The sequence below is a fragment of the Paenibacillus sp. FSL M7-0802 genome (assembly GCF_038004945.1).
GTDB lineage: Bacteria > Bacillota > Bacilli > Paenibacillales > Paenibacillaceae > Paenibacillus > Paenibacillus polymyxa_B.
Genome location: NZ_JBBOSD010000001.1, coordinates 1441786 through 1672471, shown reverse-complemented (window position 1 = coordinate 1672471; position 230686 = coordinate 1441786). Strand labels below are relative to the sequence as shown.

Annotated in this window: 178 protein-coding genes, 7 tRNA genes, 3 rRNA genes, 6 pseudogenes, 1 riboswitch and 1 other annotated feature (2 of these 196 running past the window's edge); of the genes and pseudogenes, 149 read left to right on the top strand and 45 right to left on the bottom strand. The window is 46.6% G+C overall.

The features are described from left to right. The 12 genes and pseudogenes from panB to MHB54_RS07900 form a co-directional block, all read left to right on the top strand. A protein-coding gene (gene panB / locus MHB54_RS07955) for a 3-methyl-2-oxobutanoate hydroxymethyltransferase (protein ID WP_023987235.1) crosses the window boundary here: on the top strand, positions 1 to 803 show its 3' portion. It extends 34 nt beyond the left edge of the window; the window shows 803 of its 837 coding nt (coding positions 35-837); the start codon falls outside the window, past its left edge; it ends in the stop codon at positions 801 to 803. Between the two features lie 634 nt (positions 804 to 1437). Beyond that, positions 1438 to 2993: ribosomal RNA gene (locus MHB54_RS07950) — 16S ribosomal RNA — on the top strand. Positions 2994 to 3388: 395 nt separating this feature from the next. Continuing rightward, positions 3389 to 6313: ribosomal RNA gene (locus tag MHB54_RS07945) — 23S ribosomal RNA — on the top strand. A 150-nt stretch (positions 6314 to 6463) separates the two neighbouring features. After that, positions 6464 to 6580, top strand: a 5S ribosomal RNA gene (rrf, locus tag MHB54_RS07940). The 16S, 23S and 5S rRNA genes sit together here with 7 tRNA genes alongside, the layout of an rRNA operon. A 70-nt stretch (positions 6581 to 6650) precedes the next feature. After that, positions 6651 to 6724, top strand: a tRNA-Lys gene (locus MHB54_RS07935). A gap of 11 nt (positions 6725 to 6735) precedes the next feature. Further along, positions 6736 to 6816 (top strand) — tRNA-Leu (locus MHB54_RS07930). 10 nt (positions 6817 to 6826) lie between these two features. Then, positions 6827 to 6901, top strand: a tRNA-Gly gene (locus MHB54_RS07925). Positions 6902 to 6908: 7 nt separating this feature from the next. After that, positions 6909 to 6985 (top strand) — tRNA-Arg (locus tag MHB54_RS07920). A 12-nt stretch (positions 6986 to 6997) separates the two neighbouring features. Continuing rightward, positions 6998 to 7077: transfer RNA gene (locus MHB54_RS07915), tRNA-Leu, on the top strand. A 7-nt stretch (positions 7078 to 7084) separates the two neighbouring features. Beyond that, positions 7085 to 7158 (top strand) — tRNA-Pro (locus MHB54_RS07910). A gap of 10 nt (positions 7159 to 7168) precedes the next feature. Beyond that, a tRNA-Gly gene (locus MHB54_RS07905) sits at positions 7169 to 7238 on the top strand. 897 nt (positions 7239 to 8135) lie between these two features. After that, positions 8136 to 8598: pseudogene (locus MHB54_RS07900) on the top strand (phage tail protein). 497 nt (positions 8599 to 9095) lie between these two features. Here MHB54_RS07900 and MHB54_RS07895 read toward each other — a convergent pair. After that, positions 9096 to 9485 (bottom strand): hypothetical protein, encoded by a 390-nt coding sequence (locus MHB54_RS07895; protein WP_023987236.1) that lies wholly within the window; start codon positions 9483 to 9485, stop codon positions 9096 to 9098. Between MHB54_RS07895 and MHB54_RS07890 the strand changes: the two genes are divergently transcribed. Together MHB54_RS07890 and MHB54_RS07885 are read left to right on the top strand one after the other, a co-directional pair. Further along, complete coding sequence (locus MHB54_RS07890) at positions 9466 to 9852, top strand: TetR-like C-terminal domain-containing protein (RefSeq protein WP_226887793.1); 387 nt, start codon at positions 9466 to 9468, stop codon at positions 9850 to 9852. The genes MHB54_RS07895 and MHB54_RS07890 overlap by 20 nt on opposite strands. A gap of 332 nt (positions 9853 to 10184) precedes the next feature. Further along, on the top strand, positions 10185 to 11402 hold the full coding sequence (locus tag MHB54_RS07885) for a collagen-like protein (protein ID WP_445671134.1): 1218 nt from the start codon (positions 10185 to 10187) through the stop codon (positions 11400 to 11402). 362 nt (positions 11403 to 11764) lie between these two features. On the opposite strand, the gene MHB54_RS07880 is transcribed toward MHB54_RS07885, so the two are convergent. Together MHB54_RS07880 and MHB54_RS07875 are read right to left on the bottom strand one after the other, a co-directional pair. Then, complete coding sequence (locus MHB54_RS07880; RefSeq protein WP_023987239.1) at positions 11765 to 12616, bottom strand: aldo/keto reductase; 852 nt, start codon at positions 12614 to 12616, stop codon at positions 11765 to 11767. 346 nt (positions 12617 to 12962) lie between these two features. Next, a complete protein-coding gene (locus MHB54_RS07875; RefSeq protein ID WP_023987240.1) occupies positions 12963 to 13445 on the bottom strand; it encodes a MerR family transcriptional regulator in 483 nt (160 codons plus the stop codon). Positions 13446 to 13621: 176 nt separating this feature from the next. Here MHB54_RS07875 and MHB54_RS07870 point away from each other — a divergent pair, with 176 nt between their 5' ends. The 25 genes from MHB54_RS07870 (at position 13622) to MHB54_RS07750 (ending at position 51554) form a co-directional block, all read left to right on the top strand. Further along, entirely contained in the window at positions 13622 to 14755 is a 1134-nt protein-coding gene (locus MHB54_RS07870; protein WP_254347649.1) for an NADH-dependent flavin oxidoreductase, read from the top strand. Between the two features lie 46 nt (positions 14756 to 14801). Continuing rightward, entirely contained in the window at positions 14802 to 15542 is a 741-nt protein-coding gene (locus MHB54_RS07865; protein WP_023987242.1) for an SDR family oxidoreductase, read from the top strand. A gap of 670 nt (positions 15543 to 16212) precedes the next feature. Continuing rightward, on the top strand, positions 16213 to 20238 hold the full coding sequence (locus MHB54_RS07860; RefSeq protein ID WP_340981505.1) for a DUF5695 domain-containing protein: 4026 nt from the start codon (positions 16213 to 16215) through the stop codon (positions 20236 to 20238). Between the two features lie 136 nt (positions 20239 to 20374). Continuing rightward, positions 20375 to 21673 carry an alpha-glucosidase/alpha-galactosidase gene (locus tag MHB54_RS07855; RefSeq protein ID WP_069079686.1) on the top strand — a complete coding sequence of 433 codons (1299 nt, stop codon included), beginning with the start codon at positions 20375 to 20377 and terminating at the stop codon, positions 21671 to 21673. A 13-nt stretch (positions 21674 to 21686) separates the two neighbouring features. Continuing rightward, a complete protein-coding gene (locus tag MHB54_RS07850; protein WP_076157694.1) occupies positions 21687 to 23513 on the top strand; it encodes a cache domain-containing sensor histidine kinase in 1827 nt (608 codons plus the stop codon). A 16-nt stretch (positions 23514 to 23529) separates the two neighbouring features. Then, the gene (locus MHB54_RS07845; RefSeq protein WP_340981504.1) at positions 23530 to 25122 is read left to right on the top strand and encodes a response regulator; all 1593 of its coding nucleotides are present in this window, start codon (positions 23530 to 23532) and stop codon (positions 25120 to 25122) included. Positions 25123 to 25245: 123 nt separating this feature from the next. After that, positions 25246 to 26601, top strand: a complete 1356-nt coding sequence (locus tag MHB54_RS07840; protein ID WP_340981503.1) for an ABC transporter substrate-binding protein — start codon at positions 25246 to 25248, stop codon at positions 26599 to 26601. A gap of 33 nt (positions 26602 to 26634) precedes the next feature. Continuing rightward, the gene (locus tag MHB54_RS07835; RefSeq protein ID WP_023987248.1) at positions 26635 to 27540 is read left to right on the top strand and encodes a carbohydrate ABC transporter permease; all 906 of its coding nucleotides are present in this window, start codon (positions 26635 to 26637) and stop codon (positions 27538 to 27540) included. Beyond that, positions 27537 to 28463: a carbohydrate ABC transporter permease gene (locus MHB54_RS07830; protein ID WP_023987249.1), complete on the top strand. Its 927-nt coding sequence runs from the start codon at positions 27537 to 27539 to the stop codon at positions 28461 to 28463. Before MHB54_RS07835 ends, MHB54_RS07830 begins: the two co-directional genes overlap by 4 nt. Positions 28464 to 28627: 164 nt before the next feature. Further along, positions 28628 to 29737 (top strand): M24 family metallopeptidase, encoded by a 1110-nt coding sequence (locus MHB54_RS07825; RefSeq protein ID WP_076264464.1) that lies wholly within the window; start codon positions 28628 to 28630, stop codon positions 29735 to 29737. A gap of 69 nt (positions 29738 to 29806) precedes the next feature. Continuing rightward, positions 29807 to 31330 carry an Ig domain-containing protein gene (locus MHB54_RS07820; protein ID WP_068938456.1) on the top strand — a complete coding sequence of 508 codons (1524 nt, stop codon included), beginning with the start codon at positions 29807 to 29809 and terminating at the stop codon, positions 31328 to 31330. A gap of 46 nt (positions 31331 to 31376) precedes the next feature. Continuing rightward, a complete protein-coding gene (locus tag MHB54_RS07815; protein ID WP_028543236.1) occupies positions 31377 to 32585 on the top strand; it encodes an NAD(P)/FAD-dependent oxidoreductase in 1209 nt (402 codons plus the stop codon). Then, complete coding sequence (locus tag MHB54_RS07810) at positions 32582 to 33583, top strand: proline racemase family protein (protein ID WP_028543235.1); 1002 nt, start codon at positions 32582 to 32584, stop codon at positions 33581 to 33583. The genes MHB54_RS07815 and MHB54_RS07810 overlap by 4 nt, the downstream gene beginning before the upstream one ends. A gap of 63 nt (positions 33584 to 33646) precedes the next feature. After that, positions 33647 to 34534, top strand: a complete 888-nt coding sequence (locus MHB54_RS07805) for a dihydrodipicolinate synthase family protein (RefSeq protein WP_028543234.1) — start codon at positions 33647 to 33649, stop codon at positions 34532 to 34534. A gap of 15 nt (positions 34535 to 34549) precedes the next feature. Continuing rightward, positions 34550 to 35986 carry an aldehyde dehydrogenase family protein gene (locus tag MHB54_RS07800; protein ID WP_023987255.1) on the top strand — a complete coding sequence of 479 codons (1437 nt, stop codon included), beginning with the start codon at positions 34550 to 34552 and terminating at the stop codon, positions 35984 to 35986. Then, positions 35979 to 36293, top strand: coding sequence for a (2Fe-2S)-binding protein (locus MHB54_RS07795; protein ID WP_340981502.1), 315 nt, complete (start codon positions 35979 to 35981; stop codon positions 36291 to 36293). Before MHB54_RS07800 ends, MHB54_RS07795 begins: the two co-directional genes overlap by 8 nt. Next, on the top strand, positions 36290 to 36625 hold the full coding sequence (locus MHB54_RS07790; RefSeq protein ID WP_028543232.1) for a (2Fe-2S)-binding protein: 336 nt from the start codon (positions 36290 to 36292) through the stop codon (positions 36623 to 36625). Before MHB54_RS07795 ends, MHB54_RS07790 begins: the two co-directional genes overlap by 4 nt. Then, on the top strand, positions 36622 to 37845 hold the full coding sequence (locus MHB54_RS07785) for an NAD(P)/FAD-dependent oxidoreductase (protein ID WP_080751603.1): 1224 nt from the start codon (positions 36622 to 36624) through the stop codon (positions 37843 to 37845). Before MHB54_RS07790 ends, MHB54_RS07785 begins: the two co-directional genes overlap by 4 nt. An 86-nt stretch (positions 37846 to 37931) precedes the next feature. Continuing rightward, positions 37932 to 40232 (top strand): glycoside hydrolase family 127 protein, encoded by a 2301-nt coding sequence (locus MHB54_RS07780; protein ID WP_340982136.1) that lies wholly within the window; start codon positions 37932 to 37934, stop codon positions 40230 to 40232. 438 nt (positions 40233 to 40670) lie between these two features. Next, positions 40671 to 41615 (top strand): copper amine oxidase N-terminal domain-containing protein, encoded by a 945-nt coding sequence (locus MHB54_RS07775; RefSeq protein ID WP_264454112.1) that lies wholly within the window; start codon positions 40671 to 40673, stop codon positions 41613 to 41615. 7 nt (positions 41616 to 41622) lie between these two features. Further along, on the top strand, positions 41623 to 44913 hold the full coding sequence (locus MHB54_RS07770) for a DUF5704 domain-containing protein (protein ID WP_264454111.1): 3291 nt from the start codon (positions 41623 to 41625) through the stop codon (positions 44911 to 44913). A gap of 193 nt (positions 44914 to 45106) precedes the next feature. Then, positions 45107 to 45994 carry a LysR family transcriptional regulator gene (locus MHB54_RS07765; RefSeq protein WP_340981501.1) on the top strand — a complete coding sequence of 296 codons (888 nt, stop codon included), beginning with the start codon at positions 45107 to 45109 and terminating at the stop codon, positions 45992 to 45994. Positions 45995 to 46189: 195 nt separating this feature from the next. Then, positions 46190 to 47410, top strand: coding sequence for a M20 family metallopeptidase (locus tag MHB54_RS07760; RefSeq protein ID WP_264454110.1), 1221 nt, complete (start codon positions 46190 to 46192; stop codon positions 47408 to 47410). Continuing rightward, positions 47407 to 48825 (top strand): YfcC family protein, encoded by a 1419-nt coding sequence (locus MHB54_RS07755; protein ID WP_076157707.1) that lies wholly within the window; start codon positions 47407 to 47409, stop codon positions 48823 to 48825. Before MHB54_RS07760 ends, MHB54_RS07755 begins: the two co-directional genes overlap by 4 nt. Positions 48826 to 49061: 236 nt before the next feature. Next, positions 49062 to 51554: a rhamnogalacturonan lyase gene (locus MHB54_RS07750; protein WP_028543226.1), complete on the top strand. Its 2493-nt coding sequence runs from the start codon at positions 49062 to 49064 to the stop codon at positions 51552 to 51554. 331 nt (positions 51555 to 51885) lie between these two features. Here MHB54_RS07750 and MHB54_RS07745 read toward each other — a convergent pair whose 3' ends face one another. After that, on the bottom strand, positions 51886 to 52935 hold the full coding sequence (locus MHB54_RS07745) for a substrate-binding domain-containing protein (protein ID WP_068938462.1): 1050 nt from the start codon (positions 52933 to 52935) through the stop codon (positions 51886 to 51888). Positions 52936 to 53435: 500 nt separating this feature from the next. Here MHB54_RS07745 and MHB54_RS07740 point away from each other — a divergent pair, with 500 nt between their 5' ends. The 23 genes and pseudogenes from MHB54_RS07740 to MHB54_RS28705 form a co-directional block, all read left to right on the top strand. Beyond that, the gene (locus tag MHB54_RS07740; protein ID WP_068938463.1) at positions 53436 to 53636 is read left to right on the top strand and encodes a GH32 C-terminal domain-containing protein; all 201 of its coding nucleotides are present in this window, start codon (positions 53436 to 53438) and stop codon (positions 53634 to 53636) included. Between the two features lie 93 nt (positions 53637 to 53729). Continuing rightward, positions 53730 to 56987 (top strand): GH32 C-terminal domain-containing protein, encoded by a 3258-nt coding sequence (locus MHB54_RS07735; protein WP_264454109.1) that lies wholly within the window; start codon positions 53730 to 53732, stop codon positions 56985 to 56987. A 271-nt stretch (positions 56988 to 57258) separates the two neighbouring features. Continuing rightward, positions 57259 to 58758, top strand: a complete 1500-nt coding sequence (gene nifB / locus MHB54_RS07730) for a nitrogenase cofactor biosynthesis protein NifB (RefSeq protein ID WP_264454108.1) — start codon at positions 57259 to 57261, stop codon at positions 58756 to 58758. Between the two features lie 6 nt (positions 58759 to 58764). Beyond that, positions 58765 to 59631 carry a nitrogenase iron protein gene (nifH, locus tag MHB54_RS07725; protein ID WP_023987270.1) on the top strand — a complete coding sequence of 289 codons (867 nt, stop codon included), beginning with the start codon at positions 58765 to 58767 and terminating at the stop codon, positions 59629 to 59631. Positions 59632 to 59719: 88 nt separating this feature from the next. Continuing rightward, entirely contained in the window at positions 59720 to 61168 is a 1449-nt protein-coding gene (gene nifD, locus MHB54_RS07720; protein WP_264454107.1) for a nitrogenase molybdenum-iron protein alpha chain, read from the top strand. Next, positions 61165 to 62694, top strand: coding sequence for a nitrogenase molybdenum-iron protein subunit beta (nifK, locus tag MHB54_RS07715; protein WP_071559110.1), 1530 nt, complete (start codon positions 61165 to 61167; stop codon positions 62692 to 62694). Before nifD ends, nifK begins: the two co-directional genes overlap by 4 nt. Positions 62695 to 62765: 71 nt before the next feature. Next, positions 62766 to 64127: a nitrogenase iron-molybdenum cofactor biosynthesis protein NifE gene (nifE, locus tag MHB54_RS07710; RefSeq protein ID WP_264454106.1), complete on the top strand. Its 1362-nt coding sequence runs from the start codon at positions 62766 to 62768 to the stop codon at positions 64125 to 64127. Continuing rightward, entirely contained in the window at positions 64117 to 65424 is a 1308-nt protein-coding gene (gene nifN, locus MHB54_RS07705) for a nitrogenase iron-molybdenum cofactor biosynthesis protein NifN (protein WP_264454105.1), read from the top strand. The genes nifE and nifN overlap by 11 nt, the downstream gene beginning before the upstream one ends. Further along, positions 65421 to 65810, top strand: coding sequence for a NifB/NifX family molybdenum-iron cluster-binding protein (locus tag MHB54_RS07700; protein WP_264454104.1), 390 nt, complete (start codon positions 65421 to 65423; stop codon positions 65808 to 65810). Before nifN ends, MHB54_RS07700 begins: the two co-directional genes overlap by 4 nt. Positions 65811 to 65902: 92 nt before the next feature. Further along, positions 65903 to 66667 carry a HesA/MoeB/ThiF family protein gene (locus MHB54_RS07695; protein ID WP_023987276.1) on the top strand — a complete coding sequence of 255 codons (765 nt, stop codon included), beginning with the start codon at positions 65903 to 65905 and terminating at the stop codon, positions 66665 to 66667. Further along, positions 66645 to 67781 carry a homocitrate synthase/isopropylmalate synthase family protein gene (locus tag MHB54_RS07690; protein WP_076264452.1) on the top strand — a complete coding sequence of 379 codons (1137 nt, stop codon included), beginning with the start codon at positions 66645 to 66647 and terminating at the stop codon, positions 67779 to 67781. The genes MHB54_RS07695 and MHB54_RS07690 overlap by 23 nt, the downstream gene beginning before the upstream one ends. A gap of 244 nt (positions 67782 to 68025) precedes the next feature. Beyond that, complete coding sequence (locus MHB54_RS07685; RefSeq protein ID WP_080751604.1) at positions 68026 to 69762, top strand: ABC transporter ATP-binding protein; 1737 nt, start codon at positions 68026 to 68028, stop codon at positions 69760 to 69762. Next, complete coding sequence (locus MHB54_RS07680; RefSeq protein ID WP_264454103.1) at positions 69743 to 71581, top strand: ABC transporter ATP-binding protein; 1839 nt, start codon at positions 69743 to 69745, stop codon at positions 71579 to 71581. Before MHB54_RS07685 ends, MHB54_RS07680 begins: the two co-directional genes overlap by 20 nt. A 212-nt stretch (positions 71582 to 71793) precedes the next feature. Then, positions 71794 to 72450 (top strand): DJ-1/PfpI family protein, encoded by a 657-nt coding sequence (locus MHB54_RS07675; protein WP_023987280.1) that lies wholly within the window; start codon positions 71794 to 71796, stop codon positions 72448 to 72450. A gap of 143 nt (positions 72451 to 72593) precedes the next feature. Continuing rightward, complete coding sequence (locus MHB54_RS07670) at positions 72594 to 73793, top strand: MFS transporter (RefSeq protein ID WP_264454102.1); 1200 nt, start codon at positions 72594 to 72596, stop codon at positions 73791 to 73793. Continuing rightward, entirely contained in the window at positions 73786 to 74445 is a 660-nt protein-coding gene (locus MHB54_RS07665; protein WP_053324767.1) for a TetR/AcrR family transcriptional regulator, read from the top strand. The genes MHB54_RS07670 and MHB54_RS07665 overlap by 8 nt, the downstream gene beginning before the upstream one ends. A gap of 149 nt (positions 74446 to 74594) precedes the next feature. Beyond that, the gene (locus tag MHB54_RS07660) at positions 74595 to 75506 is read left to right on the top strand and encodes an AraC family transcriptional regulator (protein WP_075153833.1); all 912 of its coding nucleotides are present in this window, start codon (positions 74595 to 74597) and stop codon (positions 75504 to 75506) included. Between the two features lie 462 nt (positions 75507 to 75968). Further along, complete coding sequence (locus MHB54_RS07655; protein WP_264454101.1) at positions 75969 to 76679, top strand: hypothetical protein; 711 nt, start codon at positions 75969 to 75971, stop codon at positions 76677 to 76679. After that, entirely contained in the window at positions 76667 to 78091 is a 1425-nt protein-coding gene (locus MHB54_RS07650) for a phage baseplate assembly protein V (RefSeq protein WP_264454100.1), read from the top strand. The genes MHB54_RS07655 and MHB54_RS07650 overlap by 13 nt, the downstream gene beginning before the upstream one ends. Before the next feature lie 15 nt (positions 78092 to 78106). Next, on the top strand, positions 78107 to 78535 hold the full coding sequence (locus tag MHB54_RS07645; RefSeq protein WP_264454099.1) for a DUF4280 domain-containing protein: 429 nt from the start codon (positions 78107 to 78109) through the stop codon (positions 78533 to 78535). 20 nt (positions 78536 to 78555) lie between these two features. Further along, positions 78556 to 82023, top strand: a complete 3468-nt coding sequence (locus tag MHB54_RS07640; RefSeq protein ID WP_264454098.1) for a phage baseplate assembly protein V — start codon at positions 78556 to 78558, stop codon at positions 82021 to 82023. Positions 82024 to 82038: 15 nt separating this feature from the next. Beyond that, positions 82039 to 82437, top strand: coding sequence for a hypothetical protein (locus tag MHB54_RS07635; protein ID WP_264454097.1), 399 nt, complete (start codon positions 82039 to 82041; stop codon positions 82435 to 82437). A 267-nt stretch (positions 82438 to 82704) separates the two neighbouring features. Further along, positions 82705 to 82836: pseudogene (locus MHB54_RS28705) on the top strand (hypothetical protein); the annotation flags it as partial. On the opposite strand, the pseudogene MHB54_RS28700 reads toward MHB54_RS28705, so the two are convergent. The 3 genes and pseudogenes from MHB54_RS28700 to MHB54_RS07625 all read right to left on the bottom strand — a co-directional run. Beyond that, a pseudogene (locus MHB54_RS28700) lies at positions 82829 to 82924 on the bottom strand (IS5/IS1182 family transposase); the annotation flags it as partial. The pseudogenes MHB54_RS28705 and MHB54_RS28700 overlap by 8 nt on opposite strands. Positions 82925 to 82980: 56 nt before the next feature. Continuing rightward, a pseudogene (locus MHB54_RS28695) lies at positions 82981 to 83028 on the bottom strand (hypothetical protein); the annotation flags it as partial. A 49-nt stretch (positions 83029 to 83077) separates the two neighbouring features. Continuing rightward, entirely contained in the window at positions 83078 to 83587 is a 510-nt protein-coding gene (locus tag MHB54_RS07625) for an HAD hydrolase family protein (protein WP_264454095.1), read from the bottom strand. 562 nt (positions 83588 to 84149) lie between these two features. On the opposite strand from MHB54_RS07625, the gene MHB54_RS07620 reads away from it, so the two are divergent. The 3 genes from MHB54_RS07620 (at position 84150) to MHB54_RS07610 (ending at position 85598) form a co-directional block, all read left to right on the top strand. Further along, a complete protein-coding gene (locus MHB54_RS07620) occupies positions 84150 to 84359 on the top strand; it encodes a hypothetical protein (RefSeq protein WP_264454094.1) in 210 nt (69 codons plus the stop codon). A gap of 585 nt (positions 84360 to 84944) precedes the next feature. Next, complete coding sequence (locus MHB54_RS07615; protein WP_264454093.1) at positions 84945 to 85130, top strand: hypothetical protein; 186 nt, start codon at positions 84945 to 84947, stop codon at positions 85128 to 85130. Between the two features lie 72 nt (positions 85131 to 85202). Next, complete coding sequence (locus tag MHB54_RS07610; protein ID WP_264454092.1) at positions 85203 to 85598, top strand: hypothetical protein; 396 nt, start codon at positions 85203 to 85205, stop codon at positions 85596 to 85598. A 173-nt stretch (positions 85599 to 85771) separates the two neighbouring features. Here MHB54_RS07610 and MHB54_RS07605 read toward each other — a convergent pair whose 3' ends face one another. The 5 genes from MHB54_RS07605 to MHB54_RS07585 all read right to left on the bottom strand — a co-directional run bounded on the left by MHB54_RS07605 (position 85772) and on the right by MHB54_RS07585 (position 92331). After that, positions 85772 to 87172 carry a sugar porter family MFS transporter gene (locus tag MHB54_RS07605; protein ID WP_264454091.1) on the bottom strand — a complete coding sequence of 467 codons (1401 nt, stop codon included), beginning with the start codon at positions 87170 to 87172 and terminating at the stop codon, positions 85772 to 85774. Positions 87173 to 87399: 227 nt separating this feature from the next. Further along, positions 87400 to 88737: an AraC family transcriptional regulator gene (locus MHB54_RS07600; RefSeq protein ID WP_264454090.1), complete on the bottom strand. Its 1338-nt coding sequence runs from the start codon at positions 88735 to 88737 to the stop codon at positions 87400 to 87402. Continuing rightward, positions 88712 to 90157 (bottom strand): sensor histidine kinase, encoded by a 1446-nt coding sequence (locus MHB54_RS07595; RefSeq protein ID WP_023987286.1) that lies wholly within the window; start codon positions 90155 to 90157, stop codon positions 88712 to 88714. Before MHB54_RS07595 ends, MHB54_RS07600 begins: the two co-directional genes overlap by 26 nt. After that, positions 90154 to 91152, bottom strand: a complete 999-nt coding sequence (locus MHB54_RS07590; RefSeq protein WP_023987287.1) for a sugar-binding protein — start codon at positions 91150 to 91152, stop codon at positions 90154 to 90156. Before MHB54_RS07590 ends, MHB54_RS07595 begins: the two co-directional genes overlap by 4 nt. 333 nt (positions 91153 to 91485) lie before the next feature. Further along, on the bottom strand, positions 91486 to 92331 hold the full coding sequence (locus MHB54_RS07585) for a Cof-type HAD-IIB family hydrolase (protein WP_023987289.1): 846 nt from the start codon (positions 92329 to 92331) through the stop codon (positions 91486 to 91488). A gap of 263 nt (positions 92332 to 92594) precedes the next feature. On the opposite strand from MHB54_RS07585, the gene MHB54_RS07580 reads away from it, so the two are divergent. From MHB54_RS07580 to MHB54_RS07530, 11 genes are all read left to right on the top strand, one after another. Continuing rightward, a complete protein-coding gene (locus MHB54_RS07580) occupies positions 92595 to 94094 on the top strand; it encodes an alpha-glucosidase/alpha-galactosidase (protein WP_023987290.1) in 1500 nt (499 codons plus the stop codon). Between the two features lie 542 nt (positions 94095 to 94636). Then, complete coding sequence (locus tag MHB54_RS07575; RefSeq protein ID WP_081047454.1) at positions 94637 to 96790, top strand: glycoside hydrolase family 6 protein; 2154 nt, start codon at positions 94637 to 94639, stop codon at positions 96788 to 96790. A gap of 174 nt (positions 96791 to 96964) precedes the next feature. Then, a complete protein-coding gene (locus tag MHB54_RS07570) occupies positions 96965 to 97900 on the top strand; it encodes a nucleoside hydrolase (protein ID WP_053324774.1) in 936 nt (311 codons plus the stop codon). 163 nt (positions 97901 to 98063) lie between these two features. Next, entirely contained in the window at positions 98064 to 100739 is a 2676-nt protein-coding gene (locus tag MHB54_RS07565) for a PAS domain S-box protein (RefSeq protein WP_023987293.1), read from the top strand. 161 nt (positions 100740 to 100900) lie between these two features. Next, the gene (locus MHB54_RS07560; RefSeq protein ID WP_023987294.1) at positions 100901 to 101290 is read left to right on the top strand and encodes a GntR family transcriptional regulator; all 390 of its coding nucleotides are present in this window, start codon (positions 100901 to 100903) and stop codon (positions 101288 to 101290) included. Continuing rightward, a complete protein-coding gene (locus MHB54_RS07555; protein WP_023987295.1) occupies positions 101283 to 102185 on the top strand; it encodes an ABC transporter ATP-binding protein in 903 nt (300 codons plus the stop codon). Before MHB54_RS07560 ends, MHB54_RS07555 begins: the two co-directional genes overlap by 8 nt. After that, complete coding sequence (locus MHB54_RS07550) at positions 102160 to 104256, top strand: DUF6449 domain-containing protein (protein ID WP_053324776.1); 2097 nt, start codon at positions 102160 to 102162, stop codon at positions 104254 to 104256. The genes MHB54_RS07555 and MHB54_RS07550 overlap by 26 nt, the downstream gene beginning before the upstream one ends. Before the next feature lie 192 nt (positions 104257 to 104448). Further along, a complete protein-coding gene (locus MHB54_RS07545; RefSeq protein ID WP_264454089.1) occupies positions 104449 to 105903 on the top strand; it encodes a PstS family phosphate ABC transporter substrate-binding protein in 1455 nt (484 codons plus the stop codon). Positions 105904 to 106049: 146 nt separating this feature from the next. Further along, entirely contained in the window at positions 106050 to 107279 is a 1230-nt protein-coding gene (locus MHB54_RS07540) for a hypothetical protein (protein WP_264454088.1), read from the top strand. 12 nt (positions 107280 to 107291) lie between these two features. Continuing rightward, complete coding sequence (locus MHB54_RS07535; protein WP_028543201.1) at positions 107292 to 108155, top strand: aldo/keto reductase; 864 nt, start codon at positions 107292 to 107294, stop codon at positions 108153 to 108155. A 14-nt stretch (positions 108156 to 108169) separates the two neighbouring features. Continuing rightward, positions 108170 to 108706 carry a mismatch-specific DNA-glycosylase gene (locus MHB54_RS07530; protein WP_028543200.1) on the top strand — a complete coding sequence of 179 codons (537 nt, stop codon included), beginning with the start codon at positions 108170 to 108172 and terminating at the stop codon, positions 108704 to 108706. Between the two features lie 91 nt (positions 108707 to 108797). Here the strand turns inward: MHB54_RS07530 and ald are convergent, their stop codons facing one another. Further along, entirely contained in the window at positions 108798 to 109928 is a 1131-nt protein-coding gene (gene ald, locus MHB54_RS07525) for an alanine dehydrogenase (RefSeq protein WP_023987303.1), read from the bottom strand. A 244-nt stretch (positions 109929 to 110172) separates the two neighbouring features. On the opposite strand from ald, the gene MHB54_RS07520 reads away from it, so the two are divergent. The 7 genes from MHB54_RS07520 to MHB54_RS07490 all read left to right on the top strand — a co-directional run bounded on the left by MHB54_RS07520 (position 110173) and on the right by MHB54_RS07490 (position 119841). Next, positions 110173 to 111837, top strand: a complete 1665-nt coding sequence (locus tag MHB54_RS07520) for a PucR family transcriptional regulator (protein WP_023987304.1) — start codon at positions 110173 to 110175, stop codon at positions 111835 to 111837. Between the two features lie 101 nt (positions 111838 to 111938). Then, positions 111939 to 113462 carry a copper amine oxidase N-terminal domain-containing protein gene (locus MHB54_RS07515; RefSeq protein WP_264454087.1) on the top strand — a complete coding sequence of 508 codons (1524 nt, stop codon included), beginning with the start codon at positions 111939 to 111941 and terminating at the stop codon, positions 113460 to 113462. A gap of 189 nt (positions 113463 to 113651) precedes the next feature. Next, positions 113652 to 114947 carry a galactokinase gene (locus MHB54_RS07510; protein WP_264454086.1) on the top strand — a complete coding sequence of 432 codons (1296 nt, stop codon included), beginning with the start codon at positions 113652 to 113654 and terminating at the stop codon, positions 114945 to 114947. A gap of 131 nt (positions 114948 to 115078) precedes the next feature. Further along, a complete protein-coding gene (locus MHB54_RS07505; RefSeq protein WP_023987306.1) occupies positions 115079 to 115996 on the top strand; it encodes a PD-(D/E)XK nuclease family protein in 918 nt (305 codons plus the stop codon). Positions 115997 to 116164: 168 nt separating this feature from the next. Further along, entirely contained in the window at positions 116165 to 116824 is a 660-nt protein-coding gene (locus MHB54_RS07500; RefSeq protein WP_023987307.1) for an SGNH/GDSL hydrolase family protein, read from the top strand. 141 nt (positions 116825 to 116965) lie between these two features. Then, positions 116966 to 118306 (top strand): hemolysin family protein, encoded by a 1341-nt coding sequence (locus MHB54_RS07495; RefSeq protein ID WP_023987308.1) that lies wholly within the window; start codon positions 116966 to 116968, stop codon positions 118304 to 118306. Positions 118307 to 118569: 263 nt separating this feature from the next. Further along, on the top strand, positions 118570 to 119841 hold the full coding sequence (locus MHB54_RS07490) for a methyl-accepting chemotaxis protein (protein WP_023987309.1): 1272 nt from the start codon (positions 118570 to 118572) through the stop codon (positions 119839 to 119841). A gap of 93 nt (positions 119842 to 119934) precedes the next feature. On the opposite strand, the gene MHB54_RS07485 is transcribed toward MHB54_RS07490, so the two are convergent. Further along, complete coding sequence (locus tag MHB54_RS07485) at positions 119935 to 120147, bottom strand: hypothetical protein (RefSeq protein WP_013309048.1); 213 nt, start codon at positions 120145 to 120147, stop codon at positions 119935 to 119937. 140 nt (positions 120148 to 120287) lie between these two features. On the opposite strand from MHB54_RS07485, the gene MHB54_RS07480 reads away from it, so the two are divergent. Then, positions 120288 to 121070, top strand: a complete 783-nt coding sequence (locus tag MHB54_RS07480; RefSeq protein WP_264454085.1) for a YwaF family protein — start codon at positions 120288 to 120290, stop codon at positions 121068 to 121070. A gap of 112 nt (positions 121071 to 121182) precedes the next feature. Here the strand turns inward: MHB54_RS07480 and MHB54_RS07475 are convergent, their stop codons facing one another. Beyond that, positions 121183 to 121974, bottom strand: a complete 792-nt coding sequence (locus MHB54_RS07475; RefSeq protein WP_023987312.1) for an SDR family oxidoreductase — start codon at positions 121972 to 121974, stop codon at positions 121183 to 121185. A gap of 258 nt (positions 121975 to 122232) precedes the next feature. On the opposite strand from MHB54_RS07475, the gene MHB54_RS07470 reads away from it, so the two are divergent. Together MHB54_RS07470 and MHB54_RS07465 are read left to right on the top strand one after the other, a co-directional pair. Then, the gene (locus tag MHB54_RS07470; protein ID WP_048481526.1) at positions 122233 to 123606 is read left to right on the top strand and encodes a hypothetical protein; all 1374 of its coding nucleotides are present in this window, start codon (positions 122233 to 122235) and stop codon (positions 123604 to 123606) included. A 122-nt stretch (positions 123607 to 123728) separates the two neighbouring features. Then, on the top strand, positions 123729 to 124400 hold the full coding sequence (locus MHB54_RS07465; RefSeq protein ID WP_023987314.1) for an MgtC/SapB family protein: 672 nt from the start codon (positions 123729 to 123731) through the stop codon (positions 124398 to 124400). A 225-nt stretch (positions 124401 to 124625) separates the two neighbouring features. Here MHB54_RS07465 and MHB54_RS07460 read toward each other — a convergent pair whose 3' ends face one another. Beyond that, positions 124626 to 125303, bottom strand: coding sequence for a peptidylprolyl isomerase (locus tag MHB54_RS07460; protein WP_023987315.1), 678 nt, complete (start codon positions 125301 to 125303; stop codon positions 124626 to 124628). A 330-nt stretch (positions 125304 to 125633) separates the two neighbouring features. Then, complete coding sequence (locus tag MHB54_RS07455) at positions 125634 to 125891, bottom strand: YqkE family protein (protein ID WP_023987317.1); 258 nt, start codon at positions 125889 to 125891, stop codon at positions 125634 to 125636. Between the two features lie 131 nt (positions 125892 to 126022). Here MHB54_RS07455 and MHB54_RS07450 point away from each other — a divergent pair, with 131 nt between their 5' ends. Together MHB54_RS07450 and MHB54_RS07445 are read left to right on the top strand one after the other, a co-directional pair. Further along, a complete protein-coding gene (locus MHB54_RS07450; RefSeq protein WP_023987318.1) occupies positions 126023 to 127255 on the top strand; it encodes an MFS transporter in 1233 nt (410 codons plus the stop codon). Positions 127256 to 127405: 150 nt separating this feature from the next. Then, positions 127406 to 127585 (top strand): aspartyl-phosphate phosphatase Spo0E family protein, encoded by a 180-nt coding sequence (locus tag MHB54_RS07445; protein WP_025723205.1) that lies wholly within the window; start codon positions 127406 to 127408, stop codon positions 127583 to 127585. A gap of 117 nt (positions 127586 to 127702) precedes the next feature. Here MHB54_RS07445 and MHB54_RS07440 read toward each other — a convergent pair whose 3' ends face one another. Beyond that, positions 127703 to 128605 carry a DMT family transporter gene (locus tag MHB54_RS07440; protein WP_028543190.1) on the bottom strand — a complete coding sequence of 301 codons (903 nt, stop codon included), beginning with the start codon at positions 128603 to 128605 and terminating at the stop codon, positions 127703 to 127705. A 155-nt stretch (positions 128606 to 128760) separates the two neighbouring features. Here MHB54_RS07440 and MHB54_RS07435 point away from each other — a divergent pair, with 155 nt between their 5' ends. Next, positions 128761 to 129621, top strand: coding sequence for a TrmB family transcriptional regulator (locus tag MHB54_RS07435; protein WP_028543189.1), 861 nt, complete (start codon positions 128761 to 128763; stop codon positions 129619 to 129621). Positions 129622 to 129707: 86 nt separating this feature from the next. Here MHB54_RS07435 and MHB54_RS07430 read toward each other — a convergent pair whose 3' ends face one another. Together MHB54_RS07430 and MHB54_RS07425 are read right to left on the bottom strand one after the other, a co-directional pair. Further along, positions 129708 to 131330, bottom strand: a complete 1623-nt coding sequence (locus MHB54_RS07430) for a DUF1593 domain-containing protein (protein WP_071559094.1) — start codon at positions 131328 to 131330, stop codon at positions 129708 to 129710. A gap of 236 nt (positions 131331 to 131566) precedes the next feature. Then, positions 131567 to 132649, bottom strand: a complete 1083-nt coding sequence (locus MHB54_RS07425; RefSeq protein WP_013309063.1) for a bifunctional 3-deoxy-7-phosphoheptulonate synthase/chorismate mutase — start codon at positions 132647 to 132649, stop codon at positions 131567 to 131569. A 90-nt stretch (positions 132650 to 132739) separates the two neighbouring features. Continuing rightward, positions 132740 to 133011: a binding site (T-box leader), on the bottom strand. Between the two features lie 161 nt (positions 133012 to 133172). On the opposite strand from MHB54_RS07425, the gene MHB54_RS07420 reads away from it, so the two are divergent. The 3 genes from MHB54_RS07420 to MHB54_RS07410 are packed head-to-tail and all read left to right on the top strand — an operon-like array spanning position 133173 to position 135417. Beyond that, on the top strand, positions 133173 to 134033 hold the full coding sequence (locus MHB54_RS07420) for a carbon-nitrogen hydrolase family protein (protein ID WP_028543188.1): 861 nt from the start codon (positions 133173 to 133175) through the stop codon (positions 134031 to 134033). A gap of 16 nt (positions 134034 to 134049) precedes the next feature. Next, positions 134050 to 134721: a GNAT family N-acetyltransferase gene (locus MHB54_RS07415; RefSeq protein ID WP_023987324.1), complete on the top strand. Its 672-nt coding sequence runs from the start codon at positions 134050 to 134052 to the stop codon at positions 134719 to 134721. Between the two features lie 24 nt (positions 134722 to 134745). Next, positions 134746 to 135417, top strand: coding sequence for a hypothetical protein (locus tag MHB54_RS07410; protein ID WP_028543187.1), 672 nt, complete (start codon positions 134746 to 134748; stop codon positions 135415 to 135417). A 360-nt stretch (positions 135418 to 135777) separates the two neighbouring features. Here MHB54_RS07410 and MHB54_RS07405 read toward each other — a convergent pair whose 3' ends face one another. After that, complete coding sequence (locus MHB54_RS07405; RefSeq protein ID WP_069079713.1) at positions 135778 to 136038, bottom strand: hypothetical protein; 261 nt, start codon at positions 136036 to 136038, stop codon at positions 135778 to 135780. Between the two features lie 183 nt (positions 136039 to 136221). Between MHB54_RS07405 and MHB54_RS07400 the strand changes: the two genes are divergently transcribed. Next, complete coding sequence (locus MHB54_RS07400) at positions 136222 to 136509, top strand: hypothetical protein (protein ID WP_023987328.1); 288 nt, start codon at positions 136222 to 136224, stop codon at positions 136507 to 136509. Between the two features lie 132 nt (positions 136510 to 136641). After that, complete coding sequence (locus MHB54_RS07395) at positions 136642 to 138531, top strand: sensor histidine kinase (protein ID WP_023987329.1); 1890 nt, start codon at positions 136642 to 136644, stop codon at positions 138529 to 138531. A gap of 99 nt (positions 138532 to 138630) precedes the next feature. Here MHB54_RS07395 and MHB54_RS07390 read toward each other — a convergent pair whose 3' ends face one another. From MHB54_RS07390 to MHB54_RS07375, 4 genes and pseudogenes are all read right to left on the bottom strand, one after another. Further along, positions 138631 to 138867, bottom strand: coding sequence for an NHLP leader peptide family RiPP precursor (locus tag MHB54_RS07390; RefSeq protein ID WP_013309068.1), 237 nt, complete (start codon positions 138865 to 138867; stop codon positions 138631 to 138633). Between the two features lie 75 nt (positions 138868 to 138942). Then, positions 138943 to 139878: a hypothetical protein gene (locus MHB54_RS07385; protein WP_023987330.1), complete on the bottom strand. Its 936-nt coding sequence runs from the start codon at positions 139876 to 139878 to the stop codon at positions 138943 to 138945. Positions 139879 to 140055: 177 nt separating this feature from the next. After that, on the bottom strand, positions 140056 to 141129 hold the full coding sequence (locus MHB54_RS07380) for a polysaccharide deacetylase family protein (protein WP_071559093.1): 1074 nt from the start codon (positions 141127 to 141129) through the stop codon (positions 140056 to 140058). A gap of 82 nt (positions 141130 to 141211) precedes the next feature. Continuing rightward, positions 141212 to 141454, bottom strand: a pseudogene (locus MHB54_RS07375) (hypothetical protein); the annotation flags it as partial. Positions 141455 to 141845: 391 nt separating this feature from the next. Here MHB54_RS07375 and MHB54_RS07370 point away from each other — a divergent pair. After that, positions 141846 to 142358, top strand: a complete 513-nt coding sequence (locus MHB54_RS07370; protein WP_025723192.1) for a hypothetical protein — start codon at positions 141846 to 141848, stop codon at positions 142356 to 142358. A 56-nt stretch (positions 142359 to 142414) separates the two neighbouring features. On the opposite strand, the gene MHB54_RS07365 is transcribed toward MHB54_RS07370, so the two are convergent. The 3 genes from MHB54_RS07365 to MHB54_RS07355 all read right to left on the bottom strand — a co-directional run bounded on the left by MHB54_RS07365 (position 142415) and on the right by MHB54_RS07355 (position 144672). Continuing rightward, positions 142415 to 143293, bottom strand: a complete 879-nt coding sequence (locus MHB54_RS07365) for a (Fe-S)-binding protein (protein ID WP_340981495.1) — start codon at positions 143291 to 143293, stop codon at positions 142415 to 142417. A gap of 259 nt (positions 143294 to 143552) precedes the next feature. Continuing rightward, on the bottom strand, positions 143553 to 144011 hold the full coding sequence (locus MHB54_RS07360; protein WP_071559092.1) for a MarR family winged helix-turn-helix transcriptional regulator: 459 nt from the start codon (positions 144009 to 144011) through the stop codon (positions 143553 to 143555). Between the two features lie 214 nt (positions 144012 to 144225). Beyond that, entirely contained in the window at positions 144226 to 144672 is a 447-nt protein-coding gene (locus tag MHB54_RS07355; RefSeq protein WP_264454084.1) for an AbrB/MazE/SpoVT family DNA-binding domain-containing protein, read from the bottom strand. Between the two features lie 198 nt (positions 144673 to 144870). Here MHB54_RS07355 and MHB54_RS07350 point away from each other — a divergent pair, with 198 nt between their 5' ends. From MHB54_RS07350 to MHB54_RS07335, 4 genes are all read left to right on the top strand, one after another. Further along, complete coding sequence (locus MHB54_RS07350) at positions 144871 to 146256, top strand: helix-turn-helix domain-containing protein (RefSeq protein WP_103744461.1); 1386 nt, start codon at positions 144871 to 144873, stop codon at positions 146254 to 146256. A 222-nt stretch (positions 146257 to 146478) separates the two neighbouring features. After that, entirely contained in the window at positions 146479 to 146664 is a 186-nt protein-coding gene (locus MHB54_RS07345; protein ID WP_025723187.1) for an aspartyl-phosphate phosphatase Spo0E family protein, read from the top strand. Positions 146665 to 146932: 268 nt separating this feature from the next. Next, entirely contained in the window at positions 146933 to 147172 is a 240-nt protein-coding gene (locus tag MHB54_RS07340) for a hypothetical protein (protein ID WP_053324794.1), read from the top strand. Between the two features lie 338 nt (positions 147173 to 147510). Further along, positions 147511 to 147975, top strand: a complete 465-nt coding sequence (locus MHB54_RS07335) for a copper amine oxidase N-terminal domain-containing protein (protein WP_053324795.1) — start codon at positions 147511 to 147513, stop codon at positions 147973 to 147975. Between the two features lie 205 nt (positions 147976 to 148180). On the opposite strand, the gene MHB54_RS07330 is transcribed toward MHB54_RS07335, so the two are convergent. Beyond that, positions 148181 to 149407: an acyltransferase gene (locus MHB54_RS07330; protein WP_075153853.1), complete on the bottom strand. Its 1227-nt coding sequence runs from the start codon at positions 149405 to 149407 to the stop codon at positions 148181 to 148183. 218 nt (positions 149408 to 149625) lie between these two features. Here MHB54_RS07330 and MHB54_RS07325 point away from each other — a divergent pair, with 218 nt between their 5' ends. The 4 genes from MHB54_RS07325 to hcp all read left to right on the top strand — a co-directional run bounded on the left by MHB54_RS07325 (position 149626) and on the right by hcp (position 155355). Continuing rightward, positions 149626 to 150633, top strand: a complete 1008-nt coding sequence (locus tag MHB54_RS07325; protein ID WP_075153854.1) for a substrate-binding domain-containing protein — start codon at positions 149626 to 149628, stop codon at positions 150631 to 150633. Positions 150634 to 150670: 37 nt separating this feature from the next. Continuing rightward, the gene (locus MHB54_RS07320; protein WP_103744460.1) at positions 150671 to 152659 is read left to right on the top strand and encodes a cache domain-containing sensor histidine kinase; all 1989 of its coding nucleotides are present in this window, start codon (positions 150671 to 150673) and stop codon (positions 152657 to 152659) included. Further along, positions 152619 to 153920: a response regulator gene (locus MHB54_RS07315; RefSeq protein ID WP_071559085.1), complete on the top strand. Its 1302-nt coding sequence runs from the start codon at positions 152619 to 152621 to the stop codon at positions 153918 to 153920. The genes MHB54_RS07320 and MHB54_RS07315 overlap by 41 nt, the downstream gene beginning before the upstream one ends. A 142-nt stretch (positions 153921 to 154062) precedes the next feature. Then, positions 154063 to 155355 carry a hydroxylamine reductase gene (gene hcp / locus MHB54_RS07310; protein ID WP_028543172.1) on the top strand — a complete coding sequence of 431 codons (1293 nt, stop codon included), beginning with the start codon at positions 154063 to 154065 and terminating at the stop codon, positions 155353 to 155355. A gap of 41 nt (positions 155356 to 155396) precedes the next feature. On the opposite strand, the gene MHB54_RS07305 is transcribed toward hcp, so the two are convergent. Continuing rightward, complete coding sequence (locus MHB54_RS07305) at positions 155397 to 155744, bottom strand: helix-turn-helix domain-containing protein (protein WP_023987345.1); 348 nt, start codon at positions 155742 to 155744, stop codon at positions 155397 to 155399. Between the two features lie 452 nt (positions 155745 to 156196). On the opposite strand from MHB54_RS07305, the gene MHB54_RS07300 reads away from it, so the two are divergent. The 15 genes and pseudogenes from MHB54_RS07300 (at position 156197) to mmsB (ending at position 176149) form a co-directional block, all read left to right on the top strand. Further along, positions 156197 to 156736, top strand: coding sequence for a hypothetical protein (locus MHB54_RS07300; protein ID WP_264454083.1), 540 nt, complete (start codon positions 156197 to 156199; stop codon positions 156734 to 156736). Between the two features lie 75 nt (positions 156737 to 156811). After that, a pseudogene (locus MHB54_RS07295) lies at positions 156812 to 157033 on the top strand (nucleoside triphosphate pyrophosphohydrolase); the annotation flags it as partial. A gap of 406 nt (positions 157034 to 157439) precedes the next feature. Further along, entirely contained in the window at positions 157440 to 158984 is a 1545-nt protein-coding gene (locus MHB54_RS07290) for a TIGR02677 family protein (RefSeq protein WP_076264430.1), read from the top strand. Continuing rightward, positions 158956 to 160149, top strand: coding sequence for a TIGR02678 family protein (locus tag MHB54_RS07285; protein WP_028543169.1), 1194 nt, complete (start codon positions 158956 to 158958; stop codon positions 160147 to 160149). Before MHB54_RS07290 ends, MHB54_RS07285 begins: the two co-directional genes overlap by 29 nt. 2 nt (positions 160150 to 160151) lie before the next feature. Next, positions 160152 to 164339 (top strand): TIGR02680 family protein, encoded by a 4188-nt coding sequence (locus MHB54_RS07280; protein WP_076264429.1) that lies wholly within the window; start codon positions 160152 to 160154, stop codon positions 164337 to 164339. Positions 164340 to 164537: 198 nt separating this feature from the next. Next, the gene (locus MHB54_RS07275; protein ID WP_076264428.1) at positions 164538 to 166664 is read left to right on the top strand and encodes a protein kinase domain-containing protein; all 2127 of its coding nucleotides are present in this window, start codon (positions 164538 to 164540) and stop codon (positions 166662 to 166664) included. A gap of 90 nt (positions 166665 to 166754) precedes the next feature. Continuing rightward, positions 166755 to 167033 carry a DUF255 domain-containing protein gene (locus MHB54_RS07270; RefSeq protein ID WP_049828517.1) on the top strand — a complete coding sequence of 93 codons (279 nt, stop codon included), beginning with the start codon at positions 166755 to 166757 and terminating at the stop codon, positions 167031 to 167033. A gap of 235 nt (positions 167034 to 167268) precedes the next feature. Continuing rightward, the gene (locus MHB54_RS07265; RefSeq protein ID WP_143757847.1) at positions 167269 to 167781 is read left to right on the top strand and encodes a hypothetical protein; all 513 of its coding nucleotides are present in this window, start codon (positions 167269 to 167271) and stop codon (positions 167779 to 167781) included. A gap of 138 nt (positions 167782 to 167919) precedes the next feature. Continuing rightward, positions 167920 to 169215, top strand: a complete 1296-nt coding sequence (locus MHB54_RS07260; RefSeq protein WP_028543166.1) for an FRG domain-containing protein — start codon at positions 167920 to 167922, stop codon at positions 169213 to 169215. 137 nt (positions 169216 to 169352) lie between these two features. Next, on the top strand, positions 169353 to 169943 hold the full coding sequence (locus MHB54_RS07255; RefSeq protein ID WP_028543165.1) for a uridine kinase family protein: 591 nt from the start codon (positions 169353 to 169355) through the stop codon (positions 169941 to 169943). 274 nt (positions 169944 to 170217) lie between these two features. Next, positions 170218 to 171084, top strand: a complete 867-nt coding sequence (locus MHB54_RS07250) for a Swt1 family HEPN domain-containing protein (RefSeq protein WP_076264426.1) — start codon at positions 170218 to 170220, stop codon at positions 171082 to 171084. A gap of 518 nt (positions 171085 to 171602) precedes the next feature. After that, a complete protein-coding gene (locus MHB54_RS07245; RefSeq protein ID WP_019686344.1) occupies positions 171603 to 171806 on the top strand; it encodes a helix-turn-helix domain-containing protein in 204 nt (67 codons plus the stop codon). A gap of 527 nt (positions 171807 to 172333) precedes the next feature. Then, positions 172334 to 173419, top strand: a complete 1086-nt coding sequence (gene chvE, locus MHB54_RS07240) for a multiple monosaccharide ABC transporter substrate-binding protein (protein ID WP_069081208.1) — start codon at positions 172334 to 172336, stop codon at positions 173417 to 173419. A gap of 32 nt (positions 173420 to 173451) precedes the next feature. Further along, the gene (gene mmsA, locus MHB54_RS07235; protein WP_068938495.1) at positions 173452 to 175002 is read left to right on the top strand and encodes a multiple monosaccharide ABC transporter ATP-binding protein; all 1551 of its coding nucleotides are present in this window, start codon (positions 173452 to 173454) and stop codon (positions 175000 to 175002) included. Then, on the top strand, positions 174986 to 176149 hold the full coding sequence (mmsB, locus tag MHB54_RS07230; RefSeq protein ID WP_068938496.1) for a multiple monosaccharide ABC transporter permease: 1164 nt from the start codon (positions 174986 to 174988) through the stop codon (positions 176147 to 176149). Before mmsA ends, mmsB begins: the two co-directional genes overlap by 17 nt. 105 nt (positions 176150 to 176254) lie before the next feature. On the opposite strand, the gene MHB54_RS07225 is transcribed toward mmsB, so the two are convergent. Beyond that, positions 176255 to 177154: a glucose 1-dehydrogenase gene (locus MHB54_RS07225; RefSeq protein ID WP_076264425.1), complete on the bottom strand. Its 900-nt coding sequence runs from the start codon at positions 177152 to 177154 to the stop codon at positions 176255 to 176257. 76 nt (positions 177155 to 177230) lie between these two features. Then, on the bottom strand, positions 177231 to 177983 hold the full coding sequence (locus tag MHB54_RS07220) for an MBL fold metallo-hydrolase (RefSeq protein WP_264454082.1): 753 nt from the start codon (positions 177981 to 177983) through the stop codon (positions 177231 to 177233). A 158-nt stretch (positions 177984 to 178141) separates the two neighbouring features. Between MHB54_RS07220 and MHB54_RS07215 the strand changes: the two genes are divergently transcribed. Further along, the gene (locus tag MHB54_RS07215; protein WP_023987353.1) at positions 178142 to 178567 is read left to right on the top strand and encodes an Lrp/AsnC family transcriptional regulator; all 426 of its coding nucleotides are present in this window, start codon (positions 178142 to 178144) and stop codon (positions 178565 to 178567) included. Positions 178568 to 178633: 66 nt separating this feature from the next. Here the strand turns inward: MHB54_RS07215 and MHB54_RS07210 are convergent, their stop codons facing one another. Next, the gene (locus MHB54_RS07210; protein ID WP_103744456.1) at positions 178634 to 179110 is read right to left on the bottom strand and encodes a GNAT family N-acetyltransferase; all 477 of its coding nucleotides are present in this window, start codon (positions 179108 to 179110) and stop codon (positions 178634 to 178636) included. A 133-nt stretch (positions 179111 to 179243) separates the two neighbouring features. Here MHB54_RS07210 and MHB54_RS07205 point away from each other — a divergent pair, with 133 nt between their 5' ends. After that, positions 179244 to 180158 (top strand): EcsC family protein, encoded by a 915-nt coding sequence (locus MHB54_RS07205; protein WP_023987355.1) that lies wholly within the window; start codon positions 179244 to 179246, stop codon positions 180156 to 180158. Between the two features lie 103 nt (positions 180159 to 180261). On the opposite strand, the gene MHB54_RS07200 is transcribed toward MHB54_RS07205, so the two are convergent. Then, positions 180262 to 181530 carry an MFS transporter gene (locus MHB54_RS07200; protein WP_103744455.1) on the bottom strand — a complete coding sequence of 423 codons (1269 nt, stop codon included), beginning with the start codon at positions 181528 to 181530 and terminating at the stop codon, positions 180262 to 180264. Positions 181531 to 181887: 357 nt separating this feature from the next. Here MHB54_RS07200 and MHB54_RS07195 point away from each other — a divergent pair, with 357 nt between their 5' ends. The 6 genes from MHB54_RS07195 to MHB54_RS07170 all read left to right on the top strand — a co-directional run bounded on the left by MHB54_RS07195 (position 181888) and on the right by MHB54_RS07170 (position 192230). Beyond that, positions 181888 to 183879, top strand: a complete 1992-nt coding sequence (locus MHB54_RS07195) for a copper amine oxidase N-terminal domain-containing protein (RefSeq protein ID WP_103744454.1) — start codon at positions 181888 to 181890, stop codon at positions 183877 to 183879. A gap of 210 nt (positions 183880 to 184089) precedes the next feature. Next, positions 184090 to 185859, top strand: a complete 1770-nt coding sequence (locus MHB54_RS07190; RefSeq protein ID WP_075153864.1) for an acid phosphatase — start codon at positions 184090 to 184092, stop codon at positions 185857 to 185859. Positions 185860 to 186128: 269 nt separating this feature from the next. Further along, entirely contained in the window at positions 186129 to 187535 is a 1407-nt protein-coding gene (locus tag MHB54_RS07185; RefSeq protein ID WP_023987359.1) for a sucrose-specific PTS transporter subunit IIBC, read from the top strand. A gap of 18 nt (positions 187536 to 187553) precedes the next feature. Next, positions 187554 to 189809 carry a beta-glucosidase BglX gene (gene bglX, locus MHB54_RS07180; protein ID WP_103744453.1) on the top strand — a complete coding sequence of 752 codons (2256 nt, stop codon included), beginning with the start codon at positions 187554 to 187556 and terminating at the stop codon, positions 189807 to 189809. Continuing rightward, on the top strand, positions 189802 to 191181 hold the full coding sequence (locus MHB54_RS07175) for a glycoside hydrolase family 32 protein (RefSeq protein ID WP_264454081.1): 1380 nt from the start codon (positions 189802 to 189804) through the stop codon (positions 191179 to 191181). The genes bglX and MHB54_RS07175 overlap by 8 nt, the downstream gene beginning before the upstream one ends. Positions 191182 to 191396: 215 nt before the next feature. After that, entirely contained in the window at positions 191397 to 192230 is an 834-nt protein-coding gene (locus MHB54_RS07170; RefSeq protein ID WP_023987362.1) for a helix-turn-helix domain-containing protein, read from the top strand. Positions 192231 to 192342: 112 nt separating this feature from the next. Here the strand turns inward: MHB54_RS07170 and queF are convergent, their stop codons facing one another. From queF to MHB54_RS07140, 6 genes are all read right to left on the bottom strand, one after another. Next, positions 192343 to 192840: a preQ(1) synthase gene (queF, locus tag MHB54_RS07165; protein WP_013309106.1), complete on the bottom strand. Its 498-nt coding sequence runs from the start codon at positions 192838 to 192840 to the stop codon at positions 192343 to 192345. Positions 192841 to 193263: 423 nt separating this feature from the next. Further along, positions 193264 to 194127: a 7-carboxy-7-deazaguanine synthase QueE gene (gene queE, locus MHB54_RS07160; protein WP_076292301.1), complete on the bottom strand. Its 864-nt coding sequence runs from the start codon at positions 194125 to 194127 to the stop codon at positions 193264 to 193266. Further along, the gene (gene queD, locus MHB54_RS07155) at positions 194120 to 194611 is read right to left on the bottom strand and encodes a 6-carboxytetrahydropterin synthase QueD (protein WP_071559070.1); all 492 of its coding nucleotides are present in this window, start codon (positions 194609 to 194611) and stop codon (positions 194120 to 194122) included. The genes queE and queD overlap by 8 nt, the downstream gene beginning before the upstream one ends. Then, positions 194604 to 195287 (bottom strand): 7-cyano-7-deazaguanine synthase QueC, encoded by a 684-nt coding sequence (gene queC / locus MHB54_RS07150; RefSeq protein WP_013309109.1) that lies wholly within the window; start codon positions 195285 to 195287, stop codon positions 194604 to 194606. Before queC ends, queD begins: the two co-directional genes overlap by 8 nt. Positions 195288 to 195421: 134 nt before the next feature. Then, a riboswitch (PreQ1 riboswitch) is annotated at positions 195422 to 195465 on the bottom strand. Positions 195466 to 195544: 79 nt separating this feature from the next. Then, positions 195545 to 196249, bottom strand: a complete 705-nt coding sequence (locus tag MHB54_RS07145; protein ID WP_013309110.1) for an AIM24 family protein — start codon at positions 196247 to 196249, stop codon at positions 195545 to 195547. Positions 196250 to 196274: 25 nt separating this feature from the next. Then, entirely contained in the window at positions 196275 to 196715 is a 441-nt protein-coding gene (locus tag MHB54_RS07140) for a hypothetical protein (protein ID WP_023987365.1), read from the bottom strand. A gap of 313 nt (positions 196716 to 197028) precedes the next feature. Here MHB54_RS07140 and MHB54_RS07135 point away from each other — a divergent pair, with 313 nt between their 5' ends. From MHB54_RS07135 to MHB54_RS07125, 3 genes are all read left to right on the top strand, one after another. Further along, positions 197029 to 197184: a hypothetical protein gene (locus MHB54_RS07135; protein ID WP_023987366.1), complete on the top strand. Its 156-nt coding sequence runs from the start codon at positions 197029 to 197031 to the stop codon at positions 197182 to 197184. Between the two features lie 223 nt (positions 197185 to 197407). Beyond that, positions 197408 to 198175 (top strand): hypothetical protein, encoded by a 768-nt coding sequence (locus tag MHB54_RS07130; protein ID WP_023987367.1) that lies wholly within the window; start codon positions 197408 to 197410, stop codon positions 198173 to 198175. A gap of 71 nt (positions 198176 to 198246) precedes the next feature. Next, positions 198247 to 199230 (top strand): helix-turn-helix transcriptional regulator, encoded by a 984-nt coding sequence (locus tag MHB54_RS07125; RefSeq protein WP_023987368.1) that lies wholly within the window; start codon positions 198247 to 198249, stop codon positions 199228 to 199230. Between the two features lie 40 nt (positions 199231 to 199270). On the opposite strand, the gene MHB54_RS07120 is transcribed toward MHB54_RS07125, so the two are convergent. From MHB54_RS07120 to MHB54_RS07105, 4 genes are all read right to left on the bottom strand, one after another. Continuing rightward, positions 199271 to 199942 (bottom strand): 3'-5' exonuclease, encoded by a 672-nt coding sequence (locus tag MHB54_RS07120; RefSeq protein WP_023987369.1) that lies wholly within the window; start codon positions 199940 to 199942, stop codon positions 199271 to 199273. 243 nt (positions 199943 to 200185) lie between these two features. Continuing rightward, positions 200186 to 202087, bottom strand: a complete 1902-nt coding sequence (locus tag MHB54_RS07115) for a 5'-nucleotidase C-terminal domain-containing protein (RefSeq protein WP_071559068.1) — start codon at positions 202085 to 202087, stop codon at positions 200186 to 200188. Between the two features lie 194 nt (positions 202088 to 202281). Beyond that, positions 202282 to 202707 carry an ImmA/IrrE family metallo-endopeptidase gene (locus MHB54_RS07110; RefSeq protein WP_023987371.1) on the bottom strand — a complete coding sequence of 142 codons (426 nt, stop codon included), beginning with the start codon at positions 202705 to 202707 and terminating at the stop codon, positions 202282 to 202284. Positions 202708 to 202718: 11 nt separating this feature from the next. Continuing rightward, positions 202719 to 203192 carry a helix-turn-helix domain-containing protein gene (locus MHB54_RS07105; RefSeq protein ID WP_028543151.1) on the bottom strand — a complete coding sequence of 158 codons (474 nt, stop codon included), beginning with the start codon at positions 203190 to 203192 and terminating at the stop codon, positions 202719 to 202721. A 331-nt stretch (positions 203193 to 203523) separates the two neighbouring features. Here MHB54_RS07105 and MHB54_RS07100 point away from each other — a divergent pair, with 331 nt between their 5' ends. The 18 genes from MHB54_RS07100 to MHB54_RS07015 all read left to right on the top strand — a co-directional run bounded on the left by MHB54_RS07100 (position 203524) and on the right by MHB54_RS07015 (position 219498). Further along, the gene (locus MHB54_RS07100; protein ID WP_013309118.1) at positions 203524 to 204000 is read left to right on the top strand and encodes an ArpU family phage packaging/lysis transcriptional regulator; all 477 of its coding nucleotides are present in this window, start codon (positions 203524 to 203526) and stop codon (positions 203998 to 204000) included. A 471-nt stretch (positions 204001 to 204471) separates the two neighbouring features. Continuing rightward, entirely contained in the window at positions 204472 to 205332 is an 861-nt protein-coding gene (locus MHB54_RS07095) for a hypothetical protein (protein ID WP_071559067.1), read from the top strand. Positions 205333 to 205342: 10 nt separating this feature from the next. Then, the gene (locus MHB54_RS07090) at positions 205343 to 205561 is read left to right on the top strand and encodes a hypothetical protein (protein ID WP_028543149.1); all 219 of its coding nucleotides are present in this window, start codon (positions 205343 to 205345) and stop codon (positions 205559 to 205561) included. 2 nt (positions 205562 to 205563) lie between these two features. Beyond that, complete coding sequence (locus tag MHB54_RS07085; RefSeq protein ID WP_023987375.1) at positions 205564 to 207030, top strand: phage tail sheath family protein; 1467 nt, start codon at positions 205564 to 205566, stop codon at positions 207028 to 207030. Positions 207031 to 207152: 122 nt separating this feature from the next. Beyond that, positions 207153 to 207560 carry a phage tail tube protein gene (locus MHB54_RS07080; protein WP_013309122.1) on the top strand — a complete coding sequence of 136 codons (408 nt, stop codon included), beginning with the start codon at positions 207153 to 207155 and terminating at the stop codon, positions 207558 to 207560. Positions 207561 to 207636: 76 nt separating this feature from the next. Continuing rightward, entirely contained in the window at positions 207637 to 208071 is a 435-nt protein-coding gene (locus MHB54_RS07075) for a phage tail assembly chaperone (protein WP_007429164.1), read from the top strand. 176 nt (positions 208072 to 208247) lie between these two features. Continuing rightward, positions 208248 to 210017 (top strand): hypothetical protein, encoded by a 1770-nt coding sequence (locus MHB54_RS07070; protein ID WP_071559066.1) that lies wholly within the window; start codon positions 208248 to 208250, stop codon positions 210015 to 210017. 36 nt (positions 210018 to 210053) lie between these two features. Further along, positions 210054 to 210698: a LysM peptidoglycan-binding domain-containing protein gene (locus tag MHB54_RS07065; RefSeq protein ID WP_071559065.1), complete on the top strand. Its 645-nt coding sequence runs from the start codon at positions 210054 to 210056 to the stop codon at positions 210696 to 210698. Continuing rightward, positions 210695 to 211672: an XkdQ/YqbQ family protein gene (locus tag MHB54_RS07060; RefSeq protein WP_071559064.1), complete on the top strand. Its 978-nt coding sequence runs from the start codon at positions 210695 to 210697 to the stop codon at positions 211670 to 211672. Before MHB54_RS07065 ends, MHB54_RS07060 begins: the two co-directional genes overlap by 4 nt. Beyond that, the gene (locus MHB54_RS07055; RefSeq protein ID WP_071559063.1) at positions 211665 to 212072 is read left to right on the top strand and encodes a hypothetical protein; all 408 of its coding nucleotides are present in this window, start codon (positions 211665 to 211667) and stop codon (positions 212070 to 212072) included. Before MHB54_RS07060 ends, MHB54_RS07055 begins: the two co-directional genes overlap by 8 nt. After that, positions 212059 to 212529, top strand: coding sequence for a DUF2634 domain-containing protein (locus tag MHB54_RS07050; RefSeq protein ID WP_080751605.1), 471 nt, complete (start codon positions 212059 to 212061; stop codon positions 212527 to 212529). Before MHB54_RS07055 ends, MHB54_RS07050 begins: the two co-directional genes overlap by 14 nt. After that, complete coding sequence (locus tag MHB54_RS07045; protein ID WP_264454079.1) at positions 212529 to 213680, top strand: baseplate J/gp47 family protein; 1152 nt, start codon at positions 212529 to 212531, stop codon at positions 213678 to 213680. Before MHB54_RS07050 ends, MHB54_RS07045 begins: the two co-directional genes overlap by 1 nt. Then, positions 213673 to 214347, top strand: a complete 675-nt coding sequence (locus MHB54_RS07040) for a YmfQ family protein (protein WP_034094989.1) — start codon at positions 213673 to 213675, stop codon at positions 214345 to 214347. The genes MHB54_RS07045 and MHB54_RS07040 overlap by 8 nt, the downstream gene beginning before the upstream one ends. A 1-nt stretch (position 214348) precedes the next feature. Beyond that, positions 214349 to 216886 (top strand): hypothetical protein, encoded by a 2538-nt coding sequence (locus MHB54_RS07035; protein ID WP_023987384.1) that lies wholly within the window; start codon positions 214349 to 214351, stop codon positions 216884 to 216886. Positions 216887 to 216899: 13 nt separating this feature from the next. Next, positions 216900 to 217514 (top strand): hypothetical protein, encoded by a 615-nt coding sequence (locus MHB54_RS07030; RefSeq protein WP_264454078.1) that lies wholly within the window; start codon positions 216900 to 216902, stop codon positions 217512 to 217514. A 59-nt stretch (positions 217515 to 217573) separates the two neighbouring features. Further along, positions 217574 to 217840, top strand: coding sequence for a hypothetical protein (locus MHB54_RS07025; RefSeq protein WP_264454077.1), 267 nt, complete (start codon positions 217574 to 217576; stop codon positions 217838 to 217840). An 87-nt stretch (positions 217841 to 217927) separates the two neighbouring features. Then, positions 217928 to 218374 carry a phage holin family protein gene (locus tag MHB54_RS07020; RefSeq protein WP_264454076.1) on the top strand — a complete coding sequence of 149 codons (447 nt, stop codon included), beginning with the start codon at positions 217928 to 217930 and terminating at the stop codon, positions 218372 to 218374. Positions 218375 to 218532: 158 nt separating this feature from the next. After that, positions 218533 to 219498, top strand: coding sequence for a glycoside hydrolase family 25 protein (locus tag MHB54_RS07015; RefSeq protein ID WP_264454075.1), 966 nt, complete (start codon positions 218533 to 218535; stop codon positions 219496 to 219498). A 117-nt stretch (positions 219499 to 219615) separates the two neighbouring features. Here the strand turns inward: MHB54_RS07015 and MHB54_RS07010 are convergent, their stop codons facing one another. After that, on the bottom strand, positions 219616 to 224109 hold the full coding sequence (locus MHB54_RS07010; RefSeq protein ID WP_264454074.1) for an amino acid adenylation domain-containing protein: 4494 nt from the start codon (positions 224107 to 224109) through the stop codon (positions 219616 to 219618). Positions 224110 to 224686: 577 nt separating this feature from the next. Between MHB54_RS07010 and MHB54_RS07005 the strand changes: the two genes are divergently transcribed. Next, a complete protein-coding gene (locus MHB54_RS07005) occupies positions 224687 to 227782 on the top strand; it encodes a cyclic peptide export ABC transporter (protein WP_264454073.1) in 3096 nt (1031 codons plus the stop codon). Between the two features lie 38 nt (positions 227783 to 227820). Continuing rightward, positions 227821 to 230686: the 5' portion of an excinuclease ABC subunit UvrA gene (uvrA, locus tag MHB54_RS07000; RefSeq protein ID WP_023987391.1), read on the top strand. It continues 50 nt past the right edge of the window; only the first 2866 of its 2916 coding nucleotides appear in the window; its start codon is at positions 227821 to 227823; its stop codon lies off the right edge, out of view.

Here is a 230686-nt window from a genome sequence, read left to right as displayed (position 1 = left end):
AGCGCGAAGAAAAAATCGTTGTGCTGACTGCCTATGATTATCCTTCTGCTAAGCACGCAGAACAGGGTAGCGTAGATATCATTTTGGTTGGCGATTCTCTCGAGATGGTGGTACTGGGTTACGATTCCACCGTCCCGGTTACGCTTGAAGATATGATTCATCATACTAAAGCAGTTAAACGAGGGGCAAAGAACACATTTATTATGGCGGACATGCCCTTTCTAAGTTATCACCTTACGGTGAAGGACACCTTAATCCATGCCGGCCAATTGGTCCAAGAAGCCGGTGCCCATGCTGTAAAACTGGAAGGAGCCGGTGAGGTTATCGAACATATTGCTGCATTGACGAGAGCCGGAATTCCTGTCTGTGCCCATTTGGGCCTGACGCCGCAGTCTGTCGGTGTCTTAGGTGGCTATAAAGTGCAGGGGAAAGATGCCCGATCTGCTCAACGTCTTCTGGAAGATGCGAGAAAGTGCGAAGCTGCCGGTGCCTTTGCTTTATTGTTGGAATGCGTGCCGAAGCAGCTGGCTGAAAAGGTTGCCAAGTCCTTGACTATACCTGTAATCGGGATCGGAGCTGGCTTGAATGTGGATGCTCAAGTTCTCGTTTACCATGATATTTTAGGCTACGGTGTTGAACGTGTGGCCAAGTTTGTGAAGTCTTATCAAAAACTAGATGCTTCTATATCAGAATCCATTCAGGCCTATGCAGCAGATGTGCGAACCAAACAATTTCCTGAAGAAATCCATTCGTTCAACATGAAGGAAGAGGAATTAAAAAGAGTTTATGGAGGCAAGGAATAAAACAAGCAGTGATTTGTGAAGGGTAACCGGTTTTGAAATTGAAAAATGAGAAGTTAAGGAACAGCAGTGCCAAACAGGCACTGCTGTTGTTAGTTTCACCTGTTCTAAAAAGTATACTTTTAGGAACGGTTCTAAATTAGTTTATTTCACGTTCCAAAATGTTTGTAAATTATTATTGGAACGTTTCAATATTAATCCCCCCTTTTGGAACTGAAAGGGGGAGGCATCATATATTAGAAATGAAGAATAGCAAATTCGAAAGTATGAGCAGTAAAGTAATAGAACTGATTTTGATAACTTGGTTATTAATTGGTGTAATTTTCATGTAGTAATCAGCAAATCTAAATGATATATTATTTATCCGGCTGTAAGATAGGCTGTGATGTAATATTTAGATGGACTTCAAAAATTCAAAGGATCACCTGTGAGGTATTATTTACCAGTAGTATGAATCGCCAAAGTATGATATATTAATATTCCGGGTGTTGATATGTCCGGAAATGCTTGATCTTTGAAAACTGAACAACGAGTGAGTAAAACGATTTTGTTCGCAAAATCAAACAAGAGATATTTTTATCTCGTCAGTTTCAAAATGAGCTTATCGCTCTTTCTATAAACCAGCTTCGGTTGGTCTTTAATGGAGAGTTTGATCCTGGCTCAGGACGAACGCTGGCGGCGTGCCTAATACATGCAAGTCGAGCGGGGTTGTTTAGAAGCTTGCTTCTAAACAACCTAGCGGCGGACGGGTGAGTAACACGTAGGCAACCTGCCCACAAGACAGGGATAACTACCGGAAACGGTAGCTAATACCCGATACATCCTTTTCCTGCATGGGAGAAGGAGGAAAGACGGAGCAATCTGTCACTTGTGGATGGGCCTGCGGCGCATTAGCTAGTTGGTGGGGTAAAGGCCTACCAAGGCGACGATGCGTAGCCGACCTGAGAGGGTGATCGGCCACACTGGGACTGAGACACGGCCCAGACTCCTACGGGAGGCAGCAGTAGGGAATCTTCCGCAATGGGCGAAAGCCTGACGGAGCAACGCCGCGTGAGTGATGAAGGTTTTCGGATCGTAAAGCTCTGTTGCCAGGGAAGAACGTCTTGTAGAGTAACTGCTACAAGAGTGACGGTACCTGAGAAGAAAGCCCCGGCTAACTACGTGCCAGCAGCCGCGGTAATACGTAGGGGGCAAGCGTTGTCCGGAATTATTGGGCGTAAAGCGCGCGCAGGCGGCTCTTTAAGTCTGGTGTTTAATCCCGAGGCTCAACTTCGGGTCGCACTGGAAACTGGGGAGCTTGAGTGCAGAAGAGGAGAGTGGAATTCCACGTGTAGCGGTGAAATGCGTAGATATGTGGAGGAACACCAGTGGCGAAGGCGACTCTCTGGGCTGTAACTGACGCTGAGGCGCGAAAGCGTGGGGAGCAAACAGGATTAGATACCCTGGTAGTCCACGCCGTAAACGATGAATGCTAGGTGTTAGGGGTTTCGATACCCTTGGTGCCGAAGTTAACACATTAAGCATTCCGCCTGGGGAGTACGGTCGCAAGACTGAAACTCAAAGGAATTGACGGGGACCCGCACAAGCAGTGGAGTATGTGGTTTAATTCGAAGCAACGCGAAGAACCTTACCAGGTCTTGACATCCCTCTGACCGGTCTAGAGATAGGCCTTTCCTTCGGGACAGAGGAGACAGGTGGTGCATGGTTGTCGTCAGCTCGTGTCGTGAGATGTTGGGTTAAGTCCCGCAACGAGCGCAACCCTTATGCTTAGTTGCCAGCAGGTCAAGCTGGGCACTCTAAGCAGACTGCCGGTGACAAACCGGAGGAAGGTGGGGATGACGTCAAATCATCATGCCCCTTATGACCTGGGCTACACACGTACTACAATGGCCGGTACAACGGGAAGCGAAATCGCGAGGTGGAGCCAATCCTAGAAAAGCCGGTCTCAGTTCGGATTGTAGGCTGCAACTCGCCTACATGAAGTCGGAATTGCTAGTAATCGCGGATCAGCATGCCGCGGTGAATACGTTCCCGGGTCTTGTACACACCGCCCGTCACACCACGAGAGTTTACAACACCCGAAGTCGGTGGGGTAACCCGCAAGGGAGCCAGCCGCCGAAGGTGGGGTAGATGATTGGGGTGAAGTCGTAACAAGGTAGCCGTATCGGAAGGTGCGGCTGGATCACCTCCTTTCTATGGAGAATCGTTTCCTGTAATGGAAACATTCAAATCAGCAGGTACATGTACCTGCGACCGGATATTCAATTCGGTTCATCACGTTTGTGTGAATGAAATGAATATCCTTAACTTACTCACTCGTTGCTCAGTTTTGAGAGCTCAAACTCTCAACATACTGCATGAATATCATCTACTCGTTTGAGTTAGACCGATATTCACACAGGCTACAGTTTCGATGAAACTGTATTGCACCTTGAAAACTGGATACCGAAACGAAATTGCGTTTTAGAATATTCCTTTAAGCTGATCTTGTGTAAACAAGTGAAATAAAGGTAGCTGCTTTGAATTTCATTCACACGTAAGTGTTGAACCGAAATTCAAAGCGAATCGTATTTACGATGTAAATACTAGGTTAAGCTACAAAGAGCACACGGAGGATGCCTAGGCGCCAGGAGCCGACGAAGGACGTGGCGAACAACGATAAGGCCTCGGGGAGCTGTAAGCAAGCTTTGATCCGGGGATGTCCGAATGGGGAAACCCGGCTGTCTTCATCGACAGTCACTTTCTGCTGAATACATAGGCAGAATAGAGGCAGACCAGGGGAACTGAAACATCTAAGTACCCTGAGGAAGAGAAAACAATAGTGATTCCGTCAGTAGCGGCGAGCGAACGCGGATTAGCCCAAACCAAGGAGCTTGCTCCTTGGGGTTGTGGGACGTCTCACATGGAGTTACAAAGGAACCGGTTAGATGAAGAGGTCTGGAAAGGCCCGCCAGAGAAGGTAAAAGCCCTGTAGTTCAAAACTTGTTCTCTCCGAGACGGATCCCGAGTAGTGCGGGGCACGTGAAACCCCGTATGAATCCGGCAGGACCATCTGCCAAGGCTAAATACTCCCTGGCGACCGATAGTGAAGCAGTACCGTGAGGGAAAGGTGAAAAGCACCCCGGAAGGGGAGTGAAATAGATCCTGAAACCGTGTGCTTACAAGAAGTCAGAGCCCGATCTATGGGTGATGGCGTGCCTTTTGTAGAATGAACCGGCGAGTTACGTTCCCGTGCAAGGTTAAGGTGAAGAGCTGAAGCCGCAGCGAAAGCGAGTCTGAATAGGGCGAATGAGTACGTGGACGTAGACCCGAAACCGGGTGATCTACCCCTGTCCAGGGTGAAGGTGCGGTAACACGCACTGGAGGCCCGAACCCACGCATGTTGAAAAATGCGGGGATGAGGTGGGGGTAGCGGAGAAATTCCAATCGAACCCGGAGATAGCTGGTTCTCCCCGAAATAGCTTTAGGGCTAGCCTCGGAAAAAAGAATCGTGGAGGTAGAGCACTGATTGGGTGCGGGGCCCGCAAGGGTTACCAAGCTCAGTCAAACTCCGAATGCCATAGATTTAGTTCCGGGAGTCAGACAGTGAGTGCTAAGATCCATTGTCGAAAGGGAAACAGCCCAGACCATCAGCTAAGGTCCCCAAGTGTGTGTTAAGTGGGAAAGGATGTGGAGTTGCACAGACAACCAGGATGTTGGCTTAGAAGCAGCCACCATTGAAAGAGTGCGTAATAGCTCACTGGTCGAGTGACTCTGCGCCGAAAATGTAACGGGGCTAAACACACCACCGAAGCTATGGCTTGATGCTTGCATCAGGGGTAGGGGAGCGTTGAATGCGGGTTGAAGGTGTACCGTAAGGAGCGCTGGACTGCATTCAAGTGAGAATGCCGGTATGAGTAACGAAAAGATCTGTGAGAATCAGATCCGCCGAAAGCCTAAGGGTTCCTGAGGAAGGTTCGTCCGCTCAGGGTAAGTCGGGACCTAAGGCGAGGCCGATAGGCGTAGTCGAAGGACAACAGGTCGAAATTCCTGTACCACCGTAATCCGTTATGAGCAATGGGGTGACGCAGTAGGGTAGTGACGCGGACTGATGGATGTCCGTCTAAGCAGTGAGGCTGGTGTGTAGGCAAATCCGCACATCGTAAGGCTGGGCTGTGATGGGGAGCGAAAATTATAGTAGCGAAGGTCATGATCTCAGACTGCCAAGAAAAGCCTCTAGCCAGGAGAAGGTGCCCGTACCGCAAACCGACACAGGTAGGCGAGAAGAGAATTCTAAGGCGCGCGGAAGAACTCTCGTTAAGGAACTCGGCAAAATGACCCCGTAACTTCGGGAGAAGGGGTGCCTCGGTAGGGTGAATAGCCCGAGGGGGCCGCAGTGAAAAGGCCCAAGCGACTGTTTAGCAAAAACACAGGTCTGTGCGAAGCCGCAAGGCGAAGTATACGGGCTGACGCCTGCCCGGTGCTGGAAGGTTAAGGGGAGTGGTAAGCCTTCGGGCGAAGCTATGAACCGAAGCCCCAGTAAACGGCGGCCGTAACTATAACGGTCCTAAGGTAGCGAAATTCCTTGTCAGGTAAATTCTGACCCGCACGAATGGCGTAACGACTTGGGCGCTGTCTCAACGAGAGATCCGGTGAAATTTTAATACCTGTGAAGATGCAGGTTACCCGCGACAAGACGGAAAGACCCCATGGAGCTTTACTGCAGCTTGATATTGAATTTGGGTACGATCTGTACAGGATAGGTGGGAGCCGTTGAACTTTGAGCGCCAGCTTGAAGGGAGGCATCCTTGGGATACCACCCTGATCGTATCTAGGTTCTAACTTGGTACCGTGATCCGGTGCGAGGACAGTGTCAGGTGGGCAGTTTGACTGGGGCGGTCGCCTCCTAAAGAGTAACGGAGGCGCCCCAAGGTTCCCTCAGAATGGTTGGAAATCATTCGAAGAGTGCAAAGGCAGAAGGGAGCTTGACTGCGAGACCTACAAGTCGAGCAGGGACGAAAGTCGGGCTTAGTGATCCGGTGGTACCGCATGGAAGGGCCATCGCTCAACGGATAAAAGCTACCCTGGGGATAACAGGCTTATCTCCCCCAAGAGTCCACATCGACGGGGAGGTTTGGCACCTCGATGTCGGCTCATCGCATCCTGGGGCTGAAGTAGGTCCCAAGGGTTGGGCTGTTCGCCCATTAAAGCGGTACGCGAGCTGGGTTCAGAACGTCGTGAGACAGTTCGGTCCCTATCTGTCGTGGGCGTAGGAAATTTGAGAGGAGCTGTCCTTAGTACGAGAGGACCGGGATGGACGTACCGCTGGTGTACCAGTTGTTCCGCCAGGAGCACCGCTGGGTAGCTATGTACGGAAGGGATAAGCGCTGAAAGCATCTAAGCGTGAAGCCCCCCTCAAGATGAGATTTCCCAATTAGTAAGACCCCTTGAAGACGACGAGGTAGATAGGTTGGGGGTGGAAGTGCAGTAATGCATGGAGCTGACCAATACTAATCGGTCGAGGGCTTATCCTAAATAAAACGCAAATAAGTTTCGGATCCAGTTTTCAGGGTGTAACCTTGAAAGTATGTACAAGTGACATACAATAAGCGCATGGCTATTCATTCACACGATAAGTGATGAACCGAATAACCGTACGGAAGAATTTACAGTGTAAATTCATGTTTGGTGGCGATAGCGGAGGGGTTCCACACGTACCCATCCCGAACACGACCGTTAAGCCCTCCAGCGCCGATGGTACTTGGACCGCAGGGTCCTGGGAGAGTAGGACGCCGCCAAGCAACCCCATAATGGGGATTTTTTTTCGCCTATCAGGCTATTGATTATACATACAAAATTAAATTTTTAGATGGGGCTATAGCTCAGTCGGTAGAGCACCTGACTTTTAATCAGGGTGTCGAAGGTTCGAGTCCTTCATGGCTCCCATTGTATTCATGCGCGTGTGGCGGAATTGGCAGACGCACTAGACTTAGGATCTAGCGTCATTGACGTGGGGGTTCAAGTCCCTCCACGCGCATCTTGTTTTTGCGGACGTGGCTCAGCGGTAGAGCATCGCCTTGCCAAGGCGAGGGTCGCGGGTTCGATTCCCGTCGTCCGCTCCACTTATTAGTCCCCTTAGCTCAGCTGGATAGAGCGTTTGACTACGAATCAAAAGGTCGGGAGTTCGAATCTCTCAGGGGACGCCATTAACTTCATAAGCCGGTGTGGCGGAATTGGCAGACGCGCGCGACTCAAAATCGTGAGGGAAACCGTGGAGGTTCGAGTCCTCTCACCGGCATCTATTTCGGGATGTAGCTCAGCTTGGTAGAGCACCTGGTTTGGGACCAGGGGGTCGTGTATTCAAATCGTGTCGTCCCGATAAATTAATGGCGGGTGTAGTTCAATTTAGAACTCCAGCCTTCCAAGCTGGTAGCGTGGGTTCGATTCCCATAACCCGCTTTATATAGATGAAAAAGAAGAGATGGCTTATTTTTATGCCATCTCTTCTTTTTACTTTTAAACTATTCCTATCCACATGACAACCAGTAGAAACTCCAAGGCAATCTCCTCCGTTCCTTTGCGTTATTAACATACATAGGCAACTTCCAGAATTCTTATTTTCTGATCTCCTCCATATACTTAAGTTTCAGTTCGCAGTTCAGTTCTTGAAGGAAATATTCGCATGCAGACAGAAAATCTCATCAGAAATTGCCCCACCTCCTGCACCCCGCAACCTAACTTTGTTATCGGCGAGAGAAGCAACCGCTCCAGATCCAGACCTTCAATCTGCTTAACTATCGGTCAATGGGCTTTGAGCGAAGCGCTGACCGAGTCATCTTCGTCTGAGAAGCAGCCAGTACACCCCGCTCTGATCCCGGACCTCGAACAGGGTCACTACTTCAACAGTTGAAGATATCCGATCCGGGTAACGAAGAAGTCGCTCGGGTGGTGCCGAGCACATAGGCTTCGTACTCATTTGGTTTACGTATGCGGGTATTCCCCTTCCATGCAGAGGGGTTTTCCAAAACAAACATGGCCTAACGGCCACCATCATGAATGAAAATGTCTTGGCTTGTGAATCTGAACCTCCTTAATGGAAGTACAGGGCACAGGCCGAGATTTTTTTGGTAGGACATACTCTGAGTCCTTAATTTCCCGACCTCAAGGAACTATAGGCAGCATCGTATTGTCTCGCTGGTCGAATATTTAAAGCGGTGTTGGTGAATACCAGTCTATGTGAACACTATTTAACAAACTAACTAACAAATCCGCCATTCAAATCTTCTCTTGAATCGATTTTGGTGAAATGTGGACTCCTGCTGTTAGGGCGTAAAGAGAGAAGAGGAGGAATAGAAATTGTCGTATCTGGTTGATTTTAAAGATGTGTCTACGGTTGGTTTAGAGTCTTCACCTGTAGCAGAAGCGCTTGCGGGTTTACGTGCTAATGAAGCCCGTTATTTTATGAATAAATACAAGTATGAATTTACGGTTGTACCCGCTAGCGAAAGCCAGGAGAGCCTTGATTATGTGAACCGAATTTTGATAGAAGAACGTGATAATGCGTTTGCGGCTAAACCTTTAGAAACGTCGCGTTTTCAAGTGGAAAATATCCAATTCACCTACGTTTTTTATGAGGATGGTCTTGCAATCAATGTCATGTATTCGGTGGATGACTCTAAAAAGCGGGCCGTTGGTTTTAAGCTTTCTGAGGGGATGGAGGTACCAAAAGAGTTAGAAGAGAAGTTTAAGTTTGCTAGGCAGGAGTCTAAACTAGCTGGAACAATCCGGGGCTTCTTTTGTAATTAAAGGACAATATTAAAGTAAGCAAAAGCGCAAACGGAGGAATCCATCCCCTTATTCTCTTTGCAAAAAAATGTGAAATCAAAGAAAGGGCTATCCCGCAAAAGGATGGCCCTTTCTTTGAAGGAATGATGAAAAGCAATTTTGATTGAGAGAATGCTAGAAATAATAGGGAAAGATACCGCTTATCATATGATTATCATACAGGAAGATCGCGGGTAGTCTCTGATAAGGAGGCTATTTTTCGAGAACTTGCCCTTCAGCCAACGTGGTGAACCATACCATAAGTAAAGACGAAAAATTTTCTTGGGGGAAGTGACCTAACAATACGATTAGCCAGAATAGTTCGATGCGAATGAAGATAACAACACTCAGTGTGGTATACATTCGTGTTGATCTCGTGTTTTAATATCCAAACTTCTATTTCATACATGTTGTTGCTAGTCTATGTCTTGCTTCGCTTTTCTCAAGTGCTTTATTAAGCGGCCCATGATCGATTCTCGGTCTCGCCTCCAATCAGTTGTTGAAGTAGTGAGACTGTTCGAGGTCGTGGATTAGTGCAGGCTGCACAGGCCGCCATCCCAGAAGTTCCTGAGTTGCAACGCTTGATCTTGGGATATCGAGCGCTGCAAGTGTACTGAGGAAGCCGAAGTGGGTGTCTGCTTCTTCACGGGAAATGCTGACTACAGGCACGTTCAGGTGTTTACCGATAACACTTGCGATGTCGCGAAATGGCACTCCTTCATCTGCGACCCCATTTAGTCGTGAACCTGCGGGCGCCTTTTTTAACGCAAGGCGGTATAGATGTGCGGCGTCAAGGCGGTGCACAGCCGGCCAGCGGTTGGTCCCCTCTTCCACATAGGCTGAGAAGCCCTTCGTTTTGGCAATGTTGATCAGTCTCGGCACAAATCCTGTGTCACCCTCACCGTGTACCGAAGGACAAAGCTCTACGATTGAACGAAAATTTCGTGTCCTAGCGGGCCTAGGCTCCTTTTTGCAGCATCCGGAATTTGCCGAAGCAGGAACAGCCGGGATTTTCGAGCCATGGGTTGTTGTGAACCGCGAGCTTATGAACCGAGCCGTCGTCCGCGGTGAAATTCCCGCTCACGCGGACATTGAGATGGCTTGTCAGGTCATTACTTCAGTGGCTTCTTTTCGCGGACTCATCCAGCGCAAACCGTTCGACAAGCCTTTCTTCACAGCGCTAATCGATGGCATTCTACTGCCTGCACTCAAAAACCCGCAAACAGCTCCAAATATTATGGACAGATGATGACCAGGCGCTTACCAGAAGAATCTACAAGGTGGATCAATCACAGAAATGATTCAACTAACGGGAAACGATATTTGAATTTAAAACAGGGAGCACACTGCCACTGTGAGGTACAAAAAGAGACCCAAATGTGATTTTGGTTGACGCAGTGAAGGATGATTAAATTTTGTAATCATACTGAAAGAGTGTTGTGGTTTGTGAAATAACAGCACCCTACTAAACACCCAATATTCTAAAAATGGTTTTTAGTCTAGCGAATAACCGGCTATTCGTCCATGCCTAAAATAAACAACTCACGTACACTAAACTATCTTTATAGGGAGGTGTCGTTGTTGAGTTGTCCGGATAAAAAAAATCGTGCAAAAAGAAAACCACAATTGTTTGCCATCCAAAAGAAAAGAAAAAAGAAACTGTTGAGTTTTCTGTATAAAAAAAAATCGTGCAAAAAGAAAACCGCAATTGTTTGCCATCCAAAAGGGAAAAAAAAGAAACGACGTCTTCTAGTTATTAAAAAAATAGTGCGGGTACCGTGTCCCCCACCTAAAGGTCAGCAATTACTTCAAGGACTTGCGGGAGCAATTGCAGAAGCAGGACCTCAAGGACTTGCAGGAGCACTTGGCCCCCAAGGATTGGCAGGACTTGCAGGAGCGATAGGAGCACTTGGTCCCGAAGGACTTGCAGGAGCACTTGGCCCCCAAGGATTGGCAGGGATTGCAGGAGCGATAGGCGCACTTGGCCCCGAAGGACTTGCAGGAGCACTTGGTCCCCAAGGACTTGCAGGGATTGCAGGAGCACTTGGGGCGCTTGGCCCTCAAGGACTTGCAGGAGCACTTGGTCCCCAAGGACTTGCAGGGATTGCAGGAGCGATAGGTGCACTTGGCCCCGAAGGACTTGCAGGAGCACTTGGCCCACAGGGACTTGCAGGGATTGCAGGAGCAATTGGCGCAGCTGGATTGGCAGGAGCAGCAGGACCAGCAGGACCAGCAGGGCCAGCGGGACCAGCAGGAGCAGCAGGACCAGCAGGACCAGCAGGGCCAGCGGGACCAGCAGGAGCAGCAGGGCTAACAGGTCCAGCAGGAGCAACAGGAGCAACAGGAGCAGCAGGAGCAGCAGGACCAGCAGGTGGAGTATTAGGCTTTGCAGATTTCTTTGCCTTGATGCCTCCTGATAATGCAGCAACTGTTGCTCCCGACACGGACGTGAGTTTTCCGCAAGATGGTCCAATCAGTGGGACTGCAATTACCCGTATAAATGCGAGTTCTTTTAACTTGGCTACAATTGGCACTTATCAGGTTTTGTTTCAGGTAGGTGTAAACGAACCGGGTCAACTCATTTTAACACTCAACGGCGCTGACCTGGCTTATACGGTGGTCGGGCGTGCAACAGGTACTTCTCAAATAGTAGGAATGGCTCTTGTACAAACAACGGTCATTAATTCAGTACTCACAGTGCGAAATCCTGCTGGCAATGCCGCGGCACTCACGATCACTCCATTAGCTGGAGGAACAAGACCAGTTTCCGCGCACCTTGTTATTACGCAGGTTGCATAGAGGGAAAGAAATGCAGTATTTTTCGATAATAATGCCAATATCAAATAGAGGCCGCCCTCAATATTTCTGCGGTGCAATAATTTGGTACGGTGACATTGTGCTCCTACGACATAAATGTATTGCTTTGTAGCGATCACCGCCGACAGGGGCGTTTCTCCAGACATCTGTGATGGGGGACGTCCCTTCTTTGATAAATGTATTAAACTAACGGGGAACGATAGTTCAATAAATACATTGATACCGCAAACGAAAAAGAGGAGTAGATTTCCTTAGGGCATCTACTCCATACTTCTAACGGTTATTGTTAAATTGTTGGTTCTTTTGGCGTAATCAAAACCTACGGGTGATCTTTTGAAAGAGGGTTAGATATCGAGTTTACGGCTACCGATCCATTTCACCATGTCAGGATCGCGATGTGAAAAGAACAGGCTCTGTTTCGTATCTAACGTAGTAATCGACTCCATATCCTCTTGGCTTAACTCAAAGTCAAAGATATCGAAGTTTTCGATAATTCTTTCTTTACGAACGGACTTTGGAATCACAACAACTTCTCTTTGTGTCAACCAGCGTAAAACCACCTGAGCAACGGATTTATTATACTTTTCAGCTATGGCTGCCAATATCTCATGCTGGAACAAGTTATTTTTCCCTTCAGCAAAAGGCGCCCAGGATTCGATCTGAACGTTATTCTCTTTCATGAATTTTGCATTTTCAATTTGCTGATTGAATGGGTGCGTTTCAACCTGGTTTACGGCAGGAACTACTTCATTATGAATAATCAAATCGATCAGGCGATCCTCATGGAAGTTACTAACGCCGATTGCACGGACCTTTCCTTCACGATACAATTCCTCCATAGCGCGCCAAGAACCAAACACATCTCCATATGGCTGGTGAATTAAATACAAATCCAAATAATCCAACTGCAATCTTTCCAGTGATTTTTCAAATGCCTTTTTTGTACGCTCATAACCAGTATCCTGAACCCAAAGTTTCGTAGTGATAAATAACTCCTCTCTTGTCACGCCACTTCGATTAATCGCTCTGCCAACTGCTTCTTCATTTAAATAAGAGGCAGCGGTATCTATCAACCGATAGCCTGCCATAATAGCGTCATAAACGCTTTGTTCACATTCATTTGCATCTTGGATCTGATAAACACCAAAACCGAGTATGGGCATCTCAACCCCATTGTTCAAAGTTACTTTTTGCATATAAAATCCTCCAGTATTTTTAATTATTATGTGTAAATCAACTACAATCCATATTCATAACAGACACCCACTTCACATCCTTATTATGCACCAGATGACAAAGCGATCGTTATCCCGTTCGTGCCAAATGTTTGCCTAATCCTCTCACTACCACCTACAACTTAATTTAATTCGGGGTTCAACTAACGGAAAACGATAGTTGAATTTAGAACAGGGAGCACACTGCCGCGGCAAATGCTCCCTCTTTCATTGAAGTAACAGGCAGATTGGTGCAATATCCGTCAAAATTAAATACACAAAAAAATTGACTTCGAGTGTACTCGAAGCCGTAGACTATCTTCTAAGATCAAGCATGAACTTTTGACGCTGATTTGATATGTTCCGGTATATCGTACTTTTCTCCACATTCTGGGTTATTGTTAACTGGATTCCAGGTATCGTCTAATTGACCAGCCAAAACACTTTCGTAGTAAGCCTTCTTCTCTTTTATGTGCATTAATTGAAGGTTGTACTCATGGATCTTCGCTTCTAGTTCTTTTTCTTGTTTTACAACAAGCTCAGCCCTTTCAGGAATCGTCTCATCACCTTGCAAACACATAGCAATGTAATGTTTGACTTCTGAAATCGGCAATCCTGAAATACGAAAGCAATGCACCATTCGCAACCAATCCAGATCATGTTCAGAGAATAAGCGATTGTTTCTGCCGTCTCTCGAAACGAAAGGTATTAATTGTTGGTCATCATAGTAACGGATCGTATGTTTTGTAAGGCCAGTTATTTCAGATACATCTTTTACCGTATATTTTGGTTCATGTAATGTCTGATTCAAAATTTCGAACCTCCTTGCTATTGACTTCGAGTTACTCGAATACTTTATGATGTTATTGTACCAATGTTGTGAGCGCTCATCAACTGGTAATCTCCTCTGGGAATGCGAATAAATGCTTTAACTTAAGACAACAATTACTACAGTTTATAAATGAATAACTAGAAAGAGGTTAGAAAATGAACGCAAAATATAACAAACTATTTGAATCCTTTACACTCAAAAATGGAATCGACCTTAGAAATCGAGTCATTATGGCTCCTATGACAACTTGGGCCAGTAATGAAGATTACACGATTTCAGATGAAGAAGTAAATTATTATAAAAAAAGAGTGAACGGTGTAGGTTTGGTTATAACAGGCTGTACGCATGTCCAACCAAACGGTATAGGTTTTACGCATGAATTTGCAGGCTATGACGATACCTTTATTCCAAGTTTACGAAAATTAGCCGATGCGGCGAAAAGTGGAGGAGCTCCTGCGGTACTTCAAGTTTTCCACGCAGGCAACAAAGCACTTCCGACCTTAACTCCAAATGGAGATGTGGTAAGTTCCAGTGCTGTACAGACTGAAGCTACGGCATTTGCTCCTTCCGTTTTACCGAGAGCACTTTCACATGATGAGATCATGGAAGTAATTCGTGCATTTGGAGAAACAACAAGACGAGCCATTGAAGCAGGATTTGATGGTGTTGAAATTCATGGTGCACATGGATTTTTGCTGCAAAACTTCTTTTCTCCATTCTTCAACAGACGTGAGGATCAATGGGGAGGTTCTTTAGAAAATCGCTTGCGTTTTCCGTTGGCGGTTGTTCAAGAAATGAAAAATGTGATTCGAAAATTTGCAACAAAACCGTTTATATTGGGTTACAGGCTTTCTCCTGATGAACCAATTGAAGGTGGTCTGCGAATGAAAGATACCTATACATTAATTGATCACCTGATTGAAGAAGGTGTTGATTATGTGCATGCTTCACTCGTAAATGCGCTCTCGTTAAAGCCGTTCGATAGTCAGGATGAAAAAACATATCTTGAATTAATTGTAGAGCATGTAAATGGCAGATTGCCTGTAATGGCAGCTGGTGCTATGGACACTCCGGATGACGTTGTAACGGCTTTAGATAAGGGGCTGTCCTTAGCGGCTATTGGTCATACGTTAATCATGAATCCAGACTGGGTAGAAAAGGTTCAAAGTGGACAAGAGTCTGAAATCCAAACAGCGATAAAGGCTTCAAAAGTTAGTGAGCTTGAACTTCCGGAAAAACTTTGGGGTGTCATCCAAGCTTCAGGTCCATGGTTTCATATCGAAGAATAACATTTTTATTGTTATCACGTTTTCATCAAGAAAGGATGTGAATTATATGTCAAATATTCAAGATAAGGTTGTCATTATTACAGGTGCCTCAAGTGGAATTGGAGAAGCGACTGCAAAAGAACTTGCCTCTAAAGGTGCGAAGCTGGTACTGGCCGCTCGTCGTGAAGCTCGTTTGCAAAAGCTGCAAGAAGCAATTCAAAATAATGGCGGGCAAGCTGTTTATAAAGTGACGGATGTTTCCTCACATGAGCAGATGGAAGAGTTAGCGGATTATGCGCTTAAAGAGTTTGGAAAAATAGACGTAATGGTCAATAATGCAGGAGTCATGCCGTTATCCCCTGTTCATGAAAAGAAAATCAAAGTATGGGATTTGATGGTGGATGTTAACATAAAGGGTGTACTTTATGGTATTGCTGCCGTTCTTCCAACCATGAGAGAAAGAAGAGAAGGGCATATCATTAACGTTTCCTCTATAGCAGGGCACTTAGTATTCCCTGCTAGTTCAGTTTATAGTGGTACAAAGTTTGCTGTGCGTGCCATTACAGAAGGCCTTCGTAGAGAAGAGTGTATCAACAATATTCGAACGACTATTGTCTCGCCAGGATCGATTGATACAGAATTAACAGCAGCAATTTCAAACTCAGAGTTAAAAACAGCAATTAATGAGGATATGAGAATTGCTATCGAGCCTTCTAACATTGCTCGTGCCATAGCATTTGCAATTGAACAGCCAGCCGATGTAGCAATTAATGAGATGATTATTCGTCCAACAATTCAAGAACTATAAAAATAGAAAAATAATGAGATATGTTGATACTGCCCTAAAAATAGATTTTGGGGCAGTATTTATATTTGTACGGTTTACATGCCCCTTGCTATTGCTATGGGATAGATATGATTTGTTAGCTCTATAAAATGGGGGTTGACCAATACAAAGCATACCATTGGAATCAGCCCAGTTTATAGATGCTTTCAGCAGATTTTCCCCATACCCTATCCCCAAAATTCTTTACATACGCAGACTCCAAATTCTACTTTAGGAGCGAAACTATCTTAATAAATACCCTCGCATCTGAAAACCCAACGTATCGATTCCCCACTACAGCAGCTCAAAATAAATTCTCGATTTTATAGTGTCCGTTTGTATGATTTGTTCAAACCCCGATGTATCTAAAAATGCCTCCTTGCTCTCTATCTAAATTTCTTTCTCTCCATCATCTGTAATCTTAATTCAGATAAATCTGTCGTAGCTTGGTTGATTGCCGATCTAACAGTATCCCTCTATTAGGTTGAAATCCTATATAAATCGGTTGAAAATGTTGATTTTACCAATGGACAAGGATTTGTACAATAGAGTTGTAACGCTTACATTTCCAAGGAGGTTGCGGCGAAATGAAGAGACTTCAGGTGATTGGCAAGCAAATCAGGACCCCGAGATCCAAAAGGAGGCCGTGTTGATGAAATTTAAGGGAATATTGGCGGCATTTTTGTTTTTAACCACAGCGTCTGTGTTGTTTGGGACGCATACGGCAGAGGCCCATGAACTATCCAATGACAAGCTGACGATTCAGACAGGTGAGCACGGTGAAATTTCATCCATACGTATCAAGGGAGATGCTTTCCCGACAGAGTACGTGATGAACGCAACGGTTACACCTGAGCAGAACACCGCAGATCATCAGTGGCTAGGGGAGCTGATGTTCACGTACCGCTTGGATGGAGGCAGCTGGACGAAGGCATGGACGAACAAGTCGGCAGACGCACGTAAGATCACAACCAGTGGTAACCGTGTCACTGTCACGTACGAGAATTCTACTAACGCAGAAGGCATACGCAATTTTAAAGTCATTGAAACGTATTCGGCAGAGTCGAATGGTTCGGTGCTGTGGAATATACAGGTGCAGAATACAAGTGGAAAAAAATTGGAGATTGGTGATTTCGGTTTGCCTCTGCCTTTTAATGAGCAGTGGACCAACGGTGATGCGATCTACGAAACTAGAGTGGTGACGCATTCCTTTGTCGGCAATAACAGCTCCTATATTACAGCTGGGCGTCCCAGCGGCATTGGTTCTTCCCTGCTGCTGATTCCTGATTCCACAACAGGTGCGGGCTTTGAATATCAGGATCACTGGCGGGATGAGGAGCATCCAGGCAGCAAATGGGCCTGGAATCCAGCCAACGAAGGCAAATGGCTGGAAGGACTCAATGTATTTTATATTCATTCCAATGTCATCAAGTCCACGAATCGGGGGTATTTGCCCAATACAAGCCTGATCCTGAATCCTGGTCAAAGCAAAAACTATGGTTTCAAGTTTCTGGCGGTGAAGGACGAGCATGATGTAAAAGATACGTTGTACCAAGAAAACTTGGTGGATACAACAGTCGTACCCGGCATGATCGTGCCTACGAATCAAAAAGCGAAGGTGGACCTGCGCTCCAAGCAGGCGATCAGCAAAGTAACCTATCCAGACGGAACCGTTATTCCGCAGACAGATAGCAAGGCCGGAGGACATTACATTTATGAACTGAAATTTACTAAGCTGGGTCCGAACTTCATAACGGTAGAATACGGCAACGGCAACAAAACGGTGTTACAGTTCTATGCCATCGAGCCGATTGATCAGGCGTTGCAACGGCATGCTACATTTATGGTCGACAAAACCCAATGGAATGTACCGGGTGATCTGCGCGACAAGGTATTTGATGATTGGATGATGCATACCAAATCCAAACGCAACATTTTTAACGGCTATTGGGGTTGGGGAGACGATTGGGGTCTGACCCACGGACAGTTCCTGGCTGAGAAAAACACACTGTCTCCAGTCGCCAAAGAGGTGCGGGCAGTAGACGATTATTTGGAGACGGCGATCTGGACAAATCTGATGAACGGACATCATGAGGATTATTTAATTCATGATTTCTTGATGCCAGAGCCTAACGATACACCGACCTATCGAGGGTATGCGTATCCGCACGTATACAACACGTATTTCAGCATGTACAAGATTGCCAAGGAATACCCGGATCTTGTCACTTACAAGCATCCAAAGGAAACCTATTTGCTGCGGGCGTATAACATTTTCAAAGCATTGTATGAAGGGCCAGTCGCGTACAACTGGGAAACAGGTTTGATGGGCGAACTGACCACACCGGATATTATTCAGGCACTTCATGATGAAGGCTATGATGATGAAGCGAATGATCTCAAGGAAAAAATGGATCGTAAATATAACAATTTTAAAAATACAAAGTATCCTTACGGTTCTGAATATAGCTATGACAATACAGGGGAAGAGGCTGTATATACGTTAGCCAAGCAGAATATAGATACAGAGGGCGAGCAAAGTAAAGCCCTGGAAATGATGAGTAAAATTAATGCCAAAACCCGTGCGGCACGCGGTCATATGCCCGTATGGTACTACTACACCGACCCGGTGACGATTACCGGGGAGAACTGGTTTAACTTCCAGTACACGACTTCGCTTGCCGGATATGCGATGGATGACTGGATTCGCCATCATGAGGACAATCACCGTGAGGAACAACAGCGGTTGTCCTATGCAGCTAAAATTGCCAATGTTGGAGCGATTAACTCCGGGCAAATCAGCTCCGACCCTGAAAACATCGGGGCGGTCGCATGGACGTATCAAGCGGAAAAAGGCAATAACGGCACGAACGGCACTGGCGGCGGTAAAAATGTTCCGCTCTTTAACGGCTGGCGCGGCATGAGCGGTGAGGCTGATCTCGGATTGTTCGGTGCGCTCAAAACATTAAGTGCTGATATCGCGATTGATCCTATTTTTGGATTGACGGGCTACGGTGCAGAGGTGAGCAAAAGCGGCAACGTGTATACGATCAAGCCACTGGACGGCCTGTTCAAGCGGGTCAATCTGATCACGGAAAAGCTGTATATCGAGCTGGAAAAGGACCAATATACAGAAGCCAAGTTGGCAACATCCAAGGATTATGTATGGTTCCAACTGAAAAATCAAACGCCGGGCCAAGCCCATTCCACGTACGTTACATTTGACGGTTTGAAGAAAGGAACGTATCTGGTTAAAGTGGGCGGTCAATCGCAAGGAAAGTTTAATGCGTATGCGACCACCAACAAACTTAAATTGGAGATTGGCACAGCATCCTCCTATACGATAGAGCTGACACCGACCACACCTGATCCGAACAAAGCACCTATCGTGGATGCTGGCAAAGATTCGAAGGTAAAGCTGCCGGATCAGATCATTCTGAAAGGCACGGCTACGGATGATGGACTTCCACAAGGTAAGGTGACGAGCGAGTGGAGTCTGGTCGAAGGACCACAGGACGCGAAGGTCACATTCAGTAACAAAACATCGCTGCGCACGAAGGTGGACGTTTCCGAGCCAGGAACGTATGTGTTCAAGCTGACAGCCAGCGATTCTCAGTTGTCAGCTGAGGCTAAAGTAACGGTGGTAGCTGAAGCGGCGGCTCCGTTACTTGAACAGCTTGCAGTTTACAAGTTTGATGAAACAAGCGGTTCTGTAGTTGCGGATTCATCGGACAGTGGCAATGATGCTGCCGTGAAGGGAACGGCTGCATGGGCTGCGGGTAAAACAGGCAATGCTGTCAGCCTGAACGGCAAGGACAGCTATGTGCAGCTTCCGGCGGGTATTGTCAGTCGGACACAGCAATTGACTGTATCCGGCTGGGTCAAAGCGAACAGCCTGAGCGATTATGTGCGGATTTTTGATTTCGGCTCCGGGACGAATGAATATATGTTCCTGACGCCTAAAGCAGGAAACACCATGCTGTTTGCCATTACCAACCAAGGCAACGGGCAGGGACAGGAGCAGACGATTGAAGGCCCTGTACTGCCGACAGGCGTATGGAAGCATGTTGCGGTCACGCTTTCGGGTTCCACAGGTATTTTATACGTGGATGGAAAAGAAGTGGGACGCAATACCAATCTGACCTTGAATCCTACCAGTCTGGGTCAGACCAAAAATAATTTCATCGGCAAATCTCAGTACCCTGATCCGTACTTCAATGGTCTGGTGGATGAATTCCGTATCTACAGCCGTGCTTTGAATGCAACCGAGGTGGCAGGACTGGCCTCTGGTACAGCACAAAACCTAACGGGAGCCGAGAAAATCACGGCTTTAAAAGAAGTAAACGTGACGACTCGTGCAGGTGAAAAACCCGAACTGCCAAGCGTCGTGGAAGCTACGTATGGAGAAGGCTCCACCAAATGGGTGGCTGTGGAATGGGAGGATATAGACCCTGCACAATATGCTGCTCCAGGTTCGTTTGAGTTGAAGGGTAAAGTAGAAGGGACAGAGTTAAAGGCAATTGCGAAGGTAACTGTGATTGAGGCTGGGGCTGCGGATTCATCGGTAACACCGGTTAGTCCGGAGAATTCAGTAACCTCGTCAACTACGACACCCTCGGTAACATCTGCCTTACCGCTTCGGCCTATTAGCTCCGCTAAATCAGCGGGGGTATCCTGAATGGGAGGCAACAACGCATAGTCATGACTAACCTTTCCCATCGTCACTTTCCTCCTAATAAAGGGGAGAGTGGCGGTGGGTATCCTTGCATTTGAGGTGCAAAACCGCGAACAAAAAGGTGAATGGGGGAAAAAGTATGAGCAAGATTACATTTCTGGGTGCAGGCAGTACGGTATTTGCTAAAAATGTGCTTGGCGATTGTATGTTGACGCCTGCTTTGCAGGGCTTTGAACTGGCGTTGTTCGATATTGACCCTGTAAGGCTAAAAGATTCAGAAAATATTTTATCCAATTTGAAAAAAACAACAGGGAGTACCTGTGTGATTCGCTCCTACACTGATCGCAAGGAAGCACTACGTGGGGCGACCTATGTGGTAAATGCCATCCAGGTAGGCGGCTATGATCCGTGTACAATTACGGATTTTGAAATTCCTAAAAAATACGGCCTGCGCCAAACGATTGCCGATACGGTTGGTATTGGCGGTATTTTCCGCAATTTACGTACGATTCCGGTGATGCTCGATTTTGCGGCAGATGTGCGCGAGGTGTGCCCGGATGCATGGTTTCTCAACTACACAAATCCGATGGCTGTGCTGACGAATGTGATGAACGTTTATGGCGGTGTCCGTACGGTAGGGCTGTGTCATAGCGTGCAGGCGTGTATACCGGAACTGTTTAAAAGCCTCGGGCTGGAGCAGGAAGGTGTAAAGGCAAAAATCGCAGGCATTAATCATATGGCGTGGCTGCTCGAAGTGAGCAAGGACGGTGTGGATTTGTATCCTGAGATTAAAAAACGAGCCGCCGCTAAGCAACAGGAAAAGCATCATGATATGGTGCGCTTTGAAATGATGCTAAAATTCGGCTATTACATTACGGAATCGTCCGAGCATAATGCGGAGTATCATCCGTATTTTATCAAACGGGCATACCCTGAGCTGATCGAGCGCTTCAATATTCCTTTGGATGAATACCCGCGTCGCTGTGTGAGCCAGATTGCACGATGGGAAACGATGCGTGAAGAGCTTTTGGGTAATCAGGATCTGCGTCATGAACGGTCAAACGAGTATGCCTCTTATATATTTGAGGCGATCGAAACGAATCAGCCTTTTGCCATTGGCGGCAATGTGATGAACACAGGCTTAATTACCAATCTGCCGAAGGAAGCCTGTGTGGAGGTACCTTGTCTGGTGAATCGTAACGGGGTTACGCCAACCTTTGTCGGGGATTTGCCACCCCAATGCGCTGCGCTGAACCGGACGAATATTAATACCCAGCTGTTAACGATTGAAGCTGCAATCACCGGGAAAAAGGAGCACATTTATCATGCTGCTATGTTGGACCCGCACACGTCCGCAGAGTTGTCCATGGATGATATCGTTTCTCTGTGTGATGACCTAATTGCAGCCCACGGGACATGGCTCCCAGCCTATGTGTAAGGGAGGCAGATGAATGGGAGGCCGTGGTCGTCAAAAGTTCGCCGGGATTCCTACAATCCGTGGGAAATTCATTGTACTGACGCTGGTACTCACCGTCATTCCGATGGTGGTACTGACCTTTACCTTTTACCGGATCGCGGCCCATTCCCTAGGTGAGAAATCGGAAGCGCTGGCTATGCAGTCCCGGCAAATGAGTGAAAATTACGTCAATGCGACGCTCTCCGATTTGAATGATCTAACCAATGCCATTCTCAGCAGTCCTGATGTGCAGTCCACACTGGAGACCAAGCCGGAAGATGATTATGAATATTTACGGAACGATGAAACACTCAGTATGGTTGTCCGTACGCAAACCCAGACCAAGCCGTATATCACGTCCTCTCTCATATATGCCGCCAATGGCGGGCTCAAGCATTCTCTCTATCAGGGGAATGTTTCGGTCCGTTTTGGCGGTCTTCCTACATTAGAGGAAGCACGTGTGTACTATCGCCGCCTACTCGCCGAGCGGCCCATGATGTGGATGGCTCATTCGCCGTTTGAATCAGGACGCGGAATGGCGGAGGATCGCATCTATGTGGGGAAACTGCTCCGAAAAACGACTGGAGATTATGCACCACTCGGATTTTTGCTGCTGGAAATCGACAAGGCCAGTCTGTTTCGGGGGCTTGCTTTTCATGAAACAGATGGCAATACCCAGATGTGGGTGCTGGATCAGGAGGGCGAGCTTGTATACCGATTGCCGGAGCAGGGTGTTGCGGATCAAGCGCTATTGCGGCAGATTGCCAAATCGGCTGTGGATAGGCCTGTGCTTACGAAGGACTGGAGAACATGGAACGGCCGCCAGACGATGATCTCTTACGGCCCGTTAAATGAAGGACAATGGACGCTGCTGCAAAAAGTCGATCAGTCTGTGCTGTTCGAGGATGCGCGGAAAATTGGTGCCTGGACCATCTGGACTTTTTTGATTGCACTGATGCTGGGCTGGATGCTGTCTTATCGGCTGAGTGACACGATTCGACGCCCCCTGCTTCAATTGAGCCGATTAATGGCGGTCGATGGGAGTGTGAGCGCTACAGGCTCAGCCCAAGCTTTCGAAGCTCCTACTTCCGTTGTTTTTAATCCTAAGGACGAGGTAGGGCAGATCGGGGAGCGTTTTCTTCATATGATGCAAAAAAATCATGAACTGTACGGTCAGGTCTACGAAGCGTTGCTGTCGCGTAAACAGGCTGAGTTCCGCGCGCTTCAGGCGCAGATTAATCCGCATTTTTTGTACAACACGCTAGAATCGTTGAAGGGAATGGCCTTGGCGAATGGGCAACGGGATATGGCAGAGGTAATCGGTGCCTTCGGAAAATGCTTTCGCATTTCGCTAAGTTATGGCCGAGAGCAAATCAGTTTGGGACAGGAAGTCGAGCATGTAAGCGCCTATGTGAAGGTGCAGCAGTTCAGGTTTAGGAATTCGTTCGAGTGGATTTGCGAGGTCGAGGAGGATATTTGCGGATTTTATGTACCCAAACTAATCCTCCAGCCGCTCGTCGAAAATGCTATTTATCACGGCTTAAAAGGGCGCACCGACCGTGGCTATATCATGTTATCTGGTACAAGGGAAGGAGATATGTTGCGTTTGACGGTCAGTGATGATGGGGGCGGTATTGGAGTCGAGCGTCTGAACGATATCCGGAAGTCGCTAGATGCAGAACGGGGGAGTGCTATTGGCTTTGGGCTGCGCAATGTGCATGAACGTCTTCGGCATTATGGTCCGCAATATGGACTGTCCGCGACAAGCAAGCCGGGTCAGTACACCTCGGTTACCTTACTGGCACCCATTCGAACCGAATAAGAAAGGGGAGGATGGCATGTACCGGCTGCTGATTGTGGACGACGAATATCATATTCGGGAAGGACTGAAGCTGATGGTGGCGGAAAGTGGCCTGTCAGTGGAAGTCAGTGATGTGGCGGAGGACGGCGCGACGGCATTACGTTTGTATACGGAGCAGCGACCGGACATGATTTTACTGGATATTAATTTACCGGATATGAGTGGACTGGACGTAGCAAAAACCATTCGGGAAAAGGATCAGCAGACCCCGTTATTATTCCTGACAGGGTACGAATCTATGACATATATTCGTCAGGCAGTTTCGCTTCAAGCGGTCGATTATTTGCTCAAGCCGGTGACCAGCGAGGATTTCGAAGCGGCATTGAGCCGGGCTGAGGATCGCATTACGCAATGGCGAAGAAGCGAGGAGGAAGCCATTCACCGCCATCGTTCATTGGAGCCATTGTACAGGGAGCATCTACTGCTGGATTTGCTCCAGCAGCGGCGTCCTGCAGCCGAGGTCATTCGGGAGATGGACGGGCTGGGATTTTTCGGCGAGACGAGTGGACCACCTTATACCGTACTGTGCTGCGAGCTGGAGGAGGCGTCGCAGCAGGAGGCAACCGCCACTAGCAAGCCACACGGTTCCATGCATAAAAGCAGCCATGTATTCGCCGGACTGGCTGGGGAGGCTGCGGCAGCAGCCGGGGCGAAGGCGCATGGTGCGGCGGTTTCCCGCGATCGGCGTGTTGTGCTGCTGGCGACGGCATCTTGCAGGGCGGCGGAACGGACGGCACAGCAGATTCGGCAGGCCGTGCAGGAACGATTGAGCCAGGGCGTGTCCATCGGGATTAGCCGTCCCGTACAACGGATGGAGCAACTTCCCGAAGCGTATGAGGAAGCTGTGCAAGCGGCAGAGCATCGGGGGTGGGTGGGCTATAGCCAGATCATCCCCTATGAGAGTATTCAGGCGGCCGAGCCGAACAGCAGTCAATTACTGGAGAAGGAACTGCTAATGATTACGGAAATTCGAGCAGGCAATGATGCTGCCGTACATGCGATTTTACAGGAATGGTCAGGACAGTTGACAGGGTTGCCCGTCAAGCAGGTGAAAATGATTGTCACTCAGCTCGTGCTGTTCGTCATGCGGATCGTTCAGAGTGATGCATCTGTAGGACAAACGTCCATGCAGGAGCAGGACCCGTTGTTGGAGCTGTCCCGATTACGGCATGGGCCCGAGATGATTGATTATGTATCGCGCTATTTTGTTCGGGTGGGTCGTCATGTCCGAGAATCACGTGAGAAGGGGATTCCACGCAAATTCCAACGGGCCAAGGAATGGATTCGGGAGCATCTTCAGGAGGATGGCGGGCTGAACCGTCTTGCAGAGTACATGAATATGAGCCCCAAATATTTGAGTGCCCGTTTCAAGCAAGTTACAGGTGAAAGCTTCGCCGACTACCAGACGCGTGTTCGCTTTGAGCGAGCCCGAGAACTGCTGCTGGACGCGAATCGCAAGGTGGCGGAGGTAGCGGAGGTTGTGGGATTCACAGATACCAACTATTTTAGCATTGCCTTTAAAAAGCATACCGGACTGACCCCGACGGAGTTTCGTAAAACATTTTTGTAAACGCGCTGTTAAAAAAATCATACCAAAACAAAGAGAGTCTGGAGTCGTTGGGTGGTCGGCTCTGGGCTCTCGGCGCATAATAGGCTTGTAAGGAGAAACCAGTTCAGGAAGGGGCCGGTTGATTTGCTGAAACGAAGGTTACGGACATGGATGGCTCTCGTGATGACGGCGATGTTGACAGGGCTGACGGCTTGCAGTGGTAACGCTGGCGAACCGGCTAATCCCAATGCGGTCGAACTCAAGTTCATGTACTGGGGAAGCAATGACGAGAAGCAGGCGATGGAAAAAATGATTCAAAGCTTTAATACATCCCACCCGAACATTCGGGTGAAGGGCGAGCATGTCCCTGGTGACTACACGACGAAAATTAACACGTTAATGGCTGCCAATCAGCTTCCTGATATCGCCTACTTGGGCGATTCCCTCACGATGAAATGGGCAAGTGAAGGCAGACTCCTGGATTTATCCTCTTATTATGACGAATATCCCGAATTAAAAAACAAGCTCAAATCCTCCTATCTCTACAGCGAACCTGGCAAGTCTATCGGAAATTACACCGCATTGGAAGTGATGCAGTTATTTTACAACAAGGAGTTGTTTACAGAAGCAGGGGTACCCGTCCCTCCGGCTGATCCTCAAAAAGCGTGGACATGGGATGAATTTCTGGAAATTGCCAAAAAGCTGACCAAGGATCAGAACGGCAAGCATCCGGGAGACAGTGGATTTGATCCGAAAAATATTGTGCAATACGGCTTTGCCTTTGGCAATGACCGCAGCTCCTGGGGGCCGCTTTTAGCGAGCAACGGTGGAGGTTTGACTGACAAAACGGGCAAGAAGTACACCCTGAACAGTCCTGAGTCGGTGGAGGTTTTTCAGAAGTTGCAGGATCTGGTTTTCAAGGAGCATGTTTCTCCTGATTTGATCCAGCAGCAGGACATGCCGTCCAATACGATTCGGCTTCAGACAAGAAAGGTCGCAATGGTGGTAGACGGGACATGGTCCCTGCTCGATTTTTCGAACAACAAGCAGCTGCAATGGAGTATCGGCGTTCTGCCGAAGCTAAAAGAACCCAAAACGATGATTGTTGCGGGAGCCACGGTCATTTTCCAGAGCACCAAGCACCCGAAGGAAGCGCTCGAATTTTATTTGTACCATAACAATCCCGAAAAGGTGGATCTGTTCAAGTCTGGTCTTTGGATGCCTATCGAGGAAAAATATTATACCGATGAGCAGGCCATCCAGTCATGGACAAATAATGCCGCACATCCACCGGAATTTCAAAAGGCTGGCATTGAGTATGCCAGAGATTATGCGATCAAGCCGTCAACTTCGACCCTTCGCAACTGGCCTGATATCGGTTCCAAGCTGACCCCAGGGCTGGATCTGATTTGGACGAACAAGAAGACGCCGCAGCAGGCGCTGGATGAACTGGAACCTATCATTCAGCCATTGCTTCAAGGAGTATACCCGGATGAATAATGCGGCGGGACAGCTGCGAAAGGAGAACAGCCCATGAAGCGACCAAAATCAGGAATGATGCGCATGGAGCGAAACTGGGGTCTGCTATTCGCGCTTCCTGCCATCCTCGGATTAATGATATTTACAATTGGACCGATTGCGGCCTCGTTCGTATTCAGCTTAACCGATTGGACGATTGGCGGACAGATGACCTTTATCGGATTGGACAATTACCGAACCATTTTGACCGAGGATGCTACCTTTTCCCAATCCATGTTCGTGACCACATATTATGCACTGGGTAGCGTACCTCTAGGCTTGGCGGCAGCTTTTATCATTGCGCTGTTATTAAATCAAAAGGTGAAGGGTTTGTCGGTGTTCCGTACGATTTATTATTTACCTACCATTGTACCGAGTATTGCCAACACGATGCTGTGGCTGTGGATGTTCAACCCGGATTTTGGTCTGTTAAATTCGCTGCTGGAGAGCGTTGGACTGCCGGGGAGCAAATGGATTTATGACGAGAGCACTGCAATACCCTCGCTGATCATGATGAGCACCTGGGGAATCGGGAACACGGTCATTATCTTTTTGGCGGGACTTCAGTCGGTTCCCACCCATCTGTATGAAGCAGCTGAGGTAGACGGCGGCAATAGGTGGCACAAATTTTTTCACATTACCATTCCTTCGATGACACCAACTATTTTCTTCAATCTGGTCATGTCTTTAATCAGCACCTTTCAGGCATTCAATCAGGCGTATGTTATGACCAACGGAGGGCCTAACAATTCAACCCTGTTCTATGTGTTCTACTTGTGGCGTACGGCCTTTACGGAGACTAAAATCGGCTACGCCTCAGCGCTGGCCTGGATCTTATTTTTCGTCATCTTGGTCCTAACGGTTCTGATTTTCTCCACATCCAAAAAGTGGGTCCACTATGAAGGAGGGGAACGTTCATGAATCAGGTCACTTCTTCTGTCAATCCTTCAGAAACACCACAACATCCGCTTCCACAGCCTGAACGCTCCCGAAGTCCTGCTACCGCCACCCGTTCCAAACCATTCCCAATCAGCCGTGTTGTACTGTATATCGTTTTAATGATAGGTAGTGTTTTAATGCTGTTGCCATTTGTATGGCTCATTCGTAGCTCTCTGATGGGGACATCCCAAATTTTCGTGTTCCCGCCAGAGTGGATACCCTCTCCTTTTCAATGGAGCAATTACCCGGAAGCGCTGACTTCAGTACCGTTCGGCAGGTATTTTATGAATACGTTCATCATTGAGGTATGTGTGCTGGCAGGAGTGATGTTGACCTCGATTGTATCGGCGTTTACTTTTGCCCGCCTACGCTGGCCTGGACGTAATCTGATCTTTTCTCTGCTGATCGGGTCGATGATGCTGCCTTACGCGGTGACGCTAATTCCCACTTTCGTGATGTGGCGTGAGCTGGGCGGTCTGAATACATTTCTGCCGCTGATTGTTCCTGCATGGTTCGGTGGAGGGGCGTTTAACATCTTTTTGATGCGACAATTCATGCTGACGATTCCACGCGATTTGGACGAAGCGGCTTATATGGACGGAGGTACGCCTCTGACTGTACTATGGCGCGTCATTATTCCTTTATCTTCGCCTGCATTGATCGTGATCGGAATATTTACATTTATTGATGTGTGGAATGATTTTTTGGGCCCGATTATTTACTTAAGTGACGAAAAGCATTTTACGCTAGCGCTGGGGCTAGCGACCTTTCGGGGATTGAACAATACCAACTGGCCTTACCTGATGGCGGCTTCCAGCACGATTTTGGCACCCATCGTCCTGATATTTTTTATCGGACAGCGCTATTTTATCGAAGGCATCACATTGACAGGGATTAAAGGCTAAAGGAAGCTGGGACGCGCTGATGTGCTTGAAAAAGAGACGGAGAATTGGGCGCAGGACTTACGGGAATGCGGCAGCGAGAAGAGCATAGATGTGTTCAAAGCAAGTGGAGAGTGTGTTCCAAGGCATATGCCCTGAAAAGAGATGTGGAATAAGGAGGCGTACGAGTGAAAGAGGAAGAGAGTCAAAAGACAAAACCGTTACAGGGTGTTCCTGGCAGACTGGCCCGGTTACGCTCGGAATTCCCGGATCTAGGGATAGATGCACTGCTTATTACACATGGGCCTAATCGAAGATATATGACCGGATTTACAGGCTCCGCTGGAATTGCGCTTGTTACGCAGGAAGAGGCTTTTTTAGTGACGGATTTCCGCTATATGATGCAGGCAACAGATCAGGCAGTGGAATATTCAGTGATTCGGCATGAGGCGCAAATCTTTCAAACCGTGGCCGATCTCACAAGTAAATTGGGTGTCTACAGACTGGGTTTGGAGAGCCGGCATGTCTCACTTCAACAGTCGGGACAGCTACAAGCCGCGCTGGGCTCGTTGGAGTACGTACAAACGGAGGATGTCATTGAACGGCTGCGCGATGTGAAAGACGAAGAAGAGATTCGCACCATTAGCGAAGCTGCGCGTATTACCGATGCCGCCTTCACGGAGGTGCTGAATTGTATTCAGCCTGGAGTTACAGAGCGGCGGATTGCGGCGGAACTGGAATATCAGCTTCGGCTCGCAGGCGCGGAATCAGGCGGTTTTGCGTTCATTGTCGCTTCAGGTGAGCGTTCGGCGCTGCCGCACGGACTGGCCAGTGACAAGGAAATTGGTCAGAACGAGTTCGTCACAATGGATTTTGGCGCAAATGTGCGTGGTTATCTATCCGATATCACGCGTACCGTATTCGTAGGCCAGCCCTCAGAACGACATGAGAAATTGTATGCCATTGTGCTGGAAGCAAATATGAAGACGATTGCAGGACTTCGTCCCGGCATAAGCGGTCGGGAGGGAGACAGTCTGGGGCGGGATGTGATTGCTTCTTACGGCTATGGGGAGCAGTTCGGTCACGGGCTGGGCCACGGTTTTGGTCTGGAAATTCACGAGCAGGTACGGCTGTCCCGCGAAAGCAAGTCGGTGCTCGTACCGGGTCACGTCATTACTGTGGAACCGGGAATTTATATCCCAGGCTTCGGCGGGGTTCGCATTGAGGACGATGTGCTGATCACAGATGACGGTGTCAAGGTACTGACCTCTTCGCCTAAGGAACTGCTTTTATTATAAAACGCAGTGGCGTTATAGGTAACTGTCCATAGTTTGCAAGTCATTCAAAAATGAGATGGAGGGGATCAAATGAACACGCATAAAAGGCACACCAAAATATGGCTGACTGCACTGGCGGCTTCTCTCATTGTGGCTTTGACACCAGCTATTCCGGGTCAACAGGCTTATGCCGAGGCAGAGTCGGATGTAAAAGTCATCGACATCTTTAGTCGGACGGTGAACGATTATGGTATAGATCTGGTTGATTGGCAAGGATATCTGGCGAACCCGTATGTGAAGCTAAAAGTGAAGCCGCCAGCGGATGCCGCTTTTCCGTTAACGGTTACGTTAAATGCGCAGGGCACGTCCCGGCTGATGATGGATCTGCCAAGTACTTTGTCGGCGCAAGGTGCAAGCAAAACGCTGACTTTTGCCAATGCACAGGAGGAAAAAGATTTTCGGTTAGCCATCCATCCTGACCGGATTGGAGGAAACGGTGAAATAGAGAACTATACGCTGTCTATGTCCGTTGCCGGAAATGATGGTCACACGACTACTCAGTCCATTCCGATTCGCGTGTTGGATCAGGACGATAATGAAGAGCCCACAGTCCCTCTCCATTTTGATTACCGCTTCGATACGATCAAGCCTTATTTCAATGATGCGGCTACCAAAAAAGCCGCAGAGCTGGCGGTAAAGGACTGGTTCTATTTCTTTGATCTGGCTCCTTTCGATGAGGTTCCTGCCAACGCTGAGGTAAACCATCTGCCAGGAGACGACTGGCAAAATGAAATACAGGTGACAAATGATAAGCCCTACAAAGGCATGTGGGTGTTTATGAGAGGGCTGAACGGACCCTATTCTACGGGCTTTCCAGCCACGAACGGCAATTATCATACACGTAACGGTGTGACCGTCCCGGGGAACCTGAACCGTTCCTATAGTTTGATTCTGGATTTCTATGATGATGCGATTCCATTTACATCCGTGGACGATGAAGAATGGTATCAATCCGATCTGTCCAAAGTGACGGATGTGCATGGGCTGATCATGCATGAATTCGGTCATGCGATTGTATTCAGCGACACATTCCCGGGTGTCAAAGCGCTGAAGGAAGCGGCGGGCAATGACCCGGATATTATGGCTTATCAGCACAGACCAGCCGCGCTGGACGACAGCTATCATCTCTCCGGAGAGCTTGCAGAAGTCGACCGATTGAGCGGTCAAAATGGAGGCTGGCGCCATCTGTTTCCGACCCGGCGTTGGATGAACACGAAGCTTTCGCTGCTGGTAGCAGAAAAAGCAGGCTGGCCGCTGCGTAAGGACCTGACTCCTTTCCTCGCGCCAGAAATCATGACGAAGGAATTGCCTGCACCCGTCAAAGGTAAAACGTACACGGCCAAGCTGGAGGCCAAGGGAGGCGTTCCGTTTTACGATTGGACGGTGACAGGCGGTCAACTGCCCGCAGGGTTCACACTGGACCGCTTTACAGGAACGATTAGCGGAACAGCAGGCAGCGGAGCAGGCAACAAGACGTATACGTTCACCGTACAGTTACGGGATTATGATGAGCTGAGCAAGCCTGTGAAACAAAGCTTTACGCTCAAGCTGTAAATAATACCTCACAAACAGATTAAAACGGTCGAAGGGAGGGAAGCGAATGAAACATGATGCCGCGGATCTGGTCATTGTAGGCGGCGGAATCATCGGTACAGCCATCGCTTATTATGCGGCTAAGTCCGGTATGAAGGTCGTGCTGGCTGAGCGAGGGGAGATTGCAGGAGGCACTTCGTCCCGTTGTGATGGAAATATATTGGCAATCGATAAAGAGCCCGGGTTTGACAGTCGAATGTCGTTGGTATCGCAGGAGCTGGTGGCAGAGCTGGCTAGGGAACTGGAGGATGAGTTCGAGTATCGTGCGCCTGGCAGTATTCTGGTCTGTGAAAACGATCAGGAGATGCAAGCGGCTGAGCAATGGGTAACCCGTCAAGAGCAGGAAGGACTTCCATTTCGCATGCTGGATCAGCAGGATTTGCGAGAGGAATGGCCGCATTTAGCGAAAGATTTGCCGGGCGGGCTGGAGTGTGCGACAGATTCCACTGTAAATCCGGTGTTGATGACGTATGCACTGGCCGAGGCCGCGCGTCGGATGGGGGCCAAGTTATTACCGCGCATGCCGATACAGTCCATCCTTCAGGACGAAAGGGGGAACGTCCGCGGGGTGGAGACGCCTAATGGCGCTATCCATGCAGGTGCAGTGGTATTGGCGACAGGTGTGTGGACACGCAGCATCGGTCATTCACTCGGTTTGGACCTTCCGATCATGCCGCGCAAAGGGCATATACTGGTGTCTGCCCGAATGCCTTCCATTGGGAACCGCAAGGTAATGGAGTTCGGCTATCTGATGAGCAAGTTTGGTGGTCAGCGGAGTGTGGGTGAGCTTTATGAAAAATATGGTGTAGCGCTAGTATTCGAGCCAACCGCATCTCAAAACATTCTGATCGGCAGCAGCCGTCAGTTTGTCGGTATGGACACACGTGTCGATCAGCAAGTGATTCGCTTAATCGCCCGCAGAGCCATTCGCTTTTTCCCTGCTTTAGCCAATATACCGCTGATGCGGGCGTATACCGGCTTGCGTCCATGGACACCTGATCATTTGCCAATTGTATCAGCGGTGGACGAAGTACCGGGGTTGTTTATCGCTTCTGGCCATGAGGGGGATGGCATCAGTCTTGCGGCGGTTACGGGTAAGCTGGTGACCGAAATGGTACGCAGTGAATCCACTTGTATTCCGGTGGAGCCGCTGCGATATGACCGATTTGGGGAGGCTTTTACCAGCCACGAGGTTCACGGGGAGGTAACCGGATGAGTGTACCGAGCAGAATTACTACCATTGATACCCATACGGGAGGCAATCCAACGCGGACGGTCATTCACGGCGCGCCTAAGCTGGTAGGTCATACGATGCTGGAAAAAATGACTTATATGGCAGCACATCATGATGATTTTCGCCGTCTGCTGATGTTCGAGCCGCGAGGGCATGAGGTGATGTCGGGCTGCATTTTAACAGAACCTTGTCATCCAGATGCAGATATCGGTGTGGTTTTTATAGAGACTGGCGGCTATTTACCGATGTGCGGTCACGATACGATTGGAGTATGTACAGCGCTGATGGAAGGCGGGCTGATTGCTGCGGATAAAAAATCAATATTGCTGGACACTCCGGCAGGCCCGGTTCATGTGCGGCTGAAGGTGGATGCGGGCAAGGTGCGGCAAGTAACGTTCACGAACATCCCTTCTTTTGTGTACCGCCGTGAGGTTGAGGTCCAGGTAGAGGATATCGGTCAAGTCACGCTGGATATTGCGTATGGGGGCAACTTTTACGGCATTGTAGAGGCGGCTTCCATCGGTCTTGCACTGGAGCAGAGCAATGGGGCAAAAATTGTACGAACAGCAGTGCAGATTCGGGAGGCAGTGAATGCTGTTGTTGAGGTAGTACATCCTGAAAATCCGGTTATTCAAGGATTGACGCATATTGAATTTTACGGGGAGCCTGTGGCTCCACAGGCCGATTGCCGCAATGTCGTCGTCATCCCACCGGGAGGTATCGATCGTTCTCCTTGTGGCACAGGAACCTCGGCCAAGGTAGCGGTGCTGCACGCCAAGGGAAAACTGGGCTTAAATGAGCCGTTTGTGCATGAAAGCATCACAGGTTCCATGTTTCGGGCTGAAATCGTGGGCGAGACGCAGATAGGTCCTTATCCGGCAGTCATTCCACAAATTACAGGCTCGGCTTGGGTGACGGGACATCATCAATTTGTGTTGGACCCCGAGGACCCGCTTAAAGAAGGTTTTTTGCTGATGTGAGCATTTTGCATCATTCCCGAATGATGAATATGAAAATAAAGATGGGAAAGGGTTGGTGAGCATATGGCACGTTTTGAAGGTGTATATGTGGCCTTGGTTACACCGTTCACGGCAGAGCTGGAGGTAGACCATAAGCGTCTGACCGAGCTGTGCGAGCATCTGATTGCAAGCGGCATTAGCGGACTGGTTCCTACGGGATCGCTGGGAGAATATGCGGCTTTGTCCCCGGAGGAACGGTCGCAGGTTGTGCATACCGTAATTGACGCTGCGGCAGGGCGTGTCCCGGTTGTTGTCGGCTCGGCGGCTCCGTCCACCAAACAGGCGGTGCATTGGATTCAGCATGCGAAGGATGCCGGAGCAGCGGGTGTCATGGCACTGCCGCCCATTAATTATAATCCACTGCCTCACGAGGTAACGGCCCATTATGAAGCATTATCGGAGGTGGGCTTGCCGATCATTGCGTATAACAACCCCCATGATTACAAGGTTGACTTGACTCCAGATATTCTTGCGGACTTGTCGCGAATTGAAAATATCGTAGCAGTCAAGGAATTTTCCGGTGATGTACGGCGTATTCACGCTATTTTGGATCAGACAGAGCTGGAGGTCATGGTCGGAGTAGATAATCTGGCGATGGAGGGGGCATTATTCGGCGCGACAGGCTGGATTTCGGGGGTACCTAATGCGCTGCCCAAGGAAGGGGTAGAGCTGTTCCGACTTGCGCAGGCGGGAAATATGGCGGAAGCGTCCGCGTTGTATCGCAGGCTGCTGCCGCTGTTCCACTATGATGCCAGCCCGCAATTGGTACAGTCCATCAAATATATGATGGAGCTGGCTGGATTTCCGGTCGGTCCGACACGTCCGCCCAGACTTGCGCTGCCGCAGGCGGATTATGACCGCATTCGGGAAGCATTTGAGGTGGCGGTTCGTCCAAGCGAAGTTTCATCCTGAATGGAGGTGAAGACGATGGAGAGCCGAAATTGGATCGGCGGTGAGTGGCAGAACCCTTCAGGCGAGGAAATGGTGGTTCACAATCCTTCGGCCTTGAAGGAGGAGGTCGGAGTCGTCCATTTTTCAGAAACGGGCGATATTACACAGGCCGGGGATGCGGCACGGCTGGCTCAGGCGGGTTGGGCCGCGTTAAGTCCCGCAGCACGGGGAGTTTATCTGTTCAAAGCAGCCGGGTTACTAGAGGCAGCATTACCTGAATTGGCTGAGCTGGCTAGCCGTGAGATGGGCAAGCCGATTACCGAGATGCGCGGAGAGGTCATGCGAGGTGTCCATCTGCTCCGATACTACGCGGCAGAGGGCGTACGATCCATCGGTACAGTCATTCCTTCGAATGAGCCGGGAGTGCTCCAATACACGAAGCGCATTCCGCTGGGTGTAACGGCAGTCATTACGCCGTGGAATTTTCCGGTAGCTATTCCGCTATGGAAAATCGCCCCTGCACTCTTGTGCGGAAACACGGTCATCTGGAAGCCTGCCGAACATGCTTCATTAACTGCAGTACGGGTCGCCGAGCTATTCGAGGCGGTGCAGCTTCCGCCCGGCGTGCTGAACTTAGTCATTGGGCAAGGTAACCGTATTGGCGATGCCTTACTGGAGCATCCGGTACTGGATGCGGTCAGCTTCACGGGTTCTACTGCTACAGGTTTGGGCATTGCGGGACGGTGCGCACGCCGTAATATCAAGTACCAGACCGAGATGGGCGGTAAAAATGCCGCTGTGGTGCTGAAGGACGCGGATGTGGCGCAAGCAGTAGCGATGATTGTTAGCGGAGCTTTCCGTTCAGCCGGGCAAAAATGCACGGCCACCAGTCGGGTGATTGTGGAACAGTCTGTCTATGAGACATTCACGGAAGCCTTACGCCAAGCGGTGGAAAAAATACAGATCGCTCCGGCGCTTGACCCCAATGCGTATCTTGGACCTGTGGCATCGGCAGGTCAGTATGAGAAGGTCATGTCCTATGTATCACTCGCCCGCCGGGAAGCCGATATTTTAGCCGAAGGTGGAGCCGCCGCCGGGACGGATAACGGATATTATGTGCGTCCGATGGTGGCGACTGGACTTGATTCGTCCCATCCATTGATTCAGGAGGAGATTTTTGGACCTGTGATGGGGGTAATGCAGGCGGACGACTTCGAGGATGCGATTCGACTGTGCAATGATTCTATTTATGGATTAAGTGCCTCTCTATTCACCCGCGATTTGCGGTTGGCTCACCGGTTTCTGGATGAGGCGAACGCCGGTATGGTCCGGGTTAATCAGGAGACGGCTGGTGTCGAATACCAGGCTCCGTTCGGCGGTCTGAAGCAATCCAGTTCACATACCCGGGAACAGGGCCAGGCGGCGCTGGATTTTTATTCAGCGATTAAAACCTGCGCGATCAGCTATGAGTAAGCGGGCGACGGGACGAAGTGAGACGGTTGAGAGCGCATCAGGTCATTTGCTCGTATGTCGCTGTGAAGAAGTGAGTATCACACAGATGGAGCAGGCCTGCCGCATGGGCGTGGACACCGTGCGCCAGCTTAAAATGGCTACGCGGGTGACGATGGGGGCATGTCAGGGCAGGGTATGCCGACAATTGGTGGAGTCATGGTTTTACAATCAGGTTCCTGCTGCCCGCCGGGAGGCGGAGCTGTTGTCACAGAGGCCTCCCGTACGTCCCGTAACGTTCGGGCAGCTGGCAGAGGGAGGTTCCTTATGAGCCGCATGCGTATTGTAAATCACCCTATTTTGGGACCAAAGCCGGAACGGCGGCAGGTATCTTTTATTTTTGACGGTCGTCCTATGCAGGGATTGGCCGGAGAGCCATTGGCAGCAACGCTGCTGGCCAGCGGTGTCCGTTTGCTGAGAAGGCATGAGGAATCCGGTACGGCTAGAGGTGTATACTGCGCCATTGGGCATTGTAACGAATGCCGCCTGACGGTTCATCCGTTCGGTACCGTCCGTTCCTGCCTGACCAAGCTGGAGGAAGGTATGGTGGTGGAAACCGGACGGCAACTTTCGAATGAAATCACAGGGAGAATTGTGACATGAATGAAATGGCGCATCTCATCGTCATTGGGGCGGGTCCCGCCGGATTGTCCGCAGCGGTATCGGCTGCTGAGCAAGGATTGCCAGTCACGGTACTGGATGAGTTTACAGAGCCGGGTGGACGCATGCCCGGGCAATATCATGAGGAAGGCAGTCAAGGCTGGTGGGTTGGAAAACACGTTTCGGATGAGCTGATTACCCGTTGCAGGGAACTTGGGGTGGACATTCGCTGCGGCGTTTCCGTACATGGTATGGAATATACAACGACGTGGGAAATTTCCACTTCCTGTGGATTGTTCACTGCGGATTACGTATTGCTGGCGACTGGAGCTGCTGAAATTCCCGTTCCGCTGGATGGCTGGACGCTGCCGGGCGTGATGTCCATCGGGGCCGCGCAGGTGATGACCAACGTTCATTACGTTAAGCCAGGAGAGCGAGGCATCATAGTGGGCATGAACGTATTGTCGATGGCGATTGCCCGCGAGCTGTCTGTCGCCGGGGTGAAGGTGGCGGCGATTACACTGCCGTGCGCTAATCCGCTGGCTGGTGCGGCGGCAGATCCGACAGCCTCCGCGAAGCTGCTACTTCAGCTGTCGGGGCTGGCCCCTGCCGCCTGGATGCGTGCAGGCGGCAGGCTGGCAGCTGCGATGCGGATGGAGAAACTCATCGCGTGCTGCTATCCCCACAAAGGCTTCCGTCTGTGGGATATCCCGATCCGGTTGCGGACGGCGGTGCTGTCCGTCAACGGGCAGGACCGGGTCGAATCTGTGACCCTGATCCACGTTAAACCGGACGGCTCGCCTATTCCCGGCAGCGAGCGCGTCGAACCCGCCGACTTCGTGGCGCTGAGCGGCGGCTTGTACCCGCTCGCCGAGCTGGCGGCGGTAGCCGGATGCAAGTTCGTGTACAGCCCTGAGCTAGGCGGGCATGTTCCACTGCATGGTGAGCGAATGGAAACCTCGCTCAAAGGGCTGTACGTTGCCGGCAATATTACCGGCATCGAAAGCGGGCTGGTCGCGATGGCCCAAGGTCGATTAGCCGCCGCTTCCATGCTCCATGCCGCTGGACTCGGCGGAGCAGGCGGGGAACAGCGGGTGCAGGAGGCGATCTGTGAGGTCCATTTTGCACGCAAGCATGCGCTGATTCAGTTTCATCCCGGCATTACAGAGGCGAGAACGCAGCTGTACCAGCAGTGGGGGCAAACCTCTGGCAGCGGCGCGTAACGGCTCATTGTGTTTGATATGCATTTTTTTATCCCAAATTCGCCTTAAAGGAGGAACGGAAAGTGACTCTTAAAGCAAAAGCCCATATGAAAGCAAGGCCGTTCGCACTGAATGAGGTGGTATTGGCTGAAGGTCCCTTCAAACAGGCGATGGAGCTGAACCGATCTTATCTGTTGGAGCTTCAACCAGACCGCCTGCTGGCGCGTTTTCGGGAATATGCCGGACTTACGCCCAAAGCGCCTCAGTATGAAGGCTGGGAAGCGATGACTATTTCCGGTCATACACTGGGACATTACTTGTCCGCTTGCTCCATGATGTATGCTTCAACGGGCGATGAGCGTTTTAAAGAAATTGCACATTACATTACGGATGAACTAGCCGTTTGTCAGGCGGCGCATGGTGACGGATATGTATCCGGTATTCCAGGGGGGAAGGAACTTTTTGAAGAGGTGTCTGCTGGAAATATTCGCTCGAAGGGCTTTGACCTGAACGGTGCCTGGGCACCCTTGTATACACTGCACAAGTTATTCGCTGGCCTGCGGGATGCGCACCATTTGACAGGCTGTGATAAGGCATTAGATGTAGAGCGCAAGCTGGCGGACTGGCTCGAAGGAATTATGAAGCCGATGAGCGATGAGCAGCTCCAGCAGATGATGTTTTGCGAATATGGAGGCATGAATGAGGTATTGGCCGATTTGTATGCGGATACCGGGGAAGAGCGCTACTTGTGGCTGGCTGAATGCTTCTGGCACAAGCTGGTGCTGGACCCGCTTAGCTCGCAGGAAGACTGTTTGCAGGGCATTCACGCCAATACACAGATTCCGAAGCTGATCGGGCTTGCCAAGGAATATGAGCTGACCAATGATACGAAACGCCGGGCAACGGTGGAGTTTTTTTGGGAGCGGGTGGTGGATCATCATTCGTATGTCATTGGCGGGAATAGCTTTGGAGAATATTTTGGCGCGCCAGATGGCTTGAATGATCGCATCGGGCCTCATACGACGGAGACGTGCAATACCTATAACATGCTTAAGCTGACCAATCATCTGTTTCAATGGAATGCTTCCGCCAAGGAAGCGGACTTTTATGAGCGAGGTCTATTCAATCATATTTTGGCTTCGCAGGACCCGGTTCACGGGGGCGTAACGTATTTTCTGTCGCTGGCGATGGGCGGGCACAAGCATTTTGAAAGCAAATTTGACGATTTTACGTGCTGTGTCGGCACAGGGATGGAAAACCATGCGAGCTACGGCAGCGGCATTTATTTTCACGATCATGATAAGCTATATGTCAATCAGTTCATTGCCTCCACGCTGGAATGGAAGGACACGGGCGTTACGCTAAAACAAAATACTTCCTATCCAGATACAGATCATACGACGCTGGAGATTCAATGCGATCAACCTGCCTCATTTATGCTACTCATCCGCTATCCATATTGGGCTGAACAAGGAATTACCATTCGTGTAAATGGCAAGGAACAATCGATTGTATCGGAACCGGGCAGCTTTGTCTCTATCGCCAGAACGTGGATTGACGGTGACGTTGTAGAGGTGACGATTCCGATGTCGCTGAGACTGGAGCAGATGCCAGATAACCCGGATCGGGCGGCTATCATGTATGGACCGTTGGTGCTGGCAGGCGACCTTGGACCCTTAGAAGATCCTAAAGCCAAGGATTTCCTGTACACACCAGTATTCATCCCCCAAACGGAAAAGCTGGATGCGTGGATTCAGCCCGTGGAGGGCAAGACCAATACGTTTCGTACCTTGAATGCAGGGCATCCCCGGGATGTGGAATTGTCCCCTCTGTATAAAATGCATGACCGTACGTATTCCGTATACTGGGACATTTTTACCAAGGAAGCGTGGCAGGAGGCGGAACAGGAATACACAGCGGCACGCGAAAAGCTGGCGATTCTGGAGCAGTGCACGATTGATTTTGCCCAACCCGGAGAAATGCAGCCGGAGCGAGACCATAACTTCCAGGGAGATGCTTCGACTCGTACCGGATATGTGAATAACCGGCCTTACCGGAATGCGGGAATTGACGGCTGGTTTTCTTTTGATTTAAATACAGATCCATCTGCTCCGATGCTGTTAGTCATTACCTACACAGCTACGCTGGAAATGCCTAACTGCGGTTTTGATATTTTGATTAACGGTCATCCGCTTGAGCATTTTAGTGAGGGCTTTGATGAGGCCGATAAGTTTTACAACGTTAATGCTGCTATTCCGGCTGCATATCTGGAGGGGAAGGATCAAGCGACAGTGACCTTCAAGGCCAAGCCGGGACAGCGTATCCGCAGATTGTTTGGGCTGAGGATGGTTAACAAGGGCGTATATGAGCAACGCTATCAAGCTGGAAGTTCAGGTATACATGAATGATCTTTGAAATGTTTCGTGAGAGAAAAGTAACGTTTGATTTTTAGTCCGGTATGATTTATGATGTAAGAAATATTGGATGATGCTGGAATAATCCATATGGTGGTATGAGCTGATATATTCATAGTTTTGTTGCGCGTGAAGCACACGGGCTGTTTCTTCCTTCATAGGGGAGAGGCAGCCCTTTTTTGTTGATATTTTGCGGAAATATAAACTTTTTTAAAGAGTCAGTTCTATGATTTAGGGGGAGGGCTTGCTCAATAGAGTCTATTTGTTTGGAATGCTTTGTATTAGAAGTTTTTCTTATAGATTTTGTAATAGGGAAACCCTATAATATATAAGTTGTATCCAGTATTTTCCGAAAGTGGGGATGCGATAAGTTTATGAGGTTAGAGATGATATACATAGTTTAAAGTTTAAGCTGACAAAGGGGATAGAGAGATGAGTATGAAAAAATGGATGTTGAGTTTGACCGTAGTCACGTTGCTATGGGGCGCGACAAGTACGATTCCAACGACGGAGGCAGCAAGCAGCACTAAACCGATTGAAGTCTTGTTAAACGCAAAAAAAATACAGTTTCCAGATGCTAAACCTTTTCAGGATAGTAACGATTATGTGATGGTTCCGATTCGTTTTGTATCCGAAGCGCTAGGGGCTAAGGTAGGCTGGGAGAAAACAGGCGGTCAATTGGCTGTGTCGATTAAAAATGATGCACATGCTGTTAACATGACAGTGGGTCAAAACACCGCTACCGTGGATGGGCAGACCAAAACGTATGAAACGAAGATTATTTTGAAGCAGAATCGTACTTTTGTGCCGCTGCGGTTGGTAAGTGAGGGTCTGGGGCAAACGGTGGAGTGGGATAAGGTCAGCCGCTGGGTCTGGATTGGGAAGAAGGAAATTGCTGCGCTGGAGGATACAGGGCATAAAACGGTGAGTATTGAGCCGTATAAGAAGGCGTTCGGTTCAATACCTGCTCTTTTAAATAATAGCACTGACCAGCCATACGATAAAATAATGGTCTTTAAGCAGTCTGATCTACCTATTAAGCTGATTCGGGATGTTTATTCCGTTGAGCCCTACACAAGTCCGAAGGGTGTACCTTACTTAAAGATGAGAGTTAAAACGAAATCTACAGCAGGTAGCATTTTTTTCATAACCAAAAACCAGAATGCACGTCTCCGTCCTCCATTGAGAGAAATGACACAAGATAACGGGGACGGCACAAAGATGGTATATTACCCGATTTATTCATCTGCTGATGAACTCTTTCATGGAATAAAAAACTATAAATCTCTGAAACTAAAAGATATTGAGTACATTGGATTCCGCTTGCAAGCAGATAGTTATATTCCATTGATGGTCAATCCGTGGAAAGGAAATTAACAACAGCATGAAGAAGACGCAACGCATTCTGGCCGTATTGCTGGTGGGGGTACTGCTCTTATTGCAGCTCCCACCATTTTCTTTTCCTACCGACAAGGCGGTAGCTGATAACGAAATTACACCGCTGTCTTACTATGCCGATAAGAACGACCGTTATTTTGTTGGCATGATGTACTTCGACATGTGGAAAAATACCGCAGGTACTTGGGTCACAGGTGGCAAGGAGCCTGACAAGGACATGCAAGGTGAAGCAGAATTCACTTACAAATTTAATTTCCCTGGTCGTAAGATCAAGAAGATTGACGCACAATTGTATGATCCAGTAGCAGAAGTTAACAAAGGTAATCCTAATTATAAAAATTATTTTACAAAATCCCGATCCGATCTTTATGACGATTACAAAGACTACATGAGTAAAGGCACACAGGATTCAGATATTCGGCCTTTTCAAAAAAAGGGGATTGGAACGGATACAGCTACCATTCCAATCACTGTGAATATAAGATTAAATGCAGCAGTTCAAGCAGAAAATATAAAAGAAGAGAGTTGCCCTACCTGTGCAAAGGAAGTAGAAGCCTGGCGCATCTACCAACCCATCCTGTTCAAGATCGAACTGCAGAGCAGTCTAATCGTCAAGCATTTTACAACTGATGGAAAATCACTTAACAACGTATTTACACCAATAGAAGATGAATTAAAAGCTGATCAACTGTATGATTTTACCCCGCCAACCAACCCGAAATATGAGTATGTGGGTTATAAGAAAAGCACGACCAGTAAACCGCCAAGCGGAGATATTTTGCCGGGAATTGTACCCGGATTTACCTATGACGGTTCTTTTGAGCAGTTTACCGCTTATTTGTATTACAAAGAAGCTCAGGGCTGTCCTAAGCCTGGAGAAAGTCAAGAGGGAGCACCCTCAGATTGCCAAGATAATGAACAGCCAACAAAAGGTGTTGTCTGCTCCCGCCCCGTTCCAGGTCTGCGCTTGGAAACTGCCGAACTGGACCCGACAGTATCTGCCGTTATCAAAGCGGACCAGCGTGGTCGGGAACGATTTGACGTATCCAAAGGTATTCCTACATCTGAAAGCCTATACGGTCATGTGCAAGCGAAGAGATACCTTTTTCAACATAAGTTTGTGAACATGACAGGCCAGTGTACATATACAGTGAACGTAAAACGGGAATATCGATTGACCTGGCGGCCTAAGAAAAAATCTCGGCGGAGTGAGACCGTGAAGCGAACCTATACTTACCAAATCATCCGTCCATACTCATATTGGACGATAGATAATTTGGAGGTGTACGGCATTAAGGAGGCTACGCTCCGAAATTATGCGTTACCTAATGAAACAATCACTTTGCGTCCGCAATCCTATACACCCCCTTCCTATATTGCAGCGACTCAGGGCAATTTTTATCCGCCCCCTGCACCCGGGACAGTGGATGGCGGTAGCCGTAGCAAAAACGGTGGCAGCAGCAAGCCGAGTGTACCTGATGACCGTAGTGCACTGAAATCCAAGGCAGAGGGGGCTGTTAAGGAAATCGAAGTGGAAAACGACACTCTAACCTTTGAAAACAAGATCATTATGAATCCGGAGCGCGTTAAGGTGAATGGCCCTAGGCCAGGCGTTATACCCTCTTCCGGAGCGATTGGGCCGGATGTGCTGTACAGTCCGGGTCATGTGATTGATAAGTATAAGATAAATAAGTCCAATACGCCCAGCAGCGGTGACATCACTTACGCTATTCTCAAAGGAAATATCAATGGAGGTGCGGATAAAACGTTTCCGATACAGGGAATTAATACGGTGACTGTTCACACTCCCGTAGTGAATCTGTCTAAAGTGTCGGACGATGCTGCTCATAACCAGAAAACCCAACCTACGAAAGGACGATCCGCGCTTATTTTGGAGCGCCCTTTCCGGGTGACGATCTCGACAGCAGGCCCACATTTAAATATTCCTGGCTATGGTGATCGGGAGTATGCCAAATATGTACGAACCAAGCAGGTGCGATTTCCGTTCGATGTTTACGACAAAGGGAAGACACAATTTTATCCGCGGGGTACCTGGATCGACATTCCGGTGCAGCAGCTCGACACAGACTTTTATTTGCCCGTATGGGTGGATGAAGGCAACTATACAGTTGAGTTCCGTACCATTGCCGAAAATGCACCGGACGGGTTCACCGAACAACGCCATGCCAACACGGATATCGCCCATCATGTTGCCAATGATGTGGTGAATATTGAGGTCATCGGACGGATGTACGATTTTCATATCACGGATATTGCCGATTACCATTGGGAGCGGGTGTTTCGGCAGCGAAAAGGAAGCTCGACGCATAGTGGCCTGTCCTATTGGACGGGGCTTGGCAATATTGACGGGTTGCCTAGAGGGAACCCGGAGCCACTCACCTTGCCTGTTCGTCCCGGCAGTCACCCATATGAAGGTTATGCAAATGTGGCGGTCAAGACAGGCTATCATTTCAAGTTTGACCTCAAAACCAAAGGCAATATGTTTAGCGCCAAGGACGGTATTCGCATCACGCCATCGTTCTATTGGGTGAGCAAAGATGGGCGACAGCGGGAAGAGGTGGATCTGTATACACATTCCGGCAGTCGAAAATTTATCCGTTTGGGATCGGCGGAGGACCGGGAAAAGCGATATGTTATTTTGAATGAACGGCTACGCAATGTGCCGATGGAGGAAATGCAGGACACGTCAGCCTACCAATACAAGCATGAGCTGAGTGAAGCACAGCAAAGCCAGTTGACACTGGAACGTTATGTTTCCCTGTATGCCCACCGTATTGCACGCAGCAAGACCTGGATTGGACGTTACGACTGGCTGGTACTGCCTGCGGCTGTGCGTACCTTGATTGGTCCGAAGACAGACCTGCCAGATGGGGTCAACGTGGATCGCGCTAATGCGTCGATTCAGCGCTGGTATGGTGAATATAGCCTGCCTGCTGATGTATACGCAGTCACCAAAGGCACGGATTTGCGCGAGGTCAGTCGCCGTCAGGAGCTAAACGAGCATACAGATATATTCAAGAAAACGGGCTTTATCGTCGTCAACTTTAATGTGGAGTCACTGCGTCAGGGGGACACCGAGCATCCGCATTTACAGTATATAAATGGTCCGCTATTGAACCAGTGGCAACTGGAGGGTTACCGCCGAGAGATAAAAGACCCGTACGGGCATATCTTTCATTTACAGGACGGGGATGTAGTATTTTATCATGCGGATCAGTCCAGTCGGGACGATTTCAGTTCATTTGTCCCTCACTAGCTTGCAGTAATCAAGACGAATCCTAATCCATAACTAGCGCGAAAAATACGAAAACGGACAATGGAACAATCCACTGTCCGTTTTTTTATGCCTAAGTTTTTCATACGTTATAATAGACCGATATATCTGGGCTTTTTTTACGGAGAACAAAGGAACGGCTAAACAAAGGAATGATTGAATTGAAGGAGTGATCATGGTGGATGAAAAGGATTGTTTAATGTTGTGCTACATTGCAGAAGAACAGAGCATGAAACGTGCCGCCGAACGTCTATATATTACACAGCCTGCCTGGACCTACCGTCTGAACCAATTGGAAAAGGAGTTCGCTGTACCTCTCATTGTACGCGGGAACAGAGGAACGAAGCTGACCATGGAAGGGGAGCGACTGGTGGAGTATGCCAAACGGAATTTGAGGGAACTGACCGAATTAAAAGAAGCTGTCATTCACCTGAGAGGGGAAGTAAAAGGTACGCTGCGCTTGGGGATTTCAAGCTATTACGGACATTATCGGCTACCGCCGATTCTTAAAAGCTTTAAAGATATTTATCCTGACGTGCAATTTTCAGTCACCTGCGGACTCAGTGCGGAAATCTATGAGATGCTGCGCGGGGATGAAATTCATCTGGGTGTTATCCGCAATGATTACCCTTGGTCTGAGGGAAAGCATCTTCTTCATGAGGAGCATATCTGCGTGATCTCGAAAGAAGCTGTAGAGCTTGAGCAATTGCCGGAGCTTCCAATGATTCGTTATAAGGACCCGGGGAAGCCGCAACTTTCCGGTCATATGTATTCCTCGTTCAACGAATCGGTACAGGCATGGTGGAGTGAGAGAATAGGCCGTGCACCACGAGTTTCTATGGAGGTGGATAGCTACGAAACCTGCAAGGAAATGGTTCGGCACGGACTGGGATATTCAATCGTACCCGAAATATTTATCTCTCCCAAGGATGAACTGTATGCATTTAATTTGATTCGTAAAAATGGAGATCCTGTCCTGCGTAGAACATGGATGTTGTATAAAAATAAATCCAGCCGTCCTATGGCAGTGGAAAGATTTGTAGAATGGATGCTCCAGTCTTGAGGCTGTAAATACATTGAATATACGTAATTAATGGTGAAAAATAGCGTATATCAAGGACAAACATGTCATATATAAAATAATTTTAAGGATAAAGCCAAAAAATATTAAATTTACTTCACTGGTCTTCGCTTATACAATGTTGAATATTGGTTGTATAATTATTCGTTATTGCGAATGAAAGGCGGTATTCCATTGATGGATTTAACAACGAACGGACATAATGGCAGAACGTCATCCCATGAAGAGATTTTGAAGGCTGTAGATGCAAAGGATCATGAGTTGCGGGAGCTTGCCCGAACAATACATACCCATCCTGAATTGAGCTTTCATGAATATCAGGCTCAGGGATGGCTCACGAGTACACTGGAGCAAGCTGGTTTTGCTGTGGAAAAGGGGATTGCAGGACTGGAAACCTCCTTCCGCGCCGAATGGGAAGGGAAGCCCGGCGGACCGACAATTGCTTTGCTGGCAGAGTATGACGCACTTCCGGTGATCGGACATGCCTGCGGTCACAATCTGATCTGTACCGCATCGGTCGGAGCAGCCATAGCCCTAAAAGAAGCGATATCGGACCTACCCGGACGTATTGTGGTATTGGGCACACCCGCCGAGGAGGAGGGCGGCGGCAAAATCATGATGTGCGAGCATGGTGTGTTCGACGGCGTGGACGCCGTGATGATGGTGCATCCACAGAATAAAACGATGGTTTTACGCGGGGGACTGGCCTGCGTGGACGCCACCTTCACGTTTCATGGCAAGCAGGCTCATGCTGCATCCTCCCCGGAGAAAGGCATTAGCGCGCTGGATGCTATGATCAATGCCTTTGTGGCGATTAATTCGGTTCGCCAGTTCGTTACCAGCGACGTACGTATCCACGGCATTATTACCAAAGGCGGGGATGCTCCCAATGTCGTGCCGGAGCTGTGCGAGGCTGTGTTTATTTTACGGGCGCAAACCGTCGTCGGTCTGGCTGAGGTGAGGAACAAGGTGTACCGCGCTGTTCGTGCGGCGGCAGAAGGCATGGGTGCGACGGTGGATATTTCCGAGGGGCTTATTTATGCGGAGCGCAATACCAACAAGAAGCTGGCGGCTTTGTTCCAGAGCAAGTTGGAGCAGCTGGGTTTGGAGGTTCACGAGCCGCCTGCGCAGGGAGGGATCGGCTCGTCGGATATCGGCAATGTCAGCCAGATTACTGCAGCGATTCATCCTTATATCCGATTGGGTGACGCGTCCACGCATACGCCGGAATTTGCCCGGCTTGCTGGAGCAGAGGAAGGCATGATTGAAATGAATTATGCCGCCAAAGCGCTGGCACTGACCGCTTATGATCTGGTAACCGATCCGGTGGCTTTGAGAGAGGTACGGACTGAATTTGAACAATGGCAAGCGTTGAGAAACGGGGGAGCATCCGAATGAGTAGCAACACGACCGTACCGAGCGGTCCGAAGAAATGGCTGAAAATGCCGCACACCTTTGTCATTCTTATTTTTCTGACCTTAGTGGCTGGAATATTGACTTATGTCGTTCCCGCTGGAGAGTTTGAACGGGTTAAAAATGAAACGACCGGCAAAACGCTGCTCGTTCCCGGTTCGTACGCTCATGTCGATCCGAATCCGGTTACGCTGTGGGACATCCCAAAATCCATCGTATCCGGTCTAGTCGATTCGGCTGATGTTGTCTTTTTCATTCTAATCATTGGCGGTGTCTTTCAGATTATTACTTCCTCGGGCACAATTGAGGCGGTGACCGGAAGAGTTGCGAGGTCTTTTTCCAACAAGGGGTTATGGGTCATTCCCGTGTTTATCACCTTGTTTTCCGTAGGTGGTTTTACCATGGGAATGTCCACTGAGGTGATGGTATTCGTGCCGATTGGTATTGCCATCGCCCGGGCGTTGAAATTTGATGCGTTGACGGGTACGGCCATGATTTCGCTGGGAGCCTCCTGCGGGTTTACCGCCGGGCTGCTGAACCCGTTTAATGTTGGATTGGCACAGGCGATTGCGCAAATTCCTATTTTTTCAGGGCTGTGGCTTCGTGCCATCCTGTTGGTCATCCTGATCGTTATTACGAGCTTATATATTATGCGTTATGCCAGTAAAGTGAAGAAAAGCCCGGAAAGCAGCCTCGTTTACGAATTGGAAAAGAGCGCTGAAGACAAGCCGGTGGATCTATCCAATCTGCCTTCCATACAGCTTAAGCATATCCTGATCATTTTGACCGTTATAGTAAGCTTCGCGATGTTAATCTGGGGAGTGTCCAAAAAAGATTGGTGGATGAAGGAACTGGCTGCCCTGTTTCTTTCGATGGGAGTCATTTCCGGCTTTTGTGCAGGCTACGGGCCAAGTCGCATTGCGACAGAGTTTGCCAAAGGGGCCAAAGATATCACCTATGGTGCCCTGATCATTGGTTTTGCACGTTCCATCGTCGTCGTGCTGGATCACGGCAATGTGATTGATTCAATCGTTAACAGCCTTGCGATCATGGTGGGACATCTGCCGGAATCCGTGCAAGTGCTGGGTATGTATGTGTTCCAAAATGTCATGAATGTATTTATTACCTCCGGTTCGGGGATGGCAGCGACGACGATGCCCATTATGGTGCCGCTGTCCGATCTGTTGGGTATTACACGGCAGACCACAGTCCTTGCATTCCAGTTGGGAGATGGATTTTCGAATATGATTTTGCCTACTTCCTCTGCCTTAATGGGGAGTTTGGCGGTGTCGGGTATTCCATATCAGAAATGGGTTCGCTTCTTTTGGCCGTTACTGGCCGCTTGGTTCGTACTGGGTGCAGTATTCGTGGCTGTAGCTCAAATTATTGGGTATCACTAAAATATAAAAGGAAAATTAGATATATATTGAGTCCTCAGTATGCCGTTAACAGGCTTGGTGAGGGCTGTTTTATTTGGAATGAGTAAACAACACGGTTTTGTGTAGAGAAATCCTCGGATATTTAAACGCGTTTGGGGGAACGGCAAAACTATAATAATAGGGAATTTAATTTATGTAAGCGCAATCATTTTGGGTATTTGCTTGTCATCACAATACATTCGAGGAGGACGACCTGGATGGCTCAAGGGAAAGGCGCATGGCGAAAGGGAAGCTTGACCGCCGCGTTGGCAGCGATGCTGGCGATGACGGGGACGACTGGAGGAGTGGCTGCGGAAGACTTGTCCGAACCGACGCTGCAGGCGGAATCAGCAATCGCAGTTGAACAGAACCGTAGCGGCAGCATTCAGCTGGAAAAGCTGGATCGCGGACTGGTAGCTGCGGCAACGCAGGAGGGGGTATTTTTAAGCTGGCGGTTATTGGCTCAAGAAGTGAACGGTTACGGTTCAACGGGGCTGACAGGAGCGGACTTTAACGTATATCGTGACGGTAAGAAGATCGCGACAGTGACCGACAGTACCAACTATGTGGATAAGGAAGGGAATGGGAAATCGGTATACAGAGTAGCTTCAGTCGTTAATGGACGGGAAAAGGATCGTAGCGCCAAAGTGAAGCCATGGCAACAGGGTTACTATGAACTTCCTCTCCAAAAGCCTGCTGATGGCGTAACACCAGCAGGTGAATCCTATACTTATTCGGCCAACGATATGAGTGTGGGGGATGTGGATGGAGACGGACAATATGAATTTTTTGTAAAATGGGACCCGTCGAACTCCAAAGATGTATCTCAGAAGGGGTATACCGGAAATACGTATGTCGATGCGTATACGGCCGAAGGCAAGCTGTTGTATCGGATCGATCTGGGCGTGAATATTCGATCAGGTGCGCATTATACACAAATGATGGTGTACGATTTTGACGGCGATGGTAAAGCCGAGCTGATGTTCAAAACGGCTCCAGGGACCAAAACGATTTCTTTTGATAAGAAGGGCAAGCCGAAAAAAGAAAAGTATATTACTCTTCCACGTGAGGATCGCAAAGCAGGGATTACACATGAGGACGATTACCGTTTGAGTCGCTCGGATTATTATGAGCATGTGGTGAACATGTTTATGAACTGGACGAAGCATGAAGAAGTGGTCAAGGGACAATGGCCTGCTACGCTGGAGGAATGCTTTGGTATCGCTCCGAAGTACAATTATCCGTTATCCCGAAAGGATGCGGAAAGCCTGACAGACTACTTTATGGATGTATACGCGCCTTCACGGAGCGACAAAAACAAGCTTAGAGAGTTCGAGGGCTTCATCGTCGATGGACCGGAGTATTTGACGATTTTCAAAGGGAAAACGGGAGCTGAGCTGGATACCATCCGCTATGAGCCGGAGCGTCATGACGATGGCCTCATGTGGGGAGATTACGCCATGGCCCGCATTGAACCCGCCAACCGTGTAGACCGCTTTCTGGCAGGTGTGGCTTACTTGGACGGACGCAAGCCGTACGCTGTATTTGCACGCGGCTATTATACGCGTTCCACTTTGGCCACCTACACATGGGATGGTCGCCATCTCCAAAAACATTGGATGGTGGACAGTGGCTGGACACCGATGACCAATCCATTTAACGATAGTCCGCACGGGCGTGATGGAACGGACCCGAAATTTGGCACCTTGACCACACAGGGAGCGCATTCTTTGAGCGTGGTGGATGTGGACGGTGACGGCAAGGACGAAATCGTATACGGTTCCGCCACGATTGACCATGATGGCAGCCTGTTGTACAGCTCATTTGATGTCATGCCTCCTGAAAGCGCAACTCCAGGTCAAACCGCCAGATTGGGACATGGCGATGCGCTGCATGTGACCGATATTGACCCGGATCGCCCCGGCAAAGAAATCTTTATGGTACATGAAGGTGGCACCTACGCTCCATATGGCTATTCTTTGCGGGATGCCAAAACGGGTGAAATCATTTACGGCGCATATTCCGGCAAGGATACAGGTCGGGGAATGGTCGGTGACATAGATCCGGATCAGCGAGGTCTGGAGACGTGGGCCATAGGCCTGTGGACCGCAGCGGGTAAACAGCTGGATACGAAGATGCCAGGTACCAATATGAGTATCAAATGGGCAGCTGATATGACCACACAAATCGTAAACGGTGCAATTGATGTAACCCCAACCATTGAGGATTGGAAACGAGGTACATTGATGACCGCCACTGGAACCAAAACGAACAACTATACGAAAGGAACTCCATCGCTGGTAGCCGACATTTTCGGAGATTGGCGGGAGGAAATGCTCGTCCGCACAGCGGATAGCTCGGCAATCCGTATCTATCTGAGCACAGAGCCTACGACGCATAAATTGTACACGTTGATGCATGATCCGCAATATCGCACGGATGTGGCGCGTCAAAATACCGGGTATAACCAACCTTCCTATACGAGCTTTTACTTTGCGTCCGATATGGATTGGGCGAATGTACCGATTCCCAAGCTCTACACGCCAAAAGCCTTGATGGAGGAAGAGAGCAGTGATGAGGTGGATGAGGCAAAGACAGCGGAGGTAGATGAAAAAGAAGTCGATGAAACGAAAATCGATGGGGCGGAAATAGATGCGAAGGAAATAGAGGGAGAGCCAGTAGTTCCAGTAGTTCCAGCAGAGGATTTATAAACCAATAGCTGAAGACTAAGATCTATTTCGGCGTATAAATTAGTTAATGGATTTAGAAAAAGGCAAGCCTCTGGATGATTTAGGGGTTTGCCTCTTTGCTTTCTTAGAGCTTTCACAGTAGAGGTAGCTCTATCCAAGGTCTGTATTGATGGTTAGAAAAGCCGTAATAGTGAGGGAAACGCTGAAAGTAGCGGAGAGGACGGAACGATTGAGAAAAGCGTCAGCGGTCGCCTTTGTATCCGGATTTTTACCACTAGGCTATTTAATAAAATCCGGATACAACAGCGATTGGAGCAACGTTCCGTTCACGTAGCGTCGTCAGAACACCTTTTTACTTTTCTATTTGTAACACTGGAGTGGATTCTCTAAATATCGGCTCTGTTCTGATATGCGTGATCTGATAAGGTCTAGAAGGATTTTTGACCCGCGCCAATAGCATCTCAGCCGCCGTAATGCCCATTTCGTTGTTGTAGATATGCACGGTGGATAAATGAGGTTCCACAATCCGGGATTCAGGAGCGTTATCAAACCCAAACACGGCAATATCGTCAGGAATTTTCAAGTTTTTATTTTTGAGCGCTTTCATGACACTGACGGCAATAAAATCATTGGCGCACACGAACGCAGACGGTAGCACGTTCATGCCTTCCAATTGTTTATCCATCCAATCCGACTCGGAGAAAAAATTCCGGTCCTGATCGACAATACAGCAAGATAAATCCACATTTAGACCTGCTTCGATTAAAGCTCTGTTATATCCAAACCACCGCTCGTTGAAGCTTTTGCAATGCTTATAATCCCCAGCAAACCCGATCCGCGTAAATCCACGATGAATCAGGCTTTTGGTGACAGAATAAACGCTATGTTCATTTTCCATCAGCAATAAATCCGCTTTCAAATCAGGATAAGAAATGTCCACAGAACAATCAATAAAGATCGTGGGCAGTCCCAAATCCGTAATAAGCTCACTATATTGTGGATCAAACATTTCAATACAAATAATTCCATCCACCTTGGAGGCTTCAAAATTATTAGGAAGCGTTCCTGCATGGATTTCATTTTCCCGCACAATATGAATCGACAGATTATACCCTTCTGCGCTTATTCTTTTCTCCAAACCACTGATGAGTAAGGAGCCAAAATGTGAGCTGTTCGGCAGATTGCATGTGACCAGGGCAATGTTACCTTGATTTTTCGGGATGATGCTCTCCGTTTCCACATAGGCAAATTGCTTATATTTAAGTTCTATCGCTTTTTTAATGACCTTGTTCCGAGTATCAACCGGGATGCTATCATTACCGTTAATCGCTTTGGACGCGGTATTTCGAGAGATTCCCAAAGCGTCAGCAATGTCTTGAATGGTGACTTTTTCTTTCTTCATAGACAGGTTCCACCTTCACTAATAATGGATTGCCTGAGAGGTACAGTTGCCTCTTACAGCTCTCCGTTTAGACCTTAAATGTATCTTAAATGTATAATAGTTCGCATGAAATAGCAATGTTTGCATTGCAAATGAACAAATAATATTTACATTTGTAAAGTTTATTTGATAACTTATATTTATCTCCATCGGATCGACAAATAAATTTAAATCCAATCTTATATAAGCTGGACAAAAAAAGTGCGCATGGGAAACAGAGAGGACAGATCCATGCTGTATAAGTAAAGCGGTCATTGTTTATGGTTAACTTTTAAAGTTGGATTATATACTATGACTGTTATCATTTCTTCTTACAAAAGCATAATTTATTAATGCTATATTTAGTCAAATGTCAATTATTTTTTTACAAAAATAATTGACGAATGACATTTCGATTTGGTAAATTGAAGATGGGAAATGTAAGCCTTTTCAAATTTGTTGTATAGGCGATTTATTACAGATTGGGGGAATTGCGAGTATCAAAAGAACAGGAGATGCTCGTCGGTTATGCTTCTGATACGCAGGAAGTATATGTAGACCGGGCACGGTCAGGCTGTTCGGATTTACATGAGGACTTTGCGGGAAGACACGCAGCCCCACTGGAAACAGTAGAAAACCGATTGGACATTCATATCTATGTGGATCGTTCGCCGCTGAAATGAGACGTTCTCCATGACGATCTAAACAGCTGATTTTCCAATTATTTTGTAGTGGATGCGCGGTGTTGATCCGTACTAGAAGGTAGGGGATTGGGGATGAAGGTGGAGTTTACTAACACGCGAACGAACCTGACCGGCTGGCAGATTAAAGGACAGGGGCACATAGAAGATAACATCCAGGGACTTTTGCTGAGGTCGGAGCCGCAGGAAAATGTGATGGCTATGTCCGGAACAACGTCTCAGAATTTTACTTTTGAGGCGGATGTGATGGTCACTGACACACAGGCGGATGCTACGCTAGTATTCCGTTCCAGTGAGGACGGGTGGTCTTCCTATATGCTCCAAATCGTGCCGGCTGCCGGATTGTTGCGGTTGCGGGATGCTACCGGGGATATTGGAAGACTGAAAGAGGAACGTCAGGTCAATTTAAAAAAAGGAGCTATTTATCATCTTAAGGTGAGCGTAGAGGGCTCCCATCTTAAAGTGTTCTGGGATGAGGGATATAACCCGATTATAGATGTGGTCGATACGACTTATACATCAGGATATTTGGGGCTGAATGTCTGGAATGGATCAGCGTTATTTCAGAACATTCAAGTCAGTGATATGGATACGAATCTAAGCGGACCGCTCCTGATCTGTGGAAAATGGCAACCTGACCTGAAGGGGCAAAGGGCTGAGGGAACAAGTGCAGTAGATGCGTTGAAAATATATAGCTCCGCAGCTACAGACCTGGTGCTGGAAGGCGGTGTGACGCTGAATCCTTCTGAACCGGGAATGGAAGCAGGACTATTTTTCAGAGGGAGTCAGGATGGGAAAAATGGATATGTTACTTCTGTGCAAGGCGAAGGCAATCAGGTTCGCGTACAACTGAAGAAGGCGGACGGAACGTTGATTACAAAGTCGGCGCAGACATATCAGGGTGGGTTCAGCAGCAAACACCACTTGGAAATCATCGCTCATGGAGAGCGGATTCAGGTATTTATAGATGGATATACTCCTGCGGCAATTGATATCATGGATAGCAGCAATACCAACGTCTTTGCAGGCTTGAAAGTGACCGGGGGAACTGCTTATTTTCAGGATATCTACCTTACCTCTGTCTCGAATTACTATACAGAAAAATATCGCCCGCAGTATCATTATTCTCCTGCCAGAGGCTCGGCGAGCGATCCGAACGGATTGGTTTATTTCGAGGGGGAGTATCACCTGTTCCATCAGGATGGTGGACAATGGGCGCATGCGGTCAGCCAAAATTTGCTGGATTGGAAAAGGCTTCCGTTTGCATTGAAGTGGAATGATCTTGGTCATATCTGGTCAGGCTCGGCTGTAGCCGATCTAACCAATACTTCCAGCTTGTTCGGTGACTACGGAGGAGCAGGGCTGATTGCCTATTACACTTCCTTCAATCCCGATCAGCTCAAGGGCAACCAGAGAATCGGCCTTGCTTACAGCACAGACCGGGGACGTACATGGCAATACCCGAAAGACCGTCCAATTGTAATAGAGAACCCGGGCCAAAGTGAAAACGATCCTGGCAATTGGGATTTCCGTGATCCTAAAGTAGTGTGGGATGAAGCCTATCAGCGCTGGATTATGGTAGTGTCGGGAGGCGATCATATTCGTTTTTTTACCTCCACCAACCTAATAGATTGGCGCTGGACGGATAACTTTGGTTATGGTGATTATATACGTGGTGGAGTATGGGAATGCCCGGATCTATTTCAGCTTCCGGTAGACGATGGTAATACTTCTAAATGGGTGCTGATGGTTAGCACTGGAGCCAGCACAAACACTCAAGGCTCGGATACGGAATATTTTATCGGTGAACTGACGTCTGATGGCAAATTTCAAAACGATCATTCACCGGGGAAGGTGTTGAAAACCGATTGGGGCAAGGAATTCTACGCCTCAATGTCCTTCTCCGATGTACCCGACGGGCGGCGTATCATGCTGGCATGGATGACGAATTGGGACTATCCGTTCAGCTTTCCGACTTCTCCCTGGAAGGGACAGTTTAGCATCCCGAGAGAGTTATCGCTAAAAACAACTCGTGAAGGCATCCGTTTGATACAGCATCCGATATCCGAGCTGACTTCGCTGCGTTCCCGTTTATTTGCGATAGAAAATCAAAGTGTCACGGAATCTTATCCGAATATACTGGAAGGTTTGGATGCAGGTGCCTATGAGATTGAAGCGGTGTTCGAACTGCCTTCTGTTGGGGCTGCTTCAGCATTCGGGTTTTACGTGCGGGATGGCGGTGAGCAAAGAACGGCGGTCGGCTATACAACAGACATACAACAAATGTTTGTAAACCGTGCTGATTCAGGGCTTACAGATTTCTCTACTCTATTTTCAACGCTTCATAAAGCATCACTTGCACCTATCGGAAATCGAATCCAAATGCGTATATTTGTGGACGAATCCTCGGTTGAGGTGTTTGGGAATGATGGAGAGGTCGTATTTTCGGAGATTATTTTGCCCGATTCGGCGCGAAGAGGGATGGGCTTTTACACCCAGGGTGGTGAGGTGAAGGTTGTTTCCCTCCATGTTTATGCCTTGCGGAACAGCTGGAGGCTACCAGATGCTTCGTCTGCCAGTGTGATCATGGATCACACTTATGTGGAGCTTGCGAGGGAGCAGACGAAGCGTCTGTACGCGAGTGTGGAGGATGAGTCTGGAGAAAAAGAAATCTCGCTGATTTGGGTTTCTAGCAATCCTGAGATTGTAAAGATCAATGCGTCCGAGGACGGGAGTGCGTTAATGGAGGCAGTTGCCCCGGGAGAAGCTGTTGTTACGGCTTCCGATTCGGAGGATAAGGTCCGCGGTAGTACCTTGGTTAAGGTGCACGGTGGGGTGTTTCATACCAACCTTACAGGTTGGAAGCCGGATGTTTCCGCATCGCGGTGGATCGTGACAACGGATGGGATACGAGGAAGCTATATCAGCGATGCGAATTATATGGCTGCTGAGCAGGCGGAAGATTTTACGTATGAGGCTGATATGAAGCTGCATGGAAATGGAAGTGCTGGATCCATGATTTTCCGCGCCAATGCTGACGGATCGAGTGGCTATTATCTGAATTTGGACCCCAATCTGAAATCGATTCGCCTATTTTTTAAAAAAGAGGGTCAATTTGAGGAGCAGCAGGTGCTTGCCAAGGTTCCAAGATTCGTTCTGCCGGAAATGTTTCATCATATTAAAATCGTGGCAGAGGGCCTGCGCATTCGCATTGACGTAGACGGTGAGCAGGTCATCGACCTAGAAGATAGTACGTTCGCCGAGGGGCATGTGGGTGTGAATGTATTTGGAGGGCAGGCGTTTTACCAACATGTAAGGATCGAGCCAATTTGAATTTCTTATTTCAAAAGGAGAGCCGTCTTAACGGACTCTCTTTTTTTACGTCTTGATGTTATTGAGAATATATAATGTAATCGCACACATGTAAATGGTATGACATATTACCTAACGTAAAATTTGACACATATGTGAAATGAGGATAAATGTCAGAGATTTCATGGAGAAGCGAATTGACTGGATTTGTCCCTGTCTCTAAGATGTAATTATATTCCAGACAATAACAGAGATTTGTGTAAGGGAATATAACGTGGAGAGGAGGGAATGAATGGACTCTTTAGCTGATCTCTCGGAAACCCCCTTAGCATTGGAAACCCTCAGACGACATCCCTGTTATAACGAAGAGGCACATCGCTATTTTGCGCGCATTCATCTTCCAGTAGCCCCGGCATGCAATATTCAATGCCATTATTGCAACCGCAAATTCGATTGCGTCAATGAAAGCCGTCCCGGCGTTGTTAGTGAACTGCTCACGCCGGAGCAGGCGGCGAGCAAGACCTATGGCGTAGCGGCACAGCTGATGCAGCTGTCCGTTGTCGGCATTGCGGGACCTGGAGATCCGCTGGCCAATGCGGAGGCAACCTTCGATACCTTCCGCCGGGTCCGTAAGACAGTTAAGGATGTCATATTCTGTCTCAGCACAAATGGCCTTACCTTGATCAGGCATATTGACAGGATTGTAGAGCTGGGTATTTCGCATGTCACGATCACGATCAATGCTGTAGATCCAGTGGTGGGGAGCCGCATTTATGGATGGGTCTACGATGAAGGAAAACGCTATGCAGGAGAGGAGGCCGCGCGGCTGTTGATTGACCGCCAGCTGGCAGGCTTGAAGATGCTGGCTTCGAGAGGCGTATTGTGCAAGGTGAACTCGGTGCTGATTCCCGAAGTCAATGATGCCCATCTGCCGGAGGTAGCCAGGGTAGTCAAGGAGCACGGCGCAGTGCTGCACAACATTATGCCGCTCATCATCGCACCTGGTAGCCGGTATGAGCAGGAAGGGATGCGGGCTCCCCGTCCCCGTCTGGTCCGGCAGCTGCAGGAGCAATGTGCTGAAGCGGGGGCTGTCATTATGCGCCATTGCCGTCAGTGCAGGGCGGATGCGATTGGACTGCTGGGCGAGGATCGGAATCAGGATTTTACATGGGAGAACATAGCGGCTGCTCCTCCCATGGATGAAGGGGCAAGGGCACAATTTCAGAAAGAACTGGATGAGAAGGTGAGAGTGAGAATGGAACGCAAGGAGGGACAATCACACCACAAACAACCGTCAACCGGGGCTGGCTGTAGCTGCCCGTTATCGGGAGATAAGCCTGAAGCGAGCTTCACCTCAAAGCCAGTCCTAATCGCAGTGGCCAGTCGTGGCGGAGGGAAGGTGAATCAGCATTTCGGCCGTGCCAAGGAATTTATGATCTATGAAAGCGACGGGACCATCGTAAATTTCATAGGCATTCGTAAGGTGCAATCCTACTGCCACGGGAAAGCCGATTGCAATGGGGACAAGGTCGAGACGATGAAGGAGATCCTTTCCATGGTGCATGACTGTGCATTGCTGCTGTCGTCCGGCATAGGCGAAGCCCCCAAAGAAGCATTGCAGGAAGCTGGCGTGCTGCCTATTGTATGCGGCGAGGATATTGAGGAATCGGTTCTGGAATATGTGAAATTTCTGCGTTATATGTATCCTGTGCAGAGCAATAAAGGAAGTAAGCGCAATAAGGGAGTTAAGGGCAATCATTCGGATTTACCCATTAAACATTTTGGAGGCTGAGAAAATATGAGACAAATTGCGTTTTACGGTAAGGGCGGTATCGGCAAATCGACAACTTCGCAGAATACACTGGCTCAGCTCGCGACCAAATTCAAACAAAAAATTATGATCGTAGGCTGTGATCCCAAGGCAGACTCCACCCGTCTTATTCTGAATACGAAGGCCCAACAGACAGTGCTACATCTGGCTGCTGAAAGGGGCACGGTAGAGGATTTGGAGCTGGAGGATGTTGTCCAGAAGGGCTTCGGTGACATTCTGAACGTGGAATGCGGCGGGCCAGAGCCCGGTGTCGGCTGTGCAGGACGCGGCATCATCACAGCCATTAATTTTCTGGAGGAAGAGGGCGCCTACGAAGGGCTGGATTTCGTATCCTACGATGTACTTGGGGACGTCGTGTGCGGGGGCTTCGCCATGCCGATCCGGGAGAAGAAGGCGCAGGAAATCTACATCGTATGCTCAGGCGAGATGATGGCTATGTACGCTGCCAACAATATTGCGCGTGGGATATTGAAGTATGCCAACAGCGGCGGGGTGCGTTTGGGCGGCTTAATCTGCAACAGCCGGAATACGGACCTGGAAGCGGAATTGATTACAGAGCTTGCGAGAAGACTGAACACGCAGATGATCCACTTTTTGCCGCGTGACAATGTTGTACAGCACGCTGAGCTGCGCCGTATGACCGTTACCCAATATAACCCGGAACATAAGCAGGCTGCGGAGTATGAAGAGCTGGCAGGTAAGATTTTGAATAACGATATGCTAACGGTTCCCACTCCCATTTCCATGGAAGATCTGGAGGATCTGTTGATGGAATTCGGCATTATTGAGGATGAAGAAACCGCAATTAACAAAGCTGAGGCGTCCGGGCAGTAGGCTCCAGCTAGAAGGCTTAATGACGGAACCAACGTGTGATGATGGAGGGAGCTGAACGCGTAGCTCGCAGGAGGGAGGAATAGGCCAAATGAGCAGTATTGTGGATAAGGGAAAGCAGATCGTAGAGGAGATACTGGAGGTATATCCCAAGAAGGCCAAGAAGGACCGGACCAAGCATTTTGAGATCGCGGATGAGGAGCTTGTGAACTGCGGAACCTGTTCCATTAAGTCCAACATGAAATCACGGCCCGGCGTCATGACAGCAAGGGGCTGTGCTTATGCAGGCTCCAAGGGTGTGGTATGGGGCCCGATTAAAGACATGGTGCACATTAGCCATGGTCCCATCGGCTGCGGGCAATACAGTTGGGGTACCCGACGCAATTATGCGAATGGGGTATTGGGAATCGATAATTTTACCGCCATGCAGATTACAAGCAATTTTCAGGAAAAGGATATCGTGTTCGGCGGAGATAAGAAGTTGGAGGTGATCTGCAGGGAAATTAAGGAGATGTTCCCGCTGGCTAAGGGCATATCCGTGCAATCTGAATGTCCGGTCGGACTGATTGGTGATGATATCGGGGCCGTGGCTAAGAAGATGACAGAGGAACTGGGCATTCCGGTCATTCCTGTACGCTGTGAGGGCTTTCGCGGAGTGAGTCAGTCTCTGGGCCATCACATTGCCAATGATGCTATCCGCGATTTTCTGATGGGGCGCCGCGAGCTGAAGGAGTGCGGGCCTTATGATGTCTCCATTATCGGGGACTACAATATCGGCGGTGATGCCTGGGCCTCGCGCATTTTGCTGGAGGAAATGGGACTGCGGGTTATAGCACAGTGGTCGGGTGATGGTACGATCAATGAGCTGGGAATTGCGCATAAATCCAAGCTTAACCTGATCCATTGTCATCGTTCCATGAATTATATGTGCACAACGATGGAGCAGGAATACGGAATTCCCTGGATGGAATATAACTTCTTCGGCCCGACCAAGACGATGGAGAGCCTCAGAGCGATTGCTGCCCGCTTTGACGAGACGATTCAGGAAAAATGTGAGCAGGTCATTGCCCAATATATGCCGCAGATGGAGGCGGTCATCCGTAAATACCGCCCACGTCTGGAAGGCAAAAAGGTAATGCTTCTGATTGGCGGACTGCGGGCAAGGCATACCATCGGTGCCTATGAGGACCTGGGGATGGAAATTGTGGCTACAGGCTATGAATTTGCCCATAAGGATGATTACGAAAAGACGTTTCCCGATGTAAAAGAAGGCACCATTCTGTACGATGACCCAACTGCCTATGAGCTGGAGGAATTGGCCCAGCGGCTGAATATTGACTTAATGGGCGCCGGAGTCAAGGAGAAATACGTGTATCACAAAATGGGCATTCCCTTCCGTCAAATGCACTCCTGGGATTACAGCGGGCCTTATCATGGTTTTGACGGCTTCAAGATTTTTGCACGTGATATGGATATGACCATAAACAGTCCAGTATGGAGCCTGCTGCCGACCCGGCAGACTGCGGAGGTGCCGGTATGAGCGAGCGTCTGAACATTGTCGATCACAATCAGCTGTTTCGGCAGGATAAATATGTGCGCCAGCGTGAGGAGAAACGGGCCTTCGAGGCCCCTTGCTCGCCAGAGGAGGTTACCGCCACCCTAGAGTACACCAAGACCAAGGAATACAAGGATAAGAATTTCGCTCGTACAGCTGTAGTCGTGAACCCGGCCAAGGCTTGTCAGCCGCTGGGAGCAGTTATGGCTGCGCTGGGCTTCGAAAAAACGCTCCCGTTCATTCATGGCTCACAGGGCTGTACGGCTTATTTCCGTAGCCATCTTGCCCGCCACTTCAAAGAGCCTGTTCCTGCCGTCTCCACCTCGATGACCGAGGATGCCGCCGTATTCGGCGGCATGCGCAACCTCATTGACGGTATAGAGAACTGTATTGCCTTGTATCAGCCGGAGATGATTGCGGTATGCACGACCTGTATGGCAGAGGTGATCGGAGATGATCTGTCTGCCTTCTTGGCTAATGCCCGTCAGGAGGGAGCCCTTCCCGAGGATATGCCGGTTCCTTTTGCCAATACCCCCAGCTTCTCCGGTTCACATATTACAGGCTATGACGCCATGCTGCGGTCTGTACTGGAGACGCTGTATAACAAGTCAGGCCGGACGCCGCAGCCTGGTCATGAATTGAAGCTGAATGTACTGCTCGGGTTTGACGGGTATACGGGCAATTTTGCGGAAATGCGGCGCATACTGGGGATGTTCGGCGCTACGTATACCATTCTGGGTGACCACAGCAGTAATTTTGATTCAGGGGCCACTGGAGAGTACAGCTACTATTACGGGGGAACGCCGCTTAAGGATGTGCCTGAGGCCGCAGATGCTGCCGGCACGTTGGCGATCCAGCAGTACTCTCTTCGTAAAACATTAGGCTATATGAAGCGAACCTGGGGGCAGCAGGTGTCTTCCATCTCCACGCCGCTGGGCATCCGCGCTACTGATTGCTTGCTTGAAGAGATCAGCCGTCTGTCCGGAAAGGAAATTCCCGAGGCATTGAAGCAGGAGCGCGCCCGAATTGTGGATGCCATGATGGATTCGCATGCTTATCTGCACGGCAAACGAGTGGCTATGGCGGGAGACCCGGATATGCTCATCGGCCTGATTGGCTTTTGTCTGGAGTTGGGCATGGAGCCGGTGCATATTGTTTGCTCCAATGGGGACCGGAAATTTGAGAAGGAAGCAGAGCTTCTGCTGAAGTCCAGCCCTTACGGTGCAGAAGCCACGGTTCATTCCGGTCAGGATTTGTGGCATATGCGTTCGCTGCTGTTCCAGGACCCGGTGGACCTGGCTATTGGCAGCTCCCACCTGAAGTTCGCGGCCAAAGAGGCGAAAATTCCTTTGCTCCGTGTGGGCTTTCCGATCTTCGACAGGCATCATCTGCATCGTTATCCGATTATCGGCTACCAGGGTGCGCTGAATCTGCTTACCCAATTCGTGAATACCGTACTGGATGTCATGGAAGAGCAGGCCCCGGATCATAGCTTTGATCTGGTGCGCTAATTGCTGTACCGCGTAGATGGAAGTTGGCAGCTATTTCAATGGATTCTATCTGAAATAAGGGGGGTGTGCGGATGGAGCCGGCTGTGTCTAACGGAAGGCTGGAGGTATCCTGCGGCAACAAAATTCCCAAAAGCACGCCCTGTCCCCGGCCTGTGCCGGGGGAGGCTTCGGGTGGCTGCTCCTTTGACGGGGCCCAGATTACACTGATCCCCATTGCAGATGCGGCTCATCTGGTGCACGGGCCGATTGCCTGTCTCGGCAATAGCTGGGAGAGCAGAGGCAGCCTGTCCAGCGGCCCGGAGCTGTCGGCGTATGGCTTCACTACTGATCTTGGAGAACAGGACATCATTTTTGGTAGTGAACAGAAGCTGCATGAATCGATCCGCTACATTGTCAGCCGCTTTGCTCCTCCCGCTGTGTTTGTCTATACAACATGTGTCACAGCCCTCACCGGTGAAGATATCGAGGGGGTCTGCAAGGCTGAATCGGAGCGGCTGGGGACGCCGATCATTCCGGTGAACAGTCCGGGATTTGTGGGGAGCAAGAATCTCGGGACCCGGCTGGCCGGAGACGTGCTGTTCCAGCATATTATCGGCAACACCGAGCCGGAACAGACAACCTCCCATGATATCAATCTCATTGGGGAATACAATATTGCGGGCGAGATGTGGCATATCGAGCGGCTGATGCAGCAGGCGGGAATGAGTATCCTGTCCCGAATTACCGGGGACGGTCGGTTCCGTGAGGTGGGATGGGCGCATCGTGCCAAGGCCAATATGGTCGTATGCAGCCGGGCTTTGCTGGGCCTGGCAGTCCAAATGGAGCGTAAATACGGCATTCCTTATTTTGAAGGTTCATTTTATGGAGCAAAGGAGACGAGTTATTCCTTGCGGCAGATGGCTTACCTGACTGGAGATCGTGATGTAGAGAGACGGGTGGATAAGCTGGCCGCACGGGAGGAAATGAGGCTATCGCTGGAGCTGGAACCCTACCGCAAGCAACTGAAAGGAAAGCGGGCAGTGCTCTATACCGGAGGGGTAAAGAGCTGGTCTGTCATTACGGCTTTGCAAGAGCTGGGCATTAAGGTAGTTGGTGTAGGCACGAACAAGAGTACTGCCGAGGATGTATCCCGGATTGCTGACCGTATCGGAGATGATGCGGAATACATCCCGGAAGGCGGCGCCCGGCAGATTCTCAAGACCGTACGGAGCCGCAAGGCAGACATGGTCATTGCCGGGGGCCGGAACATGTATATGGCGCTTAAGGAACAGATTCCTTTTGTGGACATCAATCAAGAACGGCACAAAGCCTATGCGGGCTATGACGGGCTGTTGTCTCTGGCGAAACAGCTTGTGCATACGCTGCAGCATCCGGTATGGGAGCTGACCGCCAAATTGGCTCCATGGGAGGAGGAGACGGAATTTGCCGATTAAATCCGCCACGAAGCCTGTCAGTGTCAACCCGCTCAAGGTAGGACAGCCTCTGGGCGGCGTGCTGGCTCTGCAGGGGATGTATCGCTCAATGCCTTTGCTGCACGGCGCTCAGGGCTGCTCGGCCTTCTCCAAGGCGCTGCTGACTCGCCATTTTCGAGAGCCGATTGCCGTTCAGACCTCTGCGCTGCAAGAAATGGACGTTATATTTGATGCAGACCGGAATCTGGAGGAGGCGCTGGATCATATCTGGTCCAAGCACCATCCAGATGTCATCGGCGTTATCAGCACGGCCCTCACTGAGGTGGCAGGTGTTGATTTTCAGTCCAGGGTAAAGGCGTTCAAGCGAGAACGGGCATTGAAGGACAGTCTGCTGTTTTCTGTATCGCTGCCTGATTTTCACGGCTCTCTGGAGACGGGCTACAGCAGTACAGTAGAGTCGCTAATGGATGCTGTACTCGGGTTGGCCGGAGGCAAGTCCCCCAAAAAACAGCGCCGGACGCAGATCAATCTGCTGCCGGCTTCTTATCTGACTGCCGGAGATGTCATGGAAATCAAGGATATTATCGCTTCCTTCGGCCTAGAGGTTATTACGCTCCCCGATATTTCCACTTCCTTGTCTGGTCACCTGCTGACAGGCTTTTCCCCTTTGACGAGAGGGGGGACTCCGCTGGATTCAGCCTGCCAGATGCTGGAGTCTTCCTGCACCATTGCCATTGGCGCGAGCATGGAGCGTCCGGCGCGCAGGCTGACTCATGCCGCAGGCATTCCCTACCACTTGTTCACGGGTCTGTCTGGCTTGGCCGCGAGCGATGCGTTCATACATTTTCTGCAGAAAATCAGCCGCGAGCCAGCCCCTGTTCGCTTCCGCTGGCAGCGTGAAAATCTGTTGGACAGCATGCTGGATGCCCATTTCTATTATTCCGGCGCTTCCGCTGTAGTGGCGCTAGAACCGGATCATATGCTGTCGACCGCAGCCTGGCTGGAGGAGATGGGAGTGGAACTGAAACGGCTAATTACACCCTGCAGCACGCCCGCACTGCAAAAGACAGAACGGGAAGTCTGGATCGGTGATCTGGATGATGCAGAGGAGAGCGCGCAGGGCGTTGATTTGTGGATCAGCAATTCACATGGAAGAAAGGGAGCGGCACGGGCCGGGGCCTCATTCGTACCGGCAGGCTTGCCGGTGTATGACGAGCTGGGCGCCCACACATCCGTAAGCGTCGGATACCGTGGAACTATGGAGTGGGTGAACAAGGTGGGTAATGTATTGCTTGCCGAGAGGGGGAGAGGAGGGTGAAGGTTGCATTTGCGACGGAAGACGGTGTGCATGTGACTGCTCATTTTGGGCAGAGTCCCATGTTCACTGTATTCGAAATCCGGCACTCAGGCGTCCAGTTCCTGGAGCATCGGCGGATAGCCCTGGGGAGCGATGAGAACGAGGCGGGCAAGATCGCCAGCCGCATTGGCCTGATCGAGGATTGTGCCTTGATCTTCCTGGTACAGATTGGCGCTTCGGCCGCCGCCCAGGTTACCAAACGGACCATTATGCCTGTGAAGGTGGCCTTCGGTAGCACCATTGAGGAGCAGGTCCAGCGTCTCCAGAATATGCTGGCTCGTAATCCGCCCATGTGGCTTGCCAAAATCCTGCACGCTGAGGAGGGCAGCGGCAAAGCCGAATCATGAGCCTTCTGTAAGGAAGAGCAACCGTATATGATGTCAAGATCCTGCGGACCGAATATCTTAAAGGCGGGAGCCGCACATGGAGGGGTGGACGAATGGTACAGCTGCTGGAAGACAGTAGATACGGACGCCAGTTGAAGCTGCTGGGAGTGGAAGGTCAGAACAGGCTAAAGCAGGCTACTGTTATGGTTGCAGGCATCGGAGGATTGGGAGGGACAGCGGCCATGTACCTGGCCGCTGCTGGAGTGGGAAAGCTGATATTGGCCCATGAGGGCGTAATCCATCTGCCCGATATGAACCGGCAGGTGCTGATGGACAGCGGACGAATCGGGGAGGAACGGATGGAAACGGCATTGCAGCATTTGCACCGTATCAATCCGGAGACCCAGCTTGAGGGCCACGCCGACAGAATCACGGAAGAATCCTCTCGACCATGGGTAGAAGCGGCAGATATCGTGATTGATGCACGATATGACTTTCCGGAAAGATATGCGCTGAACAGACTATGTGTTCGACATGGCAGACCGATGATAGAGGCGGCCATGTACGCCTATGAAGTATCATTGATGACCATTGATCCCGGTAGGACGGCATGCTTGGAATGTCTCTACCCAGAAGGCGGACAGCCTTGGGAGCCTCTGGGATTCCCGGTCCTGGGAGCCACCTCTGGCTTGATTGGCTGTATGGCTGCACTGGAAGCGGTCAAATGGATTACAGATGCGGGCAATCTGTTCACTGACCGCATGTACCGTATGAATGTGCTGGATATGAGCAGCTGCACCATAGCGGTCAAACGCAATCCGCGTTGTCCGTGCTGCGGAACGGGAGGGAATACAGATGAGTCGATTGCATATTTGTGATACGACACTTCGTGACGGAGAACAGGCTCCGGGCGTTGCCTTTTCGGCCGAGGAGAAAACTGAAATTGCCATCATGCTGGACTCGGCGGGGGTGGAGCAGGCTGAGATCGGAATTCCGGCAATGGGAGAGGCGGAGTGCAGGTCTATTGCCAGGATTGCTGCTCTCGGACTTCAGATGAAGCTAATGACCTGGAATCGCGCGGTGTTCACGGATATTGATGCAGCTGAATCGACAGGTGTCGGCTGGGCCCATATTTCGGTTCCCGTGTCGACGGTGCAGATGAAGGCCAAGCTGGGTATGAACCCTGAGCAGGTGACTGAGCTGATCCGCAAGTCTGTCGATTACGGTCTGTGTAAAGGATTGACTGTTTCCGTAGGCTTTGAGGATGCTTCAAGGGCAGATGACCTGTTCCTTGAGCAGTTGGCGAATCAGCTCTATAGGGATGGTATCCGGCGCTTCAGATATGCCGACACGCTGTCCGTTCACCATCCCGCTGCCATAGCTGCCCGTATAGACAGATTTGTATCGCGTGTGCCGCAGGATGTGGAGCTTGAGATTCACTGTCATAATGATTATGGCCTAGCGCTTGCCAATACTTTGGCAGCTTTGCAGGCGGGAGCTGTCTGGGCCAGTACCACAGTGTCGGGCCTTGGGGAAAGGGCAGGTAATACGGCGCTGGAGGAAGTGGTGATGTCGTGGAGGGACCTATATCAAGGAACCTGCAGTGTCCGTCCCGAACTGCTGAACCCGCTGGCTGCACTGGTGTCCAAAGCCTCCAACCGAATCATTCCCGAAGGTAAGCCAATTGTGGGAGACATGGTATTCGCCCATGAATCCGGCATACATATCAACGGTCTGCTAAAGGAGCGCGCCGCCTATCAGGCCCTTGATCCGACCGAGCTGGGCGCTGACCATTCGTTTGTACTCGGCAAGCATTCGGGCAGAAGTGCAGTTCAATATATGCTGGAGCAGGAAGGAATCGAGGCAGGCTCCGGTGAAATCAAGTTCCTGCTGGAGCGACTTCGCCTAGTCGGTGAAGATCCCAAGCGTGTCATTCATAGCGCGGATTTAAGGCGCTGGCTGCAGTATTATCCGGCAGAGCTGCCGAAATAACCGAAAAAGCGTTCCCGTCCGGTGAGTGTGACCGTGACTGGAACGCTTTCTTGCATATCTTTTAATTTCACAACCGGAGTCTCCAATTTGCTGGTTAAACGAAGCCGTTCAGAAGGGTATAATAAAATATAGTGCTGTATAAAGTGCGTATATATGGTTTTACAGCAGACAGGTTCGAATCTTATAACCATTACACGCTGATCTGGAAGGACGGCTATGGGCAATTGGAGGAATGCTTGTGGGAATGATGTTTTCTTTTCTAAAAAAATATCGGGTTCCAGCCATCGCAGCGCTCGTGATGATGTTGCTGGAATTGACGGTAGAGCTATCACAGCCATATTTGATCTCTAAAATCATTGATGAGGGCATCCGACAGCAGGATTTGTCCGTCGTCTGGTTATGGGGCAGTGTATTGGTGGGGAGTGCCGTTATCGCTTTTATGGCGGGGATATCCAGCTCTTTTTTTGCTTCACATGCAAGTCAGGGCTTCGGCTATGATTTGCGGGAAAAGCTGTACCGTAAAGTGCAATCCTTTTCGTATCCTGTGTTTAAACGTTTTGCCACTTCGTCGCTGATTACGCGCCTGACCGGGGATGTCACGCAAGTACAAGATACGGTGTTTATGAGCCTGCGTTTTATGACACGGGTTCCGCTTGTAGTCATCGGCAGTATTGTGATGGCACTGGTTGTACATTTCAGGCTTGGGCTGCTATTGGCGGTTATGGCCCCAGTGCTGTTCGTGTTTGTGTTGGTGATGATGCGGAGGACGGTCACTTTGTTTAAAGGTGTCCAGCGACGCTTGGATGACGTTAACGGAGTGATTCAGGAGAATCTGACAGGTATCCGTCTCATCCGGGTTTTTGTGCGGATGCGGCATGAAATCGAACGTTTTGCCCATTACGGAGGCGAGTTGATGAAAGGGACGGTGTCCGCTCTACGCTGGACAGAAACGACGATGCCGTTCATTTTGTTTACGATGAATGCAGGGATTATTGCAGTACTTTGGTTCGGACGCGGCCAAATTTCCACTGGGGATGCCAGTGTAGGACAGGTGGTCGCAGTCGTCAATTATTCACTGCGGACAATTGGAGCCCTGTCTGCCTTATCAGGTATCGTTGTTGTATTTTCCCGGGCAACTGCATCTACGGGGCGGATTCGAGAGATATTGGAAACATCTAATGAAGATGGGCAAGAGCTGGAGCCTGTTTCAACACATCATACACAGATTGAGGGACAGGTGGAAATGGACCGGGTAAGCTTTCATTATCCGGGCAGTGATTTGGCTGTCCTAAAGGATATATCTTTTAAGGCGCAATCGGGCGAGCGGATAGCTATTATGGGGGCCACTGGCTCGGGCAAATCCTCACTTGTGCAGTTGATTACACGTCTGTATGAAGAAGATGAAGGTTATGTGCGCTTTGACGGAAAGGACGCTCGTGAACTGGATGCGTCCATATTGCGAGAGGCTATTGGCTATGTGCCTCAGGAGGTACTGCTATTCACCGGCTCGATTCGGGATAATATTGCTTGGGGGCTGGAGAATGCCAGCCTGGAGCAAATTAAGGAAGCTGCACGGATGGCGCAAATCCATAATATGATTGAACGCTTGCCGCAAGGCTATGACACGATGCTCGGGCAGCGTGGCGTCAATCTGTCTGGCGGACAGAAACAGCGGCTTTCGATTGCCCGCGCACTGGTGCGCCAGCCGACAGTGCTGATTTTGGACGACAGCACAAGTGCATTGGATGTAGGGACAGAAGCAGCACTACTGAATGCACTCGATGGCCTGTCCTGCACGACATTTCTCATTACGCAAAAAATCAGCTCGACGGCCTCAGCAGATCAGATTTTACTGCTGGATGAGGGTCGCCTGATGGCAAGTGGAAGTCATGAGCATCTCATGGATAGCTCGGATCTGTATCGGCGTATCTATGAATCACAATACGGAAAGGAGGAGTCGCATGTTCAAGGAACTCATTGAACCGTTCCGTCAGCCTACACCGCCGTCCGGTGTGCTGCGAAATCCGGTGGGAGCGGAAGGACGCAGCAAGGCCAAAGCGAAGAACTGGTCTGGTACGTTAGGACGGATATGGGCTTATCTGGCCCGCCGTAAGGCCAAACTGATGCTGGTGCTGTTCATGGTACTGCTCAGCTCCGGGCTGGCTCTGCTGGGTCCATATCTGGTCGGCGTAGCGGTGGATGATTTTCTCGAAGGTCCGGGTGGACGCACGTGGATTTATTTTCTCATCGGATTAGGAGCTGTATATCTGCTCAACTCGCTGACCTCCTGGTTGCAAAATATCTGGATGATTGAGATTGCCCAAGAGACGGTGTACCGCATGCGTTTCGATCTGTTTTCACATTTGCATCGACTACCGATTCCTTTCTACGGCAAACGTCAGCAGGGAGAGATTATGAGCCGTCTGACCAATGATATTGAAAATGTCAGTTCTACGCTTAACAGTTCCGCCATTCAGATTTTTTCGAGTATATTGACGCTAATCGGTACACTCACGGTGATGCTGTGGTTAAGCCCGCTGATGACCCTGCTGACCTTTATCGTGGTGCCGTTAATGGCTGCCGGGATGCGCTGGATTACACGTCGCACCGGGCCTTTATATAAGGAACGCCAGAAGAATTTGGGCGAACTGAACGGATACATCGAAGAAACACTGTCTGGGCAGCAGATTATTAAAGCATTTTCGCAGGAAAAGAGAGTCATCCGTGGTTTTGGCGAGCGTAATGACCGTATTCGGCTATCGGGCTTCTGGGCACAAACGATTTCAGGCTTTATACCGAAGCTGATGAACGGACTGAATAATCTCAGCTTTGCTATTGTAGCGGGGATCGGTGGGATTTTGGCCATTCGCGGCTCCATCACTATAGGTACAATTATTGTATTCGTAGAATATGCCCGCCAGTTCACCAGACCGTTGAATGATTTGGCTAACCAGTGGAACACCCTGCTGTCCGCTATTGCCGGAGCTGAACGAGTATTTGAAATATTGGATGAAGATGAAGAGTCCAAGGATGAACGCGGCGCAGTGGAGGTAGAGCATGTGGAGGGGGCGGTGCGGTTTACGGATGTTTCCTTCGGTTATGATGAGGGAAGCGCTACGCTGGAAGGTATCTCTTTTGAAGCCAAACCTGGTGAAATGATCGCACTAGTCGGCCCGACCGGGGCAGGAAAAACGACACTGATCCAGCTCCTTTCCAGATTTTATAGCCCCGACCAGGGAATGATTACGCTGGACGGGCGCGATATCACCACCATACAGCGTGAAAGCTTGCGCTCCCGCATGGCATTTGTGCTACAGGACTCCTTTCTGTTTCAGGGGACGATTCGTGAAAATATCCGCTTCGGCAGACTGGACGCCACCGATGAGGAGGTTGAACAAGCATCGAAACTGGCCAACGCCCATTCCTTTATCATGCGGATGAAGGACGGATACGACAAGGTGCTGGAAGCGAACGGCAGCGGCATCAGTCAAGGGCAAAAACAACTGTTGGCTATTGCCCGTGCTATTTTGGCCAACCCTTCCATCCTTGTACTCGACGAGGCAACAAGCAGCATCGACACCATTACCGAGATGAAGATACAAGAAGGACTGGAGCGGCTCATGCAGGGGCGAACAAGTTTCGTCATCGCGCATCGGCTGAATACCATTCGTCAGGCTGACCGGATTCTGGTCTTAAAGGATGGCCGTTTGGAGGAGCAGGGTTCTCATGATGAACTGCTGGCTCACAAAGGCTTTTACAGTGATTTATATTATGGTCAATTGAGTAAGCAAAGCTCCTAAGCCGGCTCGCGATTAACAGATTTACAGGCATACTTAAAAGGACTACCTCGGGGGTGGCCCTTTTTAAGTATGCCTTTTTACAAGTACGTACTCTTAAAGAGGCGTTTGAAATGAAGATACTGCTTTCACACCATTAAATATACCCATACCCCGTATATGTATGTTAGTATGGATGTGCAAGAATAAAATCCCACTTCAAAGGAGAGATCATCATGAAAATCGCAATCATGCTTTTCGATGGAATTACGGCATTAGATGCAATGGGTCCATACGATGTATTTGCTGCTACACTGAAATGTGAAGTGAAGTTTGTCGCTAAGAAAAAAGGGTTAATCAAGCTGGACTCAAATATGGGTTATTTGCATGCCGATTACAGCTTTTCTGAAGTTAGTTCAGCTGATATTCTTGTTGTTCCAGGTTGCAGTCCGCCAAATTATAAAACTCCAATGAATGACGAAGAAACGTTAAATTGGATTCGCCAAATACATGAAACTACGAAATGGACCACGTCGGTTTGTAACGGCTCTTTGATTTTGAGCGCCGCAGGCTTGTTAAATGGAACCGTAGCCACCAGTCATTGGGGTTCCTTAGACCTGCTCCAATCTCTTGGAGCCATTCCAACAGATGAGAGAGTGGTTCGTCAGGGCAAAATCGTTACAGCAGCCGGTGTCTCCTCTGGTATTGATATGGCACTCCAGCTATTGGCATGGGAATTGGGAGAAGATATGAGTAAAGGAGTTCAGCTGATTTTGGAATACGATCCTCAGCCTCCGTTTGACACGGGTTCACCAAAGAAAGCACCTGCTATATTGGTAGAACAAATAAGAGGTATGTTACAAGAGTTTGCAAAACAGGAACCTAATGTGTAAAGCAAGAATAAAAAGATCTCTTTCTGGTATTAGCTTGGCATAATAGGTTTGTAATTTTATTTACAAGGGTCCCTATTTCAACTAATATAGTTTACACATAGTAAAGGATTACATAGTGTAAATGGTTGAAGGGGGTTACAAACATGAGCAGCTTACCTAAGTCTGCTATATTTCCACTTTTCATTCTGATGCTGAATTTGTTTATTGCTTTATTGGGTCAAGGTATGGTGATTCCCATTCTGCCTGAATATCTGAAACAATTTAATGCGGCAGGAGCTGCTGCGGGGTATCTTATTGCCGCTTTTGGAGCAGCACAGTTTATTTTTTCGCCCCTAGGTGGGCAGCTTTCGGATAGATGGGGTCGGAAATCCATGATCATCACCGGTCTGTTTTTAACCGTCATCTCGGATCTAATGTTTGCTGTTTCTACGACATTGCCTCTTCTATATATAGCCCGATTTATCGGGGGGATAGGTATTGGATTAATGGTTCCTTCTAATATGGCCTACGTCGCTGATATTACCACTTCTGCAACCCGAGCTAAAGGAATGGGATACTTGGGTGCCTCCATGAATTTGGGTATGGTGCTTGGTCCGGGGTTAGGCGGTATGATCGCTGAGTTTGGCATAAGGGTGCCCTATTTTTTTGCTGGTGGACTTGGACTTGTAGCTACGCTGCTTAGCTTGTATATGCCAGAGACACTACCCAAGGAAAAACGAAAACCCGCTAGCCAATGGGTCCGCCGGGAGCCAATTCGCAACCAAATCCTAAATTCATTTCGGACATCCTATTTTCGTTATCTTCTCCTCATTCTGATCATGACATTAGGTTTGATGAATTATGAAACGGTGTATGCTCTTTTTGTGGAACGAAAATATGGTTTTGATGCCACTAAAATCTCAATGATCATTACGGTTGGTGCAATTATAGGCATCGTAGTACAGATATGGCTACTTGATTATCTCATCAAGAGACTTGGTGAGATGAAGCTTATACGTCTTTCTTTGATCATGACAGCCATCGCTTTACTGTTAATGATAATTAAGATCAATTTAGGTTATCTGCTGGCGGTATCGGCGCTGTTTTTTGCTTTTAATGCCTTCCTAAGGCCAACCGTAAGTACAATGATCGCGAACTCAGCTGGTGATCGTCAAGGATATGCCGCCGGATTGAATACGACGTATACCAGCCTAGGCAATATATTGGGACCCATTTTAGCGGGTTTGATGTTTGACAAACACATTCATATTCCTTATATTTTTGGTGCCCTTATCCTTGCATCTGCCCTTTTCTTAACCTTACAAAAATCGAAAAATGAGAAACGGATGGTTGTTAATGACTGAGAACTGGCACCAGAATTTGAAAAATAAAAATCGGGAAGAACTCATTGCGGCTGCCAAGGAACTTTTTATGAAGCAAAGCTTTCTCAAAGTTAATATTAAGGATGTATGCAACGTGGCTGGTGTAAGTCGGGTCACATTCTATAAGCACTTTCAGTCCATGAACGAACTGATCTTTGAGGTTCAGATGGAAATCCTTGAGAGCATGACCGAATTTGTTAGAAGGGCACCTTCAGCCGAAATGAGCGGTAAGGAGATGCTTACTTCGATGCTTGATGCATGGATTGATTACGCTCGGCAACATCCAGAATACATCAAGTTTATTCTTCTATTCGATCTGCATTACGAAGCTTATGATTCAAATCAAGAACTCAAAGAACAGTACAAAAATTTTGTTAGCCGGGAAAAGGAACGACATTTCCTGATGGATGCTCTGGAAGTTGGATTCCAAGATGGATCATTAAAGTCCGACACAGAACCCTTGAAGACCGCTCATTTTATCTTCACGTCTATGATGGGTATACTACAGAAAATGAGTCTGACGTCCAAGGACGATTGGAATAACGAACTTGATGATATAGAAATTGCTAACCGATTTGCGGGAATGTTGATTCAGTATTTAAGTCCAAAAAGTGATAAATCCCCAACCTTTTAGGCAGGAGTCGCCTGCCATATTCCAGAGGATTTCAGATCGTCCGATGGAGTGAAATAGAAGTACAAGACTCAGTCTGTTAAACTGTGAAAATAGAGCGGTTGCAGATACGTTGTCGTGTTAGCCTTATCTATTTTTGTGGAGGTGCGGGGATGAACGGAAGTCTGTTTGAGCCACGGCTGCGTGACGGGGATTATATTCCCCGTTTTTTTGCTTACTATTACAAGCAATGGCATGACTACACCATGTCTTACCACGATCATCATTCTACCGAAATTATGTACATGATTTCCGGCTTTTGCAGGGTAGATGTACAAACGGGAGAGAATGTGGAAGAAAGCATCACGCTGCGTAAAGGCGAGTTTATTATGCTGGACGCAGGTGTACCGCATCGACTAGTGGTGGAAGGAGAACAACCGTGCCGGATGCTAAATGTAGAGTTTGGTTTTACGGAGGGAGTGAGGGTAGGGCCGTCTATCCGACAAATGGCAGCAGAGGAGCAGGAGGTCACGACTCTCATGTCACGTCCGTTCCCGTATCTGGTACTATCGGACCCAGAAGAGGTATATTATGCGCTGAAAAGTCTCGTGCTGGAGCTGGACCAACGAAAGGAACAGCCGGGTGCAATGGCAGAGATGCTTTTTATGCAATTGCTAGTACGAATTGCACGTCTACGGGAAGAGGCAGAGCGCAGCAACACGCAGCAAACGGATATGTACATCAAACGATGCATTGAATTTCTCCATCTGAACTATGACCGAGATATTGTGGTTAAGGACATGGCGGCAGCTGTGAATCTGCACCCAGGTTATTTGCACCGTATTTTCAAAAAACATACTGGGCAAACGCTTACCGCGTATTTAACGATGCTGCGAATGGACAAGGCCCGTATGCTTCTTCAGCAAACGGACATTCCCATTCAAGAAATTGCCGATTATGTAGGCGTGGCCAGCAGGCAGTATTTTCATATGTTGTTCAAAAAGCACACAGGCAAGACGCCTGTTGAATACCGCTCTGCTGTAGAGCGCAATGTGAGGAACTATGCGGAGGAGGATGGGAACTGAATATATAGGAAGTTTTATGATTTATGCATATTCGCGTGGAGCTTACCTAATAAAAAAGGTAGGCTTTTTTTAATTTTGAAAATAGGCAATTTGATTCAGGTTCTAAAGAATCATTTTTTGGGAGTTAAAATTCATATGATTATATTAAATTAAAGAGGTTCATAGGCAAATTAACTTTATTTCTATGAAAATGAAGACGTATTTTCACAAGTATGGATACTTACTTTGGGTAAAAGGAATCTGAATGATAGCAAATCTTTCATTTTTATGCATGATAATAGGTCTAATATCTTGTTTGTTTTATAAAAGTTATAAATTGACAATAACCAAGACACTCCGTATGATACCTATAATGTAAGGTATAAATTGGAATTCGAATGGTTCTTTGGATTCAATTATTTATGTTATAGAGTTCCACAAAATGAATATTAAGATTGAACATATAAAGGAGTTTTACTGACGATGGGACATATGGATGAGCAAATTGCAGACATGATTAATGCTGCACGGAAGGAACAACAGGGTGCATCTGGTCTCCTAAAATCGGATTTACACAATTACATAAAGTCTGAGAGCAGCTTGGAACTGGAGAAAAGGGAAACGGATGCGGACGCATCCATTCTTTTTGAATTGGAACTTCATCCACTTAAGATGCTGGATGGAGAGCGAATCGCTTTTGCAGAACGTCCTTTACTGAACGACAAAATTTCGGTATGGTTGCCCCGGACATTCACCGAGATGGGCGAGCGGGAGATTGAACTAAAATATCCTTCGAGTTATCGCCCACCGCTCATTTTGACTGATCCAATGGGGGAGATCAATTTTTCTTTTAACCTGACAGCAAGCGAACTGACGGATGAGGAGCTAGAGGCGTTCACCAGCGAGATGATCTACATTTTTCACCACACGCAAAAGTTGACGGAATGGTATGCAGACGGTGTGTGCAAGGTGTACGGACGACGGGTCGGATACTGTGAATTTATGACTCCGGCTTTGAATACACGTGTGTATAATCTGACCTTTTTTGCAGCTCTGGAAGGGCATGCGCTTATATGCTCATTTAACTGTACGGAGGAACGTATGGATACATGGCGTCCGGTCGCTCAACGTATGGTGACCACACTAAGAATCCTGCCTAGTGAGGCTGAAGGAGAAGGAACATGGAGCAGATAAGCACCACCTATTCTAATCTGAAAATCACGCCTTATCAGCTTATCAATGTACAGGAGCTCTACCTGGTCAAGCGGCTGAATGACCACACTCGGTTGCGTTTTACCGCTGTCGTGCCTGAGGAACTAAAGGACACTTATGTGGATATGACCAAATTTGACTCACCTGTCGGAATCTTGCAGCTGGCTGAGGATGGCACGGAGGTTCCCTTGTTTAGCGGAACAGTGCTGGCGATTGAAGTGAAGGCGGTACGAGATGTGTACTACCTGGAGGTAGAGGCTGTGTCGCATACCTACAGGCTGGATGTACGCCCCCAAAGTCGTTCTTTTCAGGACAAAAATATGAAGGTGGATGAACTGCTGCGTCGTATTTCGCTTCTTTATCCTAGCTTGGACATCATGGACTCGGCCACCATGGGAGCGTCGATCGGACGGATGTGGGTGCAGTACCGCGAGACTGATTGGGCTTTTCTCAAGCGGCTGGCTTCCTATTACCATACCTCCCTTATGCCCGCGGCCATATTTGATACCCCAAAGTTCTATTTTGGGATTGAGGAAAGCGGAACAGCCGTTCAACTGGACAATTATCATTACACAGTAAGCAAAAGAATTTCGGCATATCGCTACTTTGCAGGCAATGATACAGCTTCGGTGGATGAGCAGGATTTTCTCGATTATACCGTTGAAACAGAGCAGGTTCTGGAACTGGGCAATGAAATTCAGTTTCGCGACAAAACGCTATATGTATACGAGGCACGAACTCGTATGACCCAGGGAGTGCTGCTGCACATATATACCTTGACGACACATAAGGGGTTGCGACAGAAAGCGTATTATAACGAGCAGTTGACGGGTCTGTCTCTGGAGGGAAAAGTGATCGCTGTCGAACGTGATCGGGTTAAAGTGCATCTGGATATCGACCCGGAGCAGGACAAAAATACAGCCCACTGGCTTCCATATGCAACAGGGTATAGTGCAGAGGGGCATAGTGGCTGGTATGTGATGCCTGAGCTGGGGGATAAAGTGCGTATTTATTTCCCGAACCAGCATGATGACGAGGGCATCGCCAGTAGCTCGGCCCGGCAGGATCGGGGGGATGGCGGCCACAATCATTTGAAGCATCCGGACGTAAAAATTTTCCGAACGCCACATGGTAAGGAAATCCGCTTGACACCGGACGAGGTGGTAATTACCGGCAAGGATGGTGCTGTTTTCATCAAGCTGAATCAGGGCGACGGTATTCATATGGTGAGCAACAAAGATGTTCATTTTTCGGCAGGCGGTAACATCCACATGGAGGCGGGGCAAAAGGTGACTATTTCCGCCGGTCAGGAAATCAACCTGTCCAGCCGCAGCAGCCATATTACACTCGGTGGTGACACATCGGTCGTTGGCAGCGAAGTCAAAACGAATTGACGGAGGAAGCAGACCATGGCAAAAGAAAAAGCATCCATGACCATTCAGGCCGGATCAGGTGCAAAAAAAGGATATGTGGTTGCAGGGGCTATTTTGAAATGCAACCGTGGTACACAACCCACCCGGCTCAAGCGTCCGCTTAGCCACGGTGTTTACATCAAGAACAAGGCCCAGATGAATGTGGGGGATCACGAACCGGGAGTTCATATATCTGGGTTTGGTAATTGTTTTAGCCCAGCCAATCCGGCGGTTCAAAATAGCCAGATGGTGGACATTTTCGGTATGAAGAAGGCGCCTTGTGTTCCGGTCATTCTTCGACCTTGGATTGGGGGCAAGCAGGATGTGCTCGTCGAGGGACAGCCTGCCTTGCTGGAGCATTGTACCAATGCCTGCCTGTATTGCGGAGCAATAACGATTGAAAATGACGGGCAGAATCTGGAATGATAGTGGGGGTTTCTCATCAAATGGACAAGGTGCAGGAAACATCCGGTTACCGTCATGTGGAATTACTGAGTAAAGTTCCGCTGCAAACTATGACAGACATTCGTATTGAGCGTAGATTGGGCGACCATGTGCGTTTGGTAGTAAGTGGCATCGTGCCGGAGGAAAAGCAGGAACGGTTTATGGAGTTAGAGAGTGAAGCCGAACCGGTTGAAGTCATCGAAAAGGACAAGGATGGCCAGCGGCTGCGTACGTTGTTTCATGGACAAATGACGCGTATCACGCTGAAGCAGGTACACGGTATTCATTACGTACAGTTAGAGGCCATATCGCATACGATTCGACTCGATGTGAGGCCTGTGACCCGGTCTTTTCAAGATCATACCATGACGTATGGGCAGCTGCTGAAGCAGGTACTTACTGGTTATACAGGCGCAGATGTGATTGATACGGTCAGCGGGGGTGCTCAACTGGGCGCTTTGACATTGCAGTACAGAGAAACAGACTGGGCATTTTTGAAAAGGATGGCTTCCAGATTTGGAGCTGTGCTTGTGCCTGAGGCTGCCGCAGATTCCCCCAAGTTCTGGTTCGGTATTCCCGAGGGACGACCCGCAACACTGGATGAGGTCCCGTATCACTCAAGAAAAAGCTTTGTCGGCGCAGATGGGGCTTTTTCTGACGGGGACGGTTTGTCATGTGGAGCATCGTCGGTGTACGAAGCCGCAGCAATCCTTGGGCGCCCTCTTCCAGGATCGGGACATGTGGACGACGGAATAAAATATTTTTGGAGTGATTCAAGCAGCAGTGAGCGACTATCTGCTGTCAGCGTGGATGGCTTCATGGGTAGAGCATTGCCTGGGGGAGCAGACCTTTGGCATATACAGACGGGGATTCAAATCGGTATGAGCCATAACGAAGCCAACACCCCCTATGGTACGTCCTATACTGTGGAGAGTGCACGATATTTCCGCCCCGGAGATGTACTCTCTTTTCAAGGCAAGGAACTGCTCGCTGCGGATATAGTGTCCCGGATGGACCGGGGGTTGTTTTTACATACCTATACACTGGTTTCTGAAGATGAAATTCGGCAAAAGCCGATCTGGAACCATTCAGTGAGAGGGGCCTCCCTAGAGGGCCGGGTACTGGAAGTTGAGCGGGATCAGGTACGTGTACATCTCACCATAGATGCTGTACAGGAACGGGAAAAGGCATGCTGGCTCCCCTATGCAACAGGCTATAGTGCAGAGGGCCATAGCGGCTGGTATGTGATGCCCGAAAAAGGAGACATGGTGCAGGTACAGTTCCCGACTTTGCAGGAGTCGGATGGTTTTGCAGCCAGGTCTGTGAGGCGCAGTGGCAAGCCTGTACCCGAGTTGGGCAATCCGGACATTAAATACTGGGGCACTCCTCATGACAAGCTGGTTAAGCTAAGCCCGCAAGAGTTGCTAGTATCGGCTAAAACGGATAGCGTATATATTTCACTTGATGCGAAGGGAATACAGGTATACAGTGACCATGCGCTGTCAATTGCAGCCAAACGGGGGTTAACGGTCCACGCGGAGGACACACTGGACATTACGGCAAACGAGGCCATTTATTTGCAAGCAGGCAGCAGCAGTATGGTGATAGACGGAGAGACGGATATTCGTTCGTCGCAAGTGAAGCTGGATGGGATAATCAAGCGTCCGGTTTTCGTCGCTGATCTGGAGCCCGTGCCAGAACCGCCGTTGATGTCGATCAAGGCGTATCAGGCCGCCCACGCGCCGAAGAGTACTAGCGAATCAGGGACAGGCTCACCTAACGGGGGAAGCTCAAGAGGTGGCCAGGCGGGGAAGGCAGGTGCTTCCCCCGCCACACCTACATCGCCCAAGGTAAACCTGCTGGGAGGGATACTGAACGTGGCTCAGAAGGCGCTGAGTATCATCGGTACGGTTCCCGTACTGGGAACGCCTGCCCGGATAGTGAGCAGCAAGCTCACCTCTATTCGCCGCGACGTTGCCAAGGGAGGGTCAACCCGTGCCTTGAAGTATGCGGCCGCTGGTTTATCCATGCTGGCAGGCGTGCCATCAGGAGGCTGGGCTGTGCTGGCCGGAAGGAATCTGGCGCGGGAAGCCGTAGCCTTTAACCGCCGGGTAGCTGCTTATAAAAAGAACGGCGTCGGACAACGCTACGCCGCCGCTTACAGAGGCAAAGTATGGACGGCAGCCCGCAACGTCGCCAGCTCCAGATCATTAGGTGAGCTAGTGAAAAGTCTAGCCCATAATATGGACAAGCTGAATACGGAGTATCACAAAATTCCGCTTGAAGTAAGAGCGGGCTGGCGGAATAAAAAAGTTAAACAGTTACAACCCTTAGATGCCACCGGAGCGAAGAGAATTCTTGATGAGAAATTTGGTTCCATTAATCAAAATGACCAAAATAGAAATCTTGAATTTGAGGAATATGTTAAGAATGTAATGGTGATGCGTGAAGGAGAAGCAGGTTTTTTAGAAGAAAAAGAAAGATTAAGGAATGAGTATGAAAGATATTATAAGTTTAATCCAAATAGGGATTTTGAAACTTGGTTTGCAAGGCTAACACAAACGAGTAAAGTAGAAAGTAACTCGGAGACAAAAGCCCAGTGGGCCTTCGTAGAGCTGATTTTAAATAAAAAAGACCCGTACCCTAGGCCAGTAAATCCCGAGCTAAAAGGAAAAACCGAGCCAGATGTTCGTTTAGAAACTGCGATGAATGCAGGAGCCAAAAAAGCGGAAAAAGAACAAGCTGAAGCTGATCTAAAGCGATGGTATCAAAGTTTATACAAGGGTAAGCAACAACAGACTTTTGAAGAATGGTTTGCCCATCTTACAAGTAGTGATGAGATGGAAGCCGAGCAGGCACTAAGTGAATTCCGTGGAAAGATAGCATTAGAGAGCGCAATTTCCCAAGCACAGTTCGAACTCATAATTTCCACCGCATCTATCTTCCAATCAAGACAGAGCACCCGCCCGACTCTTGGTATTGTTTCTCGCGGCATGTCAAAAGGAACAGGGGCTATTAAGGGGAATTCTAAGATACTAGAGGAAACTGATATTGGTTCAACAATCAAGAATAAATTTCCTAATGAAGGGTTACCCAAAGACGGGAAAATACTAACATATACTTTAGAGAATGGAAGGATTAAAGGAATTAACGGTAGGACGCAAGTGGATTTTGTTATAGATAAAAATGGGGAATTAGTAATTGGGAAAAGGCATCATACCCTAGGCAATCGAGATGAGGTTCTTGCGGCAGGGCAATTGAAAATAAATGGACAAGGAGAAGTAAGACGAATTGACAATAAGTCAGGTCATTATCGGCCGACAGTAGCTGAAGCATCAAAGTATCCAGAACTCTTTGAAAAAGCTGGAGTAAAAGTAAAAGGAGGATGGATTGAATTATATAAATTTGAGATAAATAAATCGGGTTATCTTACAGAAGCTGAAAAAGTGGTAAGCAAAAAAATAAAATAACAGGAGTATGTTAAATTGGAAAATATAACACAAATGAATAAGCAACTTTTTAGAGAAAACTTATTAAAGACTGTTGATGAAATCAGAATACAAAAAGAATTAATAAACCAGGAGATCAGGTTTATTGTTGAACCTGTGGAGGAGCGTAGCAAAAACTTAAATTCAACAGATGAATGGATCAAATTAACACTTCTGAGTAAAGAGAATACTAATGGGAGATATCTAGAATTAGAAGAAGTTATAAAACTACTTACTGGTTTAATTCCTTTAGTACCGATTTGGTTGAATATTTCTTTTGAAGAGATAAAAGATGATGTAGCAATTTTTAAAATTCAAACAAGCTTAAGATTCCGCAAACCTAGCATATTACAAAATCAAGAGACGGGTCATCCTCCGTTCAAAGCAGTATTTTAGACAAGTTGAATTCCTTGAATTCGAATAAAATACTAGGGTTTATGTAGGTGTTTAAAGTGTCCAAAAGCCCCTACTGAGAATAAATATATTCAAACTGAAAAAAATGTTAATTTATGCATAATTAGTAATATGAAAAGACGATACAAAATCTAAGATGATCAGTGAGAAAAGATTAAAGACGCGTTACCACCGGAATGAAAACACACAGAGCGACCTGGAACAGACAATCGGGTGATGCTCAAAGCGATATCGTGAGTCGCCCGCACAGGAATGCCATGGCACAATATGCTAGACTATTATCCTTCCTGGTCCTCGTTATACACCTGGTTCCGCCGCTGGAAAATCGCTGGCATCTGGGAACGGGTTTTAGAGCATATTTCAATGGGCAACGAATTTTAGGGGGCAGTTCGCCTCGGGACCATCCATAGGAAATACTCCCCCCTTTTGCCCCGGTTCCATGCTGATGGACAAGAACAATAGTCGCATCGTATCTTCCCTGGACATTCCCAGATGCTGAATAAGCTTCTCAATGGCGACGGCTTTGTGAATACCGGGAACCATGACCCGCTGTGCCTCGCCGAGAGCAGATATGGTACATTGAATAACTGCAAAATTCCCCTGAAATTCTTTTTTTATTTGCTCAAAAGGATTTCCAAAAACACGCCTTGTTCAAATCTCTACGATACAGATTGTCTTCTCCTACAATTAGGCCGGTGATAAAAGGATGCGAACGCTCTTCCTTTCTATCTGGTTGCGGGAACATTGTCCACATCACCCATAGATAAGCCGCTCCACATGGGGAAAAAAAGTTTTTACTCGCAACCAGTCCCCCGTTCGATTCCAAATAAAAGTCCATTCCATGCAGATCAAAGTAGTCGACCATATGCTTTACATCTTCATCCGATACTTTGTGATGATATAGCATTTTGCCTTCCATTTCTAGAAAGTCCCCGCCAGCGTCGATGATCCCGTCGAAACCAACCTCCATGTTAAAATCATAAATCTCCGCTTTGGATCGGCCTGTGTATAAATAAATGAGTTGCCCGTTCTTTATGGACTGGATACATGCTGTTTTTGCAGATTCGGGAATCATGCTGTCGTCATCCACCAGTGTTCCATCTATATCTAAAAAGATGATCTTTTTGTTCATCTCAGGTGCTCCATGCTCTCGAATGTTTTCTCTTATGTTACTAATATATTTATATTAGGTATATATTAAATTTGAAAAATATAACAAGGAAAAGAGGGAATCGGGAATTAGAAGAAGGTAAGTAGCTCCTGTCAATGTGACTAGAAAAATAGCTATCCTGGGGATTTTTTGATTTTATCGAATAAAGAAGGCATATCTAGAGAAGAGCAAAGGTGAATGTCATTAGCTAACCTGACTGAAGGTCCTTTTGTGTTCGATGGACTGGGCGGAGGTGGTGGCCCTAGCAGAGCAGAGATTCAAACAATATTTCTCACAGGTGGGAAAAAAACAAATCTCCGCGAAAATATCTTCCAATAGTGTCTCAGTGAAACAGCAGTCTAGGAAAATTGGGACTAAGGGAACTCGTTATGCTAAACCAACTGACCTATTCAAAGAAGATACCTTTGCCCCAAATGGGCAAAGGATCGCACCTAAAAATTTGTATCGAGAACTGAATAAGCAAATGTAGGAAAAGAAACAGTAGACTTAATAAAACGGAATAATATAAAAATCAAACTGGAGTATGGAAATTCCTTTAGATGACTTTGGAAATCAAATCTTGGGATTTGCAAATGTTAATACAAACACTATAAGAATATATATAAAAGGAACAGAGTCTGTTACTAGGACTACTCAAACAATTATCTATGAAGTTACACATAATTCATTAAAAAATCCTACTTATACTCAACGCGAAGAGGTTATTGCGTTTTTAAGAGAAGCAAAGCATTAAAAGAAAATCTTCATATAGTGAAATTCGTGCTATCCTCAAAGAAGTGAAACTTCTTTATCCTAATTTACCGTATCGTTGACTTTAAGGAGGAAAATATGGATAAGTATAATAAAGAATAAGAATGATATTGATAGAAAGGTCTTGAATGGTGAAAAAGTCCCCTGTCCAAATTGTGGGTAAATCCTATTTTATCAAAAAGCAGAAAGTGGTATGCATCCAAGTATTATATGTCCATCTGGAGACTACCATGTTCGGTTAAATGTTAATAAAAGCGATATATTAGACAGGTTGGGCTTAACAAAACGGAACAAGGGTAATAAATAGGATCACATTGTTTGGTTATAAATATATTTTATTGATTATATGCAAAAAAATGTATTGTATACTATCAACAACAAGATCGTACAATACAAGCTACAAACACTTAATTAACTTTCAAAAGCTCTTCCCAACTTGAACCATGAGTAGGAATGAGCTTTTTTGCATGCAGAAAATGAGCTGAGAAACTGAACTAAATGACAAAACGTAACAAGTCATTCAACAGATGGGCTGCTTACATAGGCACATAAAGCATACGAACAGCTTATGGATGAAATTCGTGGTTACTGTCAGCAAGCCAAGGAATTGCCCGAACAGGCGGCAGAGTTGCAGCGCTCAGGACGTAGAGACTTTCAAGTAAGAGCTGAAATTAAACAGTTACTGGATCAGGCGGAACATTTGAGGGATGTAGCAGATCAGAAAGACGGCCTGATGCGTCAGCAAGCACTTTAATGGATTGATGATTTAGAGAGTCAAACATCTTAAGCTTGGATTTTATCCTCTAAATAATGCTATGAGGACACATTGGACATTACGGCAGGTGAGGTCATCTATTTGCAAGCAGGCAGCAGTAGTATGGTGATGGATGGCGAGACGGCAGGTGCTTCCCCTGTCACACTTGCATCGTCAAAGGCAAACCTGCTGGGCGGGATGCTGAATCTAGCGCAGAAGGCGCTGAGTATCATCGGCACAGTCCCCGTGTTGGGAACGCTCGTCCGAATGGTGAACAGCAAGCTTACCTCCATTCGCTGTGATGTCGCCAAGAAAGGACCAACCCGTGCCTTGAGGTACGCGGCTGCAGGCTTATCCATGCTGGCAGAAGTGCCATCAAGAGGCTGTGCTGGCCAGAAGGAATCTGGCGCGGAAGCTGCTTATAAAAAGAACGATGTTGGTCAACGCTACGCCGCGGCTATCCATTAACCAAAAACAGCCCATTCATAACTTCAAGTGATTTAAGGAGAAGCGGGAGGGGAAATTAAAAAAAACAATAAGAAGCCTCTGAACCATTGCCGATTTAGGTCGGTATGACTCAGAGGACGTGTGTTTTGAAGCATTATAACATGTGTCCGGGCTTCTTGAGAGCTAAAGTTGGGTCATTTCCCAAGCCACATATTTTCCATCTGTTCAAGTGATCTCCCCTTGGTTTCGGGAACCTTGCGCCATATAAAGACCACGACGAACAACGAGATGGCTCCGAATAACCAGAAGGTGTTGGACGGACCGGCTGAACTCAGCAGAGGAGGGAATGCTTGCGATACCAGATAATCGCCGGCCCACAATGCCATCGAAGCGATGGCGACCGCTTTGCCGCGAATGCGGTTCGGAAAGATCTCCGAGATCATAACCCATACGATCGGCCCAAGCGATATAGCATAGGAGGCCACGTAGATCAATATCATGATGAGTACGAGCGGTCCGGTGGTCAAACCCATTTTGAATGCGGCTCCAATAATGACCAAACAGAGGGTCATCAACGAGGTGCCAATTATCAGCAGGACTTTTCGTCCCGCTTTGTCGATCAGCCATACGGATACGATGGTGAACAACACATTGATCAACCCGATCCAAATGGTCTGGGTCAAAGAAGCGTCCGTACCGAGTCCCATTCCCTTAAAAATAACCGGCGCGTAGTACAAAATGGCATTGATGCCGGTAATATGCTGCATAATGGCGAGCATAACACCGATAAAGAGAGCGACCCGAATACCAGGAGCGAACAATTGTTTCAATGAGTTGTTCTCATTTTTGAATGATTCCTTGATATCAAGCACTTCCTGCTTAGCGGCTTCTTCACCGTGAATTTTCAGCAAAATCGGCAGCGCTTCATAAGGCCGATTCTGTTTAATAAGCCATCTCGGGCTTTCGGGTATGAAGAGCATCAAGAGCATAAAGATCAGTCCCGGAACGGCTCCCACTCCGAACATCCAGCGCCAGGCTGTTGAGACACCCCAGGCTTCATCCCCCAGGCTGACGATCCACGAATTCTGAAAATAAACCAGGAAAATCCCAGTTACGATCGCCAACTGATTTAAAGCAACCAAACGGCCTCGGTATTTAGCGGGAGCGATCTCCGCGTTGTACACCGGACAAACGGTGGAAGTGATCCCTATGCCAATGCCACCGATCATGCGAAAGATAACATACCCGGTGAACGTGTCTTGAAGCGCTGAGCAGATCGAGCCGACGATGAATAAAAATCCGGCGGCCAGCAATACCTTTTTTCTGCCGATCTTTTCACTCATGTAGCCGGAGAGAGCCGCTCCGGTGACACTCCCGACAATCAGACTTGACACCGCCCAACCAACCTGAAATTCGTTCAGCGAAAAACGCTGCTGCAGGAATTCGATCGCTCCCGAAACAACCGCGATATCAAAACCGAACAGGATGCCTCCGAGCGCAGCTACGATGGATACCAACGTCACAAAAAGCATATTAGGTTTTTCTGATTGAAGCGCTTTCTGTTGAGCGCTTTCATTATTGATGATTACTGCCATATGATCATCTCCCCTCCAGATCTCTGGAACCTCATTCCGTTCTTCGAGGAGAAGTATAACATGCGCTTATAAAAGAAAGGCCGGTTATCGTCTTCAATAAACGGACCTTTTCATGCACGATTTTGGCTTCGATTCCCGAATCGGAGATAGAGGGGCTGAACCTAGCATTACCTTGTCATTCGAGCTTAAAAAAATCCATGCCGATAGTCGGCATGGATGAATCTCTACTATTTTTGGCCTTTGAACTCAGTGGGAGGAACACCCGTTATCTTCTTAAAGACTCGGCTAAAATAGTTCGGGTCCTTATAACCCACTTCAAAGCTGATTTCCTTAAGAGTAAGGTTGCCGGCCTTAATCAGAGAGATGGCTTTATCAATCCGCAGCCGGGTTACGAAGTCGATGAATGTTTCTCCGTATTCCTGTTTGAAAATTTTGCTGAAGTAGTGAGGATTCAAATGGACAAAATCAGCCACTTCTTCCAGCGAAAGATCATCGTTGAACCGTTCCTCGATATACATTTTCGCCCTACCCAGCATAGTCAGTGTTTGAACCTCTCGCTGTTCGCGTATCCGTTGCAGTGCTGACATGACGTACGTCTGCTGAAGCATTCCATTCTCCGCTTTGATGGCAAGCAAAGAAGCGTTTCCAGCCTCTGATGACTTCAGTTCGTCAAAGTGGCAGAAACCTCCATCCCGCTTGCGTAGGGTGGAGGCAAAAACGGCTTCGAAATAGGACTTGCGAAGTCCTTCCTCGCCGCTATGCAGCGATCCGATTCCAATGGCCGTCTTTATACCAAGTTGCTCCTGGGCAAGCTCGGAGAGCTGCTGAACAAGGTGATTCACCAACTGCCGCCAGTCGTTTTCGCCGGTGACAGGTGGCTTGCGTAAAAAAGTGGCTACATGATGGTCGATCAAGGAGCTTACAATGGCATTCGGGCCATGCGTTTTTACATAGCTTCGGAAATGATCGTAAATTTTCTTTTTATCCTGCTCGTCCGTATATCCGTCAAAGGCGGCAATGATGGCGCTTCCCTGATCAAGAGGAAAGTCCAGCCATTCTGATAGCTGGGAAGCGCTTGAATCCACGGTCTGGTCGACCATAAGCATTAAAGCCAGCTCATTTTCTGCGAGCGGCATCAGCTGTGAGATTTTGTGCCTAAGCTCCAATTCTTCCGTACGTGCCCGCTTCTCGCACTCAATTTCTTCAATCAGTCGTTTCAGTGTACCGATGATCAGTTCTCGCTTCGCCGGCTTCAGAATATATTCTTTCACACCCAAAGAGAGCGCCTCCCGGGCATAGGCAAAATAATCATAGGCAGTAACGAGCACGAATCGGGTATCGGGAAGCCGTTCCTTTAATTCACGAAGCGCCGCAAGCCCGTCAATTCCAGGCATATTGATATCCAGAATGGCAATATGGGGACGGTGCTCTTCCGCACATTCAATCGCCATGCGGCCGTTGCCGGCATGAATAAACCGGAATATCCCCGGCATCGCCCGTTCCACTGTCAATTCCAGTCCTTCTCTCTCCAAAGCCTCGTCATCCGCGATCAACAACCGATACATCAGTCTGCTCACTCTCCTTCTTGACTGGAATTCGTATTGTTATGGTAGTACCTCGTCCGATATTGCTATTGATTTCAACCATTCCTTCCTTTCCGTAGAACAACTGCAGCCGCCTAAACACATTTTGCATTCCAAGTCCTGTTGAACTGCCGCTTTCGGCTTCGCCTTTAAGACGGAGTACGGACAGTCGGGTTTCCTCCGTCATGCCCTTTCCGTTGTCCGAAATTTCAATTTGTACATCTTCGTTCGCTCTCGACAGCGTTAACACGATAATGGCTCCGCTTTCCATATCTTCCACACCATGAAGAAAAGCGTTTTCAATAAATGGCTGGATCGTCAGGGCCGGAATTTGCTGCTGAAGTACGGAAGCGTCAAAGTGAAGATCGAAGCGAATTCTGTCCCTGAAACGCGCCTGTTGGATGGTTACGTATTCGCGGATATGATCCAGTTCCTCCTGGAGAGTTACGGGTTTGTCCAGCTTCTGCAGGCTGTACCGTAGCAGATTGGACAGCGAAACGATCAGGTCGCTGGTTTTCTCCGCCCCTTCCAGAATCGCCAGCTTGGAGAGCACATTTAAGGTATTAAATAAAAAGTGCGGGTTAATTTGATTTTGCAGAGCCAGAAGCTCCAGTTCCTTCACAAGCCGCCGCATTTCCAGACTCTGTTTATCCTTCTCGATGAGGATACTCAAATCGGCGGACATTTGCGAAATGGCGTCCGACAGTACGCCTAGCTCGTCATCCCGTCGCGGTTGGGGCTTGATATTCAGATCACCTGTGGCGATTCGCTTCGCCAGTCCGACAAGTCTGCCGACAGGGCCAGTAATGCTGCGCGAGACCCAGATTGCAAGCAAAACCCCCATCAGCGCGTTCATGCCGAACAACGCCACTCCCCATCCGTTCATTCGCTCATTCTTGTTCCGGATGTTCTCAATGATTGGCCGGTAATAAGCCAGTTCATCATCGATCAGTTGCTGACCCTCCTCATGAATATAGCTGACGGTTTTCTCCGCTTCAATATAATGTTCAAAAGCCGATTGAGGATCTTGTGCCTTTGCATCCAGAACTGCGGCTTGTTTCTCTTTAAGAAATGTAGCCAACAGATTCACGTAGTCCTCCTCGGCGAAAGAAGGGTCGGTCGAGTCGGAGACTTCCTGAATTCTGCCTTTCAACTGCATCAATTGGTATTCTGTCGGGCCCTGCACAGCCTTATCGCCTCTTGGATTAAGCAGATAGGCATATAGGAGATTTAAGTTGCTCTCCGCCGATTCGGAGGTTTGCTCGATGAGAAGAATGCGGCCAAGCATTTCATCGTAGCTCTGTTGTACGACCTTTCCGCTTTGGAATACAAAATAAGCGATGATATTGGCGAACACAACTAGAAGAGGGATGAACAGAAGCAGCTTCGTTCTGATCGTCATCGTCTGTCATCTCCGGTCATGTTGTCGGGAGTGTCCGCATGCATCTCATATATCCTGGTGTATGTTAATTCCTGGGGGGGATTCCCCTTTAGATAATCATTCAGTAATTTTATGGACTTAGCCCCCATTTCCTCTGGCTGTTGAACAATGGTCAGTTCGATTTTGCAATCTCTGATGGCTTTCAACGTCTCGGCCATATCGTCAAAAGCGAAAATCTGCAAATTCCGCGCTCCGCGTCGCTCCGAGGCTTCCAGAATACCAAGGCCGTCCAGCGCACTGAATCCGACCATGTAGCGGATCTGCGGATACCGGGTGAGCATGTTCTGAGCTTGCTGTGCTGCCTGAAGCCGTGAAATATTTGAGGAGCGAATCTCCACAATGCGGAGCTTGGGATAGCGACCGATCACGGAACGAAATCCAGCAAGCCTGAGTCGCTGATTCTCGACGCGCTCGCTACTGATCATAACTCCAATGTCGCCACGCTCTCCAGAGGCTTTCGCTAACAGCGCGCCCATCCGTTTTCCTGCTCCTTCGTTATCCGTTCCCACGTAAGCTAGTCTCCGGGAGTCTGGTTCATCCGTATCGATCGTGATGACGGGGATGCCAAGTCCGGCTGCTTTGTCGATTAATCGGCGATACTCTGGATCATTTATTCCTTGAACCAGAATTGCATCCGCCTTACTGGCGATCGCTTTATCCAGCAGTTTGACCTGCTCGGACGGATTAATGCGGTCCGGCCCGATATAATCGAGCCGCATACCGTACTGTTCCGCTTCTTTTCGGGCTCCTTGTTCGATTGACCGCCAGTAATAATTATCCAACTCCTGGGATATCAGTACGACTTTTGTATCGGAAACCCCGTCTTTTGGAGAAACCGTCTTCAATAACTCTGCAAATTGGTGAATTTGAAAAGAAGACAGAGTGAACTGGAAGAGCAGCCAGGCAAATAGCAGGAAGACTGGGATAAGGATAAATGTCCATTTACGGTTTGACATGTCTTGCTCCTTTGTAAATATTTACAGACTCACTCATTATACAGCAACAAAACAACCGCACGCAGCTATCGTCAGCATAAGCGCGGTTATTGAGGAGGAATTCCATATTTTAATCAAGGTACATGACCAAAGTAGAAATCTTGAAGGATAAGCAACAACAGATATTTGAAGAATGGTTTGCCCATCTTACAAGTAGTGAGGAGATGGAAGCCGAGCAAGTACTATGTGAATTCCGTGGAAAGATAGCATTGGAGATAGGCCCCTACCAGTAGAATTAGGAATTTTTAAGTCCAGAAACTACTGCAGGGGCTTAAGTATAAAAAAATTACATCACTAAATCAGACCATGCTTTTTAAAGCTGTGAAACAGTCCATCTTCATCCACAGCATCCGTAATGTCATCTGCAATGGCTTTGAGGCCCGGTTTGGCATTTCCCATAGCAATTCCTAGCGCACAATATTCAATCATTTCAGCATCGTTCATCCCATCTCCGATAGCAATGGTGTCTTCTTGGGATCTTCCCAAATGCTCAATAAGCTTTTCAATAGCTACGGCTTTGTGAATACCGGGAACCATTAGCTCGCCGCTGTCTTGCCCGAAAGCAGATACAGTACATTGAATAACCTCAAATTTCCCTGCAAATTCCTTTTTGATCTGTTCGAAAGGAACATTTTTGTTTTCCAAAAAGCATGCTTTGTTCACGTCACTACGATACAGGTTGTCCTCTCCTATAGTTAGGCCAGTGATAAAAGGATGCGGACGTTGTTCTTTTTTTTCTCTGGCTACGGGATCATTGTCCACATCACCATAGATAAGCCGTTCCACATGGGGCAAAAAGTTTTTACTCGCAAACAGTCCCCCGTTCGATTCCAAATAAAAGTCCAAATCATGTTCATCAAAGTAATCGACCATATGTTTAACATCTTCATCCGATACTTTGTGGTGATATAACATCTCGCCTTCGATTTCTACAAAGCCCCCGCCAGCTCCGATGATCCCGTCAAAACCGACCTCCATGATAAAATCATAAATCTCCGCTTTGGATCGGCCAGTGCATAAATAAATCAGATGTCCGTTCTTTCTCGCTTCGATACATGCTGTTTTTGCAGATTCGGGAATCATACCATCATCATCCACTAGCGTTCCATCTATATCTAAAAAGATAATCTTTTTGTTCATCTTAGGCTGCTCCTTGCTCTCCAATGTTTTCTTTTATGTTACTACATTTACCGCACTTAAAGTACATATTGAACTGAAAAAACACTAGATAGAAAGAGAGAAACGGATGGAACGAAATGGAAATCGGCAACCCTCTGCTAAAGCGAAAGTTAGGATTTTTGACACCTAAATACGAAACTGGTCATGATTTTGATAACGCTTTCCGCAGACCTATTGCTACAATGACGGTATATACCAATTCTAATTAACGGAGGTTGAATGCCGTGTCATTTAAAGTAGCTTTTATTGGAGCAGGAAGCATCGGTTTTACCCGTGGAATTTTACGAGATCTGTTATCGGTGCCGGAATTTAACGATATTGAAGTGGCTTTTACGGATATCAGTCAGCACAATCTGGATATGGTTACTGAGCTATGCCAGCGGGATATTCGTGAGAATGGTTTGTCCATACAAATACAGTCCTCTACGGACCGAAAGATAGCTTTAAAGGATGCCAAATACGTCATTTGTACGATCCGGGTTGGCGGGCTGGAGGGCTTTGCAACCGATGTGGATATTCCGCTGAAATATGGCGTGGATCAATGCGTGGGCGATACATTGTGTGCAGGAGGGATCATGTATGGTCAGCGTGGTATTGCTGAAATGCTGGCCATCTGTAAGGATATCCGCGAGCTAAGTGCACCGGATGTATTGCTGCTGAACTACTCGAACCCGATGGCGATGATGACGTGGGCCTGCAACAAATACAGCGGTGTGCGTACAATCGGTCTATGTCACGGCGTCCAGCATGGGCATCACCAAATTGCTGAGGTGTATGGTCTGGAGAAACAGGATGTGGACATTGTGTGCGCCGGAATCAATCACCAGACGTGGTACATTCAGGCGTCACATGAAGGCAAGGACCTGACAGCTGGACTGCTGGAGGCTTTTGAAAAACATCCCGAATATAGCCGCACCGAAAAGGTACGCATCGACATGCTTCGTCGTTTTGGCTATTACAGCACAGAGTCGAATGGCCATCTAAGTGAATATGTACCTTGGTACCGGAAGCGTCCGAATGAAATTCTGGACTGGATTGATCTAGGCAGCTGGATCAACGGAGAAACAGGCGGCTATCTGCGTGTATGTACAGAAGGACGTAATTGGTTTGAAACAGATTTCCCCAACTGGATGAAAGAAGACCCATTGGAGTACAAGGCGGAAAATCGCGGTGAAGAGCATGGTTCATACATTATCGAAGGTCTGGAAACCGGACGTGTATACCGGGGGCATTTTAATGTCGTAAATAACGGTGTGATTTCCAATTTGCCGGACGATGCGATTATTGAAGCGCCTGGATATGTGGATCGGAATGGTATCTCCATGCCACATGTAGGAGACCTTCCGCTCGGTCTTGCTGCCGTCTGCAATGTAAGTATTTCCGTCCAGCGTTTGGCTGTTGAAGCGGCTGTGCACGGAGATGATAAGTTGCTGCGGCAAGCGTTTATGATGGATCCGCTAGTGGGCGCGGTGTGTAATCCGAAAGAAATTTGGCAGATGGTCGATGAAATGCTGGTGGCCCAGGAAGCATGGCTGCCGCAATACGGAGCAGCAATTGTCGAGGCGCGTCAACGTCTGGCTGCAGGCGATCTGATTCCAACCCGACCTTATGAGGGAGCAGCGCGACTTAAGGTGAAGACGGTTGAAGAAATGCAGCTGGATCGGGATGCCGCCAATAAAAATGCAGGGCAATCTGACAAGGGCAAGGATCGCGAAAAAGTGTAGAACAACAAGAGCATAGATTGACTTCACAACAATAAAAGGGTGTTTTCACGGTCATGTGGCCTGAAAACACCCTTTTGCTGTCGATAGATATAACGATTTGGCATAGTTGGCGTTCTGGAGTTTATCATTGTCGATTTAGGCTGACGGAAATTAAAGAATACAGTCTTGCTTTTTTTGAATTCGCTCTTTTGCTGTCGATCCTAAATCTCCTGAGAGCTTGTCATAGCAGGGATGTTCAACAAATGAAGGAACCGGTTTCAGAAAAAGAGGTGCCACAACGAACCGTTAGAGTGGCAATTCATATGCCTAATTAATAATGTAGTCCTTAATTTATTCAATTTACAGCAGATTTCCAGCTCACTATAATCTAACATAGGAGGTGACAAAAAGGGGAAAATGTGAGCGCATGGACAAATAGAAAGCGCTTACCTTTCGCAACTATGAACGCCGCTTTTTTTTGGAGAGTAGGCGTAACTCACATTTAATCATGTAACAATCAGGTGCCGACATAGGAAGATTCAACAAAATCCACGGAAAGATAGGTGAAGCAATTGAAAACAAAGCAAGTGCTTCGTAAAAGCATGAAGTATGCTTTTGCGCTATCACTCGTCGCAAGCAGCTTTCTACCAGGTGCAGGATTTACGGATAAAATACATGCAGAATCCCATGTGGACAATCCTTACCAAGGGGCGACAAAATATGTTAGTCCTGATTATGCGGCTAGTGTTGATACATCGATTGCCAAGATTACGGATGCCAATCTGAAAGCAAAAATGCAAACGGTCAAAACATTCCCGACAGCCGTATGGCTTGATCGTATCGCTGCTATTAACGGCGGTGGAGGCAAGCTTGGCCTGGAAGCGCATTTGGACCAAGTATTGGCGCAAAAGAAAGGCAGCACACCGATTACGGCGGAATTTATTGTGTATGATCTGCCCGGACGGGATTGTCATGCCTTGGCTTCCAATGGTGAATTACCGCTGACTCAGGCAGGGCTGGAAACATATAAAAAGGATTATGTTGACAAAATTGCTTCTATTTTCGCAAATCCCAAATATAAGGATATTCGTATCGTAGCGATCATTGAACCAGATAGTTTGCCAAACCTGGTAACCAATCTGGATGATCCTAAATGTGCGCAAGCCAAGTCTACAGGGATTTATGAAGCTGGTGTTAAGTACACAATGAATAAGCTGAACGAGATTCCGAATGTGTACAAATACGTAGATATCGGTCACTCTGGCTGGTTAGGTTGGGATAACAACCGTGCAGCAACGGTATCCCTGTTTACAACTATCTTCAAAGACACTAGCAAAGGTCTGTCCAGTGTAGATGGCTTTATCACGAATACAGCCAATACTTCACCGCTGACAGAACCTAATTTGCCTGATCCAAATCTGAATGTCGGCGGACAACCGATCAAATCGTCCAAGTACTATGAATGGAATCCTAATTTCGATGAATCGGATTTCGCAGAGTCATTGCATAGAGATTTTGTCAGCGCAGGCTGGCCGAGCTCACTCGGTATGTTAATTGATACAGGCCGTAACGGATGGGGCGGACCTAACCGTCCGACTTCCGCAGTCGGCAATGATATTAACTCCTATGTAAACTCAGGCCGTGTTGACAAACGCTCGCACCGTGGTAACTGGTGTAATAACAGCGGAGCAGGTATGGGAACACCGCCACAAACGGCTCCAGCTGGCCATATTGATGCCTATGTATGGGCGAAACCTCCGGGTGATTCCGATGGTTCCAGCTCACTCATTCCGAACGATGAGGGTAAAGGCTTTGACCGTATGTGTGATCCTACCTATACAACCAAGGATGGCACATTGACAGATGCTTTACCGAATGCACCTATTTCAGGAGCATGGTTCCATGATCAGTTTGTGATGCTGGTACAAAATGCGTACCCTGCAATCGTGCCTTCCACTGGTGGTGTGGACCCAGCGCCTACAGCTCCAGCTGTACCGTCAGGCTTAAAGGCTGTTGTGGGCAATGCTCAAGTAACACTGACTTGGAATGCGTCTACTGGTGCCGATAGCTACACGGTAAAACGTGCCACTAGCGAAGCAGGTCCTTTTACAGCCGTTGCGCCTCTTGTAACGGAAAGAGAGTACACGGATAAGGGACTGACGAACGGAACAACTTACTTCTATGTTGTAAGTGCTACGAATGCGAAAGGAACAAGTAAGGATTCCGCAACGGTAAGCGCTGAACCTAAAGGTACACCGACTGATCCAACCGACCCTACAGAACCAGCGGGTGATCTGGTTGTAATGTACCGGGCTGGTGACACCGACCCAGCTAATAACGCAGTCAAGCCTTTCCTTAACCTGAAAAATAAAGGTACAACACCCGTGAAGCTGAGTGAGCTGAAAATCCGCTATTACTTCACGAAGGATGGCAGCCAAGAGCTGCAATCTGCAGTAGACTATGCGCAAGTAGGCAATGATAACGTGCTGCGTACCATTACAGACAACTATATTGAAATTGGTTTCAGTGCTGCTGCCGGCACGCTTGCTGCTGGAGCGCAAACAGGTGATATTCAGATCCGCATGAACAATAGTGACTGGTCTAACCTGAACGAATCCAATGATTACTCCTTCGATCCAACTAAAACCTCTTATGCAGAATGGAACAAAGTAACGTTGTTCCACAATGATAAGCTGGTGTGGGGAATCGAGCCTTAGGATTTAGCCAGAACAAGTGCCCTTGAGTGATTGAAAAGTATTAAAAGAAGGCTACGGCATAGCTGTCGTAGTCTTTTTTTACGTCTTCGAATAAAGAATTTGATGACCAAGGGAATAAGCATTGAAATTGTGTATAATGAAAAAAAGAATGCTGTTCTACTGTGGAGGGTCATCATGAGCAAAAAGTTAATCTTAGATGTAGATACTGGCATTGACGACGCGCTTGCTATTGCGTACGCGGTCCATTCGCCGGAATTGGAGCTACTCGGTATTACAACCACCTTTGGTAATATCTCGGTGGAGGAGGCAACACGTAACTCACTGATTCTGCTGGAAAAACTAGGGGTAGAGGCTCCGGTCGTGTCTGGCGCTCACAAGCCGTATGCTCGTGAGCTGTTCAAACCATATTCCCGGCATATTCACGGTGAAGACGGTATTGGCAATCAGTTGAAAGGAGCTCCCTCCCGTCAGGCTGCGTCTGGGGATGCCGCTGACTTTATTATCGGACAGGCTCGTCGCTATGAAGGCAAACTTACCCTGGTAGCTGTGGGACCGCTAACCAATCTTGCGATTGCATTGGATCGCTGCCCCGAATTTCCCCAATTGCTTGACCGCCTGATCATCATGGGCGGCGCGGTTACAGTGAAAGGGAATGTAACTCCGACGGCTGAAGCGAATATTTATGCCGATCCAGAAGCCGCAGCCTATGTGCTGGGAGCGGGCTTTCCGCTTACGCTGGTTGGGCTGGACGTCACGATGCAAACACTGCTTCCCCAGCAGGATGTGGACAAATGGCGTGAGCAAGGGACCGAGCTGGGCGCGTTTATGGCAGATATGACAGACTTTTATATGGAAGCCTATCGCAATTTCAGACCTGGTATTGCAGGCTGTGCTTTGCATGATCCACTGGCTGTAGGATTAGCGATAGATTCTAGCTTTGTGGAGACGCGTCCAATGCACATTGCCGTTGAGGTGGGGGATTCCGCCGAGGTTGGTCGCACCCGTGAGGTGCAAAATGAGAACGAAGCTCAAGCCCTGACTACGGTTGATGTGGCACTTAAAGTCGATGCGGAGCGATTTTTGCGTCATTTTCTTAGCCGGGTGGTATAAAAAAATAATTCGAAGATTGCCGATGAACCTGCATCGGCAATCTTTTGTGCATACATGTTTTAAGGGCCTTATCTAGAGGTGGACTCACTGCTATAAAATCCCATATCATGTTAGAATAGGTGTAGTTAGAAAAACTGCCGGACCACAAAGGAGGAGATTCATTGTGTTTTCTGCTGCTCGACGACTGCCTTTGCTGGAACATATGTATAATCATGCCCCGACAGGAATCGTGATTTTGTCGAGGGAGGGGAAGTGCCTGTACGTCAATCCCGCCTTTTGCAAAATGGTCGGATATGAGCAGGAGGAATTACTGGATATCCGATATTACCATCTCTTGTATAAAGAGGCTCAGGATCAGCGAGGGTTGAGGGAGGCTTACGCAGGTTGGCTAAAGGCTACGGATCAAGTCTATAAGACAGAGCTGCGTTTGAAACATAAAAGGGGAACATCCGTCTGGCTATCGCTGGAATTAACCATATTTGATGATGAGGCTACCGAACAATCTTATTTGATTGCGTATGCAATGGATATCACGGAGAAAAAAGATATGGAGCAGGTGCTCTCGGATAATGAGGATTTGTACATGCTGATTACGGAAAATACGCCGGATGTTATCTCATATAGCACGGCGGACGGCATACTCCAATATATTTCTCCTTCGGTGGAAAAACTCCTAGGCTATACAAAGCAGGAAATGCTCGGCAAAAAGCGGCTCCAATTCTACCATGTTGAAGATGCCGATTATATGCGTGTACATGGACTCTTCAAGGAAACAGGCATCATGAAGCGGCGTGTTCGTCATAAGGACGGGCACTATTTGTGGCTGGAAGTATCGTACCGCATTATTCGGGATGAACAGGGCAGAATCAAGCGAGTACTGTCCATCGGACGCAACATCACAGAGCGCCAGAAGAGCGAGGAGAATTTGGCAAAAGCTCAAAGGTTGGCGATGTTCGGCTCATGGGACTGGGATCTGGTCAACAATGTTATGCATTTCTCCAAGGAATTTCGCAGCATTTTTGGTTATCGTGTCAAGTCGGTTGAAACAAGTATTGACGCGTTCATGGCGGCTGTTCATCCAGAAGATACAGAGCGCATGAAACAGATTATCACCAACGTTATATTAAAGGGAGTTCACGAAGAAACCTTTTACCGGATTGTATTGCCGAATGGGGAACAAAAGGTACTGCGTTCAATCTGGGAAGCTGAAATGGACGAGCATGCAGGCAAGCCCGTTCAAGTGGTTGGAATGATCCAGGATGTTACAGAGCACCGGGAAATGGAGCAGCGTCTGCGCGAAAGTGAAAACCGTTATAGGTCACTGTTTCAGCATAATCCACTCGGGATATGCGCCGTGAATATGGAAGGTCATATCTTGAGCGTGAATCCGAGCTTGGAGGAGCTTACGGGTTATACGAAGGATAAGCTGCTTGGGGCTGACATACTCATCATGGCTTCCTCTGAGGAACAGGACAAAATCAAGCGTCACATGGAGCTGGCCAAGCAGGGTGAGACGCAAACCTATGAATCGGAATTTATACATAAGGAGGGGGAGCGTCTATTCATCAAGATGACGAATATCCCGATTTTCGTGCAAGAGGAAATTGTAGGCTGCTACGGGATTATAGAAAATGTTACCCCTCTTAAAAGCTACATTGCTCAAATTGAAAAGCTCAGTAATGAGCATTCGCTTATTTTGAATGCCGTATCCGAAGGAATTGTAGGTTTAAGTACCGAAGGACATGTCCGCTTTATGAACCCGGCAGCTGTTGAGATGTTTGGCGTAGGATCTGCCAATCCGCTGAATGGCGCTTGCATAGACATGATCCTCCATGCTGACGAAATTGGCAGTCATTTTCCGGACGAACAGTCCTCTATTCTTCAAGCGATTCGAAGCGGAGCCTCTTATCAGGCAGAGGAAGCTGTATTTTGGAAAAAAGGCGGGTCCAGCTTTCTGGCCTCCTATCGAATCAGCCCTTTGATGGATAATGGCGAGCGAAAAGGGGCTGTGATGGTTTTTGTAGACAGGACGAATGAAAAGGAGATCATTCGGGCCAAGGAGTCTGCCGAACGCGCCGATCGGGCCAAGTCAGAGTTTCTTTCTGTGATGAGTCATGAGCTCCGTACACCGATGAACGGCATTATAGGCATGGCGGGGTTACTGGCAGATACTGAATTGGATGAGGAGCAGCGTAGCTATATAGACATTATTACCAGTAGCAGCGGTGCTTTAATGCAGATATTGAACGAGATACTGGATTTGAGCAAAATCGAAGCTGGCAAAATGTCTTTGCTGCACGAGTCCTTTGTGCTAGATGATGTGGTGGGCAGTGTGGCTGACCTATTCATGACGCAGGCTATGGAAAAAGGCATTGAGCTGGAATGGCATGTGGATCAGGAAATGCCGGGGATGCTGGTCGGCGATCATGTGCGTATTCGACAGGTGCTGGTGAATTTGGTGAGCAATGCGATCAAATTTACGGAGCGAGGGCGTGTAAATATCTTTGTGGAGAGAAAGGCTTACAGCCGTCGTAAAAATAGATGCCTGATTGAGTTCAGTGTAACGGATACTGGAATCGGTATCCCAGCAGACCGCCAGCATCTATTGTTTCAGCCTTTTTCCCAGCTTCATCCGGCACTGAACCGAAAATATGGAGGGACGGGACTAGGATTGTCCATCTGTAAAAACTTGGTCAAGCTGATGGGGGGGGCTATTGGTGTAGATAGCGATGAGGCCAGAGGAGCGACGTTCCGGTTCCAGCTGGATCTTAAGCTGCCGGAAGGTTCAACGCTTGCGAATATAAGCCGTGATGAACCTTATGAGTCAAAGGAAGGCTAAAAAGAGATAGCCGTGATGCGTGATGCATCACGGCTATTTTTGTAAGGAATAACCAAAGAAAAGATTGACAAACTGTTCTAACTGTACTATTAATGATAGTACAGTTAGAACAGTTCAGTATATACAAGTGAATCAGAATAAGTCTTGAAAGGAGGAAGTCCATGTTCGAGCTGGATATCCGCAGCCGCAAGCCGATCTACGAACAGCTTATGGACAGGGTAAAGGAAATGATCGTGTACGGATCACTTCAGCCGGATGAGCAATTGCCTTCCGTACGGACATTGTCCGCTCAGCTTACGGTGAATCCGAATACGATTCAGAAGGCGTATCGAGAGTTGGAACGAGAAGGATACATTTATTCCGTTCAAGGCAAAGGCAGCTTTGTCACACCTGCCGAGCATCAGCCGCAGCAAATAAAGCGGGATGAGATTCGGGCGGCATTGTTAAAACAGATGATCGAAGCCGTCCATTTCGGTTTTACGCAGCAGGAAGTGGACGACATATACGTGGAAGCTATACAAACAAAGGAAAGGGGGATGTCCCTTGATTGAATTAAGGGAAGTCACAAAGACATTTACAGAAGAAAAGGCTGTCGATCAGCTCGCCCTTACGGTGAAGAAGGGCTCTATTTTTGGGTTGCTGGGCTCGAACGGGGCAGGGAAAACGACACTGCTCAAAATCATCGCCGGGATTTACCGACCGGATGCAGGAAAGGTACTGATTGGCGGACAGTCCGTATATGAGCAGCCTGAAGTCAAGCAGCACATTCTGTTTATGCCAGACACCCCCTATTTTTTTCCGCAAGCGACAATTCGTCAGATGGCCCGGTTTTACCGCTCCATTTATCCGAGCTGGAGCGAGGAACGCTACATACAGCTTACGGAGATTTTTAAGCTAGATCCTAAACGAAAGCTCCACCGTTTTTCCAAGGGGATGAAGCGCCAGGCTGCTTTTTTGCTTGCCTTGAGCTGTATGCCTGAGCTGCTCATTTTGGATGAACCGATTGATGGGCTGGACCCGGTGATGCGTAGAATGATCAAAAATTTACTGTTCCAGGAAACCGCTGCACGCGAGATGACCGTCGTGATCTCATCTCATAATTTGCGTGAAATAGAAGACATGTGTGATCACGTCGGCATTATGCACCAGGGGCGGATGCTGTTGGAAAAAGAGGTCGACGACCTCAAGTCTGATACGCATAAGGTGCAGGTTGCCTTTCGTGAAAGCACGCATGAGGAAACCGTATGTGGACAACTTTCGGTTGTACATAAGGAGCGGAGGGGCAGTGTTCTGCTGCTCATTATCCGGGGGGAACGAGAGCGGATTGCAGAGACGATTGAGGCGTATGAGCCGCATGTGTTTGATTTGCTGCCGTTGACGCTTGAAGAAATTTTCATTTATGAAATGGAGGACGCAGGTTATGACATCCAACCGATTCTTCTGTAGCGGCGGCGTAATTCGCCAATGCCTGAGACAGCATGGCTGGATCGGTCTATTGTACTTGGTAGGATTGCTGTTTACAGTACTGCTGCCATTGTTTATGAGCATTGGTGATGAACAACCACGAGTGGTTTTAAAAAGCTTGTTTGATAACACAAGCTCAGGTAATGAATTGCAAAAATTAATCTTAACGACCGTACCCGTGCTGGCAGGTGTGATGCTGCTTCGTTTTGTTCAGCGACAGGGGCCATCCGATTTGTATCATAGCCTACCTTTGCGTAGAGAGCATCTATTAACGGCACATTTGATTAGCGGTCTTATTCTTTTACTTGTACCTGTATGGCTGACTGCGGGAGTAACTGCCTGGGTTAACACGTCAGTCGAACTGCCTTATATTTTTCATATCCATGATATTGGTTCATGGGCACTGGTCGTATCCGTCCTTACGATTTTCTTTTTTACCTTTACCGTGTTTGTAGGTATTTGTGTGGGACAATCGTTGCTACAGACCGTAGTAGTGTATGTTTTATTGCTATTGCCTCAGTTTCTATTCATGATGATGGGGCGTTTTCTGGAGCGTAATTTATACGGATATGTGCGGGTGCAAGAAACCATTGTCCAATATATTAACGGTTCGGAGTTTCGCAGCAATAATAATATTTGGGAAAACTTATCGCCGTTTGTACGCATTATGGACAACTTGCCGAATCGCGCCTTTTCTTACATGGAGCTGCTTGCCTATATAGGTATCTCCCTGCTGTTTGTCGCCTTGAGTTATGGTTTGTATCGTAAACGCTTGGTCGAGAAGGCGACTCAGGCAATGGCTTTCTCTTTCTTTCAACCTTTGTTCAAGGCAGGGGTTATACTATGCGCTATGCTTGTACTAGGCGATTATTTTTATAATGCAGGTACAAGAGGAGCTAATTGGTCGATTTTTGGGTATGCACTTGGAGCTGTTCTAGGCTATATCGTTGTAGAGATGGTCGTCCGCAAGACGTGGCAAATTGTGCGTGTTCGAGCTTTGGTGGAAATGGTCGTGTACGGTGTGATCATGGGGCTGGTACTATATATCCCGATATCAGGTTGGTTGGGTTATGAGGGGCGGATTCCAACAGCACACTCCGTAGAAAAAGTTTATGTCGGGCAAGAGGAGCCTCTAGGGGGAAATGCAGAAAAAGAAGCTTATTACTCCCAAGACAGGGCCTATATCGCCTCTGTGCTGAATTTACATCGTGAACTCGTACGTGCACATGCAGCTGGCGAGAAAACATTGTCCAAAAACCTGGCCGTCGAAAGGGCAGTCATAATCTACCGCTTGGATGATGGTTCCACCATGACTCGCCGCTATACATTCCCGGAGAAGCCTTTCCGGACAGAACTGACTAAAGTGATGGAAGCAGAGCCTTATAAAACGGTAAGATACGAGCTGGATAAGCTGCAAGGAAAAGCAGAGACGATTAATATCCAATCCGTAGATGATAATGAAAGACGAGTGGTTTTAACCAATCCAAAAGAAACTCGTGAATTTGAAGATATACTCAGAGAAGAAGTATTAAATATGAGTTATAGCGAAATGCAATCACATCGATATCCCCTAGGGAGTGTTTCTATTACAAACAAAGAGTCATCCTTTACCAATAACGAACCGAGCTGGCATCGTGAATTTTCATTTGAATGGCCGGCTTCCTATCACAAGCTTACAGGTTGGCTAGAGCAAAAGGGGTATGCGGATAAGGTGATCATTGATTCCAAGGATATTTTTTCGATACGGGCTGTTCCTATTATTGCTGAAGAGCTTGAACCTTATCAACCCAATCAGTATATTGAAGACTATAAGCTATTTAAAAGCATCCAACAGAAGCATAAAGCAATAACGATTGAAGATCCGAAGCTCTGGAGCACTGTACTGGAAAAGCGCAGACCCTATAGCTATACTCCAAATAGGGCGAAAGGCACTTACCTGGTTCAGGTCAAGATCAAACCTTTATTTAGTTCAGACCCCCATACACGCTATTGCTATTTAACTCCAAACGAAATGACACCGGAGCTTGCAAAGGCTTTACCGACAGTTCCTTAAAATCCGATACCAAAAAGGCCTTTCCCGTGGGGGAGGCCTTTTTTGCCATACGCAGCTTGAGTGCCTCCTCGTTCGGATGACCGGATAAGGACATTTTTTCCTCCTCTCGTATACTAATCTTTACCATAATTGTACAATGAAGAAGCGATGGCTTTCAGTCTCATTTCATTCATTAGATATAGGGGGATGTACATGTCTGATCCAAAGGGAGTTATAACCAAGCCGGAAAAGGACGAGTCTGTGCGGATAGCATGGTTTTGGCCATGGCTGGGCGGTACGTTTATGTTTGGATTGTTTTCAGTCATGTTTAATGTAGTTTGGAGTATGGTTGTGGCACCCCAAGTGCAGCTTCTGCTGAGGCATGAAGGTGTCACAGATACAACTGTGTTTGTAATACTGCTTCTATATGCATGGATTATCGGTCTCATTTTTGCAGCTTATGGTGCCTTGAGTGCACGTGTGTCCAGCAGGGGCAAGCTTTCGCTGATGCTGACTGGGCTATTATCATTATTATGTGGGCTGTGGTTGTGGATTATAGGAATACAAGGGTCTGGTGGTCAACCTGCTGAAGTGTGGGGAGGGGCGTGGGAACTTTTTTCACTCTATCACGCCTGGGCAGAGCCTGTGTTGGAGGTACTGGGGCCATATACACAGCATGGTGAAATCTGGTTTCTACTGGCAGCACTGCTGCCGATAGCTGGCATGGTAGTAGGAGTTGGGGTGAATCGTTATCCAGCGCTAACCGACAAGAATGGTAAGGTGGATCATAGATGGCAATGGATTGTTGCCGCGATATCTGCTGCGCTCGTCATTGTGCTGACGATTACACTGATGCTTCCTCAACGCCCGTACATTGCAGAGAAGGATTTTCCGGTAGTTGACGGGGCTACGGCGGCCATTCCGTTTGCGCAGGATATGCTGCATGAACTGACTGGAATGAGCAAGGCGCGAGCGGCGCACGAGCTGAGATTCAACACGACCCATCAGGCATATGTCAATTTGATCGAAAAGAAGGCGGATCTGATCCTGGTGGCCGGTCCTTCCGATGAGGAACTGCGTCTGGCAAAAAGCCGGGGAATACAAATGAGGCTAACACCCATTGGGTGGGATGCGTTTATTTTTCTCGTGCATCAAGATAATCCGGTTGACGGACTTTCTTCGGAGCAGGTACGCCGCATATATGAAGGGGCTATCCATAATTGGAATGAAGTAGGGGGCAAGGATCAGCCGATCATTGCTTATCAGCGAGAAGAAAATTCAGGCAGTCAGACATACATGCAAAAGAAAGTGATGGCAGGCCATGAGATGGCTGACCCGCCACGTGAACTACAAATTGGCATTATGGGTGGTATGATTAATGCAGTCGCAGATTTTAACAAGGATCACAACGCGCTCGGATATTCATTTTATTATTTTGCAAATGTGATGCATAATCGTCAAGAGGTCAAATTTTTGTCTATTGATGGAGTAGAGCCGAACAAAGAACACATTCGCTCGAAGCAATATCCATTCACAGCTCAACTGTTCGTGGTCACACGGGAAGGCGAGAAACCAAGCCCTTCGATGCAACGATTACTCGAATGGCTGCAAAGTGAAGAAGGAACCCGGGCCATCGAAAAAGGCGGCTTTGTTCCTGTAAACTCGTAAACCTGAAACGATGGTTCGCATACAGTCACCCGTATATTCACCTTAAGAGTGAAACGAAGACAGCAGGGTAATACATAGAATATGCTTTGCTGTGAATACAATACCCGCACAGCATGTATATCACCAACATAAGGGGATGAACGAAAATGAAGAAAAAAACATCGGTATGGGTGCTTTTGCTCGCCGTAGCCATAGTGACAGCGGGGTGTGAAACAGGCTCGCAAACAGGACAAACGGCTCAAAATGAGCAAAAGGGTGCCGCCTCGGCACAAGCGAATGGTTCGGGAACAACTGTAGATACACCGAAAACAGGAGGACAAGCAACCACAGACTCTACTATAGCGAAGGTCCGCATGGACAATATTACCGCGCTGCGTTTGATCGACGGTCAATCCGGCTGGATCGGCGGAAATGGCTGGATTGCCCGAACGGACGCGGCTGCATCCGATTCAGTCGGATCGACGTGGAATGTGCAATATCAGGGCCAAGGTACGGTTCAGCAGATTTTTGCCTTGAACGGACAGCAGGCCTGGACTGTGATGGCAGACAGCGGATCGCTGCTGGCCACTCGCGATGGCGGCAAACGCTGGGAGGTTGTGGGGACTGTACCTGAGCAAGGGCAAGCGGGCTTTTTACACTTTGTATCGTCCAAGGAAGGGTTCAGTGGCAGCCAATATACGAAGGATGGCGGGCATAGCTGGTCTTCGCTCCCCATGCCTGGCCACATGGTAGGACAGCCATATTACCATGATCGGCAAAACGGCTGGGCGGTTACGCAGGACACAGACCGTTCGTTTCAGATTTTACACACTGTTAACGGGGGCCAAAAGTGGACTACTGTCATGTCACGCACAACGGAGGCGCCTCTAAATGGAGCCATTATTCGTTCGGTAGAACGTGGCAACGCATGGATCGAGCTGGTTGGAGATACGGGGATGAATCAGACGTCGTATTCGCTTTGGCATACTGCCGATAGTGGACAAAGCTGGCGTGCTGTGCTGGCGAATGCCACCGCTGGCGGCGGTCCGGCACCAGGTATTAGCCAGCAAGAGAACCAGGTTGCCAAAAATGAAGGGACGGCACCAGGTATGCTCTATCCGGTTAATAGCAGTACCGCATGGATGGGTGGCTACTGCGCACCGTGCGACAAGCCTAATACGATCGGCTGGACGACTGACGGCGGCAAGACGTGGAACAATGGCAAGCAAGGCTTTGACGGTTATGGCGGTCAGCAAATCGGGATGGCAAATGCCAAGGAAGGCTGGGCTATTTTCTCAGATTCAGAGCAGGCCCCAGTTATGTATACCACCTCGGATGGTGGACAGCATTGGACGCAGAGCCATGTATTTGACAAGTCTGTGGCATCAGGATCCTAAGGAGGGATGAATATGAGCCAACATAAGAAAAGTGTGATTAGATGGACTGACGGTCGTGAAGTACCACTAATCGGGCAGGGCACGTGGCATATGGGGGAAAAAGCGTCACTCCGGCAGGAAGAGGTGCGCGCGCTTCAACTAGGCTTGGAGCTGGGTATGACGCTGGTGGACACGGCTGAAATGTATGCGGAGGGCGGCGCAGAAGAGATCGTCGGAGAGGCCATTCGGGGTCGCCGGGACGATGTCTATCTTGTTAGCAAGGCGTATCCTCATCATGCGGACCGCCAAGGACTGGCTCAAGCGTGCGAAGCGAGCCTAACACGAATGGGAACAGAGTACATGGACATGTATCTGTTGCATTGGCGCGGGAATATTCCGCTGGAAGAAACGGTACAAGGCATGGAAAAACTGCGTGAGCAGGGCAAAATCCGTAGCTGGGGAGTGTCCAATCTGGACAAATCCGACATGGAGGAGCTATGGAGCCTGGGTGGAGGCGAAGCCTGCACTGTCAATCAAGTGCTGTATCACGCGGCTTCGCGGGGCATCGAATATGATCTGCTACCTTGGAGCCGTACGCATGGAGTGCCTGTGATGGCCTATTGCCCGATTGCCCAAGGTGGCCGCTTGCGACGGGGTCTGCTGGAGCATCCTGTTATGGTAGACATTGCTGCCAGCCACGGGGTAACTCCATCCCAAATTGCGCTCGCGTGGGTCATACGGGACGGTGATGTCTGGGCAATTCCGAAGGCGGTGCAGGAATCGCATGTACGAGAAAATGCAGCGGCAGCAAGTATTCGGCTCACTCCTGAACAACTTCAACAAATAGACGAAGCTTTTTCTCCGCCAACGCGGAAGCAGCCGCTGGATATTGTTTGAGAAAGGAGGAGCCCATGACAGAGCGAGAGACAGAACTGCATGAGGTAGATGATCATCTGGATTATGGATTATCCGTTGTATTCATCGGCTTTAATCCCAGCTTGAAATCAGGCGAGGTAGGACATCATTATGCGAATCCGCGCAACCGCTTTTGGCGCATACTGGAGGGAGCAGGCTTGACACCTCGCTTGTACGATCCATCGGAAGATCGGGAGCTGCTGAAGCTGGGCTTCGGCTTTACGAACATTGTTTCCCGTCCTACGAGGGGAGTAGAGGACATTGCACGCGAGGAATACGCCGAAGGACGTCTGAAGCTATACGAGAAGCTAAAGGAATACCGCCCGAGGGTTGCTTGCTTTGTCGGCAAAGGCGTGTACACCGAATACAGTAAAAAATCCAAAGTAGATTGGGGATTTCAGCCTGAACCGCTAATTCCCGAGATGCATGAATTTGTGGCACCTTCGTCTAGCGGACTGGTACGCATGTCGCTGGAAGAAATCACAGATATTTATCGCCATCTTCAAACGTTCCTTTCGTCAGAAATCGTCTGAAATGCAGTAAGTATGGTGAATACAGCTAGCACAAAAAGAACCACACGCTCCAGTCCCTGCTGGGAAGAGCGTGTGGTTCTTTGAGCTGTTTCTATTGTAAGGCTTTCGCCTGCCATGCCTGTTCCACGGGAACATAAGGATATCCCAGATCACGTGCGACTGCTTCGTAGGTAATATGTCCGTTCAGGACATTGGTGCCGCTAAGCAGTGGCTTGCTTCTGCGAAGCGCCTCCTGCACACCCAAATCTGCGAGCTGGAGAGCAAAGGGGAGCGTCGCGTTCGTCAGAGCGAGCGTCGAGGTTTGCGGTACCGCGCCCGGCATGTTTGCTACCGCATAGTGAATGACGCCATGCTTCACATAGGTAGGCTGGTCGTGTGTCGTGATGTGGTCAATCGTCTCGACTATGCCGCCTTGGTCGATGGCGACATCCACAATCACAGAGCCGGGCTGCATCGTCTGTACCATGGCTTCCGTTACGAGCCGCGGGGCTTTGGCACCAGTGATCAGGACAGCACCGATCAGCAAATCACTTTGCGCCACGGCTTCAGCAATGTTGGACGGGGTGGACACCAGCGTATGGAGCTGATTGCCAAAAATATCGTCCAGTTGGCGCAGTCTTTGCAGGCTCAGGTCGATCAGTGTCACATCTGCCCCGAGACCGATGGCGACCTTGGCAGCATTGGTGCCGACCACCCCTCCGCCAATAATGGTCACTTTACCGCGTTTGACCCCCGGCACACCTGCCAGCAGGATGCCTTTGCCACCCTTTGGTTTTTCCAGCAGTTGTGCTCCAATTTGTACAGCCATTCGTCCGGCAACCTCACTCATCGGGGTAAGCAGCGGGAGGCTGCCTTCAACATCTAGCGTCTCATAGGAAATGGCGGCTACGCCGTTGTCTGTTAAAGCGCGGGCCAGTGCTGGCTCGGCAGCCAAATGCAGATAGGTGAATAAAATCAATCCTGGTCGAAAATACCCGTATTCAGAGGGGAGCGGCTCTTTTACCTTGATAATCAGATCCGCCTGGGACCACACGTCCGCAGCTTGTTGCACAAGAGTCGCACCCGCAGTGGCATAATCTCCATCCGTAAAGCCGCTTTCAACACCTGCATGGCTTTCCACAAATACGTGATGTCCGTGTTGAATCATTTGAGCTGCACCTGCAGGCGTTAGAGCGACACGATTTTCGTTGTTTTTAATCTCTTTCGGAATCCCAATTTTCATTTCATTCACCTCTCCTAAAAATAATTGTTAAGAAAATTACACTATCATTTTTGTGCAGTTTGCCGATTAGTTACATGGACTCAAGCCGATAAATGCAATTCATGTTAGATTAGGTACAGTTTACAAGGGGGGAAGCTCCTTGACATCATACATTTTGTCGGATTATCTGACTTAAAGGCTCGACTTTTTGATGAATATATGTCATATAAAATGACATAAAGACATATACATAAGGAGAATGCCGATGAACGGTAAAAAAACATTTACCATTGCGGATGTGCTGGAACGTCCCGTTTTCCGGCGGGCAAAACTGGCGGCGGGGGAACAGGGCGTAAATCGCCGTGTGGGTTGGGTCCATGTACTAGAAATCACAAATGTTTCTCCGTTTGTGAGCCGTCATGACTTGATTTTGACGACCGGCCTGTGGCTCACACGGAAGGGGGAAGAGCGTGCCGAGTATATGGAGCAACTGATCCGCTCGGAAGCTGCGGGATTGTGCGTGGAGCTGGGCACGAGCATTCATGAAATCCCCTCTGAAATTCTGGAGTTGGCGGAACGACATCACTTCCCGGTCATCGTATTTGAGCAGCCAGTGCGTTTTGTTGAAATTACACAAGATATTCATTCCCTACTTATTAACCGACATCATGAACTCCTAAAAGATCTGGAGCGATTTTCACGTCAGCTTCAGCAGGAGACCCTGCGCAGCACTGATATGAACGCCCTCTTGCGTGTGCTTCATGACTATGCAGCCCGGCAGGTCATCTACATGTCTTCCATTGACACCAATCGATTCGTACCTTCCGTCCAGCCGGATTTGGCGGACCGTATTGCAGATTTTTATGCCAATGAAGTGGAATCTAGTATGACCGCCGATCGGGAGGGGCACCTGCTGTTTCACCTGAATGAATCCACTGCCGTCTTGTTCCAGCCCGTTGTATGCTTCGGTCAGGTGTTTTCCGCAGTAGGTTTGGTGCTGCATAGTGAAATGCCAACGGAAGAAATGTCGCTGTTACTCGATTACACTGCCAAGGCAGCCGCTACATTGGTACTGAGAACACAGTTTCTTGAAGACCGATTGCTGCGTAATCAAAATGAATTGATTCAGGATGTATTGAGCGGACAGCTTCCCAGTGAAGAACAGGCCCAGACCCGAATGGGCCTGCGATTGTTATCGAAGGGGCAGTATTTATTTTGGGCAGGGGTCATCGAGGTGGAACATCAGGACAAGGATGCCAGTCAGGTACGCAAGGAATCCATCAATCAGGATGTGCTGGTGCTGCTTCGTTCATTGTTGAAAAAAGAAACGTTGCACAATCTGCTGATGATGAAGGGGAGTCAATGCTACATCCTTTGTGCCAAGGAGGAATTAACACTGCGTTCCGCAGCGCAAATGAAAAAAGTGCTTGCCCATACTGTTCAATATATTCAGAATTATGCCGCAGGACAGCTTGATAAGGTGCGCATTCATGCAGGCTTTGGTAAAGTAAGGCATCGCATGACGGGGACGGATCGCAGTTTTGAAGAGGCATATGAGGTCATTGAAGTGGCACGAAGCGTCCCAGTCATGAAGGATCGGTTATTTTACGACAGCATCGGAATCTATCAGTTGTTGAAGGCGGTGCCCCGCATTCCTTTTCTACAAGAGTTCGTAGAGGACCATTTGGGCGGGCTGATTGCGCATGATCGTGAGCACCATATGCAGCTTCTGGATACACTGGATGCCTATTTTCAATCCCATGGCTCCAAGCGTGATACCGCCGGAATTTTGTACATTCACAGACAGACCCTTTATAATCGGCTGGATAAAATTAATGAAATCATAGAGGGAAATCTGGCAGACCCTGACAAACGTCGTTGCCTAGAGATGGCGCTACTGGCTTACCGAATGCTTCAGGCTGAAAATTGATCCTAAATAACTAGTTCTATTTTCCATTCTACTCATTTACAATGCGTGTTAACACTGAGATAATAGAAGAGATAACGGAAATATCTTGAAAGGGGATTAATATGAATATAAAAAAATGGATCGCCGTCCCTCTTATTCTGTTAATGGTAGCTTTGACAGGTTGCCAGGCAGTAGGTGGATTTGATGTAAGTAAAAATTTATTGGGAACACTTGATGTGAAATCCCAGCAAACAACGGAGAAAATCTCTCTTAAATTGACTCCAAAAGAAGGAATCACGCAAGGAGATAAAGAAATCGTAGATTTGATTAATTCGATTTCCGTCACTGTGGATGAAGCCAAGGTACAATCGGAGGAACTTGCTTCTGCCAAAGGTACATTGCACATCGATAAGTATAATTTGCCGTTTGAACTTGCTTTAGACCGCCAAGGTTTGGCTATTCAACTGGAAGGTGCCAAAAAACCTTATTACATATCTTTGAACTCGCAAGAGAGTTTGAGCGGTCTGCCTGCTGGATTTGATCCATATGTATATTCCAAAGACGTGAGAGAACTGACGAAAACAGCCGCTGCACTTATGCTCAAGCATGCGCCTAACCCTTCTACCATTTCTGCAACGTCTGTAACCGAGGAAGTATACGGTGAAAAAGACAAAGTGAAACTGACCCATCTGCATGCTGAACTTCGTGGTGATGAGCTGGTAACATTGGTAAAACCGTTCCTGGCGAATCTGGCGAAGGACGAAGCAGGCTTGAAAGAGCTGATCGGGCAAGCCATTGATATGACTAAAACGATTGCTTCCGGCATGAATATTGAAGGTAGTGATAAAGTAACAACGGAACTGAGTGCTAACAAAGAAAAAATGGTCAATGAGGCTTATACCGAAGTTAAAAAGTATTTGGATCTGGCCGTTGATCAGTATGATGTAGGCGTTAGCACCATGTATGCACAGTCCCCTGAAATCAAAACGGTTCTGAGTGCTAACACGGTTCTGAAAAGCGACATGTATTTTGATGAAAAAGGAAATGTTCGCAAAGCAGCGACAGACTTGACAGTTGCTCTGCCAGATGTGGACGGTCTTCCGGTGAAGTCCTTCACAATTCTGACCGAAACTCAATCCTGGAACGTCAATGGTAGGGTGACGGCTGATAAAGTGGATATTTCTAACGGTGTTATTGACTTGAATAAACAAGCTGAATTAACTCCGGGAGCGACGCTGCGCAATTTTGAAGCGAATTCTCCGATCTACAACATTTTAAAAAATGATTTGGAAATTACAAAAGTAGAAACCATTTTCGATCCTAAAGACGATTACTACGTCTTGGAGAATCGTGGTGGCACTGCCTTTATTCCATTGCGTGAACTGACGAGCGAACTGAACTCCGAGTTAAAATGGGATGCAGCTGCTAAACAAACTACTGTAATTGATGATATTACAGGTAAGACGATTAAGCTGAAAAGTGGCTCCAAACAGGCTGTATTGGAAGGAAGCACATTGACGCTGCCACAAGCTCCATATACGGATGAATATGGCACATTGTATGTTCCTTTCAAATCAGTTGCCGAGGCGCTTGGCGCCACAGTAACTCGTAACAATGATGGGGAATATGTACTGAAACGCGACTAAAAAAGATATTCAAGGAACCGGCCCAATTAGGGCTGGTTCTTTTTTAGTTAAATTGGTAAAATGCTCAGTAAAGCGATTAAAATAAGCGCTTACAAATTTTAAAAGTGCCATACTTTTATACAGGGAAAATTGAGATAATTATAGTATCATTCCAGCATAGGAAAACACATACAATTAGGGGGATATACGATGAAAGATATGGAACTATTGAATTCCAGAGAGGGACAAATGGTGCTTGCCCGAATGTACGGTCAACAGCAAATCTCTGAGCAAACGACTCGATATGAATCACTTATACAGGCGTATCGGGAGCATTTTGGTGTAGGGGATATTGAACTGTTTAGTGCTCCGGGACGTTGCGAAATTGGTGGAAATCATACAGACCACAATCACGGGAAGGTGCTGGCAGGCAGTATAACACTCGATACCATCGCTGCAGCTTCTAAAGTGGAGGAGTCTGTAATTACATTCTTTTCTGAAGGCTATAAGACGAAGTACGTCATCGATTTAACCGACTTGTCGCCAAAACCGGAGGATGACAGTACGATGCTGCTGGTCCGTGGTATTGCCGCTGGTCTACTTGAATTCGGATACCGTATCGGGGGATTCCAAGCTTATATATCAAGTAATGTATTCTCTGCTTCAGGTTTAAGCTCTTCCGCTTCTTTTGAAATGTTGATATGCACGATATTAAATCATTTTTATAACGAGGGAGTGTTAGATGCTGTTGCTAAATCCAAAATTGGTCAGTATGCGGAAAATGGCTATTGGAACAAGCCGTCGGGGCTGCTTGATCAGATGGCTTGCGCATATGGCGGCTTGATTTCCATTGACTTTGAAAATCCCAAGGAACCGATCATAAATCCTGTTCATTGGAATTTTGAACAAAACGGATATTCCCTTGTTATTGTAAATACAGGCGGAAATCATGCTGATTTAACGGACGATTACGCGGCGGTGCCCAACGAAATGTTTGCAGTGGCTCAGTCTTTAGACGCTTCGGTTTGCCGTGACTTATTGCCAGAGGATCTATATGCCAACCTTAAAATGGTCAGGGAAAAAGCAGGAGACCGTGCAGTACTGCGGGCGTTGCATTTTTTTGAAGAAAATAGGCGTGTGGATGAACAAGTGAAATCACTGGAGGAGGGGCGCTTTACTGATTTCCTGAGGCTCATTACCGAATCTGGTAATTCCTCATGGAAATGGCTCCAAAACGTATATAGAAGTGGGGTTGCGCGGGAACAAGACGTATCGGTTGCACTGGCTTTAACCGAAATGTATTTACAATCAATAGATAACAGCGCATGCAGGGTACATGGTGGTGGCTTTGCTGGTGTCATCTTGACGATTCTTCCGAATGATCATGTGGATAATTATAAGGAGTGGATCAGCGGAATGCTGGGAACTCCGGTACTTGTTGTCAACGTCCGTGAGGACGGTGCCGTTAATGTTAGTGATTTGATAAATGTTGAACGGACTCATTGAGAGTTTACAAACTAGTCAGTCAGTAGAAGACTTTAACCCATGGGTTAAAGTCTTTGTCCTTTTTATCGCCGATACAGCTTAGGTTTGCGTTATAATAAAGAGATGATAGTTTTAATGAAGGAGGGCCTGTCATGGCTATATACCCGTCCTGGTCCTATTCGCAATCGAGGGCTCAAACGTTCGATGAATGCTTACGCAAATACTATTATCATTATTACGGCTCGCATAATGGCTGGAATTCGGCACAGGGCACTGAAGAGCAAGTTACGTTGTATCGGCTCAAGCAACTGAGCAACTTATATATTTTATTCGGGAATATCACGCATCAAATGTGTGAATCAGTCATACGTGGATGGATGGAAAAAGGGGCTATCCCGCGTACAGCATACCTCGAGACAGCTATGAAGAACATGTTGAATGACAGCTACAAGGAATCGCTACACCGTGAGCTATGGCTACAAGATCCGAAAAATCGCGTCATGCTGGCGGAGGTTTATTACGACGACGAGGTGCTTTCGGAACGGATCGCCCTTATTAAGGAGCGACAGCACGCGGTGATACACAATTTATACCGTACTGCGGTTTGGCATGAACTGCAACAGGGAAAGGCCCAAATTGTAGAAGTGGAGAAGTGGGATACGATGCTCCTTCACGAGACGAAAGTGTATGTCAAAATGGATTTGCTCTACCGTAGAGACAATGGAGACTTGGTCATCGTGGATTGGAAAACAGGCAAGGAAGGCGATTTTTCCGACCAACTTTTTTTGTATGCTTCCTATGTGCAGGAGCACTATCAGCTTCCATTGGAGAAGATCGAGGTACGTGTGGAGTATCTGATGACAGGAGAGCATGAGGTGTATCGTCCCGCGCAAGAGGATATCGACAAAGTGGTTGGTAATGTCGGACGATACATCGAGGAAATGAAGTCCTGTCTCGATGACGATTACTATAATCGCCCCAAGCCTGAATCTTTCTTCACTCCGATGCCTTCACGCAGAGCGTGCGGAGGCTGTAATTTTCGTGAGGTGTGTAAGTACCGAGCGATGTGAAATGACTTGATCGCCTTTGCCACCGGATTCCTACCCTAATTAAAGCTAGTGAATCCGGCCATATGGCAAATCTATAATTCTTCTATGTTTTGAAACCGCTTTATAATTTAGAAGCTGCGAGGTATGATAAGGGTATTATTGGAAAATGCGAAGGAGGAAGTTAGGAAGATGACGAGTATAGAACACGCACGTATTCTTTTTCAGGGAGATTCTATAACAGACGGAGGAAGGGGACGAAATGAGGACGCGAACCATTGGCTGGGTCAGAGCTATGTGTATCTGATCGCAGGTGCGGTGGGGAGCCGTTTGACTACCACGCAGCCAGAGTTTGTGAACCGGGGAATTTCGGGGGATCGAGTTTCGGATTTGTATGCACGTTGGAATGAGGACACGTTTAGCCTGAAGCCGGACCTGCTCAGTATTCTAATCGGAGTGAACGACGCCTGGCGGATCGTGGAGCAGGAGCCGTCCGGGGTGACGGACCGATTTGAACGAGCCTATCGCCACCTTCTGGAAGAAACGCGTGAAGTGATGCCTGATCTGGGACTCGTGCTGTGCGAGCCGTTTATTTTGAAAACGGGAGCTACCGAGGCGCGATGGGACATTTGGCAAGAAAAAATAACGGGATACCAGCGTATTGTACGTCAGCTTGCGGACGAATTTGGGGCCGTATTTGTGCCGCTCCAGAGCATGTTGAACGAAGCCGCTATCCAGGCGGACGCCTCCTATTGGCTGCATGACGGGGTTCATCCGACAGCGGTTGGGCATCAATTGATAGCTGATCAATGGATAGATATTGTGCAAAAGAGTCCGCTGGCGATTCGCTAACAGGGGCATACATAGTCTACTCCTTGTCATTTTTGGGTAATACACGATTATGGACATCATTACTTATGTTATGGTTCCATCCAAAAATGAATGTCAAAGGGGGGGCTTCTTGCTTCGTCATGAACGGAGCAAGAGAGGGCTATGGAAACGATAAATATCATTCTGGTTATATTGCTTATCGCATTAACTGCTTTTTTTGTGGCCTCGGAGTATTCCATTATTCGTGTGCGAGTATCTCGCATCAATCAATTGGCCTCTGAAGGCAACAAAAATGCGAAAGCCGTTAAAAACATTCTGTCTCGGCTGGACGAGTATTTATCTGCTTGTCAGCTCGGAACCACATTAACCTCAATGGCGCTAGGCTGGCTAGGGGAATCTACTGTTGAACATCTGCTACATCCCCTGTTTGTGTTGGCTCATATTCCAGCAGGCCTGACGGGAGTGCTCTCCTTTTTGCTGGCTTTTCTAATCTTGACCTATTTCGAGGTGGTCATTGGGGAGTTGGTACCGAAAACATTCGCCATACAGATTGCTGAACCAATGGCATTGTTTTTTGCCCGTCCGATCACGATATTCTATAAAATGACCTATCCCCTGAATTGGGTGCTCAGTCGTTCATCGCGTGTCATTACGGGTCTCTTCGGGCTCAAAAGGGTATCTGAAGAAGATGCGGCACTCAGTGAAGCCGAGCTTCGTTTGGCGTTATCTGAAGGCTTTCGTAGTGGTGAAATTACACCGACAGAATATCGATATCTGAACAATGTATTTGATTTTGACGACCGTGCGGCGCAGGAAATTATGGTACCGCGCATCCACATCCGTTCCATCTCCCACCAGGCAACAGTGGCCGAGTTTATGGAGCTGATCGAGGACAAAGTTTATAATTTTCTACCTGTAGCTGAACATGGCGACCGGGATCGTATTATCGGGATGATTCGCGTCAAGGAAGCCCTGCATGATTTGGCACGTGGGCACAGCACAGGGAATACGACGATGGCTTCTTATATTCACCCGGTGCTTCAGGTTATCGAGACGGTTCAGGCTCGGGATCTGCTGATTCAGATGCAAAAACGACGCATTCCAGTAGCGGTGCTGGTGGACGAATATGGTGGAACATCTGGACTTGTCACACTGGAGGACATTATGGAGGAGATTGTTGGAGACATTCCTTCCTATACCGACACCGAAACCCCCGCAGCGTTAACTCCACTCATTACAAAAACAGATGATCATCGTTACATACTCAAATCACAGGCGCTCATTCATGAGGTCAATCGACGCTTGGAGACGGATATTGAGGCCGGGGACGTATATACAATTGGGGGATGGATGCTTTCAGAGCGTTTTGATATCCAGCAAGGAGAGAAGCTGACCATCGGTTTATGGGAGTTTACCGTACTGGAAAAAAGCAGTCACCAAATAGACACAATTGAAGCGATTAAGAAAGCAGTCGTTGAACGGAAAAATGACAATGATTCTTAATAATGGAAAATGACTTTGTCGAGTAACAGCTCGCTTAAAATGTGACGAATGGCCTGTAAAGCTTGTAGCAGCGCGATTCGTCCATTTTAAGATGCAAGCTGCTGCCTGGTAACATATTGTTTTTGGTAATTAGCGTAGGGGACTTAAGACTCTGTATCTTTATGCTCATGAATATATCTGTCTATGAAAAATACTACTAGAAATGTAGCAATTTTATGGTAAAATGGAATCAAATTTGAGTTTTTTGGGGTGGGCTACAGTACATGAAGATGTCACTAGGTACGAAAATGGTTACTGCATTTGTCTCAATTTCTGCAATAACCTATGGAACAAGCGCTTTTTTTATTTTTGTACTCAAGGACTGGCTTGCTCAAGGTACACAAGAATGGGTGTACACTTCGATCATTCTGTTATTGGGTGTTCTGTGGAGTGGCATTTTGGGCTGGTTGATCTCAAAATTACTCACACGGCCAATTGTTAGGTTGGCAAAGGCGGCAGAGGAAGCTTCGGCGGGGAACCTGTCTGTTGTGATTCCTGAACGTCGTTCGGAGGATGAAATTAAAGTTCTGTATGATGCATTTCGGCATATGATGCTGAACATTAAAGATATGTTCAATGAGATCTCGTACAGCACCAGAACAACTTCGCAAAGTGCGGAAAATCTGAGCTTGGCTATTGTGCAGGCTACCACACAAATTGAGTCCATGTCTTCGGTGGTAGAAGATATTTTGAATGGCGTGGAGCAGCAAAAGCAAGCATCTGCCCAATCTATTAAAACAGCAGACCGAATGCTGGGCGATTTTAAAATGATGCGTAGCAAATCGGGGCATATGCTGGAACTGTCAGGCCATATGGAGCATTCAGTAGATTCGACGCAGACCGTATTTTCATCCCTGATGGATGGAATGGGAGAGCTGACAGCATCACATGGTCGTTCGCAGCAGGTAATTGCCCGACTGGAAAAAGAAGCTTCCCAAATTGAAGCGATTACAAGCACCGTGAAGGATATTGCGGAACAGACCCATTTGCTGGCGTTAAATGCTTCCATAGAAGCGGCGCGTGCGGGAGAAGAAGGGAACGGGTTTGCTGTAGTGGCTCACCAAATTCGCGCACTTGCTGCCCAAAGTACGGAGTCTGTGCAGCAAATAAATGCCATCGTTAGCCGTGTCCAGTCACAAATCGTAGAGACAGTGCAGTTGATGCATCAGCAGACGTCATTGGTCAGTGCTGAGGCGGAACGGACAAGCTCTGTGGATCAGACGCTGAACCGTTTGAACGCTATTGTACGTGAATTTGTCGAGAGCATCCGTTTAATGGAAGAAGCCGTGACGGAGCAGACGAACCGGGTAGATCAAACCTTTGAGCAGATCCATCGTATTCAGCAAATGTCAGGGGCCTTCTCTGAAGGAGCTCACAAAATTTATACAGCTGCTCATGAGGAGACAGCAATTATGCAGGAAATTTCGTCTTCTTCCGAGGATTTGAAAGTGCTTACGAATAAACTCATGATGAAAACACGGGGAATGCAACTATAACAGAAGCCGTCATGTGAGGCATGATATATACAAACAAAATATAGCCGCTACACACCGGAAAACGAAGCAAAATGGTTCCCCGGTGTGTAGTGGCTATTTTTTAATTTCAAAAAACTCACATTGTTTTCTGGGGTGGTAAGCCAGATCACTGACGCTGGATTGCACGACGATGGTTTGATCGTCGAAACGGATTATGATTCCGCCAGAGCCAATCAATTGGTCATCCTGAAATACTCGGACACGAAGATGACGTTCCAGTGCCTCATTGAAATCCTGATCTGTAATTAATCGGCGATTAATGGCCATGAGGGTTCTCCTTTAAATATAATATCTTTTATCATAAAGGTAAGGTATTGAACAAGCAAGAAACACGGCTAGAACATAATCGGCTATTGGGTATAAAATAGAATGCAACGAAGAGAGAAAGAGATCAAAGGGGGCTAGCTATGGATAGGTCGTGGTCAGGGCCTTGGTTTGATGCCAATGCGCCAGAAGGGTTCGAGGCTTTTACTCCGTCACATGGGTTGGCTATATTGGGACTCATTGTATGCGCTTTGATGCTGTGGCTGACTCGGGGATGGATTCGATCGAACAAGCCTGTAAGCGAGGGAATTCGCTGGTTGTTAATTACAGTTCTCATTCTGTCAGAGGTGACTCTGAATATTTGGTATGTGATGCAGCATATTTGGGATGTCCAGACCTCATTGCCATTAGAACTGTGCAGTGTGACACTGCTGCTGTCTATCCTGATGCTTATTTTTCGAAGCCGCTGGTTATATCCGATCATCCTTTTTGCTGGAATTGGAGGGGCGCTCCAAGCCGTACTGACGCCTAATTTGGCATACACATTTCCGCATTATCGTTTTATCCATTTTTTCGTAGCTCATAGTGCTATTATTTTGGCAGCCTTGTATATGACCTGGATAGAAGGACTCAAACCGACATGGAAGAGTGTGGGGGGAGTTATGCTTTTTCTGAATGGCTTGGCGCTGATGGTGTGGATCGTAGACGATGCTCTCGGTGCTAACTACATGTTTCTAGCTGGAAAGCCGTCGACACCGTCGATATTGGATGTTTTGGGGCCATATCCTCTGTACATTCTGGCAGAAGAAGCCATTGCACTGCTGTTCTTTTCGCTTCTGATGCTGTTGTTCGAGGTGCTTCCAGGAGGCAGGCTGTATGTCCGCTTTCGCAAAGGAGCTCTGCATGGTGCTGACAGGTCGATATAAAGCCGTTGTAAAGCCATACAAAAGCAGCCTATTCCACAAGTATATGACTAGGGATAAGGCTGCTAAGAATGCCAAAACAGTAGTATGGGTATAACGTTCCCCATTCTAATACTTAACGCAGTAGTGATTCTGCTCCGTCTACATAAATTTCCGTACCCGATACATGAGATGACTCGTCTGAGGCGAGAAACAGGACCAGATTGGCAACCTGCTCTGGCTCACCAGGGGCATCCTCTAGCGGATGCTCTCCGCCCTTCGGAAATTCGACTGGAATTTGTACCTTCTTCAAGTCTTCCGAAGGGTACGTGTTATCGTCAATTTCCGTGTCGATGGCTCCCGGGCATATCGCGTTGACCCGGATTTTGTAACGTGCCAGCTCCAGTGCTGCCATTTTCATAAAAGCAACCTGAGCTGCCTTGGTGGAGGCGTAGGCTGAGAATCCAATACCTGAAAAGGTTCGATTACCGTTGATGGAGCTGGTAATGATAATGCTGCCGCCGCGTTCTTTCAGGTAAGGGACGGCATATTTAACGGTAGCAAAGGTGCCGCGAAGATTAATGTTCATCGTGCGGTCCCATTCCTCCAGTTCCAGTGTCTCGATAGGGGCCATCGTGCCGTTAATGCCTGCATTGGCGAATACTATGTCCAGCTTTCCGTACGTTTCCACGACTTTAGCGAACCCCTGCTGAATCATGTCCGGCTTGGAAATATCACATTCCAGCACAAGCGCCTCGCCGCCAGCCTGCTCAATGATTGCTTTGGTCTCCTCTGCATGCTTGGGTGTCCGATCCAGCATGACCACCTTGGCGCCTTGTTCTGCAAAACGGATCGCGGTTGCCTTGCCGATCCCTGAACCTCCACCACTGACCACTGCTATCTTCCCTTGCAATCTCTGCTCTGCCATTGACTATTCCTCCCATTCCGTTCATAAACTAAACCTGACTCGTTATTCCATACCTCTGTACGTTGATGGTGAAACAGTCACACTGGATTTCATCCCATTTGCGAAATATGGTAACATAGGCGAACCAGCAGGAACTTATAGCAAAAACATATAGCAGGAACAAGTATGGAGAAGACCGAGTGACGGAGGTGGATCGAATTGAGCTATAACGCAAATGACCGACCCGAATCGACAGACGCTATAGCACTGACCGGAAAAATGAAACCGTGGGCACTGAGCGGCCCCAGTATTCAAATCGATCCGTTGTTTCCCTATTACGCCAACCGTTCGCGGGACAGTATAGCAGATGAGATCGCCCTTGCGGGCTACCAGACCGTTCATTATTTTGTCGTGCGTGAAAATGAAGTGGATGGAGCGCTTGTTGCTGCTTTTCAACGCAGAGGCATAGCGGTGTGGGCAATGGTGCTAGGCAACGGTTCTTTTGGCGTGTCCCAGCTGCCGCCGGAGTGGAGAGAATGGCGCATGGAGCTGCTGCGCGAACCGAACGACGGATTTCAGCGGCTTTCGCATTTTGCTCAGGAGTATGTGGAATGGAAAAAGAAAGCCGCTGCCCGGCTCGTCACCGACATTCCGTTCGACGGGTTCGAGGTGGCGGAGCCTTATTTCCCCGAATGGAACGGGCTGCGCAGTGGAGTGTACGGGGATGTTGGGCCGCATGCACAGCGTGCCTTTCGCGAGCGTAGCGGTGAGGACATTCCGGATTTCCGCGACAAGCATGCGCGGAATTATTACCGGAAGGTTCCGAAGCTGTACGCGCAGTGGGTTGATCTGCGTGTGGACGCCGTGAACGGCCTGATCAGCGAGCTGGTGAACGGCGCGGGCGGTGTACGTGATGTCCGGCCGGACATCTGCGTGGCGACATGGTCGCTTGCTGTGAGCGGACGCGGCGATGTCCCAGGCCAGCTGCGGGAATGGCAGGGTCTGGACGCGGTAGCTATGATCGGGTGCGTCGCCCCGGATATGCACGTACTCCAGACCCATTGGCCGGACTGGATGCGCCGCCGTCTACCGCCACAGTATACCCGGGGCTATGCTCGCATCGCGCAGTCGATACGGGCCGCTTATCCGGGCCTGCCCCTCGGGGTGCAGGCGGATATTGGCTCCCTCGCGCGTATGGTACGTGACCGCGAGTGGACGCAGCGGTTTGGGGCTACCGCCCTTGAGGGCGGCTACGACGCCTGGACCGCCTATGAATACCATTTGGGTGGTTACATGTACGATGAGCCGCCCAAACCGCTTAAGGCGGAACGTTCAGCCGAAGATGAGGTAGTTATTTCTTTCAGCAAGCGGATTGCCACACCGTCTGTAGATGAGCTGCGTATTTGGAGCCGGGAGGACAGAGCAGGTACAACACGCGAGGTGAGCCGCCACCTAAGAAACGATTCACTAACGTTGCTGGAGCTTGTGGATGCCGTAGCAGACGGAAACCGTCTATTGCTGCGTATACACAATTTACCAGCAGAGGCGTTCAGCTTGCGCCTTGATGGTGTACAGGATACACCGGAGCTGTGGTTGCTCAAGGGGAGGAAGCTACATCGCAATCTGCCAGAGGATGAAGTGAGGGTTCCTTAAAATTTGGGTAATAACAAAATAACAGCTGTATAAACGGCTCATTTGCCATAGCATTTTAGAATTGTATATTTTTGAGGAGCAGCATCTTTTCAAAACATAAACGATAGTGGAGTGAAAAAAGTATGTGGGATTGGGATTACCTGATTCGGGTCATGTTTGCCGGACTATGCGGCGCCTTAATTGGCTATGAGCGCAAAAGTCGCATGAAAGAAGCGGGCATTCGCACCCATTTCATTGTCGGTATTGGCGCAGCGCTCATGATGGTGGTATCCAAATATGGTTTTCAGGATCAAACCGTCTGGTCGAACCTGTCGCTGGACCCTTCCAGAATAGCAGCACAGGTTATAAGTGGAGTCGGCTTTATCGGCGCAGGGATGATTTTTACACAAAAAAATAGAATTAAAGGACTGACCACTGCCGCAGGCATCTGGACTACCGCCGGAATCGGTATTGCCGTAGGTGCAGGGATGTATGGGCTTGGTGCAGGTGTAACGCTGTTTATTTTAGCGGCTCAGTCCTTGCTCCATAGTCGTTTTTATCAGATGGCTACCCCGTCTACGCGACAAGTAGTTGTTCAGGTCGACAATGAGCCGGGCGTACTGAATCGGATCAAAGAACTGCTGGAGCACAAGAAGCTGACGATTCACAGCTTTCACGCCGAGCGCATCAATAACGGTGAGCAGTTGGTTATTCATATGCTTGTAAAGCTGTCCCGGTCAGAGGGAGTGGAGGAACTGCTGTCACTGCTGCAAGAGATGGAAGGTATTCGTTCAGTCGAGACTAAGTCCAATTAGACGAATTTACTGCTTATTTAGTAGCTTTTTGTCGAACGCTGACAGACCCATTTAACAGTAAAAAACTTTAAAAATAATGATTGAAAACGCTTCCTTTTGTGTATATACTCTTACTACATCACAGAGACAGCAGCTTAGAAAGCATCAGGGGATAAGCAAAAACGACCTCATGCGTATGCACAAGGTCGTTGCTGTTATCCCGTTTTGAAAGACTGATTTGATGTCTTACTTTACTTTGACTGGAGCTGGATATTTTTTACCCAGCGTATCCACAGTGACTTTTTTCATCGTAGCCGGTTTGATCGGTTTGTCATTGCTATCTCGTTTGGAATTGACGATAGCATCGACCACATCCAACCCGGACGTTACTTTACCGAAAGCGGCATATTGACCGTCGAGGTAGTCCGCATCGGCAACCATGATGAAAAATTGCGATCCGGCCGAATCCAGATCCGCTGAGCGGGCCATGGATAATACGCCACGTGTATGTTTGAGTGTATTGTTAACACCATTGCTCTTGAATTCGCCTTTGATACTGTAGCCGGGGCCACCTGTACCGTTACCTTGCGGATCACCACCCTGAATCATAAAGCCTGGGATGACACGGTGGAAAATGGTACCGTTATAGGCTCCCTTTTGCACCAAAGAAATGAAGTTGTTAACCGTGTTCGGTGCTACTTCCGGATACAGCTCAAGCTTAATTTTCTTGCCATCATTCATGACAATCGTGACAATCGGATGGGAAACAGCCTTGCTTTTGTCTTTAGTCGCAGCAGGAGTTGTAGTGCTTGTCCGGCTGGCAGCTTCCACATCGGCCGCTTTTGTGCCGCATCCAGCAACCAGCACGAGCATGATGGCCAGCAGGCACAGCGTGTACCATGGGCGTATCGTTTTTCGGTTCATTGATATTCCTCCTGAAAGGTTGGATGGTGTAACATCCTAAATTATAGTTTGGGGGCAGCGCAGAACACTTTTCCATTTTCTATCATACCTTTTTTGCTGGGGATAAGGAAATACGGGTTTGAAAGCCGTATTCTTGACCCATACTGCTGCTATTCCCAAGGAAAGGGGCAGGATCATGATGGAGGTAGACAAAAAGCTGGCGAAAGGTCTCATATGGGGTATGGCGTTCAGTCTGCCGGTTTGGGTAGGGGTGCTGTACTCAGTACAACATATTCGTGACTGGCTATAACATAAAGCGTAAAGATAGGCCAAAACCGTTGTGGTTTTGGCTTATTTATATTTGTGCCAGTCCAAATTGCTGTTATTCAGTAGATGCTCGAAGTTGTTATCCAGCTTCTTCTGTTCAGCTTTTTTTGCTTCGACGGCACGCTGCCGTTCGTCTTCTTTACGCTTGTCCTGTTCTGCTTGGGCTTCATTGGCTTGAGCCTTAAGCTTATTCAGCACATCCTGACTCAACAGATCTTTTAACGTAGCAGGTTTGTCCTGAGCCGCAGGAGCAGGGGAAGACGAATTTCTCTTCTTAGCCATGTCATCATCTCCATTCCATTCGATTATATCAGCTTCTGCACGGTTGTTCCACGATTGAAGGATGAGCTGGGCGGTAGACTTTTCTAATTTAGAGGGTAATAATGGAATGAGCAGAAGGGACGTGTGGCATCATGCATCTATATTGGAAGCGAAACCTGGTCATTTTGTGGATTGGAGTATTGTTTTGCAGCATGGCCTATTCCGTGTCTATTCCGTTTTTACCTATTTTTCTGAATACGGAAATGGGCGTAAATGATCATCTGGAACTGTGGTCGGGGATTGCCTTTGGAGTCACTTTTTTAGCCAGCGCGCTGATTGCCCCATTTTGGGGTTCGCTTGCAGATAAGTATGGACGTAAGCCGATGTTGATTCGTTCAGGCTTTAGCCTGGCGGTGTTGTACCTGATATGTGCTTTTGTGACAGATCCGTATGTGTTCGTAGGAGTACGGTTGTTTCAAGGCCTTCTATCCGGGTTTATTCCTGCTGCGATTGCGCTGGTCGGAACGGGCTCGCCTGAGGAGAAAACCGGCTATGCACTCGGTATTATGGCGACCGCTGGGGCGACAGGCAGCATTATAGGTCCGCTGATTGGCGGTGTAGTGAGCCATTATTATGGCAATCGGAATGCCTTTTTTTTCTCTGCAGCTCTTGTGCTGGTATCTGCGTTAATCGCGACTTTTGGCGCTAGAGAGGACAGCTTCAAGGGAACCAGTACCCGCTCGCATGTTCGTGATGATATCAAGGAGGCTATTGCTAATCGGCCTTTGTGCTTTTTGCTTATTCTGGCGGGATTAAGTACCTTTTCCGTCATGATATTGGAACCGTTAATTACGGTATATGTGCTTGAAATGGGAGTTGACCGTAGCCGGGCGTCTTTAAGTTCCGGGATTGTATTCTCAGCCGTTGGTATTGCGGCGGTGCTCATGGCTCCCCGATGGGGACGGATTGGAGGCCGGACCGGATTTGCACACGTGCTGCTGATTGGACTGATCGGTTCGGGAATCGGGAACATCTTACAATTTTTTGTAACCAACTTTGTTGGTTTTGGTGCGCTTCGGTTTGGATATGGATTGTTTTATGCGTCCGTCATGCCGGCTATCAACGCAATGACTGTTGAGGTCACCAAGCCGGAGTTTCGCGGACGAGCCTTTAGCTTGAGCCAATCAGCCACTCAACTCGCGACCATGGCGGGGCCGTTGATTGGCGGTATGCTTGGCAGCTGGATGCCAATCCGCTGGATCTTTGTGTTAAACGGTGGCATACTGCTGCTTGCAGCGTTGTTGCTATGGGCGAAGGGAAAAAACGTGTTCCCAGTTTCAGCCAGGAAGAACGTAACGGATCAGGATATTCATTCTGCCGGATAAGCGAATCACACAGGATTGTCTAAGAGGACAATCTTAGAGCTCATAGAGCAGGTCTTTTTTTGTGCTATTAGATAATTATCCCAAACCTTTACTTTTAGTATACTTATTCATAACCCTCTACACTGATAATATGACAAGGAGGGATATATTATGATAAGAGACGACATTTTGCGTCAACAGCTTGAGAAAGCTCGTCAAAAGCTGTATATTTTGCAAGCAAAACATGGCTTTAATCATGCCAGTGTGCTCAGACAGTCTGTAATTATGGATAACCTCATCAATCAATATAACCACCTTTTTTATATAAAAGAAAAAAAGCCGACTGCATAAATGCAACCGACTGGGCGAGAAACTTTTGGTGAGGTCACTCGCCCTTGTACTGTAGCGCTAATACCTATAACAACGATGCTTATCTTAACTTTTATAACTAGTGTGCAATCTATCATTTTAGGTACGGTTCGTTTGATGAGCACTCAGTAGGACACCTATAATGACGACCAAACCACCAATGATTTGGCGCCATGTAATCGTTTCTTGCAAAAGTAACACAGAAAATAAGACTCCAAATATCGGAACCAAATTCATCAGAGAAACGGAACTGCTCGGTGACAGCTTGATTAATCCGTAATTGTAAAGCAAAAATGCGATAACGGAGCAGAATACGCCCAAATATACTAACAACATAAACGATCCTGTTGTCGGAGCCTGCCAACTATCCTTTTCTAATAGAGCCAACGGTATAAAAAAGATACTCCCTGCAACAGTTTGATAAAAAGATAACGTCACAGGCGGATATTTGTCCACTACCTTGCGCGTCATGAAAGTGTAAAACGCCCACGCAAAACCCGTTCCAATCAATATTAAATTTCCGATTAGTTGATTCTTATTAGCCGAACTTTCGCCAACTGAAGTCAAGAAATATACCCCGATCATGGCCAGTGCTATGCCGCAAATTTTATATTTGGATATTTTCACTTTATACAAAATAAGTTCAAGCAGCGATGTAATTGCGGGATATGATGCAACAATTAATGCTGCGTTGGAAGCGGTAGTCAAGCTAACCCCTATATTCTCCATTGAAAAATAGAGAGTGATTCCCAAAACACCACTAAACGAAATCGTAGCCAAATCTTTTGGCTTTACTTTGATATGTTCTTTTTTAATCAGCAAAACGATACCTAGCACAACGGAAGCTATAATAAATCTGGATAGACCCAAGGTAAGAGGGGGGAACGTCGTGTAGGCTGCTTTGGTGGCAATAAACGATGTACTCCAGATCAATAGGGCCAGAATCGTAGAACCGTAGTAAATCCGGCTGCTTTCGCTGTGATGAGCTATGACTTTGTTCAAGTTAAATCCTCCCTGAGGTAATCCCCTGTGAAATGATGATAGTAGCTACTAAAGTGACTACTATAAAAACGTTACTAAAAAGATAGTGTGTATATCAGTTTTTGTCAAGGGGAAGTGATATAGTAAGGATGAACACGAATTGAGGAGAAGACGTCATGAAACCAAAACCAAATATATTAGAAATTCTACGGGATTTGAATTTTAGTGAATATGAAGCTAAGGCTTATGTGACCTTATTGGAAAGCTCTCCACTTTCGGGATACGCCGTTTCATTGAATTCCGGGGTACCGAGATCCAAAATTTACGAGGTTTTGTCTGGAATGGTCAGCCGTGGGGATATCATGGTCAGTCAAGAAAATACGCCTCTGTATGTGCCGCTCCCGCCACATGAATTGATTGCCCAGAGAAAACGCAAAGCAGAGCAGATTTTCAATGTGGCGCAAGAGAGTTTGGAGCAGTACACAGCATCATTTCAAAATAGAGAGAATATTTGGAATATTTCGGGGTATGAAGCCATTATCAATCGCATAAATGAAGGGGTAAAGGGAGCAAAACACCGAATTTTATTGGAAATTTGGAAAGAGGATGCCGAGGTGTTCCGAGATGCCTTAGAGCAAGTCGCTCAACAAGGAATTGAAGTGATCATTGTAGCGTATGGGGAGCTTAATTTTGATTTCGCTACTGTTTACCGCCATGATATGAGTGAGGAGATTACGTCTGAAATTGGTGGTCGGTGGATTGTACTTAGCGTAGACGACAGGGAGGTCGTAGCTGGCATACTTTCACTTGGAGATGACAGCCGCGCTGCATGGACGTTGCATCCGGGTCTGGTGATGCCGATTACAGAAGTGATTATTCATGATATTTATATCATGGAAATCCTATATGAGTTCCGTGAACAATTAGAGGCGAAATTCGGCCCTAATCTAATTCATCTTCGCAATAAATTTGCTATGGGTCCGAATGGCAAAGGATATTATGTTCCTTTGACTGAAAAAAGCATTAAACGTGTATAGAGATTGTCTGAGGTCCGATGTGCAAAAATAAACAGGCCCATGGAGTGTTATTCCATGAGCCTAATTTTATTGGGTGTTGTGTTCAATTATTTTACGGTTACAATCACACGTTGATAATGCTTTAAAGGATGTTTTCCATTGTCCTGTACTTCTGCAATGATATGAAGCGTATTCCCTGACTTAGCATCTGCAGGAACTGTGAAACTAACTGCATTCGTATCACTACCTTGCAAGTCAATCGTGTTTACTTTCTCGCCTTTAGCTACTTCTCGATGAAGCCCAAGCTGCATTTCCCCCAGCAATTCAGGTTTAACTTGTGCTGGTTTTACTTTAGAATCTTCATACGTGTCTGCTTCAAAATATCTCCACCATTTATAGGTCAATTGATTACCGTCGGGATCTGAACCTTCTGCATGCAGGGTTATTTTCTCCCCTGGACTAGCGGTTAGGTCTAATCCTTCTTTAATGGTCAACGTTGGATTGTGGTTGGCATCTTTGTAGTCGGATGCAATAGCCCAATCTGCACGAGCAGCAAAGTCATTTTGAATATCATCAAACCAACGCATCAGAGAATACTCTGCTTCGAATTTTTTCGTATGCACATCATAATCTAACACGGTATTTCTAAATAATTTATCGTTAACGACACCGAAACGACCTCCCCAGCCACCATAGGTTGGGTTTTCCATACTCCGCAATCCGTTATCAATTAAATAGAAGAAGGATGGAGAATCACCTTCAGAAATAAAGTCATACTTGTCGTATTGTGGATTTTTCTTTAAGTAGGCTTCACTGCCTCTTTGTTCTTCATCCAACTCGCCTTTGATGATATTGCCATCGCCCATCAAGGCATACATATTGAGCAACTTGCCATGACCATCTTTAATATTTTTGAAGTTCCATTCCCCGTGCAACTTGCTGTTTACTTCTTCTGTGTGCATTTTCCAAGCATAAGCGAAATGCCAGAAGTTAGATTGATCATTAATAATTCTGATGTCAGGCCAATTTTTAGCGATGTAATTATTGTAGCTATCGTCCTGGTCCAGAATGATGTACAGTACGAGTTTATCACTTACTTTTTTTCGAATCGTTTCCCATTGATCTGTATTTTTATATTCGTCTTCAATGGACTTTAAAGCTCTGGCCGTGGTATTGGTTCCACCCCAAGTTTGTACGTACAAATCTCTTTTGTCATCGTCCAGGAAAAGTGTTTTAAGGAAATTGGAGCCTTCCGTTTCTTTGTCCATTTCACCTTTATTTGAAATGTTACCTATTTTGGTAACGCTCTTGATATATTCAGGCTTTGGATATCCCTCGGCATGTTTGATTAAGTTGGGATAAATCTCTCCGTAGGCATCAATCATGTCCGTTACCCATTGTGTTCCGGTCCATCTAAATGGCTTGATGCCAGCCTTTTCATCACCTGCATAATGATATACAGAGCTAGTCAGTACAATCCCCGACAAATCCATTTCATTGGAGTAAAGAAGAAAGCGAATGACAGAGTTCATATCATCTACTTCTCCATCGGTAGTGATTACCGTTCTGGCCTTGGTTGCTTTATTTTCTACTTTATTTTCCGTTTGTTTTTCTGTTGGAGCAGCGCTTTCATCCTTCACAACGGCGGGAGCCTTACTACTACAGCCACTGATGATCAAAATACAAATCATGGCTAATAAAAAAATGCTTAACCCTTTTCTTTCTCTCATTTTTGTTCCCCTCTCTGAACGTTCCTATGATGTTTTTTTAGGATTATAACCATGTAGGTATTCTTTTTATTCAAGATTTAGGCATAAAAAAAACCTAAACATATATATGCCTCAACAAAAGTCGAGCATACATACATTTAGGTTTTGCCTGCATGATCAGTCACAATCCTGATTCAATTTTACATCATTGTCCGAGAAAATGAAAGCGGTTTATGAATCCCGGCATAAAATTAGTTTTACGCTTTGAATAAACCGGATTCTTTGACTTCAGACAGGAAGTTGTGGAACTCAGGAATGTTCAGCTGTTGCTGAGCATCGGACAAAGCGACTGCTGGGTTTGGATGGACTTCCACCATGATACCGTCGGCTCCAGCAGCCAAGGCAGCTTTGGCGCAAGGAGCCAGGATGTCCTTACGTCCTGTGGAGTGAGTCACGTCCACCAATACAGGCAGATGGCTTTCCTTTTTCAAAATCGGAACAGCGGAAATATCCAGCGTGTTACGCGTCCATTTTTCGTACGTACGGATACCGCGTTCAATCAGCATGACTTGCGTGTTACCACGGGAAACGATGTATTCAGCAGCATGAAGGAACTCTTCCATTGTGGCAGCCAGTCCGCGTTTGAGCAGAACCGGAGTTCTGGTTTCACCCGCAGCTTTGAGCAATTCAAAGTTGTGCATGTTGCGCGCACCAATTTGAATAATGTCGATGTATTGGATCGCTTCCTCCAAATGTCTTGGATCGACGATTTCACTGATTGTAGCCAGCCCGAACTCGTCGCCTACACGTTTGAGAATTTGCAGTCCTTCCACGCCCAGCCCTTGGAAATCATACGGGGACGTACGTGGTTTGAACGCACCACCACGCAGAATCGGCACACCGGCTTCCTTGAGAGCCGCACCTACTTCGCGAGTTTGCTGGTAGCTTTCGACCGAGCAGGGACCTGCGACCATAATGGAGGCTTTGCCGCCCACCAGCGTATCTTTAACCTTGATAACTGTGCTATCCGGTTGATTCTTGCGGCTGACGATCAGATGTTTTTTGTGTTCTTCTTTTTGATAGTTCAAAGAAGCCTTGAAAATATTTTTGAACAGCTGGCGAATCGTAGCATCGTCAAAAGGCCCACGGTTAGCCGCGATCAGCTTGTCCAGCATTTGTTGCTCACGTACCGGATCAAAGTCAGGTACCCCTTGAGCTTCCTTCAATTTTCCAAGTTGTCCCGCCAGTTCAGCGCGTTGGGACAGCAACTCCAGCAATTGCAAATTTGTAGCATCGAGCTGTTCACGCAGCAGCTCCAAAGAATTTTCATTTGTAGACATACAGTACTACATCCTTCCCGAATTTAAATTTGTTTTTTCTGTCAGCCCATAGACTTTTCTTGCAGAAAATAACACAAAAAGGCACTCGTCGCAAGGGACGAATGCCGTGGTACCACCCTAATTACAGAAGTATACATACGAATCGTCAACGTCGTTCAGTCGACGGCAGTAACTTCTGAGCTTGATGCCCGTAACGGGGGCTTCCGGAAACCTCTACTGCGGACAAAGGAATGAATCCTTCTGTCGGTTCAAGGCTCGACTCGGGAGTGAATTTCAACGCGGGATTGCGGTACGCTCTCAGCAATTCGTACCTTTCTGTGGGAATCCGTTAGACGTTTACTTGTCTCCGTCACTGTCTTTGTTCATGGTATTCAAAAGATTTGACCTTATTTTAAACAAAGTAGGTGCAGAAGGCAAGCCCTGATTATCAGGTTCAGTTTTCGCACCGTTTTGAATCGGTTATAATGTGAACAGCAACGGGACCCCCTTGCAATCTAAAAGACGTGATGTCCGAGGAGGAATTATGAGCAAAATCAGAGTATCGGCGGTTCAATATCATCTGCATACGATTGACTCATTCGAGCAATTTGCCCTGCAATCGGAGCATTATATCAAAACAGCGGAGGAATTTGGCGCGGAATTTGTTCTGTTTCCCGAGTTTTTTACGACCCAGCTTATGTCGATTGGTGATAGTGAAGGCAAAGCTCTGACGATCAACTACCTGCCGGATTTTACGGACCGGTACCTTGAATTATTCACTTCGTTCGCACGTCGAACCGGGATGCATATTATCGGTGGCACTCATGTAGTTAGGAGAAACGAACGTTTATATAATACGGCACATTTGTTTTACCCGGACGGGCGTGTGGCCACTCAGGACAAAATTCACATTACACCGACAGAGGTGCATGAATGGAATATGGCTCCCGGTGAGGGGCTGAATGTGTTTGAGACGTCCAAGGGCACCATAGCGATGCTGACCTGCTATGATATTGAATTTCCCGAAATCGTTCGCATGGCGAAGGCCAAGGGAGCAGATATTATTTTCTGTCCTTCCTGTACGGACGATCGTCACGGATTTTACCGGGTACGATATACAAGCCACGCCAGAGCGGTTGAAAATCAGGTGTATGTCGTTTTAACGGGAACTGTCGGCGCTTTGCCTACGGTTGATTTTATGCGTGCCAATTATGGACAAGCCGCAGTCATTACACCCAATGACATTCCTTTTCCGCCACGCGGCATTATGGTGGAGGGTGAACTGAACAACGATATGATTGTGACAGCAGATCTCGATTTGCAGCTGTTGTACGATGTGCGCGAGCGGGGCTCGGTTACAACCTGGCGTGACCGTAGAACAGATTTATACACAGACTGGAGCTAATGAAAGGAAATAAGCCATGTATCGCAAAGAATGGTTCATCTTTGACGGCGATCGGCCGCTACGGGCGGTGATTCGTAATTATTCTACAGCCGATTATGAGGGATTGCTGCGTATTCAGCAGGAGAGCTTCCCCCCACCTTATCCGCAGGAGCTGTTATGGAGCCGGGAGCAGATTGCTAGCCAGACAGAGCATTTTGCAGATGGAGCGCTGTGTGTGGAAATTGAGGGGGAACTGGCGGGTTCGGTAACCAGCCTACTGATGCATTATAACCCCGAACATCCCCAGCATACATGGGAGGAAGTAGCAGATGACGGTTATATTCGTACGCACTGTGAGGACGGCAAGGCGCTGTATGTGATTGATTTGGCGGTACGTCCTGCTTACCGCAGATTGGGTCTGGGCAAATGGCTGATTTTTTCCTTATATCATCTTGTGATTGAACGGAGACTGGATCGTTTGCTGGGCGCGGGGCGTATGCCTAGTTATCAGCATCATGCCGACCAATTGAGCGCAGAAGCGTATGTGGATGCCGTAGTGTCTGGTGAGCTGAAGGACCCGGTATTAACTTTTCTGCTTCGTTGCGGACGGGTGCCTGTTTGTATCCTGCCGAATTATTTGGATGATGAACAATCGCGTAATTATGCTGCCCTCATGGAATGGCGAAATCCGTTTCATACCCATCACTAATTGTAGAGGAGCGTGTCCTATCCTATGGAATATCATCGCATTACTCATATTGAAGACCCCTTGTTTGCGAGCATGCATCAGCTAATGCAGGAAGTATTTCCACCAGAGGAAGTGCTGGAGTACAGTCTGTGGAAGGAACCGCTGGAAGACCCGGGTATTCGTGTCTTTGTTGCGGTACAGGATGATAAGGTAGTTGGTGCAACAGAGTATCGTTATTATGAGGACTTTAATGTAGCTATGACAGATTTTACGATCATCGGACAACCGGGACTGGGCATTGGACGTTTTCTTTGGACACGACGCCAGAATGACTTGCACGCGCTTGCTCAGGCCAGCGGACAGCAGTTACAGGGGATGTTTGCTGAAATCTATGACCCTTACCGTGGCAACGAGCATCCCTTTGGTGGTGTCAAGCCAATGGACCCGTACGTGCGACGTGAGGTGCTATCTCATCTGGGCTATAAGCGTTTGGATCTGGACTACGTACATCCGTCCTGGAATAACGATGGTGTAGCAGTAGAAGGGCTGAATTTAGGCTTTATGCCTGAGGATGATAGCGTGGAAGAAGTGAGCGCCAAATTGGTGGCAGCTTTCATACGTCGGTACTATACAGTATTGCCGAACAAGCCTGCTGTCTGGAACGAAATGGTAGATGGATTGGAAGCTAAATCGACAGTAGCATTGCTGCCATTGTAAACATATGAAGTACAAAAAGGGTGCACTCAAGCCATGTATCATCTGCGTGGCTTAGGTTGCACCCTTTTTGCATTCTCTAATTGACCCTTTCATTTTCCTTGATCCCTGGGTTCGGGCTTCGCAGATGCGACTCCTCGTGGGTTATCTTCGGCCGAAATATCATCTGTAGTTGTCTTGTCCGCGGTCCTACGTTCGTCTGCTTCCACAGGATTCAAGGTTTTGTAGCGCTTATACTCCATATCGGCCTGAGACATCGGATCTTTATACATAGGAGATCAGTCAACTCCTTTCTGTTATACACTTCATTACCCGCACAGCAGAATGGGTAACCGTTTTCTTTCACCCGATAAAATGAAGTGGTTAATCCAGCATATCGTCGCTGTCCAGTTGCTCTTCTTCGTCTCCATCCGTACCGTTCAGCAAATCGGTACCATGCAGGAATTCAGCAGGAGCAGAAGGATCGACAGGACTGTTCGGTGTCAGTTCATCGGCATCTGGGACGTCCTCCAGAGGAGTATCCGGCCCTTCCGTAAGATTCTCCCAGTTGGTTTCTGCATTTTGCAGAGAAGGCTCAAAATCATTGTCATGTAGCTCAGTAGTTCGATCATCACGATTGACCATGTTGCTCAGCTCCTTTACTTTTTGTTGCTTATTCCGACCTTACCCAAACAGAAGAACGGCTAAACCTTGAGTTAGTGTGTCTGTAGGAAGTTAAAATCATGCGAATAGGGATATGCCCATTCTCAATTAGCGTTTTTTTGGTAACTGCTGTGATATGATAAAGAAGATAGGGAGGGATATGAATTGGAATGGTACATGTTTGGTCCGATGATTAGTCGTATCCGAGTAGGTCAAAAGGCATCTACCCCGGGATTTTCCCGCACCCTCATTCGGCGCCCGGAAGGCTTATACTGGACAGATGGCGGACAAGCGGGAAAAATAGTAGAAATACGCGATTATTTATTTTCCGATATTTGGACGATCTATGAAGATGAAGATTGTGAACCATGGTTGGGGCTTAGAGAGCAGAAAGAGCGGCGCGAACAGGAAATGATCATTAATCAATATGAAGATTTTACAAAAAATGAGTAAAAAGAACATGATACCCTTCTTATGAAGAAGGTATGCACATCATCGTATAGAATAATATAATTTCAGGACGTAAAAAATGTTAAAACGTATACAAACTTGTAAATCCTACTATGTAACTTTGAGGTGCTTAACATGAGGCATGTGCCCAAAGCTGTCGCCACCCTGCTAGCGGTCATTGTGTTGCTGTTGTCGCTGGGCCACTCCGCCTATGCGGCCAAAATGACCCCGGAAAGGGATTATAAAATACCCTCCTGGGATATGAGATGGGGAGCGGTAGACGAGGATGGCTCTTTAGATGAGGTAAAGGATCGCAGCAAGATCTGGATGCATATTGAAGATGATACACAACTGCTTAGGCAGCCCGGTAATATAGGCTCCGCCTGGATTCGTATTAAGTTACCTTCGTTAAATGATGAAACGCCAGCGGTACTTTTTGAAAATATTTATGGCAGGCATATTACGCTGTATAAAGATGGGACCAATTTTTACGAATCCTACCGTGGGTACAATTATGAGAATAATCGTATTCTGATTCCGCTGAAGCCGGAAGACAGCGGTAAAACATTATACATATGGACGGAAAGCAGTAAGAATAGACTGGGCATTATCGGCAATGTGATGACCGGTGATTATCGTGATTTATTGGGAACCTTGGTCAGAATGGATGTTTTAGATATTGTACTGGGCAGTACGTTTATCTTTATCGCCCTGGTATTACTGATCTGCTCGTTTTTTCTGTTCCGTCCGAGTATGGCCATGTGGCTGTCCCTAAGTGCGATTGTATTGTCTATTGGTCTGATGATCGTAACGTATTCACCATTCTTGTATACATTCTATCGCGGCTATGGCAAGCTGTACTTACAACTTTTTGATGTGGCACTATTTATTCTGCTACCTTCATTAGCCTACTTTTTTGAGCAAAATATCAATTCGATTATACTGATTCGCAAATTCAGAAAGGTGTTAACCGCCTACTCTTTGTTCTGCTTTACCATGATGATTGTTAATTTAGGAGCACAGGAGCGGTTGAACGATATATATTATTTTTTTAGTGTAGTCATCCTGGGTATATTACTCGTCGCCTTAATGATACTGCTGGTATTTGCTTCGGTTCGCATGGCACTTAAGGGTGATCACGAAGCGATCATTTTATCGACAGGCTTTGCATTTTTTGCAGTCATCTCTATCGGGGAACTGAGCTGGTTCTTCATTCTAGACGGACACTACAATATGTTTTTGTGGAAATGGGGCGTGTTCGGTTTTGTACTGGCGTTGATCGCGATTTTGGGCAGAAGACTGGCAGAAAAGCACAAGCAGGTGGTTCGGTATTCCAGAGAACTGGAGATGTTCAATAATGAGCTTCAACGTTCGGAGAAAATGGAGATTATTAGCGATCTGGCTGCATCTGTAGCTCATGAGGTACGTAATCCCCTTCAGGTTACACGTGGATTTCTTCAGTTGATGAGCAAGCAGGAGGATGGTAAAAACAAAGACTATCTACATATCGCTCTGGAGGAGCTGGATCGAGCGTCCGCGATTATTACTGATTTTTTGACTTTTGCCAAGCCAGAGTTTGACCAAACCAAAACGTTGACCATATTGGACGAATTCAAACATATTGAAGGAATCATCAGTCCAATGGCTAATTTGCAAGGTGGAAAAATTTCACTGGATATTCCCCAGGAAATCAAAGTACGCGGGAATTCCTCCAAGTTCAAGCAGGCGTTCATCAATATTATCAAAAACAGCATTGAAGCGCTGCGAGACCAGGGTCATATTCATATATGGGCTTATGTGGACAACGGAGAAGCTGTCATTCATATTCGGGATAATGGTGAAGGGATGGATGCTCAGACTTTATCCAGACTAGGTGAGCCTTATTTCTCGAATAAGACAAAAGGCACGGGTTTGGGGATGATGGTGACTTTTCGGATTATTGAAACGATGAATGGAAAAATAACTTTTACAAGTGCAAAAGGGGTGGGAACGGAAGCGACCATCCGCTTCCCCGTAGCCGGATAATATCCGGCTTTTTTGCATTCGGAGAAAACGGAGGGAAGCTTGCTGAGCCCACCCACATGAGATTAAGGAATATAGATTAAATAAGCATTAACAACCAATTTACCACATCGAGCGAGGTTTCTGGGATGCAGCGAGTACACCGGAGGGGTCTGGAGGAATTACCAGAAAAAACTGATCAGGCGTTTCCTCTAACGTTTTGATTTGGATATGATCGGGGATCACGACTCCTAACACATCACGAATTGCAGATTTGGGATCTGTCATCAGTTTCTCTCTGAAACTGGCATCCTCCCAAGCTTTTTGAATGACTTGTGTTTGAAGAACTTCAGTAGCCATCAAAAATCACCCTCTCATTCAATTGGTTATATTTACCTAGTCAGTATACCACGAAAGACTCAGAAAAATCTAGCATTATTTCATATTTTTGGAGAGCCAGTAATCAAGTCCGCCTCTTCTCAAATGCGAGCGTCCGCCTTCAATTTCCGCCGCCACTTCGCCCAGCTCCGCTGCGATAGAATGTGCAAAGCTACGTAGGCCGTGGATAGAAGGCTCCAGGGTCTCTAACTGTTGGACTGCTTGATCGGCAATGTTCACATAGTTGGCGAGCGCACCGCGTACATAAATCGCTTCCTGAATCTGTTTGGGTCCCAATCCTTCACAGTAAGCCGTCTTCTGCTCGGCACTGATATGGGACAAAAGACAGTTATAGCTATGTTCGACCAAATCTTCTGACCAATCCGCCCAATCATCCGACATTTGAAGCACGAGTAGCGCCAAGTCCGTCATATCTGTAATGATCTGGATCAGATCGGCACGGCCTGCAAGCAGTAAAGCACCCGTTCCGGCCATTTTTAATGGGCTTGCTTTCAGCGCGACCTTATTTCTTTCCCCTTGAAAATAGTCCTCTGTTCCTTCGGATATCACACTAACGGCCCATTCATCAATATACGTTCGGGCATATGACCAAAAAGGAGAGGTTGCCGGAAAAAGGTCCCGATATACGCTTAGACACTCGGTATAGAATAGCTGGCTTAACGCGAGTTGCGTTTTACGGTTGTCTGCTGCTGTGTCCATCACATCATCTTGAATTAAATAGTGAGCCATGACGAACACGTTGCCAAGTGACAGCTTGCGGCATGTTTCGGGGGGGAGTCCAGTGAGTTCTTGCAGCCAAAATGGAAGCAAATAGCATATGTAATTACGCGTGCTGTCTTCCCTCAACGGATTAAAACGCGCCAGATAGTCCAAACCCTCTTGCTGAAAGGGAGCTGGAAACGTGGACGTCCGTTCCTCCGCTTGACGAAATACTTTTTCCAATTCGTCTTTGTATGCAAAATACCATTCCATCGCTATCACCTGCATCTCTTATGAATATTTTTATAGCGATTTCTAGTTGTTAACCGCCATTATACAACAGATTGCAATTTTCAAGATTTTGTTATTTTTACATTGAGAATGTTGTAAAAAGGATATCGACAAAAATCCCGGCTGGGAAGATCCCGCCGGGATTTTGTTTTTTTAAAATTAGATGATCTCTAAATAGTCAATATAAGCATCCCATGTCCCATCATCGGCTGTTACAACAAGCTCAATCTCTTGATTTCCGGTTCCATGGCTGACATTGTTTAAAGTATAGACCGCAGGACTGCTCCCGCCGAAATAGAAGGTACCCTTCGTTTGTCCACCAATTTTCAAGTCAACTTTGGCCATGTTGGAATTATTTGAAGCACCACGGAGTGAAAAACTATGGGTGCCACTGGTAAAATTCTGTGTGAATTTCACTGAATCATTGTTGGAGTATAAAGCCACTCCGTTGAACGGCGAGCTGATATTTGAAGTGTACTGACCGCCTTTGGTCATATTCTCTGCTTCCACTTTTGTGCCTTTGTTTGGCGGCGTTTCGCCGTTTCCGCCATCAGGCGCTACCGCCTGGCCATTGCTTGGTGAGATCATACCAGAGCAAAGGTTACGGTTTTTGAGGTTCTGTGCAATTTGTGGAATAGCTTGGAGTGTAGTCTGGTACTGATCATGCATCAGGATCACATCGCCGTTTTTAAGTTTGCCCGCAGCAGCTACGATCTGTGCGGTGGAGGCGCCGTTCCAGTCTTGGGAGTCAACGTTCCACAATACTTCGGTAAGACCGTTTTGGGTCTCAATGGATTTGAGGGTTGCGTTGGTCTCGCCATACGGAGGACGGAATAACTTTGGTACCGTGCCAGTAATGGACTGTATCGTTTGCTGCGTGCGTGTAATTTCCGATGACATCTGCGATGTGTTCAGTTGTGTCATATGCGGATGTGACCATGAATGGTTACCGATCCACATGCCTGCTGCTTGCTGGTCACGTACAAGCGAAGGATTATTCTGCACGTTTTGTCCAAGATTAAAGAGCGTCGCCCGTAAACCGTTTTGCTTCAAAGCACTAAGCAGCGCTTTGGTGTTAGAGGGATTGGGACCATCGTCGAAGGTTAACGCTACATAACCGCTCGAGCAATCAGCCGCAAGCGCCTGGTTGCTCGAGATCACCAGCGAGCCTGTGAATAAAGACAAGGTGATTGACATAATCGCCGTCCATTTTCCTGCTTTAGCTATAAACATGGATCTACCTCCTAGCTATTTTAATATAGTATGGATGTTCCGATACTCCGAACCGATTCAACTCTTTACTAGATTTGAAATTTTAGTCGATCTCCAAATAGTCAATATAATCATCCCATGTCCCGTCATCGGCTGTTACAACGAGCTCGATCTCTTGGTTTCTGGTGCCATTATTGCCGCCAATCGTAATTGTATTACTAGTTACATTGGCACTCCGACTGCTTTGGTATCCCTCTACAGTAAGTAAAACTTCATACATCTTGTCCATGTCTTCCCACTTTTTGAAGTGCTCGCTGATCGATATGGTTTTGCTCGTGCGTTTGGATGTCCATAAAAATAACCTTATTTTTTTGTTTCATTGGACTTTCCTCCTGAGCCTCACTATGATGCAGTGCATTCTGTAGTAGCTTGATGCAACATGTCTTTCCAAAAATCAAATTGTAAACGTTTACAATTTGATTTTATCATATTTTCCTTAATATATAACTTGAAAAATTTCAAGTTATATTGTAGAAAGTATAGTTATTCATTCTTGCTCACTCTACAGGATAGGGTTCCCAAGGAGCGCGTGTAGATCGAAGGTTGGGTGTAATTGTGATAGCAATGTTCATAATTTCTTTTTCCCGTCTTATGGTTACTTAACAGGCGAAAATATGAATAAAAATAGCGGGAAAAGAAAATATTATTTTAAAAAGGATGAAAGAAGGGTCTGCAACATGAAAAAACAATGGAAATTGACCGCTGCTATTCTGTATGGAGGAGTGATGATGTATGGCACTGCGGGTGCAGCTGGAGCTTCCGGGACGGAACCGAGTAATTCGTTGCAAACTCTCACTCCCAACGACTCTATCCAAGGGGCAGCCCGCCAATGGAATGCTGAACCACAGGACGACCACGGGCATGGGCATGTTCACAGACATAGACACGGCAAACGGCCTGGCGGCTTGAATCACCATCTCAACGAGAAAGTAGCCAAGCTGCTGGGCATCACTCCTGTCCAATTAGAGAAAGAACTGGGACAAGGGAAGTCATTGGCCGAGGTTGCTAAAAGCAAAGGCATCCAAGAAGACCAGCTCATTGATAAATTGAAGAATGAAATGACCGTGGATTTGAAACGGCTTGTGAACCGTAAAGGCCCGATTACATTCGATCGTAAGTCCGGGGCTTCGAATGAAGCTCAATTAAAACATGAGGCAGGGACGCCCTCAACCTCGACTAACGAAAACTAAATGTATCTTTTTGCACTAAAAAACCTTGAGAATGGCGGTCCTCAAGGTTTCCATATTCACCGGGCGGTCCGCATCGGATTCCTGCTCTCGCAGGGCACCTTGATCTGGCACAGTCCGCAGCCGGCACCTGATTTGGCCTCGCCGCCGTTTAGAACCGCAAAGTCCCGTGATGCTTGGCCGTACACAAATTTCATGCAGGCAATCTTGTCATGTCCGCCTTCCTTGCTGATGGCTTGCACAGGGCAGCGGGTAATGCACACACCGCAGATGCCCTTGCTACACAGCAGGCAGTTTCCGGTATGGCCTGTGACTTTTGATGCTCTGGCATCAGGCGGCACCTTGAGATCGGTCACCACGGACAGCAGGCGGATGGCAATTCCTTTTTCGGTGATGAAGCCGTCGTTGATACTGAAGGTGCCAAGACCCGCAGCATATGCAATGTGGCGCTCCGACCAGTTGGAGATCGGCCCCCCTGTGGCACCATAGATGCTGTACCAATCCGTATCCAGCGGTGCAACTGCACGGTAACCAAGGCCTGTTAAGTATCCCGCCAAATGCCGCCTTGCAGACTGTACAAAATATTCATCGCCAAAGGTCCGCAGCAGCGCCCATTCCCTTGAGGCTCTTTCTTTTTGCGCACGATTAGCCTTACGGATCGTCTCGCTGATCGGCAGCACAACGCTGATAACGGTGCCTCCATCAAAACTCCCCGTTCCAAAGGAGCGTTCAAATGCTTCCTGCGGCGTGGCGTGATCGGGCCCCACCACTCTTTTGTACTCCTCAAACAAAGGATCATTAGCCGCGGCAAATTGGATAATCGGCTCCTCGTAATAAGGACTCTGCAGTTCTTCACAAACATTGCCTTTGTCTTCGCTCACATAGGTTTTCATCTCGGCTGCGATGTTTTCTCTCATATCCGGTACGGATTCAACCATCCTATCCACATCCCTCTCCGTGGTTATTGTTCACAGTAAAGCTTCCCTTCAGAAGTCTTGTGGCGGGCTAAGGTATATCACTGACCTCTTACTACAGCTGGAAGTACTTCTCCGATGACCCGCAGTGGTGATCAAATGCAATGCGATCGCTATAATAGCATTTTAAAGACATCTCTAGCCTTGATACCGCAATAAACATTTCGATCTTTTTCGTGTATATACACGAATTGAACACAACTCCACCTGGATGAGGAGCCGTCTAATATCCATCCAAATTTTCAATCTTGGATAAGAGTGTGTTGAGTATCTGTAACTGTCCGATTCCCAATGACTCCTGCAAAAAACGTTGCGCCTCCTCCCAAAGCTCTGCTGCGTCGTTGTATACCGTTCTTCCACTCTCCGTCAGAGTAAGGCAGCGGTTGCGACTGCCCTCAGCAGATGTATCCTCCACATATCCGCTATGCTCCAACGCTTTCAAATTGCGCACAATCGTTGTCCGGTCGAGCCGCATCTCCAGCGCCAATTCGCTTACACTTGCCGGTCCCAGCGCAGTTAAGTGTTTGAGCAGCGAGAATTGGCTAATATTGAGTCCGCTCGGGGCCAGATACCGGTCATACAGTCCCGTAACAGCCATCGAGGAACGGCGCAGATTAATGCAGGTACAGACTGAGGCTGATTGCTCCTGCGAAGATTTCTTTTTCTTCCTTGTCGTTGTCATAAGTTCCCCATTCTTTGTACTGTTTCGTGTATCTACACTATCTCAAAAATAACAGGTTTTGTCAGAGGGATTTGTCACAGCAGTCAGCTCTGTCGGTCTATCATGATTTATCTCCTGTAGTCCTTCCTAATAATGAAAAGTTTAAATAACCAGTCGCATAAAATCAACCAACGACTGGTTATTTAGCATTATAAGAATATGAGTCGTGCGGTACCTATAATAGCTTTTTAAGCTGGGAAATACGGCCTTGGGATACGCCAAGCCATTCAGCATATTCACCTTGCTTGGCTGCTGGATGCTCACGCATAAGTCTTCTTAGCTTTTCAACCAAATGTTGTGAAGGCGACCGATGTGCTCGTTTTTCTTTGTATGGTTCCTTAACAACAGGAACAGGTATTTGACTTACACCTATGTTTCCCTTCAGATCGTTTATGCATTTTTTACATAAAAATGAACCCCTGAAATAGCTTAAATCCTGAACCGAATAACATAAGTGACAGCAGACTCCAATATACTTCCACATACTCAATAATCCTGTTTCAACATCTAAATAAAATTCTAAAGACTCACCAGCTTGAATACCCATAGAGGTTCGCAACTCCTTAGGGATAACAATCCGGCCTAACGTATCCAAGGGACGTGTCATACCTGTATTTTTCAAATGAGCTTCTCCTTCCATTGTCCAACATCCAATGATCTCCTAATAAAAATATAAAAATCAATAAAGTAAAAGCATTTATGTTTGTTCCAAAAGATGGTATTATCGTGAAGGAAAATCAATAATTATACTATTAGTTTCCAAACTATATTGTTTATTGAAATTGAAATTCTATGAAAATGCTGAAAGGGTGGTTTATCCATGGAAATCACACCTACGATACAGGCAGAAATTCAAACCTATTTGAAACGAAAAGGCTTAACGATGACCAAGTTTGGTCACACGATTGATTTGAATGTAGGTACAGTTAGTAGCATTGTGACCGGTAACCGATCTATTTCTGTTCACCAACTGGATAGTATTACTGCGGGAATGAATTTACCACCGGATTATTTTTACGAGCGTTATATTGAAGAATGTATTGAAGAATCTCCGCTCAACTGGAAAAAAATCAGCCCTTTCCTATACCGATGCATTGAGCTAGGACGACTGAATTGCTTGCAGCGAGTTGTAATTCTGTTATTGGATAACCCTAATTATCCGCCATCGCTCTTTGAAGTCGCCGAAAATGTATACAAAGACGGTTATAATGAAGCAGCGGCTTACCTTTACAAAAAGGTGGCTGAAAGTGAGAAGCAGCAGCATTCAGAGCGATTGGCGGTCTGCCAGTATCGTTTGTTCCAAATCAATATTGGACAAGATAGAGCTGTAAATCTTCAGGCTGCCATTGAATTTGCCCCTTTTGTTGATCGTTTAGACGAGATAGAGCAATTAGATGCATTAAAAGATTTAGCGAACGTGTATAGGTCATTAAGTATGTGGGACATGGTGTATGAATTTTCATCTCAAATGGGTCAAATGGGAAAGATCCAATATAATTTGGTTCATAACTCTAAGCGAAAAGGAACAGAGCCACGAAAAAAGCTAAGCAGGCCACTGTTTGTATACATAGTTTACTCCGAGTTGCTGTGTGCTAATGCTTGCGATGCAAAAGGTGATCATGAACAGGCATTAGAACATATTCGAGGTTATGCCGATCTAAGTTGGGTGAAGGAGAAGGATCCTGATTCACTTTATTGGAAGAAGCAATATCAACAATGGGCGAAAATTAATACGTACGTCAACAGGCTTATGTCCGGGGATATTAGTGTTCTCCCCGATTACGTAGAACATATGGCTGCCGAAAAAGAGATTTTGGCCGAGCTACTGAACGTCCTTGAAGTAGCTAATCGATACAATGTAGATGTGGACCATATCTTACAGCGCTTTGAACCCCAAATTGCAGCTCATCAGGAACCGTCATCTTCTGACATGTACACACAACAAGTTTTACCGGGAGAATACATTCGGTTCTGGTACAAGATGGCTAAATACAATCTTAATAAAGGTAGATATCCATATGGTTTCAAATGTCTCCTAAATGCATGGGAAAAGGCCGAATCCATTAATAAAGGAATACTTTCGCATAATTGTGCAATGTTATTTGAACGATTTAAAGCGTATGCCGTTCCTGAAACCCGAGATCAGTTGCAAAGTCTATGGGAGAAAATTGACCAAAAAGATGGTTTTTCTTTTCGCAATAACTAGCTTCTTATTGGTACTCGCAGTACCAATCCAAGGTCCGAATCAAGGTCATGGAACGATTTCTACCACTGGAATCATCGGCGGTGCTTAATTCGAGTGTAACTACTATGGACCAGCTTATTGCTGGTCTATTTTTGTATTATTTTGTAATTTTTTGGTTCAAAAAAGATCATGACGTATTTGTACATCCCTCCTTAAAATGAGATTCATTAGGAGGTATGCAGGATGAACAGGTATGAAACGGTAACGTTAATTCAACAGATGGAACACGCCAGACAACATTTGCATGATCTTTACGAAGAGTATGGCTTCGGACATGCTTGTGTACTTGAGCAGTCTATGCTTTTGGATGAACTGATTAATCAGTACAACCGTATGTTTCAAACCAAGAAGCTGCCTCACTATGTTTAGGGCTAGATCATTAACAACGACGATGTTATGTTCAGTACATCCTCTCCCTTCTTTGTTATGCAAAACTGTGACTTTTCCCGCGTAATGTTTATTATTATTCTATATAATGACTTGTTTTAAAATAAAATACATATTCATGTCATAAAATGTTAATCACTTTTTTGAGGGGACGGCATACTAAGGCAATAAAAAAAGCAGAGCTCAATAAGCGAGCATTGCAGTTTGAGGATAATATACACATATTAAGAGACTTTTATGGCAGGTATACATGAGTGAGTTTTATTATTATGTTGAAGAAAAGAAGATTGCTCTTTCTATTCTACTCATGACCATTTCCATTCCGAGCTTGGCCGCAAATGCTCAAGGACAAGAACCTTCGTCGAATGAATTTAACCAGTACATTAAAGATGCTATTGAGCAAGAAATTCAAGTGAATGAGGGAGATGACAATGGTTACAAAGTATTTTATTATGCTGGCAAATCGGATGAACCTTACATTAACTATTAGAGACAAATTAACTATTCTAATATCTATGTAGTCAAATTTAATGGTTTGGGTACGACTGGTAGATCGGTTAAAAGAGTTACTGCTATTGCCATGAATAATGCTGGTTCCCCTAATACATCCTTTTCATACGGATTTAACTCGCCAGCTATTTGGAACAATATGAGATTCCTAATTAATAATAGTGCTGGAACCAAGTACCCCGAAAATGTTACCAATTTGAGTGATGATGTTTGGAATCATGGTGGACGAATTGATTATGTCAAGGATTCAAATCATGTAGAGAAGTATACTTTTTACAAACAATGAATGTAATTCGATTAGAAAAGGATTGATGCGTTATGTTAAAAAAAGCAGTTAACACATTACTTTTTTCCTTAATCTTCTTTTTGACAGTAGATCAGGCCAATGCAGCTCTTCCTAAATACTTGTATAATCTTGTGATTAAAGTCAACAATGTTGAGGTTACATCCGATGCTAATCCTTATATTGAAAGAGCGACGAATACTACTTATGTTCCCATTAGATTTGTATCAGAAAATCTAGGTGAAACTGTAAACTGGAACAGAGAAAAGCAAGAGGTTACAATCCGTTCGGAAGATGGTAAGACAGTGCGCTTGACAATTGGAAGCAAAGTTGCTTATGTGAACGAACAGCAGAAAATACTGCCTAGCGCTCCTGTAATGCCGGTATCTCCTAACCGTGTCATGGTGCCACTCAGATTTGTTTCCGAAGTTATGGGTGCTACTGTAGACAGTAGTAAGAAAGATGAGACTCTGTACGTAAATATCACCAAGGCTAATTAATCATTCCGTCTTCTTATTGAGTTGATAGATAGGATGTTTCTAGTTGAGGCCTCAATAATATCAAATGGTAAACGCATTAGTCTGGAATCCTTGTTGTATAAAAGCATTAGGTAATATGATAATTGTTTTTAATTTAATTTAAAGCAGGACATTCCCGGAATGAATCGGGAGTGTCCTTTTTTAGTGCTGTAGCATCTTTTTTCTATTAGCCAAGCTCCTGCGTGCTTTTGGAAGCACGTTTGGAGGAAAGGAACTGGAAACGAAACGAGTGCCAGTTCAACCGCTGTCTGCCTTTAGAGCCAACAATCCAGTTGCCGCCAGGCAGATGGGCAAAGAGCCAGCTGATGCCCAGAGAAACACTTGCCACGACGATAAACGTAATGAGCGTAGCTGTAAAATGATGATCGCCCAGTGCAAGCGGGCGGGTGTAGTAGGATATGAAGGCCAGTACGAGCGCATGGGCCAGATATCCTCCAAAAGAATAACGTCCGATCCAGTTCAGCATACGGCGAAACGGCTCGGATCGCGTATCTTTTTGCAAATGGAGCAGCAGTCCGTACAATAAAAGCAACTGCGACACGATTAGAACAAAGGTGCTTGGCTTCAAATAGGTGGAAATATTAAGATTGATCGTATCGCCCGACTGGATCAGCATCGTGTGACCCATGAGCATGAACAAACCAATAAAGACAAATACATTCCACGGCAACGTCTGCTTGGCCAGTCCACGCCAGGTGTCTGTCATGTAAGCACATACTGCGCCCAGCATAAAATAGAAAAAGTACATGACAAAGTTGTAGGTGCGATAATCCAGCAGAGTCTGCCAAAATGATGGTAACCCAGTGCTCCATGCAGACATGTCATAGTAAGACCATTGTAACAGCAAAGCATAAACCACAGCGGCAATCAGCATAATAGCCAAAACAAGCTGTTTGCGTCTTTTCGCGCTGTAACGACGTAGAAACGCTTGAACCTGGCCGGCTGCTTTTGAAAATAGAGGAAACAAAATATAAAACTGAAAGATCATCACTACAAACCATAGATGATATCCGCTGACGGGGATGATCATTTCCTCGAACATACCTTTGTAAAAATAAATATTTCCCCACTGCGCCGTTGACCAGTTTTGAGTGCATACCCAATAAATAACAGTCCAGCAAAGGAAAGGAACATAAATATCTCGAAACCGCCTGCCAATATAGCGAGGATAGCCAATCGGTTTGTTGCCGTTATAAAAAAGTAGCGCCGCAGACAGGAAAACGAACGTCGGTGTGCCAAAACGTGTCAAATGATACAGCATCGCGAGCATAACAGAATCTGGCTGTTGGATGTCGCTGCGATAAATATATTCGCCAATGCAATGCTGAAGCACGACAGCGAGGTAGGCAAGGCCCCGTAGTTCTGTCCACTCCGCGATACGCGGCTTGCTCATCCATATCACTCCTTTTCCTCAAGATACGCACATGTTTTCCCTAGCACAATTGTAGGTATTGTAACGTAGAAACATTAGTGCAGGATTAACGCCACCTGAAAGTAAGAAGAGTGAAGTAGTTCCAATTTGATATGATTGCGTTTACAATCTAAGTAAAACCAGAATAAATTAAAGTGAATTTATAACTTAAGGATACACACAGGAAGAGGAGAGGAAGGATGAAAAAAACGCTGCTGGTATATATGCTGTTGATTGCGGCCTTTGCTCTCTATGTGTTCAGGTATGAACAATCTGGCCCGTTGAATGGTACTTGGGAGGATAAGGGGCTACGAGGCAGCATCGGAGAAACCTATATGATGATTACCTTCCAGTCTGGTTTGGAGTATTGGAAAAGCGGGCTCAAGGGCTTCGAGGATGCCGGGGATGCGCTGGGGGTGACTGTGGAGTATCGGGGAGCTACCCGTTATGATGCGCAGGAGCAGACGACCGTTATTGAGCAGGCGATTGCTCGTAAGCCCGCAGGGATTGCCATATCAGCGATTGATCCTCACTCCCTGATTCCGGTGATTAATAAGGCGCTGGATGCGGGCATTCCTGTAGTACTGTTTGATGCCGGAGCGCCGGGGAGTCGTGCGTATTCCTTTTTGGGCACGGATAATTATAAGGCGGGCGTGACTGCTGCAGATAAAATGGCAGAGCTGTTGGGACGAGAAGGCCAAGTCGCTGTTCTGACACTACCTGGACAGCAAAATCATGAAGAACGCTCGCGTGGCTTTCGCGATACCATTCAACGGCAGTATCCTGCGATGAAGGTGGTGGAAGTCGCAGATGGCCGTGCAGACGCGATGGTCTCCCGGGATGAGTCGCAAAGGCTGATGAAAGCTTATCCGAAACTGGCGGGCATTTTTGTGACCGATGCAACGGGAGGAACAGGTGTGGGTGAAGCGGTACTGAGTCAAAAAAACAGCCATCCGCTGAAAATCATTTCTTTTGATACAAATAAAGCGACACTGGATATGATTCGTGGTGGGACGATCTCGGCAACGATTGCCCAGGGAACATGGAATATGGGCTATTGGTCGCTTCAATATCTGTTCCATCTGCATCATCATTTAACGATTCCTGCACCTTCTTCCTCTGGCGACAACACTCCGCTGCCCGTGCGGGTAGATACTGGGATTTCCGTGGTCACCCGGGCGAATGTAGATGATTATTATGCGAAATAAATTTTGGAAGCGTATCCACTTAAGGGTGCACCAAACGATGCCTCGCTTACGCTTGCGCAATATGCCTTTACGCTTTCAGCTCATGCTGCTGTTCCTGTTGTTTGGCATTGTGCCTTCGCTGGGATTAGGTCTGCTGGTCAATTGGACGGTGGAACGGATTATTGAGCGGCAGGTGGAAGACCATACGATGCAATTGATTGGCAAGGTGAACGAAGCACTGGACACCAAAATGGAAAATTTGCAAAACATGACGTATCTGATTGCTTTTAACCCCGATATCGGGGAGTTCTGGAAAGGGCGGACGCTGGCAGACGGCCACGCGGGTCATGCGAGTATAGTAACGCCGGAAAACCAGGGGGAGCGGACACAGAACTCGGTGCAAAATCAGGCTCTCAGCTCCAAGCAGGCATTAAGTTCTGTACAGGAGCAGGATACGCTATATGAAATGAAGCAATTTTTGCAGGGATATACTACGTTATATCCTGAGATTGCAGGGATTCTGATCGTAAACGAAAAAGGCGACTATATCAGCAATGAAATGTATGCTCGAAGCACGCGTAGCCTGACGGAAGAAGGCTGGTACCAACAGGCGGCGCAGCATGCAGGCATATTCACTGTGCTAGGACAGCCGAGCCACCGTAATGTGACTACTCATGTCCGGTACAAGGACAGCGAAATTGTCTCCGTCGTTCGTTCGGTTACGGATCCGGAAACCGGACACGTGTTAGGCGTGATTATGATTGACCTCAAGCTACGGGCTGTGTCGCAGGCTGCCAGAGATGTAACCTTGGGCAAAAGCGGGTATTTAATGGTGACAGACGCTGAGGGGCGCAGCGTGTACAGGCCGGATATGCCTTTGATTGAGCACATTCCGTCGCAATGGTTCGGGGCAGGTGACAGCGGGATGTTTACCCGTGAAGCTGGGGGCAGAGAATTGCTGTTCATGTTCAGGGCTTCCGAATTCACGGGCTGGAGAACAGTGGGGGTATTCCCGGCACGCGAATCTACACTGGAAGTTCGGCAAATTAAGTTCTATGTCGTCTGTTTTGTTTTTATTGTATGTCTATTTGGCTTAACGGCATCCTTGCGATTGTCGAGTTCCATTGCGCAGCCGATTTTCCGGCTGATGTCCTATATGCGGGCAGCAGAGACAGGAGATCTTACAGTTCGCCAATGGAGTGACCGTGGGGATGAAGTTGGGATGCTGGGGCGGAGTTTTAACCGGATGCTGGAGCAAATTCGCCGTCTCATGTCACTTAGCGAACTGAAGGAACGGCAAAAACGGGATGCCGAGCTGCGCAGCCTTCAGGAGCATATTAAGCCGCATTTTTTATACAATACGCTAGATACCATTCACTGGATGGCTCGAAAAAATGGAGCAGACGACGTGTCCGACATGGTGGGGGCGCTATCGAGATTGTTCCGTCTCGGGCTGAGCAAGGGGGATGACTTTATTCCGCTGCGCTCCGAGATTGAGCACATATCGAGCTATATGCAAATCCAGCAAACCCGCTATCGTGACCGACTTCGCTGGGAATTGAATGTACCCGACGAGCTAAAGGATCTGTTCGTGTTGAAGTTAATGCTTCAGCCTGTAGTGGAAAATGCGATTTATCACGGCATCAAGGCCAGACGAGGCCCAGGCACGATTTGGATAGAAGCTAAAGCCGAGGGCGACAAGCTGCTGCTGACGGTACGTGACGATGGCGCAGGGATGACGGCGGACCGGCTGCGTGAACTGCGTGAATGGCTGGAAATACCCCTGGAGGCGATGGAAGGAAAGCAGAAGCAAAAGGGAGTTAGTACCCATGGCAGAAGCTATGGCATGCTGAATGTACAAGCGCGTATCCGGTTGTCTTTTGGCGAGGAATATGGAATTGTACTGGAGAGCAAAGAAGGGACAGGTACCTGCGTTACGATCACTCAACCATTGCTGCTGGATATGGCGCAACTGAAGAAGCCTTATGAAAAAGGAGAGGGTCAGGATGACGAAATCACAGGCCACAGACAACTCGACAACGGATAGTCTGATTGACCAGGCCATAACGGAAGTGACCATAGGGACGGCAAAACGTTATCAAGTATTGATCGCAGATGATGAGCCGATCATCCGAGAGGGGATACGAGATTGCATAGACTGGGCGGCTCTGGGCATGGAGGTGGCAGCAGAGGCGGAGGACGGAGAAGAAGCGCTGGAGCTGGTGGGTCAGCTTCATATCGACATCGTGCTGGTCGATATGAATATGCCGTTCATGGACGGCATTGAACTGATTCGGCGGCTGCGGGAAGAACGTCCGGAGTGCCGCTGTCTGATCATTTCTGGGCATGATGAGTTTGCTTATGCGCAGGAGGCTGTCCGACTTGGCGTAGAGGATTATATTTTGAAGCCGGTAGATGCGGATCAGCTTCATGCTGCGTTGTTGCGGCTTCGTCAGCGAATGGACGAAGAGTACAAGCGTGCTGCCTATGTAGAACAAGCCGCCGGACAGATTGAACGGAATATTCCGCTGCTGCGCCAGCGGTTTTGCCTGGAATGGCTGGAAGGGCAACACACGGGAAAAGACGTCATGGAGCAGTTGGCGTTTTTACGGCTTCCATCGCGGCCGCCTGCTCAGATCGGTGTCGTACGGTGGCCTGCGGCAGAGGCACGGCAGACGATTATGCGCGAGAATGACCGCCAGTTATTTCTTTTTGCCGCTGAAAATATTATTGGCGAACTGCTGGAGGACTGCCCGCATGTGTTGTTCCGCGATGCGAACGGACTGATCGGCATATGCCTATGGCAGGAGGCACCCGAGACGATAGGCGCTTCCATGGAGCAGGCGATTGGACGCTACCTGAATATAGCGGTTCATACGCATGTGGAGTCCAACGCGGGTGGACTGGAAGGCGCAATTGACGCGTACCGGGTGAGTCGGGATCGAGTGTATGGCGAATCGCAGCTGTCCCCCATCGTACGTCGGGCTCGGCAGCTTATTCAGGAAGGTTACGCCGATCGGGAGCTGACGTTGGAAGCCCTTGCTTCGCGTCTACAGGTATCCGCCGTATATCTCAGCCGTGTGCTCAAAAAGGAGCTCAACGACAGCTTCGTGACCCTCGTCACGCGTGCTCGTATCCGTAAAGCGGTGCAACTGCTGGATTCCACGACGTTGTCTATCTATGATATAGCAGAACGTACGGGTTACGACAGTCAGCACTATTTTAGCACCGCTTTTAAAAAGACTATGGGCGTGTCCCCTGTGCAGTACCGTAAAGGCGGTGGAATTCAAGAAAGCACGGTGGAGTAGGAATTGGCACGGGGGATGAGTCCCACACTGTCTCATAATAAACTGTAAGAAAAAATGTGTGTGTAATCACACCTACGCATTCAGGGGTTTGTTACGCTGGGGATAACGAACAAATATCTATCAATATTTGGAGGAAAACGATATGTTTTGTTATCAGTGTGAACAGACGCCGAGTGGCGGGTGTAAAGTAGTTGGGGTGTGCGGGAAGGATGAGACGATAGCAAGCTTGCAGGATACGATGATTTTTGCATTAAAAGGGATTGCTGCCTATGCGACACATGCTCGCCAGTTGGGCTATACCGATCCTGAGGTAGATCGCATCACGCATGAAGCGTTATATATGACCTTAACCAATTCTAACTTTAATGTACAAGAGCATTTGGAAATGGCGATGAAGGTCGGAAATGCGGCTGTACGGATCATGGATGTGCTGGATCGTGCGCATACGGATCGTTTTGGCATTCCGCAGCCGATTACTGTCAGCCAAAATAAAATCGAAGGCCAATGCATCGTCGTGACCGGACATAATTTATATGCGCTGGAGGAATTGCTGCGGCAGACGGAGGGTAAAGGAATAAACATCTATACCCACTCGGAAATGCTGCCTGCTCACGGTTATCCAGCATTGAAGAAATATGCACATCTCAAAGGGAATATCGGTAAAGCCTGGTACGATCAGCGCCGACTGTTCGAGGAGTTCCCAGGTGCGATTCTCGCCACGACGAATTGTGTTATGCCGATTAAAGGCACGTATGCAGACCGCTTCTTCTCTTATGAAGTAGCCGGGCTGGAGGGAGTAGCCAAGATCATGGACGACGACTTTTCACCATTGATCGAGCGTGCGTTAGCCCTGCCAGCCGCAGATGTAGATTCGGAGCAGGTGCTTACAACGGGATATCATCATGAGACGGTTATTGGGCTGGCTCCTGAGATTATTCAGGCAGTTAAAGACGGGCATATCCGCCGTTTCTTCGTCATTGCAGGCTGCGACGCACCAGGCAAAGGCGGTAACTATTACCGCGAGCTAGCTACATCCTTGCCGAACGATACGGTCATTCTGACCACGTCCTGTGGTAAATTCCGTTTTAATGACGTGGATTATGGCACCGTTGGAGATACCGGCATTCCGCGTTATATTGATTTGGGGCAATGCAACAATTCGGGTTCTACTGTGAAAATCGCTCTGGCATTAGCGGATGCTTTCGGTTGTACGGTGAACGAGCTGCCTGTCAGCATTGTTCTGTCCTGGTTTGAGCAAAAAGCGGTTGCCATCCTGCTGGGCTTGTTCAGCCTTGGCATCCAAGATATTCGCATTGGGCCGAAGCCGCCTGAGTTCATTTCTTCTGGCGTACTGGATGTACTGGTGGAGATGTTTGGCTTGAAGCTAATTACTACCGCAGAGGAAGATATGAAAGCGATGTTGGCGTTGTCGTAAGGGGTTGGTGGGGAACTGCAAAGCGCAGTTCCTTTTTTGTTTCATCGTTCATCGATTCTTATAAAGATGTCCGTAAGAATCTTTAATGCCAGCTCAGTATCTTTGGATTCACGAGTTCTTAGGAGAGTCAAAATGGTTTTTATACTCGAATCTTCTTCGGTAAGCTCATCATTGTCCTTTACATATGTAAGCAACTGATAGACGCCCACGTTCAATGCCTTCGCTATTTTCTCCAGATTTTTCAAAGATATATTTCTCTCCGCACGTTCAATGAAACCAATATAACTCGAATTGAATCCTGCTTTTTCGGCTAAAGCTTCTTGGGAAAGCCCTTTAGACTTTCGAATATCTCGAATACGTGTACCGACTAATTCTAGAAGTTCTGACATGATTACACCTCTCTATAGTAAGAATTTCACAAAATTCGATTCCAATCGCTCCAAAGTGCAATATATAGACGGACTAGATCATCTCAATCTATATATTATTAATTGGAAGTCGCTTATTGGATTTTGCAAAATCCTCTAGTTAGAAGTGTAGAGAAAGAGTTACATCTAATTAATATGTGTTAGTAAGTAAATTGAATTAAAAACTACTATATAGTAATATTTATTATGAAGCTTGTCCGGTAGCTAGAAAATTATACATCTTGATGGTTACATAATTGTGCTACGTTGCTCACATTGTTTCAGGATTTTGCAAAATTCGATACCAGTCGCTCCGAAGTGCAAGATATAGACGAACTAAACTATTTCCATCTATATTTTGTTCATTGGAAGTCGCTTATGGGATTTTTGCAAAATCCTCGTTTATGAAATTTTAATTCAGGAGTTGATTCCCCTTGAAACATTACTCCTTAAGTCCCCTACATAGTGATTCCGATTTCAAATTGCCTAAGTACAGCGACACCTACATATTCAATTGCATGATGGATTTTCAAAAGCTTGCAGAATACCAGATCAAGCTTGCACAGATGATGCGCGACCATCATCAGTTTCACAACTGCCTCATTCTTTGTGATCGAGCGATGTTTTCTATGGCTAAGGCCATTTATGTTCATCGAAACAAAATCATTCCATTGTATATTCGTTTATCCGTGACTGACCTGTTCCCTTTAATTCACACAGATGCTGAGCCCAATTTGGATATGGTGCTGTTTATCGGTACGGTACATTATCTGGTTTCGGGAGAAGATGATGTATCTAAAGAGCCGATGAAGCTGGGGGAAGTAGACAAGTTGCTTTATAAAACGGACTCTATTCTAGAGTCTCTGTCACAGCGGATCGTAGCTGATCCGTCTAAGCGGTATCCATCGATTTATAAAGAAAATCCATTTAATGAGTCGTTAGATCTTTTATCAATAATACCCAATACTTTTTGAGCCAACGAAATAATGACGAAAAGGAAGACGCTGGATTACGACCTAAAGTTCTATAACAGAAAGGGTGTATTCCATATGCCTACATACAACAAACTGGTGAGGGATCGGATTCCTCACCTTATTATGTCTCAGGGCAAGGAATGTTGGACACGCATTTTGGACCCAGAGGAATACATGCAGGAACTGCGAACAAAGCTTCGTGAAGAAGCCGAGGAATACTTTGAAGCGGACAAAGATCAGGATGCGCTGGAAGAACTGGCGGATATGCTGGAAGTTATCCGAGCGCTGGCAGAAGTAAAGCCGCTTATTACATACTTCGACATGTAGTAACGAAATTCTTACCATAGTTTTCTAATATTAAGTTCAACTTATATAGTGGCTTATCGATTACCATTCCTCAATAAATGCTCCGAAATTCATTTTTTTCCGGCGTGATATATTCATCTACTTCAACCTCCAGCCGAAATTTTGTATATTCGCTTTCCGCTTCCCGTTTTGTCCGGAAATGAATGTTGTATTTTTCTTAGCATCTTTGCCGGCGTTAACTGGCAAGACCATGAATTATCACCGCATTTTGAATATTTTTCATTTAGAATCCGACCCCGATGTTATATATTTATAATATCGGTATTTCCAAATATTAAGAAACGAGACTACGTTTATCAAATTATGTAAAACAGGACTTCGAAAAGGAGTGTTTCATTTGGATTTGTCATTGACGCGTGCAATAAAAGAAGCAAGTTATTTGTCAACACAAAAAACGCACCGATATCGTCCAATATTAAGATACATGTATGAGCAACATCGTATATTTAATAATGAAGTTTTACCAATAGAAATTTTCACGCATCTTAAACAATTTCCGGAATTTGGGGATTATACACTCGAAGAGCAAGATGCTGATTTATCGGTCTTAGTTGAAAACAATAACTTAGTGTTGAACCAAGATAATACAGATGCTGTTACATTGGAAGAACTTATTAGGAATCGAAAAACATATTCACTAACGGAATATACGATTGAATTTGAAAAAATGCTTATTTTTATGGAGAAAAAACTTCATCGTATACGTGGTGGTTCTTTGGATAAAAAACTCACTGAGCACCTATATAATGCGCTTGTAAAATTAAACGGATTTTCCATGCAAACCGAGTTGGATTCGTCTTCGCTTGTTCAACTATATGAAGCGTGGGAGGAGCTGTTCGAACGTTTTACAAAGCTTGATAATGATGCTTCGGATTATTTGAATCATATCAGCGGTGATAAATTGGATAGCAAAATGGAAACCGATGCCTTCATCGTATTTAAAAATCAGTTCTGTTCTTATTTAACGGATTTCATGGTTGAACTTAACCGCAATTCGCCTGCGATAATTAATATTATTACACACATTTCAGAGAAGAAAATTCAGAACATCGTAATGCAACTCGTCCGTCATAAAAAAAATATGCCGACCACTACGGTTGTGTCGGATAAAGAGTATTCCGATACCTTTTTTGATGTATGGACAGGTATCCGTAACTGGTTTTTGGCAAGTGATACTAAATCGAGCAAAGCGTTTCAACTTGAAGTTCGTACTCGGGATGCCATCAGTAAAATGTCTAAGCTTGCGCATTTTTATGCAGAGCGACAATTTGTGAAAAAAAGTCGAGTAACAGAATTTTTACGACTTGCAGACATGATACATGAGTCCGGCAACTTGGAAGAAGCCCATCAAGTTTTTTCTTACCTATTTGGATTCGAAGGTATCCAGCATTTCAAAGTCGCACGGAAACCGTCGGAAAAGAATGATGGTACGGTATGGGATTTTGACCCGGATGAGCTAGATGTGACGTATCGTATTCGACCACCATCCGAGAGAACCATAAAACAGAATTTGAAGGTATCGAAAGTGAGCCAGGAGGCACTCGAGCAGCAACGGTTGCTCGCGGAGCGGCTGACATACGAAGAAACTGTATTAAAAGCGATCGTGGAGCAGCCTTGCATAATCTTGAAGGATTTGGAAACCAGAGTTGAGCCGTTTGTTCGAAAGGCATTATTGGATTGGATAAGTGCGGCGCTGTTGAATCCAGTTGGCTACGGCATTTATGAGGGTACCACAGAACTGGGCGTGAAATTTAAACTTCATAAGGTTAGTAACGATATTATTGAATTGCATTGTTTAGATGGAATCCTCTTCTTGCCCGATTTCCAAATGACATTTACCGAGGTGAAAACGCGTGAAAAAGTTGTCTCAGGAGTCTCTTAATTGCATTCATCAACTACTCGATAATTTTTGGGTTGTGCGCAAGGAGAATCCAGAGCTTTTTTATGAAATTAAACAAAACGAAGGGTTTCTGCGAGATTACTTTAAGGACTACTTCCGTTTTAAGTTGGTAGTTGGGACAAATTTTGCAAAAGTTGAGAAGTTTCAAGTAACGCCTCAACCGTCAACAGGCATATCAGATTTCAAAGAGGTGAAAGATTACATCATTTTTTACTGTGTACTTGCGTTTTTGGATGGAAAGGCATCAAAGCAATTTACGCTGTCAGATGTTTGCCAAGCGGTCGTTTCGTACTACCCAAGAAGTTCCAAGAGATCGGTCAATGAAAACCCCCTACCATTAACATGGAAGGGTAACGAAGGCTATAGAAACCGACTATCACTTGTTCGTGTATTGAAAGAAGCTGTTCGACGGTGTCTGATAGAAGTGATTGATAAAAACATAGAAGACTTCCAAGACAGAGAAACCAATGATGCACTGTTGCGTTCAACCGGGCTTGTGAAATATTTTATGCGTAATATTGGTTTTAATATTGAAGGAGAATTGACGCTAAATGATATTATGTTGATTCAAGAAACTCAGGAACGGGAATTAGGTCTAGAAAGAAAGCATTTACTGTACCGGAAACTGTTTTTAGAGCCAGCCTTGTATCGGCATGAAGTATCGGCGTCAGATTTTGATTACTTAAGACAGTACAGTCGCCACTTAAATGAACATGCCGAAAAATACTACGATATGAATCTGGATGTCTACGGAAGCAGTGCTTTTTTAGTAAAAGAAAACGTAAGCACGTTTCGTCGGTTCTTTCCAGCAAGTAATGCTGAATCGAACCTACTTGTTCAGTTTGCAACGTTGTTAAGACTTAAAATCATCGACGATGATGACAGTCTCGGTGAACAAAAAGATGGGACAGTCGTTTTAACAAATGTTGATTTGGATATTATGTGTCGACAGCTCATAGATGAGAATAGTCACGGATGGACGACGGGCCTAAAAAGTATGAGTATCACTGAAATTAAGAATACAATTAAAAATATGCTATTTGAATGGAAATTAGCGGAGACAACGCAAGAAGGTGATTTAAAACTATATGATGTAATCGGAAGATTTTTTGAAAAACCTAAAGAAGAAAATAATAAAGGAGTATGATGATGACTAATCATACACAGCGTTGGAAGCCTCATCGCTTCATCCTATTTAACTATTGGTATTTTAATTATGAAGAATATTACTTCAAGAACGGAAGACTGTTACTGCGTGGTCATAATGGTGCGGGAAAGTCGATTGCCATGAATACGCTTTTTACATTCATGCTAGATGGAAACAAAGACCCTAAGCGGTTGGATCCATTTGAGTCAAGTGACCGCAAGTTTTATGACATCTTGCTTGGAGAAGAGTCGTTAAACAAGGACATTATCGAGCGCATTGGTTATGTTGTAATTGAATATAAGTTGACGAACACGGAGCAGTATATCACGACGGGATTTGGACTACATTCCAAACGGAAAAACAGAAGGTTGGAAGATGCCTGGGGGTTTGTGATTCATGACCGTCATCGGCGTATTGGGCGTGGACCAAATCCGATCTCACTCTATAAGGTAGAAGTACTAGATGATTCACCAGAGCAAATTCCCTTAGATAGAAAACAAATAACAACAGCAATCGGCGAGAGTGGTACGGTCGTTGATAGTAAAGATTACGCGGAACTGATTAATAAGCAACTGTTCAAGTTTCCGGATGTAACAGGACTTAAGCTTTTTACCGATGTACTCGTACGGCTTAAGAGCCCTAAATTAACCAAAGGAGGAGGGCCGGACGATTTAAAAGAAACCTTGAACGAATCATTACCGCCATTATCCGATCATGAATTGTCCGCTTTAACCACTACCGTGGAAGCACAAGACCAAACACAGCGGGAAATTCTAAAAACGCAAAACGACCTTGGTTTTGCAACGAAACTGGATAAAGGTTATGACGATTATGTTTCATACGTATTTGCGGAGAAGGCTAAGTATTATTTGGAAAGCAAAAATACGTGGGATACCATTGCTTTGGAACATCAGAGAGTACAAAGAGATATTGAAACCAAGAGTGTCGACTATGATGAGACCGAGCAAAAACTCCGAAACATTGAACGTGAAATTGAAGGGTTGAAGCAAGCAAGACAGGAATTGGGGCATGATAAAATAGTGGATTTGGATGATGCTCTTCAATCTGCCAGACAAGAGCTAGCGCGAATATTGAATGAGAAATCAGTCAAAAAGAATCGCTATGAGTTAAATGAAAAATCATTAATGGATGCTAATAACGAAAGGCGTAATATTGAAAATGAATTGTGGGCAATTGATAAAGAACTTAAAGTCGCGATGGAGAGTCTGGAGGAACTGGGGATAGATTCGGCATTTGAAGACATCTATCTGGCATTCTCTGACCATTTCAAACGGAATGAAAAAAATGGGGATTATCTTTTTTCAAATTGGGAGTCTGAAATAAGAATCAGGCTTCAAAGACTTGGAGGACTTCTCAAACAAATTAAAGAGCTGGACCAAAAGAAGCGCGATCTAGATGGTATGAGACAACAAATTGAAGTGAAACAAGACGTTCTTGAAAACGAAAGAGAAAGGCGCACTTCTCTTGCGAATATCTATGATATGGAACGAAACAACGCTTATATAGAGCTTGAAAACTGGATGAATGAATTAACAGCTCTTGTGCTTAGCGTTAATAGTAGTACGAGTGTGAAACGGATGTTTAATGGATATCTGGAAAATGTGACTGAGGAGCAATTGATGTTGCCAATCTCGGGTGAGCGCGAAGAACAAGTGTCCCAATGCATTAAAGAGCAAGCATGGCTAGAAGCACAAATTCGATTAAAGGTTGAAGAAAGAGATCTTACTAAAGAAGAAGTCGTTGTTCTTGAGGGAACTGATGAAATTGAACCTGAACTTCCGATAGCCAAGGAGAACCAGATACGGGAGTTCAAAGAAAAAGGGATACCGTATGTACCTTTTTACGCTGTGGTTGATTTCAAAAAGAATCTTACTGAGGAGCAGAAGTCACGTTTGGAATCGGTACTTACTGAAACTGGTATACTAACTTCGCTGATTGTAACCGCTAACCGTTATAACGAAGCGTTGTCTGGAACGGTTCTTAGTACTCATCAGGCTCAGGTACCAAACAATCTAACAAAGTATCTAGATGTTTCGGTTTCGGCTACTGGCGATGTGAGTCATGAAGATGTGCTAGCAGTTCTGAAGGGGATTTCGGTTTCTAATGAGGACGTCCATTTTGTAACGGCTGATGGATCATTTAAAGGTTCTTTTATAGCCGGAACTGCTTCGCAGTATGGTGTAGCCAAATATATTGGAAAGCATGCGCGGGAACAAGAGCGGCTTCGCATAATTGCAATGTTAAAAGAAAAGGTTGCTGCTCTTAAGCTTGAAATTGATAAGCTTGAAGTACTTTCTAATGAAAGTAAAACGCGACAAAGAAAAATTGAAGTTGAGTACCGGTCATGCCCGAAATTTCCGGCTCTAAAGGATGCCAAAGAAAAATTTGAAGTCGTTGCAAAACGCATTGCAGAATTGTTGGAGCCTGAGATCTCGTCGTTAAATGAAAAATTCAAGGAACTGAACACCAGCGTGGAGACACAAATCAGGAACCTAAATGTAGAGTTCGAAGATATCACTATTGAGAAAAATGAGCAAGCCGTAAATGATGCGTGTGATGGCTTACGAAATTTTGAGCGAGCGTTATCAAATCTGAAGAGTTCTTATCGTTCCCGAGGGGATAAACAAAGTCTTCTAAAGAATCAAGATGACAAGATAATTACTTTTAAAGATGTTGTGGATGTGGCAAGGGCCGACGTTCTGTCACTTGATGGGCGAATCAAAAGCATAGATACACGAATAGAAAGCTATGAAAAGCAGTTACAAGATATTGGCGCGGATAATATTCGAAAGCTTGCCCAAAGTATTAACGATAAGCTGGAACAATTTCCAATAGACCAAAGGGCACTGGACAGGGAACTTAGTGAACTGAAAAACGATTTAAAAAATCTTCGTGACCGTCTTTCGACTGGTGCTCAGAAAGAACTTTTTATGCAAGAGCTTGTTTTGGCATGGGAAATTGCTTTGTTTCAAGATGTAAAAGAATTCAGTGGAAAATTTGGGCTTGAAATCGAATCAGATACGGAATCGCTTGCTGAGAGTATCATGTCCAAGTTCGGGCAGCTCCTCTCGAAAAAGGATAGAGTAAAAAATAAAAGCGAGTTAGGCAATGTTTTCTCGGATGCGGACAAGGGTTTACCAGAATACAATTTAACGATGGAACCGTTAGAATTTGAAGTCGATTTTTCTCATATGGTTATTGAAGATGAAAGTCGTGTGGAAATGCTTAAAATGATAGCCAGACGTGAAAAAATTACACTAGAGTATCAGTCGCGTCGTGTTTCGCCCTCGTTTGCCAAAATCAAACTGACCGAGCAAGATAAAACGCTTGCAGAGGTAATGGCTGAAAAGGACCGTGAGATTTACGAAGACATCCTGATTAATCATGTGGGAGAAACCATAAAAAACAAAATTCAAAATTCAAAAGAATGGGTAGCACGTATCAATACAATAATGGAAAAGACGCAGAACTCCAGTGGACTGAAGTTTGATGTCGAGTGGTCACCGAAAAAGACTGACAGTGAACAAGAACTCGATACACTAGAATTGGTTCGATTTCTAGAGAAGGATCCTATGTGGCTTGCGGATCCCGATAGGAAAAGGATAGCCCAGCATTTTCGTTCCAAGGTATATGAGGCGAAACGCAAAGCTGAGTTGAGCGGTACATCGACCTTCATGGAAGATATTAAGTCAGTCTTGGATTATCGAGAATGGTATGAGTTCATTATTTACTACGAAAAAACAGGTGAAAAGCGCAAAGAAATGAAGAAAAGCAATTACAACACATTCTCTGGTGGTGAGCGAGCAATGGCGATGTATACGCCACTTCTAGCAGCTGTTGATGCACGTTTGCAAAATGCTCACTGTGAAGCTCCTCGTATATTTGCATTAGACGAAGCGTTTGCAGGCGTAGATGATAACAATATCAAAGAAGCATTCAAAGTTATTGAGATGTACGACTTTGATTACACATTAAACTCTCAATCCTTATGGGGATGTTTCGATATAGTGCCTGATCTGTCGATTTATGTTCTGAATCGAATGGGGAATTCAAATCTTGTTAATTCAATTTCTTACTCATGGAATGGCATTAAGAAGACACGTGTAGAAGAGCCTTATGAAGCAAGCGAGGACATTCAATCTTCGGTTGCTCAGGTTACATTGTTTTGAGTTATTTGGTGTTCACCACGTGCGGCGGAGGTGAATGAAATTCTTCATGAAGGTGGCAAATAGGACAAATTATGAGGAATAATGTGACAAGATGATGGGTTTTCTATTACCCTTACGTTCTCTTAAAAAGACGAAAGAACTTAGCATAATATGCTTGCTAAAAGCTTATAGAAAAACATGCCGGAGGAAACTGGATAGATGGAATCATCATTACAGCAATTAGTCGAGATTTTCCGGAACATCGATGGCTTTAACAGAGTGTTCTTGCTTTTTCGTCAAAAATACAGAAGTTATGGAAGAATTACCAGAAGTACGATAGTTAATCTTGAAGATCCAACATCTGATGAATTGCGGGTATTAAACGGTTTTTTTGGTTCGGTTTATGGAAATGAGAAGGTAATCCCAATTGCCGCTGACAAAATTGAAAAGGAAATTCGGAATAGTAAATATCGAGAATTATTCGATGGATATGATCTAAATGATTTATTAAAAATGTACTACGGGGGGGAATTAACTTCAAAAAGTGAAGACAAGCAGCGTTATGATACGGAAAAGAAGAAATTTTTCCAAACACTTTTGAGTGATTATCCGATGGAAAGTTCATTCTACCAATTCATTTTATTTATCAAGACTTATAAAAATGCACCATTTATTCATATTATGCACAAAAAGAGGCCGGACTCCTTAAAACATTTGCTCGAATTAATTAATAAAATATTTAATTACCTCCCTTTAAAGAGTAACATCTATTTACCAATGCTTGCTTATGAGTTTACCGGTGACTATGATTACTTCAGTCCTAAATCTGATGGCGGTAAAATGTTGTTGTTTGCATTACAAGTATTAAATCATTTGACATTAGGAACTGAATTCATTCCAAACCCAAATGAAGAACAGATAGAAGATATTTTAAAAGGGAATAATATTTTGTTCTGTCCAGATTCTACTAAAAAAACAAATCGTTTATGGATTTTAGATAATGAAGAGGAAAGAGATTATCAATTAATTCCCTTAAAAAAGATTGGTGAAGGATCCTTTGCAGAAGTATATAGAGTGTTTGATCCTATATTAAAAAAAGAATTAGCATGTAAAGTTCTTTTCGAAAGATCCCATATGTTTAAAAATAATGAAGTAGAAGGAGACGATCATTATCTCCGATTCAAAAGAGAAGTGAAGTTTCTAAAAGAGAAAGCTTCTCATAGAAATATAATTGAAATTAGCAAAATACAACTAGTGAATGAGCCATTCCTTTTCACAATGCCTTTGGCAGATGCTTCATTAGATGAATGGTTGGGACTGAATTCCAATATATCGGAAGATATAAGAATAAGTATTTTTAAAGATATTTTAAGTGGTATAGCTTATCTTCATGACCGCAAAATTAGTCATCGAGATTTAGCTCCTCATAATATTTTGATATTTAAAGAGAGTGACGGGACTATAGTAGTAAAAGTTGCTGATTTTGGACTAGTAAAAGATAAGCGATCACAATCGAAATCAACAGGACTCTTTGTTTATGGTTATGGAAGAGCAGGTTATACCGCGCCAGAACAATTAAACAGTTTGAAGAGTGCCGATCATTTATCTGATATTTATTCATTAGGTGCAATGCTCTATTATTTATTAAGTGGGAGATCACCAGAAGAACGATACAGGAAGACAGTAAAATATCAGCTAATTGTTATGAAGGCTATGGAGGAGGAACGTACTAAACGGTATCAGACAACTAAAGAACTTATTGACGACATTAATCTTATGGATAGAAAAAGTATGAGAAAAGAAAATTTTCCGTTTTATAGTTTGGAAAATTATGAATTTAAAGATTTCTCGGCCGATGTTAATTATGTTTTAAAGTGTATTGCATCAGTTCAAGTTGAGGATTCTGATAGGGTTATTGAAAAGTTTATAGTACCATTCAAATCAATTCCGATAAATGTATTTGTGGAGTGTGCCAAATATGACGCACTAATGATTCCTTTTGTACAGATGACTGAAGAAAATATATCCAATATATCAAATAATAATGAAGCGGACTGGGATCAAGTATCTTTACTTATAAATTGTATTTACTATGAGACACAAAATATAGCATTACAAATAAATGTTACAAGGATATTAATGAATATTGCATTGAAATTTAATAATCTTATGGCGCAATCATTACTTGTTGGTGTTCTAGTGTCAATGAATAGTTTTACTTTAATATCTCAACAAGTAGCATTTATAATTGAAACAAATTATTCGGATTATCGTGATTTGCTGAAATGTTTGTTACAGGAAATTGAATACCCTCATGAGATACAAGGAGTATTGAATGACTACTAGTTGAAAACTTCCAACTCAAGTCCTACCTCACCTTTTTAGCTAAACTGAGCTTAAGCAATACTTTACCCAAATCCAACGAGGCGATGCTCCATGACAACTCAAAAAGTACCCGATAGATTAGCCAAGGAAAAGTCGCCGTATGTGCTGCAACATGCACATAACCCGGTGAACTGCTTCCCTTGGTCGGAGGAAGCTTTTGAAATCGCCAAGCGCGACAACAAGCCTGTCTTCTTATCCATTGAATACATCTATTTATTGACCCACACGTACTTGTCATTGATGGGACGTTTGCGTGAATCAATTATTCAAAAAAGTTTCTGTTGTGAAGGCAGGGATTTTTTTGTTTTTAACTATAGTTATCATTTGTAATATTATTCCATTTTATGATAGAATATAAACATGATTCAAAAGGACTATTCCAAATACGATGATTCGTTTAATTTATTATTTTCCTTGTTTTCACGAAGTTCGTAAATAAGACGTTAAGTGAAATTACTAAACTCTTATTTACGGAGGCAAATAATCATGTTTATTTCAAAAGACCAACAAGAAAAAATAAAGCAACTGAATCATATACTTGGAATGAAGCATCGAAGTTATCCTTTTGATTTTAAATCGAAGTTATCCTTTTGATTTTAATAAGAAGGAAGATTGGATAGAGGCAATTGAAATGGTTACCGCCGAGTATATTGATTTTTGCGAATATTGGGGCAGGCTTTCGGATTTGAATTCAAACTTAGATGAAAGTCTTGAGTGTTTTTATCCTGCTAGTTGGATGGAGATAACACAAGAAGGGCATATCAATGATGATGAATTAGATGAAGCAATTGACTCAGTGAATCATGCTGAAAATGCTTTACGTGTATTGATGGATAGAGCGGAAGAGAAATGTAAAGAGATATGGCAATTAACTTTTGACACTCAGCAAGAAGCTGTCATTACATACTTTTTAGGAGAAGAAGTTACTTGCAGTGGAGATGAATTAAAAGAAATTTTAGAGGACTATATTTTTGAATTGGCAACTGAGATAGAGTACACAGGAAATGTCCAAAATTCTGCACAAGAATTTTCAAGAAATTTGAAACACAAAGTTGAAGTCAAGAGATCAAACCCGTAACTTCACTTAACATAATATTCAAGCTGCGGGCATACGCCCTTGGTCCAGCAGGAGCCGGACACCTCAGCATTCGCTGAGGTCGTGAATACAGGAACGTTATCTGAAAGACTCTATAATCACAAAACTAGGAGTGATAAAATGTATAATCTTTTTATTACTAGCCAAGATGACGCTTGGGAAAAAAATCATTATGAAATCGATAAAAGTAGATTTTTAGAGTATACAAACATGGATATCAGCGATGTTTTTAAAAATGCTAAACAAGATCAATTGGATGTACTTAAATCATTTCCTTGTTTGTTCACTTATGAGGGTTTTGAAGGATATTCCAAAGTTGGTTATTTAGAAAAAATCTCTGACAGGGGAAGAATGTATCTTATTGAGTATTCATTTGATGAAGAAATTCCATCTATAAAATCTTCGGATTTGGAAGATATAGCGTTGTTATTAGACATCAGAGGTTGGGAGATTAATCGAACTCATTGGGCAATCAAAGATGAAGATTTATTAACACGTCTAAGTGAAGCAAACCTTATTAAGATCGAAGTAGATAAGAATGATACTGTTCTACCTGATCCAGTAGAATCAGATAGCTTAGTAGTAGAATCAGTAAAATCATATATTGAAGAAATTTTTAAGCTAAGCAATGATCAAGACAATGATACTTTTTATAGAGGGCATTCAGATAAAAAAGAATACAAACTTGTGCCCTCTCTTTTTAGGAAAGATAAAGCTGGGAATTACAAATTTCTTGATAACGAAAATGTAATGTTTAATGAAATGATATTATCTAATTCTTCTGATTTTTCAATGGATACGAGTACTTTGGATAAGTTAGTAAGAATGCAACATTATTCACTGCCAACACGCTTGCTAGATATAACATCTAATCCACTTATCGCTTTGTATTTTGCATGTTCTTCAGCTAGCAACATGAAAGTTGAGGGTGAAGTTATTATTTTCAAAGTAAAGAAGAGTCATATTAAATACTTTGATTCTGATAAAGCGAGTTGTATTTCAAATCTAGCGAAATTATCGAAAGATGATAAAGAAAACATTATATTTGAGGCTGATGTGGAGGAATTTAACAAGCAACAAATTGTTGGTAGATTACTTCATTACATCATGGAAGAGAAGCCGTTTTTTCAGCCTAGAATAGTGTCAACAGACTTACAAGATATCTTGTGTATTAAAAGTAAGCGAGCCAATAGTAGAATACACTCACAATCAGGAGCATTTTTGCTTTTTGGTCATGAAGCAGTTATGAATGAAGAAGGAACCGAAGATATTACAGTAAAAAGAATAACTATTGTAAATAAGCAAAAGATTTTAAATGAACTTGATGCATTAAATATTAATGATAGTACAGTCTTTCCTTATATCGAGAATACAGCAAAGTATATAGCGAAGAAATTTGAATTCATAAGCGAATAATTCGAACAGTCCTTCAGATAACATATTATTCACGCTGCGGTCATACGCCCTTGGTTCGGCAGGAGCCGAACACCCGACATGCGTCGGGTCGTGAATACAGTAACGTTATCCGCAAACCTGGAGAATGGAGAAAAAATATGGAAATCTTTCAAATAAATCAAATGATTGAAGCAATTAAGAAGAAACCAAAAACACACAATAGCTTTATTATTGGTATTGATGGATGTGGAGGTTCCGGTAAGAGCACATTAGCAGAAAGATTAAAGGAGACGTTTACTGAGAATGTTTTTGTAGTACATATGGATGATTTTTACTTGCCATCAGAACAAAGAAAACATATAGAAAACACAGATGATATTGGTAAAGATTTCGATTGGAAGAGATTATTAAATCAAGTGATACTGCCTTTAAGTAAAGGTTTATTAGGAAAGTATCAAAGATATGATTGGAATACTGATACATTAACGGAATGGAATACAGTTTCAGGTGGCTCAATTGTAATCATTGAAGGAGTATATACTTTAAGAACCGAGCTATTTAGATACTATGACTATACTATCTGGGTTGATACACCCAACAAAATAAGGTTACAAAGAGGTATCGACAGAGATGGTGAGAATATGCGTACTATGTGGGAAGATACATGGATGCCTGCAGAAGAACAATATGTAAAGATACAGAAACCTTATGAAAGAGCTAATATTATAATTGATGGATCAGGACAATAGAGAAGAGGTAAATCTGATAGATTGAAAGTAATTTTTCAGTGAATTCGAAGAGGTCCTGGTCAGCGTATAACACGGTGTTCCCACTGCGGCTCCTACGGAGCCTTGGTCTGCAAGAGGGATTTCGAGGAAGCATATTCAGCAGACACACCTGCACCACCTAACCGCATCGCGGCCGGTCCTACGGACCTTAAGGTGGTGAGGCGTCGGGAACACAACAACGTTAAGCGAAACTTCTTAAGATTAGAGAAAATATTTCAAACTAAAGGGGAAAAATATGTCTGAATTTACTTATGAATTGCCGTTTTCAAATGAAAAACTTTTACAAGGTATATTAATTGAACTGAAAAGAACAAATAAAAATGAGATAATACCTTCTCTAAAAGCATCAAAAATTTCAATTGACGATCTAGGGACTTCATATTATGTGGATCGGAGTGGAAGATGGAACGCTAGGGGAGTGAAGGTCAAATTTTATGTTAATCCAAATTCAATTGAGGCATTGTCGAAAGACGAATATCGAGGCATAATTTTTGAAATATGCTCCAATTTGATTCCTGGAGAAGTTGGATATGACATTAAAGAAATAGCTTTTGTACCAGATCTTAATATAGATATTGATTCTCACGAAGATATTATAGTTGAGCTAGAAAATCAAATTAACGAGTCTACATCAGATATTCTTCCTAGAATTCTTCCAGCAGAGATTCGTGATAAAGGTAGAGAAATGGCTGAACTTTATACTTTCTTATACTCTATAGAAAATTCACTGCGTATTTTTTTCGAAATTGTTGCAACTGAAAAGTATGGTACTGATTATATAAATAAAGTATCAATACCTAGATCCTTAGAAAAAACAGTTAGCAGTAGAAAGGAAAGTGCAGCAAATAAAAAATGGTTAAGCATAAGAGGAGATTCGGATCTATTTTATTTGGATTTCAAGGACATAGGCACATTAATAAACAACAACTGGACATTGTTTGAAAAGTATTTTCCAAATCAAAATTTTATTCTATCAAAACTTGATGAAATGGCCGATATTAGAAATTTAATTGCCCATAATAGCTATGTTAGTAAAGTTGAAAGAGAATTAGTTAGGACGTACTATAATTCTATTCTAAAACAAATTGATTCAAAATTTTGATTAATAATAGTTTAATAGTAACTCTAGAAGTCAGAATCGTCGTTTAACAACATGTTCACGCTTTGGGCCATTCGGCCCTCGGTTCGCTCTAAGCTTCTTCGGGGAAGCGGAATCAGGCGGACACACCTGCGAGGCTAACTGAGCAAGCGCAACCGGCCACTTTGTGGCCTTAAGCCTGCCTCTCGGCATCGTGAACACACAAACGTTATACGACAGAATCAAAAGAAAAAAGAGCCGATAGGCTCTCAATCTAAAGATAAATCTAATTCGTTATGTAGATGAACAGCATCTTTAAAACCTTGCAAATAGATTTCACGCTCTAAAATAGCTTGAACAGAAAGGTCTGCGTCATCAAAAAGGAATAGAGTCTTTTGTATATCCTCTGTTAGTAGTTCATGTAACTGCTTGAAGTAAAGATTTCGTTCGGATGAGAACTGGTTGTAGCTGGAGTTGTTTTTGATAAAAATATACTTTTATATAATTAAAGAAAATTCACTTATGTGTGAAAGGAATAACAGATGATTAGTTACAAACCTTTTCAAAAATTATTGATCGACAGGGAAATTAAGAAGCAGGACTTACTTAAAATGACGGGGATTTCGTCTGCTACAATGGCGAAGCTCAATACGAATGAATATGTGTCATTAGAAGTAATTGATAAATTATGTACGGCTTTAGGTTGTCAGCCAGGAGATTTATTGGAACACATAGCAGAGCAATGACAGATCAAGATCAAGGAAGAATTTTGATTGATCGAAGAAGTGATTCCTTGTATAACCTAAATATTCAAGCTGTGACTCCGTTGGAGTCTGGGTCTGCTATATAGTCTTTTTATCTAATAGGATTAGCTGGCGTTTACTTGCCCACACTAACCTCTCATTGATGAATTGTAAATAAAAGTGTGAACTCTTTAGATAGCGGATTTAATGATTCAACAAATCGAGACTTTGCCAATCGTAAGAAGGCTAAAGTCTCTTTTTGTGTTTTCAAAATATAAGAGCGATCTTCCGACAATCTCCATTCTCCTCAAATCCAATCCCGTCCCCTCCCCCCACACAAAGGTTAAAATTTTATAAAAAAAGTTCAAAACCAGCAAAGACCTTTCCCGGCCTGGAATGATACCATGTGTTTGCACATAAAAAAAGGAGAGGACTCGTTGCCTCACTTATGTAAGCGTTATCTAATTTCAACTCTAATCAGCACTTACCTTCAAATTGACCCGCATCACATGAGGAAAGGGGAACTTCATATGAAAAAAGGAGCTGTTGTCGTATGGCTTCTGGTTTTGGCCCTGATGCTTTCGGCCTGTAATTTGGCGGAGAGTGGAACGGGCAGCAAGGAAAAAGGCTATGTGGGCATTTCCATGCCGACCAAATCGTCCGAGCGTTGGGTAGGGGACGGGGAGAATATGGTTCGGTTGTTTCAGGAGCAAGGCTATAAAACGGATTTACAGTACGCCGAGGACGTGGTTGAAAACCAAATTTCCCAAATCGAGAACATGATCACCAAGGGTGTCAATGTTATGGTGATCGCTTCGGTCGACGGAAACACGCTGACGGATGTGATTCAGAAGGCGCACGACCGAGGCATTCAGGTCATTTCTTACGACCGTCTGATTCGCAACACACCGTATCTGACGTATTATGCGACCTTCGATAACTTTAAGGTGGGCGTGCTACAGGCGGCATATATTGAGAAAAAGTTGGGACTCAAGGAAGGCAAAGGCCCTTTCAATATCGAGCTGTTCGGTGGTTCACCGGATGACAATAACGCTTATTTCTTCTTTAATGGCGCGATGTCCGTACTGAAACCGTACGTGGATTCCGGCAAACTGGTCGTGCGCAGCAAGCAGATGACGATGGCGCAGATCGCTACACTACGGTGGGACGGAGCATTGGCCCAGTCGAGAATGGATAACCTGCTGAGTGCGTACTATTCGGGGGCTAATCTGGACGCGGTACTATCCCCTTATGATGGAATTAGTATCGGTATCATTTCATCCCTGAAAGGGGTCGGATATGGATCAGCGAACAAGCCGCTGCCGATCATTACAGGGCAGGATGCGGAGCTGGCTTCCATCAAGTCCATTGTGGCTGGGGAGCAGACGCAAACCATATTTAAGGACACTCGCAAGCTGGCTGAGCAAACGGTCGTGATGGCCAACAGCATTTTACAGGGCAAACAAGCGGAAGTGAATGACACCGAATCCTATAACAACGGTAAAAAGATCATTCCTGCCTACTTGCTTGATCCAATCTCGGTGGATCGGACGAATGTGGAAAAGGATATTGTCGGCAGTCACTATTACACCAAGGAGCAAATCGGACTGAAATAAGAGCAGGAATCCAAGCGAAAGGAGTGTATCCCATGACTGGAATCATTTTGGAAATGAAGGGAATTACCAAAACCTTTCCCGGCGTGAAGGCATTGGAAAATGTAAATCTCAAGGTCAAGGAAGGCGAAATCCATTCCCTGTGCGGTGAGAACGGTGCAGGCAAATCGACGCTGATGAAGGTACTAAGCGGTGTATATCCGCATGGAACCTATGAAGGGGATATTGTTTTCCAGGGCAAAACGTGTGAGTTCAAGGATATCAAGCAGAGCGAGGAATTGGGCATTGTCATTATCCATCAGGAGCTGGCGCTGATCCCGTATCTCTCGATTGCGGAAAATATTTATTTGGGCAACGAACGCGCCAGTGGCGGCGTGATTGATTGGAAAGAGACTTTTGTAGGGACACGCGAGCTGCTGTCCAAGGTCGGTTTGAGTGAAAATCCCAATACATTAGTTACGAACATCGGGGTCGGAAAGCAACAACTAGTTGAAATTGCGAAAGCGCTCTCAAAAAAGGTGAAGCTGCTTATTCTCGATGAACCGACAGCGGCGTTGAATGAGGATGATAGTGAAAATCTGCTTAATTTGATGCTGGAATTTAAAAAACAGGGCATTTCCTGCATTCTCATCTCCCACAAGCTGAATGAAGTCGCAAAGGTGTCGGATTCAATTACGATTTTGCGGGACGGAAAGACGATTGAGACACTGGATATGAAAAAGGATGAGGTCACGGAGGATCGGATCATTAGCGGCATGGTTGGACGTGATCTGACCAGCCGTTATCCAGAGCGTCATGCCGAGATTGGCAAAGTCGTTTTGGAAGTGAAGGATTGGACGGTGTATCACGAGCACCATGCAGACCGTAAGGTGCTGGATCAGGTGAATTTGAACATTCGGCGTGGTGAAATTGTCGGTATTGCCGGGCTGATGGGAGCGGGACGGACCGAGCTGGCGATGAGCATTTTTGGCAAGTCGTATGGACGCAACATTTCCGGTCAGCTGATTAAAGACGGCAAGCCGATCCAGAACAACACGGTTACGGACGCGATCAACAACGGCTTTGCCTATGTGACAGAGGATCGCAAGGAGTATGGCCTCATTCTGATGGATGACATCAAACGTAATATTTCGCTGACTGGCCTGAACAAGCTGACGAAGGGCGCTGTCGTCAATGAGCAGGAGGAAGTCGTTATTGCAGAGGAAATGAAAAAAAGCATGAACATCAAAGCGCCGAGCATTTTACAGAAAACGGGTAATCTGAGTGGCGGCAATCAGCAGAAGGTGGTGCTGAGCAAATGGATTTTTGCCGGGCCGGATATTCTGATTCTGGATGAGCCGACACGCGGCATTGATGTGGGCGCCAAATATGAAATTTATACGATTATTCATCGACTTGCCGCTGAAGGCAAGGGAGTGCTGGTCATTTCGTCCGAGCTACCAGAGGTACTAGGCTTGTGTGACCGGATTTATGTCATGAATGCTGGGCGGATCACTGGAGAGGTTAGCCGTGAGGACGCGTCGCAGGAAACGTTGATGAAATATATGACCAAGTCAGGAGGCGTGAAGCATGGAAACCATAACTAAACTATTTAAAAATAACATCCGCCAATATGGCATGATGATTGCGCTGGTCGTCATTATGATTTTGTTCGAGGTGCTGACGGGCGGCCTGCTGTTGAAGCCGATTAATATTACCAATCTGATTCTGCAAAACAGCTATATTCTCGTACTGGCTATCGGGATGGTACTGGTCATCATCACTGGACATATTGATTTGTCCGTCGGCTCCATAGCCGCTTTTGTCGGTGCGGTTGCCGCCATAATGATGGTCGATTGGCAGCTTCCAGCATGGATCGCTGTGATTGCATCCTTGCTGGTCGGGGCATTAATCGGCGCATGGCAAGGGTTCTGGGTCGCTTATGTACGGATTCCGGCATTTATCGTTACATTGGCGGGAATGCTGCTCTTTCGCGGATTGACAATGATCGTGCTGGAAGGCCAATCTATCTCTCCATTTCCGGGGGGATTCCAGAAAATCAGTTCAGGCTTCCTGCCGGATTTTTCATCTACCGGGTATAACCTGGTATCCATCATTGTCGGCATTGCACTCACGGTATGGTTTATCGTGAACGAAATTCGCGAACGTCGTTCGCAGCTTAAATATGGATTCGAGGTTCCGTCACAGACATTATTTGTACTCAAGTTGATTGTGGTGGCTGCGGTTATCAATCTGTTCACCTTCATGCTCGCGAGCTACGCGGGGATACCTAACATTCTTGTACTGCTGTTCATACTGATCGTTGTATACTCCTTCGTCATGAACCGCACGATTATGGGCCGTCATGTGTATGCGTTGGGTGGAAATGAAAAGGCAGCGGGTCTGTCCGGTGTCAAAACGAAAAAAGTAACGTTCTGGGTATTCGTCAACATGGGCGTGCTGGCCGCCATTTCCGGTCTGATCTTTGCTGCACGTCTGAATGCGGCTACGCCGAGAGCAGGTACGAACTTTGAGCTGGATGCCATCGCGGCTTGCTTTATCGGCGGTGCTTCGGCATCCGGCGGGATCGGAACCGTTTTTGGAGCCATTATCGGTGGTTTGGTCATGGGTGTACTGAATAACGGCATGTCTCTGATTGGTCTGGGTATTGACTGGCAGCAAGGCATCAAGGGCTTGGTGCTGCTGCTGGCGGTTGCCTTCGATATTTACAACAAAAACAAAAGATCAGCTTAAGCTCAGATTCGATATCGTAAAACAAGAAAACCTCCAGTTCCACTAGAAATGTGGATGCTGGAGGTTTTCTTGCTTGTTGGGTCTTGTGGCTATCAGCCAACGAAACTAAGTCGTGACCATTTGGCCGCCGTTGACATGCAGCGTTTGGCCTGTAATGTAGGAACCGTCATCCGAAGCCAGCAGCACATAGGCAGGAGCCAATTCATAAGGCTGCCCGGCACGCTTCATTGGTGTATTGCTGCCGAAGGTGCGAATGACTTCAGGCGACTGTGTGGCCGGATTCAGCGGAGTCCAGATCGGACCGGGAGCAATGGCATTCACTCGAATACCCTGATCGACCAGATTATTAGCCAAAGCGCGGGTGAAGCTGACGATAGCTCCTTTGGTAGCTGAATAGTCGATCATATTCTTTTGACCAACATAGGCTGTCACCGATGCCGTATTGACGATGCTAGCCCCAGCCCGCATATACGGCAATGCTTCTGTAGTCATATGGAAGAAGGAAATAATATTCGTATCAAACGTATCACGAAGCTGCTGTTCACTGATATCCAGATACGATTCGCGCACAAACTGAACACCCAGGTTGTTAATCAGGATGTCAATCCGACCAAAGGTTTCCATCGTTTGTTGAACAACTAGACAGCAGTTGCTTTTTAGCCTTAGATCACCCGGAGTTAACAAACAACGTCGGCCAAGCCTGTGAATGACATCACGGGTTTCCATAGCATCTCGATGCTCATCGAGATAGGCAATGACCACATCGGCCCCTTCCTTGGCAAATGCCACTGCAACGGCGCGACCGATGCCACTGTCCCCACCGCTAATAATAGCCACCCGATCCTGAAGCTTTCCAGTGCCGATATACTTTGGATTATCATAAATAGGGCGTGGAACCATCAGGTATTCCAACCCCGGCTGTCTATATTGATGCTGGGGAGGAAAAGTAATCGGAACTTCTTTACATTGGGTTTCTGTACCGTAATAAGGATATTGCCAATTCATTGATAATCCCTTCTTTAGGCGTTTTGAAATCCAATATATTCAAAATGGGCGCAAGCGGTGACTCAGGATTATCGCCTTATCCTGAAACCGTCGCTCCATCTGCCGGAATATGGACGCGTCCCTCCAAACCTTCACGGTTGATGTGTTCCGTAAGCTCGGAGCGAGTTAGTAGACAATGGTTGATTGCCTCTATGTGGACAGCCACGATTTGTGTATAAGTGGCATACTGCGCAACAGCTGTTACATCTTGGGCAGTCATAATAATAGGATCACCTACCGTAAACCGTGCTCCTCCAGCGTTCACAATTGTCCACTCAGGACGGTATTTATCTAGTGCTTCCGCGACTTCACTGCACCAGATCGTATCCCCGGCCAAATAGACGACAGGTTCACCTGGAGCCTGAAACACAAAGCCGGACACGGGTCCCATCTGTTCCCCGATTTCTCCGGTGCCGTGATGCCCGGCTGTACGGATAATCTCAATTTCTCCCACAGAACCAGCCACCCAAATCGGAGTAACCCGTGTAAAACCATCAGCAGTGATTTGTTCTTCATTTCCGGGCTGACAGAAGACGGGAATTTGTTTGTCCAACCAGTGTACTGCTGCCGGGTCCCAATGATCCGGATGTAAATGTGTGACGATCACAACGTCAGGCTGTCCGAGTGCCTGCCATTGCGGCGGCAAGGGAACCAGCGGATTACGGCGGGCATTTTCCGTATTGGGAACTGGCGGATTTGCGCCAGCATCGCTTAACATCGGATCAATCAGAAATTTTACTCCAGCGTATTCCAGCCATAAGGTTGCGTTACGGATTAGTGTGATTTTCATATATGGAAGCTCCTTTGGTAGTGAATGTTTTTGGACCAAGTGTATTTTCGGTGGTTCTTTGTTTCTGTTACAATCATATCTGACGCAATGAGCTACAGGCTACAGCTTGCTGAAAGGAAAACCAGCATTCTCGTTTCATCATGAAAGGAAAAATAACTATGGAACTATTCGTACCTGATGACACCGATCTGCGCATTCTTCATCATTTAATTGAAGACAGCTCTTTATCGAACAAGGAGATCGGTCAGCTTGTTCATTTGACGGGCCAAGCCGTAGGGGCACGTGTTCGAAAAATGCAGGATGCGGGCATTATCGAGGGCTATACGCTGCGCTGGAACCCTGAAAAAATTGGACAGACGATTCATGCCTTTATTACGGTTTTTTTGAATTCAGGAACAACTCACAGTGCTTTCCAGGCTTTTGCACGGGAGCATCCCTATATTGTCGAAATCCATCGGGTGAGTGGGGAAGGCTGTTATTGGATGCGCTTGCGCATGTCATCACAGGCAGAGTTAAATACCATGCTGGATGAGCTTACGAAGTTTGGTAATTACAAATTGAGTTTTTCCATTGGTGAGATTTAACGATAAAAGCTTTCGGCGTTTGTGCCGAAAGCTTTTTTATGTGGGCGAGGGCTATCGAGGTCAACGTTATAGGCTCATTTTAAAAATATGCTGCAAGCCGTGTTGTCCCATTTTAGTGTTGCCTTCATCGATAAAGCCGCATTGGCGATACAGATTTTGGGCAGGCAGATTACGGGCATTGACGCCCAGTACAATCTCGCGAATATGTGGGAAGTGTCTGGCGATGAACTGTGGTAGTAAAAGCAGCCCTTTTTTAGCGAATCCTTGTCCCTGATCTGCGTAATGAATAGAGAACGCGCGCAGCAGCAGTGCCTCAGCAGTATTCGTATAGTCCGCTAATTCTTCCCCATCGTATAAAATGAAAAATCCAACGGGTCTTCTAGTAGCCGTAATCACGACAGGATGGCGGTGCGGATCTTCCTTGGCCAGTGTTAGCATTTCATCCGGCATTCCAGTAAACTGCTTCTGCTCCTCAGGTAAGTAGAAGGTATGTAAAATGGCATCATGCCCACAATGGTAAGGGGCAAGCTCTACATTATTCATCATTACACTCCGATCTGTACGGATTTTTAACTTACTATATCATCTAGTTTGCTAAAAAAAGAAACCTGAACTCGCCTTGCTTACGTATTACCCATACATAAACTAGCATAGTCAAAAGGAGACGTCTACGGTTATGAAGCAGCTTGCAGAATATCGGGAAAGCCAGGACGTATTGCGTCATGAGCTGAAGAATATTGAAAAATGGGAAAAGGAACAGAAGGACATTTTTTTCTGGGAAAAAATCGGCAGATGGCCTTTTATGCTGCTGGATCGGCTGACGCCCAAAATCATTAAAGACAAGCTAGAGCAACTGCTTAATGAGATGGGCAGTTTCATTCAGAACGGCGGCAAATATTTGGTGAAGGAAGAAACGGTTCTGAACAGGCTGAAAAAGACGGCCCATGAACATGTAATTCAGCAAAATGGCACAGATTCCGTGTCGGATACGCAGGACCTGCCTCGTGCCGGGGAAAACGCTGATTCGGAACATAGTGCCGAACCTATGTGGGAGTTGAAGCAGGCGGCTGAGCTCCCGCTAACAATCATGGATCGGACTGCTGACGAGATGACGGCGGGTCGCATTACCTTTGCCACCGCTCAGGGAGCAACAACGGGGATTGGGGGTGTGTTTACGATTGCGGCGGATATTCCTCTTTTGCTCGGCTTGTCACTCAAAGTGCTTCAGGAAATAGCCTTGTGTTATGGCTTTAATCCCCATGATAAGCAGGAACGCATTTTTATTATTAAATGTATGCAATTTGCTTCATCTGATATTGTGGGTAAAAAGGCTGTATTAGAGGAGTTGGCTTTGTTCGATGATCCTTCACGTCAGGCACAGGTTTTTTCCCAGATGCAGGGATGGAGAGAGGTCATTAACACCTATCGTGATCAGTTTGGATGGAAAAAGCTGCTTCAAATGGTCCCGATTGCGGGTATTTTGTTTGGCTCCATTGCGAATCGAAGCGCTATTAGTGACGTAGCTGAAGCAGGGAAAATGTTGTATCGGAAGCGTCGTATTTTGATGCGTTTGGCAGAAGTAGAGAACTGATTGCAACACTTAGGCGTAAAAGGGGATATTTTTTTCGTGAGGAAACACGTGAGTTGGCTATAAAGTTGTGCAGCGGCCAAGATGGCCGCCACACGTTTGCCTGTTACACTTCGGCTCCATTTTCTTCCGCCCAGCGGTTCAGGGTTTTATCTGTAGGAAGCAGGAAGGTTAAGATGCCGAGCAGTGGCAAAAAGCCACACAAGAACATGATGTGGGTGATGCCTACTTTGTCGATCCAGTTGCCGAGCACGAGTGCGCCCACACCGCCAAGGCCAAAAGCGAGGCCCGTAATGAGACCAGACACGGTCCCGATTTTGCCAGGCACGAGCATCTGTGCATATACGACTGTGACCGAAAAGCTAGACAGCATAATAAATCCGATAATCGCCAGCAGGATTGCCGTCCAGAATTGGTTGGCATAAGGCAGCAGCAACGCGAGTGGTGCAGCTAATACCATGGACAGAAAAATCATATTTCGTTTACCAAAACGGTCCGCTAGCGGACCGCCAAAGAAGGTGCCTAGCGCTCCAGCCCCGAGGAACAGGAAAATGTAAAGCTGTGCATCAGCCAATGGCATTTTAAATACTTCCATCAGGTAAAACGAATAGTAGCTTCCGACCGAGGTCGAGTACCACGAACGGACGAATACCAGTAGAATGAGGACAATCATGGCAAACATAACACGGTTACGCACTTCGGGCTTCATGCGGCGTGCCACCGCTTTTTTGCGTGCAACGCCTTCTGTACGTAGGACGTTACCGTACCAGCGGGCGATGAACGATTGCACCACAATTCCCGCTGCTGCAATACCTGTGAACCAGATCGCACCGAATTGTCCTAACGGGATAAAAATCCAGCTCGTGAGCATCGGCGCCAGCGATTGGCCCGCATTGCCGCCAACTTGAAAAATGGATTGTGCCAATCCCCGGCGTGATCCTGCCGCCATATGGGATACGCGCGAGCCTTCAGGGTGAAAGGCAGCCGAGCCCAGACCCACAAAGATGACTGCGATCAGCACCGCTTTATAATCGGCAGCATAGGCGAGCAACAGCATGCCAGTCAGCGTAAAGCCCATGCCGATGGGAAGGATAGCGGGCGTAGGTCGTTTGTCTGAAAACAAGCCAATCACGGGCTGCATGATTGAAGCTGTAAAATTGATCGCGAATGAAATCCAGCCGATCTGCGTGTAGTTCAGGCTCATAGATTCCTTCAAGATCGGAAAGATCGCTGGAATGACCGATTGAATCGAGTCATTGAACAGATGGACGAAACTGATCGCAATCAGAATCGCAAAAACGGTGCCTTTCGCTTGTGGACCCGGGAGGGGGAGCGATCGGCCCGTTTCATTTTTTGTAGCAGATTTACTAGTCATGGCATCCTCCGAATATGTATGTATATTTTAAGATATAGGAAGCGATCCGTTTGCAGCAAATGGCTGAAAGTGGGATAAAGGCCACCTTTACTCATTACTGCTTGCCCATCCTGCTGGATACTCTTCATTGCTCCATTTAGTTAGAATTTCTAAAATGACATATCCAAATTCAAACATTTATCATCCTCAAAACCGATATATATGTGAGTATTTTGCATAAGTCCCAAGAGCGCTTTTCAAATCAGCAATATAGAGATCGAAGTGATCTAGTTCGTCTATATAATGTATTTTTGAGCGTTGGGAATGAAGTTATGCAAAATATTGATATGGAAATATAGATAGAAAAGGGGAACCACGATGAGAAAAGCAACGAAGATTTTGCTGGCAGTATCTTTGGTATGTGGAGCGGTGGTGGGAACTGCGTTAAACAATGGAGAAACAGCAGTAGCGGCAAATGTAACGACAAACAACACTTGGAAAAACGCTAAAATTATAGACGTGATCGACCGGAATAACTACATACTGGATGATGGTTCTTTATGGAGAAAGAGTATAGATGGCCCGGTTATTGAGAAATTGAATTTGAAAGGCATTACAGGCAGCAAAAACGAGAGCCAAGGTTATTATGGCTGGACTGAGGACGGGAAGGTAGCCATCTGGGATGATAACTCCGACCCAAAAGTGACGGCTCAATCCTCAGGAGTTAAAGAAATTACAGGTGAGGGTTTGGCTATTAAAACCGATGGGACGATCTCCTGGGGAAGAGAACAGGTTGAGGGAATATCGGATGCTATAGACGGTGATAAGGTAAGTACCTACTTTACGGTTCTTACTCGATCCGGTGATGTATGGTATTCCACAGGGTACACAGAATCTAAGCCCCGCAAGATAGGTCATGTAGATGGTGCGCTTGATATCAAAATGAGTACGGCTTATGCCGCGGTGCTGAAGGAAGACGGCCATGTCACGATGCTGGATATGCTGACGAATGAACCTCCGCGTGAAGTGGGAAGTGATATCGCTTCTATTTTATGGAAAAAGGGTACACATGTCTTGATTACTGTACATCATGACGGGACTGTATGGAGCTATGACCGAATGAAGAAATATCCAGCTGTGCAGCTTAGCGGGTTATCTAATGTTGCACGGTTGGTTGATTCGCCTGACGAGCTTTTTGCACAATTAAAGGATGGCTCTTGGGTCGGCTATAAGGACGGAATCACGACTGCGCTGAGCTTGCCTACATTAACGGGTATGTCCTTGTTGACGACCTCCAAAGAGGCTGCCATCGGCGATACGATTCAATTAAATGTACAAGAGACGTATTCGAACGGTTATCGACTAACACGTCATCCCGAAGCTAGTGAGATTGAAGTGGAGAAACCGCAGGTTGCCGAGCTACAGCAGAATGGTTCCGGTACACTCAAAGTAAGGGGCATTGGAAGCACATCCGTAGCTCTGCGGACCGAAGGAATACCATCTTCTTTTACACTAAAGGTATCGTCCGATCAAACCTTGACCGGGGCGGCTATACTGAACGGCAATGTGTATTTGCCTGTGCAGTCTGTGTTCAAGACGCTGGGTGGATCTGTTACCGTGGCGAACCAGACCTTTACGATCAAGCTGGGTAAAAACAATATCGTACTCCAAAAAGGGAGCTCCACCGCGATGGTGAATGGTAAACCTGTTGCACTGAAGGGCAAGGTTCAAACGGTTAACGGACAGGTTGTATTCCCGGGAACATTACTGACCGATCTGAAGTTGGGCGGATTCAAATGGAATCGTGACCGCCAGCAAGGAGAATTATCTTTGGGCGCTACCAAGCTGGTCATTGAGACGCCAGAAACGGCAAAAATTATCAGAGCCATTGATCTGGGTAGTCTGTCCAAATTAATTGGCAAAACCTATTGGGTCAATAACTTCTATAGCGCTGGAGAGCGATTTGGCAAGGTAACAGTTAAAGATATCGAAGTCAGCACGGATCCGAACGGTGTTAAATCTTACGAAGTTATTTTCCAGGGGGCCAATGGCGAAACTTATGACACGTATTCCATCATCGGAGCTTCACGCATTCCACAAATGCTGTCTGATTCCGATCAATTTCTGACTTACGATCCGTACAAGAAATACCAATGGTCGCAAGCCATCTGGAACAAGATTAAAAATAATGAGGTAAGCTTGGGCATGAATACGACGCAGGTGCAGTTCGCATGGGGAAACCCAACAGTCAGAGAAAAGGGGGCTGCTTCAAACGGAACTCAAGTCGAAGCCTGGGTATACGGCAACCGTAGTCTTTATTTCAAGGCGGTAGCTTTCGTGAATGGCAAAGTCATAGAAGTATGGCTGTAGGGTAGCTGGTTTTTCTATAACGGTTTGAACGAGGTGTCTCCAGAGTCGTATATACGGCTCTTGGGGTGCCTTTTTTTCATTTAACAAAACTAAGCTCTTTATTTAACAAACTTAAGCTATGATACTTTATGTCATACAACTTGCTGTATAGGTGATAGCTTCGTAGAGAAAGTATGAAGAGCACAAGAGAAGAGAGGATCTGATTTGAGAATGAAATCGCTAAGGAAACCATTATCAGTTGCACTACTATCTTTACCATTACTTCTAGGTTCCCTGGGTGGAAGTTATGCGAGTGCGGCAACCCTACCAACAACGGTAACTCCAACAGAACCATCGTGGGGATATTTCGTAGATCATTATAAAAATAATAGTTCTGCAAATAAGACGGAAAGCTCTAATCCGACCCTCGGGTTGCTCTCCGAATTTAATAAGCTTTGGACTCCCGGCGCTACTTGGGATACAGGTACCAAGCTAAACAGCAGCGTGCTGGACGCTAATATTCAAAAAGTGATTGATATAGCTGCCCGGCGCACTTCCAGTGAGGCCGATGCGGCTTATTTGGATGATCGCAGAAACCAGAGCTACAGTGTGATCGACGGTCTGGGTTCGCTCACTGATGTATATCGAAAGAATGCAGGTGCCACGACAACGATCAACGACATTCCGGCAGATGCCCTGACTAAGAAATACGAAGATGAGGGAACGAATGCAGGGAGTACAAGCTCCAATCTCGGTAACATCGTAAATCTGGTAAATACCTTGCGCGGGGAATACTCTACGACGAACCCGGCTAAGTCTTACTTTAGCTATCCTCGTCCGTTTCGCTGGAGCGATAACTCAGTGGTTGTTCCGAGCCTTATTCCTGCTCTCAAAGCTGATGCTACTAGCGATGGCGGCTTTCCTAGCGGTCATACCAATGCTGCGTATCTCAGTTCTATTGCTATGGCCTATGCCGTGCCGGAGCGTTATCAGGAACTGCTGACACGAGCTTCGGAGCTGGGCAATAACCGTGTTGTTGCCGGTATGCACTCCCCGCTTGATGTTATGGGAGGACGTGTCATGGCAACGGCTATGGCTGCTGCTATCCTGTCTGATCCAGCCAATAGCAGTTTGAAGAAAGCGGCTTATCAGGATGCTCGTAAACAACTGCTGTCTCAAAAAGGCACAGCTCCAGATCGATTCAGCAATTATGCCACAAACAAAAAAAATTATAATCAACGATTAACATACGGATTCAGTCAGGTTAATCCAACTACGACGCCAATGACAGTGCCTAAGGGAGCTGAGGTACTGTTGGAGACACGCTTGCCTTACCTGGATAGCACACAACGTCGTTGGGTTTTGGCTACTACAGGGATTCCTTCCGGCTATCCTGTACTTGATGATGCTGAGGGATGGGGACGATTGAACCTGTTTTCCGCCGCGGATGGCTACGGTGCTTTCACCAATAATGTTGCGGTAAATATGGACGCTTCCAAAGGCGGTTTCAATGCACTGGATCGCTGGCGCAACAATATCTCCGGCGTTGGAAAGCTGACTAAAAAGGGAACAGGTACGTTGAAGCTAATGGGCAACAATACGTATTCCGGCGGTACACAGATCGAACAAGGTACTCTGGAAGGAACTTCGGAAACGGCTTTCGGAAGTGGTGGAATTACGAATAACGGGGGAACTCTTCTTAAAAATGCTTCTGGAAAGCTGATTATTGGCGGAAATTACAGACAATCTGCCAAGGGAACACTTGAGCTTAACCTGCACAGTAAAAATGATGTGCTCAAAATGAAGGGAACAGCCATACTCAACGGAAAATTACGTCTGAATTTTTCTAACAAATATGTACCGGCCAATGGTGCTACGATCTTAACTTATGGTAAACGGAATGGAGCATTTTCTTCGATTGAAACAGTAGGTTTACCAAGCAATTATAAAGTGAAGGTTATCTATACAGCTGACAGTGCTCAGTTGAAAGTCACTAAGTAAAACGTAATTAACTCTCTATACAACAATTGAAGTGCACCTTTAAAATACATGGGGATAAACCAGAAGGTTATTCCAGTATGTATTCTAGGGTGCACTTTATTGTTTCATCATAATTAATCAAAAGTATAAAAAGGTCAAAATTTGACCTTAATGTAGTAAAATAATCCCGCTGTTTGAAAGCGCAGTCATGATATTCTTAAGAAGCATATTTGATCAAATTTTCAAATGATTCAGACTAACTAAGAGGAACAGAGGAAAGGAAGAGACTGATGAGTCTTGAAAAGGAATACGTTAAAATAGCCCAAGATGTCATTAAAGGGCTTGGCGGAGAAGACAATATTATTTCCATGGCACATTGTGCCACACGGCTGAGGCTGATTGTAAAAGATAGAGAAATTATTGATGATGAATTTATTGAGAATATTGATAAGGCCAAAGGCGTTTTCTTTACCTCTGGGCAATATCAAATTATTTTTGGAACCGGTACTGTAAATAAAGTATACGATGCCATGGTTGGTCAAAGCATATCTGCTACATCAAAAGCTGATTTGAAAGAAATGGCCTCCACCCAAGATGATAATCGGTTCAAAAGAATGATCCGAGTTTTCGGGGATGTATTTGTTCCGATTATGCCCGCATTGGTAGCTACAGGATTATTCATGGGAGTTAGAGGCTTAGTAACTCAGCCTGCACTGCTCCAGTTATTTGGACTTACGCCTGATCATATTTCTGCGAATTTCATATTGTTTACACAAATATTGACCGATACGGCTTTTGCATTTTTACCCGTGTTGGTATGTTGGTCGGCCTTCCGGGTGTTTGGTGGATCGCCGCTATTGGGGATTTTGATTGGATTAATGTTAGTGAGTCCTTCGTTGCCTACATCCTGGGATGTCGCCCAAAAAGTTCAGGAACCACTAGTGTTTTTCGGATTCATTAAAATTGCAGGCTATCAGGGCTCGGTTCTGCCTGCTTTCATAATAGGTGTCGTGGGGGCGATGCTGGAGAAGAAGATCAGGAAGTCAGTCCCCGATGCATTGGACTTAATTCTAACACCGTTTCTAACATTATTAATAACACTGGTACTGGGATTGTTCGTAATTGGTCCCATTTTTCACGAGGTGGAAGCTTTAATATTAATGGCTGTTACCGCCATTTTGAAATTACCATACGGCATCGGCGGATTTATTTACGGTGGCATCAATCAGATTATTGTAGTTACCGGACTACACCATGCCTTAAACCTGATTGAAATACAGATGTTAGTGGGCAATGGTTGGAATATGGTGAACCCGATCAGTTCGGCGTCGATTTGCGCACAAGCGGGTGCTGCGCTAGCTGTTGGTCTAAAATCCAAAAATGTAAAAACCAAATCCATTGCTTATCCTTCTACCTTGTCAGCGTTGTTGGGCATTACAGAACCCGCTATCTTTGGGGTGAACATTCGATATGGCAAACCGTTCATGATGGGCTTGATTGGAGGAGCGGTTGGTGGTTTCTTCGCACGTATATTTAATATTCAAGCAACGGGGATGTCGATTACAGCCCTACCTGGAATGTTATTGTACCTGAACAATCAGATATTTCTTTACATTTTAGTTTGTGTAATCGGCTTTGCTGTAGCATTTTCGCTAACGTGGATCTTTGGGTTTAAAGAAAAAACAGATAACAAATAAAATGATGTGGGGAGAATCATGGACAACAACACACTACTTAAGAAATTGGACAGCCTTTCAATAGAAGAGAAAATAGGCCAGCTCATCCAACTGACCGGTGATTTTTTTGAAGGGGATATAGACACTGTTGTGACGGGGCCTTTAAAAAAATTAGGGTTAAACGCCGGCTACAATATATATAACACAGGATCGATATTGAACATCACTAACCCAGAAAAAATTATCCAGTTGCAAACGGATTATTTAGAAAAATCGATTCATAAAATTCCGCTGCTGTTCATGGCAGATATTATCTATGGGTATCGAACTATCTTCCCGATTCCGATTGCACAAGCATGTAGTTGGAATTATGAGGGAATAGAACATGCGGGTTCGATTGCTGCCCAGGAATGTTACGACGAAGGTGTTCACGTGACCTTTTCCCCCATGGTAGATATCGTTAGAGATCCCCGTTGGGGGCGGGTGATGGAATCGCCTGGAGAGGATACTTTGCTAGCGAAGAAATACGCTGAAAGCATGGTTCAGGGGATACAGGGAAGAAGCTTGGAAGGGATCATACCAGCCAATAAAATTGCCGCTTGCGTCAAGCATTTTGCCGCTTATGGGGCACCTGTCGCTGGACGTGAGTATAACGCCGTGGATATGTCGGAGCATACGCTGCGAGAATATTATTTGCCAGGGTATCAAGCTGCAATCGAAGCGGGGGCAAAGCTTGTTATGACGGCCTTTAATACCTTGAACGGCGTCCCTGCGACAGGAAACGAGTGGCTTAACCGCGACGTGCTAAGACGAGAAATGAATTTTAATGGTGTGTTGATCTCGGATTACGCCGCTATAGAAGAACTGATCATGCACGGTTATGCTGAAGACGAGGCTTCAGCCGCAAGGATTGCGTTATTGGCTGGTGTTGATGTGGATATGAAGACAGCGATATATGCCAATCAATTGGAGAAAGTAGTATCGGATAACGAGCATATGCTGGAGCTTTTGAATGAGGCTGTATACCGTGTTTTAAAGCTAAAAAATGATTTGGGGCTTTTTGAGGACCCGTTCCGCGGATTACAGGAAACCGTTCAGCGGTCGAGAAACAGTATTCTGTCAGATGAACATAAAAAAGCCGCGCTGTCCTTGGCTGAAGAATCCGTAGTCTTGCTGAAAAATGAAAATCAACTACTGCCATTGTCTAAACATACCAAAGTAGCTTTAATCGGCCCTTACGCAGATGAAAACTCTACCCTGGGCATGTGGGCCATTAAGGGGGATGAGGCGGATACCGTCAATTTGAAAATGGGATTATTAAAGCATGTTGATCCCGGCAATCTCTCGGTTTGCAAAGGGGCGTATATGCTCCCCGCTAATGCGAGAGAAGCCCTAGGCAAATATGCGGACAAGCTGGCTGCTGAAACAGTCGATGAGGAGGCCCTGCTGCACGAAGCGATCCGGAATGCTAACGAAGCGGATGTCATTGTCCTCGCCTTGGGAGAAAGTATTTATCAGAGCGGAGAAGGGGGATCGCGAACGAACCCGACGCTTCCTAAGCCGCAAATGAAACTGCTCCATGAATTAAGTTTACTGGGCAAAAAGATGGTTCTGATCGTTTATAGCGGAAGACCTTTGATTCTTACCGAAGTAGCCGGAAAAGTTGACGCTATTGTTCAAGCCTGGTATCCAGGAACGATGGGCGGAGAAGCACTGGCCAATATACTGTATGGGGAAGTCAATCCATCGGGGAAATTAGCCATGACCTTTCCACGAAGCGTTGGACAAATTCCGATATCCTACAATGAGTTGAATACAGGAAGACCAAATTTAAAGGAAAATGGTTCTTATCGGTTTGCTTCTCGATATATTGATGAAGTGAATGAACCCTTGTATCCGTTTGGCTATGGTAAATCCTATACCTCATTTGAATACAGCCTATTAACAATTAGCCAAAAAGAAATGAAAAAAAATGAGTCAGTTGATATCTGTATTTCTGTCACCAACACTGGAATTTATGATGGAAAGGAAACGATCCAATTATATATTCGCGATAAATTTGCAAGTGTTGCAAGACCAGTGAAAGAATTAAAAGACTTTAAAAAAGTTTTTTTGCAAAGTGGCGAGACCCAAAATGTCGAATTTTCAATTCATGAAGAGATGCTTAAATTTTATGATCGTGAAATGCAATACAAAAGTGAACCCGGCGAATTTGATATTTATATCGGGTCAAGCTCGCAGGAAATTTTGCTGAGTTTTAGTTTTGTTTTTTTACCGGAGGATGAGCATGAATAAAAGCGACGCGTATAACCTTAAATATCATATTACTCCTCCTTACGGTTTGCTCAATGACCCTAATGGGCTTGCCTATTTCAATCATCAATATCATGTGTTCTATCAGTGGAATCCAAAAGGAACGGAGCATAAAAATAAATGCTGGGGCCATGTTGTTTCTAGCGATCTGGTGCACTGGCAAAGGAAAAGTGTCGCGCTGGAGCCTTCAGAATGGTATGACAAGGATGGCATTTATTCGGGCGGAGGCATTGTTCATAATGAAAAGCTGTATCTGTTTTATACAGGAAATGTAATCCGAGATGATGGAGTAAAAGAAAGCTATCAATGCGCCGCGATTTCGGAGGATGGCGAGTATTTCCAAAAAATAGGTCCCTTGTTTGAGCACCCCAAAGGTTATACCCGACATGTTCGAGATCCGAAAGTATGGAGAGACCAACACGGGAACTGGTGGTTGATTGTTGGTGCTCAGAGAGAAGATTTGACTGGAAATACGCTTATCTACAAATCTAAAAATTTGTCCGAATGGGAATGCCAAGGATCATTTGTTGATCACGATCATCAATTTGGATATATGTGGGAATGTCCAGATGTACTTCATTTTGCCGAAAATGATGTTTTTGTTTTCTCTCCTCAGGGTTTACCGGAGAGAGGCGAATATTATAAAAATCCTAATCAATCGGGTTATATTGTTGGCAAATTATCGAATACAGGCAAATTTAACGGCAACCTTTCCGATTTTAAAGAGCTTGATCGAGGATTTGATTTTTACGCGCCACAATCATTTAAGGTTAATGACAGAACCATTATGTTCGGATGGATGAGCGCCATGAATGAAGAAGCGGAGAGGGCTGTCCCGACCATTCAGGAGGGCTGGATTCATGCATTGACTCTTCCTAGAGAAGTGGTATTGATGAACGGTGTGTTGTACCAGAAACCATTGCCGGAATTACAATTGTTAAGACTGGATGACATGCATTACAAAGGGGAAATTCAAAATAACAGTGAGTGGTTACTGCCTTCTACACAAACGGAGCTCATTGTTCATTTTTCCTTACTCACAGAAAACTTTAAAATGATCATTAGGGATGCTGTGCAATTTGACTATGATTGGGAACAAAATAGTCTGACAGTTTGGAGAACAAACTGGTTGACTGGCGAGAGGGAGTACAGAAAAGCAACATTAAATAATAAGCTTGCAGAAATGCAAATATTCATTGAAAGCTCAAGCTTGGAAATATTTGTTAACGAGGGTGAAGAAGTGTTTTCCCTGCGTTATTTCATAGAAGATGCAGACCAACGCAATGTATTGCTTGAGGCAGGAGACAATGTAGGTGAAGTTAGAATGTATCAGTTGCAGGAATGTGTAGGTTAACATTTTTTTGCTTGCCGAGTTGCAAGTAGGCTAAGGAAGGCTGTTCATTATCCCGTTTACGGGAAGAACTGCCTTCTTTTTTATTTTGGTCCGTTGAATAGATTCTGCTTGTCCGGGCATTTTACTATCGGTATAGTATGAGTATTAGTATAAGAGTTTATTGCTTAATATAGAATACAGATGGATCACTCATGGCTGGCTGATGAGGTGTAGTGATGAAAAAAATATATGAACATATCGAAATAGACAGAAAAAAAATGATTAACCTTTTTATGTTCCAATCCAGAGATACAGAAAGAGTCATTCCTATGCATTTTCACAGCAATATGGAGTTGATCTACTGTACAAGTGGAAGTCTAAAGGTGTGGCATGAAGGAAAAATAACTATTTTGATGGAAAAGGATGCGCTATTCATTAACAGCAATGTCCCGCATTCCACGCAGAGCATTACGGAGAACCAAGTCATTGTGCTGCAATTTCCAGACACTTTCTTTGCCAATGAACAAGTAATCATCCAATTAAACACGCAAGAGAAACAAGTTGAAGATACTATAATCTCTAAATTAAGAGGATTGTTTATGGATATATATGATCTACATATTTCCAAAAGCAAATACGACTACATTTTAGAGCAAAGCCGAATTATTGAACTGAAATATTTGCTTGTCAATCATTTTAGTCAAGCAACAGACATTCCACCGGAAGTATTTAGTGAAAAGCAACGAAAGATAAAGACAATCATGGACTTTATTAAAGAGCATTATACTGAAAATATTAGCCTGGCCAAAACGGCCCGTATCTGCGGTTATTCGGAGGCTTATTTGTCGCGAATGTTTCATGAATATACAGGCCAGACGTTTACCGAATACAAGCAAATTCTTTGTTTGGAGAAGGCGATCGATTTACTGGATTCAACCAATAAGTCACTTACAGAAATTTCTTACGAGGTGGGGTTTCCAAACGAGAAATCTTTCAGAAAAGCTTTTAGAGAAGTTATGGGTAAAACACCGTATGAATATAAAAAATCAAGATTTGATCTGGATGTGTAACGCCACGAGCATGCACAGCATCCTTTCAGTACAACCAAGGGGCTGTCCCTTGTCATTTGATGACTTTAGGACAACCCCTTGATATTTACGCTATGTCAGAAGAGTTATTAGCTTAACGGTTATCGATCTTTTCCGGGTACATATCATGGTTCATCATGCGGTGCTCCGCTATCTGTTCGTACTTCGTTCCTGGCTTGCCGTAGTTGGTGTACGGGTCGATAGAGATGCCGCCGCGTGGTGTGAATTTGCCCCATACTTCAATGTAGCGAGGGTCCATCAGCTTAATCAAGTCATTCATGATGATATTGACGCAGTCTTCATGGAAATCGCCGTGGTTACGGAAGCTGAACAGGTACAGCTTAAGGGACTTGCTTTCTACCATTTTAATATCGGGAATGTAGCTGATGTAGATGGTTGCAAAATCAGGCTGTCCTGTAATCGGGCACAGGCTGGTGAACTCCGGGCAATTGAACTTTACAAAATAATCCCGATACGGATGTTTATTATCAAAACTTTCGAGAATGGCGGGATCATAGGCAAACGTGTATTGTGTACCTTGATTGCCAAGCAGGGTAACGTCGGTCATTTCTTCGGGTGTTCTTCCGGTCATTGGATGGGGCTCCTTAAGTTTAGTTTGGTAAAAGAGAGAGGGAGTTATGATGATGGGGAGGTCGCTCCGCGAAGGATTTGAGCTTCCGATCGCTGTTGAAATGGGATTCTTTCTGATAAGATGAAAGATATAGGTTAGAATCCCATTTCAAAGGAGAACGCTATCGCTTCTCCAGCTTCAAATCCTCCGCTTCGCTGCCGACCGCCGTCACCACCATAAAGTCCCTGCTCGTTTATCTGTAGGCTGGGATAGAAGAGAATAGTGCTCGCTCCTATATGAAAGGAGCGAGCTTGTTGAGAACCCCGTCCTCACGGACGAGGGTTTCTCTTGTTTTGTAACTTGGGTGTCGAGGGTGTACTTCGACTAATTTGGCGTATCTTGTGTATCACATACAGCCTATACGGAATATATTACATATAAGTGTTATACGCCGCGTTTATTGCCCCATACGAGGGTGTGGAGCTGTGGGAGTACTCTTACGTCGTTTAGTCGGGAATCGTCCATGACACGGTCGATAAGCCATTCATAACGATGGAGTAGGGACTCCGCAATCTGTCCGGTGTTCTCCGTGTTCACATCTGGATTACCCGTCTGGAGGAACAGCGGTACGTGTGGATAGCGCTCGTGAACGATGCGGGCATAGGCAAGATCGGTGTCATCGAAGATGACGACCTTCAAGCTGCAAGCTCCGGTATAGAGCCGCGCAGATTCATTAGCGGGTTCCTTCAAGCCTGGTGCGGTTGGGACGTTGGACGTAGCTCGGGACTCACTAGCCATCTTCCGGTTCGATAGACGGGCGACGATATCATCCAGCACGTCCCAGTTGGTCGTCATACCAGAGCTGGGCGGCTTCGGGGATAGGGTTACCTCATCGATATCGTATAGCCATTCCTGCCAACGGGAGCCTTGTGTTTCGACAGCGGTGGCAATGCCTTGGCTGCGCAGCAGGGTAATTAGCTCCCAAAGCTGCGGTAGCAGGGCAGGATTGCCTCCAGAAAGGGTCACATGCGAAAACCGTTCGCCACCGATGGCCTTCAGCTCCTGCCAAATGTCAGTGGCACTCAGACGACGGATCTGGTCCTTGGCGCTGCCGTCCCAGGTAAAGGCGGAGTCGCACCACGAGCAATGGTAATCGCAGCCTGCGGTGCGAACAAACATCGTTTTACGACCAATGACCATACCTTCGCCCTGAACGGTAGGACCAAACACCTCTAGTACGGGAATAGGGGCTAGTTTGGTGCCGTGGGAGGCTGTCATGGGTTGGTGAGTCGTCACGGTATTACTCATCGAGCATCCACTCCCGTCGGAACTCGGCGTAGCTGGTAGGTGTCTCGAACAACCGTACAAACTCGGTACGTCCACCTGCGACACGGTTGCAGTATGCATCCGAGGTCAAGGCTGACTCCATTTGTTCAAAGATCCAGACGACCATATTTTCCGCCGTTGTATTCATTGGAGGAAGCGTCTCATTCAAGTAACGGTGGTCCAGAAAAGGCTCAATCCGCTCTTTCCAGATCGTTTTGATGTCACCAAAATCCAGCGTTAGACCCGTTTCGCCCGGTATACCGCTTATGCCAAACACGACGATATAGGTATGTCCGTGCAGATTTTTGCATTTACCTTCGTAGCAGTGCAAATGATGTGCTGCATCGAATGTAAATTGTTTGCTGACTAGTACACGTTTGCGGTGATAACGCAGCTGAGAGTGCTCAATGTCTGTCCCGAACTGCTGGAGCTTGTCGACAATGCGAAAAGTACCTGGCTCACGCATGACCTTCAACTCCTTGGGATGAAGCTCCGCGCACCGCGAGATACTGCTCGAGTCCAGCACGGCGAAGTTTGCAAGCAGGGCATTCGCCACAGCCGTCGCCAATGACGCCGTTATAGCACGTTAGTGTACGTGTTCTTACAAATTCAAAAGCTTTCAGCTCATCGGCCATGTGCCAGGTTTCGGCCTTGTTCAACCACATGAGCGGGGTATGAATCACAAAGGGATAGTCCATCGAAAGGTTCAGTGTGACGTTCAGCGATTTGATAAAGGAATCCCGGCAATCGGGATAGCCGCTGAAATCCGTCTCACAAACGCCTGTAATCAAGTGGCGCGCTCCTTTTTGCTTGGCGAGAACTCCCGCGAAGCTCAGGAACAGTAGGTTGCGACCGTCTACAAAGGTGCTAGGCAGTTCGCCTTCCTGTTGAGTAATGTCAATGTCGGTGCGTGTGAGGGCATTAGGGGCTAGTTGATTAAGCAGGCTCATATCCAGTACCGTTTGCGGAACACCCAGCTCGCGGGCAATTCCAGCGGCTACTTCGATTTCCTGCTTGTGGCGTTGACCGTAATCGAACGTCACGGTTTCTACTTCAGCAAAATGTTTTTTTGCCCAGAATAAACAGGTTGTGCTGTCTTGGCCGCCGCTGAATACGACGACTGCTTTTTCGTTTGCAAACATAAAAAAACCTCTCGATCTTCTTGGAATGGTGCAAGACATGGAGTCTTGTCACTTGGAAGAAGGAGAGTTCTTGAACCGACTTCAACAAAAAACAGGCCTTGCCCCGCGAATTCATTTTTCTTGCGGAGGACAAAGCATCGTTAGTTTTTTATAGAGGGAGTTCGCGAACCTCTCCCATGCATGACGCATGGATTTTCTCCATTAGTATCTGCCATGAGGACAGACGGCTATAGCATTGTCATTATAGCATGGCAGGGCTATTTGATAAACACTCCACCAAATGGAATGACTTCCCGTAAAAATCGCTTGATCACGCCATCGTCGTTCATATCCTGTTGAAGCCGCCGATGATGTTCCCCAGCATGAAATAGTACGGTACCCTGTCCGGTCATTTTAAAATGATAGTTCATATGCTGGCTGGCCAGATGGTTGCCGTACACGGTCAACTCTAGTTTAGCGTTTTCGGGATAGGCAATGACGCTGCTTGCATCCACATATATCGGCTCTGTGGGATGAAGCTGTTCTTGACATACCAATCCCTGCGTCAAAAGACCGATTTGACCAACACCATCGAATTTCATTTTTATAACATCGCGGCTAAACAACATGTTTTTCATGCTTAGCAGCTTGGTACGCATTTGGATACCGGAGCTGTACCAGAACAGGTTGCGAAAATCGTATAACAGATCATCGCTCCCTTCAAGCTTAATCATTTTTAGACTAAAGCCAGGCGGAAGTGCGGCAATTAGGCGACAAGCTCCTGTGAAATCGGCTTGAATCAGTTTGTGTTTGCGATACATGCCCTTAATATTCATCAGTTTATCACTACGGCCTGAGCTGGGTCCGCGGTATGCGATGATTTGCTGCGGATGCAGAACATGCAGCTTTTCTCCTTCCGCCAGATCGAGCGTTACGACCGAACCGACGCTTTCATCATGGTGTTGTCCTGCTTGTATGTCCATTCAGACCTTTCATCCTTTCAGACAGTTAGTATCTTCCCGAACGTCGACGCATCCCGTAACGCAACAGTCGGATACCGATAAAATAACCGGCCAGCAGAATTATAGCTGTGATGATGAGCATTTTATTTCGGTGTGAAGCCTGATCGCGCTGGGTTTGAAGATTTTTTAATTCTGTGACAGTGTCAGTCAGCTTGCGGTTTTGCTCCAGTAATTGGGCGTTTTGCTCTTGATAGGCTTCTAAGCTGTTACGGGCCTTCTCCAGATCCTCCTGTGTTTGTCGGTAGCTTTCCTTGAGCTGATACACATCACCGGGCAACCGCGAAAATTGCTCGAAGCCTTGGTACACATCATCCCAATAAGCAGCATGTACTTCAGGTACACGAGTTATCCCAAAAATAAACAAAAGTGCTATAGCAGCGCAGACAATGCGGCGGTACAAAGCAAAACGACAAGTTGGTCGTGCCAAGAGATGTTCCCCCTTTTGATAAACCAAGATGTTAGGTGATACGGATCATTACCCATATGACATGGTTACGTATAATATAACGATTCGGATGCAGATTTTAGAATAAATGGACGACAAATACGGAGAAAATGTTCTCAAAAAAAGTCGATATATTAGTTTAAGTGTACCTTAAAACGGGTATATCAAGGAAGCGGCAACATTCCGGCATTTTTTCCAGCATACGAGTAAAGAACGATCCGCACCTGATCAGGGCTTAAGTTGAATATATGAACTGAAATATATTAAAAATTGATATAGAAGGAGATTTTGCAAGATGAATGAGAGAGAACAAAACTATAAAACTTTAAAAATCACTGTAAATGGAAAGCCGTTATCAAAGGATCTCGTTGTAGATAGCACTACTTTTGCTCCTATATCTGATATTTGCACAAAAACGAAAGTTTCTTTAACAGAAACTACAATCTCATAAGTATAAATATAGAAGTAGACTATAATATAGCCCGGCATATGCCGGGCTATTTTTGCGCATTTATGTAATTAAAATGGTTTAAAATGTTATTTACCAAACTAGGTCCCCCTTCATAAAGATTCCCATGTATAATTTTCACAATCAAACATACGTTCCCTGACAATATAGTGTCAGATAACACTGTTAATTTAGAGTTACATGTTCTTTTAGGGGGAATTTACCAGTGGTGAAGTCAATGCTCAATGTAACGTGCACATGGGACAAAGAGTCTATATCTGCGAATGGGTCCAAACAAGTAAATCTACTGATAGAATGGGGCTATGGAGCTATACGTAAAAGAAAAGGAAATCTAATACCGAAAGCAGCGGGATGTGACCTTCAACTCCAGTTCATTTCAGAAAACGGGGTAAGTCTATTAAAAGCTGAAGGGGTGAGGCTCGGTTTTAAACGCTCAGAAAACGGAGATAGCATGTTTGTTCACTGTGGTGATGTACGGCGGGGAAAATATAGACAGGCTATTTTAACGTTTTCTATACCGGCTCACTCGTCCGGAAGACATACGATTGGAATGATGGAGTGGAGCTGGCGCAAGCCATCGCAGGAAAAGCGAACGCTGATCCGGACAGACCAGCTCTATATCCATTTCACGCATCATCTTGGTCTGCTGAGCATTCCATCCAACCCGAAGGTGGAAAAATACATAAAGCTGAATGAGACGTCCCCTATTGTAAAAAAAGCATTGCGTATGTACGAGAAAGGGGAATATGAGCGAGGGGCGTTCATCCTTACCAGACAAGCAGATGAATTACTTATACGTGCAGCAAGAAGCGATGACATGGACTACCTGCAGGAAGCCGAGTTAATTCTGGCCATACGCAATAAATGGAGTGGTACTTTTGTCTCATTCACAGCGTATAGTTCTAAGGTCATTTTTAATAAAGCAATATCGGTAGGAGATGTTCATTTTACTGAAAATGATATTTTAAGATAGGCAATTATGCTAGTTTATTTGTGTAATATAGTGAGTCTAATTTACTATCTTTTTGTAAAGGAGAGACTTCCTTGACTGATCGGTTGATACGTTTAATGCGGATTATTACTATTGTTCAGGCAAATCCGGGGATATTGGCAAGAGAGCTTGCCGAACGTTGTGAAACATCAGAACGTACTATATACCGGGATATGGAGGCGTTAAGCGCTATGCATATTCCGATTACGAATATGGGGCATGGAAAAGGGTACATTTTTATTAGTAATTTTGCTTTGTATCCTCTGAATTGGACGGAAGAAGAGGTAGAGGCTTTTACCAAGCTGGGAGAGATTATGGAAACGGTAAAGCCTCTTTTACCGCCAGCTTTTGAAAGTGCTTATGAGAAAGTGATGGCCTCTAGTCAGAAAAAAAAGATGGACCAGACGAGCTTCGCGCAGGAAATGAAAAATATCATCCGGCTCGGCTCGACACTTGATCGGGAAAACCAGCCCTATCTGCTCAGGCTGATTGTTTTGGCGAGTCTTACGCAGCAGACGATTGAAGCGGAATACAGCTCGCCTCAAAATGAAAATGTATCCCTAGTTCAGGTAGATCCTTATTGTTTGGTTCCGCAGGATCGGCGATTCTATATGCTTGGTTTTTGTCACAAGCACTCCGCTATGAGAACCTTTCGGATCAGCCGCTTTCGGAACATGAGAATTTTGCCGTATACGTTTCAAAAAAATACAACTGAAATGGAAATGTTTTTTAAAGGGACCTGGTCGGTGACCAAAGGAAATCAGAATATCCGGTTTGTGGTACGTTTTTCTGCCGAGTCTGTATATCGGGTCAAAGAAGAGGAGCTGTTCATCAAGCCTTTTCTTAAGGATTTGCCGGATGGAAGTTTGTTGTTTGAGGTGACGGTCAATCATGACCGTGAATTTTTGGATTGGCTCACTTCCTATGGAGCTGAGGCCGAGATCCTGGAGCCTTTACGGTACCGCAAACGAATGCAAGAAATGCTGCGGACCTGGGGGGCATTCTATTTCGATAAAAAGGCAGGAAATCAAGAATAACAGGGGGAGATCCCCCGGAACGGGCCGGGGAGCTATCCGTTTAACGGTCTTTAAACAGGTTGGCGAGATTGCCAAAAGGACTGTACTGCTCCTGTTCTTCTTCTGGTGAGGAGTAGACGAGCTTCGAGCCGCGGCTTTCCTCATCGTCAGCAGCATTATGAACTAATGTAATACGATCAAAATGGTACATGAAAACCTGTGCGGTGTTCACGGCATCATCCAGTGCCCGGTGTTGTTGACCGTCAAAGTCAATGTTGCACAATTCCAGCGCCTGAGACAGGCTCAACTGACGGTACTTTCCATTGGAACTAAACAGACGGGAAATCTGCTTCTGTATATCATTTGTATTATGAATCCATCCGAGATCTACATGATGGGTACGACAATGGGATACCAGCTTCTGACGGTCATCCGGGCCCCATGCGCATAAATAATAAGGGGAATCCGTACCGAGCCAGGCTATGAATTGCTTCACAGCTTCAGGGAATAGTGGGGCGGCATCAATGTCTCGTTGAGTAATACCCGTGAACTGAACGGTATCTGTAGAGAGTACAGGCCGATTCGAGGGCCTTACAAAACTGTGAAACGTATCCGCAACGTATAGGCCATCGTCTCCCTGAACAACTTTGACGGCACCGATATCAATGATTTCGGAGGAATATCTGGCGTTACGGCTAACAGTAAATTCAAGATCGTAAATAATGTATTGCATTTCTGGACTCCTTCCACACATATAACTGATCCCGATGGATATCGGGACGAATGTTCTCTGCCCGAATGACTCTTCTCCATCATACCTCTCGGTTCACAACTTGTCAGCGGTTAAAAGGTTTGCTTTTAAAAAAAATATGCGATGTCCAAATGAGCTTGGACTATCGCATATCTAAAAACGCCTGACATACAGCAGCATCCGAAACCACTAGGATTCCGGACGCTGTTTTTGCTAGCTATTGAATTAGGCCGGGAGGTCTAACTTTTGTCCCGGATAAATGCGGTGAGGATTCTTCAACTTATTCAACTGCTGAAGCTGTTGCCAGGTGGTACCATGTTTGCGGGAAATGTCATACAGCGTATCCCCGGATTTCACAACATATACATGGCTATTTGTAACTTGTGCAGAGGCGGATGTCTGCTGTGGCTTGGCTGTTTGAGACTTTGCCGGTGCCGGTTTTGCGGGTGCTGGTTTCGCAGCCGGTGTAGGGACGGATTGCGGCTTTTCCTGCACAGGTGCGGGTGTTGCCGTTGAAGCAGATGGCGCAGCTTGTGTGGCAGGGACAGAAGTTTTACCATCAGCCTTGGCTTCTTGAATGCGACCGTCCGCTTGTACTTGCAGGCTAGCGGAGCCCACCTTTTGCATGTAGCGAATTAACGCTTCGTCAAGCGAGCCGAACATCCCTGCCTGTGGATATTTAGCGAACATCGTATATTGGTCACCACCTACGGCAGTAAAATCATTGGTGGCCAGTGTGTATGTTGCCTCAGGATCAAGTGTCTTTCCGCCGATCAGGATAGAATGAACACGGCTCCCTTTGGCTGCTGATGTGTCTATTTTGAACGAGATACCTGATACCTGTGGGAAACCTCCGCTTGGCTCTGGATAGGAGGCTGTACCATTTTCCAGTGCGGCCTGAATGTCAGAGCCCTTCACTTTCAGGGTAACGATCTGGTTGCCGAAGGGCAGCACAGTGATGATGTCTCCCTTGGTTACTGTCCCCGTCTTGATGGAAGCCCGTATGCCGCCACCGTTCGTTAAAGCCACGTCTGCTCCTGAAACATCACGCATAGCATCGGTGAGCAGGTCACCGAGATTGGTTTCACTTGCACGTACCTTTTCGCGTGCTCCTTCCAGATCCACACTCGTTTGCGTTACAACCTCTTTAAGAATAGGTTCCTGGTCCTTTTGAATGGAGGCGATCAATGCAGCAATCTCAGCGTCGGGCTGAACGTCGACTGCTTGAGTCGAATCAATCAGCTTGGCTTGCTTTTGCGTAACCTTACCGCCGTCGACCCATAAGTCCACAACACCCAGATACTTGGTGTATTCACCTGCGCTAGCGATCAATGTACCATTGTCACTAACCAAGCCTTTTTCCAGTACGGTATGGCTGTGTCCATCGATGAAAATATCAATGCCAGGCACTTCCTTAACAACCTTGAGGCTGGTGTCCTTACTAGACGCATCCTGCCCCAGGTGACCAAGAACAACAACGACATCTACTTTGCTGCGGATTTCATCAACAGCCGCTTTGGCCTCAGCCGCAGGGTCGGTGAATTGAATACCCTCAACATTTTTGGGATTAGTCTTATATGCTGTTTCTGGCGTAGTCAAACCGATAATACCGATTTTAACGCCGTCCACTTCTTTAATAACATAGGGTTTGAACAAACTTGTTCCGTCTGTTTGTTTAATATTGGCGCTGAGCACAGGGAACTGAATCTCCTTACTTAGCTCAACAAGATGCTTCCAACCATAATTAAACTCGTGGTTACCCGGAACCATAGCATCATAACGCAGCTTGTTAATCACTTTCACAATGCTCTCGCCGTTAACCAAAGTAGCGAAGGTCGTTCCATGAACGGTATCCCCGTCATCTAGCAGCAGTGTATTGGGATTGGAAGCCCGATACTGATCAATGATACCCGCCAGCTTGGCGAATCCCATTTCCTTGTCGTTCGCGACCACGTGGGCATGGGTATCGTTCGTATGTAGGATGGTGATGTGTTTACCGCTGACTGGAGCCGTTGCCGTTCCCGCTGTTCCCACATTGGTTGCTGGGTCTGCTGCTGCTGTACCGAGACAACCAAGTAGAAGCGCGGCAGTCGTCAGGATCGACGAGAGTTTTTTCCATGAGTTCATGTTGTTCCTTCAACCTCCCATAAAATGAATGAATTAGAGAAACCGCTTACGACCACATTTTATCAGATGATTGTAAAAATAACTTCTATTTTATATCAAAGCACTAAATTTTTTTGAGATATCGGTTGTTAAATCCATCGTCTAGTTACCTATATTGTAGAGGAAGTAATAAACAGCAACTTATAGAATAGGAACTAATGTTCTGTTTTGTAGTCAAAAAAAAGGGCAGTCTCTTTGGGCAGCCCGATCCGGGGTAAATAGTGATCCAACGTTTCGTCAGCTAGTGGCGGTTTTCCTTCACTCAGCAAAAGCACGGCAAACCGATTGGCCTGCTGTTCAAATTTTCCTGGAGAAAAGTAGGAGTGCTCCTCCATAAAAAAGCGGCTAATACCTTTATGCAGTCGGTCATGTCCCAATTCATGCGCACAGACGAACCGTTCCCATTCGGGTGTGAGGCCATTGTGGATAACGATAAATCTTCTACGCAACTTGTGGTAATACAGCCCTTTGGTTGTGGGGCCTAGATCGCAGTATCGGATATGGATACCCAAAGCTTTCGCAATATCGAAGGGGCAGTTGGTACGGTATTTTCGGACAAGTTTGTGAATGAGTTCGTTCATACGCTCACCTACTATCCCTGATCTTTGCCCGCTTGGGGCTCTTTGGGCTTTTTATGTTTGTTCATCTGCTTGGCTTCCCAGAACAGACCTGTCAGCACGTCCTTGATCCGTTGACGGTCTTTTTCATCCAGCGGAATGCCATCGAACATTAATTCGTCGTCTTCCTCCAGCATTTTTTTAAAATCCCGGCGGTCTTTGGAGGTTGCCCATTCCGGCACAGTAGAACGATAAAGTTCATGTGGATTTTGCTCCATTGAATCATCATCTCCCCAATATCCGGCGGCCTTCATCATTTCGGTATAGGATACGCTAAGCGCGTCCGCTATTTTGCGGAGAGTGGAGGGTTTGGGGATTCCGCGCAGTCCATTTTCAATGCGGGAAATTTGTGAATTGCTTATACCTGCAGCATCTGCCAACTGGTTGATGCTCCATTGTTTGTGTTCACGCTGCTGTTTTAAGTAAGTTCCGAATGCTGGCTGTTCCACGATGGGGCTCCTTTCTGCAAGAGAATCATAGATATTAGTTTTATTATACCATTAGGTAAATAGTAAAAGCACGTAATATGCCAAAAGGCATAGGAAAATAAAGCGAATATCCTGTTTTTAGAGCTATACTGCTTTTTTTGACGATGGATACCTATCCTAAATAATGTTATGTTATACTCAAAATACGAACAAAAGGGGAACACAATGTAAACACGAACGTTTTTCTATTTCAGGATTTTGCAAAATTCGATTCCAATCGCTTCGAAGTGCAAAATCCTCATTTAAAAATACATCATTGTCAAAAGGCATAAGATAAGGAGTGTTGCTTTACATGAGAAATAACTTACCCGAATTGGACCGTCGCAAAACGCAGAATGCATTGGAGGGTGTGTTTGAGAAATACCGAATTTATAAAACGATTACTTTTATGGATCGGGAGAGCTTTATTACGGCTGGCTATACGGATCGCCCGAACGGCCCAACGAATGTGACAAGCGATCCAACGGCCCGGACAGCCGTATATAATGTAGATGCTCCTGCCGCCCGCTTGGCCTACTGCGAAATGGTGGATGCCGTAGTGAGTCGCTTGAATGAACGCGAACAGCTGCTCATCCGTGAACGTTATTTAAAGGATGACGATGTGTTTGATTACAAGGTTTACAATTACGTACTGGACCCTCCGGTCAGCAAGGATACGTACACGAAGCTTCGTACGCGTGCTTTTTACAAAATGGCGCTTGCACTGGCGGACCAAGGCGTTTTAAATTTGGCAGGCTTGCAGAAGGGCGCGGATCGAAAACTGGGTTAATGTAATAATTATCCACTTGTTCTCATTTCTATTTTAAAATGGTTTCCTAAAAGGCCTTGATTTCCTGTAATAACAGGGATCAAGGCCTTTTTTTTATAATAGGAACATATGTTCTCTAAAAACCTCCCAACATCATCCCTAGTCTCTGCTTTTATCGTCCATTTCCCCGGCAACGCATTCGTTATTAGGGTGTAAGATTATATCATCGGGAATCAAGACAAGAGGACATACCGAAGACACACACAGTCAAACGTTAGCCGGCCATTAGGGCCGGTTTTTTCATGCGGTGATCGTCTCTGTCGGTTCCCGGGAATTCGTTGTACAGAAAGGAGGAGTCGTGTTGCCTAAGCAAGGGATGCTGCAATGCATGAGTACGAGGCTGCGCCGGATGAGAACACGAAAGTGGAAAAAAGCCTGGCTGAATAGCCACAACATGCGAATGCAGGGGACGCAAAGGTGGCATGCCGCAGGATGAGACAAGCCTTTAAGCAAAAGCTCATTGAAATTATTCCAGCGCTACAAGGGCGTGTATACGATGTTCAGCCACCGTCGCAGACGGCAGAGGAGCCGTATGCTGTTATGGCGCTGGGCGAGGAAATCTGGAAGTCTTCCTGGGCCGGCTATCGGCAGGTTGTTCGCATCAAGCTGTACGCAGGACAAGCCGGGCTGGCGCAGGCTGATGTATGGGCGAATGCCCTGATTGCCGGGCTGCACCGGGAACCAGTGACAGGTGCGGGTGAGGACACATCGGCTTTTACCGCGCACTATTTGGGTGTGCGGGATGCAGAAAAGCTGGACACTGTTACGGGCAAGGCCTATAGAACGCTGCGTTTTGGCGTGTATGTGCCTGAGACGGAAGGTGGTTCGGCCGTTCCAGCAAACGGTGCTACACAGCCGGAAGAGTGGCTGGCCGCGCTGGTCCGCTGGACGCGGAAGCAACTGGGCGAAACGTGGTCGGTATACGCCGACGCATGGCCAGCACAGCCGGGCCGGCACGCGGTACTATGGCGGATGAGCGGCTGCGAAACTAGGATGGCGGGAGCCTCCATGTATGAGCTGCGCAAACGGTTCATCGGGCATATTACTGCCCCAGACACCACTGAAGAAAACCGCGCAGCTTCCGCACTGATCGAGGGCTTTGCCGCTCAAATCCAGCTTCCTCTGGATCAGGACAAAGGCCGTTATATGTCTACAGCTGAAGCTTCAGCCGATTTGCAGGCGGATGCCATTTTAAATGGTCAGCTTCGGCTGATGCTGGTACAGCGGCGTATGCGCCCAGCTGAGGAAGCAGCGTTGATTCGCAGAGTGGAAATTCATCCTATTTTGAAATGAGGTGGTCCGAGTGACCTTGGAAAATCATGAGAAGGCCCCGGTACATTCCGGGCAGGAAGCAAGCGGCCCTCGCTATACGCTGGAGGAGCTAAAGGAGCACGCAGAACAATTGTTTTCCGTGAAAGAAGAAGTGCTGGCAGGCGCCTTTTTTGGCACACAGGACAAGCTGTTTACGGTAGCAGAAGCACACACTAAAATCGAACAATTTATGAAAGCGAAGGTGGACTAATTATGGCAGGCGGAACATGGGAAAACACGAATAAACCGGTATTGCCGGGTTTGTATATGAATTTTCAGGCAGCAGCAGCTTCAGCAATTCAAGGTGGGTCACGTGGTACGGTCGTTGTACCCGTTAAGGCGAATTGGGGCCCTGTACGTGAGTTTGTAGAGATCGGCAGTGAAACGGCAATCAGCCAAATCTTTTCCGGTGACAGTCTGGACGGTGCGACCGCGTATTCGACGCTGTATCTGGCTTTGCTGGGCGGTCCGAAAAAGCTTCTAGCCTACCGTTTGGCAGATGATACAGCTGCTGAAGCATCTGTGACGCTGAAAAGCGGCGGTGCGACCCCGGCGGATGTGCTGCGTCTGAAGGCTTTGTACACAGGTAGCCGTGGTAATGGTTTCGCTGTAACTGTACAGCCAACTTTGGGCGATGAGCAAGCTCGTGAGGTGCGCCTCTATGAAGGAACCAAGCTACTCGGCACGTACAAAGGCAGTGACGGTACAGCAGCCTCTATTGCCAAGGCCATGAACGAGAACAGCGAAAACGTATGGGTGAAGGCCGAGGTTGTTGGCGACGGCGGCATTCCGGTGGATGTCAGCGGCGTACACCTCACTGGCGGCAACAGCGGCAATAGCAAGCTGGTTAATGCCGATTACATCGCGATGCAGGAGGCACTTGAAGGACAGGAGTTTAATGTGTTGGCCCTGGATTATGCAGCTGATCTGGCATTGCTGCAAAGCTTTGCTGCCTGGATCAAGCGTGTCCGCAACGAAGGTAAAGGCGTAATCGCTGTATTCGGCGGTTCTGCGGCAGATGATGTGTCCAAAACAGCCGTCAGCTTGGCCTCTGCACGTTCCCTGGCGCTGAACCATGAAGGTATCGTGAACGTCGGTACAGGCGTACGTCTGGCAGGTACGGACTACAGTTCCGCCCAAACGGCTGCTTATGTAGCCGGGCTGATTGCAGGTCAACGTCTGAATCAATCGGCAACGTATGCGGTTACGCCTTTTGAGGATGTGACCCGTCGCTGGACACGTTCCGAGCAGGAGCAGGCAGTCCGTAATGGTGTCTTCCTGTTGTTCTTCGATGGTCGTCAGGTCAAAGCGCTGCGTGGCATCAACAGCTTGGTGAACCCGGCTGCTGGACAAAACAATGCATGGAAGAAAATTCGTTCCATCCGTGTCATGGATGCTATTAATGCTGACTTGCAGCGTGCAGCCGAAGAGACTTACATTGGCAAAATCAACAACACGGTGGAAGGTCGTCTGGCGCTTATCGGTGCGATCAAAGAATACCTGGCACAGCTGTCGCTGAGCAACGTCATCGAAGCAGATGGCTACGATGTCATTCTCGACCCGGCTTACTACGGCGATGCGCCAGTCATCAAACCGGAGCCGGATCAAGTGTTCCTGCAATGGAACGTGAAGCTTACCGACGTGATGGAGCAACTGTTCGGCACATTTTACGTGCAATAAATAAGCATTTTACGTGTACAAGCATTTCGCAGGCAATCAGCAGAAATGGTGTAGCTTGTTAACAACGAGGATTTTGTGAAATCCCGAACTATATTATGAATCATTTTGAGGAGGAAAAAGAAATGTTGGATGCTTCAAGAGTCATTTTAGGTACGTATGGTCAGGCGCATGTGGACGGGGTGTGGCAGACGAATATCAACAAGCTGGAAGCCAGCGTGGAAATGGAAAAACGCGAGCTGAATCTCGTGGGCAATGAGTGGAAGGTGCACAAGCGCGGTATCAAAAAGGGAACGGGAACAATGAGTGGCTACAAGGTCACATCCGATATGATTCGTCGCGGTTTTAACCGTTTTGAGATTATTACTAAATTGGATGATCCAGAAGCCTTCGGACATGAAAGTATTCGTCTCATTCGTTGCACTGCTGACAAAATCCAACTGGCCAACTGGACAGCAGGAGAAGAAGTACAGGAAGAAACGACCTTCACCTTTGAAGGTTATGAGCTGCTTGATCCGATTGTAGCAAACTAAATTGGAAGACGGGGGATGGGATGCTGTCAAGCGTTCCGTTCCCCAAATACAAATGAACAATAAGGGAGAATGACTTATGAGCTTGAATGAGAATATGACAGAAGAACAAATTTTGGACAGCCTGTTTGAAGCTGCTGAAAAACTACCTGAGGAAACGGTCCGCATCAAGCGCCTCGACATGAAAATTGTGCTGCACGGCCTGACCTCCAGTAAGGTGGACAGCATTCGTGAACGCTGCACGATTCGACGGACTGTTAAAGGTGCAGTGGATGAGAAGGTAGATACTGAAACGTTCAACGCCTTGTTGATTTCGGAAGCTACTGGAAAGTTGGAAGTGAAGGGCCTGTCCCTTAACGGTTGGGGCGATCCCCGGATTACAAGCCGCTTGAAGCTGTCCGGTGGCGAACAGTCTGTCCGCCGTATGCTGCTGGCTGGTGAGCTGGATGCAGTAGGAGATAAGGTGCTGGAATTGTCCGGCTTTGGCGTTGAGATTGCTGACCTAAAAAACTAATCAGCTCCGGGGGAATGACGACGATGCTGTACCACTTGTGGGTCCGGCACCACCTCCGCCCCGGAGACTTTTGGCGGCTTCCCCGCGGTGAGCGCATGCTGCTGCTGGCGTTTGCCGAACAGGAAATGGATAGCATAGCAGCTTCAAAAGCATAAACAAGGAGGTGAACATGATAGATGGCAGAAGCATTAAATTACCGCATGAACCTTGTGATTGATCCTAAAAACGTCATTAAGGCGAACAGAGAATTGCGCGCAATGGAACGCTATTTTGAGCGGATTCAAGGACGTGTGTTGAAAATTGGACGTACCCGCATGGCCCCGGAAATTGTACTGAACGATATGGCCTCTAAAGGATTGGATAATCTGTTGAACAAGATTAACCGGGTCAAATCCCAGATTATTAACGCCTCGGGGAATGTAAATGTGAAGGTGAATAGCGGCACTGCTAAAGCAGATCCGGTTAAGTCTGATAACAATCTGAGTACGGTTTTAAAAGCAAATACTACTGCTGTAGAGGCCAATACGGCCGCTATTGCGGATTTAAGTACTAAGTTAGGCTCTCTGAAGATCGGTGGTGAGACGAAAGAAGAAGAGCCTAAGGGTTTTTTGGAAAATCTTAAAGATACCCTCGGGGGTGTCAAAAAGTTTGGCGAAGGCATGAAAGGATTTTCCGAATTAAAAACTAAAGGAGCAGCATTTAAAACGGAATGGGGTAAGGTCAAATCAGCAGGAGGAACTACAAGAAGACAAAAAATAGCTAATGGTGCGAAAAAAATATGGGAGAACAGAGCAGAATTAGGCAAGGTTACTGGTGAACTTTTTGAAAGCTTCGGCGGTACTGGAGATATGCTGGAAGGCGGAATGGATTTTTTTAAAGGCGGCGGTGGAATAATTGGGAATATTAAAAGCGGTGGCAGTGCTGCTATAGATGCAGTTTCTAGCGCGGCTTCTAGCATTATAAACCCAAGCACTGCTGGTGCAGCTGAGGAAGCCGGATCAGGCTTATTTAAGAACCTTTTAAAAGGTGGAGCGAAAAAACTGTTGGGACCTTTAAGTTATGGGATGGATATTATGAATATCGCTCAGTCCGCTCCTGGTAAAGAACGCTCACAAGCTGTAGGCTCTGCTATAGGAGGGGGAGTATTGGGAGCCGTCGGAGGTATTGTAGGTTCAGTGATTCCAGGAGCAGGTACTGTTATTGGCTCTACATTAGGCAGTATGGCAGGTGATTGGATTGGAGGTAAAATTGGTGGATTAGTCTCAGATTATGGTCCAGCCATGATGGACAAAGCGAAGTCCGCTGGTAAATTCCTTGGAGAAAAAGCTTCCCAGGTTACAGGCTGGCTTTCTGATAAGGCTGGAGATTTTGGTAAAGGCTTTTCTGATTTCTTTTCTTTTGGTAAAAAAGATGAACCTAAGAAAGAGCCAGCTAAGCCACCTGAAGCTCCTAAACCAGCAACCTCTAAACCAGCAATCCCACCTCATTCGAATTTAGGTAAGTCATTTGAGCCCTTAACGCCTATGGCTATAAATTATAGTGCTAGTGCAGTTGCAAACGTACCTCCGCAACCAGGTGCAAAAGGCGTCCCTAATCCTTATGGACCGATGGCTATAGCTAACCAGGGAGTCAATCCAAACCCACTACTGAATACTGCAGCTCATGCGAACAATGGAGCCAAAGCTAAAGGCAAAGGTAATGGTAATCCGACACCTCAAGTAGTACAGATCAGTCCTGAACAGATGGGAACCCTGTCTGGCTTTTTGAAGGATTTTAAAACGGAAACCACCAACCAATTCAATCTTCCTGCGGGGGCTGTACAGGTCACTGTACATGAGAACAAGCTGGATGTGGATGGGCTTATTACGCAAATTGGCTACCGTCTCAAAGCTGAAATTTTGCGTGCAACGCAGAACACCAAGCCAGCGAGCGCTGGAGCTATGTAGTGCAGTAGATGGTAGCAATGGGGAAGGAGGAAAGAGATGGAATTTAGTTTGACGGATGGTAAAGGAAAAAAGTTTCAGTTTCCAGTAAATCCTGAGGAAGTGACGATTTCACGGCAAAAGGGATTTGATACAACGACGATTTTATCCTATGGGGAGTTTGACTTCCCGCAAGGGGAGAAGGTGAAGGAAATCTCCTTCTCTTCTTTTTTTCCGAAAGAATACAATCCAGCGTATTGCACATACAAAGATATCCCTGATCCGCAGGAGGCCATGAACACGTTGAATGGCTTTTTGTTATCCAAGAACCCGCTACGTTTTATTATTACGGAGACAGCCGTGAATGTGCCAGTAATTGTGGCATCTCATAATTCGATCTTTCGCGGCGGCGAGTATGGGGATGTGAATTTTGATCTGTCACTGCGGACCTGGAGTGATATGAAAGTTGCCAAAAAAGCTGGTGGCACAGGAAGTAAGGCGGCTGTGGTCAACAAAAAGCCCCGCACAGATATGAAAGAAAAGAAAAAAACATATACGGTTAAGTCCGGGGATTCCTTGTCCAAAATTGCCAAGCTGGAGTTGGGGGACAGTTCGCAATGGAGTCGTATTTATCAGCTTAATAAAAAGGTCATTGGACAAAATCCGAATGCGATTAAACCGGGACAAAAGCTGGTGCTGTCATGAGCTATAAAGTCATGTTACAGGATAAATATGATTTGTCGCCGCTTGTGGAGAACATTAATTTGAGGGATTCGCTGGAGCAAATCGCCTATCAGGGCACGGTCAATCTGGTCGTTACGCCGGATATGCCCGCCATTTCCCCTGGGATGTCCATTCGGGTTAGTGGGATTCCTTATGGTAAAAAGGATTATGTTCCCTTGTTGTCTCCAGCGGTGATCTGGGAAGTAGAAACCTCTAACAACGGGCTCAAACGTATGGCGCTGACGTTATATGACCGTACGGTGTATTTGGACAAGTCAGAGGATGAATATTTACTTCCTGCCAAGCAGACGGCTACTCAGCGTTTTCAGAAGTATGCGAGGGACTGGAAGCTGAAAATCGCTTCATTGCCAGATACGAAAAAAACGCTGGGACGCGCCGTATACCGCACACAGTCCATCTATTCTATGATGCTGGGAGATCTGCGCGAAACGGCAAAGGCGGGGGGGAAGCTGTATCATCCACGGATGATTTCTTCCGGCTTGGAGCTGTACGAGCTGGGAACGAACAAAGATGTGTATGCTCTGGAGAGAGTCACGGATACAACTCAATCCCGTACGCTGGAAGGTGCGGCCACGAGAGTGAAGGTACTGGCTACGGCTGCCAGTGAATCAGGCAATGAGGTACCGTCCAAGGTGATGGCGCTTGAGGAAAAGGACATTGCCAAATATGGGACACTTCAGGTGATCGTGCAGGATGACGAAGTCAAGTCTGGTGCAGCAGCACGTGAGTTGGCCAAAAGTAAGCTGAGAGGCATACAACAAACGATATCGGTAAATGCACCGGATATGAACACGATTCGAGCAGGAGACGCGGTAATGTTAGGCTCCATAAAGTTATTGGTCATTTCGGTGAGCAGGGAATTAGGTAACCCCGGCAGTATGTCGCTGGAGCTCGGAACGTATGACGATGTAAAAAGGAGGTTTTACCTTGAATAAGGACCCCTACGGGCATTTGGCGACCGCGCTGCAATCTTCATTTCATAAGCATACCAAGCAAGCGCTGAGTGGAGTGGGCGCGGTATTAGGCACGATTACCTCCACGGGGCTCAAGCTGGACGATTTTAAACATGAGCTTCAGGATTATCTGATCGCGGAGCTGCCGGGACTGCTATCTGTACCACGCCATATGTACAAAGGTACCTCAACCGCAGTGGAATCGGAAAATTGGGAAGGCAAAGAGCTGAAAACTTCCTTTTATATCGGGGAAGACGAGCTGGAGGATGTGAATCTCAGTTTGAACGAAGGACTCAAGCCTGGAGATCGTGTACTGGCGGTTCGGGTGAATAGCGGCAATGATGTGGTAGTCGTATGCAAGGTGGTGAATGGACGTGGCTAATTTGTTTCCCGAAACGGATGATATGATCTGGACAGACACGGATATGACCGACCCGGATGTACTGGAGGATAACCGTGCAGTATTTGGTCGAAGCTGGCGGTTTGATTTTGAAGCTGGTGAGTTTGTTATGAGCCCTAGCCGTAAAATCGTGACTACAGGTGAGAAAGAAGCCTGGGTACAGTGGTGTGAAAAAGCGATTCGCACTCCTCGCTACCGGCATGTGATCTATTCACCTGACTATGGGAGTGAGCTGGATGAGCTAATTGGCAGCAGCTATGGGCACGGTGTGCAAGAAAGCGAAATTAAACGCATGGTCACGGAGGCATTACTAGCAGATGCACGTACGGCTAGTGTGGATCAGTTCACTTTTCGCTGGGAAGGTGAGGCGTGCCATTTTAGATGCCAGATTACGAACGTGCGAGATGAAACAGAAATTGTGGAAAGTGTGGTGATCTAATGGCAGACTTGCCGGAATATTTGGTAGACCAGACGGAAGAGGGAATTTTAAATCGGATGCTGGAAAAAGTGCCTTCGGACATGGATAAGTCCGAGGGCTCTTTTATTTGGGATGCACAGGCGCCGGTAGCGTTTATGCTATCCGAAGCGGCAATCTGGGCGCAGGAGCTACTGCGACGTGGCTTTGCCAGCACCGCAGCCAGCGACAACCCGGATTTTCGCTCGCCGGAGCTGGATTTGCGGACAGCAGAGCATGGAGTGACACGGCGAGAAGCAGTTGCTGCCTCAGGTATGGTCACGTTCACGGGCACAGCGGGAACGACCGTCCCGGCGGGAACGTTGGTGGCGACCCCGGCAGATGATGTATCCGGGGAAGCCTCCATTGAGTATGCGACCACGGCATCGGTCACGCTGGATGAACAAGGTGCCGGGGAAGCGGCTATTCGGGCGGTGAATCCCGGGCGCAGCGGTAATGTGCCTGCGGGTGTCATCCAAGTGATGGCAACCCCGGTTAGCGGGGTCGCCTCTGTGATCAATACGGTGGAAACAAAAAGCGGCACAGACGTTGAGAATGACCAGCTGTTGCTGGAGCGTTTTTATGCCAAGGTGCGGAACCAGGGCACCAGTGGCAACAAGGCGCAGTATACCCAGTGGGCGAATGAGATTGCTGGAGTGGGTGGCGTGGAAGTAGTTCCTCTCTGGAAAGGGCCGGGAACAGTAGGATTATATGTGCTGGACACGGATAAACGCGCGGCCAGTCCGGATATCGTGGCTGCGGTGCAGAAGTATATTGATCCGACTCAGGATGGACAAGGCGAAGGGCTGGCACCAGCGGGCCCTGTGGTGACGATCATGCCAGCGGCAGAAGTGGAGATTAACATCTCAGTCAAGGTACAGCGTACCAAAGAGAAGCCGTCCACACTGGATGAAATCAAAAAGCTGATCGAAAGCGGTGTGCGGACGTATTTGAAGCAGCTTGCTTTTTACAAGGAAGACCCGTTGGTACGATATACCCGGATTTCTGCTGTGCTGCTGGACATTCCGATCATTATTGATTTTTCTGAACTGAAAATCAATGGACAGAGCAATCAGAATATTGAGATTGGATCAGGTCAGGTGGCAGTGCTGGGGACGGTGAGCGTTAGTGAGTAACAATGGAACGAACAGTTTTGAAGATTTATTGAACAATCCAGAGCAGGAAAAACGTGCAAACCGTATTGACAATTTTGTTAATCGGGTAACTATAGCGGGAGATACAGTGGGCCAAATGAGCAGCGAGCGGGGACGCGAGCTGCTTTCCTATTTGCCTGCCTATTATGAAACCTCACGTGTGATGCGTTCCGATATGGATGCTAAAGGAAGCGAATTGGATGCCTTGTATCTTGCAATGGATGCAACGGTGGGACAGTTTTTCGTACGTACCGCCACATGGGGGTTGGAACGCTGGGAAATGGAGCTGGGTATCGAAACCGATCCGACGAAGCCATTGGACCAACGGCGTGCGGTGGTGGAATCGAAGCTGCGAGGGGCAGGAACTTTTTCTGGCAGGCTTGTCAAAAATGTAGCTGAAGCGTATGACGGAGGCACGGTAGATGTCACTTTTCATCCCGCCGAATGGGGATTCACCGTCAAATTTATCGATACCATCGGGATTCCGCCCAACGTAGAGGATCTTAAAGCAGCCATTGAGGAGATCAAGCCCGCTCACATGGCGGTGGAGTACAAATTACGCTACCTGACCATCGCTGAAGTTGAATCAATGACCCTCTATGAAAATGAACATACAACACAGGATAGATATTTAGGAGGTGGCGCATAACATGGCAAGCGAAAAAACACCAAATCTTGGCTTAAATCAAATTGACCGCACATCGCCCAAAACCACGTATTTTGATCTGGAGAAGTATTTGGATCAAAACTGGCGGGCTGTTGATGAATTTGCTGGTGATGTGAATGATGGTGTAAATGAGATCAAGAAGCGTCTGGATACAACAGAGCGTAAGGCGGTAACTCTCGAACCCGGGATGCAGATGGTTCATGCGGAAAAGGCTGCGCCATTTTCGTTGACGGGCCTGAGCGGGCGTATGTTGGTGAATTTGTTGGGACGAATGGGGAACTGCGAGACAGTAAGCGAATGGTCCTCGAATGTAGCTATTGCAATAGACTCTAACAACAAAACCAACGGCAGCAGTTCATTTAAAATTACACTGGGTAGTGCGTCTGCAACTGCGTCTGCAAGTTTTTTGACCACACCTGGACGAAAATATATCGCAATAGCGGACGTGAAAAGTGGTAATACCAGCAAGGTGGCGATATCAATAAATGGTATTGCTGGTGCTGTGGGTAACGAGGTAACTTCTGCCTCTGTTTTTGCTCCGTCTGTTGTACGGTTCACGACGAAGGACTATTTTCACATTGTTACAGTCACAGGCACGGGTGCAAGCGGCAATACGTTTAATATGGACAGTGTGCGCGTATACGAGATCAGCGAGGCAGACTACACAGCAGCTGCAAGTTATACGCCAGCACAAGCAGCAGCCAAATGGCCCTATGTTGACAGTTTAATGCCCGTCCGTAATCCATATGCGATACGGTACGGGGAAAATCTCTTACCCCCCGTCCGTGAATGGGTCAATAATAACGGCCTAGCGGACACTAACGTGAAGATTTTGGACGAATATGGATTTAGCATAACCACAACGGCGGCTCAACAATGGAGGGCTGCTGCATCTGTGAAAGTCCTACCTAATACTACGTATACTCTATCCGCTACGCATGATGGATTGCTAGGCGTATATGGTGTAGACCAAAAAGAGGTAGTCGTAGGTAGTATTGCGGATGGGTATGTGACTTTCAATTCTGGCGGAAATACGGCTTTGGATATATCCCTTTCTAACAAAACGGGCGTAGCTGGAACATTCACAGGGATAAAATTTATGTTGAACATCGGCAGCACAGCCAAGCCGTTCGAGCCGCGAGAGGATTCCATGTTGGCTCTGCAAACAGACCTATACGCTGACCCAGTTTCTGGCACCAATGCAGATACAGTGTTTGAGCGTGACGGTCAATACTTCAAAACGAAGCAGTTTCAAAGTGTCTCACTGGACGGTGGCAAGATTACGTCAGTGAATAACATTGTATCAGGAGCAGGCTTCAAGGCCCTCTACCCAGTAATACCTGGCGTTGATTATCGATATGTTGGCGTGGGCGCAGCCGTAAAGTTTGATGGGGAAATATTGCTGTGGGGTGGTCAAGACACTAACCCTGATAGATGGGCGATAGATGGAGTGGCCTCCAATTTTGCTATCTCTGTACCTGTTGCAGACAGTGGTTGGGCCGATAGCTACGCACCTACATTAGACGATATCAAAGCGTATTTCTATGGCTATAAGGCCTATGACGCTAACACCATAACGCCAGCCCAGGTACAAGCAGCCACAACGGCAACTTGGAGCGGTACGGGCACAAAGTATTGGGTTCAGCGTGTTGGACCTCCTAACTTCACGCAATCCGTACCGCAGCAGTCGTATGCGGGGTACACACCGTATCAACTTGTGTATCGACTTGCTAATCCTACAGTAGAACCTATCGTATCTGAAGGTCAGCTATCCTTCGTCGAGGGTGATAATCAAGTTGAGGTAGGTACGGGGATGATTGTTAGGGAGGAATCTAAACCCGCAATTTCCAGTAACCAATACTGGATTAACGGCGCTTTAAGTGGACTTGGCAAACTTCGTGAAAGAACCAATAAAATTATCGCTGTTTATAAAAACGGTAAGAATGATAGTTGGGGCTCAATTACTCACGCCGATGCTGACAAGAGCACATACGGACTTGTCCAGGCGTATAAAGCTAATTCCAGGTTCGACCAAACAGCATCCTACAGCACAACATACACCACACTTGAAACATCACCAGTAGTGCCGTTCACAGGCTCTTACGCAGCCAATGAAAAGACGCTGCTGTCAGACTTGGTGGACAACGTACAGCAGAACACAGCGCGTGTGTCTGTGTTGGAGAACAAGAAGGCTGACAAAGACAGTCCTGCGTGGCTCAAACCCACGTTGATTAATGGGTGGGCTTCGTCATTGTTCGGTTTCATTAAACTTAGCGATAACGTAGTCTATTTCAGAGATTCAATTTCAGGCGGAGTTACAACACCTGGAACTATATTGTTTACCCTTCCCGCGCAGTATAGACCCTCTATAAGAACGGAGATACGGGTAAGATCAAACGGCGGCGGTAACGAATCCAGCAATTCCACCGTAGTTATAAACACGAACGGAACTGTCATGATCCAGAACACTATATACACGGCTGTGTGGCTGGACGGGGTTTCGTTTATAGCCGAACAATAAGGAGGGATAACACATGAAAGCAGTCGCAAAAGTAAATACAGACGGCCTCTATCTGGAGGACGAGTTAGTGGACGATGCCTTTTCCGGTGTCGTCCCTTTTTATACTCCATCTTCGCCCACGCTATCTGATATAAGCCAGCAGCTAGACACCCATCAGCTTACTGACAATAGCTCTAGTACCATAAATGGAACAAGTTCAGAAAGCATCCCTGCTGGTTATACAGTAGGGATTATTCCAGTACCACCAGGTCTATACCATCCTCGTTTTGATATTCCAGCCTGGCTGACCTATGAAGCGGAATTTAATCAAAAGCTGATAGAAGCACAGGGCGCGTATGAGCAGTTGAACAAGGAATCTCAGGCAGCATTTCAGAAGCTGCATGATGAATGGCAAAACAAGCCGGAAAACGAACGCGGGGATGAACCTGTATATTTTGCTCAGACATTCACGGCTCCAGAACGAAGAGACCCAACGACGTTCTGGAGTGAAGGATTAAGTGCCGAAGCGATTAAGGAACTGACACAAAAAGCAGAGCAACAGCCAAGTGAGACAGATCAATTGAAGCAGCGTATTGCAGATCTCGAAGTAATGCTGACTCAGCTCATGCTTGGTAGCACAGGAAAATAACGTGTACTGACTATTATATATAGCAAAAATTTTTATATAAAAGAGGTGAAGTCATAACTATGACCGCTTTAACAGAGGCTCAATTGCGTATTTGTGCTCATGCTTGCATCACCCGCTATGAGCGGGGAGAGGGCGATATAGCAACCATCCTGGGAAGCTACGCTTTAGATGAAGAACAACGTGAACAAGTAATGAAGATTATTTTATCCAAGCGTTCTGATCTGGTAACGGGCAACGTAGGTGATTCATCATCAACTGATGCTCTGAATGAACAGGAAGAAACGGTTAAATGGTATAACTCTATTTTCCGTAAAAAAACAGTATAGAGAACAAAACAAAAATAATTGTTTAAATGCCCTTGGATCAGTTCAAGGGCATTCATTTTACACCTTGGTTCAAAAGGGGGAACAAACATGCATGAAAAGATCGATCAGATTTGGCTGGGGCTTTCCACGGGGACCTTGATCGGTTATTTTTTCGGGGGGTGGACCACAATGTTGACGTTGCTGTGGTGGATGGTCGTGATCGACTTTTTCACCGGATGGGCAGCGGCCTGGATTAATGGAGAGCTAAAAAGCCGCCAGGGGTATTACGGTATTTTTCGCAAGGTTACCGTGTTTTTGCTCATTACAGTAGCTCATCTAATCGACGGTATTCTCGGGGATGCACATTACTTCCGGGATGCCGTCGTTTTCTTTTATTTAGCGAACGAGCTGTTGTCCATTATTGAAAATGTGGGCAGAATGGGAGTGCCGATGCCGGATATTTTGCGGAATGCGGTAGCTATTTTTGAGTCCAAGTCGAGTGGAGAAAAAATAAAGCCAACCGACCCTTCCAACAAAGAAAATAAAGCTTCATAAAGGGCCACTAGTGGCCACTACCAAAATAGGCAGACTACCTTTTTGCCCTTTTTTCGGTATAAAAGTGGAAAAGCCCAGACCGTATGGATGGTCCAAGCATATGGATAACAGAGACAGAGTGAGCTACAACATTATGAATAATAAGGAGGGAACGCCTTATGCAGAATCGCAGCCCTAATGCTGCCGAAGGCATTGACGTGTCCCGATATCAGGGAACGATTGAGTGGAAGCGTGTACGAGCCGATGGTAAATCGTTTGCCTTTATTAAAGCGAGTCAAGGACAGCGTTACGTTGATCCGACATTTATCACGAATGCAAAAGGGATCAAGGCAGCCGGGATTCTCCTGGGAGCTTACCATTTTGTAGATGCAACTAGTGTAAACGCAGCAAAAGCGGAAGCCAGGCATTTCGCCGAGGTGCTGGATCAGGTGGGGGGTGCGAAAGCGCTGGACTTGCCAGCGGTGATGGATTACGAAAATAATCCAGGAGGGCTTAGCTCGGCCGCGATTCATGAGGTTGCGTTGGCATTTATAACGGAATTTGAACGAGTAAGCGGCCGCAAGCCGATGGTATATACAGGGAATGCTTTTGCTGCCCATTTCAAAGCCCCATTGGGTAGTTATAAGCTGTGGATTGCGCGTTATAGTACACGAGTGCCCGGCGACACCACGGCATGGAAGCGCTGGGACTTTTGGCAATATAGCGATAGTGGACGGGTTGATGGAATTCAAGGGCCGGTTGACCTGAATGTATACGTCGGAACAGAGGCCGAGCTACGCCAAGCATTTGTAGGAGAAAAGGGGGATGAGCCAATGACAGCAGAGGAAAAAGCGGCATTTAAGGCCCTGCAGCAGCAGGTCGCCGCCCTTGAAAACAGCAAAGATGTGCTTAAGCAGACGTTGAATGAACAAAGCGCTTATATTAAAAAGGTGGATCAGCGGGTAGCTGAACTGGAGGCGCGTCAGGCTATGCCTGTACCGACCTGGGCGAAGGAAGCGATGGCTGCCGCTGTTGCATTTAATCCGGCAAGCCCGATTGTGGATGCGAAACTGCCAAGCAGTTACGATTTTTATCGCTTACTGGTCGTACTGAACCGTCTGGGTGTGTTTAAAACAACCAAATGATCTTCGAAAGAACTCATTCACTGCCAATCCCACTTTTATATGAAATGAGTAAAGCAGTTACGCCCGAAGTCTAAATAGACAGGCGGTTGAAGGCAACCGCCTGCCCTTATTGCACCCTTATTCGAAAAGCAATTCAATATCCTCTTGGCTAATCCGAGCAGATTCAAAGTCCGAAGGAGTGAAGTGAACATTCTGCTGACTAAGTGTAAAATCAATCACACGGTGTAGAGTTTGGACATACATATGCATAAATTCAGTTATACTTTCTTTTTCAAACATTTCCGTGCTGTACATCATATGGACCACCAACTGGTCGTTAACAATCAGGCTGTTGATATCGATGCCAGCCGTTAGATGATTGACGAAGTCCACATCTTGAAGGCCTGGAGTATGCTTATATACATAGTCTGAACTCTGACTTTCATGATCGAACTGTCCCAGATAATTGAAGCGTAGGGGACGAATCTCTTTACTTTTTTCAATAGCTCCTAGCATGTATTTTAAAATGCCATAACCGATACCCTGTTGGGGAATGCGTCGGCGCAGTTCCTTGACATATGCAATGACACTGCCTATTTCTGTACCTGGCACTTGAATACGCAAGGGATGTAACACCGTAAACCAGCCAACCGTTCTGGATACGTCTACGTGATCCAGGCCCCTTCCGTGATGCTCAACCTCATAAGTGAAATCGTCCAACCCGATCCATTCCTTTACACTTAACGCCAAGGCAGCTAGCTGTAAATCCACAGGCTCAGTATGATAGACCTGATTCGCCTTGGTGAGCAGTTTGTGCGTATGGGTAGGGGAAAGTACTCCTTCGACGACTGCACATGAAGCATAGTTTACGGCAGTATCTGGCTGGCTTGTGATGAATGCTGGAAAATGGTCGTTGCCGCCCTCCATTTCATTCCAAAAATCAAGCTCCTCCCGTAGATCCGCAGTAGTGGAATAATGATGAAGCTCCTTGGCAAAGGTTTGAACAGAGGCTGTTTTTCTTGAAAAATGTACCTCCTTCCCTTCTTCTAAGGCATGATAAGCCTCCAATACATCCTCCAATATAATTCTCCAGGAAACTCCATCTACAACCAGATGATGCGCAGTGATGAACAATTCCCAGGTTCCTTGTCCGTGATCGAATATAGCTGCTCGAATAGGAAGACGGTGGGACAGATCGAAACCGGATTGCAAGCTATGCACCAGCTTATTGAATTCATGCTGCCGAGCCTCTGCTGAAATAGGAGTCATGTCATAACAATCCAGCTTGAATGGGATTGCAGTGAGTTCCGGGTTATAAAATAACTTGCCATCCGGGTGCATGCTCATCCTTAAAGCATCGTGATGTTCAATTACTTTGTGAAATGCCTTTTCTAGAGCAGAACGATCCATTTCATTTTTCAGCAGAAGCAAGACCGATTGATTATAGTGATGAGGATTATGAAATGACTGCTCCATAAACCACAAGGAGATCGGTGTAGGCTGAATTTCTCCGCTGACGGGAGCTGAAGAATCGTACAGTCGGCTCTTTTGGCGTGTGTAATGAGCAAGCTCTGCTATACTGGGATGCGCTAAAACATCCTGTACACCCACTTCCAAATCATAGTTATTTAATTTGGAAGTCATCTGGATCGCTTTAATAGAGTCTCCGCCCAGTGCAAAGAAATTATCGTGGATACCTATGGTAGACGTATGGAACAGCTCTTCCCAAACCTGCACGAGAATGCTTTCCACCGTATTATGGGCTTCCACATATATGTCAGTTAATCCAGAGGACACGTCTGGTACAGGAAGCTTTTGCTTGTCCACCTTGCCATTGGATGTAAGCGGAATGATTTCCAGCTGGAGTATGTGGCTTGGTACCATATAATGGGGAAGACAAGCATGTAAATAATCTTTGAGAAGCTTGGGAGAGATAGCACGATCAGATACATAATAGGCACACAAAACGGGATATCTATTCGCATCGCCTGTTTCCACAACGTTTACGACAGCATGCTGGATGTCAGGATAGGAGGATAAAGCTCCTTCAATCTCACCCAGCTCGATACGAAAGCCTCTGATTTTAACCTGGTTATCATTTCGGCCAAGGTATTCGATCAGGCCATTTTCCAGCCGTATCCCCATGTCACCGGTTTTATACATTCGTTCGCCAGGAACAAAAGGATTATCGAGAAACCTTTCTTTTGTGAGTTCCAGTCTGTTCAGATATCCTCTTGCCACTCCATGACCGGAAATGTAGATTTCTCCTTTTACCTGCACAGGAACAGGCTTTAAGTGCGTATCCAGCAAATATACAGCCACGTTATCGGAAGGCACACCGATGGGAACGGATCTTCTGCTATCCCGGTCTGCATCATACATATGGATCATGCAGCCTACGACGGTTTCCGTAGGTCCGTACTCATTGAACAGGGCAATACTTCCGCCAAACTTGTCATGAATGTTGTGAGCAAGACTGACTTTGAGATCTTCTCCTCCTACAATGCATTTGCGGACGCTCGATGTACGAATGTCCGACTCTTGTAGAAGGGACAAGTGTGCGGGAGTTAGCTTTACAATGGTTGTACGTTGGTCTTTCATAATGCGGAACAATACAAATTCGCCGGGATCATCATCTCTGTAGAGGTTAATGGCATGTCCGCTGATTAATGGGGTGAATATGGAAGTGACAGTCAGATCAAAGGCTATTGACGAATAACAAGCAAAGACCTCGTGAGCTGCGGACAAGTAGGTTTTATTCGCCCACCATATGTAATTCACAAGTCCCTTGTGCGGAACTGCCACTCCTTTAGGTTTGCCTGTGGAACCGGAGGTGTAAATTACATAAGCGAGCTGGTTCGGTCCGCTTTGTGGCTTCAAATTCGAGCAATCTCCATGGTACAGGGATGCATCGTCTATACGATAAACTCCTCTGGAAAATGAAATATCATCATTCAAAGGTGCATCGGTAAGAAGCAAAGCAGCCCCGGAATCCTCCAGCATATAGCTAACACGGTCAGCTGGATAGTGAGGATCTATAGGCAGATAGGCCCCACCTGATTTCAACACAGCTAAGACCGAAATGATAAGCTCAAATGAATGCCCAGCCATGATCCCCACGATACTCTCTTGCCCAATACCACGGCTTTTTAAAAACCTCGCCAGTTGGTTAGCTTGTTCATTTAACTCACGATAGGTTAACGTGTGCTCTTCAAAGTAACAGGCAATATTAGTAGCTTTTTCAACGACTTGCTGCTCAAATAACTGAGTAATGGTTAGGGACGAGGGATAGGAAGAACGTGTTTGATTCAGCCCATAGATCAGCTCATTTTGTTCCTGCGGAGATAGCATTTCAATTTCCGCAATCGGGGTCTGTGGCTGCTCGATCATCTCGCGAACGATATGAATGATATACTCAAACATTTTTGCGATCTGCGTCTCACTGTAAGAATTCACTTTATAGTCAAAGTCCAGCGTAATTCTTCCGCTCCCCTCCCAGTCACGAATAACCAGTTGCAGCGCATAAGGTTGATAACCACTGAAAACCTCCTGAACTTCATAGGGGCACCCATCAAATTGGGGACTAAATTTCATATTGTAATAATTAACACACATACCAAACAGACTGTTATATCCTTTTTGAGCAAGCTCCAGGTCACTAGCTAGAAGATCATATGGATATTTTTGATGAAAATAAAAATTCATCAGCTCTGCCCCCACATGCTTCATCAAAGAGCAGGCATCTAAAGCTTCATCCAGTTGGATGCGAAACGGCATGGTGCTGGTGAACATACCAAACGTATTTTTTTGTTTTTTGCCCGATCTGTTTAGGACTGGAGTCCCGATCACCACATCGGTTTCTTGAGTCGTCCGGTAGATGTAAAGCAGAAGGGCGGATACGAATAATACGTTTACAGAAAGTTTGGAGCTTTGGATAAAGGTCTGAATTATACGTGAAGTTTCACTGTCGATGGCAAAGGACGTTCGAACGGCCGAAATATCTTTGCTTTTGTTGATAGGTATCATGTCGGGTAAGGTTTGAAATTTTTCATGCCAGAATATTTTATTTTTAATAAAACGCTCAGATGTTAAATAGGCTTGTTCTTGATCAATGATAGGTATGTAGGAATATTCTTCATCAGCAGGCAGGGGGCTGTGGTTAACCAGTAGTGTATAATACTGCGAAATTCGTTCAGACACGATATGTAAGGCCCAACCGTCTGCAATAATATGATGAAATTGACCCAAATAACCAACATCACCAGGCCCAAGTTTAAAAATAACAAAAGAATACAGTTTGGCATTCAACAGAGGCATAACCTGTCCGCTCACAGCCTTCAGCCATTGTTCAAAATGAAGTAACGGATCAGGCTCATGACTAAAATCAATACATGTGATCTGCTCCTTTTCATAGGGCTTTACGTACTGTACGGGTTCTCCATTTTGCTCTTCGATCTGGATGCGGAGGCCTTCCGTTTTGGAAATGAAGAGTTGAATCGCTTTCTCCAGCGCGTCAAACTCTAGTTCCTTTTGAATGCGTACAAGTCCGGTCAAATTGTGCATGGCTGTCGTACCATATATTTTCTCGTTATACCAAACTCTTTTTTGAGAATGCGTTAATGCATAGAACATCCATTAGCCTCCTTATACATGCAGATATTGAAAAACATAGAGTCTACATAAAAATGATCCTAGACCACCCAATAAAAACAATCAAGCAGAAAAAATGTATTTTTAAACAAAAAATAAAACGGATTTTCGACAATTTTATTCCAATTTAAAAAGGCGAGTTCCCTTTAAAAGGTTTCCGTAGGTTTACAATGGAATTTTTAAAAAAGTGTGAATTAGCTCACTACATCCGATATGGATGAAATGTTAAGGTGTTAATACAATTTCGATAATATTGATAAATATTAATTTATTAAGTATTTCTGGTAATTGACTCTCCGATTTCGCAATCAATATCCTGGCATTCTTCCTTAATTTTCCTTTAAATAAATCCATTCCTATTTAACATATATTTACTCTTAAACTATTTAATTATCCATAAATTAAATATACAAATTGTGTATATTTATTCATGATGTTGAATACTATTTATCCTAGTTTTTTTATGTAATTACTAGATAAATAGTCTTACATATATTGGTCAAGCAAGCTTTGATTACATATTACAAAGAAAGCTGGAGCGATTATGGAATGTAAAAAGATGATCATGAGAAAAATGGCAGCGGTTATCCTGATTTTCGCTTTAGTGGCTACATGTATTCCGCCCAGTCGTGCGGAGGCCGCAGCAGGATTGGATGAAAACACCACTCAGCGTTTGGAAGCATTTATTCATGAGAAGATGCAGGAAGGTCATATCCCTGGAATGACAGTTATTGTGGTTCGTGGAAAGGAAACGGCCTATCTCAAAAGTTTTGGGTACGCCAATGTGGACAAGCAGGTTCCTGTAACACCCGAGACAAGCTTTGAAATTGCCTCTTGCTCCAAAGGATTTACAGCACTTGCCGTGCTGCAACTACAGCAGCAGGGGTTGTTGAAGCTGGATGATCCCGTTTCAAAGTTTTTTCCATGGTTTCAAGCCAAGTATAAGCACCAAAATGTCGAGATTACACTGCGTCAGCTGTTACATCACTCCAGTGGCATTCCATGGTACACAATTACCGACATCCCGATCTCCAACCGTCCCGATTCACTGGAACAGGTTGTACGAAATGTGAATGGCCTGGAATTACATAATCGTCCTGGCGAACGCTTTGAATATGCCACCATTAACTACGCAATCGTGGGGGCTGTCATTCAAAAGGTCACAGGGCAACCTTACGAAGATTATATGAAGACCCATATTTTTCAGCCTTTAGGTCTGAATAAAACTACTCTTTATCCCACAGAAGCCGCACCCACGATGGCAACAGGCTACAAGAACGGCTTTTTTCAAGCACGTGAATATCAATCCCCTGTCTTTAGAGGAAACCGTCCCGCTGGTTATATCATGATGGACGGAAATGACCTCGCCACTTGGCTCAAATATCAGTTGGGCAGCCTGAAATCTCCCATGACTCCATTAATTATGGAAACTCATGCGCCTGACCGCACCGTTACCCCCAGCAAGTTTGATATGTCGTCTTATGCTATGGGCTGGGCTGACTACCAAAGTGGAAACGGAGAGGTGTCCAAGGCTGGATTAAATCCGAATTTTTCTGCTTATATGGTTTTTCGCCCTCAGGATCAGCTGGCTGTAGGGATTATGGCAAACAACGGTACCACGTTAACGTATATCACCGGGCATGGTCTTATGGACATTTTACGAGATCGTCAGCCTGTGTCTCCGTATGAGCCAGATCAGAAAACAGACAATGCGTGGTCCGTTATTACGATCATGCTGGCATGTTATGTGCTGGCGGTAGTGGTCCTGTTGATGACGGTGGTACGAGATATCATCCGCAAACAACGTGTTTTGAAGCCTTTGAATCCAAAAAAGCTGCTCACATGGCTGCTATTTTTACTTTGCAGTACACCGTTTTTGTATGGAGTTTATTTGGTTCCTACTGCCATGCAGGGCGTTTCATGGACAACCGCGATTGTCTGGTCTCCGTTTAGCTTTCCGTTTGCGATTGGAGCCTTGGGGCTGGGATTGCTTTTGAGCTTTGGCTACCTGGTGTTGGGTACGATTTTTCCGAACACAGACGAAAATAAACGCTCGCTTCCTTTACTGGTAATGATGAGCTTGCTGAGCGGGGCGGCGAATGCCTTTGTCATTTTTATCGTCAATTTCTCAATTGGCAGCGAAATACCGCTCAAATATCTGCTGTATTATTTCGGATTAGCGCTGGCGGTTTATATTTTCGGTCGCAAGCTGATTGAAACCAAATTAGTGAAGATTACCTACAACATGATTTATCGAAAACGAATGGAACTGATTCAACGTGTGCTACACAGCTCTTATGACAAATTAGAACGCATGGACAATGGCAAAATTTTAGCCACTTTAAATAATGATACAGAGATGGTGGGCTTCTCGGCCAATGTGGCGGTGGGGTTCGCGACCAGTCTACTGACAGTCATCTGCTGCTTTGTTTATCTCGGTACGATTTCATTTTGGGGCACGATACTTTCCCTTGTTGTCATTGCGGTGATTGCCGCATTTTATAGCATCGTCAGCGGTACGGCTAACCGCTATTGGGAAGAGGCGAGGGATACCCAAAACGTGTATTTGGGGTTCATCGACCATATGCTCAAGGGCTTTAAAGAGCTTAGTATGCATGGACGCAAAAAGACGGAGTTTAGCAGCGATATTCAGGATAGCTGTGAACAGTATCGTCAAAAACGCTCCGTGTCCCGCATTAAATTTACCAATGCACTGGTGCTGGGCGAGACGCTGCTGATTTTAATTTTAGGTGTAGTTACCTTTGTGTTCCCGACGATTTTCCCGAACATTAAGGATTACACATTAATTCAATTTGTTGTCGTGTTCCTCTACTTGATCGGACCCATCAACGGATTGTTGCAGGCTGTGCCGGAGCTGTTCCAGATTCGGACCTCTTGGCGAAGAATTAAAGCCTTTATTGCGGAAATGCCGACTGATGACAGCGGAGAAGTGTATGATACTGCGAGTTTGGTGGATGAAGAAGTGGCTGTGGAACGAATTGGTTTTCATAATCTTAGCTTCGAGTACAGCAACGTGACTGGAGAGTCCAGCTTTCTGGTCGGACCTATTACACTGGAAGCGGCTAAAGGACAGACCATTTTCATCACAGGCGGCAACGGCAGTGGTAAAACGACGCTTGCTAAATTAATGACTGCCCTCTATCCTCCACAAACGGGATACATCACGATCAATGGAGAAGTCATTGATGCCCGCACGTCGGGCGAGTATTTTTCCACCGTCTTCTCTGATTTTCATCTGTTTGAGCGCTTGTACGACATTGATTATAAGGAAAAGCAGTCCGACATTGAGCGTTATCTGAAAAGACTGGGACTGGAGGAAAAAGTAACGGTCAAGGATGGATATTTCAGTACGCTCAAGCTATCAGGTGGACAACGAAAGCGGCTTGCGCTTTTGATCTGTTATCTGGAAGATCGACCCGTATATTTGTTTGACGAATGGGCTGCCGATCAAGATCCGGAATTCCGCAAGTTCTTTTACCATACACTTCTGCCTGAAATGAAGGCGGCGGGTAAAATTATTTTCGCCATTACGCATGATGACCATTATTTCCATACCGCAGACCGACTGCTGAAGATGGAAATGGGGCAGATGAAGGAGCTGGAGGTGTTGAGTGCTGAAGTCAGTGGCTCATAACCAATCCATTAAAATTTATGAAAAAGTGTGGGCTTAGCATGCAAAACTACATTGTTGTCAAAGGTGCAAGACAGCACAACCTGAAAAATATCTCCTTGCGGATTCCGCGAGATCAACTGGTTGTTTTCACGGGAGTTAGCGGCTCGGGTAAATCATCGCTTGTCTTCAATACACTATATGCGGAAGGGCGACGACGCTTAATGGAGTCGCTGTCCGCATATGAACGAATGGGTTTGCGAAAAACGGAAGAGGCGGATGTGGACTTGATCGAAGGGTTGTCTCCGGCAATTGCGATGGAGCAAAAGACGGTCTCGCGCAACCCGAGGTCAACCGTGGGTACATTGACCGAAATCTCCTCTTTTGTCCGGTTGTTGTTTTCACGAACAAGTCGGGCGGTTTGTCCCTACTGTCAGGAAGCACTGCCTGTGCAGACAAGGAAAAAAATCACGGAGCAGGTACTCCAATGCTCACCTGATGCTTCAATAGAAATCTATGCGCCGATCCTTTCCATGCCACATGAAGGGCCTGTCGCGTTGCTGAAGGAAATACAAAAAAAAGGCTACACCCAATTAAGCTGGAATCAAAAAATGCTGGATATAGAGCAAGCAGAAGCTTTGTTTTCCGGTAGGTCTCCACAGGCCGTACGTCTAGGAAAAGGAGACAGTCAGCTGGAGGTACTGGTTGGCAGAATTACGATTTCAGCTTCCGTGGAGCAACGCAAAGATATTCAAGCTATGGTGGATAAAGCACTGGATTTAGGAGATGGCTGGATTCAAATTCGACCTGTGGTTGATAAACGATTCGTATGTAATCTGAATTTTGGCTGCTCCTGTTGTGGTATGGTGGCGAGTGAAATTTCGGCAGGGGCTTTCTCGTCGAATAGTCCTTTGGGTGCTTGTCCGACTTGTACAGGACTGGGCACTCATTATGAAGTAGATCTGGAACGTGTGATTCCTGATCGATCCAAAAGTCTAGCTGAAGGAGCGATTCAGCTACTTGGCTGGCAATGTGAGCAAGAGAAATTTCATAAAAATCGAAAAATTTTGGAGGGACTAGCGACCCGATATCATTTTGAACTGAGCACGGCGGTAAAGGATCTGCCAGATGAGGCGTTATACGCTGTGCTATACGGTACTCAAGGGGAAAAGATTGCAATTGAGAATCCTGCTACAGGTGGCAAGCTGATGCACGAAAGATTTGCAGGTATTGTGAATCTTATTTATGAGCGCTTTAACGCTAATGCCAAGGATGAAATGAGCGCCATGAAAGCGGAAGACAAGGAAGTGATGCGGGAACAAGTATGTCCGAGCTGCGGAGGAGCACGTTTGAAGGCAGAACGACTGCTATATCGTGTGGGGGACAAAACGATCCGCGATTTTTCGAACATGCCGTTGGTTGAGCTGTATGCAGGCTGTGATGAACTACTGCGAATGGCACCTCAAGTTTTCGAGAGTCTTGCGGCTGTGGCCCAGCCCATTTTACAGGAAATCAAGACTCGTTTGACGCTGCTGCTGGATATGGGACTGGACTATTTAAATTTGAACCGTCCGGTGACCCTGCTCTCGGGTGGTGAATCACAGCGCGTACGCTTGACGACCCAACTAAGCTCAGGACTGATGGGCATGATCTACATTTTGGATGAACCCAGTGTCGGATTACACCCGAAAGATACCGGGAAAATGATAGCTATGCTTCACAGACTACGGGATTTGGGAAATACCATCTTGGTCGTCGAACATGATGAAGAGATTATGGCCCAAGCGGATTATCTTGTAGATATTGGGCCTGGCGCAGGATTGCTCGGTGGTGAAATTGTAGCACAGGGTACGGTGGAAGAAGTCATGAGCAATTCGAAGTCTTTGACAGGACAATATTTGAGCGGCAAGCGAGGTATTCCTGTTCCCACCCAACGAAGAGAGGCGCGTGACGGGAAATATCTTGAGGTGCTGGGAGCCAGGGAGAACAATCTACAGAACCTGAATATACGAATTCCACTGGGTTGTTTAGTTTGTGTTACAGGGGTATCAGGATCAGGGAAAACCACGCTGGTTCATAACGTTATATATGGGAAATTACGTTCTCGCCTGGAGGGTAAATCTGCATATCTGAAGCACGATGTAGAGCTGAAAGGAGAAGCGTCGATTGATCAGGTGATCTGTATCGATCAGAAGCCAATTGGACGGACACCGCGATCCACTCCGGCTACCTATGTGGGGGTGTTTGACGCTATTCGAAAACTATTTGCCAGGACAGAAATAGCTAGACAGCTCCAACGAAAGAGTGCACATTTTAGCTTCAATTCACCGGGTGGACGCTGTGAAGTTTGTTCAGGACTCGGGGTGATCGTCACTGAAATGCAGTTTATGTCTGACGTTGAAATGGTTTGCGAAACGTGCCGGGGCAGACGCTACAGCGAGGATATACTGGCAATTACATATCACGAGAAGAATATCGCGGATGTATTGGAGATGAGCATTGAAGAAGCTGCTGTTTTCTTCGCTGACCAACCGGATATTTACGGCAAGTTGAAGCTCATGAACGAATTGGGTCTTGGTTATATGAAGCTGGGTCAGTCTGCCACGACATTATCTGGCGGGGAAGCCCAGCGTATTAAGCTGGTAGAGGAGCTAAGTCAGTTAAAAAAAGGGCGCAGCCTGTTGTACATTTTGGATGAACCGACCACAGGCTTGCATGCCGACGACATTCAGCGACTGCTAACTATCCTTCAACAGCTCGTGGATGAGGGCAACACCGTACTCATCATTGAACATAACCTGCATCTGATCAAAACAGCAGATTATGTGATAGACCTTGGCCCTGAAGGGGGCACCCGAGGTGGACAGCTAGTGGCAGCTGGAACGCCTGAGCAGGTTGCGACCTGTGAGCACTCCCATACCGGATCTT

Bases quoted from the DNA above. Each gene is read 5' to 3' on its own strand.
- MHB54_RS07460 (WP_023987315.1), bottom strand. From the start codon at position 125,303: ATGAACCGAAAAACGATACGCCCATGGTACACGCTGTGCCTGCTGGCC.
- MHB54_RS07205 (WP_023987355.1), top strand. From the start codon at position 179,244: ATGAAGCAGCTTGCAGAATATCGGGAAAGCCAGGACGTATTGCGTCAT.
- MHB54_RS07850 (WP_076157694.1), top strand. From the start codon at position 21,687: ATGGGAGGCCGTGGTCGTCAAAAGTTCGCCGGGATTCCTACAATCCGT.
- MHB54_RS07145 (WP_013309110.1), bottom strand. From the start codon at position 196,249: ATGGACATACAAGCAGGACAACACCATGATGAAAGCGTCGGTTCGGTC.
- MHB54_RS07865 (WP_023987242.1), top strand. From the start codon at position 14,802: ATGTCAAATATTCAAGATAAGGTTGTCATTATTACAGGTGCCTCAAGT.
- MHB54_RS07500 (WP_023987307.1), top strand. From the start codon at position 116,165: ATGACGAGTATAGAACACGCACGTATTCTTTTTCAGGGAGATTCTATA.
- MHB54_RS07360 (WP_071559092.1), bottom strand. From the start codon at position 144,011: ATGACAACGACAAGGAAGAAAAAGAAATCTTCGCAGGAGCAATCAGCC.
- queE (WP_076292301.1), bottom strand. From the start codon at position 194,127: ATGAGTAATACCGTGACGACTCACCAACCCATGACAGCCTCCCACGGC.
- MHB54_RS07675 (WP_023987280.1), top strand. From the start codon at position 71,794: ATGAAAATCGCAATCATGCTTTTCGATGGAATTACGGCATTAGATGCA.
- MHB54_RS07320 (WP_103744460.1), top strand. From the start codon at position 150,671: ATGCCTCGCTTACGCTTGCGCAATATGCCTTTACGCTTTCAGCTCATG.
- mmsA (WP_068938495.1), top strand. From the start codon at position 173,452: ATGACTGGAATCATTTTGGAAATGAAGGGAATTACCAAAACCTTTCCC.
- MHB54_RS07795 (WP_340981502.1), top strand. From the start codon at position 35,979: ATGAGTAAGCGGGCGACGGGACGAAGTGAGACGGTTGAGAGCGCATCA.
- MHB54_RS07540 (WP_264454088.1), top strand. From the start codon at position 106,050: ATGAAGAAAAAAACATCGGTATGGGTGCTTTTGCTCGCCGTAGCCATA.
- MHB54_RS07585 (WP_023987289.1), bottom strand. From the start codon at position 92,331: ATGAACAAAAAGATTATCTTTTTAGATATAGATGGAACGCTAGTGGAT.
- MHB54_RS07080 (WP_013309122.1), top strand. From the start codon at position 207,153: ATGTTGGATGCTTCAAGAGTCATTTTAGGTACGTATGGTCAGGCGCAT.
- MHB54_RS07685 (WP_080751604.1), top strand. From the start codon at position 68,026: ATGATGTTTTCTTTTCTAAAAAAATATCGGGTTCCAGCCATCGCAGCG.
- MHB54_RS07890 (WP_226887793.1), top strand. From the start codon at position 9,466: ATGTTGATCAGTCTCGGCACAAATCCTGTGTCACCCTCACCGTGTACC.
- MHB54_RS07830 (WP_023987249.1), top strand. From the start codon at position 27,537: ATGAATCAGGTCACTTCTTCTGTCAATCCTTCAGAAACACCACAACAT.
- MHB54_RS07120 (WP_023987369.1), bottom strand. From the start codon at position 199,942: ATGCAATACATTATTTACGATCTTGAATTTACTGTTAGCCGTAACGCC.
- MHB54_RS07195 (WP_103744454.1), top strand. From the start codon at position 181,888: ATGAGAAAAGCAACGAAGATTTTGCTGGCAGTATCTTTGGTATGTGGA.
- MHB54_RS07110 (WP_023987371.1), bottom strand. From the start codon at position 202,707: ATGAACGAACTCATTCACAAACTTGTCCGAAAATACCGTACCAACTGC.
- MHB54_RS07270 (WP_049828517.1), top strand. From the start codon at position 166,755: ATGACAACTCAAAAAGTACCCGATAGATTAGCCAAGGAAAAGTCGCCG.
- nifB (WP_264454108.1), top strand. From the start codon at position 57,259: ATGGACTCTTTAGCTGATCTCTCGGAAACCCCCTTAGCATTGGAAACC.
- MHB54_RS07275 (WP_076264428.1), top strand. From the start codon at position 164,538: ATGGAATCATCATTACAGCAATTAGTCGAGATTTTCCGGAACATCGAT.
- MHB54_RS07805 (WP_028543234.1), top strand. From the start codon at position 33,647: ATGGCACGTTTTGAAGGTGTATATGTGGCCTTGGTTACACCGTTCACG.
- MHB54_RS07445 (WP_025723205.1), top strand. From the start codon at position 127,406: ATGATAAGAGACGACATTTTGCGTCAACAGCTTGAGAAAGCTCGTCAA.
- ald (WP_023987303.1), bottom strand. From the start codon at position 109,928: ATGAAAATTGGGATTCCGAAAGAGATTAAAAACAACGAAAATCGTGTC.
- MHB54_RS07045 (WP_264454079.1), top strand. From the start codon at position 212,529: ATGGCAGACTTGCCGGAATATTTGGTAGACCAGACGGAAGAGGGAATT.
- queC (WP_013309109.1), bottom strand. From the start codon at position 195,287: ATGTTTGCAAACGAAAAAGCAGTCGTCGTATTCAGCGGCGGCCAAGAC.
- MHB54_RS07190 (WP_075153864.1), top strand. From the start codon at position 184,090: ATGAAATCGCTAAGGAAACCATTATCAGTTGCACTACTATCTTTACCA.
- MHB54_RS07745 (WP_068938462.1), bottom strand. From the start codon at position 52,935: ATGAAGAAAGAAAAAGTCACCATTCAAGACATTGCTGACGCTTTGGGA.
- MHB54_RS07245 (WP_019686344.1), top strand. From the start codon at position 171,603: ATGATTAGTTACAAACCTTTTCAAAAATTATTGATCGACAGGGAAATT.
- MHB54_RS07450 (WP_023987318.1), top strand. From the start codon at position 126,023: ATGCATCTATATTGGAAGCGAAACCTGGTCATTTTGTGGATTGGAGTA.
- MHB54_RS07765 (WP_340981501.1), top strand. From the start codon at position 45,107: ATGGTGGATGAAAAGGATTGTTTAATGTTGTGCTACATTGCAGAAGAA.
- MHB54_RS07135 (WP_023987366.1), top strand. From the start codon at position 197,029: ATGAATGAGAGAGAACAAAACTATAAAACTTTAAAAATCACTGTAAAT.
- MHB54_RS07760 (WP_264454110.1), top strand. From the start codon at position 46,190: ATGGATTTAACAACGAACGGACATAATGGCAGAACGTCATCCCATGAA.
- MHB54_RS07330 (WP_075153853.1), bottom strand. From the start codon at position 149,407: ATGAGCAAGCCGCGTATCGCGGAGTGGACAGAACTACGGGGCCTTGCC.
- queD (WP_071559070.1), bottom strand. From the start codon at position 194,611: ATGCGTGAGCCAGGTACTTTTCGCATTGTCGACAAGCTCCAGCAGTTC.
- MHB54_RS07495 (WP_023987308.1), top strand. From the start codon at position 116,966: ATGGAAACGATAAATATCATTCTGGTTATATTGCTTATCGCATTAACT.
- MHB54_RS07455 (WP_023987317.1), bottom strand. From the start codon at position 125,891: ATGGCTAAGAAGAGAAATTCGTCTTCCCCTGCTCCTGCGGCTCAGGAC.
- MHB54_RS07670 (WP_264454102.1), top strand. From the start codon at position 72,594: ATGAGCAGCTTACCTAAGTCTGCTATATTTCCACTTTTCATTCTGATG.
- MHB54_RS07560 (WP_023987294.1), top strand. From the start codon at position 100,901: ATGTTCGAGCTGGATATCCGCAGCCGCAAGCCGATCTACGAACAGCTT.
- MHB54_RS07005 (WP_264454073.1), top strand. From the start codon at position 224,687: ATGATCATGAGAAAAATGGCAGCGGTTATCCTGATTTTCGCTTTAGTG.
- MHB54_RS07115 (WP_071559068.1), bottom strand. From the start codon at position 202,087: ATGAACTCATGGAAAAAACTCTCGTCGATCCTGACGACTGCCGCGCTT.
- MHB54_RS07070 (WP_071559066.1), top strand. From the start codon at position 208,248: ATGGCAGAAGCATTAAATTACCGCATGAACCTTGTGATTGATCCTAAA.
- MHB54_RS07820 (WP_068938456.1), top strand. From the start codon at position 29,807: ATGAACACGCATAAAAGGCACACCAAAATATGGCTGACTGCACTGGCG.
- MHB54_RS07425 (WP_013309063.1), bottom strand. From the start codon at position 132,649: ATGTCTACAAATGAAAATTCTTTGGAGCTGCTGCGTGAACAGCTCGAT.
- MHB54_RS07515 (WP_264454087.1), top strand. From the start codon at position 111,939: ATGAATATAAAAAAATGGATCGCCGTCCCTCTTATTCTGTTAATGGTA.
- MHB54_RS07640 (WP_264454098.1), top strand. From the start codon at position 78,556: ATGGACAAGGTGCAGGAAACATCCGGTTACCGTCATGTGGAATTACTG.
- MHB54_RS07855 (WP_069079686.1), top strand. From the start codon at position 20,375: ATGAGCAAGATTACATTTCTGGGTGCAGGCAGTACGGTATTTGCTAAA.
- MHB54_RS07535 (WP_028543201.1), top strand. From the start codon at position 107,292: ATGAGCCAACATAAGAAAAGTGTGATTAGATGGACTGACGGTCGTGAA.
- MHB54_RS07225 (WP_076264425.1), bottom strand. From the start codon at position 177,154: ATGAATTGGCAATATCCTTATTACGGTACAGAAACCCAATGTAAAGAA.
- MHB54_RS07785 (WP_080751603.1), top strand. From the start codon at position 36,622: ATGAATGAAATGGCGCATCTCATCGTCATTGGGGCGGGTCCCGCCGGA.
- MHB54_RS07335 (WP_053324795.1), top strand. From the start codon at position 147,511: ATGTTAAAAAAAGCAGTTAACACATTACTTTTTTCCTTAATCTTCTTT.
- MHB54_RS07645 (WP_264454099.1), top strand. From the start codon at position 78,107: ATGGCAAAAGAAAAAGCATCCATGACCATTCAGGCCGGATCAGGTGCA.
- MHB54_RS07065 (WP_071559065.1), top strand. From the start codon at position 210,054: ATGGAATTTAGTTTGACGGATGGTAAAGGAAAAAAGTTTCAGTTTCCA.
- MHB54_RS07060 (WP_071559064.1), top strand. From the start codon at position 210,695: ATGAGCTATAAAGTCATGTTACAGGATAAATATGATTTGTCGCCGCTT.
- MHB54_RS07185 (WP_023987359.1), top strand. From the start codon at position 186,129: ATGAGTCTTGAAAAGGAATACGTTAAAATAGCCCAAGATGTCATTAAA.
- MHB54_RS07775 (WP_264454112.1), top strand. From the start codon at position 40,671: ATGAGTATGAAAAAATGGATGTTGAGTTTGACCGTAGTCACGTTGCTA.
- MHB54_RS07380 (WP_071559093.1), bottom strand. From the start codon at position 141,129: ATGTTTATAGCTAAAGCAGGAAAATGGACGGCGATTATGTCAATCACC.
- MHB54_RS07010 (WP_264454074.1), bottom strand. From the start codon at position 224,109: ATGTTCTATGCATTAACGCATTCTCAAAAAAGAGTTTGGTATAACGAG.
- bglX (WP_103744453.1), top strand. From the start codon at position 187,554: ATGGACAACAACACACTACTTAAGAAATTGGACAGCCTTTCAATAGAA.
- MHB54_RS07255 (WP_028543165.1), top strand. From the start codon at position 169,353: ATGGAAATCTTTCAAATAAATCAAATGATTGAAGCAATTAAGAAGAAA.
- nifD (WP_264454107.1), top strand. From the start codon at position 59,720: ATGAGCAGTATTGTGGATAAGGGAAAGCAGATCGTAGAGGAGATACTG.
- nifK (WP_071559110.1), top strand. From the start codon at position 61,165: ATGAGCGAGCGTCTGAACATTGTCGATCACAATCAGCTGTTTCGGCAG.
- MHB54_RS07385 (WP_023987330.1), bottom strand. From the start codon at position 139,878: ATGGAATGGTATTTTGCATACAAAGACGAATTGGAAAAAGTATTTCGT.
- MHB54_RS07035 (WP_023987384.1), top strand. From the start codon at position 214,349: ATGGCAAGCGAAAAAACACCAAATCTTGGCTTAAATCAAATTGACCGC.
- MHB54_RS07395 (WP_023987329.1), top strand. From the start codon at position 136,642: ATGAGGCATGTGCCCAAAGCTGTCGCCACCCTGCTAGCGGTCATTGTG.
- MHB54_RS07465 (WP_023987314.1), top strand. From the start codon at position 123,729: ATGTGGGATTGGGATTACCTGATTCGGGTCATGTTTGCCGGACTATGC.
- MHB54_RS07250 (WP_076264426.1), top strand. From the start codon at position 170,218: ATGTCTGAATTTACTTATGAATTGCCGTTTTCAAATGAAAAACTTTTA.
- MHB54_RS07025 (WP_264454077.1), top strand. From the start codon at position 217,574: ATGACCGCTTTAACAGAGGCTCAATTGCGTATTTGTGCTCATGCTTGC.
- MHB54_RS07650 (WP_264454100.1), top strand. From the start codon at position 76,667: ATGGAGCAGATAAGCACCACCTATTCTAATCTGAAAATCACGCCTTAT.
- MHB54_RS07735 (WP_264454109.1), top strand. From the start codon at position 53,730: ATGAAGGTGGAGTTTACTAACACGCGAACGAACCTGACCGGCTGGCAG.
- MHB54_RS07695 (WP_023987276.1), top strand. From the start codon at position 65,903: ATGGTACAGCTGCTGGAAGACAGTAGATACGGACGCCAGTTGAAGCTG.
- MHB54_RS07530 (WP_028543200.1), top strand. From the start codon at position 108,170: ATGACAGAGCGAGAGACAGAACTGCATGAGGTAGATGATCATCTGGAT.
- MHB54_RS07835 (WP_023987248.1), top strand. From the start codon at position 26,635: ATGAAGCGACCAAAATCAGGAATGATGCGCATGGAGCGAAACTGGGGT.
- MHB54_RS07520 (WP_023987304.1), top strand. From the start codon at position 110,173: ATGAACGGTAAAAAAACATTTACCATTGCGGATGTGCTGGAACGTCCC.
- MHB54_RS07210 (WP_103744456.1), bottom strand. From the start codon at position 179,110: ATGAATAATGTAGAGCTTGCCCCTTACCATTGTGGGCATGATGCCATT.
- MHB54_RS07590 (WP_023987287.1), bottom strand. From the start codon at position 91,152: ATGTCAAACCGTAAATGGACATTTATCCTTATCCCAGTCTTCCTGCTA.
- MHB54_RS07315 (WP_071559085.1), top strand. From the start codon at position 152,619: ATGACGAAATCACAGGCCACAGACAACTCGACAACGGATAGTCTGATT.
- hcp (WP_028543172.1), top strand. From the start codon at position 154,063: ATGTTTTGTTATCAGTGTGAACAGACGCCGAGTGGCGGGTGTAAAGTA.
- MHB54_RS07665 (WP_053324767.1), top strand. From the start codon at position 73,786: ATGACTGAGAACTGGCACCAGAATTTGAAAAATAAAAATCGGGAAGAA.
- MHB54_RS07030 (WP_264454078.1), top strand. From the start codon at position 216,900: ATGAAAGCAGTCGCAAAAGTAAATACAGACGGCCTCTATCTGGAGGAC.
- nifE (WP_264454106.1), top strand. From the start codon at position 62,766: ATGGAGCCGGCTGTGTCTAACGGAAGGCTGGAGGTATCCTGCGGCAAC.
- queF (WP_013309106.1), bottom strand. From the start codon at position 192,840: ATGACCGGAAGAACACCCGAAGAAATGACCGACGTTACCCTGCTTGGC.
- MHB54_RS07015 (WP_264454075.1), top strand. From the start codon at position 218,533: ATGCAGAATCGCAGCCCTAATGCTGCCGAAGGCATTGACGTGTCCCGA.
- MHB54_RS07095 (WP_071559067.1), top strand. From the start codon at position 204,472: ATGAGACAAGCCTTTAAGCAAAAGCTCATTGAAATTATTCCAGCGCTA.
- MHB54_RS07545 (WP_264454089.1), top strand. From the start codon at position 104,449: ATGTCTGATCCAAAGGGAGTTATAACCAAGCCGGAAAAGGACGAGTCT.
- MHB54_RS07170 (WP_023987362.1), top strand. From the start codon at position 191,397: ATGAAAAAAATATATGAACATATCGAAATAGACAGAAAAAAAATGATT.
- MHB54_RS07325 (WP_075153854.1), top strand. From the start codon at position 149,626: ATGAAAAAAACGCTGCTGGTATATATGCTGTTGATTGCGGCCTTTGCT.
- MHB54_RS07260 (WP_028543166.1), top strand. From the start codon at position 167,920: ATGTATAATCTTTTTATTACTAGCCAAGATGACGCTTGGGAAAAAAAT.
- MHB54_RS07470 (WP_048481526.1), top strand. From the start codon at position 122,233: ATGAAACCGTGGGCACTGAGCGGCCCCAGTATTCAAATCGATCCGTTG.
- MHB54_RS07595 (WP_023987286.1), bottom strand. From the start codon at position 90,157: ATGACGATCAGAACGAAGCTGCTTCTGTTCATCCCTCTTCTAGTTGTG.
- MHB54_RS07475 (WP_023987312.1), bottom strand. From the start codon at position 121,974: ATGGCAGAGCAGAGATTGCAAGGGAAGATAGCAGTGGTCAGTGGTGGA.
- MHB54_RS07480 (WP_264454085.1), top strand. From the start codon at position 120,288: ATGGATAGGTCGTGGTCAGGGCCTTGGTTTGATGCCAATGCGCCAGAA.
- MHB54_RS07780 (WP_340982136.1), top strand. From the start codon at position 37,932: ATGAAAGCAAGGCCGTTCGCACTGAATGAGGTGGTATTGGCTGAAGGT.
- MHB54_RS07410 (WP_028543187.1), top strand. From the start codon at position 134,746: ATGGAATATCATCGCATTACTCATATTGAAGACCCCTTGTTTGCGAGC.
- MHB54_RS07085 (WP_023987375.1), top strand. From the start codon at position 205,564: ATGGCAGGCGGAACATGGGAAAACACGAATAAACCGGTATTGCCGGGT.
- chvE (WP_069081208.1), top strand. From the start codon at position 172,334: ATGAAAAAAGGAGCTGTTGTCGTATGGCTTCTGGTTTTGGCCCTGATG.
- MHB54_RS07020 (WP_264454076.1), top strand. From the start codon at position 217,928: ATGCATGAAAAGATCGATCAGATTTGGCTGGGGCTTTCCACGGGGACC.
- MHB54_RS07340 (WP_053324794.1), top strand. From the start codon at position 146,933: ATGAGTGAGTTTTATTATTATGTTGAAGAAAAGAAGATTGCTCTTTCT.
- MHB54_RS07660 (WP_075153833.1), top strand. From the start codon at position 74,595: ATGAACGGAAGTCTGTTTGAGCCACGGCTGCGTGACGGGGATTATATT.
- MHB54_RS07200 (WP_103744455.1), bottom strand. From the start codon at position 181,530: ATGACTAGTAAATCTGCTACAAAAAATGAAACGGGCCGATCGCTCCCC.
- MHB54_RS07430 (WP_071559094.1), bottom strand. From the start codon at position 131,330: ATGAGAGAAAGAAAAGGGTTAAGCATTTTTTTATTAGCCATGATTTGT.
- MHB54_RS07370 (WP_025723192.1), top strand. From the start codon at position 141,846: ATGAAAAAACAATGGAAATTGACCGCTGCTATTCTGTATGGAGGAGTG.
- MHB54_RS07790 (WP_028543232.1), top strand. From the start codon at position 36,290: ATGAGCCGCATGCGTATTGTAAATCACCCTATTTTGGGACCAAAGCCG.
- MHB54_RS07415 (WP_023987324.1), top strand. From the start codon at position 134,050: ATGTATCGCAAAGAATGGTTCATCTTTGACGGCGATCGGCCGCTACGG.
- MHB54_RS07390 (WP_013309068.1), bottom strand. From the start codon at position 138,867: ATGGCTACTGAAGTTCTTCAAACACAAGTCATTCAAAAAGCTTGGGAG.
- MHB54_RS07600 (WP_264454090.1), bottom strand. From the start codon at position 88,737: ATGTATCGGTTGTTGATCGCGGATGACGAGGCTTTGGAGAGAGAAGGA.
- MHB54_RS07050 (WP_080751605.1), top strand. From the start codon at position 212,059: ATGGACGTGGCTAATTTGTTTCCCGAAACGGATGATATGATCTGGACA.
- MHB54_RS07350 (WP_103744461.1), top strand. From the start codon at position 144,871: ATGGAAATCACACCTACGATACAGGCAGAAATTCAAACCTATTTGAAA.
- MHB54_RS07815 (WP_028543236.1), top strand. From the start codon at position 31,377: ATGAAACATGATGCCGCGGATCTGGTCATTGTAGGCGGCGGAATCATC.
- nifH (WP_023987270.1), top strand. From the start codon at position 58,765: ATGAGACAAATTGCGTTTTACGGTAAGGGCGGTATCGGCAAATCGACA.
- MHB54_RS07175 (WP_264454081.1), top strand. From the start codon at position 189,802: ATGAATAAAAGCGACGCGTATAACCTTAAATATCATATTACTCCTCCT.
- MHB54_RS07215 (WP_023987353.1), top strand. From the start codon at position 178,142: ATGGAACTATTCGTACCTGATGACACCGATCTGCGCATTCTTCATCAT.
- MHB54_RS07615 (WP_264454093.1), top strand. From the start codon at position 84,945: ATGGATGAAATTCGTGGTTACTGTCAGCAAGCCAAGGAATTGCCCGAA.
- MHB54_RS07100 (WP_013309118.1), top strand. From the start codon at position 203,524: ATGAGAAATAACTTACCCGAATTGGACCGTCGCAAAACGCAGAATGCA.
- MHB54_RS07280 (WP_076264429.1), top strand. From the start codon at position 160,152: ATGACTAATCATACACAGCGTTGGAAGCCTCATCGCTTCATCCTATTT.
- MHB54_RS07075 (WP_007429164.1), top strand. From the start codon at position 207,637: ATGAGCTTGAATGAGAATATGACAGAAGAACAAATTTTGGACAGCCTG.
- MHB54_RS07870 (WP_254347649.1), top strand. From the start codon at position 13,622: ATGAACGCAAAATATAACAAACTATTTGAATCCTTTACACTCAAAAAT.
- MHB54_RS07755 (WP_076157707.1), top strand. From the start codon at position 47,407: ATGAGTAGCAACACGACCGTACCGAGCGGTCCGAAGAAATGGCTGAAA.
- MHB54_RS07510 (WP_264454086.1), top strand. From the start codon at position 113,652: ATGAAAGATATGGAACTATTGAATTCCAGAGAGGGACAAATGGTGCTT.
- MHB54_RS07570 (WP_053324774.1), top strand. From the start codon at position 96,965: ATGAGCAAAAAGTTAATCTTAGATGTAGATACTGGCATTGACGACGCG.
- MHB54_RS07365 (WP_340981495.1), bottom strand. From the start codon at position 143,293: ATGGTTGAATCCGTACCGGATATGAGAGAAAACATCGCAGCCGAGATG.
- MHB54_RS07625 (WP_264454095.1), bottom strand. From the start codon at position 83,587: ATGAACAAAAAGATCATCTTTTTAGATATAGATGGAACACTGGTGGAT.
- MHB54_RS07505 (WP_023987306.1), top strand. From the start codon at position 115,079: ATGGCTATATACCCGTCCTGGTCCTATTCGCAATCGAGGGCTCAAACG.
- MHB54_RS07620 (WP_264454094.1), top strand. From the start codon at position 84,150: ATGGAAATTCCTTTAGATGACTTTGGAAATCAAATCTTGGGATTTGCA.
- MHB54_RS07220 (WP_264454082.1), bottom strand. From the start codon at position 177,983: ATGAAAATCACACTAATCCGTAACGCAACCTTATGGCTGGAATACGCT.
- MHB54_RS07810 (WP_028543235.1), top strand. From the start codon at position 32,582: ATGAGTGTACCGAGCAGAATTACTACCATTGATACCCATACGGGAGGC.
- MHB54_RS07800 (WP_023987255.1), top strand. From the start codon at position 34,550: ATGGAGAGCCGAAATTGGATCGGCGGTGAGTGGCAGAACCCTTCAGGC.
- MHB54_RS07435 (WP_028543189.1), top strand. From the start codon at position 128,761: ATGAAACCAAAACCAAATATATTAGAAATTCTACGGGATTTGAATTTT.
- MHB54_RS07880 (WP_023987239.1), bottom strand. From the start codon at position 12,616: ATGCAAAAAGTAACTTTGAACAATGGGGTTGAGATGCCCATACTCGGT.
- MHB54_RS07845 (WP_340981504.1), top strand. From the start codon at position 23,530: ATGTACCGGCTGCTGATTGTGGACGACGAATATCATATTCGGGAAGGA.
- mmsB (WP_068938496.1), top strand. From the start codon at position 174,986: ATGGAAACCATAACTAAACTATTTAAAAATAACATCCGCCAATATGGC.
- MHB54_RS07345 (WP_025723187.1), top strand. From the start codon at position 146,479: ATGAACAGGTATGAAACGGTAACGTTAATTCAACAGATGGAACACGCC.
- MHB54_RS07490 (WP_023987309.1), top strand. From the start codon at position 118,570: ATGAAGATGTCACTAGGTACGAAAATGGTTACTGCATTTGTCTCAATT.
- MHB54_RS07860 (WP_340981505.1), top strand. From the start codon at position 16,213: ATGAAATTTAAGGGAATATTGGCGGCATTTTTGTTTTTAACCACAGCG.
- MHB54_RS07770 (WP_264454111.1), top strand. From the start codon at position 41,623: ATGAAGAAGACGCAACGCATTCTGGCCGTATTGCTGGTGGGGGTACTG.
- MHB54_RS07485 (WP_013309048.1), bottom strand. From the start codon at position 120,147: ATGGCCATTAATCGCCGATTAATTACAGATCAGGATTTCAATGAGGCA.
- MHB54_RS07550 (WP_053324776.1), top strand. From the start codon at position 102,160: ATGACATCCAACCGATTCTTCTGTAGCGGCGGCGTAATTCGCCAATGC.
- MHB54_RS07605 (WP_264454091.1), bottom strand. From the start codon at position 87,172: ATGGCAGTAATCATCAATAATGAAAGCGCTCAACAGAAAGCGCTTCAA.
- MHB54_RS07680 (WP_264454103.1), top strand. From the start codon at position 69,743: ATGTTCAAGGAACTCATTGAACCGTTCCGTCAGCCTACACCGCCGTCC.
- MHB54_RS07690 (WP_076264452.1), top strand. From the start codon at position 66,645: ATGAGTCGATTGCATATTTGTGATACGACACTTCGTGACGGAGAACAG.
- MHB54_RS07405 (WP_069079713.1), bottom strand. From the start codon at position 136,038: ATGGTCAATCGTGATGATCGAACTACTGAGCTACATGACAATGATTTT.
- MHB54_RS07655 (WP_264454101.1), top strand. From the start codon at position 75,969: ATGGGACATATGGATGAGCAAATTGCAGACATGATTAATGCTGCACGG.
- MHB54_RS07750 (WP_028543226.1), top strand. From the start codon at position 49,062: ATGGCTCAAGGGAAAGGCGCATGGCGAAAGGGAAGCTTGACCGCCGCG.
- MHB54_RS07420 (WP_028543188.1), top strand. From the start codon at position 133,173: ATGAGCAAAATCAGAGTATCGGCGGTTCAATATCATCTGCATACGATT.
- MHB54_RS07305 (WP_023987345.1), bottom strand. From the start codon at position 155,744: ATGTCAGAACTTCTAGAATTAGTCGGTACACGTATTCGAGATATTCGA.